We start from the raw sequence: 184,619 nt of genomic DNA, 5'->3' as shown, positions 1-184,619 counted from the left end.
CACCAACGCGGCATGCGCGTCATCATCGACTTCGTGATGAACCACACCAGCGACCAGCACCCGTGGTTCCAGGAATCCAGGAAAGACCCCGAAGGACCCTACGGCGACTACTACATGTGGGCCGACGACGACAAACAGTACGCCGACGCCCGCATCATCTTCGTCGACACCGAAGTCTCCAACTGGACCTTCGACCCCGTCCGCAAGCAGTACTTCTTCCACCGCTTCTTCTCCCACCAGCCGGACCTCAACTACGAGAACCCGGCCGTCCAGGAGGAGATGATCTCGGCCCTGCGGTTCTGGCTGGACCTGGGCATCGACGGCTTCCGCCTCGACGCCGTGCCCTACCTGTACGCACAGGAGGGCACGAACTGCGAGAACCTTCCCGCCACGCACGAGTTCCTGAAGCGGGTCCGCAAGGAGATCGACGCCCACTACCCGGACACGGTGATCCTCGCCGAGGCCAACCAGTGGCCGGAGGACGTCGTCGACTACTTCGGCGACTACGCCTCCGGCGGCGACGAATGCCACATGGCGTTCCACTTCCCGGTCATGCCCCGCATCTTCATGGCGGTCCGCAGGGAATCGCGCTACCCGGTCTCCGAAATCCTCGCGAAGACCCCGGCGATCCCGTCCCGCTGCCAGTGGGGCATCTTCCTGCGCAACCACGACGAGCTCACCCTCGAAATGGTCACCGACGAGGAACGCGACTACATGTACGCGGAATACGCCAAGGACCCGCGTATGCGCGCCAACATCGGCATCCGCCGCCGGCTCGCCCCCCTCCTCGACAACGACCGCAACCAGATCGAGCTCTTCACCGCACTGCTGCTCTCCCTGCCCGGCTCGCCGATCCTCTACTACGGCGACGAGATCGGCATGGGCGACAACATCTGGCTCGGCGACCGAGACGCCGTCCGCACCCCGATGCAGTGGACACCCGATCGCAACGCAGGTTTTTCCTCCTGTGACCCCGGGCGGCTCGTTCTGCCGACCATCATGGATCCCGTCTACGGCTACCAGGTCACCAACGTCGAGGCGTCGATGTCGTCGCCCTCCTCGCTGCTGCACTGGACCCGGCGCATGATCGAGATCCGCAAGCAGAACCCCGCCTTCGGCCTCGGGACCTACACCGAGCTCCAGTCCTCCAACCCGGCCGTCCTCGCCTTCCTGCGCGAGGCCCCCCTGACCAAGGACGGGGAGGACGACCTGGTGCTGTGCGTGCACAACTTCTCGCGGTTCGCGCAGCCCACGGAACTGGACCTGAGCCGGTTCAAGGGGCGCTACCCGGTGGAGCTGTTCGGCGGGGTGCGGTTCCCGGCGGTCGGTGACCTGCCGTATCTGCTCACCATGGCGGGTCACGGCTTCTACTGGTTCAGGCTGCGCAGGGACGCGCTCTAGACCCCGGGCGGGGCGGGGCGGTTTCCTCCGCCCCGCCCGGGGCACGCATCAGTAACGCCCCGACCCCGACACCCGGGGAAAGGAATGTGACACCTATGGCGGCGACTGTCACACTTTCCGGCCGGACCGACCCCGGCCTCCTCCCTTCGCTCGACCCCCTGCTGCGCGAGTGGCTGCCCCGGCAGCGCTGGTTCGCCGGCAAGGGACGTCCGGTCACCGGGTTCTCGCTGGTGGCGGCCACCGAGCTGCTGCCGGCCCACACCAGACTGGGCCTGTACCACCTGCTCGTGCGCGCCCATCAGCCGGCGTCGCCCGGCGACTGCTACCAGCTCCTGATCGGCGCGCGCGAGGCGCTGCCGCCCCGGCTGGCGCCCGCGCTGATCGGCCATGTGACCCAGGGCCCGCTCGCCGGGCGGACCGTGTTCGACGCCCTCTACGACACCCGGCCCGCCGAGGTGCTGCTGGAGGCGCTGCGCACCGGGGCCCGGATCGGCGGGCTGCGCTGCGAGCGGGACCCGGGGCAGGAGATCCGGTCCGGGCTGGTCCCGCGGCGGCTGACCGGCGAGCAGTCGAACTCGTCCGTCATCTATGGAGATACGTTCATTCTGAAGCTGCTGCGCCGGGTCGTGCCGGGGGTCAACCCCGACCTCGAACTGCCGTTGGCGCTGGCCCGCGAGGGCTGCCCCCGGGTGCCCGCGCCGACGGCGTGGATGTACGGGGACCCGGCCGAGGGCGAGGGCGAGTCGTACGTCCTGGCCGTGCTCCAGCCCTATGTGCAGGGCGCGGCCGACGGCTGGGAGCTGGCGCTGCGGGAGCTGGCCAAGGGCGAGGACTTCGCCGCCGAGGCGCGAGCCTTGGGGCGGGCCACCGCCGAGGTGCACGGGACGCTGGCCCGGGCGCTGCCCACGGCGACCCTGGGACAGGCGCAGATACGGCCGATGGTGGACGGCATGACCGGGCGGCTGGACGCGGCAGCGCAGGCGGTGCCCGCGTTGCGCCCGTACGCGCCGGCGCTGCGCAGCGCCTTCACCGCGCTGGCCGACCTCGCGGCCGAGGGCCACACCTGGACCGCCCAGCGCGTCCACGGCGATCTGCACCTCGGGCAGTGCCTGCGCTCGGCCTCCGGGGAGTGGTCGCTGATCGACTTCGAGGGGGAGCCCGCCAGGCCGCTGGCCGAGCGGCGGATGCCCCAGCCGACCGTGCGGGACGTGGCGGGCATGCTGCGCTCCTTCGACTACGCCGCCCACTCGGCGGAGCCTCCCGCACCGGCCTGGGCACACGCCTGCCGGGCGGCCTACTGTTCCGGGTACGCCGAGGTGGCGGGCGCCGATCCGCGCACCGACCCCGTGCTGCTGCGGGCCCATGAGACGGACAAGGCGGTCTACGAGGTGGTCTACGAGGCCAGGCACCGCCCCGACTGGCTCCCCGTCCCCCTTTCCGCGATACACCGCCTCGCCGCACCCGACCTGCCTTGAGGAGGCTCCGTACGTGACTCCCCCGAAGAAGAAGGCCACCGCGAAGAAAGCAGTGACCAAGAAGGCGGCGGCCGAGAAGGCGGCGAGCAGGAAGACGGGCGGGAAGGCGGCGGGCGAGAAGACGCCCGTCGAGAAGACGCCCGTCGAGAGGACGGCGGCCGAGAAGGCGGCGGGCGAGAAGGCCGGGGAGAGGTCGGCGGCGGAAGCGGCGGCCACGACGGCGGAACCGGAGACGGCGGACCGGGGAACGGCAGCGCCTGCGGCAGCCGGGGAGGCCGTCGCGACCGGATCGGCGAGGCTCCCCGTGGACACAGTCCCCGTGGACACGCTCCCCGGGACCGAGGCCGGCTGCCGCACCGGGGACGAAGCCGACGTCGGAGCGGAGGTCGCCCTCGACCCCGCAGCCGAAGCCGACCTCGTCCCGGCGGCCGCTGCCGCAGCCGCACCCGCGGCAGTCCCCGCAGCCGAAGCAGTCCCCGTGCCCGCCCCGGACGCCGTCGTCGATCCCGCCGTCGGCCGCGAGGACCGTGAACGCCTGCTGCAGGGCGCCCATCACGATCCGCACTCCGTGCTCGGCGCGCATCCGGTGCCCGGCGGGGTCGTCTTCCGGGCGCTGCGCCCCTACGCGCGGTCCGTCACGGTGCTGGCGGGCGACGTGCGCGCCGAGCTCCACGACGACGGCGACGGCTTCTTCTCGGGGCTCCTGCCCCTGACCGAGGCCCCGGTGCACCGGCTCCTGGTGACCTACGAGGGCGCCACCGTGGAGACCGAGGACGCCTACCGCTTCCTGCCGACGCTGGGCGACCTGGACCTGCATCTGATCGGCGAGGGCCGGCACGAGCAGCTGTGGACGGTGCTGGGCGCGCGCCCGACGACCCACCAGGGCGTGAGCGGCACCGCCTTCTCCGTGTGGGCGCCGAACGCGCGCGGGGTGCGGCTGGCCGGCACCTTCAACTTCTGGGACGGCACGGGGTACCCGATGCGGTCGCTGGGCTCGTCCGGGGTCTGGGAGCTGTTCGTGCCCGGGGTCGGCGAGGGCGAGCTGTACAAGTTCGACATCACCCGCCCCGACGGCTCGCACACCCTGCGGGCCGACCCGCTGGCCAGGCGCACCGAGGTGCCGCCGGCGACCTCGTCGGTCGTGCACGCCTCGCACTACGAGTGGGGCGACGACGAGTGGCTGGCCCGGCGGGCCGCGATACCCGTGCACGAGGCCCCGTTCTCCGTGTACGAGGTCCATCTGGCCTCCTGGCGACCGGGGCTGACGTACCGGCAACTGGCCGAACAACTGCCCGCGTACGTCCGGGACCTCGGCTTCACGCATGTCGAGCTGATGCCGGTCGCCGAGCATCCGTTCGGCGGCTCGTGGGGCTACCAGGTCACCGGTTTCTACGCGCCGACCGCCCGGCTCGGCACGCCGGACGACTTCAAGTTCCTGGTGGACGCGCTGCACCGGGCCGGCATCGGCGTCCTGATGGACTGGGTGCCGGCGCACTTCCCGCGCGACGAGTGGGCCCTCGCGGAGTTCGACGGCCGTCCGCTGTACGAGCACGAGGACCCGCTGCGCGCCGCGCATCCCGACTGGGGGACGCTGGAGTTCGACTTCGGGCGGCGCGAGGTGCGCAACTTCCTGGTGGCCAACGCGGTGTACTGGTGCGAGGAGTTCCACATCGACGGGCTGCGCGTGGACGCCGTCGCCTCGATGCTGTACCTCGACTACTCGCGCGAGCCGGGCCAGTGGACGCCGAACGAGCACGGGGGCCGGGAGAACCTGGACGCGGTGGCGTTCCTCCAGGAGATGAACGCGACGGTCTACCGCCGCAGCCCCGGGGTCGTCACGATCGCGGAGGAGTCCACGGCCTGGGACGGTGTCACGCGGGCCACGCACCACGCCGGCCCGAGCGGCTTCGGCGGGCTCGGGTTCGGACTGAAGTGGAACATGGGCTGGATGCACGACTCGCTGGAGTACATGAGCCACGAGCCGGTGCACCGCAGGTACCACCACCACGAGATGACCTTCTCGATGGTGTATGCCTACAGCGAGAACTACGTGCTGCCCATCTCGCACGACGAGGTGGTGCACGGGAAGCGCTCGCTGGTGTCGAAGATGCCCGGCGACTGGTGGCAGCAGCGCGCGGCCCTGCGCGCCTACCTGGCGTTCATGTGGGCCCATCCGGGCAAGCAACTCCTTTTCATGGGACAGGAGTTCGCCCAGGGCGCGGAGTGGTCCGAGGCGCACGGCCCCGACTGGTGGCTGCTGGATCCGGCGTACGGCGCCGAGGCCGACCACCGGGGGGTGCGGGACCTGGTCCGCGACCTCAACGCCGTCTACCGGGCGACGCCGGCCCTGTGGCAGCGGGACACCGACCCCGCCGGATTCCAGTGGGTGGTCGGGGACGCGGCCGAGGACAACGTCTTCGCCTTCCTGCGGTACGACGCCGAGGGCTCCCCGCTCTTGTGCGTCGCCAACCTCTCGCCGGTCGTCCGCCACGACTACCGCCTCGGCGCACCCGACGACGTCCCGGCCTGGCACGAGGTCCTCAACACCGACGCGGCCGGGTACGGGGGCAGCGGTGTCGCCCATCCCGACCCGGTGAAGCCGGAGCCGCAGGGTCACCACGGCCGGCCGGCGAGCGTCCGGCTGACGCTGCCGCCGCTCGCGACGGTGTGGCTGCGGCCTGCCTGAGTTCCGCCGCGCCGCGGGCGGCCGCACGCACGGGGACACGGCGGGTGCTTCGGCGGACGAGGCGGGAATCCCCGCCTCGTCCGTCCACCGCACCGGCCGTGTCCCCGCCGGGTGGTCACGGCCCGGACCGTTACGCCCCGCCGCTCCCGGGCCGGGCGGAAGCCGCGCCGAGGGCCGCTGCCAGCGCCTTCGGGAGGGGCCTGCCGTGCACCACGCCCAGCCGCTGCGTCGCCCGGGTCAGCGCCACGTACAGGTCGCTGGTGCCGTAGCGCGAAGGCTCCACCACCAGCACGGAGTCGAACTCCAGGCCCTTGGACTGGCGCGGGTCGAGCAGGACGACGCTCCGGGTCAGGTCCGGCTCGGCGCCCGCCGTCACCCCGTCCAGCCGGGCCGCCAGCTTCCGGTGCAGGTCACGCGGAGCGATGACGGCGAGCCGGCCCTCGGCGGGGGTGAGTTCGGCTACCGCCTCGGCGACCGCGCCGGGGAGGTCGTCGGTGGCGCGCGCCCACGGCCGTACGCCGGTCGACCGCACCGAACTCGGCGGTTCGAAACCGGGGTCCTCCGCGCGGACCACCGCCGCGGCCACGTCCATGATCTCGGCCGGGGTGCGGTAGTTGACGCCGAGCCGGGTGTGCTCCCAGCGGTCCTCGACATAGGGCCGCAGGATCCCGGACCAGGAGCCGACGCCCGCCGCCTCCGCGGTCTGCGCCGGGTCGCCGACCAGGGTCATCGAGCGGGTGGGGCTGCGCCGCATCAGCAGCCGCCAGGCCATCGGCGACAGTTCCTGCGCCTCGTCGACGATGATGTGCCCGAACGCCCAGGTGCGGTCGGCGGCGGCGCGTTCGGCGGCGCTGCGGTGGTCGTCCTCCTCGTGGCGTTCGGCGAAGCGTTCGGCGTCGATGATGTCGTGCGCGGACAGGACCTCGGAGTCCTCCTCCTCCTTGTCGTCGAACTCGTAGGTGCGGGAGGCGTACGAGACGTCCAGGACGCCCTGCGCGTAGGCGACCTGTGTCTGCCGCTCGCGGTCGGCGCGGGCCCGGGCCACCCGGTCGTCCTCGCCGAGCAGTTCGGCCGCCTCGTCGAGCAGCGGTACGTCCGCCACCGTCCAGGCCCGGGTCACCGGGCGGCGGACGGCGTCCGCGTCGTCGTCGGAGACGTAGCCCACCGGGTCGGCGAGGAAGTCGGCGACCAGGCGCTGCGGGGTCAGCCGCGGCCACAACTGGTCGATGGCGGCCCAGACCTCGGGGTTCTCGGCGAGCTCGTCGCGGATCTGGGTGATGTCGCTCGGGTCGAGGAGGTTCGAGCCGTCGTAGGGGTCCGTGCCGATGCGTTCGGCGAGCATGTCGGTGAGCGCGTTGAGGATGTGGCCCTCGAAGATCTCGCGGGCCGCGTTGTGCGGCAGCCGGGCCGCCCGGGTGCGCTCGCGGGCCACGTTCACCAGGCCGTCGTCCAGCATCAGGATCTCGCGGTCGTGGCCGATGGCGATCACCGGATCGGGCAGCGCCTGCCAGTCGCGTACGACGTCGGCGAGGACGTCGGCCATGTCGGCGCGGCCCTTCACGGCGGCCGCCGCGCGGGTGTCGGTGGCCGTCGCCTTCACGCCGGGGAAGAGTTCGCCGACCGTCGCCAGCAGCACACCGGTCTCGCCCAGCGAGGGCAGCACCTCGCCGATGTAACCGAGGAAGGCGGGGTTGGGGCCGACGATCAGGACCGCCCGCTTGGCGAGCAGTTCCCGGTGTTCGTAGAGGAGATAGGCGGCGCGGTGCAGCGCGACGGCGGTCTTGCCGGTGCCGGGGCCGCCCTCGACCACCAGCACCCCTCGGTGCGGCGCCCGGATGATCTCGTCCTGCTCGGCCTGGATGGTCTGGACGATGTCGCTCATCCGGCCGGTGCGCGCGGAGTCGAGCGCGGCGAGCAGCACGGCGTCGCCGGTCGGGTCCTCGTGACCGGTGCGGGTGGCGTCGCCGATGTCGAGGATCTCGTCGTGCAGGGCGGTGACCCGGCGGCCCTCGGTGGTGAGGTGCCGGCGCCTGCGCAGTCCCATCGGGGTGTGGCCGGTGGCCAGGTAGAAGGGGCGGGCGACGTCGGCGCGCCAGTCGATGAGGACCGGGGTGCGCTCGGCGTCGTCGGCACGCAGGCCGATGCGTCCGATGTGGTGCTTGATGCCGGAGGTGAGGTCGATGCGGCCGAAGCAGAGGGAGCCGTCCACCGCGTTCAGCGCGGCGAGCAGCCCGGACCGTTCGGCGACGAGGATGTCCCGCTCGAGCCGGGCCTGCATGGGCGTGTTGCCCTGGGCCAGCGCGTCGGTGACGGCGCCCTCGGTGTCGCCGCGCAGTGCGTCCACGCGCGCGTACAGGCCGTTGATGAATTCCTGTTCGCAGCGCAATTCATTGTCCGGAAAGTCGGCGTTTGACAATTCCACTCCCGCCCGCATATACTGTGCTCAGTGAGCTTCTTTGCGACCTCATTCACGTGAAGTCGCGAACCATCGAATATACGCAGAGAAATCCCCCGAGCGCAATTCCTCGGGGGATTTCTTCGTTCGAGCGCGGATGTCCGGCCGGTCAGGTCGGCGCGGGTTCGGCGGGTCACCTCATCGCGGGCTCACAGGACCTCGTCCAGCTCCGCCAGCAGCCGTCGCTTCGGCCGGGCGCCCACCATCGACTTCACGGGCTCGCCGCCCCGGAACACCATGAAGGTCGGCATCGAGAGCACCCTGTACGCCTGGGTGGTCTGCGGGTTCGTGTCCACGTCCAGCTGCACCACCTTGAACCGCTCGCCCTCCTCCGCGGCGAGCGCCGTGAGCACCGGCCCCATCTGCCGGCACGGCGGGCACCAGTCGGCGGTGAACTCCACCAGCACGGGCAGGTCCGACCCCAGCACCTCCGCCCCGAAATCCGCGTCCGTCACCGCGGCCACGCCGTCCGCCTTGATCACTTCTGCCGCCCTCCCAGTTCGCACTCGGGCTCCGGCCCTCCCGGAACTCCCGCCTCGACGGCCAGCTCGTCACGCGCCAGCTCGGCCCGCACGAGCTGCCCGGCGACGGTCTCCCGCACCGCCCGCAGCTCGCCGATGAGCGCGTCCAGCTCGTCCAGCTTGCGCCGGTAGACCGCGAGCGACGCCGGGCACGAGTCGCCCTCCGGGTGTCCGGCCCGCAGACACTCCACGAAGGGCCGGGTCTCCTCCAGGTCGAAACCGACGTCCTGGAGCGTCCTGATCTGCCGCAACAGCCGCAGATCGCCCTCGTCGTACATCCGGTACCCGTTGTCGCCGCGCCGCGCGGGCAGCAGCCCGCGCGACTCGTAGTACCGCAGCGTCCGGGTGGTGGTCCCGGCCCGTGCGGCCAGCTCGCCGATGCGCATGCCTACGAACGTAAGGCTTGACGCCCACGTCAAGGCAAGAGCGGTTTCCGTTCGACCGGCGAGGTGAGCACGATCGACGTCGTCGTGCGCCCGAGGGCGGAGACCGCCTCGAGGACACCCTCCAGGTGGACGGTGTCCCGCACGGCGACCTTGAGGATCCAGCAGTCCTCCCCCACCACGTGGTGGACCTCGGTGATCTCGGGGCGCTCGATCAGCTCCAGGGTCCTCGGGTGCTTCAGTGTGTAGCCGCCGTGCGGGTCGACCCGGACGAACGCCTGGATGCCGTAGCCGAGCCGGGCGGCGCTGACGTGCGCGCCGTAACCGCCGATGACCCCCGCGGCCTCCAGGCGCCGCACCCGTTCCGTCACCGCCGCCGGACTCAGCCGGACCCGGCGGCCCAGCTCGCTGAGCTTGATCCGGCCGTCGGTCTGCAGCAGTTCCAGGATCTGCCGGTCCACCGCGTCGAAGGCCACCGACGTTCCGTCGGCGAAGGCCCGTGAATGCCGAGGTTCTTTCGGTACGGCCGCCGGAACTCCCATGGACACCCCTTCAGGACACGCCTGCACGCCGGGAGAATCATGGTCATGGAAATGACGCGGGAGGTAAAGGCCCGGGAGGCTGCGGCCGGAGATCCGGTGACCCCGCGCGGGAATGCCCGCGAGGTATTGGTCATCGGCGGAAACCGCTATTTCGGCAAGCGTCTGATCGCGCGTCTGCTGACCGCCGGGGACCGGGTGACGGTGCTGAATCGCGGTTCGTCCGCGCCGCCTCCGGGCGCGACGCATCTGATCGCCGACCGCGACGACGAGGACGCGCTGAACGCGGCGCTCGGCTCACGCGCCTTCGACGTCGTCGTCGACCAGGTCTGCTACACCCCGCGCCAGGCGGCGATCGCCCGCCGGGTCTTCGCCGGCCGTACCCGGCGCTACGTGCTGACGTCGACGGTCGAGGTCTACGCGCACGAGGACTCCGTCGCGTTCGTGCGGGAGCGGGACGTCGATCCGCTGGGTGTCCGGGTCGATCTCGACCTGCCCTGGCACGACCCGGAGTTCCTCGGCGCCCATTACGGCGAGGGCAAGCGGCAGGCCGAGGCGGTGTTCGCGGCGGAGCCGGCGTTCCCCCACGTGACCGTCCGCGTCGCCCATGTGCTGGGCGGGGACGACGACTTCACGGGACGGCTGGAGCACTACGCCGCCCGGATCCGCGCGGGTGAGCCGATCACCGTGCCGAGGGCGAACCGGCCGGCGACGTACATCCACGTCGAGGAGATCGCCGACTTCCTGTTCTGGACGGTGGGCCAGGACTTCACCGGCCCGGTCAACGCCGCCTCGCACGGGACGCTGACCACGCACGAGCTGTGCGAGGCGGTGGCCGCGCGGATCCCCGCCGGCCGGACGGTGTTCCAGGAGGCCGAGGCCGGCGAGGTCTCCCCGCTCTCCTTCCGCCGCTTCTACGGCATGGACAACACCCGCGCCACCCGGCTCGGCTTCGCCTTCGGCGACGTGCGGCAGTGGCTGCCGCGCGCGGCCGACGAGACCCTGGGGACGGTGGACTGACGTGCGGCACCGCACCCTCGGCGACCTCGCGTGAGCGCGGTCGGGCTCGGCGCGATGCCACTGTCCATCGAGGGCCGCCCCGACCCGGCCCGTGCCCTGGCCGCGGTGCACGCGGCGCTGGACGCGGGCGGGACACTGCTGGACACGGCCGACTCCTCCCCCCTGCCGGGCGCGGAGCCCGGCCACGACGAGCGGCTGGTGGCCCGCGCGCTCGCCGCCTACGGAGGGGACACCTCCGGTGTGCAGGACCTCCTCCCGGCGGAGGAGGAACTGACCCGCCTGGACGGGACCTTGCAGTGACGGGGGGCTCAGCGGGCCGTGGGCTGGGGAGGGGCCGGGGCCCGGTGGGGCTGCCTGGGGTCGCGACCGGAGCCCGGCGAGCGGGGTCCGGGGACGGGCCGGGGCCCGGAGCCGTAGGCCCGCGTCGCACCGCCGCTGCCCCCCGGCAGCGAAGACCGGGGGGCGAGAGGCCGGGTGGCCGGGCCACGGGGGAGTGCTCGGCCGCCCGGAGCGGGTGGGGCGGTGGCCGGGTGTCCGGCCCCGGTTCAGGCGGGGCCGGACACCCGGAGTGAGGAGGCTAGGCCTTGGCGAGTTCCTTCTCGCCGCCCTCGCGCTGCTCGGGCACCTCCGCCGGGACGGTCTCGACGCCGTCCTCGTCGTGGTCGAGCAGGGTCTTCTCGTCGAAGGGCAGCCCGCCGGCGAGCACCACCCGGACGCGCTCCTTGTCGATCTCCTTCGTCCAGGTGCCGATCAGCACGGTGGCCACGGCGTTGCCCGCGAAGTTGGTGAGGGCGCGGGCCTCGCTCATGAAGCGGTCGATGCCGACGATGAGGCCGATGCCGTCCACCAGGGCCGGCTTGTGCGACTGGAGACCGCCGGCCAGGGTCGCCATGCCGGCGCCGGTGACACCGGCCGCGCCCTTGGAGGCGACGAACAGGAAGAGGAGCAGCGGGATCTGCTCGCCGACCGACATCGGCGTGCCCATGGCGTCGGCGATGAACAGGGACGCCATGGTCATGTAGATCATGGTGCCGTCGAGGTTGAAGGAGTAGCCGGTCGGGACGGTGATGCCGACGACGGGCTTGCTGACGCCCAGGTGCTCCATCTTCGCGATGAGCCGCGGCAGCGCGGACTCGGAGGAGGAGGTGGACAGGATCAGCAGGAACTCCCGGGCCAGGTACTTGAACAGGGAGAGGATGTTCAGGCCCGAGACGATCTTCAGCAGCGCGCCGAGCACGAGGAAGACGAAGAGGAAGCAGGTGGCGTAGAAGCCCAGCATCAGCACGGCGAGGCTCTTGAGCGCGTCCACGCCCGACGAGCCGACGACCGCGGCCATGGCGCCGAAGGCGCCGATCGGGGCGGCCCACATCACCATCGCGAGGATGCGGAACACGAGGCGCTGGATGTGCTCGACACCGCGCAGCACCGGCCGGCCCGCGTTGCCCATGGCCTGGAGCGCGAAGCCGCAGAGCAGGGCGATGAGGAGGGTCTGGAGGACCTCGCCCTCGGTGAAGGCGGAGACGATCGTGGTGGGGATGATCCCGAGCAGGAACTCGGTGGTGTCCTTGGCCTCCGGCGAGACCTGCGCCTGCCCGGTCTCCTTCACGGCGTCCGTGATGGCGAGGCCCGTGCCCGGCTCCAGGATGTTGCCGACGACGAGGCCGATACCGAGGGCCACCATCGACATGACCATGAAGTAGCCGAGGGCGATCCCGCCGACGGCGCCGACCTTCGCGGCCTTCCGTACAGACCCGATGCCCAGCACGATCGTGCAGAAGATGATCGGCGAGATCATCATCTTGATCAGGTTGACGAAGCCGGTCCCGATGGGCTTCAGCTCGACGGCGAAGTCGGGGGCGGCGAGTCCCACGGCGATGCCCAGGGCGACCGCGGCTATCACCGCGATGTACAGGTAGTGGGTGCGGTCCCGCTTGACCGCGGGTGCGGCAGGTGCCGTATCGGGGGTGCTGCTGGCGGCCACGGCTGCCCTCCTTGACGTCTTCGTCGGCATCACCGGCGTGCGGCTCACGTCCGGGGTTCGGGGATTGCCGTGACTATCTCCCGCCCTGTGAGGGCGGTCACCCTTCCGTTCATTTAGTTCACGCTTAACACCGGGGGCACACTGACGACATGCGCTTCCCCGCTCTGCCGAGACCCAGGAGCCTGGCCGGCCAGCTCTTCGCCATGCAGGCGGTGCTGATAGCGGTGCTCGTCGCGGGATACGCGCTGTTCACCTACGTCAGCGACCGCAACCAGGCCGAGGAGGCCGCGGGCCGCCAGGCCACGGCCGTGGCCCGCGCGGTGGCCGACTCACCCTCCGTGCGGGCCGCGATACGGACCGCGAAGCCCTCCGCCCGGCTCCAGCCGTACGCGCTGCGGGTCATGCGGGACACGGAGGTCGACTTCGTCACGATCATGAACCCGGAGGGCATCCGCTGGACCCACCCGGACACGACCCAGATCGGCCGGCGCTTCCGCGGCAACACGGCGAAGGCCCTGCGGGGCGACACGTTCACCGAGACCTACACCGGCACCCTGGGCGCGTCCGTCCGCGCGGTCACCCCGATCGAGGACGACGGCACGATCGTCGGCCTGGTCAGCGCGGGGATCAAGGTCGAGTCGATCAGCAAGCGGGTGCAGGACCAGGTGACGGCCCTGTTCGCGGTGGCCGGCGGCGCGCTCGCCCTCGGCGCGATCGGCACGTACGTGATCAACGCGTCCCTGCGCCGGCACACGCATGGCATGAACGCGACCGAGCTGAGCCATATGCACGACTACCACCAGGCCGCACTGCACGCGGTGCGCGAGGGGTTGCTGATGCTGGACGGACAGTACAAGGTGGCGCTGATCAACGACGGGGGCCGGGAGCTGCTGGGCGTCTCGGGAGAGGTGGTGGGCATGTCGGTGGCGGAACTGGGTCTGCCCGCCCCGCTGACGGGTGCGCTGCTCTCCTCGGAGCCCCGGGTGGACGAGGTGCACCTGACGGCGGACCGGGTGCTCGTGGTGAACACCTCCCCGGTGTCGGGCGGCGAGCGCCGGGGCAGCGTGGTCACCCTGCGCGATGTCACCGAGCTCCAGTCCGTGATGGGTGAGCTGGACTCCGAACGCGGCTTCACCCAGGCGCTGCGCTCCCAGGCCCACGAGGCGGCGAACCGGCTCCACACCGTGGTGTCGCTGATCGAGCTGGGCCGGGCGGAGGAGGCGGTGGACTTCGCCACGGCGGAACTGGAACTGGCCCAGGCGCTGACGGACCAGGTGGTCGCGGCGGTCAGCGAGCCGGTCCTGGCGGCCCTGCTGCTGGGCAAGGCCGCCCAGGCGAACGAGCGGGGCGTGGAGCTGGTGGTGTCGCAGGAGAGCAGCCTGGACGACGGCCTGCTGCCGGAGTCGCTCCCCGCCAGGGACCTGGTGACGATCCTGGGCAACCTCATCGACAACGCGGTGGACGCCGCCCAGGGCAGCACCCGGGCGCAGGTGACGGTGACCGCCGCCACCGAGGGCGCCGAGCTGCTGCTGCGGGTGGCGGACACGGGAGCGGGAGTGGATCCCGCGCACGCCTCGCTGGTCTTCGAACGCGGCTTCTCGACGAAGCCGTCCGGGCCGGGCGGGCGGGGCCTCGGGCTGGCGCTCGTCCGGCAGGCGGTGACGCGGCACGAGGGGACGCTGTCGGTCGCGGAGGCCGCGGGCGGCGGAGCGGAGTTCCTGGTGCGCCTGCCGTTGGCGACGACGGCGGCCTCCGGCGCCCCCGCGTCCGGCACGCCCGCGTCCCGTGCCACCGGGTCCGTGGCGGGATCGGGAGGCACGGGATGACGAGCGCGGAGCCCATCAGGGTGCTGGTCGTGGAGGACGATCCGGTCGCCGCGGACGCCCATGTGATGTACGTGGGCCGGGTCCCGGGGTTCGTCGCGGTCGGCAAGGCGCACACCGGCGCGGAGGCCCGGCGTCTGCTGGACCGCACGCCCGTCGACCTGCTGCTGCTGGACCTGCACCTGCCCGACGCGCACGGGCTCCAGCTGGCCCGTTCGCTGCGCGCGGCGGGGTATCACGCGGACGTGATAGCGGTGACGTCGGCGCGGGACCTGACGGTGGTCCGCGAGGGCGTCTCGCTCGGCGTCGTCCAGTACGTGCTGAAGCCGTTCACCTTCGCCACGCTGCGCGACCGGCTGGTGCGGTACGCGGAGTTCCGGGGGGCCGCGGGCGAGGCGAGCGGCCAGGACGAGGTCGACCGGGCGCTGGCGGCACTGCGCGCGCCGGGGCCCGCCGCGCTGCCCAAGGGGCTGAGCGCGCCCACGCTGGAACGGGTGACGGAGACCGTGCGGGAGGCGGAGCAGGGGCTGACCGCGGCGGGCGTCGCCGAGTCGGTGGGCATCTCGCGCATCACGGCCCGGCGGTATCTGGAGCATCTCGTGGAGGCGGGGCGAGTCGAACGCAAGCCGCTGTACGGGCAGGTGGGCAGGCCGGAACTGGTCTACCGCTGGGTGCGCACGACGCGCGGAAGGTGACGTCCGCGCACCTGTGGCCACCGGCCACCGTCATCCCGGCGCAGCGCCCCCGCCGTCCGCCGGGGCAACCGCCCGCCGTCGCTCACCCCGCCGCGCTCACCGCGCCCCCGCCGTCCGCCGGGGCAACCGCCCGCCGTCGCTCACCCCGCCGCGCTCACCGCGCCCGCGCCCTCACGCGACGCCGCCCCCGAACGGCACCGCGTAGCGCACGACGAACACGCCGAGCCCCGCCACCGCTCCCGCCTCGGCCACGGACAGCACCAGCAGCCCCGTCGACACCTGCCCCCCGCTCCAGTACACGACCAGCGCGGCAATCGGCACGACGCAGAACGCCAGCAGGTCGACCGCGCACTGCGCGATCTTCCGGGAGGTCCGCCCGGGGTCGCCCCGGTGGTAGGTCTCCCACCGGAACGCCGTCTCGGTCCCGGCCAGTTCGGCGAGCCTCGGCCCCAACTCGCGCCGCACGTAACGCCCGATGGCCGAGATCTTCTCGTCGTTGACCAGATAGGTCCACCCCAGCACCACGCACACCGGCGGCAACGCCAGCAGCATCGACGTCTGTTCGGCCTGGGCCGCCGCGGCGATCACCGCGGCCACCACCGCCAGCGTCACGTAGAGCAGGTTGTCCCGGAACCCGATCCGCGCCTTCTGCTCGTCCTTGACGCTCTGGTACTCGGCGAGCAGCAACTGCCCCGCGGTGACGTCCTGTTCGGCCATGGCGACCGCCCCTCCCCCGATGGTCCTGGCAGTACCTTAAGGGGGTGCCCGCCCGCGGGGAGGCGGTGCAGGCCGACGAGCGGTGCGCGCCGCGGGATCAGCTCCGGCGCACGTACGACGACGCTGCGCCGCCGAGACGCCCACGGCCGGTCGCCGGGACGGTGGCGCGACACAGCCGACCGACCGGTCACCACCGTAGGTTTCCACAACCGGTGACTATGTCCGAACAGCCCGTGGTCACCGCACCGCGGGACCCCTACCTTGTCCCCCGTGCCCAGACCTCCAGCCCACACCCGTCAGCCAGGTCCCCCTTTCAACGCTCCCGCCGCCCGCAGACTCCGCGCCGCCCTCGGCATGACCCCGGACCACGTCGCCCACGGACTGCGCGCCTCCTACGCCCAGCCGCACGCCACCCCCGAGCTCGTCGTCGCCTGGGAACGCGGGGCACTCACCCCCACGCACCCCGAACTCACGGCTCTCGCGGGCGTGTTGTGGTGTTCCCCGGGCGAGCTGATCGGCCGTCCGCGCACCCTGCGCGAACACCGTGTGGCCCGGGGTTTCGCGCCCGAGGACGTGGCCCGGGCCGTGGGGCACGAGTTCCTCGCGTACACGCGGATGGAGGAGAGCGGGCAGTGGCGCGGCACGGACCGGCAGTCGGCGGCGCTCGCCGGGCTGCTCGGCCTCTCGCTGCCCGACCTCGTCACCGTCAGCGGTCTGGAGGTGAAGCTGGCGGACCTGCTGCGCACCGCCGCCCGCACCCGCTGGCAGGCGTACGTCAGGCCCGTGAGCAGGATCGTGCCCCTGGACCGGCGCCTCCTGGAGGAGACCCTCCAGGAGCTGCACCATGACTACCAGGGGCACATGGTCGCCACGTTGAGCTGGGGCGACGGCAGCGCGGCCGGGGCGGCGAGCGACGCCGGGCGGGACTTCCTCGACCGGATCGTCGACACCTTCTGGACGAGCGTCGAGAACCGGGCCGCGCAGGGCGCCGTCTAGAAGACCGACTCCGCCTCGACGATCCGGTCCTTCGGCACCGTCTTCAGCTCGGTCACCGCGTCCGCCAGCGGCACCATGACCACGTCCGTCCCGCGCAGCGCCGTCATCCGCCCGAACTGGCCCCGGTGCGCCGCCTCCACCGCGTGCCAGCCGAAGCGGGTCGCCAGGACACGGTCGTAGGCCGTCGGGACACCGCCGCGCTGGACGTGGCCGAGGATCACCGGCCGGGCCTCCTTGCCGAGCCGCTTCTCCAGCTCGTAGGCCAGCGCCGTGCCGATGCCCTGGAAGCGCTCGTGACCGAACTGGTCGATCGCGCCCTTGCTGTAGTCCATCGTGCCGTCGGCCGGGTGCGCGCCCTCCGCGACGCAGATCACCGCGAACTTCTTGCCGCGCGCGAACCGCTCCTCGACCATCTTCACCAGGTCGGCGGGGTCGAAGGGGCGCTCCGGCAGACAGATCCCGTGCGCGCCGGCGGCCATGCCGGACTCCAGCGCGATCCAGCCCGCGTGGCGGCCCATGACCTCGACCACCATCACCCGCTGGTGGGACTCCGCCGTGGTCTTGAGGCGGTCCATCGCCTCCGTCGCGACGCCCACCGCCGTGTCGAAGCCGAACGTGCGGTCCGTCGACGAGATGTCGTTGTCGATCGTCTTCGGGACGCCCACCACCGGCAGGCCGGCGTCCGACAGCATCCGCGCCGCCGTCAGGGTGCCCTCGCCGCCGATCGGGATCAGCGCGTCGATGCCGAAGTCGTGGATCATGTCGGAGGCGCTCTCGCAGGCCTCGCGCAGCCGGTCGCGCTCCAGGCGGGAGGAGCCGAGAATGGTGCCGCCGCGGGCCAGGATGCCGCTCACCGCGTTGAGGTCGAGGCCGCGGTAACGGCCGTCCAGCAGACCCGCGTATCCGTCCTCGAAGCCGATCACCTCGTCGCCGTAGTGGTCCACGGCACGGTGCACGACCGACCGGATCACTGCGTTCAGGCCGGGGCAGTCGCCGCCTGCCGTGAGAACTCCGATGCGCATCGTGCTGTGTCTCCTGCTCGCTGTGGGTACCGGTGAGCCAGATTCGATTGTTTCACGCCGCCGAGCGGGCTGTCTCTTGACGGGCGCCTTAACTACGGCGAGGGGTATTGTCAAGAGGGATCTGCTCACCTAGGTGGGCGATTTTTGTGCCCACTGCCCCGCGCCCCTGTACAGAGACGGAGAGCTCGCGTGACCCGCAGCGTGTACGTGACCGGAATCGACCGCGGCGACGGCCGTCAGGTCGTCGAGCTGGGAGTCATGGAGCTCCTGACCCGGCAGGTCGACCGGGTGGGCGTGTTCCGTCCCCTCGTCCACGACGGGCCCGACCGGCTCTTCGAGCTGCTGCGTGCGCGCTACCGGCTGGCGCAGGATCCGGCCACCGTCTATGGCATGGACTATCACGAGGCGTCCGCCCTCCAGGCGGAGCAGGGGACGGACGAACTGGTCTCCACCCTGGTCGAGCGCTTCCACCTGGTCGCCCGCGACTACGACGTCGTCCTCGTGCTGGGCACGGACTACGCCGACACCCAGTTCCCGGACGAACTCGCCCTCAACGCCCGCCTGGCGAACGAGTTCGGCGCGTCCGTGATCCCGGTCGTCGGCGGCCGCAAGCAGACCGTGGAGTCCGTGCTCTCCGAGACCCGCAACGCCTACCGGGCGTACGAGGGCCTCGGCTGCGACGTCCTCGCGATGGTGACCAACCGGGTGGAGCGGGAGGACCGGGAGGAGATCGCCGCCCGGCTCGCGACCCGGCTGCCCGTCCCCTGTTACGTGCTGCCCGACGAGCCGGCCCTCTCCGCGCCGACCGTCGCCCAGATCAGCCACGCGCTGGGGGCGCGGGTGCTGCTCGGCGACGACTCCGGGCTGGCCCGTGACGCGCTCGACTTCGTCTTCGGCGGGGCGATGCTGCCGAACTTCCTGGACGCGCTGACCCCGGGCTGCCTGGTCGTCACGCCGGGGGACCGGGCCGACCTGGTCATCGGCTCGCTGGCCGCGCACAGCGCCGGCACCCCGCCGATCGCCGGTCTGCTGCTGACCCTCGACGAGGTGCCGAGCGACGCGATCCTCACCCTCGCCGCCCGCCTCGCCCCGGGCACGCCCGTCGTCTCGGTGCCCGGCAACAGCTTCCTCACGGCCGAGCAGCTGTTCTCCCTGGAGGGCAAGCTGAACGCGGCCACCCCGCGCAAGGCCGAGACGGCCCTGGGGCTGTTCGAGCGGCACGTGGACACGAGCGATCTGCTGGGGCGCGTCTCCGCGCCGAGCACCGACCGCCTCACCCCGATGATGTTCGAGCACAAGCTCCTGGAGCAGGCCCGCGTCGACAAGCGCCGGGTCGTCCTGCCGGAGGGGACCGAGGAGCGCGTGCTGCACGCGGCCGAGGTGCTGCTGCGCCGGGGCGTCTGCGACCTCACGCTGCTCGGTCCGGTCGACCAGATCCGCAAGAAGGCCGCCGACCTCGGCATCGACCTCGGCGACTGCTCGCTGATCGACCCGGCCACCTCCGAACTGCGCGACTCCTTCGCCGAGAAGTACGCCCGGCTGCGGGCCCACAAGGGTGTCACGGTGGAGCTGGCGTACGACGTCGTCTCGGACGTGAACTACTTCGGGACGCTCATGGTCCAGGAGGGCCTCGCCGACGGCATGGTCTCCGGGTCGGTGCACTCCACGGCGGCCACCATCCGGCCCGCCTTCGAGATCATCAAGACGAAGCCGGACGCCGACATCGTCTCGTCCGTGTTCTTCATGTGCCTGGCCGACAAGGTCCTCGTGTACGGCGACTGCGCCGTGAACCCCGACCCGAACGCCGAGCAGCTCGCCGACATCGCCATCCAGGCGGCCGCGACCGCCGCCCAGTTCGGCGTGGAGCCGAGGATCGCGATGCTGTCGTACTCCACCGGCACGTCCGGCTCGGGCGCCGACGTCGACAAGGTGCGGGAGGCGACGAAGCTCGTGCGCGAGCGGCGCCCCGACCTGAAGATCGAGGGGCCGATCCAGTACGACGCCGCCGTGGAACCGACGGTCGCCGCGACCAAGCTGCCGGGGTCCGAAGTCGCCGGGCAGGCAAGCGTGTTGATCTTCCCGGACCTGAACACCGGCAACAACACCTACAAGGCCGTGCAGCGTTCGGCCGGCGCGATCGCGGTCGGGCCGGTGCTCCAGGGCCTGCGCAAGCCGGTCAACGACCTGTCCCGGGGCGCCCTGGTCCAGGACATCGTCAACACCGTCGCCATCACGGCGATCCAGGCCCAGACCCCGAGCGAGAAGGCTTCCCAGCAGTGACCGCGACCCGTGTCCTCGTCCTCAACTCCGGTTCCTCGTCGGTGAAGTACCAGCTGCTCGACATGCGGGACGGCAGCCGGCTGGCGAACGGGCTCGTCGAGCGGATCGGCGAGCAGTCCTCCCGGCTCAGGCACACGCCCCGCGCGACCGGCGGCGGGAGCCGTGAGTGGACCGGGCCGATCGCCGACCACGACGCCGCCCTGAAGGCCGTGGCGGAGGAGCTGGCGAAGGACGGGCTCGGTCTCGACTCCCCCGAACTCGCCGCCATCGGCCACCGTGTGGTGCACGGCGGCAGGCGGTTCACCGAGCCGACCGTGATCGACGACGCCGTCCTCGCCGAGATCGAGCGGCTGATCCCGGTCGCCCCGCTGCACAACCCGGCCAACCTCACCGGCATCCGCACCGCGACGGCCCTGCGCCCCGACCTGCCCCAGGTCGCCGTCTTCGACACCGCGTTCCACACGACGATGCCGGAGGCGGCGGCCCGCTACGCGATCGACGTCGAGACCGCCGACGCGCACCGCGTGCGGCGCTACGGCTTCCACGGGACCTCGCACGCGTACGTCTCCCGGGCGACGGCGGAACTGCTGGGCAAGGCACCCGAAGAGGTGAACGTCATCGTGCTGCACCTCGGCAACGGGGCGTCCGCCTCGGCCGTCGAGAAGGGCCGTTGCGTGGACACCTCGATGGGGCTGACGCCCTTGGAGGGTCTCGTGATGGGTACGCGCTCCGGGGACGTCGATCCGGCCGTCATCTTCCATTTGGCGCGTGTTGGTGAAATGTCCATCGACGAAATCGACACTCTTCTCAACAAGAGGAGCGGGCTCATCGGGCTGTGCGGGGACAACGACATGCGGGAGATCCGGCGCCGGGTCGACGAGGGTGACGCGCGGGCGAAGCTCGCCTTCGACATCTACATTCATCGGCTGAAGAAGTACATCGGCGCCTATTACGCCGTCCTCGGGCAGGTGGACGCGGTCGCGTTCACCGCCGGGGTCGGGGAGAACGCGGCGCCGGTGCGGGCGGCGGCCGTGGCGGGACTGGGCTCCCTGGGCCTGGCGGTGGACGACGCGCTGAACGCGGTACGCGGTGACGAGCCGCGGCTGATCTCGCCCGCCGGCGCGCGGGTGGCGGTCGCCGTGGTGCCGACGGACGAGGAACTGGAGATCGCCACGCAGACCTACGCACTGGTGAAAAAGACAAACTGAGCAGGAAAGCAACTGAGCACAACCCCTCTCATTTGTATCTTCCACCAGACGGAATATTCCGTAGCGAAACAAACCGATAGGATCGCCCCATGCGCCGTTCGAAAATCGTTTGTACTCTCGGCCCCGCGGTCGACTCCCACGAAATGCTCGTGTCGCTGATCGAAGCCGGCATGAATGTGGCCCGCTTCAACTTCAGCCACGGCACACACGCCGAGCACCAGGGCCGCTACGAGCGGGTCCGGGCCGCCGCCAAGGAGACCGGCCGTGCCATCGGTGTCCTCGCCGACCTCCAGGGCCCGAAGATCCGCCTCGAGACCTTCGCCGAGGGTCCCGTCGAGCTGGTGCGCGGTGACGAGTTCACCATCACCACCGAGGACGTCCCCGGCGACAAGACGATCTGCGGCACGACGTACAAGGGCCTGCCCGGCGACGTCTCCCGCGGCGACCAGATCCTCATCAACGACGGCAACGTCGAACTGAAGGTCCTGGACGTCGAGGGCTCGCGGGTGAAGACGATCGTCATCGAGGGCGGCGTCATCTCCGACCACAAGGGCATCAACCTGCCCGGCACGGCCGTCAACGTGCCCGCGCTGAGCGAGAAGGACATCGAGGACCTCCGGTTCGCGCTGCGCATGGGCGCCGACCTGGTCGCGCTGTCCTTCGTCCGCGACGCCAAGGACGTGGCCGACGTCCACCGGGTGATGGACGAGGAGGGCCGCCGGGTCCCCGTCATCGCCAAGGTGGAGAAGCCGCAGGCGGTGGAGAACATGGAGGACGTCGTCGCGGCGTTCGACGCCGTCATGGTGGCCCGTGGCGACCTGGCCGTCGAGTACCCGCTCGAGAAGGTCCCCATGGTGCAGAAGCGCCTCATCGAGCTGTGCCGGCGCAACGCCAAGCCGGTGATCGTGGCGACCCAGATGATGGAGTCGATGATCACCAACTCCCGTCCGACCCGCGCCGAGGCCTCCGACGTGGCCAACGCGATCCTGGACGGCGCGGACGCGGTCATGCTGTCCGCCGAGTCGAGCGTGGGCGCGTACCCGATCGAGACCGTGAAGACGATGTCGAAGATCGTCACCGCGGCCGAGCAGGAGCTGCTCAGCAAGGGTCTGCAGCCGCTCGTGCCGGGCAAGAAGCCGCGCACGCAGGGCGGTTCGATCGCGCGTGCCGCGTGCGAGATCTCCGACTTCCTCGGCGGCCGGGGCCTGGTGGCGTTCACCCAGTCCGGCGACACCGCCCGTCGGCTCTCGCGCTACCGCGCCTCCCAGCCGATCATCGCCTTCACCACCGACGAGGGCACCCGCAACCAGCTGGCGCTCAGCTGGGGCGTCGAGTCGCACATCGTGCCGTTCGTGAACAGCACCGACGAGATGGTCGACATGGTCGACCAGCAGATCGCCAAGATCAACCGCTTCAGCCCGGGCGAGATCGTCATCATCACCGCCGGCTCGCCCCCCGGCGTCCCCGGCACCACCAACATGCTCCGGGTCCACCACCTCGGTGGCGGCTCCCGCGACTGAGCGGGATGACCCCGGCCGCCCGAGGCGGTCCGAACGGCGCCGAGGGCGCCCCCTGGGAAAGGGGGCGCCCTCGGCGTCTGTTGCGGCTCCCGGACGGGTCTGGGGACGATCGGCCGGTACTGCTCAGCCGGTCGTGTACTGGTGCAGGCCGGGGACGGTCAGCGTGCCGCCGAGCTGGCCCGCCTGCTGGACCTTCACGTTGGTGAAGTAGATCAGCGGGATGTTCAGCGGCGGCGGGCTCTTCGGGCTGAACGTGACGGGTATCAGGCCGAACAGGTTGCCGGAGATGCTCTCCGTGTACATGATCGTGTCGCCGTCACGGATGGTGGACGTGGTGCCCTTGCCCGCCTGCACGTGGTAGGTCTTGCCGGACTGCTTGTCGTCCACGGTCTGGTGCAGGTCGCCGATGTCGGTGCCGTCGGAGATGACGTACTTCAGCACCTCCTTGACCGTGCCGTTGGCGGTCTTCACCTTGACGATGCCCTGGTAGTCCGCGCCCTTGAGGAGCAGCGAACTGGCGTTCAGGTACCAGGGGTCGTCGGGCAGCCTGATCTTGTTGTCGATGCCGCCCTCGTCGTCGGTGGCGGCGGGACAGTCGTCGGCGTCCGTGGTGGCGCTCTCCGAGGGGCTCGGCGAGGCCGTGGCCTCGTCGGCGGTCTCCTCGGTGTCCTTCGCCGTGTCCTCGGCCTCGTCGGCGGTGTCCTTGACGGTGTCCTTCACCGTGTCGGTGACGGCGTCGGTGGTGTCCTTGGAGGTGCCGGACGCGTCCTTGCCGGAGCCGGAGGTGTCCGAGGAGTCCGAACCGGAGTCCGACGACGAGTCGCCGGTCGACGCGGACGCGGACGCCGAGGCGGACGGAGACGGGCTCGAACTCGCCGTCGCGCCGGTGTCGTTGCCGTCGAAGAGGTCCGTGATGGCGTCGCCGATGGTCTCCAGGACGTTCTTGCTCGTCTCGGTGGCCGACGGGCTGGCCGTCGCGGTGTCGCCGGACGTCGACGACTTGTCGGGCTCGGCGGCCGCGGAGGACGCGGCGGGGGCGGGCTCGGCCGTGTCGTCGGAACCTGAATCCGACGAACCGGAGTCCGTGCCGCCCGAACCGCTCGACGGGTCCTTCGCGTCGTTCGAGGACTCGTCCTCGGTGTCGCTCTTCGAGTCGTCCTTGGAGTCGTCGGCCGACTCGCTCGCGCTCGCCGAGGCGGACGGCGACGCGGAGGCCGACGCGGAGGCGTCCGCGTCCTCCAGGGCCGCCACGCAGTCCTTGTACTCGTCGATGGTGAGGCTCTTGGACGCGGGCTGGTCCTCGGCGTTGGCGAGGGTCGGCGTGAAGCCCATGCCCATGAGGACCGCCGTCGGCATGGCCGCCAGGGCTATCGCCTTGCCGGCCGGCATGTGGAGCCTGGTGAAGAGCGGCTTCTTGGGTGCCGCGTGCCGCGGCCCGGTGGTTCTCACGCGGGCAGCGTCCACATCGCTCCCGGTGGAAACCTCGTCAGCCGGCACTGTGCCTCCCGTTCGCCCCGTTGGCCGGGCTCGTTCCTGACAGATCGTGCAGATCGTGCGGCTCGCCCGCCCCCTGGTCGTCCTTCGTGAAGGACGGCTTCTCCACGGGGGCCGGGCCCGTGCTGTACGGGTTCTCGGTGAGGTCGCCCGCATCCGCGGGAGGTGCGGGGAACGCGCCCTCGGGGGCGCCACCGGCGGTCGCGCCGGCTTCGGGAGCCGGCGCCTGGGCGGGCGGTGCGCCCGGCACCCAGGACACGGCCATCGCGCCGCCGATCAGCGCGAACAGGAAGCCGATGAGGAAGCCGCCGAGGTTCGACACCGGGATGGAGACCAGACCGAGCAGGATCGCCGCGACTCCCGCGAAGACCTGTACGTGCTTCTGGAACCACAGACTGATGCCCAGGACGCCCAGCAGCACGCCGATGATCAGCGACCCCGCGCCCGCGGTGGTGGCCATCGCCAGCGTCAGGTGGCCCACCTGGAGGTGCGCGTAAGGGAAGTAGGCGATGGGGAAGCCGGCGATCAGGACGAACAAGCCCGCCCAGAAAGGCCTGGTGCCCCGCCAGGCGCGGAACTGCTGCCTCCGTCGGGTGAACTGACCGGGGGCGGCAGGGGTCTCGGCGCTCATGGAAAACAGCTCCCTGGTGCGGCGTTTCTGTGGTGGTGAGTCGAACTGCGGGTGAAGCCCCGGGCTTCAGACTGGACGGGCGGGGGCGCCACCGGCCCCCCCGCCCGTCAGCGAGTGCTTAGTAGCACTCCTTGACACCCGTCGACAGCGACATCTTCAGGCCGCTGAGCTTGAAGGTTCCGGCGGTGGTGGCCCACGCCGTCTGCTTCACGTCGGTCAGCGTGGCGGAGTCCGCCTGCTGGGCGAACCCGTACGGGTTGGCCGTGTCACCGCTCTTGAGGCCCGGACCCTTGGTGGCGTCCTTGGCGGCCACACCGATGTCGATGCCCTTGAACACGGCGTCCGCGCTCAGGTCCTCGACGTCGATGTAGAGGTTCTCCGCCTCGACCGGCTTACCGCCGCCGCCCGCCTTCAGCGTGAGGCTGACGGAACCGAGCAGCGGGATGTTCGGGGTGACCACGGACTGGCACATGTTCGTGATCGAGGCGCTCTTGAACGCCGAGACGGCAACGGCGTGAGCCGTCTTCTTGCCGTCGAGCGTGTAACCCGAGTCGATCGCGCCGTACTGCGAGAAGCCCGTGCCTTCGAGCTTGTCGGCCGTCACCTTGAACGACTGACCGGACACGCTGAACGACGCGGCCAGTGCACCCTGCGCGAGGGCGACACCTATACATGCCGTAGCGGCGACGCTGGGCACCATGACCACAGCGAAGCGCTTCCATCTGGTCCCGCCACGCACCTGGGACTCCATATTTCCTCCTTCTCGGACGTACATCTCCTGGTCCCGACTCGCCCCCTAGGCGGCGGCTCAGCCGGGCAGGGATGGGAGAAGTGCTACGTCCTCGGGAAGGGGAGCGCCCGTCTCGGAGGCGCGAACCGCGCACCGATCACCGGCGATCACCCCCGAGCGACAACCACTGGTCGCGCCTGACACGCATCACGCACAACCTTGCTGGACAGGCTTCACCGCAGCGAAGACCCCCCTGTCCGAGAGCCGACTCCTCTGCCGTCGGCTCTGCTCGGTGGGGACCCATGAAAACCCGTTGACCCAACCGGCTGTCGGGGTACGGGATTGGACCGAGCGTGGCCGATCGTGGTGCATTCTCGCCGCCCGCACAAGGGGGTTCGTTACTCGCTAGTAACGGCCGGATAACCGAACAACGACCCATAGGTCTCGACCGGCAACACAGGGTGTCATCCACGCCCGGGACAAAGCTGTTGATCGATGGACGGAATCCGACAGAACAACACCCGAGTCTTACTGGCAGTAACAGCGGCCGCGATTACCAAGATTTGGTAAAGCGCGGCCGCTGGGGAACCACATCGACGGAACTTTCACTCCGACACCACGGGCTCTGACGTTTAGTGACTGGTCAGCACCCGGCTCTCGCCGGATCAGAACAGGGCGCGCGCCAGCGCTCGCCGGGCCGCCGCGACGCGGGGGTCGTCCGGGCCCACCACCTCGAACAGTTCGAGCAGCCGCAGCCGTACCGCGTCCCGGTCGTCACCGGCCGTGCGGCGCACAGTGTCGATGAGGCGCCCGAACGCGTCCTCGACATGACCGCCCACCAGATCCAGGTCGGCCGCGGCGATCTGCGCCTCGGCGTTCTCGGGCTGGTCGGCGGCGTCCTTGCGGACCTGCTGCGGGTCCATGCCGCCCACCCGCTGGAGCAACTCGGCCTGCGCGAGCCCGAGCTTGGCCTCGCTGTTGCCCGGATCGTCGGCGAGCACGTTGCGGTAGGCCTGTACGGCGCCGCCGAAGTCCCCGGCGTCCAGCGCCCGCACGGCGGCTTCGAGCAGCGCGTCGTGCGGCCCGACGGGCTCGGCCGCGGCCGCCTCCGCGGCGCCCGGCTCGGCGTCGGCGTCGACGGTCAGGCCGGTGAGCCCGAACCGCTCCTCGGCGACCTGCACCAGCTGGTCGAGGGTCTGGCGGATCTGCGCCTCGCCGGCGGCCCCCTGGAAGAGCGGCAGCGCCTGCCCGGCGACGACCGCGAAGACGGCCGGGATGCCCTGCACCCCGAACTGCTGCATCAGCATCTGGTTGGCGTCGACGTCGATCTTGGCGAGCAGGAAGCGGCCGTTGTACTCGACGGCGAGCCGCTCGAGGACGGGGCTCAGCTGCTTGCAGGGCTGGCACCACTCGGCCCAGAAGTCGATGACGACGGGCACCTCGGCGGACCGCTGGAGGACTTCGCGCTCGAAGCCCGCCTCATCGACGTCGATGACGAGATCGGCCGGGGAGACGGCCCCCGCGCCGCCCTGGCGTGCCGTTTCGGCGCGCGTCTGCTCCGCCTTCGCCTTGGCCTCCTGGGCCGCCTTCACCGCGGCGAGGTCGACGACTCCGCTCATGGACATGTTCCGTGGCTGCATGCGTCTATCCTCCCCCGTCCGCGCGCCTGCGTGAAAAGCGTTCCGAATACGTCCCGAACATCCCGAACATGAGCACCGGGGTCCCCACCCCGCACCCAGCCGGCCGAAGGCCCGCGCACGTCCAGCGCGAGCTTTCGCTACGAGTCGTAGCGTAATGGCACGGGGTGCCTCCGCAACACCACGCCTCGGTGATCTCCCTCACGGAAGCCCATGACAAACCGCCGGTTATGGTCTGGGCATGCAGATCCGCACCCCCGCCTGTCGCACGGGCCGTCCGCGCAGCGCCGCGGCGGACACGGCGATCCTGGCCGCGACCCGGGAGGCGCTGGTCGAGCTGGGCTGGTCCAAGCTGACGCTGGGGGACGTGGCGACGCGCGCCGGGGTCGCCAAGACGACGCTCTACCGCCGCTGGGCCGGCAAGAACGAACTGGTCGTCGACGCGGTCGCGGAACTCTTCGGTGAACTCGAACTCCCCGACCGGGGCAGCCTCGCCGCCGACATCGAGGGTGTGGTGCTGCAGTTCGCGGCGATCCTGGCCCGCCCTGAGGCCAAGAGCGGCCTCATGGCGGCCGTAGCCGAGTCCACCCGCGACGACGCCCTGCGCGAGCGCATCCGCGCCTCCATCGTCGACCCGCAGAAGGATCTGGTCCTGGAGGGCCGCGCCCGCGCCCAGGCACGCGGTGAACTCCCCCCGCAGACCGACCCCGCCGAGGCCGCCCGCACGGTCGACCTCATCTTCGACGTCGTGGCGGGTGCGGTGGTCCATCGCACCCTGGTCAGCGCGGAACCCGCGGACGAGGAGTGGGTGCGCAGCTTCACCCGGGTCCTGCTCCTCGGCCTGACCGCGTCCACGGACCCGTCCGGGGACCCTCCCGGCGAACACGGCTGAGGGCGGGGGCCACCGTTCGCCCCCGCCCTGCTCCCGCTCCTGCTGCTCCCGCCGAGACCGCCTAGAAGCCGGCGGGCTCGGTGTACACCCCCCACTCCTCGCGGAGCACGTCGCAGATCTCGCCCAGCGTCGCCTCGGCGCGCACGGCGTCCAGCATCGGCGCGATCATGTTGGAGCCGTCACGGGCGGCGTCCAGCAGGGCGGCGAGCGCGCTCCGCACGGCGTTCTCGTCACGGGCGGCCTTGCGCGCGACCAGCGTGCGCACCTGCTCCCGCTCCACCTCGTGACTGACCCGCAGGATCTCCAGGTCCCCGGTCACCGACCCGTGGTGCGCGTTGACGCCGACGACCCGCTTCTCGCCCTTCTCCACGGCCTGCTGGTACCGGAACGCCGACTCCGCGATCTCCCCGGTGAACCAGCCGTCCTCGATCCCGCGCAGGATGCCGGAGGTGATCGGCCCGATCGGGTGCCGCCCGTCGGGGTGGGCCCGCAGCCCCCGCTCCCTGATCTGCTCGAAGATCTTCTCGGCGTCGGCCTCGATCCGGTCCGTCAGCTGCTCGACGTACCAGGAACCGCCCAGCGGGTCGGCGACGTTGGCGACGCCGGTCTCCTCCATCAGCACCTGCTGGGTGCGCAGCGCGATCTCCGCCGCCTGCTCGCTCGGCAGCGCGAGGGTCTCGTCCAGGGCGTTGGTGTGCAGCGAGTTGGTCCCGCCGAGCACCGCCGCGAGGGCCTCGACGGCCGTCCGCACGACGTTGTTGTAGGGCTGCTGGGCCGTCAGCGAGACCCCGGCGGTCTGGGTGTGGAACCGCAGCCACTGCGCCTTGTCGGACTCGGCCCCGTAGACGTCCCGCATCCAGCGCGCCCAGATCCTGCGCGCCGCGCGGAACTTGGCGATCTCCTCGAAGAAGTCGACGTGGGCGTCGAAGAAGAAGGACAGCCCGGGCGCGAACACGTCCACGTCGAGACCGCGGCTGAGCCCCAGTTCCACGTACCCGAAGCCGTCCGCCAGCGTGTAGGCCAGCTCCTGCGCGGCCGTGGCGCCGGCCTCACGGATGTGGTAGCCGGACACGGACAGCGGCTTGTAGGCGGGGATGCCCGCCGCGCAGTACTCCATCAGGTCGCCGATGAGGCGCAGGTGCGGCTCGGGCTGGAAGAGCCACTCCTTCTGGGCGATGTACTCCTTGAAGATGTCCGTCTGGAGCGTGCCGTTGAGGACGCCCGGGTCGACGCCCTGCCGTTCGGCGGCGACGAGGTACATGCAGAAGACGGGGACGGCCGGTCCGCTGATCGTCATGGAGGTCGTGACGTCGCCCAGCGGGATGTCCTTGAACAGGACCTCCATGTCGGCGGCCGAGTCGATGGCGACCCCGCAGTGCCCGACCTCGCCCAGCGAGTGCCGGTCGTCGGAGTCGCGCCCCATCAGCGTGGGCATGTCGAAGGCGACGGACAGACCCCCGCCGCCGTTGGCGAGGATCATCTTGTAGCGCTCGTTGGTCTGCTCGGCGTTGCCGAACCCGGCGAACTGCCGGATGGTCCAGGTGCGCCCCCGGTAGCCGGTCGGGTACAGACCGCGCGTGAAGGGGTACTCCCCGGGCCAGCCGATCCGCTCGAAGCCTTCGTAGGCGTCACCGGGCCGGGGCCCGTACGCGGGCTCCACGGGGTCCCCGGAGAGCGTGGTGAAGTCGGCCTCACGCTTGCGCGAAGCGTCGTACCGGGCCTGCCAGCGACGGCGGCCCTCCTCGATGGCGTCAGCGTCCATGGTTCAAATTTACTAGGACGTCCAAGTAAATGTCGATGGCTGCAGGCAGGGCATCCAGGTGACGGTGCGTGTCCGACCGCCGCGCACGCGCGGGTGCGACGGGTCACGGCGGTCGGACCGGCGTCGGATCCGGGCCGGGGACGGCGGCGCATCCGGGCCGGGGACCGGCCCCGGACCCAGCCCGGGGACCGGCTACCGATCTAGGCCTTGGCGGCCACGGGAGCCTCGCCCGCGACCCGGCCCTCCAGCTCACGGCTGATCCTGCGCTCCACGAAGAAGGCGGCCGTCGGAACGGTCCCGGCGAGCAGCACCCACAGCTGCTTGCCCACCGGCCACTTCGCCTTGGAGCCCAGGTCGAAGGCGAAGACCAGGTAGAGGACGTAGAGCCAGCCGTGCGCGATGGCGACGACGCGGGTGAAGTCCGCGGCCCCGTCGACGTCCAGGCCGTACTTGGCGATCATGCCCAGGCACAGCAGGACCAGCAGCACACCGGTGACATAGGCCAGGACGCGGTAGCGGGTCAGCACGCTCTTCTTCATGCCGACGAGCGTAACGACCCGTTCCGGGAGATCTTGCCCCGGGTCATGTCTCCCGGATCCGGGTCACTCCTCGTCGAAGTCGTGCGCGGCGACCCGCAGCGGCCGGAGCATCGCGAAGATCTCCCCGCACTCCTCCGCGTCGTACACCCCGAGACCGAAGTCCATCGCCATCAGGTCGCGGGTGGCCTCCTCGACGACCTCCCGGCCCTTGTCGGTGATGACGGCGAGGGTGCCGCGGCCGTCGTTGGGATTGGGGCGCCGGGCGACCAGACCCGACTTCACCAGCCGGTCGACGGTGTTCGTCACCGAGGTGGGGTGCACCTGGAGCCGCTCGCCGATCTTCGACATGGTCAGCTCGCCCTCCTTGGAGAAGGTGAGCAGCACCAGCGCCTCGAAGCGCGCGAACGTCAGGCCGTACGGCTTGACCACGGCGTCCACCTCGGCGAGCAGGATCTGGTGCGCGCGCATGATCGAGGTGATCGCGGCCATGGACGGGGTGTTGCCCCAGCGCTGCTTCCAGAGCTCGTCGGCGCGCGCGATCGGATCGAAGGGGAGACTGGGCGGTTTCGGCACGCCTCCAGACCTTACCGGCCGGTCATATCGTGGTCAGCCCCGTCTCGGCCTTCGGTCCGCCGGACCTCCAGGGCCGACAGCACGCAGCAGACCGTCCCCAGCACACCGGCCCCCGTGACGGCGGCCGCCACGCCCACCAGCTCCGCTGCCACCCCGGCGAGCGCCATGCCCACGCCCTGGAACGTCATGAGCCCGGCGGTGAGCAGCGTCATGGCCCGTCCGCGCAGCTCCGGCGGCACGTCCCGGACGATCCACTGGTCGAGGCCGAGGGTGTACGCCGACCCGGCGCCCGAGACCACCAGCAGGAGCAGCGAGACGGCGAGACCGGGGTGGAGGGCGTAGCCGAGGTAGGGCAGCAGGGTCACACAGACGAGCGGCAGCGCGACGCGCTCGCGGGTGACCGGGCGCAGCCGGGAGCCCGCGTACAGCTCGCCGGCGATCGCGCCGACCGGCAGCGCGCACATCAGCAGGCCGAGGCCGGTGGGGCCGACGCCGAGGTCGTCGGCGTAGGGCGCGGACAGCGCCTCCGGGGCGACCGTGAAGGTCGGCGGCACCCAGAAGAGCAGCAGCAGCGCCCGTATCCGCCGGTCGGCGAGGATCTGCCGGGCGCCCTTGAGGGAGTCCGTGACCAGCGCGCCGCCGGTCCCGGCCCGGGCGGGGCGGCGGCGGGTGCCGAACCGCAGCAGCGTGGCGGAGGCCAGGAAGGTGCCGGCGGTGACGAGCAGGGCCTGGCGCGGGGAGGCGACGGTGAGCAGCAGCCCGCCGAGGCCGAAGCCGGCGAGCAGCGCGCTCTGCGCCGTGATGCGCAGCAGGGACCGGCCGAGGACGAAGAGGTCGCCCTCGCCGAGGATGTCCGCGAGGGTGGCCGTCCGGGTGCCCGCGAAGACCGGCGAGACGACGGCGAGGCAGCAGCGCAGCGCGAGCAGCACGGCGAGGGGGGCGCCCGGCGCCGTCATCGGCAGCACGCACACCGCGCACACCAGGTCACAGCCCACGAGCACGCGCCGGGCCGGGAAGCGGTCGGCGACCCCGGCGAGCAGGGTGCCGCCGACGACATAGGGCAGGAAGCCGAGGGCCCAGGCCAGGGCGCTCATCAGCGCCGAGCCGGTGAGGTCGTAGACGAGGACGGACAGCGCGATCTCGGCGACGATCACGCCGAGCATGGACAGCAGGTGGGCGGCGAAGACGGCGCGGAACTCCCGCACGGCGAAGACGCGGAGGTAGCCGCCGGCGGCCGGCGTTCCGGTCGCGGGCGCCCCCGGGGGCGCGGGTGCCGGGGGCGTGGTGACGTCTGACATGACGGCAGCGTGCTCGAAGGAGGGGTCCGGCCCTAGTGTTTCGGTCACCGCCGAATGTTCGAGAGGTGAGGTCGTGCCGTCGTACCTGCATTTCGGGGAGGACGACTTCCTGCGCTGCCGCTTCGCCGTGTCGCCGCTGTGGGAGACGCAGGAGGTCGCGCGCACCCTCAAGCGGCCCGACCGGCACGGCTACCACGCACCCTGGCTGCGCCGGATCCGCACGGCCGCCGAGTCCCTCGACCTGACCGGGCTGTGGCTGCTGATGCCGCGCCGGGGTCACTCCCCCGACTGGCTGTGCCCGCCGCCGGTCGGGCCCGCCGCCGGGTTCGAGGAGGAACTCGCGGCGGTCCGGGCCGCCGACCCGGAGGCCGCCCTCGCGGACACCGCCCGCTCGCTGGCGGACACCCCCGGCGCGCTGGACTCGCCCCGGGCGCGGGCCTGGCTGGCGGATCCGGACCGCATGATCCGGGAGCTGAGCGGGGTGCTGGAGGAGATCTGGCACACCCTCCTCGCGCCGGACTGGCCCCGGCTGCGGGCCCTGCTGGAGGCCGATGTCGCCTTCCACTCCCGACGGCTGGCCGAGGTGGGCCTGGGCGGGCTGATGCCGGAGATCAACCGGCGGTGCGGCTGGCGGGCCGGGACCCTGACCGTCGCCTCGAACGGCGAGCACGAGCGGCACCTGGGCGGGGCGGGGCTGGTGCTGATGCCGAGCGTGTTCTCGTGGCCGGACGTCGTGAGCGGCTTCGACCCTCCGTGGCAGCCGACGCTGGTCTACCCGGCGCGGGGCATCGGCGGCCTGTGGAACGACGGCGCCGCCCGCTCACCCGAGGCGCTCGTCCGGCTGCTGGGCCGGGGCCGGGCCGCCGTGCTCGGCGCGCTCGGCGATCCGGCGACCACCTCCGCCCTCGCCCACCGGCTCGGCCTCGCCCCGTCCTCGGTCTCCGCGCATCTGACGGTGCTGCGCGACTCCGGGCTGCTGGTGTCGCGGCGCTACGGCCACCAGGTGCTGTACGAGCGGACGCCGCTGGGGATGGCGCTGGTGTCGGGCGGACCTCAGTAGAGGCTGCGCAGGCCGAGGACGTCGCCCTTGCCGAGCGTGCGGGCGTCCGTGGAGCAGGCGAAGGAGCTCGCGTACATGGTGAGGTTCTCGTGCCCCGCGCCGGAGTGGCCGAGGCCGAAGACGTGCCCGGCCTCGTGCGTGGCGACGCTGCGGATGTCGTAGGCGTGCGTGCAGCCGCCGGTCGGGCGGTCGGTGAACGGGAAGTCATGGGTGTTGAAGCGGACGTCGGCCTCGAGCAGTTCCTCGGGGCCGTCGGGCACCGGCCGGCTCCAGGAGCAGGTCGTCGCGACGGCCTCGCCGCCGATGTCTCCCGCGTCCCACACGCTCAGCCCGTCCCGGCGGGTGCAGCGGGCGGCCCGGTCGATGCCGGCCTCGTTGCCGGTGACCGACAGGAACCTGGCTTTCGCCGTCACGTCGTCGTCGTAGCCGCAGTCGTTGCGGCTCGTGGTGATGGTGGCGATGGCGTTCTCGAAGGCCCGCCGGCCCTCGGCGTGGGACAGCCGGCCCGGCAGGGGTCCGTCGCCGATGAACCATTCGTACGTGCCGTACTCCTTGCGGCCCGCGGTGGAGTAGGCGCCGTCGGCACAGGGGGCGGGGGCGTCGGCGCGGGCCCGGGCGGCGGCCGGCGCGTGGGCCGCCTCGTAGGCGTAGGAGACCGTTCCGTCGGCGGCGACCGTCAGGGTGAACCCGTGCGCCGAGCCGTCCGCCGTGAGCGCGTCGACGCTGACCGTCGTGCCGGGCTCGGGCACCGCCACCCCGGCGCCGTCGTGGGTGACCACCCGGCCGACCGCGAGGCAGTCGAGCACGGACGCGCCGGCGGGCAGGTCGTCCACGGTCAGCTCGCCGCGGGCGAGAGCGCACCCGGACGGCCGAGGCGCTTCCCCCGCACGGACCACCGCCAGAGACGCCGCCACCAGGAGCGCCGCGACCGCCCTGCCGACCGGTCCCGGTCCACGCCGCCCTGCCACCGCACACTCCCCTTCAATGCCACGCCACCGCGCGGAACTTGATCGGCCTCGGGAGACATTAGCCAGGCGGCACCGGCTGAAAACCCCATCCGACATCACCCGTTCGAGCGACTACTCGGACAGGCGTTCCCTCGCGGTCCCTCCCGCTACGCCGGGCGCTCCCCCAGATGCCGTTCCACCGTCTCCACCTTGGACGTCAGTCCGTCCGTCACGCCGGGGCGGATGTCCGCCTTCAGGACCAGGGAGACCCGCGGGGCCCGCGCCTCGACGGCGGCCACGGCGCGCCTGACGACGTCCATGACCTCGTCCCACTCGCCCTCGACGGAGGTGAACATGGCGTCGGTGCGGTTCGGGAGGCCGGACGCGCGGACGACCCGGACGGCGTCGGCGACGTAGTCGCCGACGTCCTCGCCGACGCCCAGCGGAGTGACCGAGAACGCGACGATCATGCCTTCGCCACCGCTTCCCGGCGGGCGCGGGAGGCGATGACCGCGTCCTCGGCCTCGCGGCGCAGCCTGCGCTCGGCGAAGAAGCCGCCGGTCGGCAGGACCGACAGGACGAAGTAGAGGGCCGCGGTCCCCAGGGACCACTTCGCGCGGTTCCAGGCGTCCGCCCAGAACAGCACGTACAGGACGAACAGCACGCCGTGGACCATGCCCATCACGGGCACCGCGTTGAAGTCCGTGGTCCGCTTCAGCACCGAGCAGACCAGCAGCAGGAGGAACGAAACGGCCTCCGGGGCGGAGACCAGGCGCAGGCGGCGGAGGGCGGAGGCTGTCTTCAGGTCCACGGGTCACCTTCGGGGGGAGGTACGGGCGACGAACAGGTCGGTTTGTGAATGCACGCACAAGCGTTCGCCCATTGTGGCAAACGGTCCACCTAGGGGTGCGTTCAGGGTCGATGTCCACCCCCGGGTGCTGTTCGACCCACCCGTCCGGCCGATACCTTTCGCAGCGTGGCGATGTTTCGACTTCAAGGCAGCAAAGTGCTCGCCGTCGACATGACCGGGGACGCCGTGAAGGCGAAGAACGGCTCCATGGTCGCGTACGACGGGCAGATGGCGTTCAAGAAGCTCAGCGGCGGCGGTGAGGGCATCCGGGGGATGGTCACCCGGCGGCTCACCGGCGAGCAGATGACCATGATGGAGGTGAGGGGGCAGGGCACCTGCTGGCTGGCCGATCGTGCCTCCGAGATCAATCTCGTCCGGCTCCAGGGGGACAAGCTGTTCGTCGAGTCGAGCAATCTGCTCGCGGCCGACGGCGGACTCAGGACCGGGACGAGTTTCACCGGCCTGCGCGGCGCGACCCAGGGCAACGGACTGTTCACGACGACCGTCGAGGGGACCGGCCAGGCGGCCATCACCTCGGACGGGCCGGCCGTGGTGCTGCGCGTCAGCCCGCAGTACCCGCTGACCGTCGACCCCGGCGCCTACGTCGCGCACCAGGGGAACGTCCGGCAGACCTTCCAGTCCGGCGTGACCTTCCGCACGTTCATGGGCGAGGGCGGCGGCGAGGCCTTCCAGATCCGGTTCGAAGGGGACGGCCTGGTGTACGTCCAGCCGAGCGAGCGCAACACGATCGCGGGGGATGTGTGACATGACCTTCCGCGAGATCAACTCCAAGATGGTCGAGGCGACCGTCGTCCCCGGCCAGCGGCTCTTCAGCCAGCGCGGCGCCATGCTCGCCTACCGCGGCGAGGTGGCCTTCACGCCCAACGTCCAGGGCGGACAGGGCGGGGTCATGTCGATGATCGGGCGGCGGCTCGCCAACGAGGACACCCCCCTGATGACCGTCGAGGGCAGCGGCACCGTGCTCTTCGGGCACGGTGGCCACCACGTCCAGGTCATCCGGCTCACCGGCGACACGCTGTACGTCGAGGCCGACCGCCTGCTCGCCTTCGAGGGCACCCTCCAGCAGGGCACGATGTTCCTGGGCTCCCAGGGCGGGGTCATGGGCATGGTCCGGGGCCAGGTCAGCGGGCAGGGCCTGTTCACCACCACCCTGAAGGGCCACGGCGCCGTCGCCGTGATGGCGCACGGCGGAGTCTTCGAGGTGCCGATCACCCCGCAGCGCCCGGTCCATGTCGACCCCCAGGCCTACGTCGCCCACCACGGCGACGTCCGCAACAAGCTGTCGACGGCACTGGGCTGGCGGGACATGGTGGGCCGCGGCTCCGGCGAGGCGTTCCAGCTGGAGCTGAGCGGCAGCGGTGCGGTGTTCGTCCAGGCGTCGGAGGAGAAGCTGTGAGCATGTACGGGGCTCCGGGCGGCGGCCCGACGGTGCACGACCCGATGACCTTGCCGGTCGACGACAACGTGAACAGCTACACCTTCTGCGTGGAGCTCAAGGGGAGCCAGTGGTTCCTCCAGAAGGGCAAGATGATCGCCTACTACGGGTCGATCGACTTCAACGGCATCGGACACGGCCGTCTGGACCGTCTGGTGCGCACTTCGTTCCATTCGCCTCTGCACGCCAGCGACTGGGTCGTGGCGGAGGGCTCGGGCAAGATGCTCCTCGCCGACCGGGCCTTCGACGTGAATTCGTACGACTTGGACGACGGCAACCTGACCATTCGCTCGGGCAATCTCCTCGCTTTTCAGCCAACTCTGTCGCTCAAGCAGTCGATCGTGCCGGGATTTCTCACGCTGATCGGAACCGGCAAGTTCGTCGCCGCATCTAACGGTCCGGTGGTGTTCATGGAACCGCCGATCCGGGTCGACCCGCAGGCACTCGTCGGGTGGGCCGACTGCCCCTCTCCGTGCCATCACTACGACCACGGGTACATGACCGGCCTGATGGGCGGTCTACGTGCGATGACAGGCCTCGGAGGGGCCTCCGGGGAGGAGCACCAGTTCGAGTTCGTAGGGGCCGGCACGGTGCTGCTCCAGTCGACCGAACTGCTCATGGCGGAGCAGGCGACGGGGGCGGTTCCGCACGAGCCGGGAGTGCCCGGCGGGGGTGGCGTGCCAGGTGGGCACGGCGGCCACGGCGCGCAAACCGGCGCACCGCGCCTTCCCGGACAGCTGGGAGACCTCCAGCGTCGCTTCGGGCTGTGAGCGGTAGTCTGCGGAGTGTGACATCGAACGCGTGCGCACCGTCACACCGCCCTCACTAGTTCGCCTTTCAACATTTTAGGTAGACTTCAATTATGGAGACCGAAACGGCCACGCGCTGGCTGACCGATGCGGAGCAGTGCGCCTGGCGCACCCACCTGGAGGTCAACAGGCTGTTGACGTACCAGCTCGAAAAGGATCTCCAACCGTTCGGTCTGACCATGAACGACTACGAGATCCTGGTGAATCTCTCCGAGTCGGAGGGCGTCCGGATGCGGATGAGCGACCTCGCGTCCGCCACCCTCCAGTCCAAGAGCCGTCTCTCGCACCAGATCACCCGTATGGAGAGCGCGAACCTGGTGCGCCGGGAGAACTGCGAGTCCGACCGCCGCGGCCTGTACGCGGTCCTGACGGAGCACGGCCTCGAGACGATGCAGAAGGTCGCTCCCCACCATGTGGAGTCCGTGCGGCGGCACTTCGTCGACCTGCTCTCCCCCGAGGCCACGGCGGAGCTGTCCAAGGCCCTGAAGCCCGTAGCGGAGCACCTCCGCGGGCAGCGGGGACGCCCGTGAGGGACTCCCGCCGGCCGATCGGTCCAGGCGATCGGGCCGGGCGGTCGGTCTAGGCGGTCGGCAGGCGGAGCTCGAACAGGGCTCCGCCTGTCGGCGTCTCACGGACCGTGAGCGTGCCACCGTGCCGGACGGCCACGTCGCGGGCGATCGCCAGCCCGAGGCCCGCCCCGCCGTCGTCACGGCCGCGGGCGTCGTCGAGCCGTACGAACCGCTCGAAGATACGCTCCCGGTCCGCCTCGGGCACGCCGTCCCCGTCGTCGGCGACCTCGACGACGGCCTGCCCGTCCGCCCTGCGCACGGTCACGGTGACCGCCGAACGGGCGTGCCGGTGCGCGTTGTCGAGCAGGTTGGCCAGCACCCGTCCCAGCTGCCCCCGCGATCCGGCCACCTCCAGGGGCGACCGCTCCGAGGCCGCGCACTCCGGGGCCGCTGACTCCGACAGCGACTCCGGAGAAACAGGCTCGCCGGAGACCGACCTGCCGGAAGCCGACCTGCCGGCGTCCGCCTCCACGGCCACGGTCACGTCCGCCTCCATCTCCACCTCCACGTCCGGTCGTCCGGCCGCCTCCTCGCGGGCCAGGGCCGCCAGGTCGACCCGCGCGCCGGCCACCGGCCCCTCCCCCGCGTCCAGCCGGGCCAGCAGCAGCAGGTCGGCGGCCAGCCGCTGGAGCCGCACGGTGTCCTCGACCGCGCCCGCCACGTCCAGCAGCCCGGGGTGCGCGAGACCCACCTCGAGCTGGGTGCGCAGCGAGGCGATGGGGCTGCGCAGCTCGTGCGAGGCGTCGGCGACGAACCGGCGCCGGCGTTCCACGGACGTCTCCAGCGCGGTCAGCGTCTCGTTCGTCGTGCGGGCGAGCCGGGCGACCTCGTCGTGGGTGTCCGGCTCGGGCACCCGGCGGGTCAGTTCCGCGGCGGCGGTGATCGCGGCCAGCTCCCGCCGGATGTCCTCGACCGGGCGCAGCGCCCGCCGGGTGACGAGCCAGGTCACTCCCGCGACCACGGCGAGCAGCAGGGGGAAGCCGATCAGCAGGACGGTGAGCGCGGTGCGCACGGCGCTCCGCTCGGCGGCCAGGGACGCACCCGCGTAGACGGTGAGCAGGCCCTTCTTCGGGTCCCGCACGTCCACGGCGGCGAAGCGGTAGTCGGCCGTGTCGCCGTCGACGGTCGCGGAGCCGTCACCGGAGCGGGTCTCGTCGCCGACCTCGCCGGGTGCGAGCGGGTCCTCGCCGGGGTCGTCGTCGAGGCCACCGCCCCCGGCGGCCTCCCCGGCGCCGTCCCCGGCGTCCTCTCCCGGCGCCCCGCTCGCCTTCTCTCCCGCGTCCCCGCCCGCCGGCTCGACCGGATCCTCGCCCGGCTCCTCCGAGGGATCGTCCCCGGTGTCCTCGTCCTCCCCCGACGACGCCACGCGCGTGCCGGCGCCGCTGATCCGCTCCAGGTCCTCGGTGGCGGCGACCTGCGCGCCGTGCGCGTCGACGACCTGCACCACCCGTTCGTCGTCGTCCAGCGAGGAGAGCCTGTCGTACGGCGTGCCGAGGGCCAGTTGGGCGGCGACGGTCCGCGCGGAGCGCTCCGCCTGTCCGTCGGCCTGGCCGGTGAGGCTGGAACGCAGCGACAGCAGCACGGCCGTCCCCGCGGCGAGGAGCGCCACCGCGACCACGCACGTGGCGCCGAGCGTCGCCCGGGCCCGCACGGACCCGAACCGGCGGTTCATCGCGCCGTCTCCGGCCGCTGCTCCAGCCGGTAACCGGCGCCGCGCACCGTCCGGATGAGCTCCGCGCCCAGCTTGCGGCGCAGCGCGCTGACGTACACCTCGACGATGTTGGGATCGCCGTCGTAGGCGAAGTCCCAGACGTGGTCGAGGATCTCGGTCTTGGACACCACCTCGCCGGCCCGCACGACCAGCTGTTCCAGGACGGCGAACTCCTTGGTGGTCAGCGCGGCTTCGGCCTCCCCGCCGCCGTTGCGCAGGAACACCCGCCGGGCGGCCGTGTCCACCCGCAGATCGCCCAGGACGTGCACGGCCGGAGCCCCGGCGCCCCGCCCGCCCCGGCGCAGCAGCGCCTTGACCCGGGCGACCAGGACGACGTACGAGAACGGCTTGGTGAGGTAGTCGTCCGCGCCCGTGTCCAGGCCCTCCGCCTCGTCGTACTCGCCGTCCTTGGCGGTCAGCATGAGGATCGGGACGTCGTTGCCCGCGGCCCGCAGGGTGGAGCAGACCCGGTAGCCGTTCATGCCGGGCAGCATGACGTCGAGGACGATCAGGTCGTACGGCGACCCGCTCGCGCGGTGCAGCCCTTCGAGCCCGTCGTGGACGACGTCCACGGTGTAGCCCTCGGCGGTCAGCCCGCCGGCGAGCGACCGGGCCAGTCGCTTCTCGTCCTCCACGATCAACAGCCGCATGGCACCAGGGTGCCAAACCGAACCTGAAGTGATCTTCAGGCTGCTTCAGCGTGCCTTCAGGTCCGTTCAGGCAGCTTGGTCCCCGTCGAAGCCGAAGCAGGCAGAGAGCACACCGACCGGGAGGAAACCCCATGAAGCGCAAGCTCGTCATCGCCGCCGTCGCCACGTCCGTCGTCATCGGCGCGGGCACGGCGGTCGCCTTCGCGGACGACGGGGCGCGGACCGGCGCGGCGGAGGTGCGGGCGGCCGGGCAGGCGGCCGCCGACCCGGCCGAGGGGAGCACGGCTAGCTCCTCGAAGGCCACCGCCGCCGAGGTCATCGCGGCCGCGCTGCGGCACACGCCGGGCACCGCCGTCGGCGCCGACCGGGAGGACGACGGCGCCGACGCGGGCACCTGGCACGTGGACGTGGTCGGGGCCGACGGCGTCGAGCGGACGGTCGCCGTCTCCCCCGACACCGGCAAGGTCGTCGGCGCCCACCGCGACACCGACGACGCCGCGGACGCCGAGGACGCCGAGGACGCCGAGGACGCCGAGGACGCCGAGGACGCCGAGGACGCCGAGGACGCCGAGGCCAAGGACTCCGACGACTCCGACGAGGGCACCGACGACGCCGACGACGCCGGGGCGGACCTCGCCGCGCTGAAGGGCGCGGACGTCGACGCCCGCGAGGCCGCGCTGGCCGTCGCCGCCAAGGGCGCGGTGACCGACGTCGATCTGGACGACGACGACCGCGCCACGGTCTGGAGCGTGGACACCGCCAAGGCCGGCGAGTGGCAGGTCGACGTGCGCACGGGCAAGGTCACCCAGGAGCTCGACGACTGACCAGGCGTCCGGGCGGTCGGACGGTCCGTCAGGCGAGGGGCACGAGTTCGCTCGTGCCCCTCCGGGCGCCGCGGGCCACGGCCGCCGCCGTCATCAGCACCACCGCCCCGGTCAGCGCGAAGCACACCGTCACCGGCAGCCGTCCGGCCAGCGCTCCGGCGACCGCCGTCCCGGCGGTGCTGCCCGCGTTGACGGCCGTGTTGACCCACGCCCCGGCCCGCACCCGGGCCTGCGGCGCCGCGATCTCGTCGGCGACGAGGTACGCCGTGGTGAGCGCCGGCGAGACGAAGAACCCGGCGGCCGCGACGGCGAGGGCCAGCGTGCCGAGTCCGGGCGCGAGGCCCGCCCCGCACAGCGTCAGCCCGAGCCCCGCCGTGAGCAGCGGCAGCCGCGCGCCGTGGGAAGCCCGCCAGGTGACGGCACCGTTGAGCAGCCCGCCGACGGCGCTGCCGGCCGACAGCGCGGCCAGCACCCAGGCGGCGGCCGACCCGCCGGCCCCGTGCCCGTGGCGCTCGGCGAACGCCACGACCAGCAGATCGACCACGCCCAGCGCGAGTCCCACGCCCGCGACGGCGGCCACCGGCCGCCCGAGCCCGCGCAGACCGCCGCCGCCCCGGCGCACGGTGGCCTTGCCCGGCCCCACCGCCCGCACGGCCGGCGACGTCAGGAAACCGGCCGTGCCCCCGGCCATCAGGGCCGCGCCGACGACGATCCCCGCGACCGGCGGTGCGAAGCCGACGAGCGCGCCGACCAGCAACGGCCCGGTGACGAAGAGGAGTTCCTCGGCGACCCCGTCGAGGCTGTACGCCCGCTGCAGCAGGGCGCGGTCCGGGGTGAGCCTGCCCCACACCGCCCGCATGGTCGGCCCCAGCGGCGGCACACAGGCGCCCGCGGCGGCGGCCAGGGCGCCCAGCACCGGAGCCGGGGCGCCGGCCGGGCGGGCCAGGGCCAGGGTGAGCAGGACGAGCACCACGAGATGGGCGGCGGTCATCGGGACGAGAGCCCGGCACGGCCCGTGCCGGTCGATGAGGGCCGCCCGGGCGGGCGAGAGGAAGACGGTGGTGGCGCCGAACAGGGCCATCACGGTGCCCGCCACCGCGTACGAGCCCGAGGAGCGGGTCACGGCGAGCATCAGGGACAGCGGGACGATCCCGTACGACAGCCGCCCGGTCAGGGCGGCGGCGAAGGTACGGCGGGCATGCGGAACGCGCAGGACGACGGCATACGAAGGCCGCACGGCAGGTGAAGCGGACATGAGGAGTTCCTCGACTCATGGCAGGAGAAAGGGGACGCCTGATCGCCGCGAGCGGGGCGGCCGCAGGCCGCTCACCGGTCACGGGCCGAGGCGGGCCCTACGCCAGGAGAAGGAACATGGACGGGACGGTATCAGCACGGCCCGGACGCCGGCGACGCCTTTCTTCCACGGACGGCGCATCGGCTCGTCGGCTCGTCGGCCCGCCCCGGGAGGCGGGCCGCGCGTCAGCCCTGGGTCAGCCCCGCCACCAGTTCGTCCGCCGCCCGGTAGGGGTCCAGTTCACCGGCGACGATGCGCTCGGCGAGGGCGCTCAGCCGGCGGTCGCCGTGCAGGTCACCGATGCGTTCGCGCAGGGCGGTGACGGCGATCGTCTCGACCTCGCGGGCGGCGCGGGAGCGGCGGCGCTCGGCGAGGACGCCGTGCTCCTCCATCCACGCGCGGTGCTTCTCCAGTGCTTCGACGACCTCGTCGACGCCCTCGGCGCGGGCGGCGACCGTCTTCACGATCGGCGGGCGCCAGTCCCCGGGGCCGCGGGCCTCCCCCAGGCCGAGCATGTGGTTGAGCTCGCGGGCGGTGGCGTCGGCGCCGTCCCGGTCGGCCTTGTTGACGACGTAGACGTCGCCGATCTCCAGGATCCCGGCCTTGGCGGCCTGGATGCCGTCGCCCATGCCGGGGGCCAGCAGGACGACACTGGTGTCCGCCTGGGAGGCGATCTCGACCTCCGACTGGCCGACGCCGACCGTCTCGACCAGGATCACGTCGCAGCCGGCCGCGTCCAGGACCCGGATCGCCTGCGGGGCCGACCAGGCGAGGCCGCCCAGGTGGCCGCGGGTGGCCATCGAGCGGATGTAGACGCCGGGGTCGGAGGCGTGCTCCGACATCCGGACGCGGTCGCCGAGCAGGGCGCCGCCGGAGAACGGCGAGGACGGGTCGACGGCCAGCACCCCGACGCGTCTGCCCTGCTTGCGATAGGCGGTGACCAGCGCGGACGTCGACGTGGACTTGCCCACGCCCGGTGAACCGGTCAGGCCCACCACATACGCGTTGCCCGTGAGCGGGGCCAGCGCCTCCATGACCTCCCTGAGCTGCGGGGACGCCCCCTCCACCAGGGAGATCAGCCGGGCCACGGCCCGTGGCCGGCCTTCCCTGGCCTGGGCGACCAGCGAGGAGACGTCCTGCATCACAGCTCCGTTCAGATCCGTTCAGGGTGAGACGTGCACGCGGCGTACGCCGGTGCTCAGGCCTTGGGTACCCGCACGATCAGCGCGTCACCCTGGCCGCCGCCGCCGCACAGCGCGGCCGCGCCGACCCCGCCGCCCCGCCGCTTGAGCTCCAGCGCCAGGTGCAGCACGAGACGGGCGCCCGACATGCCGATCGGGTGGCCCAGGGCGATCGCCCCGCCGTTCACGTTCACCTTTTCCGTGGACACGCCGAGGTCCTTCATTGACTGCACCGCCACGGCGGCGAAGGCCTCGTTGATCTCGACCAGGTCGAGGTCGGAGACCTCCAGGCCGTCCTTCTTCAGGGCGTGCAGGATGGCGTTGGAGGGCTGGGACTGGAGCGAGTTGTCCGGCCCGGCCACGTTGCCGTGGGCGCCGATCTCGGCGATCCACGAGAGGCCCAGCTGCTCGGCCTTGGCCTTGCTCATCACGACCACCGCGGCCGCGCCGTCGGAGATCTGCGAGGAGGTGCCCGCGGTGATCGTGCCGTCCTTGGTGAACGCGGGGCGGAGCTTGCCCAGGGACTCCGCGGTGGTGTCGGCGCGGATGCCCTCGTCCTTGCTGAAGAGGACCGGCTCGCCCTTGCGCTGCGGGATCTCGACCGGGGTGATCTCGGCCTCGAAGATGCCGTTCTTCTGCGCGGCGGCGGCCCTCTGATGGCTCAACGCGGCGATCTCGTCCTGCTCGGGGCGCGCGATGCCGAGCCGCGCGTTGTGCTTCTCCGTGGACTCGCCCATGGCGATGTTCTCGAAGGCGTCGGTCAGACCGTCGTACGCCATCGCGTCGAGCATCTCGATCGCGCCGTACTTGAAGCCCTCGCGGGACTTCGGCAGCAGGTGGGGGGCGTTGGTCATGGACTCCTGGCCGCCGGCCACCACGATGTCGAACTCACCCGCGCGGATCAGCTGGTCGGCGAGCGCGATCGCGTCGAGGCCCGAGAGGCACACCTTGTTGATGGTGAGCGCCGGGACGTTCATCGGGATGCCGGCCTTGACCGCGGCCTGCCGGGCCGGGATCTGCCCGGCCCCGGCCTGGAGCACCTGCCCCATGATCACGTACTGCACCTGGTCGCCACCGATCCCCGCACGGTCGAGGGCGGCCTTGATGGCGAAGCCGCCGAGGTCGGCTCCGGAGAAGGACTTCAGGGAGCCCAGCAGTCGTCCCATGGGCGTCCGCGCGCCCGCGACGATCACCGAGGTCGTGCCGTTGGTACCAGTCGAGTCAGTCATGAGCTGCGATTCCCCTTACCGGCCTTGCACGGGCCGAGGAGTGAACGAGGGTTTACTTCGAATGTACTGAGTGGCACTCCGTGCCGTCATCGGGCCGTCAGTGTGATCGCGCGCACGTTGCGTAACCATCACGGCCGCGCTCCACTAACACCATGCTGACGCGAATCGACCACATCGGGATCGCCTGCCACGACCTCGACGCGACCGTCGAGTTCTACCGTTCCACTTATGGCTTCGAGGTGTTCCACTCCGAGGTCAACGAGGAGCAGGGCGTGCGCGAGGCCATGCTCAAGATCAACGATACGTCCGACGGCGGGGCCTCGTACCTGCAGCTCCTGGAGCCGACACGACCGGATTCGACCGTCGCCAAGTGGCTCGACAAGAACGGGGAGGGCGTCCACCACATCGCTTTCGGTACGGCGGATGTCGACGCGGACTCCGCGGACATCAGGGACAAGGGCGTACGCGTTCTGTACGAAGAGCCGCGACGCGGCTCCATGGGGTCACGAATCACCTTCCTGCATCCAAAGGATTGCCACGGAGTACTGACAGAACTGGTCACTTCGGCGGCCGTTGAGTCACCTGAGCACTGACCCTCGTACATATGGGCCGGTAGGGTTGGGGGCGGTCGCCGCTCACACCGGGGCGACCCGGTCCTGCCGTACGGCGGCGGGACGCAGCCGGGGTCCGGGTTTCGGGGGACGAGCGTCGGGGCAGCAGCCCATGCTCCGTCGTTGATCTGACACCATTCCCCGGGAGCCCCGTCCGGCGGATGGACGGAGCTCGTTCGGGAAGCTTGCGACCAGGGACGGATGGGACCGCGCAGTGCGGGGCTACGAGAGCCAGGAGCGGGAGCCGGCGGCTGACGTCGACCACCTGACTCGGTTCGAAGCCGAGATGAAGCGGCTGAAGACCGAGCGGGAAAAGGCGATCCAGCATGCCGAGGACCTCGGCTACCAGGTCGAGGTGCTGCGCGCCAAGTTGCACGAGGCGCGTCGCACCATCATGTCCCGGCCCGCCTTCGACGGCGGCGACATCGGGTACCAGGCCGAGCAGATGCTGCGGAACGCGCAGATGCAGGCCGACCAGTTGCGGCAGGACGCCGAACGGGAGCTGAGTCAGGCCCGGGCGCAGACGCAGCGGATCCTCCAGGAGCACGCCGAACAGGCGGCCCGGCTCCAGGCGGAGCTGCACCAGGAGGCGGTGGCCCGCCGTCAGCAGCTCGACCAGGAGCTGGCCGAGCGCCGGCAGAACGTCGAGTCGCACGTCAACGAGAACGTGGCGTGGGCCGAGCAGTTGCGGGCCCGCACCGAGGCTCAGGCGCGCCGGCTGCTCGACGAGTCACGGGCCGAGGCCGAGCAGGCGCTCGCGGCCGCCCGGGCCGAGGCCGAACGGGTGGCCGCGGAGGCCCGCCAGCGGCTCCAGGCCGACGCCGAGGCGACCCGCGCGGAGGCCGAGCAGCTGCTGCTGCGGGCCCGCACGGACGCCGAGCGACTGCTGAACGCCGCCTCCAGCCAGGCCCAGGAGGCCAGCGACCACGCCGAGCAGCTGCGCACCTCCACCGCCACGGAGTCCGACGCGGCCCGCCGGCAGGCCGGTGAGCTCAGCCGCGCGGCCGAGCAGCGCATGTCCGAGGCCGAGGAGGCGCTGCGCAAGGCGCAGGCCGAGGCCGACAAGGTGCTCGCGGAGGCGAAGGCCGCCGCCGAGAAGACGCTCTCCGGCGCGGAGTCGGCGAAAGAGCAGCGCACCCGTACGGCCAAGGAGCAGGTCGCCCGGCTGGTCAGCGAGGCCACCAAGGAGGCCGAGACCACCAAGGCGGACGCCGAACAGGCGCTGGCCGACGCCCGCGCCGAGGCCGAGAAGATCGTCGCGGAGGCCTCCGAGAAGGCCCGCACGCTCACCGCCGAGGAGAGCGCGACCCAGCTGTCGAAGGCGGCGAAGACCGCCGAGGACGTCCTGAACAAGGCGCAGCAGGACGCGCAGAACACCACCAAGGCGGCCGCCGAGGAGGCCGAGCGGATCCGCCGCGAGGCGGAGACCGAGGCGGACCGGCTGCGGGCCGAGGCGCACGACATCGCCGAGCAGCTCAAGGGTTCGGCGAAGGACGACACCAAGGAGTACCGCGCCAAGACGGTCGAGCTCCAGGAGGAGGCCCGTCGGCTGCGCGGCGAGGCCGAGCAGCTGCGCGCCGACGCGGTCGCCGAGGGCGAGAAGATCCGCGCGGAGGCCCGCAAGGAGGCCGTCCAGCAGATCGAGGAGGCGGCCAGGACCGCCGAGGAGCTGCTGTCCAAGGCGAAGGCCGACGCGGACGAGCTGCGCCAGAAGGCCACCTCGGACAGCGAGAAGGTGCGCACCGAGGCCATCGAGCGCGCCACCACGCTGCGCCGGCAGGCCGAGGAGACCCTGGAGCGCACCCGCGCGGAGGCCGAGCGCCAGCGCGACGAGGCGGTGGAGCTGGCCGAGACCATCACCTCGAACGCCGAGCAGGCCGCGCAGGAGCTGCGCGAGGAGACCGAACGCGGCGTCGAGGCACGGCAGGCCGAGGCCGCCGAGGAGCTGACCCGGCTGCACACCGAGGCGGAGGCCCGGCTCGCCTCCGCCGAACAGGCGCTGGCCGACGCCCGTGAGGAGGCCGCGCGGATCCGCCGCGAGGCCGGCGAGGAGACCGACCGGCTGCGCTCGGAGGCCGCGGAGCGGATCCGCACCCTCCAGCAGCAGGCCGCCGCCGAGGCGGACCGGCTGCGCGACGAGGCCGCCGCCGACGCGTCCGCCTCGCGCGCCGAGGGCGAGGCCGTCGCCGTACGGCTGCGTTCCGAGGCCGCCGCCGAGGCGGAGCGGCTGAAGTCGGAGGCGCAGGACACCGCCGACCGGGTGCGCGCGGAGGCGCAGGCCGCCGCCGAGCGGCTGGCCACCGAGGCGTCCGAGACGCTGGCCGCCGCCCAGGAGGAGGCGCTGCGGCGCCGCCGCGAGGCCGAGGAACTGCTCGGCTCCGCCCGCCAGGAGGCGGACCAGGAGCGCGAGCAGGCCCGTCGGCAGAGCGAGGAACTGCTGGCCTCGGCGCGCAAGCGCGTGGAGGAGGCGCAGACCGAGGCCGTCCGGCTGGTCGAGGAGGCCGACCGGCGGGCCAACGAGATGGTGTCGGCGGCCGAGCAGCACGCGCAGCAGGTGCGCGAGTCCGTCGCCGGGCTGCACGAGCAGGCGCAGGACGAGATCAACGGGCTGCGTTCGGCCGCCGAGCACGCGGCGGAGCGCACCCGGCGCGAGGCCGAGGAGGAGGCGGACCGGGTCCGCTCCGACGCCTACGCGGTCCAGGAGCGGGCGGCCGAGGACGCGAACCGGGTCCGGCGCGAGGCGAGCGAGGCGTCGGAGGCCGCGCAGGCCCTGGCCGAGCAGACCGTCGGCGAGGCGATCGCGGAGGCGGAGCGGCTGCGCTCCGAGGCGTCCGCGCACGCCCAGCGGGTCCGTACCGAGGCCTCGGACACCATCGCCCAGGCCGACCAGGACGCCTCGCGCACCCGCGCCGAGGCCCGGGACGACGCCAACCGCATCCGCTCGGACGCGGCCACGCAGGCCGACACCCTCATCACCGAGGCGCGCAACGAGGCGGAGCGGCTCCAGACGGAGACCATCGCCGAGGCCGAGCGTCTGCAGTCCGAGACGATCGCGGAGACCGACCGGCTGCGGGCCGAGTCGGTCGCCAAGGCGGAGAAGCTGATCTCGGACGCCGCCGGGGACGCGGAGCGGCTGCGCGCCGAGGCCGCCGAGACGGTGGGTTCCGCGCAGCAGCACGCGGAGCGGATCCGCACCGAGTCGGAGCGCGTCAGGACGGAGGCGGCCGCGGAGGCCGACCGTCTGATGAGCGTCGCCCGCGAGGAGGCGGACTCGACGCTGGACGAGGCCCGCAAGGAGGCCAACAAGCGGCGCTCCGAGGCGGCCGAGCAGGTCGACACCCTCATCACGGAGACCGCGGCCGAGGCGGACAAGCTCCTCACGGAGGCGCAGCAGCAGGCGCAGCAGGTCACGGCGGACGCGGAGGCGCAGGCCGACTCGATGGTCGGCGCGGCCCGCAACGAGGCCGAGCGACTGGTGTCCGAGGCGACCGTCGAGGGCAACTCCCGGGTGGAGAAGGCCCGTACGGACGCCGACGAACTGCTGGTCGGCGCCCGCCGGGACGCGACCGCCATAAGGGAGCGGGCCGAGGAGCTGCGCGACCGCATCACGAGCGAGATCGAGGGACTGCACGAGCGGGCCCGCCGTGAGGCCGCCGAGACGATGAAGTCGACCGGCGACCGCTGCGACGCGCTCATCAAGGCGTCCGAGGAGCAGCTCGCCAAGGCGCAGGCCAAGGCGAAGGAGCTGGTGTCGGACGCCAACTCCGAGGCGGGCAAGGTCCGCATCGCCGCCGTGAAGAAGGCGGAGGGGCTGCTCAAGGAGGCCGAGCAGAAGAAGGCGACGCTCGTGCGCGAGGCCGAGGAGCTCAAGGCCGAGGCGATCCGCGAGGCGCGGCGCACGGTCGAGGAGGGCAAACGCGAGCTGGAGGTCCTGGTGCGTCGGCGTGAGGACATCAACGCCGAGATCTCCCGGGTCCAGGACGTGCTGGAGGCGCTGGAGTCCTTCGAGGTCCCGGCCGGCGGCAAGGACGGGGTCGTCAAGGCGGGCGCCACCATCGGGGCTCCACGATCGGGTGGGAAGGCGTCGGACGGCTAGCGGAATGTGTGAATTGCGTTAAAGTCTGTGGCCTTTGACCGGACCTTTGGCAAGCGGTCTGCCGCTCAGCCACCCAAAAGGGGTGTCATTCTCCAGATCAAACACGTATACGCTCGATGACACACCGTTCAGGCCCCTAGGATTCCCCCTATCACCTCACCGGTCTCATTCGACAGGAACCCCATGAGCGACACTTCCCCCTACGGCTTCGAGCTTGTGCGGCGTGGGTACGACCGCGCTCAGGTGGACGAACGCATCTCGAAGCTCGTCTCCGACCGTGACAGCGCTCTGGCCCGTATCACTGCTCTGGAAAAGCGCATCGAGGAGCTCCACCTCGAGACGCAGAACGCCCAGGCCCAGGTAAGCGACGCGGAGCCGTCGTACGCCGGTCTCGGCGCGCGTGTCGAGAAGATCCTCCGCCTCGCCGAGGAAGAGGCCAAGGATCTGCGCGAGGAGGCCCGGCGCGCCGCCGAGCAGCACCGTGAGCTCGCCGAGTCGGCGGCCCAGCAGGTGCGCAACGACGCGGAGTCGTTCGCCGCGGAGCGCAAGGCCAAGGCCGAGGACGAGGGCGTCCGGATCGTCGAGAAGGCCAAGAGCGACGCGTCGCAGCTGCGTTCCGAGGCGCAGAAGGACGCGCAGTCGAAGCGTGAGGAGGCGGACGCCCTCTTCGAGGAGACCCGCGCGAAGGCCGCCCAGGCCGCCGCCGACTTCGAGACCAACCTCGCCAAGCGCCGCGAGCAGTCGGAGCGCGACCTGGCGTCCCGTCAGCAGAAGGCGGAGAAGCGTCTCGCGGAGATCGAGCACCGCGCGGAGCAGCTGCGCCTCGAGGCCGAGAAGCTGCGCACCGACGCCGAGCGCCGGGCCCGTCAGACCGTCGAGACGGCGCAGCGCCAGGCCGAGGACATCGTGGCCGACGCCAATGCCAAGGCGGACCGCATCCGTTCCGAGTCCGAGCGCGAGCTGGCGGCCCTGACCAACCGCCGCGACTCGATCAACGCCCAGCTGACGAACGTCCGCGAGATGCTCGCCACGCTGACCGGCGCCGCGGTGGCCGCGGCCGGCACGCCGTCCACGGACGACGAGCCGATCTCCCGCGGGGTCCCGGCGCAGCAGTCCCGGTAACCTCCACCGGCACGGCGACCGAGCATCGGCGAAGCCCTCCGCCACTCCGGTGGCAGAGGGCTTTGTCGCGCTTTAGCGTGGCCGCATGATCGAGCTGGCGGGCCTGACGAAGCGGTACGGCGAGAAGGTCGCGGTGAACAACCTGACCTGCACCGTGAGACCGGGCATCGTCACGGGCTTCCTCGGGCCCAACGGCGCGGGCAAGTCCACCACCATGCGGATGATGCTGGGCCTCGACCGGCCGACCGCCGGGGACGTCCGGATCGACGGGCAGCACTACGACCGGCAGAAGGACCCCCTCAAGTACATCGGCGCCCTGCTGGACGCCAAGGCCATGCACGGCGGGCGCAGCGCCTTCAACCATCTGCTGTGCCTGGCGCAGAGCAACGGCATCCCGAAGAGCCGGGTGCACGAGGTGCTGGACACCGTCGGTCTCACCTCGGTGGCGAAGAAGAAGGCCAAGGGGTTCTCGCTGGGGATGGGGCAGCGGCTGGGCATCGCGGGCGCGCTCCTCGGCGACCCCCGGATCCTGATGTTCGACGAGCCGGTCAACGGGCTCGACCCCGAGGGCATCCACTGGATCCGCAACCTGATGAAGTCCCTGGCCGCGCAGGGGCGGACCGTGTTCGTCTCCTCCCACCTCATGAGCGAGATGGCGCTGACCGCCGACCACCTCGTCGTCATCGGGCAGGGCCGGCTGCTGGCCGACACCTCGATGGCCGACTTCATCGCGCAGAACTCGCGCTCGTACGTCCGTATCCGCACCCCGCAGCGGGAGCGGCTGCTCGACGTGCTGCACGGCGCCGGGATCCCGGCCGTCGAGTCCGGCAGCGGGGCGCTCGAGGTCGACGGCGCCAAGTCCGAGCACATCGGGGAGCTGGCCGCGCGGCACCAGATCGTGCTGCACGAGCTGAGCCCCCAGCAGGCCTCCCTGGAGGAGGCGTTCATGCAGCTGACGGCGGAGTCGGTGGAGTACCACGCGCACACGGACGCACCCCCCGCGCAGATCGGGCGGCCGGGACGGGCCGGGGAGCCCGCACCGCAGTGGGGCGACGACTGGACGAGGAGCTGACGATGGCGGCGACCCAGGTCATCCGGTCCGAATGGACCAAGATCCGGTCAGTGGCGTCCACCGTGTGGACGCTCTCCCTCGCCGTGGTGGTCACCATCGCCCTCGGCATGCTGATCTCGGCGCTGTCGAGGAACGAGTTCGACAACATGAGCCGCGACGACCGGCTCTCCTTCGACCCCACCTTCATCAGCTTCGCCGGGATGAGCCTCGGCCAGCTCGCGATGATCGTGTTCGGGGTCCTGGTGGTGTCGAACGAGTACAGCACCGGCATGATCCGCACCTCGCTGGCCGCCGTGCCGCAGCGCGGCGCCTTCCTGTTCAGCAAGATCGCGGTGGCCACCGGGCTCGCGCTGGTCGTCGGGCTGGCCACCAGCTTCGTCACGTTCTTCCTCGGGCAGGCCGTGCTCGGCTCCCACAAGGCGTCGATCGGGGACACCGGGGTCCTGCGGGCGGTCATCGGCGGGGGTCTGTACATGACGCTCATCGCCGTGTTCTCGATGGGCGTGGCCACGATGCTGCGCTCGCCGATGCTGTCGCTCGGCATCCTGATGCCGTTCTTCTTCCTGATCTCCAACATCCTGGGCAACGTCTCGGCGACGAAGAAGATCGGCCGGTATCTGCCCGACCAGGCGGGCAGCAAGATCATGCAGGTGGTCACGCCGGTCGACGACGACACCCCGTACGGGCCCTGGGGCGGGTTCGCCATCATGGCGCTGTGGGCGGCCGCCGCGCTCGCGGGCGGCTACCTCCTGCTGAAGAAACGCGACGCGTAACGCTTTGGGCTTTGCTTTCATTTGAGCGGAACCGTCAGCGCCCCGATATCCTCCTAACCCTTACGGGGGCGTGTGCCCTGCTGTCCTGAACCTTTCGATGGGTGCGGAGCATGATCGAAGCAGTCGGCCTGACCAAGCGCTACGGCGACAAGACCGCTGTGTACAACCTTTCCTTCCAGGTACGGCCCGGCGCCGTCACCGGCTTCCTCGGGCCCAACGGCTCGGGCAAGTCGACGACCATGCGGATGATCCTGGGCCTGGACAACCCGACCTCCGGGACGGTGACGATCGGCGGCTATCCGTACCGCAAGCTGCCGAACGCCGCCCGCCAGGTCGGCGCGCTGCTGGACGCCAAGGCGGTGCACGGCGGCCGGCACGCCCGCAACCACCTGCTGAGCCTCGCCCAGCTGTCCGGCATCCCGGCCCGGCGGGTCGACGAGGTGCTCGGCGTCGTCGGCCTCCAGGACGTGGCGCGCAAGCGCTCGAAGGGCTTCTCCCTGGGCATGGGCCAGCGGCTCGGCATCGCGGCCGCGCTGCTCGGCGACCCGCAGGTGCTGCTCTTCGACGAGCCGGTCAACGGCCTCGACCCCGAGGGCATCCTCTGGGTGCGCAATCTGATGAAGTCGCTGGCCGCCGAGGGCCGCACGGTGTTCGTCTCCTCCCACCTCATGAGCGAGATGGCGGTGACCGCCGATCACCTGATCGTGATCGGGCGCGGACAGCTGCTCTCCGACATGAGCGTGAAGGACTTCATCTCGGCCAACTCCGCCGACTTCGCCCGGGTCCGCACCCCGCACACCGAACCCCAGCTGCGCGAGAAGCTGGCCTCGGCGCTCACCGAGGCGGGCGGCCATGTGCTGCCCGAGCAGGACGGCGCGCTGCGGGTGACCGGGCTGCCGCTGCCCCGCATCAGCGACATCGCCCACGACGCCGACGTCCGCCTGTGGGAGCTGTCGCCGCACCAGGCTTCGCTGGAGGAGGCGTACATGCGGATGACGCAGGGCGCCGTCGACTACCGGTCCACCATCGACCAGAAGGCCGGCCTCCACCAGCAGCCGCTGCCCGGCGCGCAGCCCCCCATGCCGGTGCCGGGCCAGGGCCAGCCGGGCTGGTACGCCCCGCCGCCCCCGCAGCACCCCGGATACGCGCCGCCGCAGCCGGCCCAGACGCCCCCGGCGGCCTCCTACGGGGCGTACGGCGCCCCCGGAGCGCCCGCCACGGCTCCCGGCCCGAACGGGGCCAACCCGTACGCGCAGGCGCCCGCACAGGCCCCGGCCCAGCCGGCCGCCCCGGCGTCGCCGGAGAAGGCGCCGCCCGCGTCCGCGCCGGTGGCCGCCCCGGCCCCGGCCGCGCCCGCCGCACCCGCCCCCGACGCCGCCCCGACCAAGTCCGAGGACGCCCGATGAGCACCCCGCAGCACCCGTCGCCGCAGGCCGCGCCCGCCTGGCAGGGGGCGCCCGGCCCCGCGTACGCCGCGGCCGGCCCCGCCTACACCTCGCCGATCCCGATCGTGCGCACCCACCTCGGGCACGCCATCGCCTCGGAGTGGACCAAGATCCGGTCGGTGCGCTCCACGATGTGGACGCTCGGCGTGTTCGTCCTGCTCGTCATCGGCATCGGCCTGCTGGCCGGCGCGGTCGTCGCCGCGAACGCCACCGAGGAGGACCTCGCGGGCGACACCGCCCTGTCGTTCGGCTTCTTCGGGCTGCTCCTCGGCAGCATGTGCGTCATCACGCTCGGCGTGCTGACCACCGCCTCGGAGTACGGCACCGGCATGATCCGGACGACGATGGTGGCCTGCCCGTCCCGCGGCCGGGTGCTCGCCGCGAAGGCGGTCGTGTTCTTCGCCGTCGCGTTCGTCGTGACGCTCGTGTCCTCGGGCTTCGTCGCCATGGTGGACGTCGGCATGCTGAGCGACGCCCGGCAGCCGACCGGCTCGGAGTGGCTCAAGGCCACCTTCGGCGTGTCCCTCTACATCGCGCTGCTCGGGCTGATCTCGCTGGCCGTCGGCTCGATCATCCGGCACTCGGCCGGCGCCATCACCATCATGATCGGCGTCCTGCTGGCCCCGCTGGTCATCGCGATCTTCATGTTCTCGTCCTCGCTGGAGGACCTGCGCCAGGCCCTGTTCGAGTACTCGATCCCGAACCAGCTGGGCGTCTTCTACTCGTCCTCGCTCACCGAGAGCGGGCCGAGCGGCTGGGACCCGCTGTGGATCGCGCTCGGCGTCACCGCCGCCGTGCTCGGCGGCGCCTTCGCCCTGCTGGAGAAGCGCGACGTCTGACGGCTAGAACCTCGGCGCGTTACGGGACCGCCGCACCCCCGGGGTGCGGCGGTCCCGTGCGTTCCAGCACGCCTTGTGCCAGTGCCGGCGGTCGTCGACGCCCGCGTGCTCGGGCCACACGACGACATGCGGCACACCGTCGGGGATCAGCTGGTCGCAGCCCGGGCACCGGTACGCCTTGCCCTGGGCGCTCGCGCCGGCCACGTGCCGCACACTCCACTGCTCTCCCTGCCAGCTCTCCCCGGACTGCCAGCCGCCGTAACGGCTCGCGCGGTCGTCCTCGGCGCTCCGGCCGGACGAGCCCTCTTCCTTGGGGCGGTTGCGACGCGGGGACACGGGACACCTCACGGGGCTGTACAGGGAGCAGGAGTGGTGTCCAGCCTACGCGGCGTGCGCGCGGGTACCCGTAGGGCAGCGATCCCCCACAAGTCGCCCTCCCCGGCGCCCCATTCTCCAGACAATCCGCAAATCTCTCCGCCAGGCCGTGTCCTCGGCACGTGTCAGACGGTTATGCCGGGTGGGGGAGCTCCGTGTCGGAGCCAAGGAAGCAGGAAAGTCCATGCGCGTTGGAAGTTTCGTGTTGGGAGCCCAGTTCCCCGGCCAGGGCCAGGGGGAGGCGCTCCACCGCGCCGTCCGCTCGGCCGAAGTGGCCGAGGAGGCCGGCCTCGACTCGGTCTGGCTGGCCGAGCACCACTTCGTGCCGTACGGCACATGCCCCTCGGCGGTCACGCTCGCCGCCCTGCTGCTGGGCCGTACCCGCCGCATCCGGGTGGGCACCGCGGTCAGCGTACTGCCCACCGTCCACCCCGTCGCCCTGGGCGAGCAGGCCGCGCTGCTGCACATGACGAGCGGCGGCCGCTTCTCGCTGGGCGTGGGGCGCGGCGGCCCGTGGGTCGACCTGGAGGTGTTCGGCGCGGGCCTGGAGGCGTACGAGCGGGGGTTCCCGGAATCACTCGATCTGCTGGTGCGCTGGCTGCGCGAGCCCTCGGTGGGGGCGGACGGCGAGCGGTTCCGCTTCCGCGAAGTCCCCGTCGTCCCGCGGCCGTCGGAGGCGCTGACGGACGTGTCGGGCCCGGAGGTCGTCGTCGCGTGCACCTCGCCGGCGAGCGTACGGCTGGCCGCGGAGCGCGGGCTGCCGATGCTCCTCGGCATGCACGTGGGGGACGAGGAGAAGGCCGAGATGGTCGCCGCCTGGCGGCGGTACGCGCGCGCGGCCGGCCGGTCCGGGGACGAGATCCGGGGCGCGGCGCATGTCTCGGCGGGCGTCTGCCAGATCGCGGACCGGCGCACGGACGCGGTGGAGACCTTGGTGAAGGCGATGCCCGGCTGGCTGCGGCAGGGGCTCGACGCGCATGTGACGGTGGACGGCCGCGCCCGCTCCATGCGGGACCCGGTGGCATACACCGAACTGCTCTGCGGGCTGCACCCGGTGGGCACCCCGCGGCTGTGCGTCGACCGTCTCGCGGCGACCTGCGAGCGGACCGGCATCTCGCGTTTCGCCCTGCTGGTCGAGGGTTCCGGAGACCTGGCGGCCACCGAGGAGAACGTACGGCGGCTGGGCTCGGAGGTGCTCCCCCACCTCCGGTGAACAGCCCAGCCGGCCGCGAGGCTTGCCGCTCCCGTACTGATGGAACCTCCCGCGTCAGGAGCGGCAAGCAACAGGCTCACGTGTCAGCAGTCCCGGAATTCCGGGGACTGGTTCAGCACCTGGCTGCGGACCGAGGTGAATCGGGCGAGCTTCTCGTCGACAGCCGGCTCCAGCGGGAACACCGCCACCCGGTGGCAGTTCTGGAAGGCCAGCCGTACACCGAAGTGCCGCTGCAGCGCGCCGCGTATGGCGTCACTCGCGAGCGCGCGCAGCAACTGCCCGCGTGCCTGCTCGTCCGGCGGGGGCGTCTGGTTGTCGGCGAAATCTCCGCCGTCCACCTTCAGCTGGGCCACCAGGGAGCTGACCATCTCCCATGCGTAGGGCAGGGAGGTCCGGACGCAGTCGACGAATTCTGCTTCGTCGACCTCGCCTCGCTCGGCCTGTTCGAGTAGGGCCGGTGAGACGTCGAGCGACATGGGTACTCCTCTCGCACCCCCGGGACACCAGGGGTTGCCGGACAGGGAAAGGGAGTTCGCATGCCGAAACATCGCACACGCTGAGTACACGCATCGCGACCTCCCGTTCACTACGGTAGGCAACGGACCGTGACCGCACCAGGAGAATGGGCACATAGGGAACTCCGAGTAGGCACACAATCGGCCACTGTCGAGTCACTGCCGAACGATCGGTTACCAGGGCGAATCGCGTGCCCGGCGGGGCGTCGGATAGCGTTGCGCCCCATGCGTCTCGTCATCGCCCGGTGCTCCGTGGACTACGCCGGCCGGCTCACCGCCCACCTGCCCTCCGCCCCCCGTCTCATCCTGGTGAAGGCGGACGGCAGCGTCTCGATCCATGCCGACGACCGGGCCTACAAGCCTCTGAACTGGATGTCGCCGCCCTGCACGCTGAAGGAGGGCACGGGCGACGAGGCAGGCGTCTGGACCGTCGTCAACAAGGGCGGAGAGAAGCTCATCATCACGATGGAGGAGATCCTCCACGATTCCTCGCACGAACTCGGCGTCGATCCCGGCCTGATCAAGGACGGCGTGGAAGCACACCTTCAGGAACTGCTCGCCGACCGCATCGAGACCCTCGGCGAGGGCTACACGCTCATCCGCCGCGAGTACATGACCGCCATCGGCCCGGTCGACATCCTGTGCCGGGACGCCGAGGGGCAGACCGTCGCGGTGGAGATCAAGCGGCGCGGCGAGATCGACGGCGTCGAGCAACTCACCCGCTACCTGGAGCTGTTGAACCGCGACCCGCACCTGGCCCCGGTCCGTGGCGTCTTCGCGGCCCAGGAGATCAAGCCCCAGGCCCGCGTGCTGGCCACGGACCGCGGCATCGGCTGCCAGGTCCTGGACTACAACGCGATGCGGGGCATCGAGGACGACAAGCTGCGGCTGTTCTGACCCACTCGCCCGGACGACGGGAAGGGCCGGGTTCCTGGAGAGGAACCCGGCCCTTCCCTGTGCCGGGAGGCTCAGATCACCGGCTCCGAGGAGGAGGGCGCGGCGTCCGCCCTGCTCGGCGACACCGACGCGGTCGAGGTGGTGCCGCTGGCCGAGGTCCCGGTGGACGGGTCCCCCGTGGGGGTCCCGCTGGACGGGTCGGGGGACTCGGTCGGAGGCGTCGTGCTCGGCGAGCTGGACGTGCTCGGCGACGACGACGCCGACGACGAGGGCTTCGGACTCGTGCTCGACGACGGCTTCGAGGTCGGCGTGCCGGAGGGGCCGCCGCTCCCCGGCCCCTGAGAGCTGCTCGCCTCCGACGACGGCTCCGCCTCCCCCGTGGGGGTCGGGTCGTCCGAGGTGCCCATCGTGCCGTCCGGGCCCGGGTCCGTCGGCCTGCTGGTGGCCTCGCCCGTGTCGGCGGAACCGCTGTCGTCGCCCGGGGTGTCCGAGCCCCCCGCGCCGTCGTCCACTTCGGTGCTGACGGACGGATTGACGCCGACCCGGTCGGAGGGGTCGTCGGCGTCGTTGCTGGAGGTGGCGCCGAGGGTCACGACCGTGCCGAGGACGGCGACGAGCAGCGCGCCCGCGCCCGCCGCGACGAGGTTGCGCTTGGCCAGGCTCTTCAGTCCGCCCCGGTTGTGGCGGACCGGCGCGCCGACGGGCCCGCGGCGGGCGACGACGGTCTCGGCCTCCGGCGGGTAGGTCGGGAGCACCGCCTGGACGCCGCGCGGCGGGGACGCGGACTCCTCGTGGCGGGCGTCCGGCACCTCCTCGCCGGCCGTCGCCGCCGCGAGTCCGGGCACGTCCCCGGAGCGGTCGGCGACCAGGGCGAGGGCGCGGCGGCCCGCGACGGTCCCGCGCTTGTCGGCGATCGCCCCGCGCAGGGCGAGGGAGGCCTCCAGCTCGGAACGGGCCCGGTCGAGGTCTCCGCCGCAGAGGGCGAGGACGCCCATCTCGTGGTGGAAGTAGGCGCGGTCGGCGGACTCCCCGGCGAGCCGGGCGGCCTCGGCGCCCTCGTGCAGGCTGCTCTCCCAGGCGCTCCAGTGCAGACCCGCGGCGAACGCGGGCGCGGCGGTGCGGGCGAGCCGGACGGCGGTGGACTCCTCGTCCTCGCCGGTCCGGGTCGTCGTGGGGACGATCACGACGAGGGCGGCGAGGACGGCGTCGGCCTCCGCGCAGACCCGCTCGGGCGTGACCGAGGGGTGTCCGGCCCACCAGGCGTAGTGCTGGGCGGCGGAGTGCGCGCGGGCCTCGACGTCGTCGGCGTATCCGGCGGCCTCGAGCTGGGTCTGGACCCCGGCGGCGAGCCGGTAGCGGGTGCCGACCGGGGAGACGAGTCCGCAGGCGACCAGTTCGCCGAGGGCGGCGTCCGCGTGGGTGTCGCCGACCAGGGCGGGCAGGTGCGCCTGGTGCGGGACCTCACCGTCCAGGGCGACGGCGAAGCGCAGGGTCGCGCGGGCGGAGGCGCTGAGGCGGGCGGCGAGCAGCGGCGCGGGCGCGGCGGCCTCGCCGAGCGAGGGCAGGGGTATCTCCTCGGCCTCGCCGGCCCCCGCGAGGCCGTCGACGGAGCCGGCGAGCGGCCGGGCGTCCTCGAAGACACCGAACGCGTCGACCGCGTCGGCGCCGGCCCGCAACCGGTCGCGCTGCGAGAGCAGGGCGCCGGCCTGGACGAACCGGAGCGGCAGGCCCTCGGACTCGAACCACAGATCACCGGCCCAGTTGGCCTCCTCCTCGGTGAGGACGCGGCCGACGGCGTGCTCGATCACCTCGACGCCGCCCGCACGGTCCAGCCCGGTGAGGACGACCTCCTCCACCGCGGACTCCGCGGAGGGCATCGGGGTGTCCGGGGTGGCGCCGAGCAGGAAGGCGCATTCGGGCGTCGCGTCGAGCAGTTCGTCGAGGGCCGTGCCGCCGAGTTCGAGGTCGTCGACCACGACGACCGCGCCGATCTCGCGCACCAGGGCGCTCAGGTCGTCTCTGTCGGGGCGGTGACGGGGGGCCTCGTAGACGGCGTGGAAGAGGTCGTGCAGCAGGTCGGCCGCGGTGCGGCGGAAGCCGGTGAGGCGGACCACGCCGTCGGGGGCGAGGTCCTCGCAGTCCTCGGCGACGAGGTCGAGCAGGCTGGTGCGGCCGGAGCCGGCCGGGCCGGTGAGGCGCACGGATCGGCCGCGGGCCAGCAGGCGGACCAGTTGTTCGCGTTCGTCCTGGCGGCCCTGGAGCGGCTGGGCGGGCCGGGCGGTTCCGGCGGGGGCGGGCGGCCGGGCGGCGCGTTCGGCCTCGGCGCGCTGCTCCGCGGTGCGCTTGGCGGGGCGCTCCGGTATCTCTCCGCCGCTCTCGGCTGCCGAGGAGGAGGGGCCGCCGGGCGGGCGGAGTTCTATCTCGCTGCCGTCGACCGGATTGACCGTGAGCAGGTGTTCGCCCGCGACGAGCCGCACGGTGCGGGCCACGGCCGGCGTGTGCTGGCCGAAGTCGGGCGTGAGGGGGTCCCTGGACGGGCGCGGGCGCGGCGTGCCGCCGTCGTCGTCCTGGCCGTACTCCTCGGGTCCCCGGGTGGTCGGGTCCATAGGTTCAAGCCCCCCAAAAGCGTCGTGTGGCGGTAGCCCCTCCCGGCCTTGCTGCACACTGCGCTGTCGCTTCTGGTCCGGTGCCCGCTCGAGGGCTGCGAGCGGCGGGCAGACGAACCGTAAACCTTCGCACAGTATCTACGACAGCCCGGGGTGCCGGGCCGCCCGAAGCGTCACAGTCTCGTGAGGATTGCGCCCGTCGCATGTTTTCCGCCGCAGGCCAGCCGCCTCGGGGATCAGACCCGGGGCAGGGACTCCACCCCGATGCCGCCCTCGATCGCGAGGATCCGGTGCAGCCGGGTGGCCACCAGGAGGCGTTGCATCTGCGGAGGCACCCCGCGCAGCACCAGGCGTCGGCCGCACCGGCCGGCCCGTCGGTGGACGCCCATGATGACGCCGAGTCCGGTGGCGTCCCAGGAGTCCAGCTCGGACAGGTCGAGCACCAGGTCGCCGATCCCGTCGTCCACGGCCGTGTGGAGGGCCGTGCGGGCGTCCGCCGCGCTGCGGACGTCGAGACGACCCCCGACGACCAGCTCTACGTGGTCGCCCCTGATGTGCATAGCGCTCCCCTAAGCGTGCGTCTTGTGCTCCGCGGTGGTGGTGTCCGGTGTTGCATCCTCTGACTGCGAGAAGCGGTCGAAGGTTGCCGTCTGTGAGCGAACCGATACCGAATTCACTCGCAGGGGTGAGGCCCATGGGGCCTGTGCGGTTTCGGTGCTTGGAGAAGCCCTGCCCGCTCAGGCGTCCGATGTCACCGGCGTCAACCATCCGGCGCAGCCGCTCCGCATGCCTCTCGCCGGGAGATTAGCGGGCGTGAGGCGCTGTGTGACCGGTTAGTAACGCGGCTCACGTCTCAGGGCGTGAGACGCCGGTCACGTCGTCAAATACTGTCCGATTCACGCCGATTGGGCCGGTACCGACCGGGCGTCGGCGGCAGTGACGAGGGGAACGGAACGGATCCGCCGGGACGGTCTAGATTGGCCGCATGGTCAATCTGACGCGCATCTACACGAGGACCGGCGACCAGGGCACCACCGCTCTCGGCGACATGAGCCGGGTCGCCAAGACCGACCTGCGGATCGCCGCCTACGCCGACGTCAACGAGGCGAACGCGGCGCTCGGCACGGCGCTCGCGCTGGGCGGGCTGGACGAGGAACTCGTCGCGGTGCTCACCCGGGTCCAGAACGACCTGTTCGACGTGGGCGCGGACCTGTCGACGCCGGTGGTGGACAACCCGGAGTTCCCGCCCCTGCGGGTCGAGCAGTTCTACGTCGACCGGCTGGAGGCGGACTGCGACCGCTTCAACGAGCGGCTGGAGAAGCTGCGGTCGTTCATCCTGCCCGGCGGCACCCCGGGCGCGGCCCTGCTCCACCAGGCCTGCACGGTCGTCCGGCGGGCCGAGCGCTCCACCTGGGCGGCGCTGGAGGTGCACGGCGAGCGGATGAACCCGCTCACCGCGACCTACCTCAACCGGCTCTCGGACCTGCTGTTCATTCTGGCCCGCACCGCCAACAAGGCGGTCGGCGACGTGCTCTGGGTGCCGGGCGGGGAGCGCTAGCGCATCTTGGCCGGTTCCCGTTCCGGTCCGCCGTCCGATCCGCCGTCCGTTCCGCCGGGTCCGCGCTTCGGACCGGCCTTCGGGCCGCCGTCCGGCGCGGCCTTGGGGAACAGGGTGTAGCTCGCCGCGATGACGACGTTGACGCCGATCACCCACAGCATCCGCAGCTGCCACGCGCGCAGCGAGTCGGTCTCGCCGTCGTCGCCGACGTACAGGACGGCCGCCTGGAGCAGCGCGACGGCGACCAGCGCGGCGAGCGTCCAGCGGCCCGCGACCTTCCATTCGTGGAGGGCGCGGGCCCTGCCGTACTTCGGCGGCCGCACCGGCGGCGGGCCGCCGGCGAAGCGGTGGGCGACCCGGGCGTCCGCCCACGCGACGGTGGAGTGGCCGAGGCCCACGGTGAAGCCGATGTAGACGGCGGCGAGGCCGTGCCGCCAGTCCGGCTCGGCGCCGTTCTTGAGGTCGATCGCGGTCGCCGCGAACAGCACGACCTCCAGCAGCGGCTCGCACAGCAGCAGGGCCAGGCCCAGACGCGGCATCCGGAACACGTACCGGAAGGCCAGTCCGGCGGCCAGCAGCACCCAGAAGGCCACCTCACAGGCGATGATCAGTCCGACGATCACGGTTCGCTCCTCTCGCTCGCCCTTCCAGGCTCCCGGGCGCGGGGGCCTGTCTCGTCGTCGGCGGTGAGGAACTCGCGGTACATCGAAAGATGCAGTTCGGGACCGTTCCCGGGGAGCAGGCGGACGGCGGGCGGGGCGTGTTGGATGGAGGGCATGGCCGTCCGAGAACCGCACCGGCTGCGCCGCCCGCGGCGCCGGAGCCGCCCCCACCGCTTCGACGTGTGCATCGCCGTCGGCGGGCTGCTCGGCGGACTGCTGCTGGTCGCCCTCGGTCTGGGCACCCGGCCGTCCGACGATCCGATCACGCTCCTCGACGGTTCCTGGGCGGTCCTGGTGCCGCTCTTCGTGATGGCCGGCTGCGAGGTGCTGCGCCGGATCGCGCCGCGCACCGCGCTGCTGGCCGGCACGGCCGCGATCGTCCTGGACACCCTGACCCAGGGCAATCTGTGCACGGTGCTGATGTACACCGACGTGATGTACGCGGCCGTCCTGTACGGCCCGCTCGCCTCGGCCCGCCGGATCCAGTGGATCACCGGACTGCTGACGGTGGCCGGGACGCTCGTGCCGTTCGCGGTCTGGCGGGTGCCGGAGGCCCTGCTGATCGGGGTGGTGGTCGGCATCGTGGCCTACGCGCCCGCCGCGACCGGCTGGATCGTGCGCGACCACCGTGACGCGGCCGAGGCGGCCCGGCTGCGGGCCGAACAGACCGCGCTGCTCGCGGAGATGGACCGCGTCCAGGCCGTCACGACCGAACGGGCGCGGATGGCGCGGGAGTTGCACGACATGGTCGCCAACCACCTCTCGGCGATCGCCATCCACTCGACGGCCGCGCTCTCGATCGACGACCCGGACACGTCCAGGCAGGCGCTGTCCGTCATCCGCGAGAACAGCGTCGAGGGGCTGGCGGAGATGCGGCGGCTGATCGGGATCCTGCGGGACGGCGGCGGCGACCGCGAGCCCGCCGCGGCGCCCACCCTGGACGGCCTGGAGGCGCTCGTCGACGGCGCCCGCGCCAATGGTCTCGACGTGACCCTCGACGCCGAGCACGGTGAGGTGCCGGTCCCCGTCGAACTCGCCGCCTACCGGATCGTCCAGGAGTCGCTGACCAACGCGCTGAAGCACGCGTGCCCCGGCCGGGTCACCGTCGCCCTCGTCCGGCGGGACGGGGTGCTCGACGTGCGGGTGCGCAGTCCGTACGGCCACCGGGACGGGCCCCGCGCCCCGGGCTCGGGGGCCGGGCTGGTCGGGATGCGCGAGCGCGCGGCCCTGCTGGACGGCACGTTCGCCGCCGGTCCGGAGGACTCGTGCTGGACGGTGCGTGCCACGTTCCCCCTCACCGAAGGAGAGCCCGTATGAGCTCCGCCGTCCGGGTCCTCGTCGCAGAGGACCAGTCCGCCGTGCGCGCGGGACTCGTCCTGATCCTGCGCAGCGCCCCCGACATCGAGGTGGTGGGCGAGGCCGCCGACGGGGAACAGGCGGTGGCGCTGGCCCGGGAGCTGCGGCCCGACGTGGTTCTGATGGACGTTCAGATGCCCCGCCTCGACGGGGTGTCGGCGACCCGGAAGGTGGTCGAGGAGGGGCTCGCCGACGTGCTGGTGCTGACCACCTTCGACCTCGACGCGTACGTGTTCGGGGCGCTGCGGGCGGGTGCGGCGGGGTTCCTGCTGAAGAACACCGAGGCGCGGGACCTGCTGACGGCGGTCCGCACGGTCGCCGCCGGGGAGGGGCTGATCGCTCCCGCGGTGACCCGCCGGCTGATCGCCGAGTTCGCCGCGAAGCCGGTGCGGGCGCCGCAGGCCGATCCCGCCGTCCTGGACGTCCTCACCCGGCGCGAGCGCGAGGTGCTGGCCTGTCTGGGCGAGGGGATGTCCAACGCGGGCATCGCCGGGCGCCTGGACATGGCGGAGGCGACGGTGAAGACGCACGTCAGCCGTCTGCTGGGGAAGCTGGAGCTGCGCAGCCGGGTGCAAGCGGCTGTGCTGGCCCAGGAGTTGGGCATCCGGGTCGGAACCGAGGGGGCTCCGGAGGTTTAACGGGCCGCAGTGGTCCAGACCTATTGACCTGTGGTCCAGACCTTTCTATTCTCGCGGCACCGTGGGCGTGAAGGCTCAGTCACGCCCCCCGACTCCCCCCGAGGAGGCGCAGGATGCGCTTCAGACACAGAGCCGCGGCAGGGTTCGCGACGCTGTTGCTCCCGCTGGCCGGCCTGGTCGGCCTCGCGAGCCCCGCTCAGGCCGCCACGACCGCCACCGCCACCTACACCAAGGCATCGGACTGGGGCACCGGCTTCGAAGGCAGGTGGACGGTGAAGAACACCGGTACCACCGCCATCAGTTCATGGACGGTCGAGTGGGACTTCCCCTCCGGCACCTCCGTCACCTCCGCCTGGGACGCCGACGTCACGTCCTCCGGCACCCACTGGACCGCCAAGAACAAGTCCTGGAACGGCACCCTCGCCGCGGGCGCCTCCGTCTCCTTCGGCTTCAACGGCGCGGGCTCCGGCTCCCCGTCCAACTGCAAGCTCAACGGCGACAGCTGCGACGGCACCACGGTCCCGGGCGACGCCTCCCCGTCCGCCCCGGGCACCCCGACCGCCTCCGCCCTCACCGACACCTCGGTGAAGCTGACCTGGTCCGCCGCCACCGACGACAAGGGCGTCAAGAACTACGACGTCCTGCGCGACGGCGCCAAGGTCGCCACGGTCACGACGACCTCGTACACCGACACCGGTCTGACGGCCGGCACCGACTACTCCTACACCGTCCAGGCCCGTGACACCGCCGACCAGACCGGCCCGGTCAGCGGCGCGGTCGCGGTCCACACGACCGGCGGCGGCACCACTCCCCCGACCACCGGCTCCAAGGTCAAGCTCGGCTACTTCACCGAGTGGGGCATCTACGGCCGCAACTACAACGTCAAGAACCTGGTGACGTCCGGCTCGGCCGCGAAGATCACGCACATCAACTACGCCTTCGGCAACGTCACCAACGGCCAGTGCGCGATCGGCGACTCCTACGCCGACTACGACAAGGCCTTCACCGCGGACCAGTCGGTCAGCGGCGTCGCCGACACCTGGGACCAGCCGCTGCGTGGCAACTTCAACCAGTTGCGTCAGCTGAAGGCCAAGTACCCGAACATCAAGGTGCTGTGGTCCTTCGGCGGCTGGACCTGGTCCGGCGGCTTCGCCCAGGCCGCGGCCAACCCGGCGGCGTTCGCGCAGTCCTGCTACAACCTGGTCGAGGACCCGCGCTGGGCCGACGTCTTCGACGGCATCGACATCGACTGGGAGTACCCGAACGCCTGCGGCCTGTCCTGTGACACCAGCGGGGCGGCGGCCTACAAGAACCTGATGCAGGCCCTGCGCGCCAAGTTCGGCACGGGCAACCTGGTCACCGCGGCCACCACCGCCGACGGTTCCAGCGGCGGCAAGATCGACGCGGCCGACTACGCGGGCGCCGCGGCGTACGTCGACTGGTACAACGTGATGACGTACGACTTCTTCGGCGCCTGGGCGGCCCAGGGCCCGACGGCCCCGCACTCCCCGCTCACCTCGTACAGCGGCATCCCGCAGGCCGGGTTCACCACGGCCGACGCGATGGCCAAGTTCAAGGCGAAGGGCGTGCCCGCGAGCAAGCTGCTCATCGGCATCGGCTTCTACGGCCGCGGCTGGACCGGCGTCACCCAGGACGCCCCGGGCGGCACGGCCACGGGCCCGGCGGCGGGCACCTACGAGCAGGGCATCGAGGACTACAAGGTCCTCAAGACGTCCTGCCCCGCCACCGGCACCATCGCCGGCACGGCGTACGCCAAGTGCGGCAGCAACTGGTGGTCCTACGACACCCCGGCCACCATCGCCGGAAAGATGACCTGGGCCAAGAACCAGGGTCTGGGCGGCGCGTTCTTCTGGGAGTTCAGCGGAGACACCAGCAACGGCGAGCTGGTGAGCGCCATCAACAGCGGGCTGAGCTGATCCTCCGCCCGATCCGCACGCCCGTCACGGACGGCCTCCGGGCCCGTTCGTGGCGGGCGTTCGCACGCCCCACGCGCCCCCCGCGTGCGCGGCACGGGGTCACTCGGCCCCCAGGGCAGGCCGATCGGCCGGTGGATGACCTCGGACGACCGGGAACACTGTGTATCTCGGCACGTGAGCGAAACAGCACAAACGGGGGGAAACGTTGAAACGCAGGCACCACAGGTCCGACCGGTCCGACCGACCGAACCGGTCGGGCGAGGGCAACCGGGAGTCGGGCAGGTCCAGGACGGCGTCCGCCGGGATGTTCACGGGAGCGGCGATCTCGGCCCTGCTGGCCGTGTGCCCCGTCCAGATCACGGTGACACCGGGTCCGGAGACACGCGCGGTCGTGGTCGGCCAGGCCGACGCACCACACCCCTTATGTCAGGCTACGTTCACGCGCTGACCCGGCGGGGCCGCCTCGAGCCAGGCCAGGAAACCGGTCAGCGCGTCCTCGCTCATGGCGAGTTCGAGACGCGTGCCCCGGTGCACACAGGTGAGGACGACCGCGTCGGACAGCAGCGCCAGTTCCTCCTCACCCTCGGGAAGACGGCGGCCGGCCACCTCGATCGAGCCGCGCTCCAGGACCCGGCGCGGGCGGTAGGCGTACGAGAAGACGCGGTACCACTCGATGCGGTCGCCGTTGTAGCGGGCGACCCCGTAGCTCCAGCCTTTTCCGCTCGTGTCCGGTTTCTCGGAGACGTCCCAGCGCAGGGAACAGTCGAAGGTGCCGCCGGACCGCTGGATCAGTCTGCGGCGCAGGCCGAAGACGAACAACCCCAGCGCCACCAGGGCCACGACGATTCCGCACACAGTCAGAGCGAGGACCATCGACACCGACCTCCTCGTCTCCTAGGTACCGAAAATAGGTAACGGAACGGAAAAACATCCATATCTGCCTCAGCCGCGGTCGGCTCCGGATTGCTCCGGTGCCGACCGCGGCTGAGTGACGTCAAGCGACTCTGCGCCGGTTCAGCGCGAGGCCGCCGCACGCAGTCGTACGTCCGCGCGACGCTCGGCGGCGGCATCGCCCTCCGCCTTCGCGCGCTCGAGTTCCCGCTCGACGCGCTGGACGTCGATCTCGTCCGAAAGCTCGGCGATCTCGGCCAGCAGCGACAGCTTGTTGTCCGCGAACGAGATGAAACCGCCGTGCACCGCGGCGACGACCGTCTCACCCTCACTCGTACGGATGGTCACCGGGCCCGACTCCAGCACACCGAGCAGCGGCTGGTGACCGGGCATGACGCCGATGTCGCCCGACGTGGTGCGCGCGACGACCAGGGTGGCCTCGCCGGACCAGACCTCTCGGTCGGCCGCGACCAGCGCGACGTGCAGCTCAGCAGCCAAGGTGGCTCCTCGGGTCACCACCCGGCGGATCTGCCGGGTGTTGGTTACAAGTCTAGTGGGCGTACGAAGAGGGGCGGGACGCGCCCGCCCCTCTTCAAGAGCACGAGGCTCAGGAGACGCCGAGCTCCTTGGCGTTGGCCTTCAGGTCCTCGATACCGCCACAGAGGAAGAACGCCTGCTCCGGGAAGTGGTCGTACTCGCCGTCGATGATCGCGTTGAACGCGGTGATCGACTCGTCGAGCGGCACGTCCGACCCGTCGACGCCGGTGAACTGCTTGGCGACGTGGGTGTTCTGGGACAGGAAGCGCTCCACACGACGGGCACGGTGGACGGTGAGCTTGTCCTCCTCGCCGAGCTCGTCGATACCGAGGATCGCGATGATGTCCTGAAGGTCCTTGTACTTCTGCAGGACCGTCTTGACGCGCATCGCGGTGGCGTAGTGGTCCGCCGCGATGTAGCGGGGGTCCAGGATCCGGGACGTGGAGTCCAGCGGGTCCACGGCCGGGTAGATGCCCTTCTCGGAGATCGGACGGGAGAGAACCGTCGTCGCGTCGAGGTGGGCGAAGGTGGTGGCCGGGGCCGGGTCGGTCAGGTCGTCCGCGGGGACGTAGATCGCCTGCATCGAGGTGATCGAGTGACCACGGGTCGAGGTGATGCGCTCCTGGAGGAGACCCATCTCGTCGGCCAGGTTCGGCTGGTAACCCACCGCGGAGGGCATACGGCCGAGCAGGGTCGAGACCTCGGAACCGGCCTGCGTGAAGCGGAAGATGTTGTCGATGAAGAACAGCACGTCCTGCTTCTGCACATCGCGGAAGTACTCCGCCATGGTCAGACCGGCCAGGGCCACGCGCAGACGGGTGCCCGGGGGCTCGTCCATCTGACCGAAGACCAGGGCGGTCTTGTCGATGACGCCCGAGTCGGCCATCTCCTCGATGAGGTCGTTGCCCTCACGGGTGCGCTCACCGACGCCGGCGAACACGGAGACACCGTCGTGGTTGTTGGCGACGCGGTAGATCATCTCCTGGATGAGCACCGTCTTGCCGACGCCGGCGCCGCCGAACAGACCGATCTTGCCGCCCTTGACGTACGGGGTCAGCAGGTCGATGACCTTGACGCCGGTCTCGAACATCTCGGTCTTCGACTCGAGCTCGTCGAAGTTCGGGGCCTTGCGGTGGATGGACCAGCGCTCGCCCGTGTACTGCTCGTCGACGTTCAGCACCTCACCGAGGGTGTTGAACACCTTGCCCTTGGTGAAGTCGCCGACCGGGACGGTGATGCCCGTGCCGGTGTCGGTGACGGCGGCCTGGCGGACCAGACCGTCGGTGGGCTGCATGGAGATGGTGCGGACCAGGCCGTCACCCAGGTGCTGGGCGACCTCCAGGGTCAGCGTCTTCCTCTCGCCTTCGTTCGCCGGGTCGGCGACCTCGACGTGAAGGGCGTTGTAGATCTCCGGCATGGCGTCGACGGGGAATTCCACGTCGACGACCGGGCCGATGACCCGGGCGACGCGGCCCGTGGCAACGGCCGTCTCAACTGTCGTCGTCATTACCTGTCACTCCCCGCGGTCGCGTCGGCCAGGGCTGCGGAGCCACCGACGATCTCGCTGATTTCCTGGGTGATTTCGGCCTGGCGGGCCGCGTTGGCAAGGCGGGAGAGCGTCTCGATGAGCTCTCCTGCGTTGTCGGTCGCCGACTTCATAGCGCGCCGCGTGGCGGCGTGCTTCGAGGCTGCCGACTGGAGGAGAGCGTTGTAGACGCGGCTCTCCACATACCGCGGCAGAAGGGCGTCGAGGACGTCCTCCGCCGAGGGCTCGAAGTCGTACAGCGGAAGGATCTCGCCCTTCGGCGCCGACTCTTCGGCAACCTCTTCGAGGCTGAGCGGCAGCAGACGGTCATCGAGCGCCGTCTGCGTCATCATCGAGACGAACTCGGTGAAGACGATGTGGATCTCGTCCACGCCGCCGTCCGCCGTCTCCTTCTCGATCGCCTCGATCAGCGGGGCCGCGACCTTCTTGGCGTCCGCGTACGTCGGCTCGTCCGTGAAGCCCGACCACGACTCCGCGACCTTGCGCTCACGGAAGTTGTAGTGCGCGAGACCACGCCGGCCGACGATGTACGTGTCGACCTGCTTGCCCTCGCCCTCGAGGCGTGCCGTCAGCTGCTCCGCGGCCTTGATGGCGTTGGAGTTGAAGGCACCGGCGAGACCACGGTCGCTCGTCAGGAGCAGCACCGCGGACCGCACGACCGTCTCGGCCTGCGTGGTCAGCGGATGCTTCGTGTTCGAACCGGTACCGACCGCCGTGACCGCGCGGGTGAGCTCGGTCGCGTACGGCGTGGATGCCGCCACCTTGCGCTGCGCCTTGACGACACGCGAGGCGGCGATCATCTCCATCGCCTTGGTGATCTTCTTGGTCGCGGTGACGGATCGGATGCGACGCTTGTAGACCCGGAGCTGGGCTCCCATGAGTCAGGTCCCTTCCTTACGTCACTTGGCCGCGGCCGGGGCGTCCTCGCCGAGAAGCTTGCCGTCCGAGGTCTCGAACTGCTTCTTGAACTCGGCGATCGCGTCGGCAATGGCGATGAGGGTGTCGTCCGACATCTTGCCGCCCTCCTTGATGGAGGTCATGAGGCCCTGCTCCTTGCGGTGCAGGTACTCCAGGAGCTCCTTCTCGAAGCGGCGGACGTCGGCGACCGGGACGTCGTCCATCTTGCCGGTGGTACCGGCCCACACGGAGACGACCTGGTCCTCGGTCGGCATCGGCTGGTACTGAGGCTGCTTGAGCAGCTCGACCAGGCGCTGACCGCGCTCCAGCTGGGACTTCGACGCCGCGTCCAGGTCGGAACCGAAGGCGGCGAACGCCTCCAGCTCACGGTACTGGGCGAGGTCGAGACGGAGGCGGCCGGAAACCTGCTTCATCGCCTTGTGCTGCGCGGAACCACCGACTCGGGAGACGGAGATACCGACGTTCAGCGCGGGGCGCTGACCGGCGTTGAACAGGTCCGACTCCAGGAAGCACTGGCCGTCGGTGATGGAGATGACGTTGGTCGGGATGAACGCCGAGACGTCGTTGGCCTTCGTCTCGACGATCGGAAGACCGGTCATCGAGCCGGCGCCCAGGTCGTCGGAGAGCTTCGCGCAGCGCTCCAGCAGACGGGAGTGCAGGTAGAAGACGTCACCCGGGTAGGCCTCACGGCCCGGCGGGCGGCGCAGCAGCAGCGACACGGCGCGGTAGGCGTCGGCCTGCTTCGAGAGGTCGTCGAAGATGATGAGGACGTGCTTGCCCTCGTACATCCACTGCTGACCGATGGCCGAACCGGTGTACGGCGCCAGGTACTTGAAGCCGGCCGGGTCGGACGCCGGGGCGGCGACGATGGTCGTGTACTCCAGCGCGCCGGCCTCTTCGAGGGCGCCACGCACGGAGGCGATGGTCGAGCCCTTCTGGCCGATGGCGACGTAGACGCAGCGGACCTGCTTGTTCACGTCACCGGAGCGCCAGTTGTCACGCTGGTTGATGATCGTGTCGACGGCCAGGGCGGTCTTGCCGGTCTGGCGGTCGCCGATGATCAGCTGACGCTGACCACGGCCGACCGGGGTCATCGCGTCGACGGCCTTGTAGCCGGTCTCCATCGGCTCGTGGACCGACTTACGGGCCATGACACCCGGAGCCTGGAGCTCCAGGGCACGGCGGCCGGACGTCTCGATCTCACCGAGGCCGTCGATCGGGTTGCCGAGCGGGTCGACGACACGGCCGAGGTAGCCCTCGCCGACGGCGACGGACAGGACCTCTCCCGTGCGGGTGACCGGCTGGCCCTCCTCGACGCCGCTGAACTCGCCGAGGATGACGGTACCGATCTCGCGCTCTTCGAGGTTGAGCGCGAGGCCGAGGGTGCCGTCCTCGAACTTCAGCAGTTCGTTGGCCATGGCCGAGGGAAGGCCCTCGACCTTCGCGATGCCGTCGCCGGCAAGGGTGACCGTACCGACCTCCTCGCGCGAGGCCGCGTCCGGCTTGTACGACTGGACAAAGTTCTCCAGCGCATCCCGGATCTCCTCCGGCCGGATCGTGAGCTCCGCCATCTGGGTTCCCTGCTCTCCTTGTTGGGCCCGAAGTTTCACTTTGGGGGGATGGGGACTCCCCCCTGAAAGAGGTGAATCCTCTGCACGGCCCAACCAGGGCCGCCATCAGTTCGTACTGCGGTCTTGAGTTGCTGCTAGTTCGCCATGCGGCGGGCGGCGTCCTCGAGGCGGTCCGCGAGGGAGCCGTTGATCACCTCGTCACCGACCTGCACCCGGATCCCGCCGAGGACCGCGGGGTCCACGTCGAGGTTGAGGTGCATCGGGCGGCCGTAGAGCTTCGCGAGGGCGGCGCCGAGGCGCTGCTTCTGCGGGTCGCTCAGCGGTACCGCCGAGGTGACGACGGCGACCATGCGGTCCCGGCGCTCCGCGGCGAGCCGGGACAGGGACTCGAGGCCCGCTTCCAGGCTACGTCCCCGCGGCGCGGTCACGAGGCGCGTCACCAGTCGCTCGGTGGCCGCGTCGGCCCGGCCGCCGAGCAGGCTGCGCAGCAGCTCGCTCTTCGCCGAGGCGGTGGCCTTCCGGTTGGTCAGTGCGGCGCGCAGCTCGGTGTTCGAGGAGACGATCCGCCCGAAGCGGAACAGCTCGTCCTCGACGTTGTCGAGCCTGCCGGCCTTCTGCGCGGCGGTGAGGTCGGCGATGTTCGCCAGCTCCTCCAGCGCGTCCACCAGGTCGCGGGACTGCGACCAGCGGGAACGCACCGTGCCGGACACCAGGTCGGCGGTGGCGCCGCTGATCTGGGACCCGAGCAGGCGCTGCGCCAGCTCGGCCTTGGCCTCGCCGGCCTGCGCCGGGTCGGTGAGGACCCGACGCAGCGAGACCTCGCGGTCGAGCAGCGCGGTGACTGCCGCCAGCTCGTCGGCGAGCCGCGCCGCGTCCACGGACGTGGAGTCCGTCAGCGCGTCGAGACGCTCACGGGCTGCTGCGAATGCCTCGCGGCTCGCTCCGTGTGCGGTCATCGAGACGCCTCGGCCTTCTCCTCGAGCTCGTCGAGGAAGCGGTCGATGACGCGGCTCTGGCGAGCGTGGTCGTCGAGGGACTCCCCGACGAGCTTGCCGGCCAGGTCGGTGGCGAGCTTGCCGACGTCCTGACGCAGCGCGGACGCGGCGGCCTTGCGGTCCGCCTCGATCTGGCTGTGTCCGGCGGCGACGATCTCCTCGCGCTGGCGCTGGCCTTCCGCACGCATCTCGGTGATGAGTGCGGCGCCCTGCTCCTGCGCCTCCTGGCGCAGCCGGGCGGCCTCGTGACGGGCCTCCGCAAGCTGGGCCTTGTACTGCTCCAGGACGCTCTGGGCCTCGGTCTGCGCGGCCTCGGCCCTCTCGATACCGCCCTCGATGGCCTCGCGGCGCTGCTCCAGAACCTTGTTGATGTTCGGGAGGAGCTTCTTCGCGAGGAAGCCGAAGACGATGACGAAGGCGAGCAGGCCAATGACGAGCTCAGGGATCGGCGGGACGAGGGGATTCTCCATCTCCTCGGCCGCCACGATGAGCAGCTGGCTCATGTCGTTGCCTTTCGTCTAGTCGGCTGGTCGTGGATCTGTCAGATCACTTGCCGTAGACGAACGGCATGACCAGACCGATCAGGGCCAGCGCTTCACAGAACGCGAAGCCCAGGATCTGGTTGGCGCGGATCAGGCCGGCGGCTTCGGGCTGACGGGCCAGGGCCTGGGTGCCGTTACCGAAGATGATGCCGACGCCGACGCCGGGGCCGATGGCAGCAAGGCCGTAACCGATGGAGCCGAGCGAGCCGGAAACAGCGGCAAGGGTCTGGGACATGCCAGTTCTTCCTTTTCTTTACGGACCCGGTGGGGGTTGGTCACCGGACGACTGGGGGGGTGGTGCGGGGTGCTCAGTGGTGCTCGGCGAGCGCGCCCTGGATGTAGGTGCAGGTCAGGAGCACGAATACGTACGCCTGAAGGGCCTGGATGAAGAGCTCGAAGGCCGTCATCACGATGGTCATGATGAAGCTGACGCCGGCGTAGGCGATTCCGATGCCGTTGAGCAGGTACCAGCTGGCGATCGTGAACAGCAGCAGCAGGGTGTGTCCCGCGAACATGTTCGCGAACAGACGGACCGCGTGCGTGAAGGGCCGGACCAGCAGGTTCGAGAAGAATTCGATGGTCATGGCCAGCGGGAGAACCGGACCGAGCGACTTGTCATAGCCGGTGAAGTTCTTGAAGGCGCCCACGAACCCGTGCCGCTTGAAGGTCAGCGTGACCCACAGGATGTAGACGATCAGGGCGAGAACCGCCGGGTAGGCGATGATCGACGTCACCGGGAACTGGGCGAGCGGAATGATCGACCAGAGGTTCATCATCCAGATGAAGAAGAACAGCGAGACGATCAGGGGGACGTACTTCTCGCCCTCCTTCTTGCCGATCGTCTCGTAGACGACTCCGCGGCGGATGAAGTCGTAGCCCGTCTCCGCGACCATCTGGAGCTTGCCCGGGACGACCTTCGGCTTACGGAAGGCGGCCCAGAAGAAGCCGACGACGATAATGGAGCCGAGCAGCGCCAACAGCATCGTCTTGTTGAAATAGACGTTGCTGTCCGCGTCGCCCACGAGGGGCTCGAACAGGAACGAGTGCAGCCCGGGAGCCGGGAATCCACAGCCGTCGAAGATGTGGCAATCGGTCTCGAAGGCGAGCACCTGCGTCGGGTCAGCACTCACCGCGGGCTCCTTCAGCGTGGCGCATAGGTTCGGCAACCTCGTTGTGTCGGCGCGGCGCACGGCCGCGGTTCGGCACGGGACTGGTGTTTCGGATGTGAGGGCGGCTTGGGGGCATCGTGCCTCGCGATTGAGCAGGCGTCAGCTCGGATGCCCGCGCCCGCGATGCCGCAGTTGGCACCGGACGATAGCAGGATCTCTCAGGCGTCTTTATACCGGCCCTACCCCTCACGACGAGTGCCCCGATTTTGCGGGCTTCTCGCCCTTCGAGGACGTCGTCGAGGAGGACGGTTCGGGTTCGACGTAGAGGATCTTGGACTTCATGTGGGCCCGCGTCTGGGCGCCGATCCAGGCCAGCGTGCCGACGAGCAGCGTGATCGCGAAGGCCTTGGGGTTGAACAGCGTCGTGTCCTTGAACGCGGTCATGAAGACGAACAGCAACAGGATCTGCGTCGTGTAGAGCATCAGACCCATGCCCTGGAACAGGTGCGGAAGCGATTTGGCGGTGCGCTGGAGGACATAGAGACCGAGCCCCATGAACGCGATCACGACCACCAGCGCGACGACCGCCCCGATGACGCCCTTGCCGCCCGCGACCACTCCGCTGACGACAGCGGCGAGCACGCCGACGGCGACAGTCGGCACGGCGGCCTGGGCCAGGATCCGGGCGTCATTGGACGGCATGGCGGCAACTCCGCTTTCAAAGGGGGCAGGGTGTCGTCATGGACGAGCGTAGTCCCGGTTCGAGGGGCGAAAGAACTCACGCCGTCCTCGGTCCGAAGGGCCGGCGCACTGCGGCTCTTCGGTACTGTTCCGGGTTCTCGTGAACCGTATCACAAACTATTTGATGAGGTCTTTACCTGGCAGGTGTGCCTACTGTCACACATGAGAGTGACAGTGCGCGTCTGGGCGCGAACCCGGAGGGCTTGTCTGGTATTGGGAGGTTTTGCCCTCCCAGGACTGTCCCACGACTTGGCAATGCTCTCGTCAGATTCTTACCTTGGAGCCACCCCGGCCACCGATCGCCGTGGCCCCGTTCGCCCCCGAAACCCCCACCGTCACAGGGCTCTGCCCGTCGACGGCGGCGGCCTCCCCGGAACCGGCCGTCCCGCTCGGCGCACCGGCCTCCGGCGCCCCGGCCCCCTGGGCCCCGGACAGCTGTGCCGCGGCCTCCTGCGCCTCGGTCGGCAGGCCGCCCCGGCGCCGGTAGCGCGGCGGCACGAAGGCCTCGGCCCAGCGCGGCGTGCGCGGCCGGAAGCGCGGCAGCAGGAGCAGCGCCAGACCGATCGCGCTGAGGATGACGACGCCGAGCACGATCCACATGGACGCCGAGTTGACGGAGTAGGTGAGCGCGCCGAACGCGATCAGCGCCGACCAGAAGTACATGATCAGCACAGCGCGGCTGTGCGAGTGGCCGATCTCCAGCAGCCGGTGGTGCAGATGCCCGCGGTCCGCGGCGAACGGCGACTGACCGCGCCAGGTGCGGCGCACGATCGCCAGGATCAGGTCGGCCGCCGGGATCGCGATGATCGTCAACGGCATCAGCAGCGGGATGTAGACCGGCACCATCTGGTGCACCGCGTTGCGCTCGGAGCCGGAGAACAGCCGCATGATGTCCGGGTCGACCTGCCCCGTGACGGAGATCGCGCCCGCCGCCAGCACCAGCCCGATCAGCATCGAGCCGGAGTCCCCCATGAAGATCCGCGCGGGGTGCATGTTGTGCGGCAGGAAGCCCAGGCACATGCCCATCAGGATCGCCGCGAAGAGCGTCGCCGGGGCGGCGGCCTCGATGCCGTACGAGTACCAGATGCGGTAGGCGTACATGAAGAACGCCGCCGCGGCGATGCACACCATGCCCGCCGCCAGGCCGTCGAGACCGTCCACGAAGTTGACCGCGTTGATCGTGATGACCACCAGCGCGACCGTCAGCAGGGTGCCCTGCCACTGGGTCAGCGCGACCGTGCCCACCAGCGGCACCGGCAGCCACAGGATGGTCAGACCCTGCATGACCATGACGCCGGCGGCGATCATCTGGCCGCCCAGCTTGATCAGCGCGTCGATCTCGAACTTGTCGTCAAGGACGCCGATCAGCCAGATCAGCGCGGCCCCGGAGAGCAGGGCGCGCGGTTCGTTCGACTTCTCGAAGACCTCGTTGAGGTTGGTCAGATGGTCGGCGACGAGCAGGCCGGCGCACAGCCCGAAGAACATGGCGATCCCGCCGAGCCGCGGAGTGGGTTCCCGGTGCACGTCACGGGCCCTGATCTCCGGCATCGCTCCGGCCACGATCGCGAACTTCCGTACCGGCCCTGTCAGCAGATACGTCACCGCGGCCGTGATGCAGAGCGTCAGCAGGTATTCACGCACGGGCTTCCCCACAGGTCTCGCTGGCCATCACAGTCCCACACCCTAGCGATCGACGACCGCACGGCGCATATGTGTGAAGACTTCCGGGTAGTGACGATGGTTTCACGTGAGGCTGTGCGCGCAGGCGCACGGGGGGTGACCACGAGGGCCGGCACGTGACGCGCCCGCCCCGGCTCAGCCCGGATACGGCGGGAACGCCAGCGCCAGCTCGCGCACCTCCTCACGGGCCTTCCGGGTCTCGACCTCCTCCCGCAGCACGCCCGCGAGCAGCGCCGCGACCCGTGCCATCTCCTCCTCCCCCATCCCCTGCGTGGTCAGCGCCGCGGTGCCCAGGCGCAGCCCACGGGCGTGCGCGGCGGTCACGTCGCTGCCCGAGACATGCGGGAGGGCGCAGCAGTCCAGCACCATCCCGGCGGCCGCGAGCAGCCCGCGCGCGGTGCGCCCGTCGACGCCGAGCGGCGCCGGGTCGACGGTGATGAGGTGGGTGTCGGTCCCGCCGGTCGTGACGGCCAGCCCCTCTCCGGCCAGAGCCGCCGCGAGAACCCTCGCGTTGGCGACCACCTGATGGGCGTACCGGGCGAACGCCGGGGTCGCCGCCTCGCCGAACGCGACCGCCTTCGCGGCGATGGTGTGCATCTGCGCGCCGCCCTGGGTGAACGGGAAGACCGCCCGGTCCACCCGCTCGGCGAGCTCGCCGCCGCACAGCAGCATCCCGCCGCGAGGCCCGCGCAGCACCTTGTGCGTGGTGGCACAGACGATGTCGGCGTACGGCACCGGACTGGGCGCCGCTCCCCCGGCGACGAGCCCGATGGGATGGGCGGCGTCGGCGATCAGATACGCGCCCGTCTCGTCGGCGACCTCCCGGAAGAAGGCGTGGTCGATGTGGCGCGGATAGGCGGTGGACCCGCACACGATCGCCTTGGGCCGGTGGCTGCGGGCCAGCGTGCGGACCTGCTCGTGATCGATGAGCCCGGTCTCCGCGTCCACCCCGTAGGGGATGAAGTCGAACCAGCGGCCGGAGAAGTTGGCGGGCGAGCCGTGCGTGAGATGGCCGCCGTCGCGCAGGCCCAGCGCCAGGACGGTGTCGCCGGGCCGGAGCAGGGCGGCGTAGGCGGCCAGCATCGCGGAGGAGCCCGAGTGGGCCTGCACGTTGGCGTGGTCGGCGCCGAACAGCGTCCTGGCGCGGTCCACGGCGATCCGCTCGGCGAGGTCGACGATCTCGCAGCCGCCGTGGTGCCGGGCCCCCGGGTAGCCCTCCGCGTACTTGTTGGCGAGCGGCGAGCCGAGGGCGGCCAGCACGGCGGGCGAGGTGAAGTTCTCGGCGGCGATCAGCTGGAGCGTCGACGCCTGCCGCTCCCCCTCCCCGAGCAGGATCTCGGCCAGCTCGGGGTCCTGCCGGCGCAGGACATCGGCCTCGGGGACATGGGTGACCGACATGGTGCGCTCCGGGCGTCGACGGTGACGTACGTCCAATGTAGGCCCGGGCCGAGGGGTGCGCGCGGTCGCTACATCCGGGCGGGAACCCCGGTGAGCGCGGTGACGACCGGGTCCAGGGCCTGGTGTATCTCGTCGCCGATCGAGCGGAAGAACGGCAGGGGCGCCCCGTAGGGGTCGTAGACCTCGTCCGCCTCGAGCGTCGGGGCCAGGAGCCATCCGCGGAGCGCCGCCGCCGCGCGGACCAGGGCCCGGGCGCGCATCACCACGCCTTCGTCCAGCGGCGGGAGGGTGGCCGGGTCGATGGCGTTCACCAGGCGGGTGAACTCCTTGAGGGTGAAGGTGCGCAGTCCCGCCGAGTGGCCCATGGAGATGACCTGGGCGCGGTGGTCGCGGGTCGCCGTCAGGACGAGGTCGGCCATGATGACGTGCTCGTCGAGGAGCTCACGGCCGGTGAACCCGGTGGCGTCCGCGCCGAAGTCGGCCAGCACGGTCTCCGCGTTGGCCTCCATGGACGCGCCCTCATGGCCCCAGGTGCCCGCGCTCTCCACGATCAGCCCGCGGCCCAGCACCCCGAGCCGCTGCGACACGAAATGCCGGGTCAGCCGCTCGGTGATCGGCGAGCGGCAGACGTTGCCGGTGCTGACGTGGAGGATGCGGAAGCTGTCGCGCGGAAACCCGAACGTCGTGGTCTGTTCCGCGGCACGCTCCCCGTTGCCTATGCCACGCCCCGCGTCAGGGGCTGTCAATTCGCCACCTCGAGGTCGGGTACGACCTTCCGCAGCTCGTCCGCGGAGATCGCGCCCTCACGCAGCAGCAGCGGCACCTCCCGGCTGACGTCGACGATCGAGGAGGGGACGTTGCCGGGGGTCGGGCCGCCGTCGAGGTAGACGGAGACGGAGTCGCCGAGCATCTCCTGGGCGTAGTCGCAGTTCTCCGGCGCGGGGTGCCCGGTCAGGTTCGCCGACGACACCGCCATCGGACCGACCTCGGTCAGCAGTTCGATGGCGACCGGGTGCAGCGGCATGCGGACGGCGACGGTGCCGCGGGTGTCGCCCAGGTCCCACTGCAGGGACGGCTGGTGCTTGGCGACGAGCGTCAGCGCGCCCGGCCAGAACGCGTCGACGAGCTCCCAGGCCATCTCGGAGAAGTCGGTGACGAGCCCGTGCAGGGTGTTCGGGGAGCCGATGAGGACGGGGGTGGGCATGTTGCGGCCCCGGCCCTTGGCGTGCAGGAGGTCGGCGACGGCCTCCGAGGAGAACGCGTCGGCGCCGATGCCGTACACCGTGTCGGTCGGGAGGACCACGAGCTCGCCACGGCGGACGGCGGACGCGGCCTCGCGCAGACCGGTCACACGGTCGGTCGCGTCGTTGGTGTCGTATCGCCGTGCCATCTAGCGGGCCTCCTCGTACACGTACTGCTGCGGGTCGAAAGTGCGGGGGGCGCTCACGGCGTCGCCCGGCGGGCGGTCGCGAAGCGCGGACGCTTGTTGAGGTCGGGGTGGTCGGCCGCGTCGGCCCAGCCCCGCTCCTCGGTGAAGATCCAGGGCACCTGGCCGCCCTGGGTGTCGGCGTGCTCGATGACGACGACGCCGCCGGGGCGGAGCAGCCGGTGCGCGGTGCGCTCGATGCCGCGGATCAGGTCGAGGCCGTCCTCCCCCGAGAACAGGGCGAGTTCGGGGTCGTAGTCGCGTGCCTCGGGCGCCACGTACTCCCACTCGGTGAGCGGGATGTACGGGGGGTTGGAGATGACCAGGTCGACCTGGCCGTCGAGGTCGCGGAAGGCGTCCAGGGCGTCTCCCTGACGCAGGTCGACCCTGGACCCCTCCATGTTCTTGCGGGTCCAGCGCAGGGCGTCCTCGGACAGCTCCACGGCGTGCACGCGCGAGCGCGGCACCTCCTGGGCGAGGGCGAGCGCGATGGCGCCGCTGCCGGTGCACAGGTCGACGATGCGGGGCTCGACGACGTCCATGGCGCGCACCGCGTCTATGGCCCAGCCGACCACGGACTCGGTCTCCGGGCGCGGTACGAAGACGCCGGGGCCGACCTGGAGCTCCAGGTACCGGAAGAAGGCCCGCCCGGTGATGTGCTGGAGCGGCTCGCGCTGCTCCCGCCGGGCGATGGTCTCCCAGTAACGGGCGTCGAAGTCGGAGTCCTTCACGGAGTGGAGCTCACCGCGCTTCACGCCGTGCACGAACGCGGCGAGCTCCTCCGCGTCGTTGCGCGGCGAGGGCACGCCGGCGTCGGCCAGCCGCTGGGTGGCCTGGGCCACCTCTGCGAGCAGCAGGTTCACGCAAGTCCTCCGTGTCGTACTCGTCGTGCGTACGTCCTACAACGCTTACGCGGCTGCGAGCTTGGCGGCCGAGTCCGCGTCGACGCAGGCCTGGATCACCGCGTCGAGGTCGCCGTCCAGGACCTGGTCCAGGTTGTACGACTTGAAGCCCACGCGGTGGTCCGAGATGCGGTTCTCCGGGAAGTTGTACGTGCGGATCTTCTCGGAGCGGTCGACGGTGCGGACCTGGCTGCGGCGGGCGTCGGCGGCCTCCCGCTCCGCTTCCTCCTGTGCCGCCGCGAGCAGCCTGGAGCGCAGGATACGCATCGCCTGCTCCTTGTTCTGCAACTGGCTCTTCTCGTTCTGGCAGGAAGCGACGACTCCGGTGGGAATGTGCGTGATGCGCACGGCGGAGTCGGTGGTGTTGACGGACTGCCCGCCGGGCCCGGAGGACCGGTAGACGTCGATGCGGAGGTCGTTCGCGTTGATCTCGACGTCGACCTCCTCGGCCTCGGGCGTCACGAGCACACCGGCGGCGGAGGTGTGGATCCGGCCCTGGGACTCGGTCGCGGGGACCCGCTGCACCCGGTGCACGCCGCCTTCGTACTTCATCCTCGCCCAGACGCCCTGCCCGGGCTCGGTGGCGCCCTGCCCGCCCTTGGTCTTCACCGCGACCTGGACGTCCTTGTAGCCGCCCAGCTCGGACTCGGTCGCGTCGATGATCTCGGTCTTCCAGCCGACGCGCTCGGCGTACCGGAGGTACATGCGCAGCAGGTCGCCGGCGAACAGGGCCGACTCGTCGCCGCCCGCGCCCGCCTTGATCTCGAGGATGACGTCCTTGTCGTCGGACGGGTCCCGGGGCACGAGCAGCAGCCGCAGCTTCTCCGTCAGCTCCTCGCGCTGCTTCTCCAGCTCCTTGACCTCGGCGGCGAAGTCCGGGTCGGTGGCGGCGAACTCGCGCGCGGTCTCGACGTCGTCACCGGTCTGCTTCCAGGAGCGGTACGTGCCGACGATGGGCGTCAGCTCGGCGTAGCGCTTGTTCAGCTTGCGCGCGTTGGCCTGGTCGGAGTGGACCGACGGGTCGGCGAGCTTCTTCTCCAGGTCGGCGTGCTCTCCGAGCAGCTCCTCGACGGCCTCGAACATGATGCGCTCCTGAATGACGTGCGTGGGGGAAGGGCGGGCGACCAAAAACGCCGGTCCCGGCGTGCCCCTGGGCGGGGACACGGCCGTGGACCGGCGAAAAGGGGCTCGCTACTTCTTGGAGCCGGCGGGCGCCTTGCCGAAGCGGGCCTCGAAGCGGGCCACACGGCCACCGGTGTCGAGGATCTTCTGCTTGCCCGTGTAGAACGGGTGGCACTCGGAGCAGACGTCGGCGCGGATGGAACCGCTCTCGATCGTGCTACGGGTGGTGAACGAGGCGCCACAGGTGCAGCTGACCTGCGTCTCGACGTACTCGGGGTGGATGTCGCGCTTCAAGGTGTCTCCTAGTTTCGGGAGGGCGCCGGGTCGCTGCCGCGGGATACGGCAAACGTGAACCGGAGCCGACGTACCAGTCTGCCAGGACTGGGCGCATCCCCCAAAACCGGGGGGCGGGGGGATCTATTCCCCGGGGTGCGCGAAGGCCCTCAGGAGGACGCCACGACGCCCGCGGCCTCGCCCGTGGCGGTGCCCTCGGTGGCGGCCTTCGGGATGGGCCGGTCGTTCTTCAGGGCCGTCCACACCTGCTCGGCCTTCGCCTCGGCGACGATGACCCGGTTGAGGTTGGACGGGTCGTACCGGACCGGCATCGTGACCATGTTCATGTTGTCGGCGCTGATGCCCTTGAGGCCGTTCGCGAAGGACATGAGGGAGTTCAGCGAGCCGAGCTTCGAGTCCGCCGTGACGGCCTTGGTCGCGGTGTTGGCGAGGTCGTACAGCTTGGTGCCGCTGGAGAACAGGCCGACGTGCTCGACCTGGTCGACCAGTGCCTTGATGAAGGCCTGCTGGAGCTGGATGCGGCCGAGGTCGGACCCGTCGCCGACGCCGTGCCGGGTGCGGACCAGCCCGAGGGCCTGCTCGCCGGTGAGCGTGTGGGTGCCGGCCTTGAGCTTCAGGTGGCTGTCGGGGTCGTCGATGGCCTTCGTCGTGGTGACCTCGACGCCGCCGAGTTCGTCGATGAGCTTCTCGAAACCCGAGAAGTCGACTTCCAGGTAGTGGTCCATACGGACGCCGCTCATCGACTCGACCGTCTTCACGGCGCAGGCCGCGCCGCCCGTCGAGTACGCCGAGTTGAACATCACGTCGGACGCGGCGTCGTGCGTGGTGCCGCTCGTGTCGGTGCAGGCGGGGCGGTCTATGAGGGTGTCGCGCGGTATGGAGACCACGCTGGCCTTCTTGTGGCCCTCGTACACGTGGATGATCATCGCGGTGTCGGAGCGGGCGCTGCCGTCGTCCGTGCCGCCGCCGAGCTTCTTGTTGGTGCCGGAGCGGGTGTCCGAGCCGAGCACCAGGATGTTCTCGGAGCCGTTGTCGACCTTGGTGGGCCGGTCGGCGCCCAGGGCCTGGTCGATGTCGACGCTCTTGATGTTGCCGTTGAGCTTGAAGTAGAGGTAGCCGACGCCGGTGCCGCCCAGCACGAGGACGCCCGCGGCGCTCCAGGCGGCGATCAGCACCCCCTTGCGTCGGCCACGCTGCCTGCGGTGGCGTGGTCCGTCGCTGCCGACCGCCCCGCTCGTTGTGCCGGCCTCGCCCTGCGTACCGGGCTCCGGCGTGCTCTCGGCGGACATGTGCTCCTCAGTTCTCGTGCAACCTCACCATCGTCACTCCGCCAGGTCAGACGGGGAAACTCGGGACAGGGTTGCACAACGCCCCGTGCCCGGTCCGCGATGGACCGGGCACGGGGCGTGACGCGGGTGAGCGGGGTCCACCCCCGCTCACCTGCGCGTTCGGCCGGACTCAGCCGAACAGGTCGTACTGCTGGAAAGACGTCCCGAGTGAGACCCTTGTGGCAAAGATCGCAGTGGTGGCCTTTCCGGTGCCCTTGTACAGGTACAGGGTGCCCGCCGGGGTACGGGCCAGCAGGTCGGCCAGACCGTCGCCGTTGACGTCTCCGACGGCGGCGATGGCGTTGTACGTCGTGTTGGTCCAGGTGGCGACCTTGATACGGGCCGCGAAGGCGCTCGTCGCGGTGCCGTTGCCCTTGTAGAGGTAGACCGCGCCGGTGGCCTTGTCGCGGGCGATCAGGTCCGTCTTGCCGTCGAAGCTGAAGTCGCCGTGGCCGCGCACGACGTTGTAGGCGTTCCAGCCGGTGCCGTTCTTGACGGGCGCGGCGAAGGTGCCGTTGCCCTTGCCCGGGTAGACCCAGAGCGCGCCGGCCGAGTCCACGGCGAGCAGGTCCGGAAGGTAGTCGCCCGTGACGTCGCCGGGGGCGACGATCTGGGTGCGGGTCTTCCAGTTGTCCCCGATCAGCTTGGTCGCCCAGGTCTCGCTGGAGGCCACGTAGTGCTTCCAGAAGACGTCGCCGTCCGAGGCGCGGCGCAGGATCAGGTCCTGGTAGCCGTCCCGGTCCAGGTCGGTCTGGACGATCAGGTTGAAGCCGCTCCAGGTGCCCCAGGACTGGCGGGAGGCCAGCGAGGTGCCCTTGGAGTCCAGCTCGTAGCCGGTCTTGGTGGACGAGTTGCGCGCCCACAGGTCGGCGAGGTGGTCACCGTTGAGGTTGGTGTCGTCGACGCGCGGGTAGGCGCTGGCGGCGTACGTGGAGACCTTGCTGAAGACGCTGTACGCGCCGCTCGCGACGCAGTCCTTCACGCCCCAGGAGACGACGCCGACGATGCGGTTCTCGCCGGCCGCGTTCTTGACGATCAGCGGGCCGCCGGAGTCGCCGTTGCAGGCGGTGGTGGTGCCCGTGTCGCTGCCGGTGGCGGGCGTGCCCGCGCAGATCATGTGGCCCTTGAGGTACTCGGCGCCGTAGTAGGCCGAGCAGGTGGTGTTCGACTGGATCGGCAGCTCGGCCGTCTTCAGCGTCTCGGAGATGTCCTGCGTGGCCGAGCTGGTGCGGCCCCAGCCGTACAGCGTGGCCTTGGTGCCGGTCGCGTACGAGGCGCTGTCGGTGTTCGTGGTCATCTTGATCGGCGTGGCCTTGACCGGGTTCGGCAGGGTCAACACGGCGATGTCGTTGTCGAGCGTCGTGTCGCTGTACGACCAGTGGTTCCACTGGCGCCAGACGCCGGTGGCGGTGCCGCCGTGCAGGTCGCCGTCGTCGGAGAGCAGTTGCGTGCTGCCCGTGACGACGAAGCCGTGGGCGTTCCAGTTGTAGCCCTTGACGCAGTGCGCGGCGGTGAGGATCTTCGTCGGCGAGATGACCGAGCCGCCGCAGAAGAAGCCGATGTCGTCGCTGGTCGTGGTGGTGCCCCGGTCGTCGCCGTACCAGAGCTGGGCCATCCACGGCGCGTTCGTGATGGTCGTGGTCGTACCACCGATGATCTTCGGGTCGACCTTGGTGGTGGTGCTGCTCGCGCTGTCGCTCGCGCTCTGCGACGCCTTCGAGGTCTGGCCCGGGATGTCGTCACCGGCGACCGCCACGGCGGCGAGCTTCTCGAGTCGCTCGGTCGTCAGCGTCGTACCGTGCGCCGGCGACGGCGGCGCCTCGGCGGCCTGCGCCGAGGACAGGAACAGCGTGCCGGCGACGGCGGCGGCCAGTCCGGCCGCGGCGACGGGCAGCGCGATCCGTATCCGGCGTCTGTGGCGACCGCCCCCTGACGTGGGTGTACCCACTCAAGTCCCCCCTAGGGATCAAGAAGTTCGAAGAAAAACGCAATCTGAGAATTGCGTGAAGAGCGAGATCGTATCCCGCGGCACGACACGACCGAGGGCCGCCCCCTGTGCGGGGGCGGCCCTCGGTCGCGGTGCTGCGGAACTGCGTCGGACCTCAGACGTCGGTCATCGGCCGTCGGTCGTCCGTCAGTCGTTGTTGCCCGTCGACGGCGTCGTCTTCTGGATCTGCATCAGGAACTCGCCGTTCGACTTCGTCTGCTTCATCTTGTCGAGGAGCAGCTCGATCGCCTGCTGCTGGTCGAGGGCGTGGAGCACCCGGCGCAGCTTCCAGGTGACGGCGAGCTCCTCGTTGCCGAGCAGGATCTCTTCCTTACGGGTACCGGACGCGTCGACGTCCACCGCCGGGAAGATGCGCTTGTCGGCGAGCTTCCGGTCGAGCTTGAGCTCCATGTTGCCGGTGCCCTTGAACTCCTCGAAGATCACCTCGTCCATGCGGGACCCGGTGTCCACCAGAGCGGTGGCGAGGATGGTCAGCGAGCCGCCGTCCTCGATGTTGCGGGCCGCACCGAAGAAGCGCTTCGGCGGGTACAGGGCGGTCGAGTCGACACCACCGGACAGGATGCGGCCGGAGGCCGGGGCGGCGAGGTTGTACGCACGGCCCAGACGCGTGATCGAGTCGAGCAGCACGACCACGTCGTGGCCCAGCTCCACCAGACGCTTGGCGCGCTCGATGGCGAGCTCGGCGACCGTGGTGTGGTCCTCGGCCGGGCGGTCGAAGGTCGAGGAGATGACCTCGCCCTTCACCGACCGCTGCATGTCGGTGACCTCTTCCGGACGCTCGTCCACCAGGACGACCATCAGGTGGCACTCGGGGTTGTTGTGCGTGATCGCGTTGGCGATCGCCTGCATGATCATGGTCTTGCCGGTCTTCGGCGGGGCCACGATCAGACCGCGCTGGCCCTTACCGATCGGCGACACGAGGTCGATGATGCGGGTGGTGAGCACACCCGGGTCCGTCTCCAGACGGAGGCGGTCCTGCGGGTAGAGCGGGGTCAGCTTGTTGAACTCCGGTCGCCCGCGCCCGGAGTCGGGCGCCATGCCGTTGGTGGAGTCCAGGCGGACGAGCGCGTTGAACTTCTCGCGGCGCTCGCCGTCCTTGGGCTGACGGACCGCACCGGTGACGTGGTCACCCTTGCGCAGGCCGTTCTTGCGGACCTGGGCGAGCGAGACGTACACGTCGTTGGGGCCCGGCAGGTAGCCCGACGTGCGGATGAACGCGTAGTTGTCGAGGATGTCCAGGATGCCCGCGACGGGGATCAGGACGTCGTCGTCGGCGACCTGCGGCTCGGCGGCGCCGATCTCGTCGCGCCCACGGCGGCCACGGCGGTCGCGGTAGCGTCCGCGGCGGCCACGCCGGCCGTCGCCGAACTCGTCGTCGTCCTGCGGGCCGTTGTCGCGCTGGCGGTCCTGGCGGCCGCCGCCCTGCTGCTGACCCTGCTGCTGGCCGCCGCGCTGCTGCTGGCCGCCACCCTGCTGGTCGTCACCCTTGCGGCGGTCGCCGCGGTCACCGCGGTCGCGACCACGCTCACGGCGGTCGCGGCGGCGGCCCTCGCCACCGTCGGCGTCGCTCTTCGCGTCGCCCTGCGGCTGCGCCTGGGACTCGGCCTGCGCCGGGGCGGACGCCTCGGCCTTCGGGGCGGCCTTCGCCTCGGCGACGACCGTCTCCGGGCTGCCCGCGTCGGCGGTGGCACGGCGGCGACGGCGCTCGCTGGGCGCGTCGTTGCTGGCCGGCTGGCCCGGGATCTCGATCTGCTGCTGGGCCACGGCCTTCTCGGCGGGGGCCTCGGCCTTGGCGGTGTCCGCCTTCTTCTCGGCGGACTCGTCGCCGGTGCGCGCCTTGGAGGTGGCGCGGCGCTTGGGCTTGGTCTCGGCGGCGTCCCCGGCGGGGGTCGACGCGGCCTTGGGGGCGGCTGCTCCGCCGCCCGCCTGCGCCTCCTTGATGACCTCGATCAGCTGGCTCTTGCGCATACGCGCCGTGCCCCTGATGCCGAGGCCGGATGCGACCTGCTGAAGCTCGGCCAGCACCATGCCCTCGAGGCCGGTACCGCGGCGCCGCCGGGAGCCGGCACCGGTGGCAGGCGCGGAGGCGTCCGTGGCGGGCGCGGCAGCGGTCTCCTCGACACGTGCGCCCATCAGATCGGTGGTGTCGCTCACGAAGGGTCCTTCCCTGGAGCGGACGTCGGCCTGTCTGGCTCGGCGACCGGTTGTGCTGTCCGACTTCGGTCCTTGCTGTGGCGAAGCCGGGGCGGTGGTCCGCCAAAGCGGCGGAAGAGAATTTGCTGGTGATGGCGCTACCGCGACGAGCCATGACACTCAGTGTCACGCGGCGTGGTCGCACCGATTCCGGAGCGTGCCCTGTGGACCACTCAGCGTCGCTGTACTGCGTACTGCCCAGGTACGACGTACGGAACGCAGTGCGGCTTGGGGAGCTCCCGGAAGAATGTCTGTCCCGAAGCGGGACATGAAGCACCTCGCCATGGTGGGGTCGGGTGCAGACTTGAGGTTAACACTACCGGATCCAACAAACATTCCCCCTCTCGAAATCCGGCAACCGTGCTCTTAAATGTCGCCGGAGTGGCTGTCACCAGCGGGCGCGAGCGGCAGCACGCAGGCGCCCTTCAGGTCCAGGGCCAGGCGGTTCGCGGCCCAGTCCGCGCCGGCCGAGGCCTCGATCTTGTCGGCCGTGCCCGCGTCGGCCAGCGCCATCACGGTGGGTCCGGCACCGGAGATGACGGCGGGAATCCCGTCGGCGCGCAGCCGTTCCACCAGTGCCGCGCTCTCGGGCATGGCCGGTGCGCGGTACTCCTGGTGCAGACGGTCCTCGGTGGCGGGCAGCAGCAGCTCGGGGCGCCGGGTGAGGGCCTCGACGAGCAGTCCGGCGCGGCCCGCGTTGGCGGCGGCGTCGACATGCGGGACGGAGCGCGGGAGCAGACCGCGCGCGGTCTCGGTCAGCACCGGCTTCCCGGGCACGAAAACCACCGGAACGATGGAATCGGCGGGCTCCATCCTGATCGCCCGCGCTGCGCCCGCCTCCATCCAGGACAGGGTGAACCCGCCCAGCAGACAGGCCGCGACGTTGTCCGGGTGGCCCTCGATCTCGGTCGCGAGCTCGAGCAGCGCGGCGTCGTCGAGCTTGTTCTCGCCGCCTATGGTCACCGCGCGCGCGGCGACGATCCCGGCGCAGATCGCGGCGGAGGAGGAACCGAGGCCACGGCCGTGCGGGATGCGGTTGGCGCAGACGATCTCCAGGCCGCGCGGCTGGCCGCCCAGGACGTCGAAGGCGGTGCGCAGGGAGCGGACGAGCAGGTGCTTCTCGTCACGGGGCAGCGTCTCGCTGCCCTCCCCCGCGATGTCGATGTGCAGCCCGGAGTCGGCCACCCGGACGACGACGTCGTCGTAGAGCCCCAGCGCGAGGCCGAAGGCGTCGAAGCCCGGACCGAGGTTGGCGCTGGTGGCGGGAACGCGCACCCGGACGGGGGCGGCGCGGAAGGCGGGACCGGCCATCTCGCGATGACTCTCCTTGAGCTGCGGGATTGTCGAATGACATTCGATATGTGCGGGAGACCTGTACGGAGAACCCTGGAGTCCGCGGGGACGACGCGGCGATGACACGGCGACAACGCGGCACTGCGGCATATGCGGCGGGCGGATTCGGTACAGCCTATCGAAGGAAGGTTCTGTGGCGACATAGGGCGCACGGGCGGCGCACGATGCGTGTCGTAAGCCCCCTGTGCACCCCTGCGCGGGAAAGCCCCCTGCGCGTCGCCCGTGCGTGACGCACGGGCGACGCGCGGTCCGCCTACGCCAGGCCGAGGCGCTCGGCCGCCGTCACCGCGTCGACCGGGACGGTGACGGGCTGCGGCGCGCCGGCGACGGCCCAGTCGGGGTCCTTCAGACCGTTGCCGGTGACGGTGCACACGATCTTCTGGCCCGGGTCGACCTTGCCCTGCTCGGCGGCCTTCAGCAGACCGGCCACCGACGCGGCGGACGCGGGCTCCACGAAGACGCCCTCCTGAGCGGCCAACAGCCGGTAGGCGCGCAGGATCTCACGGTCCGTCACCTCGTCGATGAAGCCGCCGGACTCCTCCTGCGCGGCCAGCGCGAACTTCCAGGAGGCCGGGTTGCCGATGCGGATCGCGGTGGCGATGGTCGACGGGTCCTTGACGACCTCGCCGCGCACGATCGGGGCGCTGCCCGACGCCTGGAATCCCCACATACGGGGGGTCCGCGCGGCGATCTTGTCGGCGGCGTACTCCTGGTACCCCTTCCAGTACGCGGTGATGTTGCCCGCGTTGCCGACCGGCAGGACGTGGATGTCGGGGGCGTCGCCGAGCATGTCCACGATCTCGAAGGCGGCCGTCTTCTGGCCCTCGATGCGCACCGGGTTCACCGAATTGACCAGCGCCACCGGGTAGTTGTCGCTCAGCCCGCGGGCGAGCGTGAGGCAGTCGTCGAAGTTGCCGTCGACCTGGAGGATCTTCGCGCCGTGCACGAGGGCCTGGCCCATCTTGCCGATCGCGATCTTGCCCTGCGGCACGAGGACGGCGCAGACCATCCCGGCCCGCACCGCGTACGCGGCGGCGGACGCGGAGGTGTTGCCGGTGGAGGCGCAGATGACGGCCTGCGCGCCCTCCTCCTTGGCCCGCGTGATGGCCATGGTCATGCCCCGGTCCTTGAAGGAACCGGTGGGGTTCGCGCCCTCCACCTTGAGGTGGACCTCGCAGCCCGTGCGCTCGGAGAGCACCTGCGCGGGCACGAGGGGCGTGCCACCCTCACGGAGCGTCACGACCGGAGTGCTGTCGGATACCGGCAGCCTGTCCCGGTACTCCTCGATGATTCCGCGCCACTGGTGAGTCATTGCTGGTTACTCTCCTTCGACCCGCATGATGCTGGCGACACCCCGCACGGTGTCGAGCTTGCGCAGCGCCTCGACGGTCCCGGTCAGGGAGGCGTCGGACGCGCGGTGGGTGACGACGACGAGAGAGGCCTCGCCGTCGCTGTCCTGTCGCCCTTGCTGGCGCACCGTATCGATGGACACCCCGTGCTCGGCGAACACGGTCGCGACCTGGGCGAGAACACCCGGTTTGTCGGCGACGTCCAGGCTGATGTGGTAGCGCGTGACGACGTCGCCCATCGGCGACACCGGCAGGGCGGCGTACGCCGACTCGCCGGGCCCCGTTGCCCCGCTGAGCCGGTTGCGGCAGACGGCGACGAGGTCGCCGAGCACGGCGGAGGCGGTGGGGGCACCGCCGGCGCCGGGGCCGTAGAACATGAGCTGACCGGCCGCGTCCGACTCGACGAACACGGCGTTGTAGGCGCCGCGCACGGAGGCCAGCGGGTGGCTCAGCGGAATCATCGCGGGGTGCACGCGTGCGGTGACCGACCCGCCGTCCGCGGCCCGCTCGCAGATGGCGAGGAGCTTGATGGTGCAGCCCATCTCCCTGGCGGAGGCGAAGTCGGCCGCGGTCACCTCGGTCATGCCCTCGCGGTAGACGTCGTCGAGGCGCACGCGCGTGTGGAAGGCGATCCCGGCGAGGATGGCCGCCTTGGCCGCGGCGTCGAAGGCCTCGACGTCGGCGGTGGGGTCGGCCTCGGCGTATCCCAGGGCGGTGGCCTCGTCGAGGGCCTCCTGATACCCGGCGCCGGTGGAGTCCATCTTGTCGAGGATGAAGTTGGTGGTGCCGTTGACGATGCCGAGCACCCGGTTGACCTTGTCGCCGGCGAGGGACTCGCGCAGCGGCCGGATCAGCGGGATGGCGCCGGCGACGGAGGCCTCGTAGTAGAGGTCCTCGCCGTGCTCCTCGGCGGCGGCGTGCAGGGCGGCGCCGTCCTGGGCGAGGAGCGCCTTGTTCGCGGAGACGACGGAGGCGCCGTACTCGAAGGCGGTGGTGATGAGCGTACGAGCGGGCTCGATGCCCCCGATGACCTCGACGACGACGTCGATGTCGCCTCGTTTGACGAGGGCGGTGGCGTCGGTGGTGACGAGGGCGGGGTCGATGCCCTCACGGACGCGGGAAGGCCGCCGGACCGCCACGCCGGCGAGTTCCACGGGGGCCCCGATCCGCGCGGCGAGGTCGTCGGCGTGCGTCGTCATGATGCGCGCCACCTCTGAGCCGACCACTCCACAGCCCAGCAGCGCCACCTTAAGCGGACGCGTACGCATCATCCGACCTCGTTTCCTCATACCGTCTACGGTTGTTTCCGGTTGCCCCAGTCTCACTCACCGGACCGGAGTTTCTATCCCTGGTCCGGATCGTGAGACATCTATTTCATTTTCACAGGGGCGGCAGACAGGAGATCTTCCGCCCTATTCCGCCGCCGATACCGGCCTTTCCGGCAGCGTTCCGGCGGTGGTTCCGGCAGTCGTTCCGGCAATCATTCTCCGGGCGGTCGTATCCGCCCTCCCGCCGGCCCTTCCGTCCCCTGTTCCGGCCCTTCTCAGCCGACGTCGAGCCGCAGCAGGTCCTCCTCGGTCTCCCGCCGCACGATGACCCGCGACTCCCCGTCCCGCACGGCGACCACGGGCGGCCGCAGCACGTGGTTGTAGTTGCTGGCCATGGACCGGCAGTACGCGCCCGTGGCGGGTACGGCGATCAGGTCACCCGGTGCCAGGTCGGACGGCAGGAACGCGTCCTTCACGACGATGTCGCCGCTCTCGCAGTGCTTGCCGACTACCCGCGCGAGCATCGGCGCGGCGTCCGAGGTCCGGGAGACCAGCGCCACGCTGTACTCCGCGTCGTACAGCGCGGTCCGGATGTTGTCCGACATGCCGCCGTCGACGGAGACGTACGTGCGCAGCCCGTCGAGGGGCTTGATGGTGCCGACCTCGTAGAGGGTGAAGGCGGTCGGCCCGACGATGGCCCGCCCCGGCTCGACGGAGATCCGCGGGGTGCGCAGCCGCGCCCCCTCGCACTCACGCGTGACGATCTCGGTGAGCGCCTTGGCGATCTCGTGGGGCTCGCGGGGGTCGTCGTCGCCGGTGTACGCGATGCCGAGGCCACCGCCGAGGTCGATCTCGGGCAGTTCTACGCCGTGCTCGTCACGGATGTCCTTGAGCAGTCCGACGACCCGGTGGGCGGCGACCTCGAAGCCGGACATGTCGAAGATCTGCGACCCGATGTGGGAGTGCAGCCCGATGAGTTCGAGGCCGTCGAGCTGCAGAGCCCGCCGGACGGCTTCCGCCGCCTGTCCGCCCGCGAGCGGAATGCCGAACTTCTGGTCCTCGTGCGCGGTGGCGATGAACTCGTGCGTATGGGCCTCGACGCCGACGGTGATACGGATCTGCACCCGCTGCCGCTTACCGAGGGACTGCGCGACATGGGCGACGCGCACGATCTCCTGGAAGGAGTCGAGAACAATGCGTCCGACGCCGGCCTCGATGGCGCGGTGGATCTCGGCGACGGACTTGTTGTTGCCGTGGAAGGCGATGCGATCGGCGGGCATGCCGGCGGAGAGGGCGGTGGCGAGCTCGCCGCCCGAACAGACGTCGAGGTTGAGCCCCTCCTCGTGCAGCCACCGCACGACGGCCCGGGACAAGAACGCCTTGCCCGCGTAGAACACGTCGGCGTCGGTCCCGAAGGCGGTGCGCCAGGCACGGGCCCGCTCCCGGAAATCGGCCTCGTCGAGGATGTAGGCGGGGGTGCCGTGCTCCTCGGCGAGAGCGGAGACGTCGACCCCGCCCACGGTCAGCACACCGTCGGTGTTCCGGGTGACGGTGTGCGCCCAGACCTTCGGGTGGAGGGCGTTGAGATCGGCGGGCGGGGCGGAGTAGTGCCCCTCCGGAAGGACGTCGGCGTGACGGGGCCCGGCGGGGTGGGCGGAACGGCTCATCTTGGGCGTGCTCTTTCAGAGATGGTCGGGTGCGTCGATGCCGAGCAGGGACAGGCCGCCGGCCAGCACCGTCCCGGCGGCTTCGGCAAGCGCCAGCCGGGCACGGTGGGCGGCCGAGGGTTTCTCCTCACCACGGGGCAGAACGGTGGGAAGCAGCGGGGTGACGGCGTCGGCGACGGCGAGGAGATGCCGGGCGAGCCGGTCGGGAGCGTGCTGTGCCGCGGCCGCGGCGAGGATGCGGGGATGATCGGCGAGGACGACCTCGAGCGCGCGAACACCCGGGACGTCACCGGCCTGCGCCTCGAAGCCCAGGTCGGCGGCGTTACGGCTGAGCGCCCGGGTGCGGGCATGGGCGTAACGGACCCGGAAGAGCGGATTACCCTCCCGCTGCACGAGATACTCCCCGCTGACCCGCGGCCGATCATGAACAGCGGACCACACCAGAGCCCAACGCCCGGCGTCACGCCCCAGGGACATGAGCGGGACGGGGGTGGGGGTGAGGGCGGGGGCGGGGTGAGGGAGAGAAGCCCCGGAACCGGCGTCGCGGCCGAGGACGAGGTCGGCGTGGGGGGAGGGAACCGGGTCGTGAGGCGCGGGGACGGGACGCACGTTGACCTCGAGCGGGGCCGGCGCGTCGGGCGTGCCGTACGCGTCGACCTCGACACCGAGCACCTCGGTCCACTCCCGCTCGGGACGCGCCGCACAACTGGTGCGCACGAGGGCGCCCTGCGACCGCAGCAGACGGGCGACGACATCCATGACGACGACGGCGCGCACCTCATGAGGTGCGTGCAGCTGCACGAGCTCACCGGTGGCCCGCTCGGCGTACCCGTACCTGTACTCGTACCCGCCTTCGTGCCTGTACCCGTCCCCCACCCCGCCCGGGCTACCGCTCCGGCTCCGGCTCCGGCTCCGCAGGATCTCCCGGACGAGCGAGGCCGACGTCTCCGCCCTCTGCAGGCTGATGTTGAGGAACCCCGGCCCCGTGACGACGACGTCACCGACCCCGCCGGCCCCGAGCAGATGCGCCCGGAGAATCTCGGCGACCCGCCGCGGCGGCTGCCCGGCCGGCCTCGCGAGCTGAAGGGCGATGTTGGTCGCGTAGTCACCACAGCCACCGGGCCCCGGAACGGTGACCACGGCCCGCCCCGGCACGACCACACTCAGCTCCCCGCCATCGACAGCACGACGCACCGCGCGCAGCACGGTACGTGAGAGCTCGACGGGGGTCACGGGACAAGCGTAGGGGAGGAGGGGGGTGGGTAGGCGAGCCGGTTTGCCAGAGGTCCGCGATGTGGACGCACGGGCGCGGGAGCGTGGGGCTGGACGCGGAAAGGGGGTGAGCGCGGAGGGGGTGAGCGGAGGGGGAGTAAGCGGAGGGGGTGGGGGTGAGCTGCCGACCGGGGGCCGCGCGAACCGCTCTACGCAGGTACGCCGGGCGGTGCCGCTCTGGGCAGGCATGCGGGGGCCGGGACTGCAGAGCCGGGCAGGGGGCCGGGCCTACAGAGCCGGGCACTGAGCCGGCCGAGCCAGGCGAGATGCGGCCGACAGCACCCACTGGGACGCACAGACCAGCCCGGACCAGAGAGGGCGGGAGGGGACCAGAGATCGCGCCCGATCTCCGCTTCGCTACCGCACGGACCTGACAGATCGCACTGATCGGACGGATCTGATGGATCTGATGGATCTGATGGATCTGATGGATCGGATTCAACGCATCGAACTGGCTGAAGTGAAACAACGCACTCGTCGCATCCAGAGCACCAGCTGGCCGCTGATGGTGTCTCCTCAGGCCTGCAGGACGGCGCTATTCGGCTCCTGAGCCCGCGCTGCCCGGCCCCGGCCGTACTCCCGGCCCCGCCCCCAACACAGTCCCGAGCCCTCTCTCCAGCCCCAGACCACCCTCCCGACGCTCCATCAACTCCCGCACGACGGAGACAAGTTCCGCCGGATCGAAGGGCTTCGCCAGAAACGCGTCGACGCCGACCTCGAGACCGGTCTCGACCTCGTACTGCGTACAGGCGCTGATGACGACAAGGGGAAGATCACGTGTCAGCGGATCCGCACGCAGCCGAGCGGCGGTACGCAACCCGTCCAACCGGGGCATGACGACGTCGAGCGTCACAAGATCAGGCTGCACCTGATGAACGACATCCAGACACTCGACACCATCGCCCGCGGTCACGACCTCGATGCCCTCCAGCTCGAGATTGACCCTGATCAGCTGCCGGATGACCTTGTTGTCGTCGACAACAAGCACCCGGCCCGACGCGCCTGGCACAACTCGAGAGTAGGTCCGCTCCGGCCACCGCGTCCGGGTTTTCCCCACTTCCACCCCGTGCGGGCGACCCACACCCCTCCCCGGACCCGCAGAAACCCGTTCATGAACACCCCGAGCGAGCTGGTAGTGTTCTACCCGTCGCCGCGAGCAACACCTCACGACCGACACGCCCCCGTAGCTCAGGGGATAGAGCAACGGCCTCCGGAGCCGTGTGCGCAGGTTCGAATCCTGCCGGGGGCACCTTGCAGAAGGTGCCCAAAGACCCCGTCACCAGCGGAAACGCTGAGGCCGGGGTCTTCGCGTATGTGCAGGCAGATGCAGCCCGGAGCGGCCGCATGTCGGTGTCTGTGGACGAGGCGTGGACGGGATCTTGAGGCATCGCCGCAGGTCGCCGACTGCTTTCCGACGACAGCTCGACTGGCACGCCCCCGGTCGTGAAGTCTGCGGCACCCGACTGCTTAGATCGCCGACATGACGGACTGGTCGCAGCTCAACCACGCCTACGGCACGGCAGACGACGTTCCCGGTCTGCTCGACAAGGTGAGCCAAGCCCCGAACGATTCAGACTGGACCGAGCTCTGGTCCCGACTGTGCCATCAGGGCACCGTCTACTCGGCAAGCCACGCGGCCTTGCCGGCCCTACGAGACATGGCGCGCCAGTGGTCACCCGCGGCCAGACAGGCACCCCTCTTGCTGGCCGGTGCCATCGCGGCCAGCACTGACCAGCCATACGGCGAACAAGATCCCCACGTGGCCTATGCCTCGGAGATGTCCGACCTGCTGCAACTGGCTGAGGAAGCTCTCCGGGATCCGAGCCTGGGCGATGCCCCCGGAACTTACGTCTACTTGCTCGCCGCACTCCTCGGATTCGAGGATGTCCCGGTTTGGGGCGAACAACTCGACGGCCTGAACGATGACGAGTACGAAGTGCCCTGCCCCGCGTGCAGCGCCGAGAACTTCATAGCCTTCGGTGAGTACGGCTTCTTCTCGACTACGGACAGCATGTACATGAACGAGACCGCGGCAAAGAAGCTCCCTCTTCAGCCCGCAGACTCCTCATCGCTGGAGGGGCTTGCCCAAAGACTGCACAGTCGCGCGCTTGCCGACAACCAGCCCGAAGTCGCGGGCAAGTTGACCTATCTTTTCGGTAGAGCGCAATGTGCCGAATGTGAGGCTGTCTTCAGCGTCGCGGATGCCGTTGCAACCCGCTGGGACGGGTGAACCGCTTCCGGCAGAATCACTGACCCCTCGCTGAGACGGGCTGCCTCAGGCCTGGCTCCAAGCCTGTCGATGGCGGGCGACGCTGTACACCTGCTCGACCTGCTCGGCCGTCAGCACCCCGGAGAGCGGCGCCAGTGCCGCCACCTGACGCTCCTGGTACACGCGCACGCTGAGCTGTGTGGCAACCACCTTCAGATCGGTCACGCCGACGAAGACGAGCACGGGCTCAACCGGTACGGGAAAACCGCAGTAGTGCTCAAGTACGCGAGCTACTCGCTTCGCTTCCGCCCGGCTCTTGCGTGCGTAGGGAGCCGGCTTTCCGCGGTTGACCTTCACGGAATCGTCTCCGACCCATACGGCCTTTTTGTGGTGGTGCTTGGTGTTGATGCTGAACACGCCGCCGGGCCCGACCAGCAAGTGATCGACGTCCACCTTGTCGGCCAGGGGAATGGAATGCAGGACCCGCCAGCCGTGACGCACCAAACGGTTCAGCTCGGCTCCCACTCTCCTCTCCCCCGCCAGTCCCTTGCGCCAGGAGTCCCACTCTGTGCGACGCCGCAAGAGCTGTGAGACGAGCCGCTCAATCAGACCCACCCCGGATTTGTCGAGCAGGTCCCGGAGAGACTCACCAGGGCGGTTGGTGGACAGGTCGTCGGCCGACGTCAACGGCGGCAGCATGGGGCGCATTTCAGCCTCAGGTGCCCCCTGCGGCATGACCGACTCGGAGTCGTTCCGTAAGTGGCGTGTCAGCACGGCAACCACGTCGTCGCGATACTCGGCGACCAGGACCGTGATGTCCCCCGTCCTGACGTCCGCCCAGCCAACCGCGGTGCCATCCGGCAGGTTCGCGTACAGACGATCCTGTCCGTATCGCTTCCAACGCGTCACCCTCAGCTCCACGAGCCCCCCTCGTCCGCTCTCGGCTCGAAGCATCGCAGCAGGTAGCGCTCAAAACGAGAGAGGCCCCGGACAAGATGCCCGGGGCCTCGGTGGGGTGCAGGGTGTCTCACTCGTACTCGCGCAGAAGGTCCTCGATACGTCGGTTGGCGACGTCCTGCCGTCCGTCGAGGCACTTCGCGTAGCGGGTCAGCAGCACCTCGACGCTGTTGCCGGCGCGCTCGGCGACCTCGGTCGGGTCGACGCCGGCGTTGAGCCACGTGGACAGTGCGGAGTGACGGAGGTCGTACGGCCGACTCGCGAGCGGCGAGGAGGCGGCGGCCGGCGGGAGCGCGAGGAGCCGGGCCTCTTGCCAGACGCGGTAGTAGGTGGAGAACGGGACGACCGAGCCCTTCTCGCTGAAGAAGAGGCGCCCGTCGTCCGCCGTACCAAAGGTGGCCAGGTGCTCACGGAACACGGCGACGAGGTGAGGCGGAATAGGTACCCGCCGGACGTCCTCGGTCGGCCGGTTCTTCAGCCCGCGGTCATCGTGGGTCTCCCCAGAATCGGTCCACTGCTTGCCGACCGACGGGCGCGTTCGGTGAAGCACCGCCGAGCCCCAGCCCTGTTCGGGGAGGTTCAGGTCCGTCTCCGCGAGGCCGACGGCTTCAGCCGGCCGAAGGCCACCGAAATACATCGCGGCGAACAGACCCACGAGACGACGGCCGCGGGCACGCCGATACCCGCCCACATAGGAGACGGCTGCCAGGAGGCTGCGAGCCTGCTCCGGGTTGGCAACGACGCGCGGGTCCACCTGATTGGACACCTTCGGTTTCTGCCAGCGAACCGCTGTGATGGGGTTCTCGCGCAGCTCCCCCAGGTCAACCGCATAGTTAGCGGCGTTGACCAGCGTCCGACGCTTGCGCCGCACGGTCTCTGCCGCCGCCGCTGTGCCGTCGAGCTTGAGCTTCAGCGAATCGAGAACCGCGCGGGCCGTGGCGGGCTCAGCAAGATCGGCGAGCGGCCGAGAGGCCTTGGACACCCAGTGGAGAACGTTCTGTACGTCGTCCGGCACTTCCCGATCGTCGGGCCCCGGCAAGACGAAGGCCCAGTTGCGCAGCGCTCTGCGGATCACCTCATCGGACGGCCGTCCGGCACGCTCGTCGAGGAGCTCCAGCGTCACGCTGGTAAGGGATTCATTGATGCCGTCCCTCGTATTGGGGGCGGCATGGGGCCACTTCATGGCCAGGTATCTGAGGGCGAAGGCGTACCAGGACGCGGCCGACTTCTTCTCTTCCATCGAGGCCGGGAGGCCCGACTCGGTGTCGAACTCTTCACCGTCGCGCATCGCTCGCATGAGCTTCGTGCGGAAGTGGTCGGCGAGCGCCTTCGTGCGGAAGGACTCCGAGAGCACATTGCCGGCAACGGACCAGCGGACACCGTACGAGGGCGTTTTGGTGTCCCGCTTGCGAACCGCCCAGACCTTCACGTCAAGGGACTTCACGCCGCTGCCTCCAGCTGTCGAAGCCACGTGGTGAAGTCGCTCCGCCATACCCGGAGCTCTCCGTTGGGCAGCTTGAACGCGGCCGGCCCGTATCCCAGCTCCCGCCAGCGGTAGAACGTCCGGCGAGAGACGCCGCCCAGCTCATCCAGGACCTGGCGAACGGTCATCAGCTCGTCGCGACGGGCGTCCATGTCGGTTCTCCTTCCGTTCCGGCGGCGGGTTCGAGGGATGCGGCGAGCCAGGCTTCGGCGCGGGAGAGGCCGGTTCCGGCGAAGACCCAGTGCGAAAGGACGAGGGTCATCTCCGTCAGTTCTGTCTCGACCACCGCGGCGACCTGTGCGCGTCGCCAGTCCGCGCGGGCGGTACGCAGGGCGCCGAGGGTGGTGGAGTAGCGGCGGGACTTGGTGGAGAAGTGGCCGCGGAAGCCGAGCATGTGCGCCCAGGCGCGTAGGCCGAGCTCCGCGAGCTCGGGGCGTGCACCGAGGGACCAGGCGACGCGGATCATGCGCCGGGCGTGGTCTGAGATGCGCGCCTGGGCGAGTTCGGCGAGGAACTTGAGCGGGCGGTCGAGCGTGCCGGTCGCCGTCTCGGCCCCCTTGGTCGCGTACTTCGCGATGTAGGACGCTACGGCTCGTTCGGTGAGCTCCTGGCCGTTGTCGAAGTCGGCGGATCGGATCGTGCGGACGTCGAGTTGGCGGCCGAAGGCGAAGGTATGGGCGCGTCCGTCGATGGTCGGGCCCTCGACGCGGGCGGCGGTGGCTGCGGCCTGGATGGCGTCGGTCAGGAGCTCTGCCGTCGCCCAGGCGGGCGGTGGGGTGTCTCCGCCTTCCGGGCCGTCGATACGGATGACCGCGTGGAAGTGCACGGCACCGCGCTTCTGATACTCGGCGACCTTCGCGAAGGAGACCCGTGCGTGGTCACGGAAGGTGCGTTGGGTGAGGCCGGCGCGCTTGGCGATCTCCCGGCGGAGGTAGATCGAGAAGCGCCGCCAGAGGTGCCCGGCGTGGGCGTTCCAGAGCACGGCCGCTTCGTAGTCGTACCGGTCCGGATCGAGGGGCGTGCCTAACCTGCTGTCGTTCTCGTCATGGCGGGCACCGCAGCGGCAGGGGCGTCCGTCGGTGCGGCGGTTGTGGACCGGGCCGAAGCCGGGGGCGGTGAAGGTGGCGAAGACGCGCGGGTGGGTGGCGACCTGGTCCGAGGTGCCTTTGCCGCCACGTAGTCCGGCAGTGATCAGGTGGTAGGTGTCGCGGCGGTAGGTCTCGGCGCAGGCCGGGCAGCGGGTCGCGCGGCGGTTGTTGCAGCGGACGAGGAGTTGGCCGGCCGGGAGGGCGGTCGAGTCGAGGTGGTGCAGGGTGCGGCCGATCTCGCCGGTTGTCGTGGCGACGGCGTACTCGGTGCGGTGGCCGTCGAGGCGGACAGGGTGGGTGCAGCCGCCCAGGCCGGAGAGTTGGCGGGCCAGCTCAGGCATGGTGCCGAGAGAGGCCAGCATGGAGAGTTCCGCCAGCGGGGGCGGAGTCTGCCGGGTAATGATGGGTGTTCCTTTCGGCTGTTTCGGCGGTTGGGAGGGACGGCCCCGGGGCGGCGGGATGCTTGGCGGCGTTTGCCGCCCCGGCGGCCGGTCAGCGCCTGTTGGCGTTGTTCAGGAGCGAGCGCAGGACCACGGCAGAGATAGCCACGGAGATGGCCGTGATGGCGACCGCCGCCAGGAGCGCGGTGAGGACGACACCGCCGACGAGGACCGCTGCGACCGGGCCCGCATAGGGGCTGAGCGAGCGGCTGGCGGCGGTCGGAGCCGGGTTGTGCTGGTGGTACTGCTGCGGAATGAGGGTCGGCGGCGGAGTGGGCACGTCGGGCAGCTTGGGGCGGAACATGGCGCAGCTCCTTTCAGCGGTTGTCGCCGTTGACGACGCCGACCCCGGAGCGGGTGCCGGACTCGATGGCGGGGGCGAGGAAGGTGTGGGAGAGCCAGAAGCCGAAGAGGGCGATCACGACGGCGACCCACATACGCACTCCGAGGAACTTGATCGCGGCCCAGGCGATGACGCCCAGGACGAAGACGAGCGGGAGCGAGACGGTCACGGGGTCTCCTCAGCGGACGCGGCAGCGGTGGGTGCGGGCGGCGAGCTCGGCGGCGGCGCGGGTGTCGAAGTCGTTGGAGAAGCCGCAGCGCGGGGCGGTGCAGACGGCGGTGTGCTTCTCGCGGCCGCGGCCGTCGTAGGCGGTGCCCACCTGGACGGGTCCGATGCGGACGACTCGGCGGAAGCGGCGGTTGGCGGGCATCAGGGCAGCTCCTTCGGTTCGTCGTGGTGCTCGCCGGTGAAGTCGGCGACGTGATCGAGCAGCCAGCGCCGGATCTCTGCGCCCTCGTACTCGTCGGCGGTGAGGATCACGGGTTCGGCGATGAGCATTGCTTCGGTGAGGTGGTTCTGACGTGTCAGCTCGGCGGCGCGGTTGAGCGCGCGGAGCGTGGACGGGCGCAAGGTGGAAAGTCCTCCGAGGTCAGGTGAGTTGTGCGGCTATGGCTTCCGCGAGCGGGAGCGGGACGCCGAGGCGGGCGCGAAGGGTGGGGGTGTCGATGTCCGTTCCCGTCCGGGTCCGGTGGTCGTCGGCGACCTTGCGGGCGAGGGCGACGAGGGCGGGCGGGACGGGAGTCGTAGACGGTGGAGCCGGTTCGACCGGCGCGGTACTCGGCAGCTCGGCCGCCGGCGCCGGCGCTTCGGTCGGGCCGTGAGCGAGAAGCGTGCCGCCGAGGAAGGCGACAGCCGGCCATCCGGCGACGAGGATGCGCAGCCAGGCGGGTACGGCGTCCAGGTCCAGCAGACCGGCCGTGGCGACGTTGGCCCCGAGTGACGCGATCAGCGCAACGAGGAACCAACACCACCCAGCCGCCTTCGATCCACCGGAACGCAGCCGCCGCCAGGCCGCCACCAACAGCAGGTCGACGGAGACCGGATAAGCCCACGCCTTCCAGCCGTCCTGTCCGGCAGCAGCAGCCAGGTCATGAAGGTGAGCGAAGGACAGCGCGGCAGCGATCAGTGCTTGGACGAGTACGGCATCCATGCGGACGGGCATCCGCATCACGGTTTCTCGCCCTGGCTCGTCTCGTCGTCGGGCAGAGCAGAGGCGTAGGTCTCCAGGGCCCTCACGTAGTCGGCACAGGCGGCGGACAGCTCACGGGCGAACGTCAGGTGTTCGGCGATCGGCACCCGGGCGAAGGCCGAGACGGTCAGGGAATGGCCCTCGCCGTCGAGGGTGAGGATCGGGGTACGGATCGTGCCGTACTCACTGAGGCGGACGATGGTGTTGCCGTCCGCGTAGAAGGCCATGGACGCAGTCACGAGCGTTCCTCTCCGATTCGGGCATGGCGGGGGTAGGGACTTGGCGTGGGACGGCCACGCCGACCGGTGGTCGGGGCGAAGGTGGGTTACTCGGCGGCCGGACTGGGAGCGGTCACCGGGCCTGACGCCTTCGCAGGCGCGGGCGGGACGTACGGCCGAAAGAACGTGAGCGCCGGAATGTCCGGGGCGAGGTGGGCCGTCTCGCGGCAGGTGGCCGCAGCAGCGGCAAGGGACAGGTTGGGGGTGCGGATGCGGGACCAGCCGCCGGAGGTGTCACCGGCCACGGCCAGGCCCGGCAGCTCGGCGGCGATGGCGCAGGAGGCGTCGACCGCTTCGGGGGCGATGTCACCCAAGGCCATCTTGGCGGAGGCTTCGTCGTTGACGCGGTGGCAGACGCGGCCGGTGAGTTGGGCCCGGAGCATGGTGGCGCCCTTGCCGAGTTCGGCACCGAAGCGTTGCCCGCAGACTTCCAGGTAGATGCCGGCCGCCCGGCCCAGCTGGGCGAGGCGGATGAGGTGGGTGACCATCTCGTCCCGGCGCTCCTCGTCCTTGCGGGATGCCACGAGGAAGAGTTCGGCCACCTCGTCGACGAACAGCACGATGGGGGTGGGCCGTTCGCTCTCGGGCAGGCCCCAGATGTCCGAGGTGATCTCCTCGTCGCGGGTACCGGGAGCAATGCCCTGCCGGGCCTTGATGAGGTCGTATCGGTCCTCCATTTCCTTGACCAGGACGGGCACCAACTCAGCAGCCTCATCCGGGTCCGTGGCCAGCGCGGCGAAGCGAGCGGCGAACGGGGCCAGCTCGACGCCCCGCTTGCAGTCGATGCCGGCCAGGGCGACGGGTTGTCGGGCGAGCCCGGCAATGAGGTTCCGCAGGTACATGGACTTGCCCGACAGCGTTGCGCCAAGGACGAGTCCATGCGGGACGGCGCGGTAGTCCCGTAAGAACGCCGTAGCGTCCTCCCTCAAGGCCACCGGCACCTTGAGGAACCCGCCCTCAGTCCGCCGAGGCATCCGCACCTTGCGCAGGACGTCGAAGCCGATGAGACGCAGTTCGACGACACCAGGCTTGACGTCCTTCACGTACACGCCGTGCACGCCCCAGGCGTGGCGGAGCCGTTCCGCCGAGGCGGCGACGTCGGCCGGTTCCTGGCCGGGAGCGAGGCGGAGCCGGACTCGTAGGCCAGTCGCAGTGGGCCGGATGATGCCCCGCCGAGGCGGGACCGGACGGATCTCTCGCCGAGTGGTTGCCTTGATGGCCAACACCCGCAACCGCGAGGGCTCGACGGTCAGACCGCAAGCGTCCATGGTCGAGGAGTACGAGGCCAGCAGCCGAGCCACCGACACCGGCAGCCCGACCGTGGACCAGTACGCCGCCGGGTTGGCGTGCCGGGCGTAGGCCGCGCCGCCTATCGCCGCGAGGGGTGCGCCCAGCTCGGCCAACGTGATCAGGTCCGTCACGACGATCAGCCCGCCTGAGCGACCGGGACCGGGAAGGCACCCGGCGCGATCGCGGTAGCGCGGTAGGCGATGCCGTGCCGCTGCTGGCCGTTGAACACGCTTTCCCACGGCCGGGCGATGAGCCCCGGCAGGGACACAGGGGCGCCAACGGTCAGCCCCTCCGTCACACCGCTTTCGGGAACGGTGACCTGGATGAGCGACGAGTCCCCCTCATCGATGAAGACAACGCCGACGGTCATCAGCGCCTCACCGCTCACGGCGTCCTTGGCAATCTCACCGGTCTGCCGGTCGCGCACCTTCGGCGCCGGCGCTTCGGTGAGCAGGATCGTGGCGGTCGAGGCGTCAACGCGGATCACACGCACAGAGAGTTCTCCTTCTGAGATGGATCAACCCGTCACCTGACAGGTTGACTTAGCAAGTTTGAAGTTAGGGTTGCCAAGTTGACTTGTCAAGTGGCTTGGTGGTCGTCAACGAGCGGACGCGGTAACGCAAGCGCACCATGAAGCCAGCCACACGGAGGAGGGCGGACATGGGCAGAGAACACGGTGCTCAGGAGCCGCAGTCGTGGGATCCACGCGAGCCGCAGACACCCCCACGGCCACCGGATGGCTGGGCAGCACCACCACAAGGCCACCCGGCGGGCAGTCCGCACCAGGACGGGCCACCCCGACCGAAGAAGCGACACCGCGTCTTCCTCTGGATTTTCCTGGCCATCCAGATCCTGTTTCTGATCTGGGTGATTACAGGCGCTGCGAGCGGTAGCGGCACACCTGAAGACTGCCGCGGGCTCACCGGCGACAACCTGAAGTTGTGCGAGGACGCCGACGACGTCGGAACCACCATCGGCGTGGGACTCATCATTGGACTGTGGGCGGCAGTCGACGTCATCCTCGGATTTACCTACGTGGTGTACCGGCTCGCCACACGACGGGCGTGAGCCTCAGCCGTCCCAGCCAAGCCGCGGTGGGCAGCGTCCCCAGGTTCAGCCGAGTCGGTACGTGTCTTCGAGCTCCTGCCGGTCAGCCGGGAGCAGCACGTCAGAGACTTGCAGCGCCTGACCTGAGGCGTCGCACGCGACGACCAGGACGCTGAGGACGGGCACACCATCCGGGAGCTCCAGGAGATCGGCCTCAACACGCTCGGGCAGCCTGGCCGACACCCGTTCCGTCACGTGATCGAAGCGAACCTTCTTCCGCGTCTCAAGGTGCGCACGGGTACCGCTGGTCAGGAGATCGGCACTCTGCAAGGCGGTGCCCTCGACCAGGCCGGCGGGGAAGTAGGACGAGACCAGCTCGACGGGTTCACCGTCCTCCACGACCAGGAAACGGCGCATGAGGACCTTGGCTCGCCTGGGCAGACCGAGCACCGAAGCAACGCGCGCGGGAACCGGGACCTGCTCCACAGCGATCAGGCGTCCTGAACTTTGCGATTCATCGCGCTCCAGTACTTCCCGCCCGCGGCGGTCCCTCTGCTCGGCACCTGCCGGCCGACCGCGCACGATCGTTCCGTATCCCTGCCGGGACTCCAGCCATCCGTCCCGCTTCAGTAGCTCAAGGGCACGCACGACGGTCGGCCGGGACATGCCGAAGGCCTGCACCAGCTGATTCTCACTGGGCACCTTCGAGCCCGGAGGGTACGTGCCGTCCTCGATGCGGCCCTGGAGTGTCTGGGCGAGGCGTACGTACTTGGGTGCCTCCACTTCATACGCCATGAACGCCGCCCGTCGGGATTGGCCAAGTCAACTGGTCAACCAGACTAGCGAGTAATCCGATGGCGCAGTACCGGGTGCCCGCTCCCGCCTCAGGAAGGCCAGGCATCGGCCATCACGAAGGAGACGACCGTTCCGCCGAATCGACTGGGCCCACAGTGCCAGGAGTCGGCGATCGAATCGACGAGGAGCAGCCCGCGGCCGTGCGCGTCGGCCGCGTCCGGTCGCCGTAGCCGGACCCTCGCCGGGAAGCCGGCGTTGTGCACCTCGACCTTGAGAGAGGCACCTTCCCGGAACCACTCCACTCGCACTCGCCAGACCTCGTCCGACTGGCCGTAGCGGATGGCGTTGGTGACGAGTTCCGAGATCATCAGCACGCAGTCGTCGACCGAGCAGGCCGGGTTGTACGGGGCGATGAACTTGCGGAACCAGCGCCGGGACAGGGCCGCGGACTCCGCTACGGGGTACAAGGTCATCGCCCCGAGTCGCGGTGAGTCCTCAGAGGGATAGCGGTCGATCATGTAGGCCATCCGTGCTCACTCCTTGCCGCTACCGTCGCAGTCGAGGCAGCGCCGTTTCGATGCGGCACGGGCGCGGTCGGTGACGACGGAGAGCGCCAGGGCGGAGCGCGAGCTGACCCGTTTCCAACCCCGACCACGGCATGCCCGGCAAGCTAAGTGCCCGCCCTGCACCGACCCCTGACTCGTCACGACCGCACCCCCTTCTCCAAGTGGCCTTAGCCACTGAATGGATAGTGGCATTAGCCACTTGGGGGATGCAAGCCGTTCGAGGAAATGGCGCGATTCATCAGGTGAGGGGGTAGCCCTGCTCGAACGCCCAGCGCTGCGGCGGGTAGGTGGCTTCGGCGAACTCCAACGGCCGGTCCTGCAGATCGAAGACGACGTGGTGCACGACCAGGACCGGTGAGTTGGGGTCGAGTTGCAGGTCCGCCGACTCCTCACCAGTCGCCTGCCGAGCGCACATGCGGTCCTCGGCGTAACTCCCCTGCCGTCCGGTCGTGTTCTCGACGTACATCAGCGTGCCCTCTTGGATCCGCTCCGAATCGAGGAGCTTGGGCGCCCGCTGTCCGACGTCAGGCGCGAACCACGACGTGGAGAGCGTGATGGGGCCGTCCTGGTTGTTGGTGACGCGGCGGCGGTGCACTGCCCGACGATCCTTCACCAGCCCCAGCGCCTCAGCGACGTAGTCAGGAGCATCCAGCCACCCGGCCGACGTGATGACCGCGTACTCACCAGGCGTGTAGATCTTCCCGGTCTGCCGCGCCCGCCCATACAACTCCCGTGCACGTCGGTTCACTTCGAGACTGCGCACATACGTGCCCGACCCCTGCCGCTTCTCGACGAGCCCCTGGTGGCTCAGCGCTTCCAGGGACCGCGCCGCCGTCGGCCTGGACACCTTCCAGTTGGCCGCAAGCTGCCGTTCCGAGGGGACCTCGTCCCCTGGCCTCAGGTCGCCCCGAAGGATCTGATCGCGGATGTAGTGACCGATCTGGAGATACTTCGGCTGCGCCTCTTCGATCTGAGGCATGTCCCCTCCTCATCCAAGTGGCTATGGCCTCTAGCCACTATAGGGTCGGTGGCCAGACCCCGAACCCGTAATGTTGAGCACATGACGCGGTTGATCGTCGCAGCAGGAGGAGGGGGCGACGCAGTCGCCGCCGCAATGCTTGACGCCGCCTTGTACGGCGACGATGGCCAGGCGGTGATCCTCACGTACGCGTGGGACCGCCTGTTGGTCGACCCGGTGCCGGGCCCACGCGCCCCTTCCGACTTCACCGGCCTACAGCAGCTCACCAAAACCGTGTGGTCAGTGCCGGCCGCGGCCAGCCCGATCGCCCCGGCAGGATCCACCCTCCCCCGGCTCGCCGCTGAGCTCCCCCACGCCTTCGCCCTGATCGACCCGCACCATGGCGCCGAAGGCGTAGCGCGCCAACTCGAAGAGCTAATAGCCCTCTTGGCGCCGACCTCAGTCGATCTCCTGGACGTGGGGGGAGACATCCTCGCGCGAGGCGACGAACCGACCCTCAAGAGCCCTCTTGGGGACGCTCTGACCCTGGCCGCCTGCTGTCAGGTGAAAGCTCCCGTGCGGCTCCTGGTGGCCGGCCCCGGCCTGGACGGCGAACTCCCGGCCGACGACGTACGCAGCGTGCTCGGCCACTTGGTCCACACGTTCAGTCCGAAGGACACGGAGCCGGTGAGCGACGTTCTAGAGTGGCATCCGTCCGAGGCCACGGGAATGCTCGCTGCGGCAGCGCGAGGGGCAAGGGGCGTGTGCGAGGTACGCGACGCCGGGCTGCTCGTTCCACTCACAGATGACAGCCCCATATTGCACGAAGTCGACATGGACGACGCTCTGCACCGCAACGAGCTGGCCCGCGCGGTCCTGTCGACCACCAGCTTGGACGAGGCCGAGGCCCACAGCCGAGAGGTCTGCGGCTATTCGGAGATCGACTACGAACGCAACAAGGCCGCCTGGCTCAAGGACCAGCCAGCCGTGAAGCTCGATCCGGACGCCGTGCTCTCCGAGCTCGAAGCGTTCGAGGACGAGGCCCGACGCCGCGGAGTCACCCACACGACCTTCCGCCACCTCACAGAGGTCCTGAACCTCAACGGCACCCAGCGAGACGACCTGCGCCAGCTCCTCATCAGCGCCCGACCGGAGCGCTATTGCCCACCCCTCTGGACCATCCCAGCCGAGACTGAGTAACAACCTTCTTCACGGGTTCAAGGCGGCTCGCTCCGCTCCCCGCGCGCGGCCCGGCCCCCGGCCGGGCCTGCGCTCATGTCTTCGCCCCGCTCCAGCCCGGCCGGCGCCCGTGCCGCGCTCCGAGCAATCAGGCACCTGATGCCAGAGAAGGGGTGCGTCGTGGCTGGGGCGGTCGGCTCCACGGCTTTACGGAGCCACTTTGGCGCGAGCCTCGAAGATCATGGCCCCAACGTCGTGCTTTACCGGGCAGGTCCACAGACTGCCCGACGCGCCGGAAGCTTACGGGGCCATGATCACTCGCGCCAAAGCAGCGCCACCCCAAAGCCGCTCCGTCGACCTTGAGGAGCTGCTGCGACTTGAGTATCTTCCCTAGCCATGACCAGGGAGCGCTAGATCAGCACTTCCAAGCGATCTCTATAGTAACTCGCCCATTTTTCTTTAAAGTCGCATGTTGCAAGATAAGCCCGCGCAACATAATCTTCGACGCCTTTATAGGTCACTGGCGCTAAACCGAAGTGGGATTTCACTCGATACGCGAGATAGGGAGCAAGCCATTTCCCCTTCACCAGACGATGACCATACCCCTTGGAGAAGCAAGTACTTATGCGCCCTCTGACACGGGCCGAGACTGCATTGTAGTCTGCTGGACTGAGCCGCGTAGATGCGGCTATTTTCGTTCCGGCGGCTGCCAGTTTGGCTGGCTCGGCAGCCCCGTACTTTGGATTATTGACCCAAGACTCCCGGCCGAATCCGACGTCACAGCCAGCCCCCGTTGCTTTGGCTATAGTACAAAGGGTTATCCAGTCCCTCCACCCGTTCGCCAGATCTCCAACCCAACCGTTCAAATCAGTCGCAAGTTGGCTCGCCGAGGATGAATCCAGGGAGAATACCCCCGCCAAAGCTTCCTTGTCATTCCCGCGGACAAAAATTTCAGCTTCAACATCGAACATGTCCGTGTAAATAACATGGGGGGACCTTCTCCTCCCTCCGGAGAAATCGTCATTGTCTCTGTCGACCATGAAGGCGATTGAGTGCTTCCGGCTCGAAGAAGCAACGGTTAGCTTGCCAGCCGCTTTAAAGTAGTCAAAATGCGCCAGCACAGCTTTCTTGCCGCCCGCAGCGGCTCCCGTGGTATCATCTTTGATTTGCTCAGCCAGCCATACCTGGTAACCGGCGGACTCAATTGTTGCACTACTATCGCAGACGCGATCATAGAATCGCGCGTCCAAATCTTTTCCCTCTACGATAACAAACAAGGAATCTTGCGAGATCTGCACGCGGCGGGCAAAAGCCGATCTATTGTACGAAAGCCTACGACTCATAGTTCGTGGATCATCCTGTCCGGGAGTTCTGCCATGATCTCCGGGGAATGCGTAGCGAGGACGAGCTGCGCCCTAGGGTTGATCGTCCGCATCGCATTGACCAAGCGATGCTGCCAATCAACATGCATCGAGATCTCTGGCTCATCCACGATCACAGAATTAGGCCCAGCCGCCAGGCATTCAACCAAAAGCCGCACCACCTGCTTTTGGCCGCTCGAAAGGGCTTCCAAGGGAACCTCGTCATTACCTTGCCTGATTTTAAGAAACCTCCCTTCAAAGTCTACTCGCATACGCCCTTGAAATAGATCATGGATCAGACGCTCCACTGTTTGCTTTGGCTCTTGGGCGTTTTCTACCTCTTTTTGGACTTCTACAATTTCGGCGACAACCTCACGCATCAAGTCATTCGATAGGAAATTTTCCGAAAAGCTTTCATAGTCCCCAACCCTGAGGTGGAGATTTTGATCCTCAAAAAAGCTCTTAACTGCCGTATAGGCGGCCTCGACATCGATATTCGCCAGACTGGCCCGCTTCTTGCGTGGCGAAATTGACCTCGTGATGACTGATCCTGCGATTGCCGCCAGGCCATTCTGTTGAGCACGACGGATCTGCATGAGTTCACGGGTGTTGTAATCTTGCCAAATTGCCTGAATTTGTCGTGCGAACATTCGATCGTAGGCCACCTCATCCAAGATGTCCCCGGTGCTGCCACCCATCCGCATTCTGGGGCTGTCGCTCAGTCGCAAGATGGATAGATAACTGTGCCGAAAAACACGTCCAGAAGAGTCTGACGGCTTAGTAATCCAACGCATCTTTCCGGCTTGGTCTATCAGTCGTTCACCGACTTGCCGATCTAGCAATTCATAATCATCAAACAGTGTCTCTGGCGGCTCGATCGCGACGTTTTTCGCCTTAGGATTCCTGATCGTTCGTTCGACTTCCCTGCTTCCCGTTTGAATCTTTACTACAGCCCAGTCAAAAGGGACTCGCACAAGAAGAGAGGCTTCCTCCTGAAGTGCGCTATGCAAGATCTTAAGCATCGATGTCTTGCCGCTACCATTCAGCCCCCAAAAGACATTTACGTCAGGTTCGAGGGAATGACGAATAACGCCTGGTCGTCCAGCAAGGCCAGCAATCTCGAAACTTACAATACTTGGCACGCCGAGTCTCCCACCTTCTAAGTAGGCCTTCACTGCAGAATCATAGAGCCGTCACTACATCTGATCGTGGTTTTCCATCAAACTGAGTAGGGCGTGCCTTGGCCTACGGCACCGCACCGCCCTTGGTCAACCCTGGAACAGCGCCCAGATGCGCCTCTAGCTACCCAATCCGAGACTTGCCCACGCTCTGCCTCCGCTGTTGACAGTGATCACTCCCATCGCCTCTGCGTGCGACGGCGTTAAGCTGGCTAACTAGTCGACGGGGAACGCGGAGCCCAGAGTCGTCGGGTTCCCACGCTCATACAGGGCAGAGCTAACGTGATCCCTCACGAACCAGTGCCATGACTCCCCCTCTACTGCGACGATGTCGGCGAGCCCGTCCCCCGCGTCCCTCTCAGTTTCCGTCTCATTCAGCGCCGTTCGCGGACGTTCAGACGGGACCGAAGCCCGTAGCCGCTCCGGTGACCAGCCGACCATGAACGCAGATGAACGCCCCCGACCGCGGGCCACAACCCCGCCACCACAGCTGGAAAGCGTGCGCCTGGACCGGCGCTCGGAGAAGGTTGAGGGGCAGCCGACGCCCGAGTGATAGACAGCCGCCATGGCGCACTTCTTCGTACTGATCGACGGCGAGTCGGGCGGGTGGGGGGTCGACGCTGAGGCGCTGACAACGGCGATACGGGCTCGATGGGCAACCGTCGAGATCGACTCGACGCACCGGAGCTCGGCGCAGAGCCTCAGTTGGTCCGTCGAGGCAGAGAACGGTCCAGGCGAGGCACACCTGCACGAGGACGGTACTTGTCTGTACCTGGATGTGTGGCAGGAGGACGCTGCGTGGCTTGCGGTCGTGTTCCGCAGGCTCGCTCCGACGCACCTTGACGTGGTGTTCTGCGACGAGGGCTACACCTGCGACGTTCGCCTACGGCCGGAGGCCACCGACGCTGAGCTGATCGACCTGATGATGCAGTCTGACCCAGCGGCGGAGACCCCGCGCACCACAAGTGCACCAGAGCGAGCGGGAAACCACGGTGAAAGCGGCCGAGGTCGATGAGACCCGGTGCCAGGTGAAAGCCCAGTTCAGCAGCCCTACCGGCCCCAAATGACAGCAGCTTCCCAAGCTGAGGGCTCAGGCAGTGTCCCCCCGGGTCGGCCGGCACAGCTTGCTCTGATCGACGACAGGGCAGCGTGGCTGAGGTCGGTTGGGGTGCAGCGAGGCACACGCGAGCCAGGTCGGTCGGCGCACCCACCGTCGTGGCTGACTGTCGTCGGTTGAGGTCCAAGCGGCTTGCGTCAACGGTGCACCGTGCGGTTGGGCTGGGGTGGCGTCTACGCGTTGCGTGATTCTGCGATGTGGAAGGGGAATGCAGCCCTGTGGCGGAAGAAGGCCAGGGGAGGGGCAAACAGGTGGCGCAACGGGGCAGCGGCCGAGGCAACGACTATCAGCGGCAGCAGCAGGCGTTACGACGTGCCCAGGAGCAAAGGGCACGACAATCGGAGCGGGAACGCAGGGCCGCTGAGACGGCCAGCAAGCGGCAGGAACGCGAGCGGAAGGCCGCGTATCAGGAGCAGCAGGCGGAGCAGGCGCAGGTGCGCACGATCGGGGTCGATCACGAGGTCGAGCAGCTCGGGCAGTTGCTCCGTGACGCGTTGGTGGGCGATCCGCCTACGACCTTTGAGCGCCGGCGGAGGACTCACACGCCGAAGACGTTAGACGAGCGCCCCTGGTCTCGTCCGGAGCCTTCCCCACGCTGGGAGGAGTTCGCACCACCGGAGCCTGGCGGTCTGGCTGCTGTCCTGGGTCTTGGCAGGAAGCGCTATGAAGCTGAGGTTGCCGAGGCGCGTGTGCGGTTCGGTGAGGCGCAAGAGCGCCACAGGCGAGCCGAGGAGAAGCGGCTGGCAACGCTGGAGCGGAAGCGTGCCGAGCACCGCCAGGCTGAAGCGCAGGCCCTTGACGAGGTGGCGGCTTTCAACGGGAAGTTGGACGAGGAGCGCGAGGCGTACGGGGCCGGGGATCCAGCGGCGGTCGAGGCTCATCTAGGGGCTGTTCTGGATGCGTCGGAGTATCCATTGGGCTTCCCCCGCAAGCATCGGATTGCCTTTCGACCTGCCACCGGTGACGTACTCGTTGAGATCCACTTGCCGCCTGAGGCGATCGTTCCTACCGCGCGGGGTTACCGGTACGTGAAGAACCGAGACGAGACGACCGTGCTGCCTCGTCCGGAGAAGGAGCGCAAGGAGATCTACGCCTCCGTCCTGGCGCAAGTCGCTCTGAGGACAGTGCACGAGGTCCTGACGAGCGATCCAGACCGGATCGTCAATGGCGTGATCCTGAACGGCCATGTGAGAACCATCGACCGGGCTACCGGTCAGGAGGTCTCACCCTGTCTGGTGACGCTCAGCGCCAGCAGGGAGCAGTTCGGGAAGCTCCGTCTCAGTCAGGTTGATCCAGCGCAGTGCCTCAGGGGACTCAACGCCCTGGTGTCTCCCAACCCCTACGATCTCGAACCGATTCGCCCCATCGTCGAGTTCGACCTGTCGAAGTACCGGCTCATGGACAGCATGGATGTAGTCGCTGGCCTGGACAGCAGGCCCGTGCTGGTGAAGCTGACGCCCACCGAGTTCGAGCACCTGATTCGCCAACTGTTCGAGGCGATCGGCATGGAGGCCTGGAACACCCAGGCCTCCAAAGACGAGGGTGTTGACGCGGTGGCCGTCAGCAAGGACCCCGTCTTCAACGGTGAGTGCATCATTCAGGCCAAGCGCTACAGCAAGCTCGTGGGCGTTGAGTCCGTCCAGGCGCTCGCCGGAGTGGTCGAGCACAAGCGTGCTGCCAAGGGGGTCCTGATCACCACATCGTGGTTCGGCAGGGCCAGCCACGACTTTGCCCGCCAACATGGCCGGCTCCAGCTCATCGAAGGGCCGGAACTCAAATACCTGATCAAGGAACACCTTGGCAAGGATGTGATCCCGGGCCCGGTCCCCCCGAAGAGGCGCCCCTCACGCTGAGGCCGGCGGCCCGCCCACTCAGACCGAGGAGCTGGGCCGTCCCTGGGCCGTCCGAGGCCGCTCAACAGTGCTCAATGTCGACCGACGACGACCACCAGGTGCACGACCCCACCGCCCCTGACCAGCAAATACCCTGCTCACCAAGATCCCCGGCAAGACCCAGGGCAAGAAGAAGTAGACCGGCTGCGCCTGACACTCAGTCGTCAAGCTTCGCCCACCTGGACGGGCAGCAGACCCCTTCTACCGGCGCGACTTGCCTTGGTCGACAGCATCGCGGCGTGGCTGAGGCCGGTGAAGGTGCGACATGTACACGCGAGCGTGGGCGGTCGGCGCGCCCGTCGTCGTGGCGGACGGTCATCGGCTGAGTTGCAGGCGTCGCACGGAGGGTGGCCGCCGTCAGCTGATCAGGGCAAGAGTGGTCCCCCTGGACCGTCGGGCCAAAAGTGACGTACACGAGGTGCGCCGTGGTCGTCCTCTCGCCTCAAGATCGCCTTGCGCACAGAAGCTCCACAATCGGCGACGAGGGGATATCTTCATCATCCAACCGTCTTGGACTGGAAGGGCAGGGCCAAGTACCGCATGGCGTATGACCTCGCACCTCCCGAGCCTGCTGGGATGGTGGCCTCCCTGAGTTCGCTGGGCTACTCACTCCCTGATGCCGTCGCAGACTTGGTGGACAACAGCGTCTCGGCCAGAGCGGGGACGATCGATGTGGAGTTCACCTGGGACGGGCGCTTCTCGTGGATAGCCGTGGTCGACGATGGTCATGGCATGTCGGAGGATGCCTTGGTCACCGCGATGACCGTCGCGGCCCGCTGGTCAGCAACCGACCGCACTTCCCGGGACCTGGGCCGGTACGGAGTGGGGTTGAAGTCAGCTTCCTTCTCCCAGTGCCGGCTGCTGACGGTCTGCACCGCGGAGGTCGACGGCCCTTGGCACTCGCGGACGTGGGACCTGGACGTGGTTGAACAGACAGGTGAGTGGCGCCTGCTCCGACAGCCGCCGGCCGAGGCCGAGAAGGCCTTGGAGCAACTCACCGCAGGACGGTCCGTCGGCACAATAGTTCTGTGGCAGCGGCTCGCCGGGTACGGGGAGATCACCGCCGCCGATCGCAAGACTCAACGGCAGTTCTACGACGAGGCTGAGAAGGTCCGCGGCCACCTCGGTCTCGTCTTCGCCCGGTTCCTCTCTGGATCGGCCGCGTTGACGTTGCGTGTCACGGGCTTGGCCGTCGAGCCGTGGGACCCATTTCTGTCCAACCACCCGTCGGTGCTGCATCACCCGGTGGAGAACCTGCCACTCGAAGGGCACAAGGTCAGGGTCGAGCCGTACATACTCCCGGGACTTCAGCGACTGACCTCTGCCGAGGCGGAACGTGCCGGGGGACCCAGGGGGTGGCTTCGGCAGCAGGGTTTCTACGTGTACCGCCGGAACCGACTGCTTCTCGCCGGGAGTTGGCTGGGCATACGTGGGCTCCGGCGCGAGGAGAAGTACAACCTGGCCCGCATCGCCGTCGACATTCCGGCGGAGACTGACGCCCAATGGCAGGTTGATGTCCGGAAGGCGACAGTGGTGCCGCCGGTCGTACTGCGCCAGCATCTCCAGCGCATAGCGCGCACGGTTCGGTCCGCCGCAGCCGAGACCGTCCGCAACCGGGGTCAAATAGCGGCACGGCAGCGCGCCGAGAACCTGTCATTCGCGTGGAACGTACGGCGGGACGAGAACATGGTCCACTGCCGGATCAACCGAAAGCACCCCTTGGTGGAGGCGGTACTACAGGAGGGGGGCGGCGATCCGGCGAACATCCGGGCGCTGCTGCGGTTGCTGGAGGAGACAGTACCCGTGCCGGCGCTGCGAGTGCTGCACGAGGTCGACACGGCAGATGATCCCGAACCCTTCGGTGGTCCGGGAAGGGCCACTGATGAGGCGATCAACGTGGCTCAGCGCATGTTCGATGTACTTGTCGCCCAAGGCCGCTCCCCGGATGAGGCACGACGGGTCATCCGCACAACGCAACCTTTCGACCAGCTGAATGGATTCTGGAACAAGTGACCGCACGGGTGGGGCGTACCCTCCTGTTCCCGTCCAGCAAGTCACATATCTCCAGGGGGAGGAATTTGTGGATCCGGCAGTCAGTAAGGACCTGTCCTTTGCGCTGAAGGTAGCCATTCAGTTTCTGCCGGAAGACCGGCAGGCTACTTCAGACGAGGTGACCAAGGCTGTTGAGACGGCCAAGATGGTCGCCGGCCTCAACGGCGTAAGGGTGGAGGCAGCCGATCTGCGCAAGCTGGTCGAGTCCCGCACCACCATCTTCCAGGAAAGTTCAGCAGGGCTGAGTGACAGTGAGAACCACGTCCGATGGCTGCCCGATGCCAAGAACGACCGTTCGTGGGCCTTCTGGACCCGGTATGAGCGCTTTCTGAAGCATTCGCGAGGTATGCCGCTCCAAGTAGTGAACAGCATCGACCGGACGACGGACGAGGTTCTCGGGGAGTTGGAGGATCCGCACCGACCCGGCTCTTGGCGTCGAATGGGGCTGGTGATCGGCCAAGTCCAGTCCGGGAAGACCGGCCAGTTCATCGGTCTGGCGGCAAAGGCTGCCGACGCCGGATACCGGCTGATCGTAGTCTTCGCCGGCGTCCTCAACGACCTACGCGCCCAGACACAACTCCGCGTCGACGAAGGCTTGCTGGGCTTCGATACTCAGTACCAGCTCCGGTCCGACCAGGAGGGCGCCGACCGCTACATCGGCGTCGGCGCCATGGCCGGTGAGCCCCGTCTTCACGTCGCGTCGCTGACCAACAGCACCGAGAAGGGCGACTTCGACCGGAAGACCGCCTCCAAGGCGAACCTACCGATCGGCAACTTCCCGGTTGTTCTCGTAGTCAAGAAGCACCCGAAGATCATCGACTACCTGCGCACCTGGGTCACGGAGGTCCACGGCGTCGAGGACCCCAAGACGGGTCGCAAGATAGTGCAGGACATCCCCCTCTTCGTCATCGACGACGAGGCCGACAACGCGTCCGTGAACACGGCGCGTGACGGTACTGACCCCACCAGCATTAACGCCGCTATCCGCAAGTTGCTGACCAGTTTCGACAAGTCGTCCTACGTGGGCTACACCGCGACCCCCTACGCGAACATCTACATAGACCCGGATGCTGACCACGACAGCCTCGGCGGCGACCTGTTTCCCGAGAGCTTCATCCGTACATTGCGGGCGCCGTCCAACTATCTCGGTCCGGAGCGACTGTTCGGTCTGCGTGCCTATGCGGAAGAAGAGGACATCGACCCACTGCCGCTGGTACGCCATGTCGACGACACCGAGAACTGGGTTCCAGAAAAGCACAAGTCCGGCTTCACGGTGACCGCCGAGCTGCCGGATTCGTTGCGGCGTGCCATCCACTCCTTCGTACTGACCTGCGCCGCCCGCCGCGCGCGGGGGCAGGTAGATGTCCACAACTCGATGCTGGTGCACGTCACCCGTTTCACCAAGGTGCAAGGGCAGGTCCGAGACCAGATCGACGACTACGTGAGGCTTCTCCGGAACGGTCTAAGGGACCGCTATGGAGACGCGTCTCGTGCGCACATGAACGAACTGCGGCTTATATGGGAGGAGGACTTCGAGCCGACCACCGCTTTCTTCACCGCGGACGAGGCCGAACGGCTGTCCTGGGAGCAAACCGCCGCCGAAATCCTCCCCGCGATCCAGAAGCTCGAGGTCAAGGCCATCAACGGGGTGGCCAAGGACGTACTCGACTACTACTCGAACCGTCACACAGGCATGTACGTCATCGCTGTCGGCGGGCAGAAGCTGTCGCGTGGCCTCACCCTTGAGGGTCTTTCGGTGAGCTACTACCTGCGCTTCGCCAAGACCTACGACACCCTGCTGCAGATGGGCCGCTGGTTCGGCTACCGGCCCGGCTACGAGGACCTGTGCCGGCTGCATACGACCACGCAGTTGGTGGCGGCCTACGAGGAGATCACAGCCGCGACCGACGAACTCCGCCGAGATATCGAGGAGATGGCGGCGATCGGCTTCACCCCTCGTGAGTTCGGTCTCAAGGTGCGCACGTCCTCTTTGGGTCTGAGCATCACAGCCGCCAACAAGATGCGTCAGGGCACGCGGGTGCGGCTCAGCTTTTCCGGCGAACTCGCCGAAACGACCATCTTTCCTCTCACCAACGGGAAGCCGAAGCACAACTTCGACAGCCTGCAGACATTCGTCCGCATGCTCTTGGCGCACACTGCACCGCAGGTCGACCCGAAGACTGGCAGCCTCGTGTGGTCGGACGTCCCTGCAGAGTTGGTGGCGTCCGGCTTTTTCGACCCCTACAAGTCCGCGCCGGAGGCGAACCGGATCCGTCCGGACGCCATCTCTGCCTACATCCAGCAGTGCGCCAAAGCCGGGGAGCTCGGCCGGTGGACCGTCCGGATCGTCTCCCGCCGGGGAGCGGAAATGTCCGTCGCCCTCGCGGAATACACCTTGGGCGCGGTTACACGAGCGGCCTCCAAAACCGCGCGCCCGGACCCCACGAAACACACCATCAAGCGCATCCTGAACCCCAAAGACGAGTCCCTCGACCTCGACCCAGAGCAATACAAGGCTGCTTGGGAGGCGACGAAGAAAGCCGCTGAAGGGCGCAAGAACCGCAACGGCGGACCGCTCGCACCCACCCTGCCCACGGGTGAGCCGCTTCGCTGGCAGCGCCGCCCCGACCAGGCTCACCTGCTCATCTACATGATGGAGCCGCCAAAGACGAGCCCCGATGTACCACTGATCGGATTCGCCGCCAGCTTCCCCTTCTCCAAGGCCCACACCGCGACCGAGTACGTCGTGAATGCTCCCTGGTGGAAGGACGACTCGGACGACCTCAGCGACGAGGACGGGGCCGAAGACGCGTGATCAACGAAGCACTGTGGCAGGAGCTGGAGGCACCACAGCCGAACCGGGGGCGCTCCACCCGGCGGTTGTTCCCCGAGAGCGGGCACGACATCCATGTGGGCGTGTCCCAACCGGGGCGGCAACGCATGCTGCTGGTGAGAGGCGGTTCACGGGCGGTCGACCGTGCGCGCCCCCTCCTCGTCGACCTGCGGGAGACTCACGGCCTGAGCCTGTCGTGCAGTTCAGTGAGCAATCGGGAGTTCGAGCTCCAGATCTCGCTGACCGCCGGTGAGCTGCGGGAGGTTTTTACCCCTCTCGCAGAAGACATCGCGCGTACCTCGAAGGACGCGTCGTCGGAGACCGTTCTCGAGCGGGCGGTCCGACGGTTCACACACTGGCAGCAACTCATGCGCAGTGTCGGAACGCAGGGTCTGGGCAGAGAGGCCCGGCTGGGGCTCTTCGGGGAGCTGCGCTGGCTTCGCACCCACCTGCTCGCCGTCCTGCCGACGCATGTGGCGGTGGAGGCGTGGACCGGGCCAGAAGGCAGCAACCAGGACTTTCAGCTCGCGCCCGTCGCCATCGAGGTCAAAACGACCACCAAGAAGAACCCGAACACCGTCCGGATCGCCAATGAACGGCAACTCGACGATCGTGGCGTCAGCCGCCTGGTGCTCGTACACCTGGTCCTCGACGAGCGCCGGGGCGGTCTGGGCGAGAGTCTCAACTCAGTGGTGGACGATATCCGCACGGCCGCCAGCGGTACCTCGGCATCCGCCCTGTTCGAGAACCGTCTGATCCAGACCGGCTACTTGCCGCACCAGCGGGGCCTTTACGATGAACCGCGCTACACACTTCGTCGCGCCGACTTGTGGACCGTCGGCAAGGGATTCCCGCGCATCGTGGAGACCGACCTGCCCGACGGGATCGGCAACTGCGCCTACGACATCAGCGTCATCGCGCTTGAGAAGCACCGCACCACGACCGATGAGGTCACCGAAGTAATCAGAGGAACTGATGGCTGAGCTGCCCCTTGCCGACTACGCCCGAACCCTCACGGGCGACATACAGACCTTGGCAGAAGCGGAGGACGGCTCCATCCCGAGGACGTTCACCCGCTGGGTTCTGGAGCAGTTGGAGGAGTCCGGCTTCGTCTCCAACATGACCGTCGCCTACCACAGCGGGCACGGCGTCATGGTGTACGGCTTCGGATACAGCGACGACCGCTCGGTCCTCGACCTCTACACCACGGATTTCAGCCTCGAGCCCATGGTCGACAGACTGACCAAGGCCGACGTGACAAAGCACTACCGCAGGCTGCTCGCCTTCCTGCAGAAAGCCGGCAGCATCCGGGGCAACTTCGATCAGCCCACCGAGGTGCACCAACTGTGCGAGGGCGTCGAGAAGCTACTTGCCAACGCCTCCAAGGTGCGCCTCTTCCTTTTCAGCAACTGCGAGTCGGCAGCCCGCACGCAGCCGGAGCCCACCGACTTCAAAGGCCTCCCCGTCGAGCATCACCTCTGGGACCTCGCCCGGCTCTACCGTCACCAGACGTCCGGTGCCGCCAGCGAGCCGATTGTTGTGGAGTTCAACCCTCCGATCAACTGCCTGTCGGTGCAGAGCATCGAGCCCAATCTCTCCGTCACCCTCGCCGTCGTTCCCGGACGCCACCTCGCCGAACTGTACGAGGAGCACCGCACGCGACTTCTCGAGCTTAACGTGCGCGCGTTCCTGCAGGCCCGTAGCACGGTCAACCGGGGAATCCGCCTCACCCTACTCAACGAGCCGGGGCGGTTCTTGACCTACAACAACGGCATCACGGCAACGGCGACCGCCGCGGAATTTGTCGAGGACGCTGAAGGCAGGCGTGTCGGCATCCGCAGTCTCACTGGCCTCCAGATCGTGAACGGCGGGCAGACCACCGCCACCCTCCACCACGTCTTCAAACGGGACAAGAAGGATCTGGACGGTGTCAGCGTCCAGATGAAGCTGACGCTGATGGGCTCGGACGATCTGATGGCAATCGTCCCAAGCATCTCGCGGTACTCGAACACTCAGAACAAAGTCACGCTGGTCGATCTCTCGGCCAACGACAAGTTTCATGTCGAATTCGAACGGGTCAGTCGCACCCTGTGGGCGCCTCCAACCACCCCCGGCGGACCGCAGACACGCTGGTTCTACGAGCGGGCCCGTGGCTCGTACGCGGTGGAAGAAGCGAAGCACACCTCCATCGTCGCGCGGCGCAAGTTCAAGGCCGAGAACCCGGCCGCCCAGCGATTCGCCAAATCTGACCTTGCGAAGTTCGTCAACGCCTGGAACGGGTTGCCGCACCTTGTAAGCCGCGGAGCGCAGAAGAGCTTCGCCGCCTTCCAGGCCAACGTCAAGGAGCAGCCCCCAATAATCGATGCGGACTACTGCCGCCGAACGGTCGCCATGGGCATCCTCTTCAAGGAGGTCGACAAGGTGGCCAAGGCGCACGATGCGGGAAGCCACAAGGCTCTGATCACGGCCTACACGACGGCCCGCCTCTGCGAGGAGACTGGCCGGCGTATCGACCTCGACCGCATCTGGCGGGAGCAGCAGGTTAGCGACGCGATCGTCCAAGCCGCCCACGACCTGTGTCCGCTGATCATGGAGATGGTCATCCAGGAGGGCAAGCACGTCACCGAGTGGGCGAAGAGCAGCAAGTGCTGGGAAGAGGTATCCCAAATCCCTTGGAGTGTTCCAGAGGAATTGGCCGAGGAGCTGCTGGCGAGGCCTGTCGAGTTCGCGGTGGACACCCAAGAGGAAGAGGAAGAGCAGCTTTCCCGGCTCAAGCAGATCGAGCTGAGCGAGTGGGAGATGCTGGCCGACTGGGCGCGGGAGACACGCGCCCTGGAGCTGGCCGAGCAGCAGATCGCCACTACGATCGCCGCCAAGCTGGCGACCAACGCCACCATCACGGCGGCCCAGGTCAGGAAGGCGCTGGAGGTCTACGACAACGCGATCGAAGAGGGCTTCAGCGCGTTCGCGCCGTAGGACGGCGCCTGAGGGCCTGCTCCCGAGACGGGGAGCGCTTTGGGAACAGGCCCTCGCAGCCCTGATCAGGGCGTGACCTGGCCGTCGTCCTCCTCGCTGGAGGCTTGGCTGTGCAGATCGGCTTCCAAAGGTTTGCCGACGCAGTGCTCGCGCAGCGGGCACTGCGCGCGGCCGGGCTGGTTGACTTGCAGTCCGAGCAACAGCTTGCGGTGATGATCGCTACGAAGCTAGCCCGGCGAAGGCAAGATCAGGCCTCCACGACCAGGGCATATCCCGGAGGTGCGCAGCAGCCCTCCAGCGCTGGCCCCGTGCGGCGGGACCCAGCACCCCTTCTTTAGCAGGTCCGAGGATGGCGTCAGCAGTGCGGCACAACGCGATCCCGCCGTCGCGTCGGAAGTAGCAAAGGTAACCTGTGTTGGTGTTTTCTCAGGAGGCGTCATGACGGAGATCGCGGAATCCTCGCGCAGCCCATACAAAGTGAAACTGGTACGGGGCCCCTTCCTTCGTCTGGAACCGCACCCGGAGGAGTGCGGGGATGACACCGCCTTCTTGCACTACGCGGAGCAGCTGCGTACGGAAGGGAAGCTGCTGGCAGCCGACCTGTTCTGCGGAGCCGGCGGTCTGAGTTACGGCCTGGAGTCTGCCGGGTTCCGTGTCGTCCTGTCCGCCGACCATGACCGTGAGGCCCTGGAGACGCACCGGCACCACTTCGGCGGGCTGACCTTGGACTGGGATCTAGGCGATGCGGACCGTGTCAAGCACGTGGCCGAGCTAGTCAAGCAGGCCGGTATCACCCTGCTCTCCGGCGGGCCACCATGCCAGCCGTTCTCCAAGGCGGGACGCTACAAGATCCGGCACCGCGTCCGGGAAGGACAGCGTGACCCATATGACGAGCGCCGGGACCTCTGGCGCTCATTCTTGGAGGTTGTCCGTCTCGCCCTGCCGCCTGCAGTCGTCATGGAGAACGTGCCAGACATGGCGCTCGACCGTGAAATGTTCATTCTGCGGACGATGGTCCACGAATTGGAGTCCCTGGGATACGCCGTGGAGGAGCGCGTCGTTGATACCTGGCGCTATGGCGTGCCACAGTTCCGACAGCGGTTGATACTCGTAGCGCTGCGTGACGGGCATCATTTCGAATGGCCCGATGAGACTCCGGACAAGGTTACGGTATGGAACGCCATCGGGGATCTGCCTGAGGTCGAGGGTGGGTGGCGCCCAGAGGGCGGCGCGCATGGATGGAAAGAGTACACACAACCCCTCACCCGCTTTCAAAAGAAGATGCGCAAGCAGGTGCCGAGCACTGACGCGGGCAAGGTTTTCGACCACATCACGCGACCGGTTCGAGAAGATGATGAAATCGCATTCGAGTCCATGTCTACCAGCACCCGGTACTCGGACCTCCCCGATGAATTGAAGCGTTATCGGGACGACATTTTTCGCGACAAATACAAGCGTCTTGACGAAGACGGCCTGTCGCGAACTATCACAGCTCATATCGCTAAGGACGGATACTGGTACATCCATCCCAGGCAGAACCGAACACTGACCGTGCGCGAAGCGGCCCGCTTGCAGACGTTCCCGGATGGATTCCGCTTTGCCGGTCCCCCCTCGGCCGCATTCCGGCAAGTCGGTAACGCGGTGCCTCCGTTCCTAGGTGAGCATCTCGGCGGTGCAGTCATGGCTGCCTTGGACGAACCGCAACCTGCCGGGCCCACCACGCAGCACATCGCCGAGACCTTGGCGAACTGGTTCACAAGCCTGTCGCATCGCAATCTTCCGTGGCTCACGGCGTCGTCTCGCTGGCAGGTCATCTCTGCAGAAATCCTGTTGGATAGAATGCCATCTCAACAATCCCGCCCGCTTTGGCCATTGCTAGCGCGCTGGACCACGCCCACCGACACACTCACCGCAGAGAAAGAACTGCTCGAGATTTCCCGATGGATCGGTCGGGAGCGGCGTGGCGAGCAGCTTCTCGCTGTAGCTACCGAGCTCGTCGGCGCTCCTCACATGCTTTCCGATGATGAGTTGCTGCCCAAAGTTGCCGGCATCAGTCAGGCCGTGGCCGACCTGGCCATTCTGACCGTACCGGTCAGCGCTCACGACGATGAGGCGGGTGGAGCCGATGATTCCGAGTCGGAAGAACCAGTGCTTGCACGCCAAGGGGTTCTTCGTGTCGCTGCACGGATGTCCGGCGAGGACGTCCACCGGCGCAACCGCCTGACCGATGGACGTCTCGCTGTGGCACGCCTGATCGGTTACGGCGCAAACGCGCGCAACGCGCATTTGGGACTGCTCGAGCTCGCCACCAGCCTCTGCCGACCTGCCGACCCGCTGTGCGTCGAATGCCCGCTGCAGAAGCTATGCGCTGGCTCTAAAGCCGAAGAGCAGAAACAGCAACTTCTCTACTGACAGCGGCGGCTGGTGGCTCACGTGTTCAATCCCAGCACCTGAGCCACCGCAGGGGCTTCCCTCTCAAGGACCGCCACGATGCGCAGCAAGGCCTCGTACTCCCCCGCTTGCATCGACGCGGCACGAAGCGCAAGCCCGGCATCTTTCATTGCGGCCGCCTCTTGTGATTCGGGACCATTCCATGCCGTCTGACGAGGCAAAGAGGGAACGGTAGTTCCGACTCCTGTGCCACGAGCAGTCTTTCGGTACGCCTCGTCCGCTCGGCTGCACAACTCGTTGATCGGCCGCTCCAGCATCTGGCGCAGCTGAATCGGGACGGTTACCCGAACCTTAGCAACGTTGATATTGAATGCGCCGTCTAGATCGGTGTCAAAGTCCAGTGAAGCGCGAGCCAGCTTGGTGTGTTCGTCGATCCCGCGAATTCCGTTCCAACCACCCCATTGCACGAGGCGATCGGCTCGATAGATGTAGAGCCCCTGTTGGCGGTTCCACTTCAATGGACCTGACAAGCGCTCAAATTGCTCTGGTGAGCTGAAATTTTCCTTGGCGGGCAACACGTAGCGACTCATTCGCACAGTTCCGCTGACTTTCCCTATGGTTACTTCAAACCGTTGGCTGGGAAGGTCCGCGCGTGCAGGCTCGTGCGGAGCGAAGGGGTTCCACGGCTCAACCTTTTCGCCGTTCACCGTGATGGTGATCCTTCGTCCGCTGCCAGTCCCCTCAAGGAAACGGTGAAAGACCATACCGAGATGCGCAGCCGTACGTTTGGCCATGGCATCCAGTCTCCGGCGCGCCCAGCCGCCTTCGGGTCGGCTTTCTGGCAGAACCCGGTCCAGCTTGTCCCAGACGACTACCGTGCCGATTGCCTCAGTGAGGTAGGCAACTGCACGATGAGGTAGGCCCTCACGCCCGGGGCGCAAAACCACCCATTGGTCCGATTCCGAGACCACGTCGAGATCGAGGGTGCGGATGTACAGACGGGGCGCGTTGACCGACGTTCGAGTAGCAACGGTGACAGCACGGCACTGGGACAGCGATGCCGTTTTCAACCCCAGCCCGTAGCGCCCAAGTTCCCCTTGCGCGTAGCCGCGTCGACTCCCGTACCGGAGCGCTTCCGTCAACTGACTTTCACTCATGCCAGCGCCGTCGTCAGCAATAAGAACGTACGAGTCGGGGCCGTCAAACTCTATGAAGATGTCTACATGATCGGCGCCTGCAGAGACGCTGTTGTCGACAAGGTCTGCAACGGCGGCAGGGAAGTCGTAACCGATGTCCCGCAACGACTCGGTGAGACGAGCCGCGGAGGGGGTGATGCTGTCAAACTTCGGTGGAGTCATAGATCAGGTGCTCCGAGACGTCGACGAGGGCGTCCAGGATCCCACACCCCACCACCAGACACGCTGTGGGCCCGGGTTGCGAGGGCTCGCCGTAGTCGCGGGATCGGGGCGAGACCGATGCCGGCGCGAAAACGACCGGTCGGCAGCTCCGAATGGGAGAGCGCGGACCGCCCCCATCGGGGCGCATCACGTTCGACACTTCACATCGCACAGAAAGCTGCATTCCACTTATCTGGGAGTAGCGTTTGCCGCGATCCATCATCGACGGGCTGAGTAAAGTCGTCGCCGTCAACGGGAGCCGCTGGCCGTTGGAGCAGCTGGGAGTCTGTGTCCATTGAGGACGCACGGGTGCGAACTCCTGAACCGACTCAGTCGGCCGTGGACTGTCCGTGGACTGGTCTCGCACGATCAGTCTCGCCTGGGGCTATGACCTGCTGCTTTATGCAGCTCTCAAGCGGCCTCCGGAGCCGTGTGTGCAGGGTTCGTATCCTGCCGCACCGCAGGCATGCTTTCGCTGAGGACGGGGTCTTGGCGTATCAGCAGGCGGGTGCGACCCGAAGCGGCTCTATGTCGGATCTCTCATGCCTTCGCCCCGCTCCACCCGGCCGACGCCCGGGCCGCGCACGCAGCCGTCTGATGCCAAGTGGGGTACGTCGTGGCTGGGGCGGTCGGCTCACGGCTCTACGCAGGCACTTTGACGCGACCCTCGAACATCACGGCCCCAACGTCACCGGGCAGGTACACAGACTGCCCGACGCACCGGGCGCTTCGGAGCCATGATCGCTCGCACCAAAGCAACTCCAGCCCAAAGCAGGTACATCGAGCTCGATTTCTCTCTTCAGATTTTTCGCCGGTATTCCTCGTTCGCTGCGGCATTTGAAATCTGACTTCTCACATCTTTCAAGATCAACAACACGCGATCCCTGATGTCGATCCAATCGTGCAGGCTGACGTATTCCTCGCGGCCGTGCGCGATATCATTACGATGCCTGAGCAGGCGCTTGTCGATCGTTGACTGATAGATCTCGTGACGACTTGCATCGCATCCGATTGAATGCATGATGTCCGCGAAAACCTCAAACTTCAAGTTTGATCGAGTGCGAATCGTTGCAGAACTATAAGGAAGATTGGCGGGCAGGGTGTCAGCTTCCCGTAGCAGATCGACGATCGCCGTGTGCGCGGAAGAGTTTTTTGAAGCCTCACCCTGACCTAGCTTTGCCCTGAGAGCGACTGCTGCGATCTCGGACCGCAATTCATTCACCTTGAGCCCTTTTCTGCTTATGTACTCAAGATAAGCGCGAGCCCCCTCTTTTACGTAGCCCTCCCAGTGAGCGTAGACAAGGGCCAGACCCCCGCGGAGCACCCCGGCGACCTGATGGGTCCGACACGTTGAAGCAACCTGCTCCCAGAGCTGCATCTCGTGGGTCCGCCATTTGAGGTCTTCCGTCAACGACGACTCAAGATGATCAATCGTGCGGATGATGGCCATCGTCAGCTCGCCACAAAGATTCGACCACCCACAGGGCCCATCATCGGAACGCGCGAAGTCGCACGCACGCCAGCACCCGAGTACTTCCGGAACTGCTCGTCGTTCCAGAGCTCGGAAAGTTTAGCCCGAAGCAAGGATTCCTGATCGCCCCGCTGCAAGTTTTTCCAGCCGTCGATATTCTGAGCAACTCCGAGAGTCACCGCTTCAAAAGCGGAGACACTAAAAGCCCCCGAGGGTCGCTCCTTGCGGACATCGTAGCGCCGGAAAACATCCGGACCCAACGAGGAAAGTACCTCGAATACATTCTCGAAAACTACTTGCTGCTCTGCAGAGTTGAAGTCCGAGGAAACAGCCATTTCTAGAACTTGATCGGAAAGGAAGGTGTCCATATCGGCAAAACTTTTCAGTTGTGCCGAGGTGGCGTTCCGCAGGACAAAAAATCGAGTCGTGAGCTCCAAGTCATACTGCTCGGAGATCTGCCTGTGAGTGAGCGGGATACAGTCCGAGAATGGCCCTTCCGAGCGCAGTCGATCCAGCCACGTGAAGAAGCTGGAATTGATCATCAGCAATTGAGCGGTCCTGACTTCCTGTGGAGAAGTCGGGACGCCGCCGCTGTTCAATCTATCGAAGAGCTCATATTTGACGCGGTCATCAGACTCGCGCAGCAAGATCCTGAAATCCAGTCGTGCCCGTTTGAAATGAATTTTCAACTCAGGGGTGAAGTGCGGCGCGTCGGTCGAGAAGGTCATACCTTCCAGGGAAGGAAGGTACTTGGTTTTGGTCAGCTTGCTCGGCGGTTGAACCTGACCCGTACTTTCGTCTCGAAGCTCCCCCATAAACGACAGAATAGTTGATAGCCGCTGAAGACCGTCGACCACCTCCCATACACCATCTTCTCGTTGCGCAACGAAGATAGTGGGGAGTGGAATATCCAGAAGAATTGACTCGATCAAACGAGACTGCTTCTCGATCGGCCACCGGAACAGCCTTTGATACTCGGGCCTGATCTGAATCTCTTTGTCGCGGTAAAGATTTATCACTTCACCGATCGACATCGTGTAGCCGTCTGAGCGAATATTCTGACGGCTACTTTCAACTTCTTCAAGAATGCCCATTAAATCTGGCTCCTCGGCGGGTGGCAGACAGCGGGGTAACACTACCTGCCTGCATCGGTGTTGAAGGGGCGTAGTAGCGAGCTTGTCTGCGGCACTACACCTACGGACCTCGGCCACGGCTGCGGCGGCTCATAAGTGACGCTACGTGTGGGCGGCTGGGCGAGGAGGTACGAGCCGGTGGCAGCCGAGGGTTGCGTACCGCTCTGTCTCTAACGGCGCATTCAGTCGACAGGCGATGACCTCGGCTCATTGTCGGATGGAGCGAGTCACGCAGCTCCTGGCAGGTGGGTATCCGAGGCCCGGTCCTCCGACTCAGTTCCTTGGAGAGCGAAGAACCGACCGTCGGCGGTCGGCGCCCTCTCGGCCACTCAAACATCTTCGGCTGGCATCGACGTTGTCGGACTCCGGAGCCGCGTCCGACTGAGCGCAGCCTTGGCAATGGGCTGCACAAGGTCGCTCGCAGGTCGCTCGCAGGTCGCTCGCAGGCCCGACCGGACCACTAAGAGGTCGTCTCAACTGGCCTGAACACTAGGCTGATCGTCATGATGGCCATGGTGGGGCGGCTGGTGCCGGACACGTTGTGGGAGTTGTTCCAGCGGGTAGTTCCGGCGGCGCCGGTGCGGCCGCAAGGTGGAGGGCGACGTCGTTACGGGGACCGACAGGTCTTGGCTGCCATCGTGTTCGTTGCCAAGACTGGGTGCACGTGGCGGCAACTGCCGCCGGGCTTCGGGCCGTCCGGGGCGACCGCGCACCGCCGCTTCACCGAGTGGAGCAGAGCTCGAGTGTGGGGCAAGCTGCACCGCCTGGTCCTGGACGAGCTCGGCGCACGGGGCGGACTGGACTGGTCGCGGTGCGCGATCGACTCGGTGAACATGAGAGCCCTCAAAGGGGAGACCTGACGGGTCCGAATCCCGTAGATCGCGGGAAAAAAGGATCAGAGATCCACTTGATCACCGAGCGGACCGGTCTGCCCATCTCCATCGGTATCTCGGCTGCGAACACCCACGACAGCCAAGGGCTGGAGTCCCTGGTGCGGGGCATACCGCCCATCCGCTCCCGTCGTGGGCCCCGCCGCCGTCGGCCGGCCAAGCTGCACGGCGACAAGGGCTACGACTTCGACCGGCTACGCGCATGGCTCCGCTCCCGCAACATCACACCGCGCATCGCGCGCCGGGGCCTCGAGTCCTCCCAGCGCCTCGGTCGACACCGTTGGACCGTGGAGCGCACCGTGGCATGGCTGTCCGGGTGTCGCCGCCTGCATCGTCGCTACGAGCGCAGGGCCGACCATTTCCTGGCATTCGCCGGCATCGCCGCAGCTCTGATCTATTATCGCAGGCTGACAGCCTGATCAGTGCGATCTCCGAGCTGGGATGATCCGGCTGTAGAAAACGACACAGCAGCGAGGAGCGTCATGACCGACTACCTGCCCGCAGTCATGGCGATGCTCGGCCAAGCCCAAAACCCCTACGCGGACCCCGCCGCCTGGGACCGCCTCCACGCAGAATTCGGCATCCGGCTGCCGACCGACTACCAGACCCTCGTGGACGCGTACGCTCCCGTCCAGCTCAATGGCCACCTATACCTGAGCCACCCCGCGACCGAACGCTGGAATCTGGGCGACCGGATACGCGACACGGCCCGCGCTTGGTCCGCAATCTCCTGGGATGACCTCGACTCCGACGAGGACCCTCGCTTGCTGTTCGGACTCACAGAGTTGAGCTTCGGTACGCGCAACGGACTGTGGCCCATCGCCAGCACCGACCGTGGTGAGACCCTGTTCCTCGTAGCTGTGGACGACCCAGCCCCCTGGATCCTGGTCGAAGACGGCGAGGGCGGTTGGGCAAGATACGACATGAGTTTCGCCGAATGGCTCTACCGCTATCTCATCGGCGAGGACATGGCCGGCCCCAACACCTCAGCCTTCTATCCCGGCCCGGTACAGCTGCGCCGGCTTCCGATGGCCGACGGCGAACGGCCAGAACCGTGGACCGGGCCGGACCGCGGCATGTAGCCCTGCTTGCCACGGCAGTCACACACCCGTTGCCATAGATCCAAACGAGACGACCTCTTAAGCGGGAGTCACACGGCTCTGCGGCCGGAGGAGCGGCGGGAGCTCTGACGACAACCACGGCGGACGGAGCGACGTTCGGCGGCCATCGCGGAACCGGCGTCGTCGCGCTGACTCCGTCCGGCGTCGCGCGTGGCGTGCCGGCGGGGGCTACCGCATCTGATCCGGAGAGTGGCCGGTGGCGGTGGGGTGGGGCCCCGACCGGTGCGTTGCCTTTCATGGCCGTCGGCTTCCGCCTCCGGCTGCCGACGCGGGTGGCGACCATCGGTTCCGCTCGACGCGACCCCGCTCCGGACCAGCGTCCGCGCCCGCCCGCTCCGCGCCGCCACCCCCCTGACCCCGAAGTCCGTGGGTTTACTCGGGCGGGTTCCGGTTAGGCGTTGGCAGTGCTTGGTAAGGAGGTACGCCCCCGGCCGGTCGGGAAGCGCCCGCCGGGTTCTCTGTGGTCCGTCGCTCGGACTCGCCCCGGATTGGAGCCCTTGGTATGAGTCAGCTGTCCCGGCGCCCCGCCGAAGGGGGCTCGGCGGCCGATGTGTCCGGCTCCGGGTACCGACAGGGCCAGGGAAGCGGACCGCAGTGGCGGCAGGACGATCTCGATCTGCGCAACCGGCTGTACGGCCGCGCCGGGGTCGCGCGTGCCGAGGGGGTGCTGCTCGACCGCTACGGCCTCGGCTCCACCGACGAGGCGTTCGCGCTGATGAAGAGCGCCTCCCAGCAGTTCAACATCAAGCTGTCCACGCTCGCCGACGCCGTCGTACGCACGCCTGCGCCCGATGCCGACGCGGGGCTGTGGTTCCCCGGCCGCGTGCGGCGCGGCCCGCCCGCGCTTCCGGGGCTCCCGGTGGAACGCGGCAACGGCACCAGCCAGGGCGCGGTCCTGAAGGCGACCCTGCACCGGGTGCTGTCGATCACCCAGACGTCCATGGGCAACGTCCAGCTGAGTGAGAGGGGTCGGCTCCGGCTGGTCCGGCACACCGGCCTGAACAGGTACTTCAGCGATTTCTTCGCCTTCGTCGACGCGCCGACCACCTCCTGCTCGCAGGCGGCCGGCCAGCGTCGGCAGGTCACGGTGCGGGACGTGGAGTCGGCGCCGGTCTTCGACGAGGCCTCCCGCCACGCCATCCTCCAGACGGGCAGCCGGGCCGCGCACAGCGTTCCGCTGGTCAACCGGATGGGCGTGCCCCTGGGAATGGTGTCTTCCCATCACGAGCGGCCGCTGACCGGATTCACCCATGCCGAGCTGGGCGCGCTCCGGCAGACCGGCAGCGATGTCGGCCGGTGGCTGGCCTGGCACTGGAACACCCTTGTGCTGGACGCTCTGGAACATCTCCACGCCACGGCGTCGCGGGGCGGCGCGCCCCGTTGAACCCGGTCCGCCCCGGACCTGCCCGGACCTGCCCGGACCTGTCGGGATCTGTCGGGTTCTCCCGGGCCCGGGAGCCTGCCCGGGCCGAGCCGGGTCTGCCGGGCGGTGTCGCGGTCGCGGTCGGTCGGGCCCCGTCCACGCGGTCGGCCCCGGCAACGCACGGACCCCGGACCCCATAAGCCCTGTCGGCCCTGCCTGCCCTGTCGGCCCTGTCGGCCCCGTCAGTCCTGTCGGCTCTGGCGGCCCCGTCAGTCCTGTCGGCTCCGGCGGCCCGGGCCCGTCGTGCTGTGGCGTACGCACAGGTCGACGGGGACGAGCGTGAGCGGGGTCCCGGGGGTCGACGGGCTGTCGATGCGGTCGAGCAGGATGCGGAGGGAGATCGTGCCGATGTCCGTGAAGTCCGTGCGGACCGTGGTCAGCGGGGGCAGGAAGTGCGCGGCCTCGGGGATGTCGTCGTAGCCGACGACGCTCACGTCCTCCGGGACCCGGCGGCCCGCCTCGTGCAGGGCGCGCAGGACGCCGAGGGCCATCTGGTCGTTCGACACGAAGATCGCGGTGACGGACGGGTCCTTCGCCAGTTCGCGCCCCAGGTCGTAGCCGGAGTCGGCGCTCCAGTCGCCGATGAGGGGGGCGTGCACCTCGGCTCCGGCCGCCTGGAGGGTGGCGCGCCAGCTCTCGGCCCGGCGGTCCGCCGAGGTCCAGCCCGTCGGGCCGGCGAGGTGGTGGACGGTGGAGTGGCCCAGGGCGAGAAGGTGCTGCGTGGCCTTGCGCCCGCCGGTGTGGGCGTCGGACGTGACCATGGGGGTGCCGTCGCCCAGGTCGTTGTCCATGACGACCAGCGGGGTGTCCAGGTGGGCCTCGGCCAGGGCCCGGGCCACCCGGACCTGCGGGGCGATCGCGATCACGCCGTCCGCGCCCTCCGCCGACAGCCGGTCGGCGGCCCGGACCACCGTGTCCCGGTCCGCGGTGTCCAGCGCGATCGAGCTCACCAGGTAACCGGCCTCCTGGGCCGCCGTGTTGATCGCGGTGAGGGTCGAGGCGGGGCCGTAGCGTGCCGCGTCGAAAGAGATCACGCCGAGCATCCTGGTGCGGCCGCTGGCCAGCGACCGGGCGCTGCTGCTGGGCCGGTAGCCGAGCGTGCGCATGGCGGCCCGGACCGCCTCCCGGGTCTCGGTGCGGACGGCCGGGTGGTCGTTGAGCACCCGGGAGACCGTCTGCTTGGAGACCCCGGCCAGTTTGGCGACGTCGTCCATGACCGGACGTGAGCCCGCGAAGTTGCGTCTGCTGCGTCCCCTGGACGCCGGGCCCGCCGGGCCGTCGGCGGCGCTTCGGGTCATGGTGGAGGCTTCTTCCTCGGGACTGGTCCGGGGCCGGTCGCGCTGGGCCGCCCGGCGGACCCACAGGATAGGCCGGGCGGACGGGGAAGAGGGGGGTCAGGTCGTGCTGAGCCTCCAGGTGCGGGTGGTGATCCGTTCGGCGTGCCGGATCTCGGCGACGCCGGCCGGCGGGGCGACGGGGAAGTGGACCGCAGCGTCGGCGGCGAGCGGCAGGATCTTGAGGGTGAGCGGCTCGCCGGGCGGCAGCCGGTCGAGGGCGATGTCCCACGGGCGGCCCGTGAAGAACTGGTCGGCGACCAGCGTGTCCCCCACGTAGGCGCGGGCCACGTCGCCGGTCCAGTGCAGGCGCAGCAGGTCGGATCCGGGCGGGGCCGCCGCAACGCCGGCGGCAGGGGTCGCCCCTGGGCCGGGGGAGGTCGCCGCCGCCGGTACGTCGGTCGAGGTCGCCCGTGCGTCGGACGCGGTCGCGTGTCCGTCGGCGAGGACCTCCTGTCCGCCAACGCCGCTCGCAGGCCCGTCAGCGCCGACCGCAGGCCCGTCGACGCCTGCCGCCGGTCCGTCAGCGCCGATCGCCGGCGCGTCGACGCGGTAGACGGCCGCCCTCGTGTCGTAGTGCTCGTCCGCGGGGGCGCTCGCCCGGCCGAGTACGCCTGTCTCGGGGGGCGGTGGCGGGCCCGCCGGGCGGAGGGCGGTGAGGGTGGGCGCCGGGACGGTGGGCGCGTCCTCGTCGGGGACGAGTGTGTAGCGGGTCAGGACGCCGTCCTGGCTCTCCTTCACGGTGGCGCCGGGAGCGGTCGGCGGGCGGTGCGGGGCCGGGAGCACGGAGAGGGAGACGGAAGGGACGGACGCGCGGGCGCGGGGCTCCGTGTCCTGCGGGGTGCGGGGGTGGACGCGCACCTCGCCGTTCGTCGCGTCGAAGACCACACCCTCGGCGCACAGGACGAGCCGCCGCGCGCCCCAGGCTTCTCCCCGGTAGGCGGTGCGGGCGGTGGCCGCGTCCAGGACGAGGAGGGCGACCCGGTCGCCGGCCGAGGTCTCCGTCTCGACCAGGGCGTCGGTGCCGGGACGCAGGCCGGTGATCAGGAGACGGTCGTCGTCGGGCACGGCCGTGACGTCCGTGCCGGGCGGGGCGGAGACGGTCGTCACCGTCCGGGCGTCAAGGGCCAGTTCGGGTGCGATGCCGTCCGTGGCCGCCAGGACCAGGACCGTACGGCCGTCGTCGTCCACGACCGTGCAGACCGGCTGGGCGGTGGCCCAGTCCAGCCGCAGGCCCGCCATGTCCAGGCGCAGCGGCCAGCAGAAGAAGGCGCCCGCGGGGACGGTGACGGGCGTGCTGGGGAGGGAGAGAGGCGGGGCCCCGGGGAAGCCGATCGTGAAGCTGCTGTCCGGGTGGTCCGGGAGCGGCTCGTGCGGCTGGTGGGCGGTGACGAAGAGGAAGCCCGAGCTGCGTCCGTCGGCGCGGACCGCCCAGCGCAGGGTGTCGCGGTCCTGCTGGTCGCGCGGACGGCCGTCCGGCAGGACCGACCGCATGGGGGCGATCGCCTCGCCGAAGTCCGCCAGCAGCAGGTTCTGGAGCCGGAGTTCGTCGTAGGAGGGGCGGTACTGGCCGTACTCGCCGAGGGGGGCCTGGAAGTCGTACGTCAGGACCGGCAGGTCGTTGGGGTAGGCGGTGGCGTGGGACTCCTGGAGGGTGGTCCGCTCCCCCGTCGGGTTGGTGCCGCCGTGGAACATGTAGGAGCCCTGCCAGACCGAGCCGCAGCCGATCTTCGTGAGGCCGAGCGCGCCGACGTCGGCGGCGTCGACGCGTGGGCGGCGGTGGTAGGCGACGGCCATGCCGCCGCCCAGCTCGCAGGTGGCCCAGGGGAACGTGTCCGCGTGGGCGCCGGGATCCGTGCCGCGTACGGTCGTCGGGCGCAGGTCGGCGCCGATGCCCTCGTCGTCGCGCTCGTGGGTGAAGAAGAAGTGCTTGCGGCAGGTGTCGGGCCAGCCGCCGTCGGCCTCGGTCCAGAAGGCCTCGGTGTAGCCGCCGTGGAGCGGGAGCAGCTCGTCGCCGGGGAGCCGGACCCCGCCCCATGCCGTCGAGGTCCAGAGGGGGGCGGCGAGGCCGGCGTCCTGGGCCATGCGCTTCAGGGTGCGGAGATGGCCGGGCCGGTCGTAGAGCTCGTTCTCGATCTGGATCGCGACGATCGGGCCGCCGTGCGCCCGGTCCAGGCCGTCCAGTTGTGCCGCGACCGCCTCCCACCAGGGACGGACGGCGCCCAGGTACGCCGGGTCGTCGGTGCGGGGGGCCGCGGTGCGGGCGAGGACCCAGTCGGGGAGGCCGCCGTTGCGGACCTCCGCGTGCGACCAGGGGCCGATGCGGGGGATGAAGTCCAGGCCGTGGCGGGTGCAGAGCCGGGCGAAGCGGCGCAGGTCACGGTCGCCGTCGAAGCGGACGCGGCCCTCGGTCTCCTCGTGGTGGATCCAGATGACGTAGGAGGCGACGGCCGTGATCCCGCCCGCCTTCATCTTCAGCAGTTCCTCCTCCCACTCCCCGGCCGGGTACCGGGAGTAGTGGAACTCCCCCGAGACCGGGAACCAGGGGCGGCCGCCCCGGGTCAGCCAGCGGCCGGTGACCTCGATGGGGTCGGCCGCGTCCGGGGCGTCGGCGAAGGGGAGGTGGCCGCGGAGCGGGGGTCCGGAGGGGGGCGGGACGCTCACCCGGTGCCGCATCAGGACCGCGCCGGGCCGAGGTCGGGGGTGTCGGTGAGGTGGGCGTCGAGGGTGGTGGTGCCGTGCAGTTCGAGGACGACCAGCTCGTTGACGCCCGGGCGCAGGGCGGGGGCCGGGACGTAGAGGGTGCGCTGCGGGCCGCGGCTCCAGTAGCGGCCGAGGTGGAACCCGTTGACCCAGGCCTGGCCCTTCGTCCAGCCGGGGAGGGCGAGGAAGGCGTCGGCGGGGGTCCCTACCTCGAACGTGCCGCGGTGCAGGGCGGGTTCGGCGCAGGTGGGGGTCTCGGAGGGGGCGAATGCGGCGGTGACCGGCACCTCGTCCAGGGGCAGTGCGTGGGAGTCCCAGCCGCGCAGGGGGTCGCCGTCGAGCGTGACCGGGCCCAGCAGTCCCTTGGGGACGCCGATGCGGGGGCCGTAGTTGACCCGGCCCATGTTCTCCACGAGCACCTCGAGGACGGCGCCCGCGCGGGGGACGTGGACGGGCAGGGTCTCGTCGTAGCGCTCGCGTTCGAGGACGCCGGCGGGGGCGCCGTCCAGGAAGACCTGGGCGCGGTCCCCCACTCCGCCGTCGAAGTGCAGGAGGCCGGTCCCGGGGGTGGGGACGGCGGTCCGGTAGAGGGTGTACCCGGAGCGCTGGTTCAGCTCGTCGGCGGAGCGGGGGTCCGTGGCGTGCACGGGACGGTCGGCGAGGGCGAGGAGGGGGGCGCGGTGGGTCAACCGGACGGTGACCGGGGGGAGTTTGGGCGACGGGGCGGGCACCGGCTCGTCCGGGACCGGGGCGTGGCGGGCTATGACCTCACGGAAGGCGTGGTACTTCGGGCCCGGGTCGCCGCTCTCGGTGAGCGGGGCGTCGTAGTCGTAGGAGGTGACGGTCGGCACGTAGGCGTGGTGGTGGTTGGCGCCGTTGGTGTGACCGAAGTTGGTGCCGCCGTGGAACATGTAGATGTTGACGGAGGCGCCCGCCGCGAGGAGCCGGTCGAGGTCGGCGGCGGCGTCCTCGGCGTCCCTTCCGTGGTGCGGGCCGCCCCAGTGGTCGAACCAGCCGATCCAGAACTCCCCGCACATCAGCGGGCCTTCGGGCTGGGCTTCACGGAGCCGCCGGAGGGACTGCTCCACGCGGCTGCCGAAGGTGCCGGTGGCGAGGACGCCGGGCAGCACGCCGTTCTCCAGGTGATCGCCGTCGGTCTGGTCGCAGGTGAAGAGGAGTTCCTGGACGCCGCGTGAGCGGAGCGACTGTTCGAGGTGTTTGAGGTAGGCGATGTCGTCGCCGTAGGCGCCGTACTCGTTCTCCACCTGTACGGCGATGACCGGGCCGCCCGACGACGCCATGTGCGGCAGGAGCGGCGGGAGGAGGAGGTCGAGGTAGCGGTCCACGACGTCGGTGAAGCGCGGGTCGCTGGTGCGCAGGCGGACGTCGGGGTCGGTGGTGAGCCAGTGCGGCAGACCGCCGCCGTCCCACTCGGCGCAGATGAAGGGGCCGGGGCGCAGGAGGACGCGCAGGCCCTCCGCGGCGGCCAGCCGCAGGAAGCGGGGCAGGTCGAGGAGTCCGTCGAGGACGAGGGTGCCGGGTTCGGGCTGGTGGAGGTTCCACGGGATGTACGTCTCGACGGTGTTCAGGCCCATGAGGCGGGCCTTGCGCAGCCGGTCGGACCACTGGTCGGGGTGGACGCGGAAGTAGTGGAGAGCGCCGGAGAGGATGCGGAACGGCGCGCCGTCGAGGAGGAATCCGTCGGAGGTCGTGGTCAGGGCTGGCATGCGGGTCCCTTCGTCGAAACGGACGTGCGGCTGCGGGTGGCGCTGCAGATGCGGGTGCGGGTGCGGGTGCGACACGCTCTCGTGGTCGTGCTCCGGGTCGTGCTCGGCTCGCGGTCGTGCTCGGGCTCGGGCTCGTAGGTCGGGCTTGCCGGTGGTCGGGCTCGTGGGCAGGGGGCGTTCGCAGTGGTCGTTGGGCCGCAGCGCACCTGGGCCTCGCGCCTCGGCCTCACCGCGCGGGTGTCGGGTGGGTCGCCCGGGTCAGCCAGAGGGCGGCGGCCAGGCAGACGGCGGAGACCGCGGCGAGGAGGAGCGGGACCGCTCGGACGCCGGACCACTCGATGACCTTGCCGAGTGCCGGGCCCGCCGCGACCCCGCCCAGCAGGGACGCGGCGATGACGACCGCGCCGGCCCGGCGGGCGTGCGGGGCGGCCCGGTGCAGCCAGGGCAGGCCGGTGGGGAAGATCGGTGCGATGAAGAGGCCGACGCCCGCGTAGGCGAAGGGCGCCAGGCCCGGTAGGGCCGCCAGCAGGAGGCAGCCGGTCATGCCCGCGCAGGAGACGGTGATGATGGTCTGGGCGGAGAAGCGCAGCGCGATCGGGGCGGCCAGGAAGCGGCCGACGGTCATCATCAGCCAGTACACGGAGGTGGCGGTGGCCGCGACCCCGGCCCCGTGACCGACGGTCTCCAGGTGGGTGGGTTCCCAGCCGCCGACACCCGCCTCGATGCCGACGTGCAGGACGTAGAGGGTGACGAACACGGCGAGGACGGAGCGCAGGGCGCGGCCGGCCGGTGTGGTCGTCCCGGCGGACGCGGGGCTCTCCGGGGTCCCCGGCGGCCGTGAGGGGTTGTCGCGTACGCCGCGCAGGCAGAGCAGCAGGGGCAGGTTGGCGAGCGCGAAGACCAGGAAGACGGCGGGGTAGTGCTCGGCGCCCACCACGCCGATCAGGGCCGGGCCGAGGATCGCGCCGACGCCGAAGTGGGCGTTGAGGACGTTGAGCATGGCGGTGGAACGGTGACCGAAGCCGACCGCGAAGAGCTGGTTGAGGCCGTAGTCGATACCGCCGAAGCCGAACCCCGCGAGGAGCGCGGCGGTGAGCGCGAGGGGCCAGTCCGGGGCGACCGCGAAGCCCGCCGAGCCGACGGCCATCAGCAGATACGAGGCGGCCAGGATCCGCCGGTTGCCGGTACGGCCGTACAGCCGGTCGAAGAGGAGGACCCCCGCCACCCCGCCGGCGAAGTGCGCGCTGAGCCCGAGCCCGGCGACGGAGGGCGAGAGCCCGAACTCCTCGCGCAGGGCCGGGATCGCGGGGCCGTAGAACGCCTGGAGAGCGCCGATGAGCATGAAGCCGACGCAGGAGGCGACCACGGCGGACGTGGTGAAGACCGGCCCCGCCACGGGAACGGAATCGGGCGCGCGGGCGGAGACGGGCACGGGGTGGGAGACGGGGTCGGGGACGACGCCGGTGCCGGTTCCAGTGCCGGTGCCGGTGCCAGGGGTGACGCCGGTGGCCGTCCTCGTGTCGGGCTCGGGGCCGGTGCCGATCGGGGTGGTGATCGTCGCGCTGCCGTCGGTCGCGCCGCCGGGGGCGTCCGGCGTGGGTGGGCCGGCCGGAGCGCGCTGCGCCGTGGGGTGGTCGGTCACGCGGACTCCAGAGGACGGACGGCCCACCTCTGCGTGGGCGTACGGGTGATGCTCCGACGGTCATCGATGTTACCGGTAACATTCGCGGCGTCAAGATGCCGGACAGGGGAGGCGAGCGCGGCACGGCCCGCCCCCCCGTACGCATCGCGCCACCGGTCCGGAGGGTGTCGTCCCGGGTACGGCTTGGTTGCGACAAGGACTAGTCGACGTGCGGGAGTTGGGCGGCGGGCAGCATGCGAGGCATGAGCCGAGACCGTTACGTCGACTTCCTGCGGGCGTGGGCGATCCTGCTCGTCGTGCTGGGGCACTGGCTGATCACCGGGCTGATCCGGCACCCGGACGGTGAGATCACCGCCCCGGAGCTGCTGGCCACCGTGCCCTGGACGCAGTGGCTGACCCTGGGCTTCCAGATCATGCCGTTGTTCTTCCTCGCCGGTGGACATGCCGCCGGCGGCTCCTGGGCGCGGGCCCGGTCCACCGGCGGGAGCGCCGCGGGATGGGTGGGGCAGCGTGCCGTGCGGCTGCTGCTGCCCACGGCCGTGTACAGCGGCCTGGTGCTGCTCGCCGTCGGGGTGGCCTCCGCGCTCGGCGTGGACCGCGCCACCCTCGCGCTGGTGGGGTGGGCGATGGCCATGCAGTTCTGGTTCCTGCCGGTGTATCTGCTGCTCAGCGCCCTGACGCCGGTGCTGTTCGCCCTTCATGAGCGGTGGGGTGTGCGCGTCCCGGTGGGCATGGGCGTGGTGGCGCTCGGTGTGGGCACGCTCGTGGCGGCGCGCGCCGCGTCCTCGCGCGGCCCGGCCGTCGGGACGATCGACGCGGTCGACGCGGTCGGGGCGCTCAACTACCTGCTCGTGTGGGGTGTCGTCTACCAGCTGGGCCTCTGCTGGCGGGACGGGCTGCTCGGCGGCGACGGCGGCGCCGACGGCGGCGGGAGGACGGCGCCGCGAGCGCGCGGACGGGCGGTGGCCATGGCGGTGGCGGGCGGGGCGGGGTTCGCCCTGCTCGTCGGGCCCGGGCCGTTCCCCGTCAGTCTGATCCTGGTGACCGGGGAGGAGCTCAGCAACACCGATCCGCCGTCGGCGGCGATGCTGGCGTGGGCTCTGGCCCAGGTCGGGGTGGCGCTGCTGGTCGCGCCGTTCGTGCGGAGGCTGCTGGAACGGGCCCGGGTGCGGCGGGCGGTGCGGGTGCTGGGGGCAGGCAGCATGGCCCTCTACCTCTGGCACATGCTCCCGGTGCTGATCGTCGCCGCCGCCTTCTACCTGACCGGCCTCGCCCCCGAGCCCCGCTACGGCTCGGCGGGCTGGTGGGCACTGCGGGTGCCGTGGCTGCTGGTGCTGGGGGCCGTCCTGGCGGGGGTGGTGCGGGCCCTGCGGCCACTGGAGCGGGCGCTGGCCTCCCTGGAGGTCCGGGCGCGGCCCGACGCGGGGATCCGGGGCGCGGCGGCCTGGCGGATGTGGGCCGGGCTCGGCGTGAGCGTCTGGGCGCTGACGTACTTCGCGGGGCACGGGTTCGCGTACGGCGGCGAGTTCCCGGTGTGGCCGACGGTGGGCCTGGCCGCGGGAACGCTGTGCGTGGCCTTCCCTCGCGGGAGCGGCGAACGTGACGGGAGCGCGGGGAGCGACGGGGCGTGCGGAGGTTCCGGAGGACACCGGGACGAGGACGGCGTCGGCGTCGAGGGCCACGGGTCCGGGCGGGCCGGCGGCCGGACCGGGCAGATTGAGCAGTCCGGGTAGTCCGAGAGGTCCGGGAGGCCGGGAGGGCCGGGAGGGCCGGGAGGGCCGGGAGGGCCGGGAGGCCGGGAGGGCCGGGAGGCCGGGAGGGCGCGGCGGCCCTGGCGGGGGCGCCGGGATCGCGGCGCGCTGGAGGAGGCCTCCCGACTCGGGCGATCTCCCCGTCCGGGCCACGGGTGAGGGCCGCTCGGCAGGAAGGGCAGGAAGAAGCGGGTGGCGGGCCGCGGACGTCGTCAGACTGTGTGCTTACGGCGTCGGACCGTGGCCTGACGGCGTCCGGCTGCGTGCTGACGGCACCCGGCCGCGTGCTGACAGCGGTCAGGCTGTGCGCCTACAACGGTCAGGCTGTGCGCTTGCGGGCCGTCGCCGTCTTCTTCGCGGCCGACTTCTTCGTCGCCCCCTTCGCCGTCGTCCCCTTCGCCGTCGTCCCCTTGGCCGCCGTCTTCTTCGCGGCGGTCTTCTTGGCCGTGCTCTTCGACGCGGCCGTGCTCTTCGACGCGGCCGTGCTCTTCGACGCGGCCGTGCTCCTCGACGCCGTCGCCTTCTTCGCCGGCTGGGTGGACTTCGCCGTCTTCGCCGTCGACTTCCTCGGCGCCGCCGTGGTCTTCTTCGCCGCCGTCGACGTCGACTTCTTGCCGCCCGTCCCCTTGGGCGCCGTCCGGGCCGATCTGCGCTGCGACAGGTGCCTGACCTCGGCCCCCGCCCCCTCCTTCCCAGCCGTCGTCTTCCCGGCCTCCTCCTGCGTCTCCGTCTCCGAAGCGGCCTTCGCCGGCTTCTCGCCGCGCGACTCCTTGGCCGCCCGCACACTCTTCTCCAGGGCGGCCATCAGGTCGAGCACCTTGCCGCTGGACGGCGGGGACGGGGCCTCGGGAGGTGCCTCGCCGGCCGCCTTCGCCGCCACGACCTCCTCCACGGCCTCGCGGTACTCGTCGTGCAGGTCCTCCAGGTCGACCTCGCCGAGGGTGTCCATCAGGGCGTCCGCCAGGTCGAGTTCCTTGTCGCGGACGGTGACCGAGGTGTCGGGGACGACGCCCTCCGGTGCGCGGACCTCGTCCGGCCAGAGCAGGCCGTGCATGGCGATCGCCTCGCCGACCACGCGGAGCATCCCGAGCCGCTCGCGGCCGCGCAGGGCGTACTTCGCGATCGCCACCTTGTGGCTGCGCTTGAGGGCCTCTCTGAGCAGCGTGTACGGCTTCGCCGCCGGGGCGCCCCCCGGCTGGAGGTAGTAGGCGGCGTCCATCTGGAGCGGGTCGATCCGGTCGGCCGGGACGAAGGCCACGATCTCGATGGTCTTGGCGGTCGGCAGCGGCAGATGGGACAGGTCCTCGTCGGTGATCGGGATGATCGTGCCGTCCGCGTCCTCGTACCCCTTGCCGATCTCCGCCGAGCTCACCTCGTGGTCGTCCAGCTCGCAGACCTTGCGGTAGCGGATGCGGCCACCGTCCTCGGTGTGGATCTGACGGAAGGAGACGGAGTGGCTCTCGGTGGCGTTCACCAGCTTGATCGGGATGCTCACCAGGCCGAAGGAGATGGCGCCGTTCCAGATGGATCTCACGTGCAGCGCCCTCCCGGATGAGCCTTTTGTGATGGTTTCATGTGATTCTCATCGTATGACGCCGATCACGGAGGTGGAGGGGAGACGGCTCGCGCTCAGCAATCTGGAGAAGGTGCTGTATCCGGCGACCGGCTTCACCAAGGGCGAGGTGCTGCACTACTACGCGACGGTCGCCGACACCCTGCTCCCCCATCTGCGCGACCGGGCGCTGTCCTTCCTGCGCTACCCGGACGGGCCCGACGGGCAGATCTTCTTCGCCAAGAACGTGCCGCCCGGGACGCCCGAATGGGTCACCACCGCCGAGGTGCCCCGGACGGAGGGGCCCGCCCGGATGGTAGTCGTGCAGGACCTGGCGAGTCTGGTCTGGGCGGCGAACCTCGTCACGGAGTTCCATACGCCCCAGTGGGTGATCCAGGATCCCGGTACCGCCGACCGGCTCGTCCTGGACCTCGACCCCGGCCCGCCCGCGAACGTCGTCGAGTGCTGCGAGGTCGCGGTGTGGCTGCGGGAACGGCTCGCGGCGGACGGGATCGAGGCGCTGGCCAAGACGTCCGGGTCGAAGGGGCTGCACCTGCTGGCGGCGGTGCGGGGCGCCTCCTCCGAACGGGTCACGGAGTACGCGAAGCAGCTGGCCGTGGAGGCGGAGCGGGCGATGCCCCGGCTGGTCCTGCACCGGATGACGCGGAGTCTGCGGCCGGGGAAGGTGTTCGTGGACTGGAGCCAGAACGCGGCACGGAAGACGACCGCGACGCCGTACACCCTGCGGGCGCGGGCCGAGCCGACCGTGTCGGCGCCGGTCACCTGGGAGGAGGTCGAGGAGTGCCGGTCCGCCGGGACGCTCACGTTCTCGGCGCCCGACATCGCTCCGCGGCTTCAGGACTTCGGGGATCTGCTGGCGCCGCTGCTCGACGCCGGACGGGCGGGATCGGTGCCGTGACCGGCCCCCGGGCCCGCTCCGGTGCCGACCGACCCCCGGCCCCCTTGCCGACGCCACCCGCCGACGCCACCCGCCGATGGCACGACGGGCCCCGGTCCGCCCCTTGGCCTGTCCCGCGGCCCTGCCCGTCCCGCCCCATCCCGGGCGCCGCGCCCCGTAGCCCCGCCACCGGTCCCGTACGCGCCTCGTCCTCACCGGCCGGACGGGACGGAACGCGGTCTCCGGCGCCTCCAGCGGCGCCGGTTCACAGCCTCGCCCAGGTCCCCCGGTCGCGGGCCATCGCGTGCAGCGCCTCCACGTCCGCCGGCTTCAGTACGCCGCCGAGGCGGGCCAGGTCGCCGAGGTCGGCGTCGGTGAGGACGCGGACGTCGCGCGGGGGGACGGTGACGGAGACGGCCGCCGGGCCGACCAGGGCCAGGACGGGGTGCACCTCGGCGTTGAGGGCGTAGGACGCCCGGTCGGCGGAGGCGCGCACCCGGCGCAGCAGCGGCTCCGGCTCCCGGCGCCCCAGGCCGACCAGGGGTGCGGAGATCCGGACCCGCTGCTTACGGGCGTACAGCGCGTGGACCGCGAACAGGCCGGCCGGTCCGATGGCCAGGTGGTGGACGCGGTCCCCGCCGGGCAGGGGCAGGGAGTGCAGCGTGTGCCAGCCGGCGCCGTCGAGGCGGTCCAGGGCCACGCCGACGGTCTGCTCGGCCGCCAGGGCGCGGCGGCGCGGGTCGGTGCGGAGGCGGTGGGCGGTGTCCGGGTCGCGGTCCAGGTCGATCAGGAGGGCCTCGCCGGGGCGGTTGGGGGCCAGGTCGTCGTCCGGGTGGAGAGAGAGCCGGGCCAGCTCGGCGGGCGTGGGGACGGGGGGCGGGCCGACCGTGACCGGGCCGGTGATGAAGGGGCCGAGGGCCTCCAGGACGTCCTCCCTGCGGTTCTCCCCGATCAGGTTGATCCTGGCCGCCTCACGGTCGTACCAGGCGATGTTCCTGCCGTCCGTGAGACAGACGTAGAGCCGCTCCTGGCCATGCCGCCAGGTCGGTATGACGCGCAGTCCGTTCATGCACCATCACCCCACGACCATGGGAACAGGAGGGGCGCTCCGGGGGCAAGAAGGCGGTTACCTTCGAGGGGAGTTGGGCAAGCACTGGGCAGCGCGTTTGGGGAGGCGCCGTTGCGGACCCGCAGGAAGCAACTCGACGTACCGCCTCCGGACCGTCCGTGGAGCGAGATCGTGCCCGGCCTGTGGATGGGCGGACACGAGTTCCGGAGGCGCTCCGGTGAACTGGAACTCGCCGTGGTGCGAGGTGAGTTCGATCTCGTCCAGACGCTGACCCGGGCCCGGCAGGGATACGGCCCCGACCCCGGGGTGCTCCATCACGTGTGGCCGATTCCGGACGGTCCGCTGGACGGGACCCAGCTCGCCGGGGTGATCCGGCTGGCGCGGGCCGCGGAGGACGCGATGGACGAAGGCCGGACGGTCCTCGTCCGCTGTTACAGCGGCTACAACCGTTCCGGCCTGGTCATCGCGCACACGCTGGTACGCCAGGGGCACTCGGCCGAGGAGGCGATCCGGCTGATACGGTCGCGGCGCTCACCGTGGGCCCTGCACAACGAGTTGTTCGTGGAGTACCTGCGGGCGGGGCTGCCGACGGCCAGGCTTCTGGAGGAACTGGCCGAATAATCGTTTCGCCATGGTCAGGACCCGGCACCTCCAGCGCTTCGCCACCCCCGGCCCACCAGTACGCAAAACGGACTTCCTTACGAATAGGGTGTACGGGCCTGCCATCGTCGTGTCCCCAGAGGAGCCACAGGAGTCCCGTGCCCCGCCGTCGTCCCTCCCGCCCCTCCCGTGCCGCCCGGCGCGGGCTCGCCGGGTTCACCGTCGCCCTGCTGGCCTCGGTCGCCGTGGGCTGCGGCGACGCGGGGGAGCTGCAGGGCGCCGGGGCGACCCCGACCGCGATCAGCCCGGACAAGCTGTGGCCGGATCTGACCCCCGCCTCCAGCCCCGCCTTCGACATCGGCGAGGTGGACACCGAGGTGGTGAAGGGCATCACGGTGCCGGACGGGGACATCCGCGAGGTGGACCCGGTCGCGGTCGTCCGCCAGGAGATCGCCGCGCACCCGGGCGACTACGCCGAGGGGACCTACAAGGAGACGGCCCGCCGGATGGCCGACTGCGGCAGGAGCGGGGCCGCGGGAAGCCGGTGCCCGGTGCTCAGGGCGTACTACCGGGACCTCACCGGCGACGGCCACGACGACCTGACGCTGGGCTTCCGGCAGCTGCCCGGCAATCTGACGGCCGTCCGCGTGTACACCGTGCGCAAGGACAGACTCGTCGAGGTCATGGCCTACGAGGACGCCGTGAGCGGGGTCGAGCTGACCGGCCGGTCCGTGATCATCCGGGCCCCTTCGGAGGTCGCGGGCTACGAGTACCGCCTCCAGTGGACATGGGACCAGCAGCAGCGGGCGATGCTCCTCACCCACGACGAGATGCTGCGCACCGGGGGCCGGAAGCCCTCGCCCCACCCCTCAGCGTCCCCGGCCCCGGCCTCCTCCTCCGCTTCCCCTTCCCCTTCCCCTTCTGCTTCCGCGTCCTCCTCCGCGTCGGCGAGCGGCCGATGAGGCTCGCGTTTCCCTCATGGGCCGGCACGCTCGCCGTGAAGGCGGCCGTGTTCATCACGGTGATGTGCTGCGCGCTGGCCGCGCTGCTCGGTGTGCTGGTGCACGTCTCGGTGACGAACCAGACCGTCGGACAGGCCCGTGACCTGGCGCTCTCCCGACTGAAGGACGCCACGGCCGCGTTCGAGGCCGGGGACACCCTCGGGTGGGGCGCGAGCCTCGATCCGCCGGGGCTGCCCGCGTCGCTGCGGGCGCTGGCGGTGGCCGGCGAGCGCGGCACGATGGTCGCCGATCATCAGGGGCGCGCGACGATGTGGGCGGCCGGTCCCGTGGACGGATCGCGGGCGCTCGCGGTCCCGGTCGACTACTCGCAGAGCGCCCGCACCATCGAGGCCCTCGACACCGCGATCCTGTGGTCGTCGGTCCTGGCCATCGGCGCGACGCTGCTGGTCGGCGCCGTCGCGGTGACCCGGGTGACCCGGCGGCTGCACACCACCGCGCAGGTGGCCCGGCGGATCACGGCCGGCGACCTGGACGCGCGCGTGGACGACCCCCGCGCCAAGGAACCGGGCCGGCCGCAGGACGAGGTGGGGGCCGTCGCCGTCGCGCTGGACTCCATGGCGTCCTCGCTCCAGGGCAAGCTGCTGAGCGAGCAGCGGTTCACCGCCGACGTGGCGCACGAGCTGCGCACACCGCTGACCGGGCTGCACGCGGCGGCGGAACTGCTGCCGCCGGGGCGGCCGACGGAGCTGGTGCGCGACCGGGTGGCGGCGCTGCGCACGCTGACGGAGGACCTGCTGGAGATCTCCCGTCTCGATACCGGGCGGGAGCGGCTGGAGCTGGACGACGAGGAGCTGGGCGCGCTGGCGGTCCGGGTGGTGCGCACGGCGGAGGCCTCGGGCACCTCCGGGGCCCCGGCGACCGGCACCGAGGTGACGGTCGTCCGGGACGCGCGCGTGGAGACCGACCGGCGACGCCTCGAGCGGGTGCTGGGGAACCTGCTGGCCAACGCGCACCGGCACGGGCGGGCCCCCGTCGCGCTGACCGTGGACGGACCCGTGGTCACCGTGCGGGACCACGGGGACGGCTATCCGGAGTACCTCCTCACGCACGGGCCGCAGCGGTTCCGCACCGAGGGCGGGGCGAAGGGGCACGGGCTCGGGCTGACGATCGCGGTCGGACAGGCAGAGGTGCTGGGCGCTCGGCTGACGTTCGCCAACGCGCCGGACGGCGGTGCGGTGGCGACGCTGACGCTCCCTCAGACGCCCCCTGCCAGGAGCGGCCTCCCCGATGGCGCAGCGTGACGGGCGGCAGGCGTGAACCGCTCCTAATGTGGCGATTAGTCAGCTTCACCCTCTTCATGGAGGTATCGCCATGCCCCTGCGTACCGCTCTCACCCGCCTCGCCATACTCACCGCGGCCGGCACCCTCGCCGCCACGGCGGCGGTCGCCCCGGCCCTCGCCGACGACTGGGACGGCGACACGCTCACCTCCCAGGACGACGCCGCGTCCGACTGGCAGAACCAGGGCGGCGCCGGCGGCCAGGGCAACCAGAACCAGGGGAACGGCCAAGGCAACCAGAACGGCCACGGCAACCAGAACGGCCACGGCAATCAGAACCAGGGTGGGGGCCAGGGCAACCAGAACGGCCAGGGCAATCAGAGTGGCGGCCAGGGCAACCAGAACCAAGGCGGGGGTCAGGGAAACCAGAGCGGCCAGGGCAATCAGAGTGGCGGCCAGGGCAACCAGAACGGCCAGGGAAACCAGGCCGGTCAGGGTGGTCAGGGTGGTCAGGGCAACCAGAACGGAAGCTGGCAGTCAGGCGGGGGCGACTGGCAGTCCGGTGGCGGTGAAGGCGGCAACTGGCAGTCCGGCGGGGACGACTGGCAGTCCGGCAACGGCGGCCACAACGACTCCCGCCGCTACCGCGGGCGGGTGACCGCGAGCCAGCTGCTCCTGCGCAGCGCGCCCACCCGGGCCAGCCAGGTGATCCGTGTGGCCCATCGCGGCGAGATCGTCTCGATCTTCTGCAAGACCCCGGGCCAGAACGTCCAGGGCAACTCCCTCTGGTACCTCCTCACGGACGGCACCTGGGCCTGGGGCTCGGCGCGCTACATCGACACCATCGGGACCCCGCCCCGCTGGTGCTGACACGGCACTGACACGAAAACCGTCAAGGCTCACAAGGATCCATATTTGGGTAGGTTCCGGACATGACGAAAGCCGGAGTCGGACCAGGGACGGGAGCGGGGACGGGAGCAGAGGCCGGAGCCGCGTCCGGCACCGGCGCCACCGGCGCCGGGACCACCGTGGCGGCGGCCGACGCGCCCGCCCCCGCGGCGCTGCTCCCCCGGCGCCGCGGCGTCGAACTCTCCCTCATCGTCCTGGCCGTGCTGCTCTCCGTGTACGGCTACTGCGCCGTCGGCCTCGCGAAGGACGGCACCGTCCCGCCCGGCGCCGCCGGTTACGGCGCCGGGCTCGGCGTGCTCGCGCTGCTGGCGCACCTCGCGGTGCGGCTGCGCGCGCCCTGCGCCGACCCGCTGCTCCTCCCCATCGCGGTGCTGCTCAACGGGATGGGCCTGGTGCTGATCTACCGGCTCGACCTGGAGACGCCGGGCGACCGGGCCGCGCCCACCCAACTGGTGTGGTCCACGCTCGGGGTGGCGCTGTTCATCCTGGTCGTGGCCGCGCTGCGCGACCACCGCCTGCTCCAGCGGTACGCGTACGTCTGCGTGGTCGCCGCGCTCGCCCTGCTCGCGCTGCCGATCCTCTTCCCGGCCGTGAACGGCGCCCGTATCTGGATCCGGATCGCCGGGTTCTCCATCCAGCCGGGCGAGTTCGCGAAGGTGCTGCTGGCGGTGTTCTTCGCCGCGTACCTTGCGGCCAACCGCACGGCGCTGGCGTACGCGGGCCGGAAGATCTGGCGGTTCGAACGGCTCCAGCTGCCCACCGGACGCGTCCTCGGCCCGATCGTCACGATCTGGCTGCTGAGCGTCGGGGTGCTGGTGCTGGAGCGGGACCTCGGCACCTCGCTGCTCTTCTTCGGACTGTTCGTGGTCATGCTTTACGTGGCCACCGGCCGCACCGGCTGGATCGCCGTCGGGCTGCTGCTCGCCTCGCTCGGAGCGTTCGCCGTCGGCCGGCTGGAGCCGCACGTGCACAGCAGGGTCGAGGACTGGCTGCACCCGTTCGCGACGATCGAGGCCGGCGAGGGCGCCAACCAGCTCGCGCAGTCGCTGTTCTCCTTCTCGGCCGGCGGGACGACCGGCACCGGGCTCGGCCTCGGGCACTCCGTCCTCATCGGCTTCGCCGCGAAGTCGGACTTCATCCTGGCGACGGCGGGCGAGGAACTGGGCCTGGTGGGACTGTCGGCCCTCTTCCTCCTCTACGGGCTGCTGGTGGAGCGCGGCTACCGGGCGGGGCTGTCGCTGCGCGACCCCTTCGGCCGGCTGCTGGCGACCGGTCTCGCCTCGATCGTGGCGCTCCAGGTGTTCGTGATCGCCGGCGGGGTGACCGGGCTGATCCCGCTGACCGGCATGGCGATGCCGTTCCTGGCGCAGGGCGGCTCCTCGGTCGTCACCAACTGGGCGATCGTGGCACTGCTGATCCGGGTGAGCGACTCCGCGAGGCGGCCGCGCCACACACCGCCCGAAGCGCCCCGCCCGGCATCGCACGGCCCCTCGCCCCACGCATCCCACGCCCCACTCCACGACGAGGACCCACGGAGGTCCGGTTGACCCGGCACATCCGGCACGCCGCCGTCTTCTGCGCCCTGCTGCTGGTGGCGCTCCTGGTCAACGCCCTGCGCGTCCAGGTCGTCCAGTCCCGGACGTACGACGACAACCCGGCCAACCGGCGCGAGTCCATCGCCCGTTACGCCCAGCCGCGCGGCGACATCCTGGTCGACGGCGCCCCCGTGACCGGCTCCCGGGACACCGGTGAGCAGCTGCGCTACGAGCGCACGTACCGCGACGGGCCGCTGTACGCGCCGGTGACCGGCTTCGCCTCGCAGGTGTACGGGACGACGCTCCTGGAGCACGCCGGGGACGACGTGCTGTCCGGGGCCGATCCGATGCTCGCGCCGTTCCCGCTGTGGAACGACGTCACGCACGGGAGGCCGCCCGGCGGCGACGTCGTGACGACCCTGAACCGCCGGGCCCAGCAGGCCGCCTACGAGGGGCTGGGCGGGCGCAAGGGCGCCGTGGCGGCGGTGGAGCCGTCGACGGGGCGGGTGCTGGCGCTGGTGTCCAGTCCCTCGTACGACCCGGCCCTGCTGTCGGGGAACGACGCCGCGGCCGAACGGGCCTGGGTGCGGCTGAACGGCGACCCGGACAAGCCGATGCTGAACCGGGCGGTCCGCCGGACGTATCCGCCGGGGTCGACGTTCAAGGTGGTCACCGCGGCGGCGGCGCTGGACGCGGGCGTGATCACCGACCTCGACGCGGCCACCGACTCCCCCGCCCCCTACCGGCTGCCCGGGACCACCACGGGCCTGACGAACGAGGGCCCCGGCTGCGAGGACGCTCCGCTGCGGGACGCCTTCACCTGGTCGTGCAACACGGTCTTCGCGAAGCTCGGCGTGGACACGGGCCTGGCCCGGATGACCCGGACGGCGCAGGCGTTCGGGTTCAACGACGCGCAGGTGCGGATCCCGTTCGCCGTCGCGCCGAGCACCTTCGACACCTCGCTCGACCGGGCGCAGCTGGCGCTGTCCTCGATCGGCCAGTTCAACACCCGGGCCACCCCGCTCCAGATGGCGATGGTGGCGGCGGCCGTGGCCGACGGGGGCCAGGTGCGCACGCCGTACCTGGTGGAGCGGACGACACGGCAGGGCGGGGCCACCGTGGCCACGGCCGGTTCCCGCCCGTCCCGGCAGGCGATGCTCCCCTCGACGGCGCGGCTGATGCGGGAGCTGATGGTGGACGTGGTGCGCAAGGGCACCGGCACGAACGCCGCGATCCCCGGCGCGGTCGTCGGCGGCAAGACCGGCACCGCCCAGCACGGTCTCGGCAACGCCGGGATCCCGTACGCCTGGTTCGTCTCCTGGGCGCGGGGCGAACGGGACGTGGAGCCGAGCGTCGCGGTCGCGGTGGTGGTCGAGGACGGTTCGGCGCGCCGCGGGGACATCACCGGGGGCGGGATGGCGGCGCCGATCGCCCGGGCGGTGATGGAGGCGGTGCTCACGTCGTGAGACGGGGGGTACCGGCACGCACAGGGGCGTCCTACGGTTCGCTCATGACTGACACGAGAGCTGAGAACGTCACCCGGCCCGCCGCTTTCGAACTCGCCCAGGTCAACATCTCCCGCCTCAAGTTCCCTCTGGACTCACCGGAGTTGAAGGACTTCGTGGACGCTCTCGATCCGGTCAACGCCGTCGCGGAGGCGGCGGACGGCTATGTCTGGCGGCTGCAGTCCGACGGCGGCGACGCGACCGACATCCAGGTCTTCGGGGACTCCTGGCTGATCATCAACATGACGGTGTGGCGGGACATCGACGCCCTGACCTCGTTCATGTACCAGGGCCGGCACCGCGAGCTGCTCACCCGCCGCCGGGAGTGGTTCGAGCGGGTCGCGGAGGCGATGACGGCCCTGTGGTGGGTACCGGCGGGCCACCGTCCGACGGTCGCGGAGGCCGAGTCCCGCCTCCTGCATCTGCGCGCGAACGGCCCGACCCCGTACGCCTTCGGCCTGCGCACGGCCTTCCCCGCGCAGGGTGCGCAGCCGGTGACGTTCCCCGTGCCGGAGGACCTCGGCTGCTCGGTCTAGCCGACGCCCCCGACGCGAGCGGGTTCGCGCGGCTCGGCCCCGGAGCCGCGCACCCGGGGAGCGGCGGTGGGCCGCGCCCCGGCGCGCACCGTCACCCCGCCTGCCCGGGCAGGGGTTCCCGGCGCTCCAGCCATGGCGCGGGGACGGCGTCGACGCCGGTGCGGGCGGCCACGATGCCGCCGGTGATGGCACAGGTGGTGTCGACGTCCCCGAAGCCCTCGGCGGTGGTCCACAGCGCGGCGACGAGGTCGTCGGGGTGGCGGGCGGCGGACCAGACGGCGAAGGGCACGGTGTCGTCGGCGCGGATGCGCTGACCGTTGCCGAGGACGTCGGATGCCTTCCAGGGCTCCGTGCCGAAGGGGAGGCCGGCGGCGCGGACGAGGCCGTCACGGGTGGCGCTGGCCGGGGTCAGCTCCACCACGTCGGCGAGAGCGAGCCGTCCCGTGGCCGAGAGCGCCGCCGCCACCGCCACGGCGACCGCGCCCGCGACGCCCTCCGGGTGGGCGTGGGTGACCTCGGCGGAGCGGGCGGCCTGCTCGGCGGCCCGGTCGAGATCCGTGTGGAACCAGGCGCCCAGCGGCGCCACCCGCATCGCGGCCCCGTTGCCGAGGCTGCCCTCGCCGCCGAAGAGCTCACGGCTGAACTCGGGCCAGCGGCCGGGTTCCCGCACCAGCCGGGGCAGCAGCCGGTGCATGCCGTGGCCGTAGCCGCGGGCGGGGTCGGCGTCGTGGCCGAGCGCGAAGGCGAGGGCCAGTTCGCGCTGCCGTACCTCCCCGTGGCGGTCGAGCACCCGGAGCAGCCCGAGGGCCATCGCCGTGTCGTCCGTCCAGTGCCAGTCCCGCTCCTCGGGCATCCGCCGGGCGCGGACCTCCTCGTACGCCTGCCGGGGGTCCCGGAAGAGCGGGAACCAGCGCTCCCCGAACGCGTCTCCGAGGGCCAGGCCCTCCAGGCTGCGGCGGGCGGCGGCGCGGCCGGCGTCGTTTCCGTGCGCGGTGCTCAAGTCGTGTCCCCCCAGGGCTCGTGGAGACCGATTCTCCCAGTCGTCCGGGCGAAGCGCGGAGCAATAAGTCGTGCGGAGGGGATTGACGCCCTTGCTGACAGGCAGTCTCATAAGAGCCATGACGACCCTCACGGATGCCGACGCGCTGGAAGGGCTGCGGGACGCGCTGGGCCTGCTCAAGGACCGGGAGCAGGTGGCCGAACGGCTGCTCGCGTCCTCCGCCAAGCACTCGTTCGACCCCGACAAGGAGCTGGACTGGGACGCCCCCTTCGAGGAGGGCAAGTGGTTCTGGCCGCCGGAACTGGTGTCGCTGTACGACACGCCTCTGTGGAAGCGGATGAGCGAGGAACAGCGGATCCTTCTCTCGCAGCACGAGGCCGCCGCGCTCGCCTCGCTCGGGATCTGGTTCGAGCTCATCCTCATGCAGCTGCTCGTCCGGCACGTCTACGACAAGGCGGCGACGAGCGCGCACGTGCGGTACGCGCTGACCGAGATCGAGGACGAGTGCCGGCACTCGAAGATGTTCGCCCGGCTGATCACCCGGGGCGGGACGCCCCACTACCCGGTGAGCCGCGCCCACCAGAACCTGGGACGGCTGTTCAAGACGATCTCCACGACCCCCGGCTCCTTCACCGCGACCCTGCTCGGCGAGGAGGTCCTCGACTGGATGCAGCGGCTGACCTTCCCGGACGAGCGCGTCCAGCCGCTGGTCCGGGGCGTCACCCGGATCCACGTCGTGGAGGAGGCCCGGCACGTGCGGTACGCCCGTGAGGAGCTGCGCCGCCAGATGCTGACGGCGCCGAAGTGGTCCCAGGAGTTCACCAGGGTCACCTCGGGCGAGTTCGCGCGGGTGTTCTCCGTGGCGTTCGTGAACCCGGACGTCTACACGAACGTGGGCCTGGACCAGCGGGAGGCCGTCGCACAGGTGCGGGCGAGCGGACACCGGCGCGAGGTCATGCAGACGGGGTCGAAGAAGCTGACGGACTTCCTGGACGACATCGGCGTGCTGCGGGGCGTCGGGCGGCGCCTGTGGAGGTCGTCCGGACTGCTGGCGTGACCCGGTGGCGGGCACGGGGCGGGGGTGGGCGATTACGCTGCACGTCATGACCCCCGCCGCCCCCGCCTACCGTCGCCTCAGCGTCGAGGAGCGCCGCAGCCAGCTGCTCGAGGCCGCGCTCTCGCTCTTCGCGCACCGCGTCCCCGAGGACGTCTCGCTGGACGACGTGGCGGAGGCCGCCGGGGTGTCCCGGCCGCTCGTCTACCGGTACTTCCCCGGGGGCAAGCAGCAGCTCTACGAGGCCGCCCTGCGCTCCGCCGCCGAGGAGCTGCACCACTGCTTCGACGAGCCCCGCGAAGGCCCGACCCTCCCCCGCCTCGCCCGCGCCCTCGACCGCTATCTGTCGTTCGTGGGCCGCCATGACGCCGGTTTCAGCGCCCTGCTCCAGGGCGGCAGCGTCGTCGAGACGTCCCGGACGACCGCCATCGTGGACGGTGTGCGGCGGGCCGCCGCCGAGCACATCTACAGCCACCTGGGGGTCCCCGATCCCGGTCCGCGGCTCCGGATGACGGTGCGGATGTGGATCACCGCGGTCGAGGCGGCCTCCCTCATCTGGCTCGACGAGGACAAGCAGCCGCCCGCCGACGAGCTGCGGGACTGGCTGGTCGACCAGTTCGTCGCCGTCCTCACCGTGACCGCGGCGCGGGACGCGCAGACCGCCGAACTGGTCCGGGACGCGCTGGCGACGGAGACCTGATCGACACTGGTGCGGTGAAGAGCGAAGACACCCCCTTCGAGGGCGGCCCCATGGACGGACGGGTACTGCCCGTGCTGCTGGGCCCGACCGGGCACCCGCCGAAGACGTACCGCATCCCCGTTCCCGACGCAGCGGGCGGCCCACCCACCGTGCTGGTCTACCGGCGCGTGCCGCGCGGCCACAGCCGGAAACTCGGACTGCCCCAGGGCTGGAAGTACGAGTTCGCGGCCGAGGACGACCGGGGCGCGGGGAAGTGGAGCGGCCGGCTGGGCGGGCTGAAGTGGCCGTGGTCGAAACCCGGCGCCCAGCCCCGCACCGAGCCCGGCACCGAGCCCGGCGCCGCGCCGGGCGGGCGGCGGGATGACGCCGACGAGTGACCCGGTTGCGCCGAACCGCGCACCTCCAGCGCGCGGGCCGCGCACGCGCGCCTGATGCTCGGCCTACGGGATGGAGGGGCCACCCCGCAGCGGAGGTGATGGCGTGTCAGGAAGACTGCTGTGTCCGGCCGGTACGGTCGCCACGGCGGCGCTCGTCGTGCAGGCCGTCCTGGGCCCCGGGCTCGCCGTGGCGGCTCCGGAGCCCCCGGTGCCGGGCGGACGGACGGTGACGGCACCGCTGACCCCGGCCCCGGAGACGCCGTCGGCGGCCGCGGACGGCCCGGGCGAGGGCTCCGGTGGAGGCTCGGGTGAGCGCTCGGAGGGCGGCTCGGAGGGCGGCTCGGAGGAGGGTTCGCAGGACGGTTCGGGCGGCGAGGAGCGGACCGTCGCCGAGCTTCTGACGGAGCTTCAGCGGCTGTACCAGGAGGCCGAGAAGGCCACCGAGGCCTTCAACGCCACCGAGGAACAGCTGAAGCGGCGGCGGGCCGAGACCGGACGGCTGGACGCCGCCCTGGTGAAGGCCCGCCTCTCCCTGCACCGGAGCCGGGGCGCGGCCGGCCGGCTGGCCCGCCAGCAGTACCAGGGCAGTACCGACATCTCCCCCTACGTACAGCTGCTGCTCGCCCGCGATCCGCAGCACGCCCTCGACCAGGGGCATCTGATCGGCCAGTTGGCGCGCGAACGGGCCGGGACGGTCGGGCGGCTGACGAGCGGCGAACGCCGGGCCGACGAGCTGGCCCGCAAGGCCCGCGCCGCCCTCGACGCCCAGCTCACCCTGGCGGAACGGCGGAAGAAGGAGCGCGACGACGTGACCCGGCGCCTGGCCGACGTCGAGGAGCTCCTCGCCTCCCTCACCGCCGAGCAGCTCACCGCCCTCGCCGACCTGGAACGCGACGGCGTGGCGCGGGAGCAGGAGAAGCTCATGGCGTCCGGTGCGCTCGACGAGGACCACAAGCCGTCGAAGGAGGGCGCGAAGGCGGTGCGGTACGCCGTGCGGCAGATCGGCAAGCCGTACGAGTGGGGCGCGGAAGGCCCGAGGTCGTACGACTGCTCGGGCCTGACCTCCGAGGCCTGGGGGCACGCCGGGACCCCGATCCCGCGGACCAGCGAGGAGCAGTGGGCGCGCCTGCCGAGGATCCCGCTGACGGAACTGCGCCCCGGCGACCTGGTGGTCTACTTCCCCGAGGCCACCCATGTCGCCCTGTACCTGGGCAAGGGCAAGGTGGTCCAGGCGCCGCGAACCGGCGAGCGGGTCAAGATCACCGAGATCGCGGCCCAACCGGTCCTCGGAGCCGTACGCCCGGACGCACCGCCCGCTCAGGCCCCCGCGACGGAACCCAGGTAGGCCGCCGTCTTCTCCGGCTCGTAGAAGAAGTTCTCGAAGTCGGACGGGTCGTTGAACGCGTTGGCGAAACGATCGGCCACGGGCGGCAGCTGACCGGCCGCGCCCAGCAGGTCGACGATGTGCTCCGGCGGCGGGGCCAGCATCGCGTTCGTCCACTTGGTGACGTGCCGGGCCGTGTCCCAGTACCGGTCGAAGGTGGCGCGCATCCACTCCTCGTCGAACTCCTTCTCCCCGCGCTCGAGGATCGAGGAGAGGTACGCGGCCGCGCACTTGGACGCCGAGTTGGAGCCCTGGCCGGTGATCGGGTCGTTGGCGACGACGACGTCGGCGACGCCGAGCACCAGGCCGCCGCCGGGGAGGCGGCCGACGGGGTTGCGGACGGTGGGCGCGTAACGGCCGGCCAGGGTGCCGCCGGCGTCGGTCAGTTCGACCCGGGTGGCCCGCGCGTACTCCCAGGGCGTGAACTTCTCCATGAGCTCCAGGGTCAGGGAGAGGTGCTCCGCCGGGTCCTTGACGCCCTTGAAGACGTCCAGCGGGCCGCCGGGTATGCCCTCCCAGAACAGGATGTCCGCGCGGCCGGAGGTGGTGAGCGTCGGCATGACGAACAGTTCGCCGACGCCGGGGACGAGGTTGCAGCGGACCGCGTCCACGTCCGGGTGCTCCGGGCGGGGGCCCAGTCCGTGCACGTAGGCGACGGCGAGGGCGCGCTGCGGCTCGCTGTAGGGGGAGCGCTCCGGGTCGCGGCCGAACATCTGGACCAGCTCGCCCTTGCCGGCCGAGACGAGGACCAGGTCGTAGGCGCGGGAGAAGTAGTCGAGGTCCGAGACCGCCGCGCCGTGGATCACCAGCTGGCCGCCGCGCTGGGCGAACGTCTCCATCCAGCCGGCCATCTTCACCCGCTGGTCGACGGACTGCGCGTAGCCGTCGAGCCTGCCCAGCCAGTCGATCGCGCGCTGTGCCGGGCCCGGGTCGTGCGAGCCGGGGGCCGCCACCGAGACGCCGAGTCCGCCGATCTTCGGGGCCTGCTGCTCCCAGAAGTTCAGCTGGAGGTCGCGCTCGTGCTGGAGGGCGGTGTGGAACATGCACTGCGTCGACATGACGCGGCCGGAGCGGATCTCGTCCGCCGTCCGGTTCGACATCAGGGTGACCTCGTACCCGTGCGACTGGAGGCCGAGGGCGAGCTGGAGACCGGACTGGCCGGCTCCGACGACGAGTATCTTCCGCATGCGGGGAACTCTCCTTGAAGGGCCTTACTCGGGGGTTTCGTCGAGCGCGTGGCCCACCAGGGCCAGGAGGGTCTCGATCACCGAGATCCGGCGCCGCGCATCCATGATCATGACAGGTATGTGCGCGGAGATCGTCAGCGCCTCCCGCACGTCGGCGGGCTCGAACACCTCGCTGCCGTCGAAGTGGTTGACGGCGACGACGTACGGCAGCCCGCAGCTCTCGAAGTAGTCCAGCGCGGGGAAGCAGTCCTTCAGACGGCGGGTGTCGGCCAGCACGACCGCGCCGATCGCGCCGCGCACCAGGTCGTCCCACATGAACCAGAACCGCTGCTGCCCCGGCGTGCCGAACAGGTAGAGCACCAGGTCGTCGTCGAGGGTGAGCCGGCCGTAGTCCATGGCGACCGTCGTGGTGACCTTCTCCGGAGTGCCGGTGAGGTCGTCGGTCTCCTCGCTGGCCTCGGTCATCAGCGCCTCCGTCTGGAGGGGCTCGATCTCCGAGACGGTGCCCACGAGGGTGGTCTTGCCGACACCGAATCCGCCCGCCACCACGATCTTCGTGGCGATGGGTGCGCGGGTGCGGTCCGTCTGCCAGGGCTGCAGAGGCTCGTCGGGCTCGACGAGGGGGGAGACGCCACGAGCGGCGTCAGAGACGACGGAGTCCACTCAGCACCCTTTCCAGCAGAGCGCGGTCGGGACGGCCCGTACCGTGAGCGGTACCGGTGCCGTACACACGGATCTTTCCCTGGTCCGCGAGGTCGCTGAGGAGCACCCGGACCACGCCGAGCGGCATCTTCAGCAGCGCGGCGATCTCGGCCACCGTGCGCATACGGCGGCACAGTTCGACGATGGCCCGCAGTTCCGGCATGACCGTGGACTTGAGGGAGCCGTTCGTCAGTTCCTTGCGTTCTTCGGGCGCTTCCAGGGCCGCCACGAAGGTCTCCACCAGCAGGACGTGCCCGAAGCGGGTACGGCCGCCGGTGAGCGAGTAGGGGCGCACCCGGGCCGGCCTGCGGTCGCCGCCCCGTACGGGGAGCTTGTGCCGGTCACCCCGGGACTGCTGCGGGACGCCGCTCATCGGACGCCCCCCGTCTCCTCGGACTCCAGTGACTGCCGTAGCTCGCTGCGCAGTTCCGGGGTCAGGACGTGTCCGGCGCGGCCCACGAAGAGGGCCATGTGGTACGCCACCACGCTCATGTCGCAGTCGGCGGAGCCGTGCACGCCGAGGAGCGAGCCGTCGCTGATCGACATGACGAAGAGGCTGCCCTCGTCCATGGCGACCATGGTGTGCCTGACCCCGCCGAACGCCATGAGCTTGGCGGCGCCGATGGTGAGGCTGCCGATGCCCGAGACGATCGTCGCGAGGTCGGCGGCGGAACCGCGCGGGCCGGAGGGTTTCGCCTCGCGGGCCTGACGGGCCTCGAGGTTGCGGCCGGCGTCCGACGACAGCAGGAGCAGGCCGTCCGAGGAGACGACAGCGACGGACTGGATGCCGGGAACCTCCTCCACGAGGTTGGTCAACAGCCAGTGCAGGTTACGGGCTTCACTGCTCAGTCCGAAGGTACTGGGCGCGGTCAACTGCTTGCCTCCTCGACTGTGCCCCCCGTGTCTTCTTCGGCGTGTGCGTGTGCTTCTTGAGCTGTTCTTCGAGCCGCTTCGGGGGACGGGACCTGGTTCTGGCCCGTCCGTTCGGCGATCTCGGCTTCCACGTCGCGGTAGCCGGCCTCCGCCCCCCGGCGGAAACCGCCCAGACGGCGGCGGAGGGCGTCCGCGTCGACGGAACCGGTCCGCTGGCGCGGGGCTTGGGTGGGTGCGGTGATCTTGGGGGTGCGCTTCGGGAGGCCCTTGTCGGTGACGAGTTCCTCCGGGGCGTCCGGCGTGCGGGCGTGTTCCGCCTCGTCCGCGGCGGATCCACCGTCGGACGCGGGTTCGCCGTCGGACGCGGGTTCGCCGTCGGGCGCGGGTTCGCCGTCGGGCGCGGGTGGGCCCGGTGGGGTGTGCTCCCGGTCGGCTGCCGCCGGGGCGGGGACTGCGGCGGCGCTCTGCGCGTCCGCCTCGTCGGTCTCCCCCGCGTCCTCGCCCTGCGGGATCGGCAGGAGCAGTTCCATCGTCGTCTCGGCCGGGGTCTCGGCCGGGACGTGTGCGGTCGTCGGCGTTGGCGACGCGGCCGGGACGTGTGCGGCGGCCGGGATGGGCGTCGCGGCCGGGGTCTCCGACTGCTGCACCGCCCGCTCCGCCAGCGCGACCAGCGGGTCCGCGGACTGCTTGCGGCCCGGCAGGACATTGGAGTTGGCCTCCGCGTCCGCGCCCGGCAGCGAGAAGGACGCGGCGGTGGACGCCGGGCTCGCCGGCGGCGCCGCGGCGGCCGGGGCCGCGGCGAGGAGCGCGGTCGGCAGGACGACGACCGCCGCCACCCCGCCCTGCTTCTGCTCGCGCAGCCGCACCCGCGCCCCGTGCCGGTGGGCGAGCCGGGCCACCACGTACAGGCCGAGGCCGAGTCCCTCCTCGCCCTCCTGGTCGTACGGCGTCTCGGGGTCGAACTCGGCGAGGCGGGCGTTGAGGCGGCTCATCCGGTCCTCGGCCATGCCGATGCCCTCGTCCTGGACGGAGAGCATGACCTCGCCGTTCTCCAGGAGCCAGCCGGAGACCTCGACGGGCAGGTCCGGCGGGGAGAACGAGGTGGCGTTCTCCATGAGTTCGGCCAGCAGGTGGGAGAGGTCGTCCGCGGCGAACCCCGCCACGTGCGCGTGCGGCGGGAGCGTGGAGATGCGCACCCGCTCGTAGCGCTCGATCTCGCTGACGGCCGCGCGGACCACGTCCACCAGCGGGATCGGGCCCGCGTGCTGCTGGACGTGTTCCGTCCCCGCCAGGACCAGCAGATTCTCGCTGTGGCGCCGCATGACCGTGGCGAAGTGGTCGAGCTTGAAGAGCGTGGCCAGCCGGTCGGGGTCCTGCTCGCGCTCCTCCAGCCCCTCGATGACCGCCAGTTGGCGTTCGACGAGGCCCAGGGTGCGCAGGGCGAGGTTGACGAAGGTGCCGCCGATGCTGTCCCGCAGACCGTCCAACTGAGCTGCTGAGTCGGCGAGTTCGGTGCGCAGTTCCTCGCGGGCGTCGGCCATCTTCTGGCGCTGCCCGACGAGGTGCTTGCGATCGGACTCCAGGGTGCCGACGCGCTCGTGGAGCGCCACGGCGTGCTCGTGCAGGGCGTTGACGGAGCGCACGACCTGGGCGAACTCGTCGTTGCGGCCGGTGAACCGGACCGGTTCCTCCGCCGCCGGGTGCTCGGCCTGCGCCAGTCGCGCCGACCCACGGCGCAGCACGGACAGCGGCCGGGTGAGGCTGCGCGCCATGCCGGTGGCGACGACGACCGTCAGCAGCATCAGGGCCCCGAGGAGGGTGACGCGCAGCTCCAGCTCGGTGACGTCGTCGTCCCGCAGCAGGGCCAGGTCCTCGGCGCGGTGGCCGTACAGCGAGGACTCGACCCCGCGCATCAGGTCGACGCGGGCCGAGAGCGCGGCGTCGAGCTTCTTGACGCTGGTGTCGAGTTCGCCGCCGCTCAGCTTCGGCTGGTCGGTGAGGTCGGCGAGGTAGGCCTCGGCGGTGTCGACGTCGCCGCCGGTGACCGTGGAGTCGTACGAGGCCACGGTCTCCTGCGGCGCGCCCTCCCGGAAGTCCGCGAGGGCCGCGTCGGAACGCAGCCGGGCCTGCTGCGCGGCGGCGGTGAGCGCGTCGCGCTGCTTGGTGTCGGCGTCCGAGGAGACCTTCTCGGTGACCGACCGGCCGGTGACGGGGTCGTACGAGGTCTCGGTGCTCGTCGGCACGTTCAGCGCCGCGAGCAGCAGTCCCCGGGTCGCGGAGGCCTGCTGGACGACGGTGTCGAGCTCGGCGAGGGCGTACGCGCCGGAGCCCGCGCGGGGCGGCATCTCCTCCGCCAGCCGGTCGACGAGCACATGGAGAGCGGCGATGGCCCGGGAGTACGCCTCGTGCGTCTGGAGGGCCGTGCTCTTGCCGGTGAGGGCCGACTGGCGCACGGACGGCACGGAGGCGAGGGCCTCGCGCAGCGCCGCGGAGACGTCCGTCCCGGCGGTCAGCTCGCGCACCTGCCGGTCCACCCGGGCGCTGCCCTGGGCGGAGGGCGCCTTGGACTTCACCCGGCCGGCCGCCACATAGGTGGTGACCTCGTCGCGCTCGTCCGCCAGGGACTGGGCGAGAGCGAGGGCGTCCTGGGTCTGTTCGGCGAGGGTGACCAGGTCCTGGGAGTCCTTCAGCTGCCCGGAGGCGGCGAGGATCGAGGGGGCGCCCGCCCCGGCGACGGCGGCGGCGACGACGGCCACCGCGACGATCAGCCGGTTGCGTACGTGGGTCGGACGGCCCTTGCCGACAGGGGTGCGCTCCGCGCCCCCCTCGGAGGCCGTCTGCCTGCCTGTACGCCGAGGCCGCGTCTTCTGCACCGGTGCTCGCATTCCTGACTCGTGTGCCATGGGCCGGAGGTGACGCGCCGTCAACTGGTGCGTACGTCCGGTACGGTTCCCGACCCTCCCAGTGCCGGTGGGCAGGGGCCTCGCATCGCTTGCCCCGCCACCCGAAGGAGTGAACATCGGAGAAGAGTTGGCGGGCAAGTTCCTCTGGCGTGCGCAGCGGCCCTGCACGGCAGGCCGGTTGGACGTGGGCGGCGGGCTTTGACAGTATTCGCCGCCACGTCTTCCCGGAGTGCTTCATTCTTACCCAAAACAGGCGTCTGACCTGCGGTGGCACGTGAGTTCGGGGAGCGATGCCAGCCTTTTGCGAAGGCTGTGAAGGGGTCGTGCAGACTGGCCGGATGCGTACGGAACTTGTGTCGGAGGCCGGCGACCGGGCCCGTCCCAACGAGGACTTCGCGAGTGTCGGACTTCCCGCCTCCGGACAGGGCGGTTCGCTCGTGCTGCTGGACGGGGTGACACCGCCTCCGGGCGGCGCCGGCTGTCTCCATTCGGTCCCCTGGTTCACCGCGCGACTCGGCGGCGCCCTGACCGAACTGACCGTTTCGCTCCCGGATGTTCCACTGGCCGAGGCGCTCGCCCTCGCCATCGCGCGTACCGCCGAGGCCCACGCGGGAGCCTGTGACCTTTCTCACCCACGGACCCCACAGGCCACCGTCGTCCTCGCGCGCTGGTCGCCGCTGACCGTCGAGTACCTGGTCCTGTGCGACGCGACGCTGCTGCTGGCCGCCCCGGACGGCACGGTCACCCCCGTCCGCGACGACCGGCTGGCCCTCCTGCCGCGCGACCTGCTGCGCAGCGCCGAGGTCGTCGACGGCACGCTCCGCAACAAGGAGGGCGGCTTCTTCACGGCCGCGGCCGACCCCGGGGTGGCGGCCCGCGCGATCACGGGGGGCGTGCCGCGCGCGGAGGTCCGCTCCCTGGCCGCGCTGTCGGACGGGGCCACCCGCTGGGCGGAGCTCTTCGGACAGGGCGACTGGACGGAGCTGTTCGACGTCGTCCGGGGGCAGGGGGCCGGGACGCTGGTGGAGCGGGTCCGGGCGCTGGAGCGCGCCGACGCCGACACCGGGCGGGCCCTGCTGGGCCGGGCGAAGACGCACGACGACGCGACGGTGGTGTGCGTGGAGCTGTGACGGCGCCGCCGCCCCCTCGGGGCTATTTCTCCATGCCCCGGTTCAGCTGGTGGAGCAGCCGGGCCAGCTCCGCAACCTCCCGGCGGTCCCAGTCGGAGAAGTGGGTGACGTACCGCTCGCGGCGGGCCTCACGGACCCGGCTCACCCGCGTGCGGCCCTCCTCGGTGAGGTCGACGAGCCAGGCGCGGCCGTCCGCCGGGTCCGGCTCGCGGGCGACCAGCCCCAGTTCCTCCAGGGCGCGCAGCTGACGGGACATGGTGGCCTTGCCGACCCCGATGTAGCCGGCGAGCTCCGTGGCGCGCTGGCGGCCGCACTCCTCCAGCCGGACGAGGAGGCCGTAGGCGGCGGACTCCAGGTCCGGGTGGACCTCGCGGGCCATCTCCCCCTGGTTGGCGCGGGCCCGGCGCAGCAGCACCGTGAGCTCCCGCTCCAGGGAGAGGAACTCCCGGTCGCCCTGCTCCACCCCGCGCGACGACGTGCCGGACCCGCTCTCGCGTCCGTCGTCGTTCGTGTCCTCGTGCACGTCAGCACCCCTGATCTCGCCGGTCGCCGGTCGTCGACGCGGCTCTTCAGTATTTCGCAGGCGGGGACCCGCGGCGCTGCCCAGGCCCCGGCGCGGGTCCGCGGCGGAGCCGGGAAGGCCCGGGCCTCCCTCACGGGACCCGGGCCTTCCCCTTCCGGTCGCGTCCGTCACGCCGCGACCGGAACCTCCGGCGCCGCGCCGTTCGTGGCGGGCGCGAGCGCCAGTTCCAGGACCTGGCGGACGTCGGTGACGGCGTGGACGTCGAGCTTGTCCAGCACCTCCGCCGGGACGTCGTCCAGGTCGGGCTCGTTGCGCTTGGGGATGACGACGGTCGTCACGCCCGCCCGGTGCGCCGCGAGCAGCTTCTGCTTCACCCCGCCGATCGGCAGGACCCGGCCGGTCAGCGAGACCTCGCCGGTCATCGCCACATCCGTGCGGACGAGCCGGCCGGACAGCAGGGACGCGAGGGCCGTCGTCATCGTGACGCCGGCGCTCGGGCCGTCCTTCGGGACCGAGCCCGCCGGGAAGTGGATGTGCACGCCCCGGTCCTTGAGGTCGCCCACCGGCAGCTCCAGTTCGGCGCCGTGACTGCGCAGGAAGCTGAGCGCGATCTGCGCCGACTCCTTCATCACGTCACCGAGCTGACCGGTCAGGGTCAGGCCCGCCGCGCCGGTCTCCGGGTCGGCCAGCGACGCCTCGACGAAGAGGACGTCACCGCCGGCGCCGGTGACCGCGAGACCGGTCGCGACACCGGGCACGGCGGTCCGGCGCTCGGCCGGGTCCTGGGCCGACTCGGGCACGTGGTGCGGCCGGCCGATGAGGGCGCGCAGGTCCTCGTCCCGGACCGTGAACGGCAGCTTCCGCTCACCGAGTTCGTGCTGGGCCGCGACCTTGCGCAGCAGCCGCGCGATGGACCGCTCCAGGGTGCGCACCCCCGCCTCGCGGGTGTACTCGCCGGCGAGCTTGCGCAGCGCGCTCTCGTCGAGGGCCACCTCGTCCTCGTCCAGGCCCGCCCGCTCCAGCTGGCGCGGGAGCAGGTGGTCGCGGGCGATGACGACCTTCTCGTCCTCCGTGTAGCCGTCGAGGCGGACCAGCTCCATCCGGTCGAGCAGGGCCTCCGGGATGGCTTCGAGCACGTTGGCGGTGGCGAGGAACACCACGTCCGACAGGTCGAGCTCGACCTCCAGGTAGTGGTCGCGGAACGTGTGGTTCTGCGCCGGGTCCAGCACCTCCAGCAGGGCGGCCGCCGGGTCGCCCCGGTAGTCGGATCCCACCTTGTCGATCTCGTCGAGGAGCACCACCGGGTTCAGCGACCCGGCCTCCTTGATCGCCCGCACGATGCGGCCGGGCAGCGCGCCGACGTAGGTGCGGCGGTGGCCGCGGATCTCGGCCTCGTCGCGGACGCCGCCGAGGGCGACGCGGACGAACTTGCGGCCCATGGCGTGGGCGACGGACTCGCCGAGGCTGGTCTTGCCGACGCCGGGCGGGCCGACGAGCGCGAGCACGGCGCCGCCGCGCCGTCCGCCCACGACGCCCAGGCCGCGCTCGCCGCGCCGCTTGCGCACCGCGAGGTACTCGGTGATCCGCTCCTTCACGTCGTCGAGGCCGGCGTGCTCGGCGTCGAGGACGGCGCGGGCTCCCTGGATGTCGTAGCGGTCCTCGGTCCGCTCGTTCCACGGCAGTTCGAGGACGGTGTCCAGCCAGGTGCGGATCCAGGAGCCCTCGGGCGACTGGTCGCTGGACCGCTCCAGCTTGTCGACCTCCTTGAGGGCGGCCTCGCGGACCTTCCCGGGCAGGTCGGCGGCCTCGACGCGGGCGCGGTAGTCGTCGGACTCCTCGCCCTCCTGCTCGCCGTTGAGCTCGCGCAGTTCCTTGCGCACGGCCTCCAGCTGGCGCCGCAGGAGGAATTCGCGCTGCTGCTTGTCGACGCCCTCCTGGACGTCCTTGGCGATGGTCTCGGCCACGTCCTGCTCGGCGAGGTGGTCGCGCAGCTGCTGGGTGGCGAGCTTCAGGCGGGCCACCGGGTCGGCGGTCTCCAGGAGCTCCACCTTCTGCTCGGTGGTCAGGAACGGCGAGTAGCCGGAGTTGTCGGCGAGCGCGGAGACGTCGTCGATGGCCTGGACGCGGTCGACGACCTGCCAGGCGCCGCGCTTGCGCAGCCAGGCGGTGGCGAGCGCCTTGTACTCCTTGACGAGTTCGGCGACATGACCGGGCAGCGGCTCGGGAACGGTCCGGTCGACCTTCGTCCCCTCGACCCACAGGGCCGCGCCGGGCCCGGTGGTCCCGGCGCCGATCCGGACCCGGCTGCGGCCGCGGATGAGCGCGCCCGGGTCGCCGTCGGCCAGCCGGCCGACCTGCTCGACGGTGCCGAGGACACCGGTGGCGGCGTAGGCGCCGTCGATGCGCGGGACCAGGAGTACCTGGGGCTTGCCCGGTGTTGAACGGGCTGCGGCCTGGGCGGCTTCCACCGCGGCGCGCACATCGGTGTCGTTGAGGTCCAGCGGAACCACCATGCCGGGGAGCACGACCTCCTCGTCGAGAGGCAGCACGGGCAGGGTGAGCGGAGTGGACGTCGATGCCATGATCTCCCCTTAGGCAGTCAAGTTGAGCTATGCCGACTCAATGCACCTGAGCCATGGAATGTTCCCCACGACCGGACACGTTCGCTGTGGGCGATCACGGCTGTCCCGGCGGGCCGCGTCGGACATACGCTCGTACGTAAGAGGCAAACAAGTTAAGTGCCGCTTACATTTCGTGTCATTCACCTTTTCTCAGGGGGCTCCTGTGGATCGTCTCGTCCGCGCGTGGGTGGAGGGATGGGTCGTGTCGCGGGGTGCGGCTCCACCGGTGGCCGAGCCCTGGGGCTGGTCGGTGGACGTGGGAACGGGCCTCCCTCACGTCACCCGGCAGGTGCTCCGCGCGACGGGCGACGCGGTGACGGAGCCGGTCGTGCGGAAGGTGGCGGGCGCGGTGACCGGGGCCGGGGTCTGGCTGAAGGTGTTCGCCGACCCGGCGGTGGTCGGGCCCTGGCTGGGACCCGGCTGGTGGGTCGACCCCGAGCCCGGCTTCCTGATGACGGCGCCGCTCCCGGACGTCCCGCCCGGCCCCGCCCCCGACGGCTACCGGATCCGCACCTGGTCGCGGGGCGGGGTGACCCGCACCATGATCGCCGCGGCGGACGGCTCGCTCGCCGCGCGCGGGCAGATCGCCCCGACCGGCGCGACGGCGGTCGTCGACCAGGTCGAGACCTCCCCCCGCCACCGCCGGCGCGGGCTCGGCGCCCTCGTCATGCGCACCCTGCAGCACGCGGCGCTCGCCCAGGGCGCCCGGACGGGCGTACTGGGGGCCACCCCGGAGGGGCGGGCACTGTACGAGTCGCTGGGCTGGCGTGTCGAGTCCTCGCTGACCAGCGCCAAGTTCACGGGCGACCCACAGCGGTGACGTCCGGCGGCCGAGAGGGCGCACCCCTCGGTGCCGCACAACGGGGCACGCCCCCCGCGCCCCCTCTCCGTACCCCGCCCACTTCCGGCATTCACCCCGAAGTCGCCCGACGCCGCGACCACAATGCGCGTATGACCGATGACTGGAAGCGACGTCTCGACGCCCTCCACGCCGACCTGGTCCGCCGTGACGACCCCGTCGCGTGGGTCACGGAAGCGGACGCCGTCGACGCATCGCGCCGCTATCCGCACATCGCGCTGCGCGGGCCCGTCTTCGGTGTCGCCGCGCAGGACCGGGCGGCCGCCGAACCGGGCTGGCGGCTGCTGAAGCCGGTGGTGGACGGCATGCCCCAGCAGGCCCGGGACGGGCTCAACTCGCACCTGTGGTTCACGGCGAAGGACGGCACCGACGACCCGGCCGCCCGGCGCGAGCTGCTGGCGGCCGTGGCCGTGCTGGAGCGGGCCCCGGCCGACGAGGTGGAGGCGCTGGGCGTGCGCTACCGGGTGGTGCGCGGCGACGAGTTCGCCCGGAGCGGCGACGGCGGTCTGGAGCCGCCCCGGCCCACCGACCCGGAGCCCGTGAGCCCGTCCTGGGAGGACCCGGGCGCCGCCCCCTCGCCCGACGTGGGCTACGTCCTGGACCCCGACCGGGACGAGGGCCCGATGGCGGGCGCCCTCCGGCTGGGTCTGCGCGACTTCACGTACACCGGCGCCCGCTTCCCCGCCGACGTGCGCGCGGACTCCGAGTGGGCGGCCCGGACGCACCCGGACGTGGTGCGGCTGCCCGTCGGCTACTCGGTGGCCGAACGCGACGGGTCCGGCTGGACGCCGTGCGGCTCCCTGGCGTCGACCCCGCACGAGGCGCGCCGCTCGCTGTACGAGGGCATGGCCCGCGTCTGGGCGATGCTCTACCGCTTCGACGAGCGCAAGAAGGCCCTGTACGCGCGGGCCGCGGAGGCGTTCCGGGCGGCCGGGCGGGCCGACGAGGCGAGCGTCGAGGACCGCCTGTTCCGGATCTGCCGCGTCGAGCGGATGGTCCGCCTGGGCCCCGACGGCCCCGAGCCGCCCCGCCCGTCGGACCTCGACGAGTACGGCCCCATGAAGCTCCACCCGACCCTGCTCACGGACGGCACGGTCCAGTACGACGACTGACCGGGGTCACCCGGCGCCGACCCGCCGCCGGAACGCGGTTCGGCGACCGGAGCACCGTCCAGCGGCCGAGGTGCCGTCCAGCGGACGGGACGCGGTCAAGCAGCCGGAGCCCCGCCCCGGGGACGGGAGGCCGCCCGGGCCCGCGGCAGGCGCCGCAGCCACGGCCAGGTGCCGACGCCGATCACCAGCGCGATCAGGTGCCCCCAGTTCGTCATCGGGTCGGTGAAGGCGATCAGGTCCTGGAGCAGCATCCCGCCGAAGGCGGCGAGCAGCGGCCGGCGCAGCCACGGCCCGAGCAGGCCCGCCAGCGCGCCCACGCTCGCGGCGACGCCGAAGCTGATGCCGTAGTCGAGGCGGTGCAGCGAACTGTCGGGCAACCGGCCGGCGAGCACGGCCAGACCCACCGGGACCTCGGTCGCGAGGGTGGCCAGCACATGCCCGAGCAGGAACACGACGGCCGTGCGGGCGCCGCCTATGCGCCGCTCCAGCGTCACCAGGACGGCCAGGAATCCGAGCGTGAAGGGAGAGGCGAAGCCGCCCGCCACCCACAGCGCGCTGGCCAGCAGCACCAGCACGGGTGTCCGCACCAGATGCGCGACGTCGGTGCTGGAGCCCTGGTGCAGGGTGTGCACGAGGCCGGGTCCGGCGTGCGCGGTGACGTACGAGGTGACGGCGAGGACGGCCGCGTAGGCGAGGGTGAAGGGAGCGGGGATCCGGCACCGGCGGCGGGTGGCCGCCCCGGCGGACGGTCCGACGGGCGATGCGGCGGGCGATGCGACGGACGGCCCGGCCGGCGTTCCGGCGGAGGGCTCGACAGGCGATACGGCGGAGGGCTCGACGAGCGGGTCGGGCGGCACGACGGGCGGCTCGGGGCGAGGCGGGGTGCGCTGGCCCGGGATGCCGTCCAGCAGCCCGGACGCGTCGGGCGGGGACGGGCTCGTGGGCGCTGCCGTGCGTTCCACCGTGAGGCGCTCCTTCCGTTGCACCCCACCCTTCGCGCCGTGCCGGTCCGCTGTCTGTGACCGACGCCACGCCTGGGCCGATTCACAGAAAGCTCCGATACTTCTCCCAGCCGTTCCGAACCGATGTGCGTCAACCTCATCCCGCGCCCACGGAAATCCCTCAACAAACCGTCAGGGAAATGCCAGGATGGGCCGATGCCCATCCCGTACGACATCCCCGACGCGCCCGAGGTGCTGGACCGTCGCGAGGGCCCCTACGGTGAGGTCGTCCTGCGCCGGCACGGGGAGTTGCTCCAGATCATCGCCAACGGCTGCTTCCTGATGGACACCTCGGACGGCCGCTCGGAACGGCTCCTGGTCGACGCCGCGCTCTCCGCGCTGGACGACCGCCCCTCGCCCGCGCTGCTGATCGGCGGCCTCGGCGTCGGCTTCTCGCTCGCGCACGCCGCCGCCGATCCGCGCTGGGGCGGCGTCACGGTCGTGGAGCGCGAGCGCGCCGTCATCGACTGGCATCTCGACGGCCCGCTGGCCGCCGTCTCCGGGGAGGCGCTCGCCGATCCCCGGACGAAGATCGTCGCAGCGGATCTGCTCGACTACGTCAATGAGACATGCGACACGTTCGACGCGGTGTGCCTCGACATCGACAACGGACCCGACTGGACCGTCACCGAAGGCAACGAAAGCCTCTATTCGACGGCCGGACTCGCAAGCTGCGCCCGGGTGTTGAGACCCGGTGGGGTGCTGGCCGTATGGTCGGCCCGGCCCTCTCCGGAATTCGAGGGAACCATGGGGAATGCCGGGTTCCAACAGGTGCGTACCGAAGAGATCCCGGTTGCCCGAGGCGTGCCGGACGTCGTCCACCTCGCCGTCCGACCTGGATAGCAAACCCGTGGTGACTCCCCGTACGCTGCACCCCTGACGCCGATCATTTACGCGTCAACCGCAGTCATGCGCAGACAAGGGATCACCCCACTGGTTCCGGAAAGCACACTCAGGGGCGGGCGATGGAGCAGACACACACCGCACACAACAGCACGGCGACGGCGACGCCGGGCGCGCAGCGGCGCGTCCTGGTCGTCGAGGACGACCCGACGATCGTCGACGCCATCGCGGCCCGCCTGCGCGCCGAGGGATTCCTCGTGCAAACGGCGGGCGACGGCCCGGCGGCCGTCGACACCGCCGAGGCCTGGCAGCCCGATCTGCTGATCCTCGACATCATGCTGCCCGGCTTCGACGGTCTGGAGGTCTGCCGTCGTGTGCAGGCCGCCCGTCCGGTGCCGGTGCTCATGCTCACCGCGCGCGACGACGAGACCGACATGCTGGTCGGGCTCGGCGTGGGCGCCGACGACTACATGACCAAGCCGTTCTCCATGCGGGAGCTGGCGGCACGCGTGCACGTGCTGCTGCGCCGGGTGGAGCGGGCCGCGATCGCGGCGACGACCCCGCGCAGCGGGATCCTGCGGCTCGGCGAGCTCGAGATCGACCACGCGCAGCGCCGGGTGCGGGTGCGCTCGGAGGACGTGCATCTCACGCCGACCGAGTTCGACCTGCTGGTCTGCCTGGCGAACACCCCGCGCGCGGTGCTCTCCCGTGAGCAGCTCCTCGCGGAGGTCTGGGACTGGGCGGACGCCTCCGGCACCCGTACCGTCGACAGCCACATCAAGGCGCTGCGGCGGAAGATCGGCGCCGAGCGGATCCGCACGGTGCACGGCGTGGGCTACGCGCTGGAGACCCCGACGCCATGAGCCCCGGGCCGGACGGACCGAGAAGCCCCGGGGAACCCTGGGGCCGTGTACGCCCGTTCTCGATCAAGACCAAGCTGGGTGCGCTCGTCGTCATCTCGGTACTGATCACCACGGGTCTGTCGATGATCGCGGTGCACACCAAGACGGAGCTCCGCTTCATCACGGTCTTCTCGATGATCGCCACACTGCTGATCACGCAGTTCGTGGCGCATTCGCTCACCGCCCCGCTGGACGAGATGAACACGGTCGCCCGGTCCATCTCGCACGGCGACTACACCCGCCGGGTGAGCGAGAACCGCCGCGACGAGCTGGGCGACCTGGCCCAGACGATCAATGTCATGGCGGACGAGCTGGAGGCGCAGGACCGGCAGCGCAAGGAGCTCGTGGCCAACGTCTCGCACGAGCTGCGCACGCCCATCGCCGGCCTGCGCGCCGTCCTGGAGAACGTCGTCGACGGCATCGCCGAGGCGGACCCCGAGACGATGCGCACCGCCCTGAAGCAGACGGAGCGGCTCGGGCGCCTGGTGGAGACGCTGCTGGACCTGTCCCGCCTCGACAACGGCGTCGTCCCGCTGCGCAAGCGGCGCTTCGAGGTGTGGCCGTACCTGTCCGGGGTGCTGAAGGAGGCCAACATGGTCGCCTCGGCGCGCGCCACGATGGGCTCGGGCGGCAACCACACGCGCACCGACGTCCATCTGCACCTGGACGTGTCCCCGCCGGAGCTGACCGCGCACGCGGACCCGGAGCGCATCCACCAGGTCGTCGCGAACCTGATCGACAACGCGGTCAAGCACAGCCCGCCGCACGGACGGGTGACCGTGAAGGCGCGGCGCGGGCCGCTGCCGGAGTCGCTGGAGCTCGAGGTCCTGGACGAGGGGCCCGGCATCCCGCGCTCGGAGTGGCGCCGGGTGTTCGAGCGCTTCAACCGCGGAGCCGTCCGCCGGCCGCACGGCCCGGGCAGCGACGGGGGCACGGGGCTGGGGCTGGCGATCGCCCGCTGGGCGGTCGATCTTCACGGCGGCCGGATCGGCGTGGCCGAATCCGAGCGGGGCTGCCGGATTCTTGTCACTCTTCCGGGAGAGTTTTCCGTCCCAAGTTGACGTAAAGTTCGCACCGGAGCCACAAGATCCACCGGCGTCCGCGCAGCCGGACACGTGTGATCAGGCAGCGGACCGTCCCAGGTCGGCACGGGTCCGCACGCTCGGCGTGCGCGACCTGCATCAACGCACCCCTTTTGACGCGCAACCGCGCTTGTTTCCCGCCATTTACAGCCGCGAAACGCTCTTTCCGATGTGACTTACGCGACGATGCACCGGCCCGGCCTGACCTTCCCCCTCCAGGGGGCGTAGCCTTTATTCCCGCTGTCCATCACCTTGTGAAGCGGAAGAGGGCGGTTGCCGCCGTGTCGCCACAGTCCCCCAGTAACGCATCGAGCATCTCGACCGACGCAGACCAAGCGGGCAAGAATCCCGCTGCCGCGTTCGGGCCGAACGAGTGGCTCGTCGATGAGATCTATCAGCAGTACCTCCAGGACCCGAACTCGGTAGACCGTGCCTGGTGGGACTTCTTCGCCGACTACAAGCCGGGGGCCGCCACTCCCCCGGCTCCGGCGGGTACTGCGGCCGCGGGGGCCGCAGCGACCACCACGCCCCCTGCGCCCGCCGCACCGGCCGCTCCGGCCCAGGCGGCGCCCGCTGCTCCGGCAGCCGCCGCCCAGGCTCCCGCGCAGGCCGCCGCCCCGAAGCCCGCGGCAGCCGCTCCGGCCGCCGCCCAGGCTCCGGCGAAGGCGGCCCCGGCAGCCAAGCCGGCCGCCGCGAAGCCCGCGCCCGCCGCCGCCCCGGCCACGCCTGCGCAGGGTCCCGAGTTCGTGACGCTGCGCGGCCCCGCCGCCGCGGTCGCCAAGAACATGAACGCCTCGCTGGAGCTGCCCACGGCCACGTCCGTGCGCGCCGTCCCGGTGAAGCTGCTGTTCGACAACCGCATCGTCATCAACAACCACCTCAAGCGCGCCCGGGGCGGGAAGATCTCCTTCACGCACCTGATCGGCTTCGCGATGGTGCAGGCCATCAAGGCCATGCCGTCGATGAACTGGCACTACGCGGAGAAGGACGGGAAGCCCACCCTCGTCAAGCCGCCGCACGTCAACTTCGGCCTGGCCATCGACCTGGTGAAGCCCAACGGCGACCGCCAGCTCGTCGTGGCCGGCATCAAGAAGGCCGAGACGCTGAACTTCTTCGAGTTCTGGCAGGCCTACGAGGACATCGTCCGCCGCGCCCGCGACGGCAAGCTGACGATGGACGACTTCACCGGCGTCACGGTCTCCCTGACCAACCCCGGCGGCCTCGGCACCGTGCACTCCGTGCCGCGTCTGATGCCCGGCCAGTCGGTGATCATGGGCGTCGGCTCCATGGACTACCCGGCGGAGTTCCAGGGCACCAGCCAGGACACCCTGAACAAGCTCGGCATCTCGAAGGTCATGACGCTCACGTCGACCTACGACCACCGGGTCATCCAGGGCGCCGCCTCCGGCGAGTTCCTGCGCGTCGTCGCCAACTTCCTGCTCGGGGAGAACGGCTTCTACGACGAGATCTTCGAGGCGCTGCGCATCCCCTACGAGCCGGTCCGCTGGCTCAAGGACATCGACGCCAGCCACGACGACGACGTCACCAAGGCCGCCCGGGTCTTCGAGCTGATCCACTCCTACCGGGTCCGCGGCCACGTCATGGCCGACACCGACCCGCTGGAGTACCGCCAGCGCAAGCACCCCGACCTGGACATCACCGAGCACGGCCTCACCCTGTGGGACCTCGAGCGCGAGTTCGCGGTCGGCGGCTTCGCGGGCAAGTCCCTGATGAAGCTGCGCGACATCCTCGGCGTGCTGCGCGACTCGTACTGCCGCACCACGGGCGTCGAGTTCATGCACATCCAGGACCCGAAGCAGCGCCGCTGGATCCAGGACCGCATCGAGCGCGCCCACAGCAAGCCGGAGCGCGAGGAGCAGCTGCGCATCCTGCGCCGGCTGAACGCGGCGGAGGCCTTCGAGACCTTCCTGCAGACGAAGTACGTCGGCCAGAAGCGCTTCTCCCTGGAGGGTGGCGAGTCCGTCATCCCGCTGCTCGACGCGGTGCTGGACAGCGCGGCCGAGTCGCGGCTGGACGAGGTCGTCATCGGCATGGCCCACCGCGGCCGCCTGAACGTCCTCGCGAACATCGTCGGCAAGTCGTACGCGCAGATCTTCCGCGAGTTCGAGGGCAACCTCGACCCGAAGTCGATGCACGGCTCCGGCGACGTGAAGTACCACCTGGGCGCCGAGGGGACCTTCACGGGCCTGGACGGCGAGCAGATCAAGGTCTCGCTGGCCGCCAACCCGTCCCACCTGGAGACGGTCGACCCGGTCATCGAGGGCATCGCCCGCGCCAAGCAGGACATCATCAACAAGGGCGGCACGGACTTCACCGTCCTGCCGGTCGCCCTGCACGGCGACGCGGCCTTCGCGGGCCAGGGCGTGGTGGCCGAGACCCTGAACATGTCGCAGCTGCGCGGTTACCGCACGGGCGGCACGGTCCACATCGTCATCAACAACCAGGTCGGCTTCACCGCCGCCCCGGAGTCCTCGCGCTCGTCGATGTACGCCACGGACGTGGCACGCATGATCGAGGCCCCGATCTTCCACGTGAACGGCGACGACCCGGAGGCCGTGGTCCGCGTCGCGCGGCTGGCCTTCGAGTTCCGCCAGGCGTTCAACAAGGACGTGGTGATCGACCTCATCTGCTACCGCCGTCGCGGTCACAACGAGTCGGACAACCCGGCCTTCACCCAGCCGCTGATGTACGACCTGATCGACAAGAAGCGCTCGGTGCGCAAGCTCTACACCGAGTCCCTCATCGGTCGCGGCGACATCACCCTGGAAGAGGCCGAGCAGGCGCTCCAGGACTACCAGGGCCAGCTGGAGAAGGTCTTCACGGAGGTCCGCGAGGCCACCGCGCAGCCCGCCGCCGGCGACGCCCACGAGCCGCAGGACAACTTCCCCGTGGCGGTGAACACCGCCGTCTCCGCGGAGGTCGTCAAGCGCATCGCCGAGTCCCAGGTCAACATCCCGGACTCCTTCCACGTCCACCCGCGCCTGCTGCCGCAGCTCCAGCGCCGGGCGACGATGGTCGAGGACGGCACGATCGACTGGGGCATGGGCGAGACGCTGGCCGTCGGCTCGCTGCTGCTGGAGGGCACCCCGGTCCGGCTGTCCGGCCAGGACTCGCAGCGCGGCACCTTCGGCCAGCGCCACGCGGTGCTGATCGACCGCGAGACGGGCGAGGAGCACACCCCGCTCCAGTACCTCAACGACGAGCAGGCCCGCTACAACGTCTACAACTCCCTCCTCTCCGAGTACGCGGTGATGGGCTTCGAGTACGGTTACTCGCTGGCCCGCCCCGACGCGCTCGTGATGTGGGAGGCGCAGTTCGGCGACTTCGTCAACGGCGCGCAGACCGTGGTCGACGAGTACATCTCGGCGGCCGAGCAGAAGTGGGGCCAGACGAGCGGTGTCACGCTCCTCCTCCCCCACGGCTACGAGGGCCAGGGCCCGGACCACTCCTCGGCCCGTGTCGAGCGCTTCCTCCAGCTCTGCGCCCAGAACAACATGACGGTCGCGATGCCCACGCTCCCGTCGAACTACTTCCACCTCCTGCGGTGGCAGGTGCACAACCCGCACCACAAGCCGCTGGTCGTCTTCACCCCGAAGTCGATGCTGCGCCTCAAGGCCGCCGCGTCGAAGGCGGAGGAGTTCACGAGCGGCCAGTTCCGCCCGGTCATCGGCGACTCGTCGATCACCGACCCGGCGGCCGTGAAGAAGGTCGTCTTCTGCGCCGGCAAGGTCTACTACGACCTGGACGCCGAGCGTCAGAAGCGCGGCGTCACGGACACGGCGATCATCCGCCTCGAGCGGCTGTACCCGCTGCCGGGCGCCGAGGTCCAGGCGGAGGTCAACAAGTACCCCAACGCCGAGAAGTACCTCTGGACCCAGGAGGAGCCGGCCAACCAGGGCGCCTGGCCGTTCATCGCCCTGAACCTGATCGACCACCTGGACCTCGCGGTCGGCGCGGACGTGCCGCACGGCGAGCGCCTGCGCCGCATCTCGCGCCCGCACGGCTCGTCCCCGGCGGTCGGCTCGGCCAAGCGGCACCAGGCGGAGCAGGAGCAGCTGGTCCGTGAGGTGTTCGAGGCCTGAGCCTCGGAACCACCTGACGTACCCGTCGGACCCGGCCGTCCGACGCAGTCCGACGGCGAAGGGCCCGCCACCCGGGGTTTCGGGTGGCGGGCCCTTCGGCGTCCGGGCGTCCGGCGTCAGGTCGTCTGGGGTTCGAAGTCCCAGTAGGGCCGGTTCCGGGAGCGGGCCGAGATGGTGTGGACGTGCTGCTTGCCCAGCGTCGCCTCGAGGTCCGACAGGGCTTCCTGCTCGACCTTCTCCGCCTGCAGCCGGTCCCGCAGCCCGCGCAGATCGGCCGCGTGCGCGATGCGGGCCGACAGGGTGAGCGGGTGGGTGCGCCCGAGCAGCTCGGCGGCCCGGGTCACGGTGTCCCTGCTGAGCGCGGCCGCGCTCTCGGTGTCGCCGACCAGGTTGCGCAGGGCGGAGGCGTTGAGGGCGCATCCCAGGGTCCAGGGATGGTTCTCCCCGACCGCCTCCGTCATCGCGGCCAGCGCCTGTTCGAGGAGGACGTGGGCGTGCTCCCGTTCGCCCACGTTGCGCAGGATGAGGGCCTGGTTGGCGCGGGCCCCGGCGACGAAGGGATGGTCGTCGGCGAGCATGACCTCGTAGCGCGCGACGACCGCCTCGCTGAGCTCCCGGGCCTGGTCGATGTCACCGTGCTCCCGGGCGAAGCAGCTCTGGGCACAGGCGAACATGAGGGTCCACGGGTGTGTCTCGCCCATGACCCGCTCGCCGTTGTCCAGGACGGTGCTGAAGAGTTCCCCGGCCCTCGCGCGATCCCCGTTGCGGTACAGGCACAGCGCGAGGTTGTACTCGGCCTTCAGGGTCTGCGGGTTGCTGTCCCCCATCACGATCGCGTTGTCGCGGACGCTCTGCGCCTGGATCGACTCGGCCTCGGTGTAGCGGCCCAGCAGCCGCAGGTCGATGGAGTACGAGATCTGTGAGTCGAGCGTCCACGGGTGACGCCCCTTCAGCACCAGCCGCCGCGCCTCCATGACCTGCCGGTCGATGTCCAGCGCCTCCGGGTAGGCGCCGAGCAGACGCAGCGAGACGGCCACGTTGTTGCGCGCGTTGAGGGTGCGCGAGTCCTGTTCGCCGAGGAGTTCGTGGTAGGCCAGCTGACTCCACCGGGACAGTTCGAGCGCCTCGTCGTAGCGGCCCAGGCCGCGCAGGTCGGCGGCGAGACCGCTGGCGAAGCGCAGATGCTCCAGGTCCTGCGCTCCCCGCTCCTCCCGCAACTGCTCGACGGCCGCGCGGTTGAGTGCCTCGGTCCGCGCGTACTCACCGCCGGCCCGCAGCACGTTGACGTAGTGGAACGTCAGCTCCCAGATCCGCGGGTGGCTCTCGCCGAGGAGCGAACGCCAGGACTCCATGGCGCGTTCGCCGAGCTTGATGCCGGCCGCGTACTCGCCGGAGAAGTACATGTAGCGCAGGCAGTTGAGGACCAGGCCCTGCACTCCCGAGTCCCGGCTGTTGAGGACGTCCGCGTACTTCAGGTGGGGCACGATGTCGGCGTACCGCTGCCACAGGCGGGTGTCGGTGGGCCTGCGGGGGTCGGCCGCGGCCAGCGCCCGGCGCACGACGTCGATGAACTCGGCCCGGTCCGCGTCCGGCATGTCCTTCTGGACGATCTGGTGGACCATCCGGTGCAGATAGAGGGACTCGCCGGAGGAGACCACCTCGTCGCCGAGGGTCTCGTGGGACTCCAGGCGCACCACGGAGTACTGGCGGAGCTGACTGATCGCCTTGTTCCACAGCAGGGGGTCGTTGAGCAGCCCGGCGATCTGTTCGGGCAGGTCGCCGCTCGGCATCTCCTTGAGGAGGCGTACGGGGATGAAGCCGGGCGCGAAGAAGGTGCACAGCCGCAGGAGGTCGACGGACTCGGGGACGGTCTCGCGGAGTTTGTTCAGCAGTATCGACCACGCGGTCTGGAAGGCGAGCGGGAAGTCGGCCGAGACCTTCACGACGTCCTGGTCGATGCCGCCTTCCAGCAGTCCGATGTACTCCTGGACCGACAGGTCGGAGTCGTTGAGCCAGCCCGCCGTCTGGTCGAGCAGCAGCGGCAGGTCCTCCAGGGCCTCCGCCAGCAGGTCCGCCTCCGGCTCGGCGAGACGCGGCGCGCGGCGGCGGATGAAGGCCACCGACTCGTCCCGCGCGTACACCGGCACTTCCAGCAGCATGCTGTTGTGCTCGCTCCACTCGGGGTTGCGCGAGGTGATGATCACGTGGCCGGGGCCGGTGGGCACCAGGTCCCAGATCTGGTCGGGCTCGTCGGCGCCGTCCAGGATCAGCAGCCAGCGGGCGTAGGGGTCGCCCCGGCGCAGCGAGTCCCGTACCGCGCGCAGCCGCTCGCCGTACTCCTGGCCGGTCCGCAGGCCCAGCTTGGGGGCCAGTTCGGCCAGCAGGCGTCGGTAGGTGACCCGCTTCTCGGCGTTGACCCACCACACGACGTCGTACTCGGAGCCGAAGCGGTAGACGTATTCGGCGGCGAGCTGGGTCTTGCCCACGCCCGACATGCCGTGGAACGTGACCACGCCCGCGCCCGGCGCGGCGCCCTGCAACTGGTGATAGGCGTCGTTCAGGAGGGACTCGCGGCCGGTGAAGCGCGTGTTGCGGCGCGGCACCCCGCCCCACACCTCGGGCATGGACGCGGGGAAGCGGGGCGCGCGGCGTTCGACCGCCGCCGTCTCCGGGAGCGGTCCTGCGGGCAGGCCGAGCCGGTCCAGCAGGCGCCGCTCGGCCTCGTCGGCGCCCACGTTGATCAGTTCGACGGGGGCGAGTACGGCGGCGGCGGTGGGCACGGACGCCGTGGTGACGGAGACGGCCGCGAAACGGGACGGGTCGGGGCCCACGACCTCGCCCAGCGCCGCGTTCCACTCCTCGCGGGTGCGCGGGCCCAGTTGGAAGTACCACTCGCTGACGAGCACCAGAATCCGGCCCTCGGCCATCTTCAGGTGGCGCAGCAGGTCCACGAGCGGGACCTCGGCCGGCGAGTCCCACCGCTGGAACACCACGCGCAGCCCCCGGCGCTCCAGCCGGTCGCCGATCCAGGCCGCCCAAGCCCGGTTGAACCCGGCGAAGCTGATGGTGACGGTCTGATGCGCCGCCTCCCCCACGGTCGTCCTGACCGGCGTACGAGCTCCAGACATGCAGCGGCCTCCAGCGCGTAGTCCACGAAAATCCTAGAACCTCGGCGCATCGCTGGTAAGTACGGCGGGCCCGCGAACGACACCTCGGCGCGACGATCTTTCCGCAGGGAACGGCTCGACGCCGGTATCTTCACCCATTCGGCCGCGGCACGGACGGGGCCTGACGTCGCGTCCACAGGGTGCGCGCGGCCTTCAGGTACGCCTGGGCCCGGGCCGTGTGGCCCCGGGGCGCGGGATGGTCGCCCATGTCCTCGTAGGCGGTGGCCATCGCGTCGACGAACCGCCGCCCCGGGGCGGTGAGGTGAGGCGCGCCGACGAGGGCGGGCAGGGCCGCCCCGACCTGGGCTCGGTAGCGGGCGTGCTGGGCCCACGCCGGCTCCCGGTGCGCGGGGTCCGCGGTGAGAGCGCGGCGTTGGAAGAAGTCCGCGAGCCCCAGATGCGCGTAGGCGCCCTGCAACAGGCCGTCGAACGGCCGGGGATCGGGTCTCCAGGGCGCGAAGTACCGTGCCTCCGGGCCCGCGTGATGGAGCGTCGTCAGGTCGCTCAGCGCCGCCAGCTTGGCGTGCTGGAGTTCGTGGACGAGTGTCCCGGCGAAGGCCACCGGCGACGGCGGGGTGCTGCACAGCAGCGCGCCGAACGCGTCGCGCCGGGTCGCGCTGCAGCCGCCGCCCCCGTCGTCCTCCGCGTCCGGCGGCATCTCCAGGGGGACCAGACACCGCAGCAGCGCCAGCGCCTCCGCCTCCCGGTGCGCCCCACCCGTGCGCAGGGCGGCGGCCGTGCCCGACCAGGCCTGGAGCCACCGTTTGCGTTCCGGGTCGTCCAGGGTCGTCGGCGCGCTCAGGGCGCGGTGGCGGGGGTCGCCCCGTGCGGTGCGGTACGGGTCGAGGTCGTCCAGGGGCAGCGGATCGGCCTCGGGAACGAGCCCGGGCAGCGCGTGGGCCGGCGTCCAGGCGAGCGCCCCGGACCAGGCGCCGAACCCGCGTTCCAGGAACACGGTGACGTCCGCGGCGTCGGGCCGGCGGAGCGTCACCCGGCCCCGGGCGCAGGTGACCCGGACCGGGACATCGCCGGCCGTGGCGGTGTGCAGGGTCCCGAGGGAGGGGAGGTTGAGCACGCCGTCACGGCCCGTCAGTCCGACGGTGAAGGGGATCCCGGAGCGCGCGGCGGCCACGGCCGCGAGGGCGCTGAAGTGGGCCAGGGCGCGCCGGAGTTCGCGCGCGTTCTCCTCGGTCGGCGGTCGCTCCGCCGGGTCCAGGCCGCGCAGACAGCTCAGGGCCCACGGCCCGGTGAGCGGGTACAGCAGCCGGGCGCGCGCGAAGGAGGGGGCGCCGCCGCCGGGCGCCTCCGGGGCCCGGCGGCCGGGCGGCGCGGCGCGGTCCGCCTCGGCCAGCAGCGCCCAGTCGTCCCGCAGCCGCGACCGCTCCGCCGCCGAGCAGACGGCCGGGTCCGCCGCCTGCGCCGCGTCGAGCACCGCGCGCAGCAGGAGCAGCCGCCGGGCGTCCTGGTCCCGGGCCAGCAGGGCGAGCGTCTCGGGGCCGCCTCCTGACCGGCCGAGTTCGGTGAGGGCCCGGTCCGGGATCGCCGGCAGCGTCACGGGATACCCCCTTCGGATGAGCTCGGGACGACGGCGCCGGCGGCCGCGGCGGGGGCTGTGCCGACGGTGGTGGCGGCGAGCCGGGCGGCCACATGGCGGATGAAGCGCTGGAGGTCGGCGCAGTACACGGAAGGGTGACGGAATCCGTCCCCCGCCCGGTACCGGTGGACGTAGTGACCGCCTCCGCAGACCGAGACCAGCGGACAGGCGCGGCACTGCCCGGCGAGGGCCGTCGCGCCCGCCTGCCGGGCCACCACCCCCGGATGCCGCAGCGCTTCGTCGAAGGTGTGCCGGAAGACGTCCAGGCCGGTGCGGGCCGCGCCCTCGTAGGCCGATTTCAGGGAGTCCACCTGCTCGATGGACCCGTCCGTCTCGACCACCACGGCGTCGAAGGGCTCCAGCCCGAGCGCTTCGCCGATCGCCGGCAGGCCGAGCAGCAGCGCGACGCACTCCTCGAAGAGCCGCACCCGTGTCTCCCGCCGCCCGGCCCGCCACCAGCGGTCGAAGACGGTGCACAGCCAGTCGCCGTACACCTTTCCCGTGCTGTCCCAGTGGGGCGGTGGGACCGACCAGTTCCCGTGCGGCAGCAGCAGGTCGAGGGCGGGCGGGCGCAGGGCGAGCAGGGACTCGTACGTCCGCACCGGGTCCTGGGTGACGTCGACGACCGCCAGGATCCCGGCGTACGACTCGGGGAACCGGTCGGCCACGAGACGCGCGCCGCGCGCGGCGGCGGGCCAGGAGGGGCGTCCCGCGTGGTCGACGCGCATCGCGTTGTGCCCGGGCAGGCCTCCGTCGAGGCTGATGCCGACCCCGATCCGGTGCCGGGCCAGGACCGCCAGGCGCCGCTCGGTCAGCAGCGTGGCGTTGGTCTGGACGACGGCGCGGACGGTGCAGCCGGCCGGGGCGCGGTCGCGGACCAGGGCGGTGAACCGGCCGAGCGTCTCGGCTCCGGCCAGCAGCGGTTCGCCACCGTGCAGGACCAGCGAGAGCGCGGTCAGGGCGTGGGCGCGCGCGTGCTCGGCGATGCGGGCGGCGGTGCGGTCGAGGACCTCCGGGGGCGCGGCGGCGGGGCGCCCGCGCCAGCTGTCGTCGGGGCCCTCGTAGAGGTAGCAGTACCGGCAGGCGAGGTTGCAGCGGCCGTGGACCTTGACGATGAACTGCCGGAAGGGCGCGTGCTGTTCCGCCACATCAGCACCCCCCGTCGTATGCCCGCGCCACGACTCGGCCCGTACGGGAACCGCTTCCCGTCGCGGGGGACGGCCCAAACGCGGAGCGGTCGACGCTGGCCGATTCGGTGGGCGACACGACCGAAACCGATGTGGCGCGCGGGTCGCCCCCGTGGTGGGCCGGACGGGCCGTCAGAAGGAGTTGCTCCATCCCCAGAGCATCTCGCTCGGCCGCCCGGCCCGCTCGCGCAGATCCGCCAGCACCTGTTGGAGCAGGGGGTGCTGGATGGTCGCCAGGTCGGCCAGGCTCAGCTCGGTCAGGTCGGGCAGCGCCGACAGATCCGGGAGCGCCGCCCGTTCCTCCACGGGCTCCGCGCGGTACGTGCTGTCCGTGCCGTCCATCTCGTTCCCCTCTCGTGCCGGCCCGCCCCGTGCCGCCGCGTTCAGCCCAGCTCGGCCAGCCGCCGCGCCGTCTGCTCCGCGGTCGGCTCGCCGGTGCCCAGGTAGTCGTCCGGCAGCCGCGACCATTCCGCGCGGGCCAGGCGGTAGGCCTCCCGGGCGGCGCGCGGCCGGGTGGCCGCCTCGTAGGACATACCCCGCCAGTGGTGCGCCTGCGCACCCAACTCGACGGCCTCATGGCGCCGACGACCGGTTTCGGCCAGCCCCTCCGCCTCCCGGGACGCCTCCGCCGCGTCGCGGAAGGCGTCGACCGCGAGGTCGAGCCGGGCCGGGCGGCGCAGGCTGCGGTAGGCCTCGAACTGGACCTGGCCGAGCTCCAGTCGGCAGCGGGCGGCCAGCAGCGGATCGCCCGCGTCCGCCGCCGCGAGGCCGAAAAGGTGCTCGGCCTCGCGCAGGTCGACCCGGTCCCCGCGGGCCCGGTAGCGCAGCATCAGCGCGCGGCCGAGCAGCAGCAGCCGGTGGGCGACCTGACGGCTGCCCGCCGGGGTCTCCATCCGGCAGTCCCGCAGCACGCGGATCGCCCGGGACAACACGTCCTGCGCGCGTGCCCCGGACTGGAGGCCGGCCAGCCGGAGCAGGGCCTCGCCCCACTCGGCGAGGACGTCGGCGTGCGCGGGCGCGTCGCGGGACATCCGCTGGGCGGCCTGCGCGAAGTGGTCCGCGGCCGCCTCCAGCTCCGCCGGTTCGCCCGACTCGGCGTAGCGGGCGACGGCGATCCGGCCGGCCCGGGCCAGCAGGGACGCGCGCCGGCCCTGTTCGCGCACCAGGGCGAGGCCCTCGTCGACCCGGGCCTGGGCGTCGTCCAGCGGTCCGCCCGCCTGGAGCAGCGCGTCGACCAGGTCGAGCAGGACGCGCACCCGCGCGCGTGCCGACTCGGCGGTGTACGGCTCCGCGCCGGTGTCCAGGGCGTTGCGCAGCGACTGCGCGCCCTGTTCGGCGTAGAGGCGGGCCTGGACGGGATCGGCGGTGGCGCCGGAGAGACGCAGCAGGATCCGGCCGTGTTCCAGGGGGAGTTCGGGCGGGCGCCGGCGCCGGTCGGGCCAGACGTCGGCGAAGGCCTCCAGCATGCCGACGGCGCCCTGGAGCAGCGCGCTGTCCCCGCCGAGCCGCCACTGCGCCTCCAGGGCGCGCACCCGTTCCAGGGTGAGTTTCAGCGCCTGCTTCTCGTCGAGCCCGGGCGCGGCGCAGGCGACGGCGTACTCGCGGTCGGCGCGGCGCAGCAGGTCCAGGGCGCCGGTGCGGTCGCCGCGTCGCCTGCGGTCGGTCGCGGCCGCGTGCAGCACCCGGGCCAGCACGGCTCGTTCGTGCAGCCGGCGCGGGTGCGCGGTCGCCCGTTCCGCGGCCGCCTCCGCCTCCCGGAGGAGGTCGTCGCCGCCCTGCACCTCCCACAGCCGCAGGGTGCAGTGGGCGTACTCGGCCCACAGTTCGGGGTCCGCGCCCGTCCGCTCGCGCTCGGTGGCGCCGCGCAGCAGCTGCACCGCGTCGATGACGTCCTGGATCATGCCCTCGCCGTCGAAGCGCTCGATCAGCGCGCGGGCCCTGCGGACCGCCTGGTGCGTCGGCCGGTCGACGGGCTGTCCCGGCCCGGTCCGGCCTCCGGGGTTCTCGAACTGCTCGGGCAGCGGCATGAAGCGCCGCAGCACGCGGGCCGCGACCTCGGCGAAGGGCTGCGGCACGGGCGCCTCCTCGCCGTTGCCGCCGTTGTCCCCGTGGTCCGCGTGGTCCGCGTGGTCCGCGTGGTCGGTGTGGTCCGCCGGGTCGCCGTGGTCCCCGCCGTCGCCGCCGTCCGGGTGCGGGGTGCCGGGCGCGTACGGGCGGCCCGCGCCGCCGTCGCCGAGCTGGGCCAGGGCGAGGGCCGGGAAGTTGGGGCCGCCCTTGCCGAAGCGCTGCTCGATGTACTGCGAGCAGTGCTTGAGCACCAGCATGGCCTCGTCGCGGCCCAGCCGGGACAGCAGGGCGTCCCGCACGTCGGGTTCGATGCGGTACCACTGGGCGCCGCCGTCGGCGTACTCCTCCGACACGCGCGTGACCAGGCCGCCGACCAGCACCTCGGCGAGTTCGGCCGGCCCGGAGTCGGGCAGCATCGTGCGCTGGACGAGCTGCATCACGGGCAGGCACAGGGGCGCGGCGGCCAGATAGACGGCGAGCCGTCCGGCGGCCGGGGAGGCGCTGGAG

159 protein-coding genes, 1 tRNA gene and 1 pseudogene (1 of these 161 cut by a window edge) are annotated in these 184,619 nt (G+C 70.5%); 66 read left to right on the top strand and 95 right to left on the bottom strand.

Going from position 1 to position 184,619, the window contains the following annotated elements; genetic code table 11:
• The 3 genes from treS to glgB all read left to right on the top strand — a co-directional run.
• A partial coding sequence (gene treS / locus J2X68_RS18125; protein WP_310433576.1) for a maltose alpha-D-glucosyltransferase occupies positions 1-1,401 on the top strand: 1,401 nt, incomplete at its 5' end.
• Between the two features lie 95 nt (positions 1,402-1,496).
• A complete protein-coding gene (locus J2X68_RS18120) occupies positions 1,497-2,876 on the top strand; it encodes a maltokinase N-terminal cap-like domain-containing protein (RefSeq protein ID WP_310433575.1) in 1,380 nt (459 codons plus the stop codon).
• Entirely contained in the window at positions 2,764-5,562 is a 2,799-nt protein-coding gene (gene glgB, locus J2X68_RS18115) for a 1,4-alpha-glucan branching enzyme (protein ID WP_399040226.1), read from the top strand. The genes J2X68_RS18120 and glgB overlap by 113 nt, the downstream gene beginning before the upstream one ends.
• A 130-nt stretch (positions 5,563-5,692) precedes the next feature.
• Here glgB and J2X68_RS18110 read toward each other — a convergent pair whose 3' ends face one another.
• The 4 genes from J2X68_RS18110 to J2X68_RS18095 form a co-directional block, all read right to left on the bottom strand.
• Positions 5,693-7,996, bottom strand: coding sequence for a UvrD-helicase domain-containing protein (locus J2X68_RS18110; RefSeq protein ID WP_310433573.1), 2,304 nt, complete (start codon positions 7,994-7,996; stop codon positions 5,693-5,695).
• Between the two features lie 170 nt (positions 7,997-8,166).
• Positions 8,167-8,499 carry a thioredoxin domain-containing protein gene (locus J2X68_RS18105; RefSeq protein ID WP_310433572.1) on the bottom strand — a complete coding sequence of 111 codons (333 nt, stop codon included), beginning with the start codon at positions 8,497-8,499 and terminating at the stop codon, positions 8,167-8,169.
• Complete coding sequence (locus J2X68_RS18100) at positions 8,496-8,924, bottom strand: MerR family transcriptional regulator (protein ID WP_310433571.1); 429 nt, start codon at positions 8,922-8,924, stop codon at positions 8,496-8,498. Before J2X68_RS18100 ends, J2X68_RS18105 begins: the two co-directional genes overlap by 4 nt.
• A 29-nt stretch (positions 8,925-8,953) precedes the next feature.
• On the bottom strand, positions 8,954-9,397 hold the full coding sequence (locus tag J2X68_RS18095) for an Lrp/AsnC family transcriptional regulator (RefSeq protein WP_310433570.1): 444 nt from the start codon (positions 9,395-9,397) through the stop codon (positions 8,954-8,956).
• A gap of 117 nt (positions 9,398-9,514) precedes the next feature.
• Between J2X68_RS18095 and J2X68_RS18090 the strand changes: the two genes are divergently transcribed.
• Both J2X68_RS18090 and J2X68_RS18085 read left to right on the top strand, forming a co-directional pair.
• Positions 9,515-10,480: an NAD-dependent epimerase/dehydratase family protein gene (locus J2X68_RS18090; RefSeq protein WP_310433569.1), complete on the top strand. Its 966-nt coding sequence runs from the start codon at positions 9,515-9,517 to the stop codon at positions 10,478-10,480.
• Between the two features lies 1 nt (position 10,481).
• Positions 10,482-10,723 (top strand): annotated as a pseudogene (locus tag J2X68_RS18085) (aldo/keto reductase); the annotation flags it as partial.
• A gap of 334 nt (positions 10,724-11,057) precedes the next feature.
• On the opposite strand, the gene J2X68_RS18080 reads toward J2X68_RS18085, so the two are convergent.
• Positions 11,058-12,491: a cation:dicarboxylate symporter family transporter gene (locus J2X68_RS18080; RefSeq protein WP_310433590.1), complete on the bottom strand. Its 1,434-nt coding sequence runs from the start codon at positions 12,489-12,491 to the stop codon at positions 11,058-11,060.
• Positions 12,492-12,610: 119 nt separating this feature from the next.
• On the opposite strand from J2X68_RS18080, the gene J2X68_RS18075 reads away from it, so the two are divergent.
• The gene (locus tag J2X68_RS18075) at positions 12,611-14,287 is read left to right on the top strand and encodes a sensor histidine kinase (protein WP_310433568.1); all 1,677 of its coding nucleotides are present in this window, start codon (positions 12,611-12,613) and stop codon (positions 14,285-14,287) included.
• Positions 14,284-14,979, top strand: coding sequence for a response regulator (locus J2X68_RS18070; protein ID WP_310433567.1), 696 nt, complete (start codon positions 14,284-14,286; stop codon positions 14,977-14,979). Before J2X68_RS18075 ends, J2X68_RS18070 begins: the two co-directional genes overlap by 4 nt.
• Positions 14,980-15,150: 171 nt before the next feature.
• Here the strand turns inward: J2X68_RS18070 and J2X68_RS18065 are convergent, their stop codons facing one another.
• Positions 15,151-15,696, bottom strand: coding sequence for a hypothetical protein (locus tag J2X68_RS18065; protein WP_310433566.1), 546 nt, complete (start codon positions 15,694-15,696; stop codon positions 15,151-15,153).
• A 270-nt stretch (positions 15,697-15,966) separates the two neighbouring features.
• Here J2X68_RS18065 and J2X68_RS18060 point away from each other — a divergent pair, with 270 nt between their 5' ends.
• Complete coding sequence (locus tag J2X68_RS18060; RefSeq protein ID WP_310433565.1) at positions 15,967-16,692, top strand: XRE family transcriptional regulator; 726 nt, start codon at positions 15,967-15,969, stop codon at positions 16,690-16,692.
• Here J2X68_RS18060 and J2X68_RS18055 read toward each other — a convergent pair.
• Positions 16,689-17,714 (bottom strand): ATP-dependent 6-phosphofructokinase, encoded by a 1,026-nt coding sequence (locus tag J2X68_RS18055; protein WP_310433564.1) that lies wholly within the window; start codon positions 17,712-17,714, stop codon positions 16,689-16,691. The genes J2X68_RS18060 and J2X68_RS18055 overlap by 4 nt on opposite strands.
• Before the next feature lie 189 nt (positions 17,715-17,903).
• Between J2X68_RS18055 and pta the strand changes: the two genes are divergently transcribed.
• The 3 genes from pta to pyk all read left to right on the top strand — a co-directional run bounded on the left by pta (position 17,904) and on the right by pyk (position 22,722).
• Positions 17,904-19,994: a phosphate acetyltransferase gene (pta, locus tag J2X68_RS18050; protein WP_310433563.1), complete on the top strand. Its 2,091-nt coding sequence runs from the start codon at positions 17,904-17,906 to the stop codon at positions 19,992-19,994.
• On the top strand, positions 19,991-21,202 hold the full coding sequence (locus J2X68_RS18045) for an acetate kinase (protein WP_310433562.1): 1,212 nt from the start codon (positions 19,991-19,993) through the stop codon (positions 21,200-21,202). The genes pta and J2X68_RS18045 overlap by 4 nt, the downstream gene beginning before the upstream one ends.
• Before the next feature lie 89 nt (positions 21,203-21,291).
• Complete coding sequence (gene pyk / locus J2X68_RS18040) at positions 21,292-22,722, top strand: pyruvate kinase (protein ID WP_310433561.1); 1,431 nt, start codon at positions 21,292-21,294, stop codon at positions 22,720-22,722.
• A 123-nt stretch (positions 22,723-22,845) separates the two neighbouring features.
• Here the strand turns inward: pyk and J2X68_RS18035 are convergent, their stop codons facing one another.
• The 4 genes from J2X68_RS18035 to J2X68_RS18020 form a co-directional block, all read right to left on the bottom strand.
• Positions 22,846-24,219, bottom strand: coding sequence for a hypothetical protein (locus J2X68_RS18035; RefSeq protein ID WP_310433560.1), 1,374 nt, complete (start codon positions 24,217-24,219; stop codon positions 22,846-22,848).
• A complete protein-coding gene (locus J2X68_RS18030; protein ID WP_310433559.1) occupies positions 24,209-24,847 on the bottom strand; it encodes a DUF6114 domain-containing protein in 639 nt (212 codons plus the stop codon). Before J2X68_RS18030 ends, J2X68_RS18035 begins: the two co-directional genes overlap by 11 nt.
• Positions 24,848-24,965: 118 nt before the next feature.
• The gene (locus tag J2X68_RS18025) at positions 24,966-25,598 is read right to left on the bottom strand and encodes a DUF6230 family protein (protein WP_310433558.1); all 633 of its coding nucleotides are present in this window, start codon (positions 25,596-25,598) and stop codon (positions 24,966-24,968) included.
• Positions 25,599-26,242: 644 nt separating this feature from the next.
• Positions 26,243-27,217 carry a tetratricopeptide repeat protein gene (locus tag J2X68_RS18020; RefSeq protein WP_310433557.1) on the bottom strand — a complete coding sequence of 325 codons (975 nt, stop codon included), beginning with the start codon at positions 27,215-27,217 and terminating at the stop codon, positions 26,243-26,245.
• A 238-nt stretch (positions 27,218-27,455) separates the two neighbouring features.
• Here J2X68_RS18020 and J2X68_RS18015 point away from each other — a divergent pair, with 238 nt between their 5' ends.
• Positions 27,456-28,106: a TetR/AcrR family transcriptional regulator gene (locus J2X68_RS18015; RefSeq protein ID WP_310433556.1), complete on the top strand. Its 651-nt coding sequence runs from the start codon at positions 27,456-27,458 to the stop codon at positions 28,104-28,106.
• A gap of 61 nt (positions 28,107-28,167) precedes the next feature.
• Here J2X68_RS18015 and J2X68_RS18010 read toward each other — a convergent pair whose 3' ends face one another.
• The 4 genes from J2X68_RS18010 to J2X68_RS17995 all read right to left on the bottom strand — a co-directional run bounded on the left by J2X68_RS18010 (position 28,168) and on the right by J2X68_RS17995 (position 32,278).
• Entirely contained in the window at positions 28,168-29,868 is a 1,701-nt protein-coding gene (locus tag J2X68_RS18010; RefSeq protein WP_310433555.1) for a methylmalonyl-CoA mutase family protein, read from the bottom strand.
• A 200-nt stretch (positions 29,869-30,068) separates the two neighbouring features.
• Positions 30,069-30,407 carry a DUF3817 domain-containing protein gene (locus tag J2X68_RS18005; protein ID WP_267018378.1) on the bottom strand — a complete coding sequence of 113 codons (339 nt, stop codon included), beginning with the start codon at positions 30,405-30,407 and terminating at the stop codon, positions 30,069-30,071.
• A gap of 63 nt (positions 30,408-30,470) precedes the next feature.
• The gene (locus J2X68_RS18000) at positions 30,471-30,980 is read right to left on the bottom strand and encodes a MarR family transcriptional regulator (protein ID WP_310433554.1); all 510 of its coding nucleotides are present in this window, start codon (positions 30,978-30,980) and stop codon (positions 30,471-30,473) included.
• Between the two features lie 11 nt (positions 30,981-30,991).
• Positions 30,992-32,278: an MFS transporter gene (locus tag J2X68_RS17995; RefSeq protein WP_310433553.1), complete on the bottom strand. Its 1,287-nt coding sequence runs from the start codon at positions 32,276-32,278 to the stop codon at positions 30,992-30,994.
• Positions 32,279-32,351: 73 nt separating this feature from the next.
• Here J2X68_RS17995 and J2X68_RS17990 point away from each other — a divergent pair, with 73 nt between their 5' ends.
• Entirely contained in the window at positions 32,352-33,338 is a 987-nt protein-coding gene (locus J2X68_RS17990; protein WP_310433552.1) for a DUF5937 family protein, read from the top strand.
• Here the strand turns inward: J2X68_RS17990 and J2X68_RS17985 are convergent.
• The 3 genes from J2X68_RS17985 to J2X68_RS17975 all read right to left on the bottom strand — a co-directional run bounded on the left by J2X68_RS17985 (position 33,332) and on the right by J2X68_RS17975 (position 35,096).
• Positions 33,332-34,306, bottom strand: a complete 975-nt coding sequence (locus tag J2X68_RS17985) for a matrixin family metalloprotease (RefSeq protein WP_310433551.1) — start codon at positions 34,304-34,306, stop codon at positions 33,332-33,334. The two genes, J2X68_RS17990 and J2X68_RS17985, sit on opposite strands and share 7 nt — an antisense overlap.
• A 146-nt stretch (positions 34,307-34,452) precedes the next feature.
• A complete protein-coding gene (locus J2X68_RS17980) occupies positions 34,453-34,755 on the bottom strand; it encodes an MTH1187 family thiamine-binding protein (protein ID WP_310433550.1) in 303 nt (100 codons plus the stop codon).
• Positions 34,752-35,096 carry a DUF3817 domain-containing protein gene (locus tag J2X68_RS17975; RefSeq protein ID WP_310433549.1) on the bottom strand — a complete coding sequence of 115 codons (345 nt, stop codon included), beginning with the start codon at positions 35,094-35,096 and terminating at the stop codon, positions 34,752-34,754. Before J2X68_RS17975 ends, J2X68_RS17980 begins: the two co-directional genes overlap by 4 nt.
• Before the next feature lie 171 nt (positions 35,097-35,267).
• On the opposite strand from J2X68_RS17975, the gene J2X68_RS17970 reads away from it, so the two are divergent.
• The 4 genes from J2X68_RS17970 (at position 35,268) to J2X68_RS17955 (ending at position 37,930) form a co-directional block, all read left to right on the top strand.
• Positions 35,268-35,900 (top strand): AIM24 family protein, encoded by a 633-nt coding sequence (locus J2X68_RS17970; RefSeq protein WP_310433589.1) that lies wholly within the window; start codon positions 35,268-35,270, stop codon positions 35,898-35,900.
• Position 35,901: 1 nt separating this feature from the next.
• Positions 35,902-36,552: an AIM24 family protein gene (locus J2X68_RS17965; protein WP_054239883.1), complete on the top strand. Its 651-nt coding sequence runs from the start codon at positions 35,902-35,904 to the stop codon at positions 36,550-36,552.
• A 2-nt stretch (positions 36,553-36,554) separates the two neighbouring features.
• Positions 36,555-37,361, top strand: coding sequence for an AIM24 family protein (locus J2X68_RS17960; protein WP_310433588.1), 807 nt, complete (start codon positions 36,555-36,557; stop codon positions 37,359-37,361).
• Positions 37,362-37,453: 92 nt separating this feature from the next.
• Positions 37,454-37,930 carry a MarR family transcriptional regulator gene (locus J2X68_RS17955; protein WP_310433548.1) on the top strand — a complete coding sequence of 159 codons (477 nt, stop codon included), beginning with the start codon at positions 37,454-37,456 and terminating at the stop codon, positions 37,928-37,930.
• 49 nt (positions 37,931-37,979) lie between these two features.
• On the opposite strand, the gene J2X68_RS17950 is transcribed toward J2X68_RS17955, so the two are convergent.
• Both J2X68_RS17950 and J2X68_RS17945 read right to left on the bottom strand, forming a co-directional pair.
• Entirely contained in the window at positions 37,980-39,641 is a 1,662-nt protein-coding gene (locus tag J2X68_RS17950) for a HAMP domain-containing sensor histidine kinase (protein WP_310433547.1), read from the bottom strand.
• Positions 39,638-40,330 carry a response regulator transcription factor gene (locus J2X68_RS17945; protein ID WP_310433546.1) on the bottom strand — a complete coding sequence of 231 codons (693 nt, stop codon included), beginning with the start codon at positions 40,328-40,330 and terminating at the stop codon, positions 39,638-39,640. The genes J2X68_RS17950 and J2X68_RS17945 overlap by 4 nt, the downstream gene beginning before the upstream one ends.
• A gap of 131 nt (positions 40,331-40,461) precedes the next feature.
• Here J2X68_RS17945 and J2X68_RS17940 point away from each other — a divergent pair, with 131 nt between their 5' ends.
• On the top strand, positions 40,462-41,154 hold the full coding sequence (locus J2X68_RS17940; protein WP_310433545.1) for a PepSY domain-containing protein: 693 nt from the start codon (positions 40,462-40,464) through the stop codon (positions 41,152-41,154).
• A 28-nt stretch (positions 41,155-41,182) separates the two neighbouring features.
• Here the strand turns inward: J2X68_RS17940 and J2X68_RS17935 are convergent, their stop codons facing one another.
• From J2X68_RS17935 to J2X68_RS17925, 3 genes are all read right to left on the bottom strand, one after another.
• Positions 41,183-42,409 carry an MFS transporter gene (locus J2X68_RS17935; RefSeq protein ID WP_310433544.1) on the bottom strand — a complete coding sequence of 409 codons (1,227 nt, stop codon included), beginning with the start codon at positions 42,407-42,409 and terminating at the stop codon, positions 41,183-41,185.
• 224 nt (positions 42,410-42,633) lie between these two features.
• A complete protein-coding gene (gene meaB / locus J2X68_RS17930) occupies positions 42,634-43,590 on the bottom strand; it encodes a methylmalonyl Co-A mutase-associated GTPase MeaB (RefSeq protein ID WP_310433543.1) in 957 nt (318 codons plus the stop codon).
• A gap of 56 nt (positions 43,591-43,646) precedes the next feature.
• Positions 43,647-44,858 carry an acetyl-CoA C-acetyltransferase gene (locus J2X68_RS17925; RefSeq protein ID WP_310433542.1) on the bottom strand — a complete coding sequence of 404 codons (1,212 nt, stop codon included), beginning with the start codon at positions 44,856-44,858 and terminating at the stop codon, positions 43,647-43,649.
• Between the two features lie 152 nt (positions 44,859-45,010).
• Between J2X68_RS17925 and mce the strand changes: the two genes are divergently transcribed.
• The 7 genes from mce (at position 45,011) to J2X68_RS17890 (ending at position 54,816) form a co-directional block, all read left to right on the top strand.
• Entirely contained in the window at positions 45,011-45,451 is a 441-nt protein-coding gene (gene mce, locus J2X68_RS17920; RefSeq protein WP_310433541.1) for a methylmalonyl-CoA epimerase, read from the top strand.
• Between the two features lie 232 nt (positions 45,452-45,683).
• A complete protein-coding gene (gene scy / locus J2X68_RS17915) occupies positions 45,684-49,565 on the top strand; it encodes a polarized growth protein Scy (RefSeq protein ID WP_310433540.1) in 3,882 nt (1,293 codons plus the stop codon).
• 183 nt (positions 49,566-49,748) lie between these two features.
• The gene (locus tag J2X68_RS17910; protein ID WP_079659495.1) at positions 49,749-50,687 is read left to right on the top strand and encodes a cellulose-binding protein; all 939 of its coding nucleotides are present in this window, start codon (positions 49,749-49,751) and stop codon (positions 50,685-50,687) included.
• An 85-nt stretch (positions 50,688-50,772) separates the two neighbouring features.
• The gene (locus J2X68_RS17905) at positions 50,773-51,759 is read left to right on the top strand and encodes an ABC transporter ATP-binding protein (RefSeq protein WP_310433539.1); all 987 of its coding nucleotides are present in this window, start codon (positions 50,773-50,775) and stop codon (positions 51,757-51,759) included.
• A gap of 2 nt (positions 51,760-51,761) precedes the next feature.
• Positions 51,762-52,532 (top strand): ABC transporter permease, encoded by a 771-nt coding sequence (locus J2X68_RS17900; protein WP_310433587.1) that lies wholly within the window; start codon positions 51,762-51,764, stop codon positions 52,530-52,532.
• A 110-nt stretch (positions 52,533-52,642) separates the two neighbouring features.
• Positions 52,643-53,938, top strand: a complete 1,296-nt coding sequence (locus J2X68_RS17895; protein WP_310433538.1) for an ATP-binding cassette domain-containing protein — start codon at positions 52,643-52,645, stop codon at positions 53,936-53,938.
• Positions 53,935-54,816 carry an ABC transporter permease subunit gene (locus J2X68_RS17890; protein WP_310433537.1) on the top strand — a complete coding sequence of 294 codons (882 nt, stop codon included), beginning with the start codon at positions 53,935-53,937 and terminating at the stop codon, positions 54,814-54,816. The genes J2X68_RS17895 and J2X68_RS17890 overlap by 4 nt, the downstream gene beginning before the upstream one ends.
• Before the next feature lie 3 nt (positions 54,817-54,819).
• On the opposite strand, the gene J2X68_RS17885 is transcribed toward J2X68_RS17890, so the two are convergent.
• Positions 54,820-55,152, bottom strand: a complete 333-nt coding sequence (locus J2X68_RS17885) for an ATP/GTP-binding protein (protein ID WP_310433536.1) — start codon at positions 55,150-55,152, stop codon at positions 54,820-54,822.
• A 223-nt stretch (positions 55,153-55,375) separates the two neighbouring features.
• Here J2X68_RS17885 and J2X68_RS17880 point away from each other — a divergent pair, with 223 nt between their 5' ends.
• Positions 55,376-56,404: an LLM class flavin-dependent oxidoreductase gene (locus tag J2X68_RS17880; RefSeq protein ID WP_310433535.1), complete on the top strand. Its 1,029-nt coding sequence runs from the start codon at positions 55,376-55,378 to the stop codon at positions 56,402-56,404.
• A gap of 83 nt (positions 56,405-56,487) precedes the next feature.
• Here the strand turns inward: J2X68_RS17880 and J2X68_RS17875 are convergent, their stop codons facing one another.
• Positions 56,488-56,880: an SCO5389 family protein gene (locus J2X68_RS17875; protein WP_020131165.1), complete on the bottom strand. Its 393-nt coding sequence runs from the start codon at positions 56,878-56,880 to the stop codon at positions 56,488-56,490.
• 264 nt (positions 56,881-57,144) lie between these two features.
• On the opposite strand from J2X68_RS17875, the gene nucS reads away from it, so the two are divergent.
• The gene (gene nucS, locus J2X68_RS17870) at positions 57,145-57,816 is read left to right on the top strand and encodes an endonuclease NucS (RefSeq protein WP_310433534.1); all 672 of its coding nucleotides are present in this window, start codon (positions 57,145-57,147) and stop codon (positions 57,814-57,816) included.
• 71 nt (positions 57,817-57,887) lie between these two features.
• On the opposite strand, the gene J2X68_RS17865 is transcribed toward nucS, so the two are convergent.
• Together J2X68_RS17865 and J2X68_RS17860 are read right to left on the bottom strand one after the other, a co-directional pair.
• Positions 57,888-60,422 (bottom strand): ATP-binding protein, encoded by a 2,535-nt coding sequence (locus tag J2X68_RS17865; protein ID WP_310433533.1) that lies wholly within the window; start codon positions 60,420-60,422, stop codon positions 57,888-57,890.
• Between the two features lie 236 nt (positions 60,423-60,658).
• On the bottom strand, positions 60,659-60,982 hold the full coding sequence (locus J2X68_RS17860) for an STAS domain-containing protein (protein WP_310433532.1): 324 nt from the start codon (positions 60,980-60,982) through the stop codon (positions 60,659-60,661).
• A gap of 425 nt (positions 60,983-61,407) precedes the next feature.
• On the opposite strand from J2X68_RS17860, the gene J2X68_RS17855 reads away from it, so the two are divergent.
• Complete coding sequence (locus J2X68_RS17855) at positions 61,408-61,980, top strand: cob(I)yrinic acid a,c-diamide adenosyltransferase (protein ID WP_310433531.1); 573 nt, start codon at positions 61,408-61,410, stop codon at positions 61,978-61,980.
• Here the strand turns inward: J2X68_RS17855 and J2X68_RS17850 are convergent.
• Positions 61,977-62,603 carry a hypothetical protein gene (locus J2X68_RS17850; RefSeq protein WP_310433530.1) on the bottom strand — a complete coding sequence of 209 codons (627 nt, stop codon included), beginning with the start codon at positions 62,601-62,603 and terminating at the stop codon, positions 61,977-61,979. The two genes, J2X68_RS17855 and J2X68_RS17850, sit on opposite strands and share 4 nt — an antisense overlap.
• 144 nt (positions 62,604-62,747) lie before the next feature.
• Between J2X68_RS17850 and J2X68_RS17845 the strand changes: the two genes are divergently transcribed.
• The 3 genes from J2X68_RS17845 to J2X68_RS17835 all read left to right on the top strand — a co-directional run bounded on the left by J2X68_RS17845 (position 62,748) and on the right by J2X68_RS17835 (position 66,573).
• Complete coding sequence (locus J2X68_RS17845) at positions 62,748-63,959, top strand: histidine kinase (RefSeq protein ID WP_310433529.1); 1,212 nt, start codon at positions 62,748-62,750, stop codon at positions 63,957-63,959.
• Positions 63,956-64,636, top strand: a complete 681-nt coding sequence (locus J2X68_RS17840) for a response regulator transcription factor (protein WP_310433528.1) — start codon at positions 63,956-63,958, stop codon at positions 64,634-64,636. The genes J2X68_RS17845 and J2X68_RS17840 overlap by 4 nt, the downstream gene beginning before the upstream one ends.
• A 113-nt stretch (positions 64,637-64,749) precedes the next feature.
• Positions 64,750-66,573 carry a glycoside hydrolase family 18 chitinase gene (locus tag J2X68_RS17835; protein ID WP_310433527.1) on the top strand — a complete coding sequence of 608 codons (1,824 nt, stop codon included), beginning with the start codon at positions 64,750-64,752 and terminating at the stop codon, positions 66,571-66,573.
• 426 nt (positions 66,574-66,999) lie between these two features.
• On the opposite strand, the gene J2X68_RS17830 is transcribed toward J2X68_RS17835, so the two are convergent.
• The 25 genes from J2X68_RS17830 to nrtL form a co-directional block, all read right to left on the bottom strand.
• Positions 67,000-67,446: a DUF2550 domain-containing protein gene (locus J2X68_RS17830; RefSeq protein ID WP_310433526.1), complete on the bottom strand. Its 447-nt coding sequence runs from the start codon at positions 67,444-67,446 to the stop codon at positions 67,000-67,002.
• 141 nt (positions 67,447-67,587) lie between these two features.
• Positions 67,588-67,962 (bottom strand): F0F1 ATP synthase subunit epsilon, encoded by a 375-nt coding sequence (locus tag J2X68_RS17825; protein ID WP_310433525.1) that lies wholly within the window; start codon positions 67,960-67,962, stop codon positions 67,588-67,590.
• 109 nt (positions 67,963-68,071) lie between these two features.
• Positions 68,072-69,508, bottom strand: coding sequence for a F0F1 ATP synthase subunit beta (gene atpD, locus J2X68_RS17820; protein ID WP_310433524.1), 1,437 nt, complete (start codon positions 69,506-69,508; stop codon positions 68,072-68,074).
• Positions 69,508-70,425, bottom strand: coding sequence for a F0F1 ATP synthase subunit gamma (locus tag J2X68_RS17815; RefSeq protein ID WP_310433523.1), 918 nt, complete (start codon positions 70,423-70,425; stop codon positions 69,508-69,510). Before J2X68_RS17815 ends, atpD begins: the two co-directional genes overlap by 1 nt.
• A gap of 21 nt (positions 70,426-70,446) precedes the next feature.
• Positions 70,447-72,036 carry a F0F1 ATP synthase subunit alpha gene (gene atpA / locus J2X68_RS17810; protein ID WP_310433522.1) on the bottom strand — a complete coding sequence of 530 codons (1,590 nt, stop codon included), beginning with the start codon at positions 72,034-72,036 and terminating at the stop codon, positions 70,447-70,449.
• A gap of 134 nt (positions 72,037-72,170) precedes the next feature.
• Complete coding sequence (locus tag J2X68_RS17805) at positions 72,171-72,992, bottom strand: F0F1 ATP synthase subunit delta (RefSeq protein ID WP_310433521.1); 822 nt, start codon at positions 72,990-72,992, stop codon at positions 72,171-72,173.
• Positions 72,989-73,534 carry a F0F1 ATP synthase subunit B gene (locus J2X68_RS17800; RefSeq protein ID WP_310433520.1) on the bottom strand — a complete coding sequence of 182 codons (546 nt, stop codon included), beginning with the start codon at positions 73,532-73,534 and terminating at the stop codon, positions 72,989-72,991. The genes J2X68_RS17805 and J2X68_RS17800 overlap by 4 nt, the downstream gene beginning before the upstream one ends.
• Positions 73,535-73,577: 43 nt before the next feature.
• The gene (gene atpE / locus J2X68_RS17795) at positions 73,578-73,808 is read right to left on the bottom strand and encodes an ATP synthase F0 subunit C (protein ID WP_024884520.1); all 231 of its coding nucleotides are present in this window, start codon (positions 73,806-73,808) and stop codon (positions 73,578-73,580) included.
• Between the two features lie 73 nt (positions 73,809-73,881).
• Entirely contained in the window at positions 73,882-74,718 is an 837-nt protein-coding gene (gene atpB, locus J2X68_RS17790; RefSeq protein ID WP_310433586.1) for a F0F1 ATP synthase subunit A, read from the bottom strand.
• A gap of 210 nt (positions 74,719-74,928) precedes the next feature.
• On the bottom strand, positions 74,929-75,384 hold the full coding sequence (locus tag J2X68_RS17785; protein WP_310433519.1) for a hypothetical protein: 456 nt from the start codon (positions 75,382-75,384) through the stop codon (positions 74,929-74,931).
• Positions 75,385-75,687: 303 nt separating this feature from the next.
• Positions 75,688-77,064, bottom strand: a complete 1,377-nt coding sequence (locus J2X68_RS17780) for an MraY family glycosyltransferase (protein WP_310433518.1) — start codon at positions 77,062-77,064, stop codon at positions 75,688-75,690.
• Between the two features lie 174 nt (positions 77,065-77,238).
• Entirely contained in the window at positions 77,239-78,501 is a 1,263-nt protein-coding gene (gene glyA, locus J2X68_RS17775) for a serine hydroxymethyltransferase (RefSeq protein WP_310433517.1), read from the bottom strand.
• Positions 78,502-78,569: 68 nt separating this feature from the next.
• Positions 78,570-79,247 carry a protein-tyrosine-phosphatase gene (locus J2X68_RS17770; protein WP_171399476.1) on the bottom strand — a complete coding sequence of 226 codons (678 nt, stop codon included), beginning with the start codon at positions 79,245-79,247 and terminating at the stop codon, positions 78,570-78,572.
• Entirely contained in the window at positions 79,244-79,891 is a 648-nt protein-coding gene (locus J2X68_RS17765; RefSeq protein WP_310433516.1) for an L-threonylcarbamoyladenylate synthase, read from the bottom strand. Before J2X68_RS17765 ends, J2X68_RS17770 begins: the two co-directional genes overlap by 4 nt.
• Before the next feature lie 53 nt (positions 79,892-79,944).
• Positions 79,945-80,790, bottom strand: coding sequence for a peptide chain release factor N(5)-glutamine methyltransferase (gene prmC / locus J2X68_RS17760; RefSeq protein ID WP_310433515.1), 846 nt, complete (start codon positions 80,788-80,790; stop codon positions 79,945-79,947).
• 45 nt (positions 80,791-80,835) lie between these two features.
• Positions 80,836-81,912 (bottom strand): peptide chain release factor 1, encoded by a 1,077-nt coding sequence (prfA, locus tag J2X68_RS17755; protein ID WP_310433514.1) that lies wholly within the window; start codon positions 81,910-81,912, stop codon positions 80,836-80,838.
• Between the two features lie 108 nt (positions 81,913-82,020).
• Positions 82,021-82,245, bottom strand: a complete 225-nt coding sequence (gene rpmE, locus J2X68_RS17750; RefSeq protein ID WP_062642060.1) for a 50S ribosomal protein L31 — start codon at positions 82,243-82,245, stop codon at positions 82,021-82,023.
• 149 nt (positions 82,246-82,394) lie between these two features.
• The gene (locus J2X68_RS17745) at positions 82,395-83,534 is read right to left on the bottom strand and encodes an LCP family protein (protein ID WP_310433513.1); all 1,140 of its coding nucleotides are present in this window, start codon (positions 83,532-83,534) and stop codon (positions 82,395-82,397) included.
• Between the two features lie 169 nt (positions 83,535-83,703).
• Positions 83,704-85,521 (bottom strand): trypsin-like serine protease, encoded by a 1,818-nt coding sequence (locus J2X68_RS17740; RefSeq protein ID WP_310433512.1) that lies wholly within the window; start codon positions 85,519-85,521, stop codon positions 83,704-83,706.
• Between the two features lie 186 nt (positions 85,522-85,707).
• Complete coding sequence (rho, locus tag J2X68_RS17735) at positions 85,708-87,735, bottom strand: transcription termination factor Rho (protein WP_310433511.1); 2,028 nt, start codon at positions 87,733-87,735, stop codon at positions 85,708-85,710.
• 405 nt (positions 87,736-88,140) lie between these two features.
• Positions 88,141-89,085 (bottom strand): homoserine kinase, encoded by a 945-nt coding sequence (thrB, locus tag J2X68_RS17730; RefSeq protein WP_310433510.1) that lies wholly within the window; start codon positions 89,083-89,085, stop codon positions 88,141-88,143.
• Positions 89,086-89,380: 295 nt separating this feature from the next.
• Entirely contained in the window at positions 89,381-90,439 is a 1,059-nt protein-coding gene (thrC, locus tag J2X68_RS17725) for a threonine synthase (protein WP_310433509.1), read from the bottom strand.
• Between the two features lie 6 nt (positions 90,440-90,445).
• Positions 90,446-91,744, bottom strand: coding sequence for a homoserine dehydrogenase (locus tag J2X68_RS17720; protein ID WP_310433585.1), 1,299 nt, complete (start codon positions 91,742-91,744; stop codon positions 90,446-90,448).
• Positions 91,745-92,019: 275 nt separating this feature from the next.
• On the bottom strand, positions 92,020-93,411 hold the full coding sequence (gene lysA, locus J2X68_RS17715; protein ID WP_310433508.1) for a diaminopimelate decarboxylase: 1,392 nt from the start codon (positions 93,409-93,411) through the stop codon (positions 92,020-92,022).
• A gap of 15 nt (positions 93,412-93,426) precedes the next feature.
• Positions 93,427-94,644: an ArgS-related anticodon-binding protein NrtL gene (nrtL, locus tag J2X68_RS17710; RefSeq protein ID WP_310433507.1), complete on the bottom strand. Its 1,218-nt coding sequence runs from the start codon at positions 94,642-94,644 to the stop codon at positions 93,427-93,429.
• A 439-nt stretch (positions 94,645-95,083) separates the two neighbouring features.
• On the opposite strand from nrtL, the gene J2X68_RS17705 reads away from it, so the two are divergent.
• Positions 95,084-95,233, top strand: a complete 150-nt coding sequence (locus J2X68_RS17705; RefSeq protein ID WP_310433506.1) for a hypothetical protein — start codon at positions 95,084-95,086, stop codon at positions 95,231-95,233.
• On the opposite strand, the gene J2X68_RS17700 is transcribed toward J2X68_RS17705, so the two are convergent.
• On the bottom strand, positions 95,219-95,746 hold the full coding sequence (locus J2X68_RS17700; protein ID WP_310433584.1) for a response regulator: 528 nt from the start codon (positions 95,744-95,746) through the stop codon (positions 95,219-95,221). The genes J2X68_RS17705 and J2X68_RS17700 overlap by 15 nt on opposite strands.
• Before the next feature lie 114 nt (positions 95,747-95,860).
• Here J2X68_RS17700 and J2X68_RS17695 point away from each other — a divergent pair.
• Both J2X68_RS17695 and J2X68_RS17690 read left to right on the top strand, forming a co-directional pair.
• A tRNA-Arg gene (locus J2X68_RS17695) sits at positions 95,861-95,932 on the top strand.
• A 231-nt stretch (positions 95,933-96,163) separates the two neighbouring features.
• Positions 96,164-96,913, top strand: coding sequence for a hypothetical protein (locus tag J2X68_RS17690; RefSeq protein WP_310433505.1), 750 nt, complete (start codon positions 96,164-96,166; stop codon positions 96,911-96,913).
• Positions 96,914-96,958: 45 nt separating this feature from the next.
• On the opposite strand, the gene J2X68_RS17685 is transcribed toward J2X68_RS17690, so the two are convergent.
• The 12 genes from J2X68_RS17685 to J2X68_RS17630 all read right to left on the bottom strand — a co-directional run bounded on the left by J2X68_RS17685 (position 96,959) and on the right by J2X68_RS17630 (position 104,453).
• Positions 96,959-97,846 (bottom strand): nuclease-related domain-containing protein, encoded by an 888-nt coding sequence (locus J2X68_RS17685; RefSeq protein WP_310433504.1) that lies wholly within the window; start codon positions 97,844-97,846, stop codon positions 96,959-96,961.
• A gap of 73 nt (positions 97,847-97,919) precedes the next feature.
• Positions 97,920-99,293, bottom strand: coding sequence for a tyrosine-type recombinase/integrase (locus J2X68_RS17680; protein ID WP_310433503.1), 1,374 nt, complete (start codon positions 99,291-99,293; stop codon positions 97,920-97,922).
• Entirely contained in the window at positions 99,290-99,484 is a 195-nt protein-coding gene (locus J2X68_RS17675; RefSeq protein WP_132888890.1) for an AlpA family transcriptional regulator, read from the bottom strand. Before J2X68_RS17675 ends, J2X68_RS17680 begins: the two co-directional genes overlap by 4 nt.
• A complete protein-coding gene (locus J2X68_RS17670; protein ID WP_310433502.1) occupies positions 99,460-100,782 on the bottom strand; it encodes a replication initiator in 1,323 nt (440 codons plus the stop codon). Before J2X68_RS17670 ends, J2X68_RS17675 begins: the two co-directional genes overlap by 25 nt.
• Before the next feature lie 130 nt (positions 100,783-100,912).
• Positions 100,913-101,164, bottom strand: coding sequence for a SpdD protein (locus tag J2X68_RS17665; protein ID WP_310433501.1), 252 nt, complete (start codon positions 101,162-101,164; stop codon positions 100,913-100,915).
• Between the two features lie 13 nt (positions 101,165-101,177).
• Positions 101,178-101,372, bottom strand: a complete 195-nt coding sequence (locus J2X68_RS17660; protein ID WP_037680541.1) for a hypothetical protein — start codon at positions 101,370-101,372, stop codon at positions 101,178-101,180.
• A gap of 9 nt (positions 101,373-101,381) precedes the next feature.
• On the bottom strand, positions 101,382-101,573 hold the full coding sequence (locus J2X68_RS17655; protein ID WP_069769931.1) for a mobile element transfer protein: 192 nt from the start codon (positions 101,571-101,573) through the stop codon (positions 101,382-101,384).
• On the bottom strand, positions 101,573-101,773 hold the full coding sequence (locus tag J2X68_RS17650; RefSeq protein WP_310433500.1) for a hypothetical protein: 201 nt from the start codon (positions 101,771-101,773) through the stop codon (positions 101,573-101,575). The genes J2X68_RS17655 and J2X68_RS17650 overlap by 1 nt, the downstream gene beginning before the upstream one ends.
• Before the next feature lie 19 nt (positions 101,774-101,792).
• Positions 101,793-102,371, bottom strand: a complete 579-nt coding sequence (locus tag J2X68_RS17645) for a DUF2637 domain-containing protein (RefSeq protein ID WP_310433499.1) — start codon at positions 102,369-102,371, stop codon at positions 101,793-101,795.
• On the bottom strand, positions 102,371-102,631 hold the full coding sequence (locus J2X68_RS17640) for a hypothetical protein (protein ID WP_310433498.1): 261 nt from the start codon (positions 102,629-102,631) through the stop codon (positions 102,371-102,373). The genes J2X68_RS17645 and J2X68_RS17640 overlap by 1 nt, the downstream gene beginning before the upstream one ends.
• Before the next feature lie 86 nt (positions 102,632-102,717).
• Positions 102,718-104,091: an FtsK/SpoIIIE domain-containing protein gene (locus J2X68_RS17635; protein WP_310433497.1), complete on the bottom strand. Its 1,374-nt coding sequence runs from the start codon at positions 104,089-104,091 to the stop codon at positions 102,718-102,720.
• Between the two features lie 5 nt (positions 104,092-104,096).
• On the bottom strand, positions 104,097-104,453 hold the full coding sequence (locus J2X68_RS17630; RefSeq protein WP_057603435.1) for a hypothetical protein: 357 nt from the start codon (positions 104,451-104,453) through the stop codon (positions 104,097-104,099).
• A gap of 167 nt (positions 104,454-104,620) precedes the next feature.
• Between J2X68_RS17630 and J2X68_RS17625 the strand changes: the two genes are divergently transcribed.
• The gene (locus J2X68_RS17625) at positions 104,621-105,028 is read left to right on the top strand and encodes a hypothetical protein (protein ID WP_310433496.1); all 408 of its coding nucleotides are present in this window, start codon (positions 104,621-104,623) and stop codon (positions 105,026-105,028) included.
• Between the two features lie 45 nt (positions 105,029-105,073).
• Here J2X68_RS17625 and J2X68_RS17620 read toward each other — a convergent pair whose 3' ends face one another.
• The 3 genes from J2X68_RS17620 to J2X68_RS17610 form a co-directional block, all read right to left on the bottom strand.
• The gene (locus tag J2X68_RS17620; RefSeq protein WP_310433495.1) at positions 105,074-105,802 is read right to left on the bottom strand and encodes a GntR family transcriptional regulator; all 729 of its coding nucleotides are present in this window, start codon (positions 105,800-105,802) and stop codon (positions 105,074-105,076) included.
• 89 nt (positions 105,803-105,891) lie between these two features.
• A complete protein-coding gene (locus J2X68_RS17615) occupies positions 105,892-106,329 on the bottom strand; it encodes an ATP-binding protein (RefSeq protein WP_310433494.1) in 438 nt (145 codons plus the stop codon).
• Between the two features lie 277 nt (positions 106,330-106,606).
• Positions 106,607-107,347: a GntR family transcriptional regulator gene (locus J2X68_RS17610; protein WP_310433493.1), complete on the bottom strand. Its 741-nt coding sequence runs from the start codon at positions 107,345-107,347 to the stop codon at positions 106,607-106,609.
• 81 nt (positions 107,348-107,428) lie between these two features.
• Here J2X68_RS17610 and J2X68_RS17605 point away from each other — a divergent pair, with 81 nt between their 5' ends.
• A complete protein-coding gene (locus J2X68_RS17605; RefSeq protein WP_310433492.1) occupies positions 107,429-108,526 on the top strand; it encodes a DUF1152 domain-containing protein in 1,098 nt (365 codons plus the stop codon).
• Between the two features lie 389 nt (positions 108,527-108,915).
• On the opposite strand, the gene J2X68_RS17600 is transcribed toward J2X68_RS17605, so the two are convergent.
• A complete protein-coding gene (locus J2X68_RS17600) occupies positions 108,916-109,803 on the bottom strand; it encodes a hypothetical protein (RefSeq protein WP_310433491.1) in 888 nt (295 codons plus the stop codon).
• Positions 109,804-109,844: 41 nt separating this feature from the next.
• Entirely contained in the window at positions 109,845-111,041 is a 1,197-nt protein-coding gene (locus tag J2X68_RS17595; protein WP_310433490.1) for an ATP-binding protein, read from the bottom strand.
• A 568-nt stretch (positions 111,042-111,609) separates the two neighbouring features.
• On the opposite strand from J2X68_RS17595, the gene J2X68_RS17590 reads away from it, so the two are divergent.
• The 6 genes from J2X68_RS17590 (at position 111,610) to J2X68_RS17565 (ending at position 121,914) form a co-directional block, all read left to right on the top strand.
• Positions 111,610-112,059 (top strand): hypothetical protein, encoded by a 450-nt coding sequence (locus J2X68_RS17590; RefSeq protein ID WP_310433489.1) that lies wholly within the window; start codon positions 111,610-111,612, stop codon positions 112,057-112,059.
• A gap of 320 nt (positions 112,060-112,379) precedes the next feature.
• The gene (locus tag J2X68_RS17585; RefSeq protein WP_310433488.1) at positions 112,380-114,014 is read left to right on the top strand and encodes a restriction endonuclease; all 1,635 of its coding nucleotides are present in this window, start codon (positions 112,380-112,382) and stop codon (positions 114,012-114,014) included.
• A 549-nt stretch (positions 114,015-114,563) separates the two neighbouring features.
• Positions 114,564-116,066, top strand: coding sequence for an ATP-binding protein (locus tag J2X68_RS17580; RefSeq protein ID WP_310433487.1), 1,503 nt, complete (start codon positions 114,564-114,566; stop codon positions 116,064-116,066).
• 67 nt (positions 116,067-116,133) lie between these two features.
• Positions 116,134-118,920 (top strand): Z1 domain-containing protein, encoded by a 2,787-nt coding sequence (locus tag J2X68_RS17575; RefSeq protein WP_310433486.1) that lies wholly within the window; start codon positions 116,134-116,136, stop codon positions 118,918-118,920.
• A complete protein-coding gene (locus tag J2X68_RS17570) occupies positions 118,917-119,921 on the top strand; it encodes a PD-(D/E)XK motif protein (RefSeq protein WP_310433485.1) in 1,005 nt (334 codons plus the stop codon). The genes J2X68_RS17575 and J2X68_RS17570 overlap by 4 nt, the downstream gene beginning before the upstream one ends.
• A complete protein-coding gene (locus J2X68_RS17565; protein WP_310433484.1) occupies positions 119,914-121,914 on the top strand; it encodes an AIPR family protein in 2,001 nt (666 codons plus the stop codon). The genes J2X68_RS17570 and J2X68_RS17565 overlap by 8 nt, the downstream gene beginning before the upstream one ends.
• Positions 121,915-121,979: 65 nt before the next feature.
• Here J2X68_RS17565 and J2X68_RS17560 read toward each other — a convergent pair whose 3' ends face one another.
• Positions 121,980-122,114, bottom strand: a complete 135-nt coding sequence (locus J2X68_RS17560; protein WP_310433483.1) for a hypothetical protein — start codon at positions 122,112-122,114, stop codon at positions 121,980-121,982.
• A 238-nt stretch (positions 122,115-122,352) separates the two neighbouring features.
• Between J2X68_RS17560 and J2X68_RS17555 the strand changes: the two genes are divergently transcribed.
• Positions 122,353-124,326: a DNA cytosine methyltransferase gene (locus J2X68_RS17555; protein WP_310433482.1), complete on the top strand. Its 1,974-nt coding sequence runs from the start codon at positions 122,353-122,355 to the stop codon at positions 124,324-124,326.
• A gap of 17 nt (positions 124,327-124,343) precedes the next feature.
• On the opposite strand, the gene J2X68_RS17550 is transcribed toward J2X68_RS17555, so the two are convergent.
• From J2X68_RS17550 to J2X68_RS17540, 3 genes are all read right to left on the bottom strand, one after another.
• Complete coding sequence (locus J2X68_RS17550) at positions 124,344-125,663, bottom strand: ATP-binding protein (protein WP_310433481.1); 1,320 nt, start codon at positions 125,661-125,663, stop codon at positions 124,344-124,346.
• 838 nt (positions 125,664-126,501) lie between these two features.
• Positions 126,502-127,152 carry an MAE_28990/MAE_18760 family HEPN-like nuclease gene (locus J2X68_RS17545; protein ID WP_310433480.1) on the bottom strand — a complete coding sequence of 217 codons (651 nt, stop codon included), beginning with the start codon at positions 127,150-127,152 and terminating at the stop codon, positions 126,502-126,504.
• A 2-nt stretch (positions 127,153-127,154) separates the two neighbouring features.
• Complete coding sequence (locus tag J2X68_RS17540) at positions 127,155-128,267, bottom strand: DUF262 domain-containing protein (protein ID WP_310433479.1); 1,113 nt, start codon at positions 128,265-128,267, stop codon at positions 127,155-127,157.
• A 551-nt stretch (positions 128,268-128,818) separates the two neighbouring features.
• Between J2X68_RS17540 and J2X68_RS17535 the strand changes: the two genes are divergently transcribed.
• From J2X68_RS17535 to J2X68_RS17525, 3 genes are all read left to right on the top strand, one after another.
• Positions 128,819-129,615 (top strand): IS5 family transposase gene (locus J2X68_RS17535; protein ID WP_310433583.1). Its coding sequence is split into 2 segments (ribosomal slippage): positions 128,819-129,152 and positions 129,152-129,615, totalling 798 coding nucleotides; the frame shifts between segments, so codons are not numbered across the junction.
• A 63-nt stretch (positions 129,616-129,678) separates the two neighbouring features.
• The gene (locus J2X68_RS17530) at positions 129,679-130,278 is read left to right on the top strand and encodes an SMI1/KNR4 family protein (RefSeq protein ID WP_310433478.1); all 600 of its coding nucleotides are present in this window, start codon (positions 129,679-129,681) and stop codon (positions 130,276-130,278) included.
• Positions 130,279-130,819: 541 nt separating this feature from the next.
• On the top strand, positions 130,820-131,701 hold the full coding sequence (locus J2X68_RS17525) for an ANTAR domain-containing protein (RefSeq protein WP_310433477.1): 882 nt from the start codon (positions 130,820-130,822) through the stop codon (positions 131,699-131,701).
• A 248-nt stretch (positions 131,702-131,949) separates the two neighbouring features.
• On the opposite strand, the gene J2X68_RS17520 is transcribed toward J2X68_RS17525, so the two are convergent.
• From J2X68_RS17520 to J2X68_RS17505, 4 genes are all read right to left on the bottom strand, one after another.
• The gene (locus J2X68_RS17520; protein WP_310433476.1) at positions 131,950-133,038 is read right to left on the bottom strand and encodes a LacI family DNA-binding transcriptional regulator; all 1,089 of its coding nucleotides are present in this window, start codon (positions 133,036-133,038) and stop codon (positions 131,950-131,952) included.
• A gap of 96 nt (positions 133,039-133,134) precedes the next feature.
• A complete protein-coding gene (locus tag J2X68_RS17515; RefSeq protein ID WP_310433475.1) occupies positions 133,135-135,750 on the bottom strand; it encodes a beta-galactosidase in 2,616 nt (871 codons plus the stop codon).
• Complete coding sequence (locus J2X68_RS17510) at positions 135,750-137,504, bottom strand: beta-galactosidase (RefSeq protein ID WP_310433474.1); 1,755 nt, start codon at positions 137,502-137,504, stop codon at positions 135,750-135,752. Before J2X68_RS17510 ends, J2X68_RS17515 begins: the two co-directional genes overlap by 1 nt.
• A gap of 226 nt (positions 137,505-137,730) precedes the next feature.
• Complete coding sequence (locus J2X68_RS17505; protein ID WP_399040229.1) at positions 137,731-138,846, bottom strand: MFS transporter; 1,116 nt, start codon at positions 138,844-138,846, stop codon at positions 137,731-137,733.
• A 542-nt stretch (positions 138,847-139,388) separates the two neighbouring features.
• On the opposite strand from J2X68_RS17505, the gene J2X68_RS17500 reads away from it, so the two are divergent.
• On the top strand, positions 139,389-140,879 hold the full coding sequence (locus J2X68_RS17500; RefSeq protein ID WP_310433473.1) for an acyltransferase: 1,491 nt from the start codon (positions 139,389-139,391) through the stop codon (positions 140,877-140,879).
• 337 nt (positions 140,880-141,216) lie between these two features.
• Here J2X68_RS17500 and J2X68_RS17495 read toward each other — a convergent pair whose 3' ends face one another.
• On the bottom strand, positions 141,217-142,431 hold the full coding sequence (locus J2X68_RS17495) for a Ku protein (RefSeq protein ID WP_310433472.1): 1,215 nt from the start codon (positions 142,429-142,431) through the stop codon (positions 141,217-141,219).
• A gap of 55 nt (positions 142,432-142,486) precedes the next feature.
• Here J2X68_RS17495 and ligD point away from each other — a divergent pair, with 55 nt between their 5' ends.
• Positions 142,487-143,368 carry a non-homologous end-joining DNA ligase gene (ligD, locus tag J2X68_RS17490; RefSeq protein WP_310433471.1) on the top strand — a complete coding sequence of 294 codons (882 nt, stop codon included), beginning with the start codon at positions 142,487-142,489 and terminating at the stop codon, positions 143,366-143,368.
• A 244-nt stretch (positions 143,369-143,612) separates the two neighbouring features.
• Here the strand turns inward: ligD and J2X68_RS17485 are convergent, their stop codons facing one another.
• Positions 143,613-144,416: a nuclease-related domain-containing protein gene (locus tag J2X68_RS17485; protein ID WP_310433470.1), complete on the bottom strand. Its 804-nt coding sequence runs from the start codon at positions 144,414-144,416 to the stop codon at positions 143,613-143,615.
• A 111-nt stretch (positions 144,417-144,527) separates the two neighbouring features.
• On the opposite strand from J2X68_RS17485, the gene J2X68_RS17480 reads away from it, so the two are divergent.
• The 7 genes from J2X68_RS17480 (at position 144,528) to J2X68_RS17450 (ending at position 151,741) form a co-directional block, all read left to right on the top strand.
• A complete protein-coding gene (locus J2X68_RS17480) occupies positions 144,528-145,037 on the top strand; it encodes a dual specificity protein phosphatase family protein (protein WP_310433469.1) in 510 nt (169 codons plus the stop codon).
• Between the two features lie 137 nt (positions 145,038-145,174).
• Entirely contained in the window at positions 145,175-145,978 is an 804-nt protein-coding gene (locus tag J2X68_RS17475; RefSeq protein ID WP_399040176.1) for a hypothetical protein, read from the top strand.
• Entirely contained in the window at positions 145,975-147,279 is a 1,305-nt protein-coding gene (locus J2X68_RS17470) for an ATP-binding protein (RefSeq protein ID WP_310433468.1), read from the top strand. The genes J2X68_RS17475 and J2X68_RS17470 overlap by 4 nt, the downstream gene beginning before the upstream one ends.
• A 70-nt stretch (positions 147,280-147,349) precedes the next feature.
• Positions 147,350-148,126 carry an SH3 domain-containing protein gene (locus J2X68_RS17465; protein WP_310433467.1) on the top strand — a complete coding sequence of 259 codons (777 nt, stop codon included), beginning with the start codon at positions 147,350-147,352 and terminating at the stop codon, positions 148,124-148,126.
• A 62-nt stretch (positions 148,127-148,188) separates the two neighbouring features.
• Positions 148,189-149,712, top strand: a complete 1,524-nt coding sequence (locus J2X68_RS17460; RefSeq protein ID WP_310433466.1) for an FtsW/RodA/SpoVE family cell cycle protein — start codon at positions 148,189-148,191, stop codon at positions 149,710-149,712.
• Entirely contained in the window at positions 149,709-151,166 is a 1,458-nt protein-coding gene (locus tag J2X68_RS17455) for a penicillin-binding transpeptidase domain-containing protein (RefSeq protein WP_310433465.1), read from the top strand. The genes J2X68_RS17460 and J2X68_RS17455 overlap by 4 nt, the downstream gene beginning before the upstream one ends.
• A gap of 44 nt (positions 151,167-151,210) precedes the next feature.
• Entirely contained in the window at positions 151,211-151,741 is a 531-nt protein-coding gene (locus J2X68_RS17450; protein ID WP_310433464.1) for a DUF3291 domain-containing protein, read from the top strand.
• A gap of 91 nt (positions 151,742-151,832) precedes the next feature.
• Here J2X68_RS17450 and J2X68_RS17445 read toward each other — a convergent pair whose 3' ends face one another.
• Positions 151,833-152,741: an ADP-ribosylglycohydrolase family protein gene (locus tag J2X68_RS17445; protein WP_310433463.1), complete on the bottom strand. Its 909-nt coding sequence runs from the start codon at positions 152,739-152,741 to the stop codon at positions 151,833-151,835.
• Positions 152,742-152,859: 118 nt separating this feature from the next.
• On the opposite strand from J2X68_RS17445, the gene J2X68_RS17440 reads away from it, so the two are divergent.
• The 4 genes from J2X68_RS17440 to J2X68_RS17425 all read left to right on the top strand — a co-directional run bounded on the left by J2X68_RS17440 (position 152,860) and on the right by J2X68_RS17425 (position 156,217).
• A complete protein-coding gene (locus J2X68_RS17440; protein WP_310433462.1) occupies positions 152,860-153,798 on the top strand; it encodes a diiron oxygenase in 939 nt (312 codons plus the stop codon).
• Between the two features lie 46 nt (positions 153,799-153,844).
• Positions 153,845-154,495, top strand: coding sequence for a helix-turn-helix domain-containing protein (locus tag J2X68_RS17435; RefSeq protein ID WP_310433461.1), 651 nt, complete (start codon positions 153,845-153,847; stop codon positions 154,493-154,495).
• A gap of 14 nt (positions 154,496-154,509) precedes the next feature.
• Positions 154,510-154,872, top strand: coding sequence for a hypothetical protein (locus tag J2X68_RS17430; protein WP_310433460.1), 363 nt, complete (start codon positions 154,510-154,512; stop codon positions 154,870-154,872).
• A 103-nt stretch (positions 154,873-154,975) separates the two neighbouring features.
• Positions 154,976-156,217 (top strand): NlpC/P60 family protein, encoded by a 1,242-nt coding sequence (locus J2X68_RS17425; protein WP_310433459.1) that lies wholly within the window; start codon positions 154,976-154,978, stop codon positions 156,215-156,217.
• Here the strand turns inward: J2X68_RS17425 and J2X68_RS17420 are convergent.
• From J2X68_RS17420 to J2X68_RS17400, 5 genes are read right to left on the bottom strand one after another with little or no spacing between them, the layout of a single operon-like run.
• On the bottom strand, positions 156,190-157,443 hold the full coding sequence (locus J2X68_RS17420) for a styrene monooxygenase/indole monooxygenase family protein (RefSeq protein ID WP_310433458.1): 1,254 nt from the start codon (positions 157,441-157,443) through the stop codon (positions 156,190-156,192). The genes J2X68_RS17425 and J2X68_RS17420 overlap by 28 nt on opposite strands.
• 24 nt (positions 157,444-157,467) lie before the next feature.
• The gene (locus J2X68_RS17415; protein ID WP_310433457.1) at positions 157,468-158,106 is read right to left on the bottom strand and encodes an ATP/GTP-binding protein; all 639 of its coding nucleotides are present in this window, start codon (positions 158,104-158,106) and stop codon (positions 157,468-157,470) included.
• A complete protein-coding gene (locus J2X68_RS17410; protein ID WP_310433456.1) occupies positions 158,087-158,518 on the bottom strand; it encodes a DUF742 domain-containing protein in 432 nt (143 codons plus the stop codon). Before J2X68_RS17410 ends, J2X68_RS17415 begins: the two co-directional genes overlap by 20 nt.
• Complete coding sequence (locus tag J2X68_RS17405) at positions 158,515-159,018, bottom strand: roadblock/LC7 domain-containing protein (RefSeq protein WP_310433455.1); 504 nt, start codon at positions 159,016-159,018, stop codon at positions 158,515-158,517. Before J2X68_RS17405 ends, J2X68_RS17410 begins: the two co-directional genes overlap by 4 nt.
• Positions 159,015-161,891 carry a nitrate- and nitrite sensing domain-containing protein gene (locus J2X68_RS17400; protein WP_310433454.1) on the bottom strand — a complete coding sequence of 959 codons (2,877 nt, stop codon included), beginning with the start codon at positions 161,889-161,891 and terminating at the stop codon, positions 159,015-159,017. The genes J2X68_RS17405 and J2X68_RS17400 overlap by 4 nt, the downstream gene beginning before the upstream one ends.
• A 368-nt stretch (positions 161,892-162,259) precedes the next feature.
• Between J2X68_RS17400 and J2X68_RS17395 the strand changes: the two genes are divergently transcribed.
• Entirely contained in the window at positions 162,260-163,051 is a 792-nt protein-coding gene (locus J2X68_RS17395) for a hypothetical protein (protein ID WP_310433453.1), read from the top strand.
• 22 nt (positions 163,052-163,073) lie between these two features.
• Here J2X68_RS17395 and J2X68_RS17390 read toward each other — a convergent pair whose 3' ends face one another.
• Together J2X68_RS17390 and lon are read right to left on the bottom strand one after the other, a co-directional pair.
• The gene (locus J2X68_RS17390) at positions 163,074-163,574 is read right to left on the bottom strand and encodes a MarR family transcriptional regulator (protein WP_310433452.1); all 501 of its coding nucleotides are present in this window, start codon (positions 163,572-163,574) and stop codon (positions 163,074-163,076) included.
• A 167-nt stretch (positions 163,575-163,741) separates the two neighbouring features.
• On the bottom strand, positions 163,742-166,156 hold the full coding sequence (lon, locus tag J2X68_RS17385; protein WP_310433451.1) for an endopeptidase La: 2,415 nt from the start codon (positions 166,154-166,156) through the stop codon (positions 163,742-163,744).
• 202 nt (positions 166,157-166,358) lie between these two features.
• Between lon and J2X68_RS17380 the strand changes: the two genes are divergently transcribed.
• Positions 166,359-167,015 (top strand): GNAT family N-acetyltransferase, encoded by a 657-nt coding sequence (locus J2X68_RS17380; protein ID WP_310433450.1) that lies wholly within the window; start codon positions 166,359-166,361, stop codon positions 167,013-167,015.
• Positions 167,016-167,146: 131 nt separating this feature from the next.
• The gene (locus J2X68_RS17375) at positions 167,147-168,166 is read left to right on the top strand and encodes a DUF5954 family protein (protein WP_310433449.1); all 1,020 of its coding nucleotides are present in this window, start codon (positions 167,147-167,149) and stop codon (positions 168,164-168,166) included.
• A gap of 95 nt (positions 168,167-168,261) precedes the next feature.
• Here the strand turns inward: J2X68_RS17375 and J2X68_RS17370 are convergent, their stop codons facing one another.
• Entirely contained in the window at positions 168,262-169,128 is an 867-nt protein-coding gene (locus J2X68_RS17370; protein ID WP_310433448.1) for a rhomboid-like protein, read from the bottom strand.
• A gap of 195 nt (positions 169,129-169,323) precedes the next feature.
• Between J2X68_RS17370 and J2X68_RS17365 the strand changes: the two genes are divergently transcribed.
• The 4 genes from J2X68_RS17365 (at position 169,324) to J2X68_RS17350 (ending at position 176,097) form a co-directional block, all read left to right on the top strand.
• Positions 169,324-170,010, top strand: a complete 687-nt coding sequence (locus J2X68_RS17365) for a spermidine synthase (RefSeq protein WP_310433447.1) — start codon at positions 169,324-169,326, stop codon at positions 170,008-170,010.
• A 122-nt stretch (positions 170,011-170,132) separates the two neighbouring features.
• A complete protein-coding gene (locus J2X68_RS17360; protein ID WP_310433446.1) occupies positions 170,133-170,873 on the top strand; it encodes a response regulator transcription factor in 741 nt (246 codons plus the stop codon).
• Positions 170,870-171,973 carry an ATP-binding protein gene (locus J2X68_RS17355; protein WP_310433445.1) on the top strand — a complete coding sequence of 368 codons (1,104 nt, stop codon included), beginning with the start codon at positions 170,870-170,872 and terminating at the stop codon, positions 171,971-171,973. Before J2X68_RS17360 ends, J2X68_RS17355 begins: the two co-directional genes overlap by 4 nt.
• 302 nt (positions 171,974-172,275) lie before the next feature.
• Positions 172,276-176,097 carry a multifunctional oxoglutarate decarboxylase/oxoglutarate dehydrogenase thiamine pyrophosphate-binding subunit/dihydrolipoyllysine-residue succinyltransferase subunit gene (locus J2X68_RS17350; RefSeq protein WP_310433444.1) on the top strand — a complete coding sequence of 1,274 codons (3,822 nt, stop codon included), beginning with the start codon at positions 172,276-172,278 and terminating at the stop codon, positions 176,095-176,097.
• 116 nt (positions 176,098-176,213) lie between these two features.
• Here J2X68_RS17350 and fxsT read toward each other — a convergent pair whose 3' ends face one another.
• The 5 genes from fxsT to J2X68_RS17325 all read right to left on the bottom strand — a co-directional run.
• The gene (fxsT, locus tag J2X68_RS17345) at positions 176,214-179,225 is read right to left on the bottom strand and encodes an FxSxx-COOH system tetratricopeptide repeat protein (protein WP_310433443.1); all 3,012 of its coding nucleotides are present in this window, start codon (positions 179,223-179,225) and stop codon (positions 176,214-176,216) included.
• 130 nt (positions 179,226-179,355) lie between these two features.
• A complete protein-coding gene (locus J2X68_RS17340) occupies positions 179,356-180,819 on the bottom strand; it encodes an aKG-HExxH-type peptide beta-hydroxylase (protein ID WP_310433442.1) in 1,464 nt (487 codons plus the stop codon).
• Positions 180,816-182,006: an FxsB family cyclophane-forming radical SAM/SPASM peptide maturase gene (locus J2X68_RS17335; RefSeq protein ID WP_310433441.1), complete on the bottom strand. Its 1,191-nt coding sequence runs from the start codon at positions 182,004-182,006 to the stop codon at positions 180,816-180,818. The genes J2X68_RS17340 and J2X68_RS17335 overlap by 4 nt, the downstream gene beginning before the upstream one ends.
• Positions 182,007-182,177: 171 nt before the next feature.
• Positions 182,178-182,387, bottom strand: coding sequence for an FxSxx-COOH cyclophane-containing RiPP peptide (fxsA, locus tag J2X68_RS17330; RefSeq protein ID WP_310433440.1), 210 nt, complete (start codon positions 182,385-182,387; stop codon positions 182,178-182,180).
• 41 nt (positions 182,388-182,428) lie between these two features.
• Positions 182,429-184,619, bottom strand: the 3' portion of a protein-coding gene (locus J2X68_RS17325) for an SAV_2336 N-terminal domain-related protein (RefSeq protein WP_310433439.1). It continues 1,307 nt past the right edge of the window; the window shows 2,191 of its 3,498 coding nt (coding positions 1,308-3,498); its start codon lies beyond the right edge, outside the window; its stop codon occupies positions 182,429-182,431.

This window comes from Streptomyces sp. 3330 (assembly GCF_031456635.1).
Lineage (GTDB): Bacteria > Actinomycetota > Actinomycetes > Streptomycetales > Streptomycetaceae > Streptomyces.
This window is presented reverse-complemented; position numbering and strand designations above follow the sequence as displayed.

Excerpts from the sequence above, each read along its gene's own strand:
- J2X68_RS18120 (WP_310433575.1), top strand. The coding sequence starts at position 1,497 with ATGGCGGCGACTGTCACACTTTCCGGCCGGACCGACCCCGGCCTCCTC.
- glgB (WP_399040226.1), top strand. The coding sequence starts at position 2,764 with ATGAGACGGACAAGGCGGTCTACGAGGTGGTCTACGAGGCCAGGCACC.
- J2X68_RS18110 (WP_310433573.1), bottom strand. The coding sequence starts at position 7,996 with ATGCGGGCGGGAGTGGAATTGTCAAACGCCGACTTTCCGGACAATGAA.
- J2X68_RS18100 (WP_310433571.1), bottom strand. The coding sequence starts at position 8,924 with ATGCGCATCGGCGAGCTGGCCGCACGGGCCGGGACCACCACCCGGACG.
- J2X68_RS18090 (WP_310433569.1), top strand. The coding sequence starts at position 9,515 with ATGACGCGGGAGGTAAAGGCCCGGGAGGCTGCGGCCGGAGATCCGGTG.
- J2X68_RS18080 (WP_310433590.1), bottom strand. The coding sequence starts at position 12,491 with ATGCCGACGAAGACGTCAAGGAGGGCAGCCGTGGCCGCCAGCAGCACC.
- J2X68_RS18075 (WP_310433568.1), top strand. The coding sequence starts at position 12,611 with ATGCGCTTCCCCGCTCTGCCGAGACCCAGGAGCCTGGCCGGCCAGCTC.
- J2X68_RS18070 (WP_310433567.1), top strand. The coding sequence starts at position 14,284 with ATGACGAGCGCGGAGCCCATCAGGGTGCTGGTCGTGGAGGACGATCCG.
- J2X68_RS18065 (WP_310433566.1), bottom strand. The coding sequence starts at position 15,696 with ATGGCCGAACAGGACGTCACCGCGGGGCAGTTGCTGCTCGCCGAGTAC.
- J2X68_RS18055 (WP_310433564.1), bottom strand. The coding sequence starts at position 17,714 with ATGCGCATCGGAGTTCTCACGGCAGGCGGCGACTGCCCCGGCCTGAAC.
- pyk (WP_310433561.1), top strand. The coding sequence starts at position 21,292 with ATGCGCCGTTCGAAAATCGTTTGTACTCTCGGCCCCGCGGTCGACTCC.
- J2X68_RS18030 (WP_310433559.1), bottom strand. The coding sequence starts at position 24,847 with ATGAGCGCCGAGACCCCTGCCGCCCCCGGTCAGTTCACCCGACGGAGG.
- J2X68_RS18025 (WP_310433558.1), bottom strand. The coding sequence starts at position 25,598 with ATGGAGTCCCAGGTGCGTGGCGGGACCAGATGGAAGCGCTTCGCTGTG.
- J2X68_RS18020 (WP_310433557.1), bottom strand. The coding sequence starts at position 27,217 with ATGCAGCCACGGAACATGTCCATGAGCGGAGTCGTCGACCTCGCCGCG.
- J2X68_RS18015 (WP_310433556.1), top strand. The coding sequence starts at position 27,456 with ATGCAGATCCGCACCCCCGCCTGTCGCACGGGCCGTCCGCGCAGCGCC.
- J2X68_RS18010 (WP_310433555.1), bottom strand. The coding sequence starts at position 29,868 with ATGGACGCTGACGCCATCGAGGAGGGCCGCCGTCGCTGGCAGGCCCGG.
- J2X68_RS18005 (WP_267018378.1), bottom strand. The coding sequence starts at position 30,407 with ATGAAGAAGAGCGTGCTGACCCGCTACCGCGTCCTGGCCTATGTCACC.
- J2X68_RS17995 (WP_310433553.1), bottom strand. The coding sequence starts at position 32,278 with ATGTCAGACGTCACCACGCCCCCGGCACCCGCGCCCCCGGGGGCGCCC.
- J2X68_RS17980 (WP_310433550.1), bottom strand. The coding sequence starts at position 34,755 with ATGATCGTCGCGTTCTCGGTCACTCCGCTGGGCGTCGGCGAGGACGTC.
- J2X68_RS17970 (WP_310433589.1), top strand. The coding sequence starts at position 35,268 with ATGTTTCGACTTCAAGGCAGCAAAGTGCTCGCCGTCGACATGACCGGG.
- J2X68_RS17965 (WP_054239883.1), top strand. The coding sequence starts at position 35,902 with ATGACCTTCCGCGAGATCAACTCCAAGATGGTCGAGGCGACCGTCGTC.
- J2X68_RS17960 (WP_310433588.1), top strand. The coding sequence starts at position 36,555 with ATGTACGGGGCTCCGGGCGGCGGCCCGACGGTGCACGACCCGATGACC.
- J2X68_RS17955 (WP_310433548.1), top strand. The coding sequence starts at position 37,454 with ATGGAGACCGAAACGGCCACGCGCTGGCTGACCGATGCGGAGCAGTGC.
- J2X68_RS17950 (WP_310433547.1), bottom strand. The coding sequence starts at position 39,641 with ATGAACCGCCGGTTCGGGTCCGTGCGGGCCCGGGCGACGCTCGGCGCC.
- J2X68_RS17945 (WP_310433546.1), bottom strand. The coding sequence starts at position 40,330 with ATGCGGCTGTTGATCGTGGAGGACGAGAAGCGACTGGCCCGGTCGCTC.
- J2X68_RS17940 (WP_310433545.1), top strand. The coding sequence starts at position 40,462 with ATGAAGCGCAAGCTCGTCATCGCCGCCGTCGCCACGTCCGTCGTCATC.
- J2X68_RS17935 (WP_310433544.1), bottom strand. The coding sequence starts at position 42,409 with ATGTCCGCTTCACCTGCCGTGCGGCCTTCGTATGCCGTCGTCCTGCGC.
- meaB (WP_310433543.1), bottom strand. The coding sequence starts at position 43,590 with ATGCAGGACGTCTCCTCGCTGGTCGCCCAGGCCAGGGAAGGCCGGCCA.
- J2X68_RS17925 (WP_310433542.1), bottom strand. The coding sequence starts at position 44,858 with ATGACTGACTCGACTGGTACCAACGGCACGACCTCGGTGATCGTCGCG.
- mce (WP_310433541.1), top strand. The coding sequence starts at position 45,011 with ATGCTGACGCGAATCGACCACATCGGGATCGCCTGCCACGACCTCGAC.
- J2X68_RS17910 (WP_079659495.1), top strand. The coding sequence starts at position 49,749 with ATGAGCGACACTTCCCCCTACGGCTTCGAGCTTGTGCGGCGTGGGTAC.
- J2X68_RS17905 (WP_310433539.1), top strand. The coding sequence starts at position 50,773 with ATGATCGAGCTGGCGGGCCTGACGAAGCGGTACGGCGAGAAGGTCGCG.
- J2X68_RS17900 (WP_310433587.1), top strand. The coding sequence starts at position 51,762 with ATGGCGGCGACCCAGGTCATCCGGTCCGAATGGACCAAGATCCGGTCA.
- J2X68_RS17895 (WP_310433538.1), top strand. The coding sequence starts at position 52,643 with ATGATCGAAGCAGTCGGCCTGACCAAGCGCTACGGCGACAAGACCGCT.
- J2X68_RS17890 (WP_310433537.1), top strand. The coding sequence starts at position 53,935 with ATGAGCACCCCGCAGCACCCGTCGCCGCAGGCCGCGCCCGCCTGGCAG.
- J2X68_RS17880 (WP_310433535.1), top strand. The coding sequence starts at position 55,376 with ATGCGCGTTGGAAGTTTCGTGTTGGGAGCCCAGTTCCCCGGCCAGGGC.
- J2X68_RS17875 (WP_020131165.1), bottom strand. The coding sequence starts at position 56,880 with ATGTCGCTCGACGTCTCACCGGCCCTACTCGAACAGGCCGAGCGAGGC.
- nucS (WP_310433534.1), top strand. The coding sequence starts at position 57,145 with ATGCGTCTCGTCATCGCCCGGTGCTCCGTGGACTACGCCGGCCGGCTC.
- J2X68_RS17865 (WP_310433533.1), bottom strand. The coding sequence starts at position 60,422 with ATGGACCCGACCACCCGGGGACCCGAGGAGTACGGCCAGGACGACGAC.
- J2X68_RS17860 (WP_310433532.1), bottom strand. The coding sequence starts at position 60,982 with ATGCACATCAGGGGCGACCACGTAGAGCTGGTCGTCGGGGGTCGTCTC.
- J2X68_RS17855 (WP_310433531.1), top strand. The coding sequence starts at position 61,408 with ATGGTCAATCTGACGCGCATCTACACGAGGACCGGCGACCAGGGCACC.
- J2X68_RS17845 (WP_310433529.1), top strand. The coding sequence starts at position 62,748 with ATGGAGGGCATGGCCGTCCGAGAACCGCACCGGCTGCGCCGCCCGCGG.
- J2X68_RS17840 (WP_310433528.1), top strand. The coding sequence starts at position 63,956 with ATGAGCTCCGCCGTCCGGGTCCTCGTCGCAGAGGACCAGTCCGCCGTG.
- J2X68_RS17835 (WP_310433527.1), top strand. The coding sequence starts at position 64,750 with ATGCGCTTCAGACACAGAGCCGCGGCAGGGTTCGCGACGCTGTTGCTC.
- J2X68_RS17830 (WP_310433526.1), bottom strand. The coding sequence starts at position 67,446 with ATGGTCCTCGCTCTGACTGTGTGCGGAATCGTCGTGGCCCTGGTGGCG.
- atpD (WP_310433524.1), bottom strand. The coding sequence starts at position 69,508 with ATGACGACGACAGTTGAGACGGCCGTTGCCACGGGCCGCGTCGCCCGG.
- J2X68_RS17815 (WP_310433523.1), bottom strand. The coding sequence starts at position 70,425 with ATGGGAGCCCAGCTCCGGGTCTACAAGCGTCGCATCCGATCCGTCACC.
- atpA (WP_310433522.1), bottom strand. The coding sequence starts at position 72,036 with ATGGCGGAGCTCACGATCCGGCCGGAGGAGATCCGGGATGCGCTGGAG.
- J2X68_RS17805 (WP_310433521.1), bottom strand. The coding sequence starts at position 72,992 with ATGACCGCACACGGAGCGAGCCGCGAGGCATTCGCAGCAGCCCGTGAG.
- J2X68_RS17800 (WP_310433520.1), bottom strand. The coding sequence starts at position 73,534 with ATGAGCCAGCTGCTCATCGTGGCGGCCGAGGAGATGGAGAATCCCCTC.
- atpE (WP_024884520.1), bottom strand. The coding sequence starts at position 73,808 with ATGTCCCAGACCCTTGCCGCTGTTTCCGGCTCGCTCGGCTCCATCGGT.
- J2X68_RS17785 (WP_310433519.1), bottom strand. The coding sequence starts at position 75,384 with ATGCCGTCCAATGACGCCCGGATCCTGGCCCAGGCCGCCGTGCCGACT.
- glyA (WP_310433517.1), bottom strand. The coding sequence starts at position 78,501 with ATGTCGGTCACCCATGTCCCCGAGGCCGATGTCCTGCGCCGGCAGGAC.
- J2X68_RS17765 (WP_310433516.1), bottom strand. The coding sequence starts at position 79,891 with ATGGCACGGCGATACGACACCAACGACGCGACCGACCGTGTGACCGGT.
- prfA (WP_310433514.1), bottom strand. The coding sequence starts at position 81,912 with ATGTTCGAGGCCGTCGAGGAGCTGCTCGGAGAGCACGCCGACCTGGAG.
- J2X68_RS17745 (WP_310433513.1), bottom strand. The coding sequence starts at position 83,534 with ATGTCCGCCGAGAGCACGCCGGAGCCCGGTACGCAGGGCGAGGCCGGC.
- thrB (WP_310433510.1), bottom strand. The coding sequence starts at position 89,085 with ATGGCCGGTCCCGCCTTCCGCGCCGCCCCCGTCCGGGTGCGCGTTCCC.
- thrC (WP_310433509.1), bottom strand. The coding sequence starts at position 90,439 with ATGACTCACCAGTGGCGCGGAATCATCGAGGAGTACCGGGACAGGCTG.
- J2X68_RS17720 (WP_310433585.1), bottom strand. The coding sequence starts at position 91,744 with ATGCGTACGCGTCCGCTTAAGGTGGCGCTGCTGGGCTGTGGAGTGGTC.
- lysA (WP_310433508.1), bottom strand. The coding sequence starts at position 93,411 with ATGAGCCGTTCCGCCCACCCCGCCGGGCCCCGTCACGCCGACGTCCTT.
- J2X68_RS17705 (WP_310433506.1), top strand. The coding sequence starts at position 95,084 with ATGGATCTGATGGATCTGATGGATCTGATGGATCGGATTCAACGCATC.
- J2X68_RS17690 (WP_310433505.1), top strand. The coding sequence starts at position 96,164 with ATGACGGACTGGTCGCAGCTCAACCACGCCTACGGCACGGCAGACGAC.
- J2X68_RS17685 (WP_310433504.1), bottom strand. The coding sequence starts at position 97,846 with ATGCTTCGAGCCGAGAGCGGACGAGGGGGGCTCGTGGAGCTGAGGGTG.
- J2X68_RS17675 (WP_132888890.1), bottom strand. The coding sequence starts at position 99,484 with ATGGACGCCCGTCGCGACGAGCTGATGACCGTTCGCCAGGTCCTGGAT.
- J2X68_RS17670 (WP_310433502.1), bottom strand. The coding sequence starts at position 100,782 with ATGCTGGCCTCTCTCGGCACCATGCCTGAGCTGGCCCGCCAACTCTCC.
- J2X68_RS17665 (WP_310433501.1), bottom strand. The coding sequence starts at position 101,164 with ATGTTCCGCCCCAAGCTGCCCGACGTGCCCACTCCGCCGCCGACCCTC.
- J2X68_RS17655 (WP_069769931.1), bottom strand. The coding sequence starts at position 101,573 with ATGCCCGCCAACCGCCGCTTCCGCCGAGTCGTCCGCATCGGACCCGTC.
- J2X68_RS17645 (WP_310433499.1), bottom strand. The coding sequence starts at position 102,371 with ATGCGGATGCCCGTCCGCATGGATGCCGTACTCGTCCAAGCACTGATC.
- J2X68_RS17625 (WP_310433496.1), top strand. The coding sequence starts at position 104,621 with ATGGGCAGAGAACACGGTGCTCAGGAGCCGCAGTCGTGGGATCCACGC.
- J2X68_RS17620 (WP_310433495.1), bottom strand. The coding sequence starts at position 105,802 with ATGGCGTATGAAGTGGAGGCACCCAAGTACGTACGCCTCGCCCAGACA.
- J2X68_RS17615 (WP_310433494.1), bottom strand. The coding sequence starts at position 106,329 with ATGGCCTACATGATCGACCGCTATCCCTCTGAGGACTCACCGCGACTC.
- J2X68_RS17610 (WP_310433493.1), bottom strand. The coding sequence starts at position 107,347 with ATGCCTCAGATCGAAGAGGCGCAGCCGAAGTATCTCCAGATCGGTCAC.
- J2X68_RS17605 (WP_310433492.1), top strand. The coding sequence starts at position 107,429 with ATGACGCGGTTGATCGTCGCAGCAGGAGGAGGGGGCGACGCAGTCGCC.
- J2X68_RS17590 (WP_310433489.1), top strand. The coding sequence starts at position 111,610 with ATGGCGCACTTCTTCGTACTGATCGACGGCGAGTCGGGCGGGTGGGGG.
- J2X68_RS17565 (WP_310433484.1), top strand. The coding sequence starts at position 119,914 with ATGGCTGAGCTGCCCCTTGCCGACTACGCCCGAACCCTCACGGGCGAC.
- J2X68_RS17555 (WP_310433482.1), top strand. The coding sequence starts at position 122,353 with ATGACGGAGATCGCGGAATCCTCGCGCAGCCCATACAAAGTGAAACTG.
- J2X68_RS17550 (WP_310433481.1), bottom strand. The coding sequence starts at position 125,663 with ATGACTCCACCGAAGTTTGACAGCATCACCCCCTCCGCGGCTCGTCTC.
- J2X68_RS17545 (WP_310433480.1), bottom strand. The coding sequence starts at position 127,152 with ATGGCCATCATCCGCACGATTGATCATCTTGAGTCGTCGTTGACGGAA.
- J2X68_RS17540 (WP_310433479.1), bottom strand. The coding sequence starts at position 128,267 with ATGGGCATTCTTGAAGAAGTTGAAAGTAGCCGTCAGAATATTCGCTCA.
- J2X68_RS17530 (WP_310433478.1), top strand. The coding sequence starts at position 129,679 with ATGACCGACTACCTGCCCGCAGTCATGGCGATGCTCGGCCAAGCCCAA.
- J2X68_RS17525 (WP_310433477.1), top strand. The coding sequence starts at position 130,820 with ATGAGTCAGCTGTCCCGGCGCCCCGCCGAAGGGGGCTCGGCGGCCGAT.
- J2X68_RS17520 (WP_310433476.1), bottom strand. The coding sequence starts at position 133,038 with ATGACCCGAAGCGCCGCCGACGGCCCGGCGGGCCCGGCGTCCAGGGGA.
- J2X68_RS17515 (WP_310433475.1), bottom strand. The coding sequence starts at position 135,750 with ATGCGGCACCGGGTGAGCGTCCCGCCCCCCTCCGGACCCCCGCTCCGC.
- J2X68_RS17510 (WP_310433474.1), bottom strand. The coding sequence starts at position 137,504 with ATGCCAGCCCTGACCACGACCTCCGACGGATTCCTCCTCGACGGCGCG.
- J2X68_RS17505 (WP_399040229.1), bottom strand. The coding sequence starts at position 138,846 with ATGCTCATCGGCGCTCTCCAGGCGTTCTACGGCCCCGCGATCCCGGCC.
- J2X68_RS17500 (WP_310433473.1), top strand. The coding sequence starts at position 139,389 with ATGAGCCGAGACCGTTACGTCGACTTCCTGCGGGCGTGGGCGATCCTG.
- ligD (WP_310433471.1), top strand. The coding sequence starts at position 142,487 with ATGACGCCGATCACGGAGGTGGAGGGGAGACGGCTCGCGCTCAGCAAT.
- J2X68_RS17485 (WP_310433470.1), bottom strand. The coding sequence starts at position 144,416 with ATGAACGGACTGCGCGTCATACCGACCTGGCGGCATGGCCAGGAGCGG.
- J2X68_RS17470 (WP_310433468.1), top strand. The coding sequence starts at position 145,975 with ATGAGGCTCGCGTTTCCCTCATGGGCCGGCACGCTCGCCGTGAAGGCG.
- J2X68_RS17465 (WP_310433467.1), top strand. The coding sequence starts at position 147,350 with ATGCCCCTGCGTACCGCTCTCACCCGCCTCGCCATACTCACCGCGGCC.
- J2X68_RS17460 (WP_310433466.1), top strand. The coding sequence starts at position 148,189 with ATGACGAAAGCCGGAGTCGGACCAGGGACGGGAGCGGGGACGGGAGCA.
- J2X68_RS17450 (WP_310433464.1), top strand. The coding sequence starts at position 151,211 with ATGACTGACACGAGAGCTGAGAACGTCACCCGGCCCGCCGCTTTCGAA.
- J2X68_RS17440 (WP_310433462.1), top strand. The coding sequence starts at position 152,860 with ATGACGACCCTCACGGATGCCGACGCGCTGGAAGGGCTGCGGGACGCG.
- J2X68_RS17435 (WP_310433461.1), top strand. The coding sequence starts at position 153,845 with ATGACCCCCGCCGCCCCCGCCTACCGTCGCCTCAGCGTCGAGGAGCGC.
- J2X68_RS17420 (WP_310433458.1), bottom strand. The coding sequence starts at position 157,443 with ATGCGGAAGATACTCGTCGTCGGAGCCGGCCAGTCCGGTCTCCAGCTC.
- J2X68_RS17410 (WP_310433456.1), bottom strand. The coding sequence starts at position 158,518 with ATGAGCGGCGTCCCGCAGCAGTCCCGGGGTGACCGGCACAAGCTCCCC.
- J2X68_RS17395 (WP_310433453.1), top strand. The coding sequence starts at position 162,260 with ATGCGTACGGAACTTGTGTCGGAGGCCGGCGACCGGGCCCGTCCCAAC.
- lon (WP_310433451.1), bottom strand. The coding sequence starts at position 166,156 with ATGGCATCGACGTCCACTCCGCTCACCCTGCCCGTGCTGCCTCTCGAC.
- J2X68_RS17375 (WP_310433449.1), top strand. The coding sequence starts at position 167,147 with ATGACCGATGACTGGAAGCGACGTCTCGACGCCCTCCACGCCGACCTG.
- J2X68_RS17365 (WP_310433447.1), top strand. The coding sequence starts at position 169,324 with ATGCCCATCCCGTACGACATCCCCGACGCGCCCGAGGTGCTGGACCGT.
- J2X68_RS17360 (WP_310433446.1), top strand. The coding sequence starts at position 170,133 with ATGGAGCAGACACACACCGCACACAACAGCACGGCGACGGCGACGCCG.
- J2X68_RS17355 (WP_310433445.1), top strand. The coding sequence starts at position 170,870 with ATGAGCCCCGGGCCGGACGGACCGAGAAGCCCCGGGGAACCCTGGGGC.
- fxsT (WP_310433443.1), bottom strand. The coding sequence starts at position 179,225 with ATGTCTGGAGCTCGTACGCCGGTCAGGACGACCGTGGGGGAGGCGGCG.
- fxsA (WP_310433440.1), bottom strand. The coding sequence starts at position 182,387 with ATGGACGGCACGGACAGCACGTACCGCGCGGAGCCCGTGGAGGAACGG.